Origin of the sequence: Pandoraea oxalativorans, assembly GCF_000972785.3 — a bacterium.
Classification (GTDB): domain Bacteria; phylum Pseudomonadota; class Gammaproteobacteria; order Burkholderiales; family Burkholderiaceae; genus Pandoraea; species Pandoraea oxalativorans.
In genome coordinates this window covers 1,605,915-1,836,600 of sequence record NZ_CP011253.3, presented here as the reverse complement: position 1 = coordinate 1,836,600, position 230,686 = coordinate 1,605,915, and the positions used below count along the sequence as shown (strand labels likewise).

Sequence of the window (230,686 nt, the reverse complement as noted above, 5' to 3'; positions counted from 1 at the left end):
TCTTGGTAAAGACATCGTCGTTACCGTACAGCACGGCAACCTTCTTGATGCCCGTGTGCTTGGCCGCGACCTTGATGGTCTCCGGCAGCACGTCGGCTTCGGTCACCGAATTGCGGAAGATGAAATCGCCGATGGAGGTAATGCCGTCAGCCGTGTTGGAGGTACCGAACGCAACCGTCTTGCCGGCTTGCGCGATCGGATCGGCTGCCTGCGCCGAGTTCGACAGCGTCGGGCCGAAGACCATGAGCACCTTGTCCTGGAAGATCAGCTTCTTGAAGACGTTGATCGCCTCTTCCTTTTTGCCCTGCTCGTCTTCGATCTGAAGCACGAGCTTGTTGCCGTTGATGCCACCTGCGGCATTGATTTCGTCAGCGGCAAGCTGGAAACCGTTCTTGATGGCCGCGCCGTATTGCGCAGCGCCACCCGACAGTGCTTCGGCCACACCGATCTTCAGATCGGCTGCGTGGGCCGCAGCCACCATCCCCGTCGCGACAAGTGCGCTCAGCAACTTGGTCATGGTGCTTTTCATGAGTCCTCTTCCTCCAATACCTAGTCTCTAGTTATGAGAAGGCGCGCCTTATGAGCGCGCCCATTACCCTAACTACCGTGTCCGTTCTTAAGCCACGGCTTAAGAAAACCCCTAAGGATATCGCAAACGGCTTGCGACGGACACGATAATTGAGCATTTACCCCGCAATGGCGCACAAATGCAACGCGTTTGTGGCGCCATAACGGATTTTGGCAGCATCAATGACCGGCGATGGTCATTTGTTCAATCAGGATTGACCCGACCTCCTTCGTGCCGCGCACCAGCGTGTCCGCGCCGATGGCTACGATCTGTCGGAACATGTCGTTCAGGTTGCCTGCGAGCGTAATTTCCTCGACCGGGTACTGAATCTCCCCGTTCTCGACCCAGAAACCGGAGGCGCCGCGCGAATAGTCGCCCGTCACGTAGTTCACGCCCTGCCCCATCAGTTCGGTCACCAGCAGGCCGGTGCCGAGCTTGCGCAGCATGGCGCGGAAGTCGTCCGTCGGCGCCGTGAGCTTGCTGTACATGCGCAGGTTATGCGACCCGCCTGCGTTACCCGTCGTCTGCATGCCGAGCTTTCGGGCCGAATAGGTCGACAGAAAGTAGCCTTGCACCACGCCGTCGCTGACTACGTCGCGAGCACGCGTTTTGACGCCCTCTTCGTCGTACGGCGCGCTGCCCATGGCGCGCGGGACGTGCGGGTCTTCATGGATACCGACGTGATCGGCAAACACCGGCTTACCCAACGTGTCGACGAGGAACGTCGCCTTGCGATACAGCGCACCGCCACTGACGCCTTGCACGAATGCGCCGAGCAGCCCGGCCGCCAGCGGCGCTTCGAACAGCACCGCGCACTTGCGCGTCGACAGCTTGCGAGCGTGCAGGCGCGCCAGTGCGCGCTCAGCCGCGTATTGGCCGACGGCCTCGGGCGACGCCAGGTCGCCGGCCGCGCGCTTCGACGAATACCAGTCGTCGCGCTGCATATGGCTGCCCGAACCCGCGATAGGCGAAACGGACAGGTAATGGCGCGAATACGGGTAGCCGGCGAGGAAACCGCGGGTCGTACCGAGCAGGAATTGGGAATGCTGGGCGGAAACACCCGCGCCCTCGGAATTCTTGATCAACGGGCTGACGTCGAGCGCCGCTTTCTCGGCGCGCCGGGCCAGCTCGACCGCTTCGTCGGCGGTGATATCCCACGGATGGAAGAGCGACAGTTCCTGCGGATGCATTTCAAGCAGTTCGGACTCCGCAAGCCCCGCGCAGTCGTCTTCCGCCGTGAAACGGGCGATGTTGTAGGCCGCATCGACCGTGTCGTGCAGCGCCTTGCGGGAGAAATCGGACGTGCTCGCGTTACCACGGCGCTGGCCGATGAAAACCGTCACGCCGACCAGCTTGTCGCGATTGCGTTCGATGGTTTCGACCTTGCCGCGCCGCACCGAGACCGACAGACCGTCGCCCTCGGAGATCTCCGCCGCAGCGTCCGTTGCGCCGAGCGAACGGGCGTACTGCAACACGTCGCTGACGATTTCCTTGAGTTGATCCTGGGTATGCGTGAAGTGCTGGGTCGCTTGGGACATCGGCGCGATTGGGTCAGTGGCTAAATAGGAATCGCCATCTTAGCGCGAGTTGCACGCCGTCGTGCAGAGGTCCGGCAACTATTTGGACGCCGCGCGTCGCGTTACAATAGCGCCTATGACGCACATTCATCGCTTTAACCGTATCGCCCACAGCGAGCTTTCCGACGAAGGCCCGAGCAAATCCCAGCGCAAGCGCGAGTCGCATGCCCTGCAGGATCTGGGTGAAGAACTGGTCAACCTGGCCAAGGACGCGCTCGCGCGCGTGCCGATGCCCGAAAACCTCGGACGCGCCGTCCGGGACTGCCGCACGATCACCGCCCACGAAGGCCGACGCCGTCAAATGCAGTACGTGGGCAAGCAAATGCGCACGCTCGATGAGCAGGAAATCGAGGCCATTCAACGCGCGCTCGACGTGATCAAGGGCGTCTCGAAGGCGGAAACGGCCAAACTGCACGCCCTGGAACGCTGGCGCGAACGCTTGCTGGCCAAGGACGAGGCACTGACCGAGCTGCTTACCCAGCACCCGGATGCCGATGGCCAGCAGCTTCGCACGCTCATTCGCAATGCGCGCCGTGAACAGGCAGCGCAAAAACCGCCTAAGGCCTTCCGCGAACTGTTCCAGGTCCTCAAGGATCTGCTCGGCACGGGATCGACTGCGGCCGAAACTTCGGACGATGCCGAAAACGATCTGCCGGAATTCCCAACCCGTGAGGATTATTGATGGTCGCCCGCTCACATCCGGACGAACTTCGCGTAGGTCTCGTCTCGATTAGCGATCGGGCGAGCCAGGGCACGTATGAGGATCAGGGCATTCCGGCCCTTCAGGCTTGGCTGGGCAGCGCGCTCACCTCGCCCTGGGTGACCGAGACACGCCTGATCCCCGACGATGCCGAGGGCATCACCGCCACGTTGATCGAGCTCGTCGACACGATGCAGTGCGATCTGGTGCTCACCACCGGAGGGACGGGTCCGGCGCGACGCGACGTCACGCCGGAAGCGACGTTGCGCGCGGGCACCAAAGAAATGCCGGGATTCGGCGAACAGATGCGTCAGATCAGCCTGCGCTTTGTGCCGACGGCGATTCTGTCCCGTCAGGTGGCCGTGATTCGTGAGACGGCGGATCGTGCCGCGCTCATCGTCAATCTCCCTGGTCAGCCGAAGTCGATCAAGGAAACGCTCGAAGGTCTGCGCGACGCCGATGGCAAGTCGATCGTCCCCGGCATCTTTGCAGCCGTGCCCTACTGCATCGATCTGATCGGCGGTCCGTACATCGAGACGAACGAATCCGTCTGCAAGGCTTTCCGCCCCAAGAACGCGATTCGAGCGCCGAAATCCGCTTGATCGGCGGAATCTGCCAGAGCGACCTCCCCCTTCTTTCTGCGAGTCAAAACAAAACGCCAGCGAATTCGCTGGCGTTTGTGTCTGGATACTGCACCAATCAGGCCGAAGCGCCGGGCACCGACGTCTTCAGGAAGTGCTCGCGGTAGTACACGAGTTCGTCGATCGACTCGTGAATGTCCGCCAGCGCCGTATGCGCGGCACGCTTGGTGAAGCCCTTGTACACCGAGGGCTCCCAGCGGCGGCACAGTTCCTTGAGCGTGCTGACGTCCAGATTCCGGTAGTGGAAAAACGCTTCGAGCTTGGGCATGTAGCGCGCCATGAAACGACGATCCTGGCAAATCGAATTGCCGCACATCGGCGACTTGTTCGGCGGCACATACTGATTCAGAAACTCGATCAGTTGCGTCTCGGCGGACGCCTCGTCCACAGGTGATGCCTTCACACGATCGATCAGTCCCGAGCGGCCATGGGTCGACTTGTTCCAGTCGTCCATGCCGTCGAGCACGGCGTCCGATTGGTGGATGGCGAAGACCGGGCCCTCGATACGACGCGTCAGCGCCGAGTCGGTGACAACGACCGCCACTTCGATAATGCGGTCGCTATCAGGCTGCAAACCGGTCATTTCCATGTCGAGCCAGACCAAATTGAATTCGGCGCGCGCGAGCGTCTTCTCCGCGTCGGCAGGCGTGGGATTTTGGGATGGAATGGAGGACATGATCGGAAGACTCTGGAAATCGCATCGGATGGCGACCGGCACGGCGCCCCGCCGGTCGAAAGAACTTATAATTCTCGCATACTTCAGATTCTTCTTAAGCGCATGTTCACTTATCTCTTCGTGATCTTCCTGCTGGCGATGGTCATGACCAAGCTCTGGCTGGCGGCCCGGCAAGTCCGCTACGTGGTCGCGCATCGGGCCGCCGTCCCCGAGCGCTTCGCCGATACGATCACGCTGACCGATCATCAGCGTGCGGCCGATTACACCGTCGCCCGCACGCGCCTCGGCATGGCGGAGATCTTCGCGCAGGCGGTGCTGCTGGTCGCCTTTACATTGCTCGGCGGACTGAATCTGCTGCACATCGGCATCTCCGAATGGCTTGGCGAAGGCTACGTCGGTCAAATCGCCCTGATCGCGGCCGTGCTGCTCATCTCGGGCATCGTCGACCTGCCCTTCACCTACATTCGTCAATTCGTCATCGAGCAACGTTTCGGCTTCAACCGTATGTCGCTCGGGCTGTTCATTGCGGATATGGTCAAGGGCACCGCTGTGGGTGTGGCGCTGGGATTGCCGCTACTGTTCGTGGTGCTGTGGCTGATGGACCGCGCCGGCCCCTTGTGGTGGCTGTACACGTGGGTTGTCTGGGTTGCGTTCAATTTGTTCGTCCAGTTCATCTTCCCTCACGTGATCGCGCCGATATTCAATAAATTCGAACCGCTGTCCGATGCCTCACTGGCTCAACGTATCGAAGGGCTGATGCAGCGCTGCGGTTTTGCTGCACGCGGTCTTTTTGTGATGGACGGCTCGAAGCGTTCCGCGCACGGCAACGCCTATTTCAGCGGCTTTGGCCGCGCCAAGCGCATCGTTTTCTTCGACACGCTGATCGAGCGTCTCTCGCCCGCCGAAATCGAAGCCGTCCTCGCGCACGAACTGGGGCACTTCAAGCGTCGTCACATCACCAAGCGCCTGGTCGTCGCTTTCGCGTTGTCGCTTGCCTTCCTGGCGCTACTCGGCTGGCTGATCGGACGCACATGGTTCTACACCGAACTGGGCGTCATGCCGTCGATGACCGGCAGCAACAATGCGCTCGCGCTTGTGCTGTTTTTCCTTGTGTTGCCTGTATTCGGATTCTTTGCCAGTCCGCTGAACAGCCTGACGTCGCGCAAGCATGAGTTCGAGGCGGACGCCTTCGCCGCGAGCCAAACGCAAGCAGGCGATCTGGTCAATGCCCTCGTGAAGCTGTATCAGGACAACGCATCGACGCTCACGCCAGACCCCGTCTACACAGCGTTTTACTACTCGCATCCTCCGGCGTCGCAACGCATCGACCGTTTGCTGGGGCATGCATGAAGCGCGGCGTGAAAGGTAAGGCTGCGCCCATCGAGACGACGACGCAGGAACGACGCCACGGCCGTGTTGCCGCAGCGCACGGCCGCCACTACGTTGTCGAAGCCGACGATGGGGAAACGGTGCTGTGTTTCCCGCGCGGCAAGAAGAGCGAGATCGCCGTCGGTGATGAGGTGGCGTGGGCGCGCACGGGCGATCAAGGTGTCATCGAGGAGATTCTGCCGCGTCGCAATCTGCTCTACCGCTCGGACCAGTTCAAAAGCAAGTTGTTTGCGGCCAACATCGACCAGTTGGTGATCATGCTGGCGACGGAGCCCTATTTCAGCGAAGACCTGCTCGGGCGCGCGCTCGTGGCGGCCGAGGCGAACGAATTGCGTCCGCTTATCGTGCTGAACAAGACCGACGTCACGGCGGCACTGCCCGCCGCGCGGGAACGTCTTGCGCCGTATCGCGCGCTTGGCTACGAAGTGCTCGAACTCTCCGTTCGCGCTGCCCCCGACGCCGCTACCGCGCTACTCTTGCCACGGCTGGCCCATCAGTCGTCGTTGCTGCTCGGCCAGTCCGGCATGGGGAAGTCGAGTCTGGTGAACCTCGTCGTCCCCAATGCAGACGCTGCGACGCGCGAAATCTCCACGGTGTTGAACTCGGGTAAGCACACGACGACGTTCACGCGGATCTTCCATCTACCCGAAGGCGGATTACTGATCGACTCGCCGGGGTTTCAGGAGTTTGGGTTGCATCACCTGAAGGAAGGGGCGCTTGAACGTGCATTTCCCGAGTTTCGTCCGCTGCTCACCGGGTGCCGGTTCTACAACTGCCATCACTTGAAAGAACCGGGCTGTGCGATTCTCGAAGCCGTGGAGCACGGGCGCATTTCTCGTCAGCGTCACGCGCTCTATGCGCAACTCGTTCACGAGTCGGAGCAGCAGATCCCCTATTAGGACGGCGTGCCGACGCACGTCGTCCTCGCAGCAACAAAAAACCCCGTCTTTGCGGGGTTTTCTTTTGCGCTATCGCGATTCGCGCCCAACCGTCAGCGCAATCGCCGCAATCAGCCCAGCCATACTGCGAGCGTCAGCAGAAGCAACAACAGCATCCACAGCAACACGGCTCGCCAGACCAGTCCAACGGCCGCCTGCAAGGTCCGCGGCGTGCATTCGCCGCCGACCGGCAGAACGGCGTCATCCCCCTGGTTGAGTGCATCGACACTGGAGACCTCCGCGAGCGGGCCAGTCAATCGTGCGCCGAGCGCACCGCTACCTGCCGCCAGCAAAATGCCTTCGTTCTCGTTCGGCCACTGCTTGGCATAGTGACGCCACGCGTAGATGGCATCCTCGAAGTTACCGACAATCGCGAAGCCGATGGCCGTCAGACGCGCCGGCACCCAGTCGATCACATAGAACGCCTTGCGCGCAAACGCACCGAAGGCCGGGCTACGGTCGGGTGCCGCTTCCGTCCAGCGGCGCGAGAGATATTCGGCGAGACGATACAGCACCGCTCCGGCCGGGCCCACAGGCATCAGGAACCAGAAAAACACACCGAACACGTGACGATGCGAGGCAATCACAGCATGCAGCAGCGTGTGACGCACAATCTCGTCCACCGGCATATCGACGGTGTCGATGCCAATCCATTGACGCAAAATTTCGCGCGCTTCGTTGACGTTGTCGTTATTCAACGCGACATGGATATCGGTGAAATAGTGGCTGAACTGCCGAAACCCCATCGTCAGGTAGACGATGAGCACGTTCCAGGCGAAGCCAAGGAAAATATTGACCCGCATGAGCAGGTAATAGACGACGCCGACAACCAGGACGAATGGCACTACGACGACCAGCCACGCGAGGACACCATGGCGTGGCTGCCCAGCGTCGAACGACTGCGAGGTATGGGTCGCATGAGAGCGGATCAGGTTGTAGATCGGGTTTTGCGTGGAGAGGGCACGCACCTGCTCAAAGATCAGCGCGAGGAGTACCGAGAAGAATGTCATGCGTGCGATCAGATCACCGGACGGAATGGTGTAACGATAGCACAGCTTCTCGCAAATGCCCGCCCCGCGTGCCTTCGCGACGCACTTGCCTGTCAATTCAAGCAGGCAATCTGCAGAATCGAATCGACTTTCGCACGACGCCCGCAGTCAGGTCCGCAGGTGGGTCCGCGGGTGGGTCCGTAGTTAGGCCCGCAGAAGTCGATAGAAATTTCTGAGCATACCCGCCGTCGCGCCCCAGATGAAATACTCGCCGCCTGCTGCCTTCGGATAGGGCATCGCATAAAAACGACGCTCGCCGACCTGGTAGTTGAAGACGCGAATCTGATGGTGGGCAGGATTCATCAGGAAATCGAGCGGCACTTCGAAGATTTCGTCCACCTCGCCCGTATCTGCGACCAGATCGAATGGCGGCTTGACCAGGCCGACGACCGGCGCGACGCGAAATCCCGTACCCGTCACATAATCCGGCAAGCTGCCGATGACCTCGACGGCACCGGCGTCCAGCCCGATTTCCTCGCGCGATTCGCGCAACGCGGTCGCAATCGGCGTCGGATCGTCCGGTTCGCGGCTCCCGCCCGGAAAACTGACTTGGCCGGCGTGCGTACTCAAATGCTGCGTGCGCTTCGTGAGCAACACGGTGGTGCCGTGCGGGTGCATTACCAATGGCACCAGCACTGCCGCGGCTCTTGGCGTGAACATCGTGGGGGGCACCAGATCGCCGACACCCGACTCGGGCGTCCAGATTGGCGGTCGGGCAAGACGGTCGCGTAACGCCGAGGGGGTCAACCGCTCTGCCGGCACCGGCTCCCCTTCCCCCGTCGAGACGATGGGTAAGGCTTCAGGATGCAGGATGAGAGGTGGCGCCACGTAGACCTTTGGAGATGAAGAATTTCGCTATTTTAGCGAGGATGCGCAAAATGCGTGCGCACGAAGAAAATGCCATTCCCCCGGCAATTCGCGGCATACCGGCGTTATGACGCAGCGCCGCATTTGAATCGACGCGCCGCGCTGAAACGAAAAAAGCACCCCGAGGGGTGCTTTTTCCATGCGGCTTTGCTGCGCCCGGCCACGAGGTCGCCAGGCGAAGCGGCGTCCGACTTACTCGGCAGCAGCGACGGTCTTGCTCTTGAACGTGAGCTTTTCCTTGATACGTGCCGACTTACCCGAACGCTCACGCAGGTAGTACAGCTTAGCGCGACGAACGTCACCACGACGCTTGACTTCGATGCTGGCGATCAGCGGCGAGTACGTCTGGAACGTACGCTCAACGCCTTCACCCGACGAAATCTTACGAACGATGAAGCCCGAGTTCAGACCACGGTTACGCTTGGCGATCACAACGCCTTCGTAAGCCTGAACACGCTTGCGGGTACCTTCAACCACGTTCACGTTAACGATCACGGTGTCGCCCGGGGCGAATTCGGGGATCGTTTTGTTCGCGGTCAAACGCGCGATTTCTTCCTGCTCGATCTTAGCGATCAGATTCATTTACCACTCCTTGTGCCATCGTGTCGGCGTTATATACCGGCGAGCCGGCCCCGACAGAGGATGGGTTCAAACCGAATGCCGTCCCCATGACGACATCCGCTGCCTACTTGGCCGACGTATCGGCCCGCAGGCTTGTCAGCCACGCCTCGTCGGCACGGCTGAGCAATCCGTTGGCACGCGCACTCTCGATCAGATCGGGACGCTTGTGCCATGTATTGGCCAACGCCTCACGGCGTCGCCACTTTTCAATCTCTGCGTGATGCCCGCCCAACAGCACATCGGGCACGCGCACGCCCTCGTATTCTTCAGGCCGCGTGTAGTGCGGGCAATCCAGCAAGCCATTCACAAAGCTGTCTTGCTCTGCCGACTGGTCGTCGTTCAGCGCACCCGGCAGCAACCGGATCAGCGAATCCATCAGTGCCATGGCAGGCAACTCCCCACCCGACAGCACAAAATCGCCGACGCTGACTTCCTCGTCGACAACGCGATCGATCAAGCGCTGATCGATCGCCTCATAACGGCCGCAGAGCAGAATCAAGCCTTGTTCCTGCTCACGCAACTCGACCACTCGACGATGCGTCAACGGCTTACCTTGCGGCGACATCAGCAATACGCGACCGCGCGGCACGCCAGCCTGCGCCTGAGCGGCCTTTGCGGCGGCAATCGCATCATCCAGCGGCTTGGCCAGCATCACCATGCCCGGACCACCGCCGTAAGGGCGATCGTCGATCGTGCGGTAATTGTTATGCGTGAAGTCACGCGGATTCCAAAACCGCAGACCGTAGCGCGACTGCTTCAGCGCCCGGCTGGTGACGCCCCAGTCGGTCAGTGCCCGAAACATCTCGGGAAAGAGCGTGACGACGTCAAACTGCATCAGACCGGTTCCGTCCAGAGGTGCCCGGACGCAATAACGACCAGGCGGTCAATCGGTATCTCAATAATCGAGACCCCAGTCAGCCACAATGCGTCCCGCCTCGGTGTCGACGGTCTGTACGTACTGGCCAACAAACGGGATCAACCGCTCAGCGGTCTTCGCCGGATTGCCATCGGTAGCGGGCACGTCGTACATCACGCGCAAAACGGTGTGTACGCCGTTGTCCAGCAAACCGACAACCTTGCCGAGCGACTCATCCTGCAAATTCGTCACCTGGGCGCCGATCAAGTCGACCCAGTAAAACTCGTCTTCGCCGGCCGATGGGAATGCACTGCGCGGTACCCAGACCTGAAGGCCTTTGAGCGCCTCAGCGGATGTCCGGCTCTCGCTGCCGCACAATTGCGCGACAACCGTTCCCGAATGCCCCCGGCTGTGCAGCACGCTGGCCTTGGTGTAGGCCGACTCGCCGGGACGACGGAAATACCAGCAATCTGCGGATAACAGACCTTCGCCGTCACCCGTGTGCGGCTGCACCTTGATCCAGCCGCGAATCCCGTAGGCATCGCCGATATAACCCAGCTCGACGAGATCGTCGGGCACCTCGGTTACCGGGGCGAGCACCTGCTCGGCGCGCATACCGGAGGCGCGACGCGCTTCTGCACCGATTTTCAGCGGTACACGCTCACGTGCGGAACGAACCATGCAATCCAACCTTGTGACGAACACACGGCGATGCGTGCCCCAGATTGCTCTAGAGCATGCACCGCCGTTCAATTCTCATGCCATCGGCAAACTGACAGCAATGCGTACCACTCGACTATCTGAAAGCTTAGGCAGCAGCCTTGGCGCCTTGCTTGATCAGACGAGCCACGGTCGGCGACAGTTGTGCGCCAACGCCTTGCCAGTACGTCAGACGGTCTTGAGCGATGCGCAGACCTTCCGTGCCTTCGGCAGCGACCGGGTTGTAGAAGCCAATACGCTCGATGAAGCGGCCATCGCGACGGTTACGCGAGTCGGTTGCAACGATGTTGTAGAACGGGCGCTTCTTCGCGCCGCCGCGAGCCAGGCGGATAACGACCATATTAAATCCTTGTGAATCCAGAAGTGTTCGGACAGAAAACGCGTGATTATAGCGCAAAACCCTCGTCAAAACAAACACTTCGCCAAAGGGAAAGTACACCCCATATAGGCACGCCTATATTAGGGGGCTTGTGCGCCGGCGCCAGCGCCCGATAACCGCTGGTCTACAATGCACGCATCCTTGGTGTGAAGCGAGCCCTGCATGCGACGATTTCCCGATGGATACTCATTCCCATTCCGCCTGCCACGGCACGCGCAGATTGCCGCGCGGGAGGTTCGCCGGGTTGTTCGCCTGATCGGTCCAACCCCTCAAACCCATGAAACGCCTCAATTCGTTGCGACCTCCCATGTCGGCGTAGCTCGGGGCACCCGGATGACTGCGACGAAGTTCGCCACGTGTTTTGCCGTGACACGCGTAGCCGTCCTGGTAAGCACCGCGCTGACGTGCGCCCCGCAACTGGCGACGGCGCGCGACGCCCTTCCCATCGAGCGCCTCTCGCTACCTCAAGGCTTCTACGTCGAAGTCCTTTCCGACCAGGTGCCCGGGGCTCGAGGCATGGCGTTAGGTTCGAGAGGCACGTTGTTTGTCGGAAGCCGGGCGCAGGGCAACGTTTACGCCATTACGCTCGATCCATCGCGCGCCTACGCGGCCAAGGTCCGCACAGTGGCGTCAGGCCTGAACATGCCCGTCGGCGTCGCGATGCGCAATGGCGCTCTCTATATATCGGCCGTGTCGCACATCGTCAGACTCGATGACATCGAAAACCATCTCGACAACCCAGGCAAACCCACCGTCGTCTACGACAAACTTCCCACCGAAAGCCACCAGGGCTGGCGATATATCGCCTTCGGCCCGGACCAGCGTCTCTACGTTAGCGTCGGCGCACCCTGCAATGTCTGCAAGCGCGACGAGAATCGTTACGCGATGATCGGCAGCATGAAGCCCGACGGTACGGACTGGCGGGTCGTCGCCCGCGGCGTGCGCAACACAGTGGGGTTCGACTGGCAGCCCGGCACCAATGCGTTATGGTTCACCGACAACGGTCGCGATATGCTCGGCGACGACGTTCCCGACGACGAACTCAACCGGTTAACGCGCACAGGGGAGCATCTTGGGTTTCCGTACTGCCACGCCGGTGATGTCCCCGCCCCCGACTTCGGCCGCGAAAAGGCGTGCCGCACTTTTTCGCCTCCCATGGCCAAACTGGGTGCCCACGTAGCCGCCCTCGGCATGCGCTTCTACACAGGCAAGCAGTTCCCGGACGATTATCGCGGCAGTATCTTTATTGCTGAGCACGGTTCGTGGAATCGGAGCAGCAAAGTGGGATACCGGGTCGTTCGCGTGGTTCTGGATGCGAAAGGCAACGTCAGCAAGCAGGAAGTTTTTGCGCAGGGATGGTTGGGTGACGGTGACGCCGTGTGGGGTCGCCCCGTCGATCTGCTGACCCTGCCGGACGGATCGCTCCTGATCAGCGACGACCATGCCGGCGCAATATATCGAATCACGTACCGAAAGCCATGAGGTCCCGCGATGACACATTTCACACCAATGGGAAATATCGTCAGACCTACGCAAGGAACTGACCCCAAGCCTGCCCGGTCAACGATGAATGGTACTCACGGCACCGCCATAACACATTGCCCCACGTTCAGCGCGACGTTTTCGCCGTCCCTGCCCTCTTCGCAACTACGCCCAAACAACATCATGACTCAACGCCTACTCTCGTTTCTGCCCCCCTCGTTGACTTCGTATCTGGTCACGCTCCTCGTGCCTGCCGCCATGCTGGCCGGTTGTGCGGCGCCGTCCGGAGGAGGTGCCAATCCCGCATCGGGTACGCCGGATAACGCCGCAGCAGCGACCGCCCCTGCCGACATTCTCGGCACCTGGCAGTTGATGAAATGGGAAGGCACGAGCGACGCGCCGAACCTGCCGGAAGGCCGCGCCATCAATCTGACGTTCAACGACAAGGGGGCTTACTCCGGCACCGGCGGCTGTAATCGCATCTTTGGGCAATACACGATCGGCCCCGGCAAGGGACAACTCAGCATCCAAACCCCGGCAGCAACACGCATGGCCTGCCCGGATTCGATGGCTTTCGAAGACCGCTACCTCAAGACGCTCGCCAGCATGACGCGCTTCGAGCGCCGCGACACGCAATTGATTCTGAGCGCACCGAACGGACCGACACTCACCTATGCATCCCAAACGTTGCTCAACCGCACGGTGGCTGGTGCGAGCGGCACGGCGGCGACGGAAGATCGCATTCTCGATGTCGATTCGCAGATGGCGGACTGTGTCGGCGTGGCACCGCGCAAGTGCTTGCGTGTGCGCGCCCCCGACGACTCCGGCAAATCGCAATGGGAACTCTGGTATGCCCACATCGATGGCTTCGAGTGGAAGCCCGGCGTAGAATACCGCGTGAAAATTCACGGCGAACCTGTCACCAATCCGCCCGCTGACGCGTCGAGCATGCGCTGGACGCTCGTCGAAGTCATTCGGGAAACGCCTGCTCGATAACCATTCCAAATGAACGCAGTCGCTTACAAGTCCAAAACCCTGACCGCCGGTCTCGCCATGCTGTTCGGCACGCTCGGCCTGCATCGCTTCTATCTGTATGGCGTGCGAGACCGCTTCGGCTGGGCCCACATTGTGGGTTCGGCATGCGGCGTAGCCGGCTGGGGACTTCTGGTCACGAGCGAACTGCATTCCGTTTCCGGATGGATACTCACGATTCTGGGCGCCATTTCGCTTTTTTCGGCGTTTCTCGCCGCGATTGTCTACGGCTTGCGTCCAGACGAGCGCTGGAACGCGCAGTTCAACACCCACGTCTCGAACAAGTCGCGGTCGGGCTGGATCGCGGTCATCATCGTCAGCGTGTCGCTGTTTGTGGGCGCCATGCTGATGATGGTCGGTTTGGCCGTTGCATTTCAAACCTACTTTGAGATCCACGACACGCCGAACCGCTTGTCGCAGTAAAAACCGATCGTGACGCCCACTCCCACCGCCCCTTCCCATCGGCCGACGCTGGGCTTCATCGGTGCCGGGCGTGTGGCTCGTGCGCTCGCGCAAGCCGCAACCCGAGCCGGATACGAAGTGACGATCGTTGCTAGCCGGCATATCGACAGTTCGAGCCGCATTGCGACGGCCTTGCCTGATTGTGAGGCCCGCGCCTTCGAACGGTCGGAGACCATGAGCGACGTCTTTTCGCGCGCCGATCTGGTCTTCCTGACGGTGCCTGACGACGCCATAGCGACTTGCGCTGCGCACCTCACGCCGCGAGCGGGCCAGGCACTGGTGCATTGCAGCGGCGCATCCGATGTCGGGCTGCTTACGCCCGCGACGCGCCACGGCGCACAAATTGGCGGCTTTCATCCGCTTTTTCTTTTCGCCGGACTCGACGACGATGCGACCCGCTTGCAGGGATGTGCGATCACCATCGAGGCCGAAGCGCCGCTGAACGACATTCTTCAGCGTCTCGCGGGCGATATGGGCTGCCGCCCGTTGTCGATCCCCGCGGGCGAGCGCATGCGATACCACGCGGGCGCCAACTATGCCGCCAGCTTTCTGCTCTGCCTGCTCGACGAGGCGACTCACCTCTGGAAGTCCATCGGCATGCCCGAGGGCGATGCGCAAGATGCTATGTGGCCGCTGGTCATGGGCACGCTCAACGCTGCGCGCGAACGCGGGCTCCCGGGCGCGCTTGCCGGACCGGTGTCGCGCGGCGACGCCAATATCGTTGCCCGCCACGTCGAAGCGCTCGCAGCCATGGGCGGCAATCATGCAACGCTTTACTCGCTGTTGACCCTGCGCGCCATTCATCTGGCGCGTCAGCGTCCGACCCCGGACAACGCCGCCCTCGACGACATCGCACGGGCGATCGCGCCCTTTATCCCTCCGGTCACGCCCGGCAGTCACACATAGGTTCAGCCAAGCCTCCCAAACAGCCCACCCTATCGCTGCGGCCTGGATCGTCAGCGCCGCAGGTCCGACCAGTGCCAGCGGGATGCCGCTCACCCGATTCACCCCAGTCTTCATGTTTCTCCTTTGCCTCAATACTGTATAAAAACACAGTATAATGACAAGCATTCCCTGCTGCCGTCCGACGGCCGCGACAGGGACAGCTAATTCAGGAGATGAGTCATGGCATCCTCATTCGCGCCGCCCCCGTCGCGCAAGGGCCGAGGCGCCACCGCCAATCTCGAATCGCGCTTTTCGGCGTTCCGGCGCGAGAGCGATGAAACCCGTCATGAATCAGACGCTGCCCAAGAATGCGAAGTCAAATTCGTGACCCAGGTCGCACTGGAAAATGCGCGAACGATCATCTCCCGTAACACCTCGGCGGACATTCCGTTCGATCGCTCGATCAATCCCTACCGTGGATGTGAGCACGGCTGCACCTATTGCTTTGCGCGCCCCACGCACGCCTACCTGGGACTCTCTCCGGGCCTTGACTTCGAGACCCGTTTGTACGCGAAACACAATGCGGCAGAGCGTCTTGACGCCGAGTTGCGCAAGCGCGGTTACCAACCCGCATTGCTTGCGCTTGGCGCAAACACGGATCCCTATCAGCCAATCGAGCGGGAATACGGGATCACGCGCAGCGTCCTGGAAGTGCTGGAGCGTTTTGGGCACCCTGTCGGCATCACCACCAAATCGGCGCTCGTCACGCGCGACATCGACATTCTTTCGCGCATGGCCGCGCGCGGTCTGGCACGGGTCTTCATTTCGGTGGGAACGCTAGATGCGGATATCGCCCGCAAGATGGAACCGCGCGCGAACACGCCGTCGCGACGCATCGACGCCATCCGCAAGCTGACGGATGCCGGTATTCCGACAGGCGTCATCGTCGCGCCGATCGTGCCTGCGCTGACCGATTTCGATATCGAGCGAGTGCTGACGACTGCAGCCGATGCCGGCGCAACCTACGCGGCATACGTGATGTTGCGACTTCCCAGAGAAGTGCACGACGTCTTCGTTGAATGGCTGGAAGCCAATTACCCGTTGCGGGCTCGCCACGTTATGAGCCTGATCGAGCAAGTGCGTGACGGAAAGCACAACAGCTCGGAGTTCGGTACACGGATGAAAGGCACCGGATTACACGCCGAACTGATTCGGCAGCGCTTTCACCTGACCGCACGCAAGTTGGGACTCAATCAGGCCAGACCGCCATTGAGAAACGATCAGTTCTGCGTCCCGGAACTGCCCCCACAGGCCAGTGACGGGAATGGGCCGAATTACAGTCGTCGCGCGCGTCCTGACCGGCAAGCCGTCACCAGCGGACCGGCGAATACGGCAGATCCGCAGATGCCACTTTTTTAGCCGCCCCCCTCACTCGTCGACATGAACGGTGAGCGTTTCCTTGATTTCCTCCATGACAACGTAACTTTTCGACTGCACGGCCCCGGGCAGTTGAAGAAGAATGTCGCCCAGCAACTTCCGATACTCGGACATCTCGCGGATACGCGCCTTGATCAGATAGTCGAAATCCCCCGAAATCAGGTGGCACTCCATGACCTCCGGAATGCGCAGCACTTCCCTGCGGAACTGGTCGAACATGTTGCCGGATTTATGGTCGAGCGTGATTTCGACGAACACCAGCAGTGCCGCGCCCAGCGCCGCCGGATTGACGCGGGCGAAGTAGCCCATGATCACGCCGTCCCGCTCCATGCGTTTCACGCGCTCGATACATGGCGTGATGGACAGACCAACCTGCTCCGACAGGTCCTTCATCGACATTCGGCCGTCCTGTTGGAGCAACGTCAGGATGCGTCGGTCGAGCCGGTCCAGTGTTCGGACGGATTGCTGCTGAACTCTCATGATTTTTTCCTGAATTCAGGCCATATACATTAACTAAACCTACGATTGCGAGAATAGCATGCGAATTATTACTGCATAACTATGGTTTTACAGGAGTCAACGCAATGAAGGTCATCGTTCTCGGCAGCGGCGTCATCGGCGTAACGAGCGCCTACTACCTGGCAAAGGCCGGGCATGACGTCACGGTGCTCGACCGTCAGGCAGGACCGGCGCTCGAAACCAGCTTCGGCAACGCTGGTCAGATTTCGCCCGGATACGCGTCCCCGTGGGCCGCACCGGGGATTCCGGCAAAAGCCGTCAAGTGGCTATTCCAGAAACACGCCCCGCTCGCCATTCGTCCGGACGGCACGCTCACGCAATTGAAGTGGCTCTATCAGATGCTGCGCAATTGCACGCCCGAGCGCTATTCCGTCAACAAGGAACGCATGGTGCGGATCGCCGAGTACAGCCGCGACTGTTTCCGTGAACTGCGCGCAGAGACCGGCATCGCTTACGAGGGCCGTCAGGCAGGCACGCTCCAATTGTTCCGGACCGAAGATCAACTCGAGAACGCGGCGCGCGATATCGCTGTACTCGAAGAGGCCGGCGTGCCGTTCGAACTCCTGGACAGCAAGGCGCTCGCGAGCGCAGAACCGGCACTGGCAGCGGTGTCGCACAAGCTGACCGGCGGCCTGCGCCTGCCGAACGACGAAACCGGCGACTGCCAGATGTTCACGACGCGTCTGGCGGCCATGGCTGAAGCGCTAGGCGTGAAATTCCGCTACAACATGCCGGTCGACGGCCTGAACGTCGTCGGCGACAAGATCGATGGCGTGGTGTGCGCCGGTTCGCTGCAACGTGCGGACGCCTATGTCGTTGCGCTCGGTTCGTACTCCACGCCGTTCCTGCGCGGGATCGTCGATATTCCGGTGTATCCGCTCAAGGGCTACTCGATTACCGTACCGATCGTCGACGCATCGCGCGCCCCGGTTTCCACCATCCTGGATGAAACCTACAAGATCGCGGTGACGCGCTTCGACGACCGTATCCGCGTCGGCGGCATGGCAGAAGTCGTGGGTTACAACAAGCGCCTTAACCCGGCGCGGCGCGCCACGCTGGAGATGGTCGTGAACGATCTGTACCCGGGTGCCGGCAACACGGCGGAAGCGTCTTTCTGGACAGGCCTGCGCCCGATGACACCGGACGGCACGCCGATCGTCGGCGCGACAGCGCTGCGTAACCTGTTCCTGAACACGGGACACGGCACGCTCGGCTGGACGATGTCGTGCGGTTCGGGCCAACTGCTGGCCGACCTGATGTCGGGACGCCGCCCGGCCATTCTGGCCGACGATCTATCGGTGGCGCGCTACAGTGGCGCGTCCCACGCGCAGGCCGAACCGGCCTTCGCCTGACCTTCCAGACGGCACCTTCGGGTGCCGTTTTTGTTTGGGCATCACGTGTTGTCGAATTCGCTGTTCGTAGTCACATCACAACAAAGGAGACGCATCATGAAGATCGGTGTACCCAAGGAGATCAAGAACCACGAGTATCGCGTAGGCATGACGCCCGCAGCCGTACGCGAAGTGGTGGCACGCGGGCACGAGGTGTGGATCGAGACGCAGGCCGGCGAAGGCATCGGGATGGACGACACGGCCTACGCCACCGCAGGGGCCCGCATCGCTGCCAACGCTGTCGACGTCTTCGATCGCGCCGAACTCATCGTCAAGGTCAAGGAGCCGCAGGCTGTCGAGCGCGCCAGATTGCGGCCTCATCACACGCTCTTCACGTATCTCCACCTCGCCCCCGATCCCGAGCAAACCAACGATTTGATCAAGAGCGGCGCGACGTGCATCGCGTACGAAACCGTGACGTCCGCAAATGGCGGCCTGCCGCTGCTTGCGCCCATGTCCGAAGTCGCGGGCCGCATGTCCATCCAGGCTGGCGCAACTGCGCTCGAAAAGACGCATGGCGGGCTTGGCTTGCTGCTCTCGGGTGTGCCCGGCGTCGAGGCGGGCAAGGTCGTCATTCTCGGCGGCGGTGTCGTGGGTACGAATGCTGCGACCGTGGCCGTCGGCATCGGGGCGCAGGTCACGGTCATCGACAAATCGGTCGACGCGTTGCGGCGGCTGAGTGCCCAGTTCGGGGGACGTGTGCAAACGGTCTATTCGACGCAGCACGCAATCGAAACGCATTTGCGCGATGCCGACCTGGTCATCGGTGGCGTCCTGATCCCAGGCGCCGCCGCCCCCAAGCTCATCACCCGGGCGATGCTGGGTCTGATGCGCAAGGGTGCCGTGATCGTGGACGTCGCCATCGATCAGGGCGGTTGCTGTGAGACGTCGCACGCGACCACGCATGCGGACCCGGTCTACGTGGTCGAAGGCGTGGTGCACTACTGCGTCGCCAACATGCCGGGGGGCGTGCCGCGCACGTCGACTTTTGCCCTGAACAACGTGACACTTCCATTCATTCTGCAACTGGCCGATCACGGGGCCGTGGCCGCCATGCGCGCCGATCCGCATTTGCTGGCCGGACTGAACGTCGCGCGCGGTATGGTGACGAACCGCGGGGTGACCGACGCGCTGGGACTCGTCTACCACGATCCGCACGCGGTATTGGCGAACCTGCCGGCCGCAGCCTGAGCTCAAATCGGATCGTCAGGGCCATCGGGCGTCACCCCGGCCCGGCGCAAATCTCCGCCGCACCGCTGACCGCCCGGCCCCGCCACGCCTTGCGCTTTGGACATGGGCGCACTCACTTCGTTATACTTCCTCCATCTCGACGGCGCCCGCCGACCAACCGGCATGGAGGGCACGCTCAGCCACTCGGCATTCCGCCTGCCCGAGCCGTCAACGTCTATGAGCAAGTGATGAACGCCGACCCGCAAGAACTCAATAAATTCAGTGAATTGGCCCACCGCTGGTGGGATCCGCACAGCGAATTCAAGCCGCTGCACGAGATCAACCCGTTGCGCCTCGACTGGATCGAACAGCACGTCCAGTTGCAGGGCAAGCGCGTGCTCGACATCGGCTGTGGTGGCGGCATTCTGTCGGAATCGATGGCGCGTCAGGGTGCGCGCGTCAAAGGCATCGATTTGTCGAAAAAGGCGCTCGGGGTTGCCGATTTGCATAGCCTCGAAGCAGGCCTGTCCATCGAGTACGAAGAAATCGCCGCCGAAGCGCTCGCTGCGCGTGACGCGGGTACGTATGACGTGGTGACCTGCATGGAAATGCTCGAACACGTGCCGTCACCGGCATCGATCGTCGCTGCGTGCGCAACGCTTGTGAAACCGGGCGGTCATGTGTTCTTTTCCACGCTCAATCGCAACCCGAAGGCATGGCTGCTCGCCGTGGTCGGTGCAGAGTACGTACTGCGGATGCTGCCGCGCGGCACGCACGATTACGCCAAGTTCATCCGCCCGTCGGAGCTGGCGTCGTTTACCCGTGCGAGCGGCCTGACAATCCGCGACATGCGTGGCATGACCTACAATCCGATCAGCAAACGCTACGCGATCAATCGCGATACCGACGTCAACTACCTGGTCGCCTGCATACGCGACGCCTGATATGTTCGAGCCCCCCGCCCGCGCCCCCTCCTCTCTCGACGCCGCGTCAACGCGGCTGCACGGCGAGATTCGCGCTGTCCTGTTCGATCTGGACGGCACACTCGCCGACACGGCCCCCGATCTCGTCGCTGCGGTCAACAAGGTGCGTACCGATCGGGGTCTGCCGCCAGGCCCTTACGAGACGCTTCGACTGCAAGCGTCCCATGGTGCGCGCGGATTAATTGGCAGTGCATTCGGCGTAACCCCCGACGATGCCGCCTTCCCGGGCCTGAGAGACGCATTCCTTGCCAACTACGAAGCCGGGTTGTGCGTGCAAAGCCGCTTGTTCGAAGGCATTCCGGGCTTGCTCGCTACCCTGAGCGAACGTGGCATGCCGTGGGGCATTGTGACGAACAAGGCCGCGCGCCTGACGAATCCGCTAGTCAAGCTGATCGGACTCGCGGACGGCGCAGCCTGCGTTGTCTCGGGTGACACGACACCGCATAGCAAGCCGCACCCTGCGCCCCTGCTCTACGCAGCCGAGTGTATTGGCATTGCGCCTGCCCATATCGTGTACGTTGGCGACGACCTCCGCGATGTGCAGGCTGGCAAGGCCGCCGGAATGGCGACGATTGCGGCGGCCTACGGTTATTGCGGCGACTCGCTCGCGCCTGCTCAGTGGCAGGCGGATGCCGTCGTCGAACGCGCGGGTGCGATCGCCCCGCTGGTGATGTCGCTGGCGTAAGCCACCCAACCATCGCCCGCCAGGACGCCGTCGCGACACGCACGGCGCGTCCTGGGAATGTCCCGCCGCGCCCCGATGGCGTTGCGTATGCTTCACAGGCTACTTACGGGAGACCGCATGGCCGAGCAAGCGAACGATCGCGAATCCTCAAAAAATTCCCCCGCAGGCGGCACCCGCCTGCAGCAAGGCCTCGCACGCGCACAAGCGCTTGGACGCGACCCGGACGTGCGCCGCCGCGCGCGCAAGACCGGACTGTGGGCCGCGGGGGATCATTGCCGTGTTTGGCGTCGTCGGCTACTTCACTGTGCCGGCCGTGCTCAAGCATTACGCCGTCGACAAACTCTCCGCCTATCTCGAACGGCCGGTGAGCGTCGGCGACGTCAGTTTCAATCCATACACGTTGCGCCTCGATCTGCATCAGGTGCATATCGGCGACAAGACACCCGGCCAGCCGTTCGTCGATATCGGTGAATTGCGTGTGAACGCCTCATGGAGCTCGCTGTTCCGCTTTGCGCCGGTGATCGGCGAGTTGTACGTCGACACGCCCGTCGTGAACATCGTGCGCACCGCGCCGCAGCGGTTCAATTTCTCGGACATCGTCGATCGCGCGACATCGGGACCGCCCTCGCCCGAACCCTCGAAGCCTGCGCGCTTTGCACTGAACAATGTGCAGATCAAGAACGGCACGATTCGCATCGACGATGCGTATCAGAACGAAAAGCACGTTGTCGACAATCTGCAGGTCGGCGTGCCATTCATTGCCAACCTGCCGGCCGACACCGATATCTTCGTACAGCCGCTGTTGCAGGCATCCATCGACGGCTCACCGCTGCATATCTCCGGGCAGACCAAACCGTTTGCCGACTCGCTGGAGTCGACCGTCGACATCAAGCTCGACCGGCTCGACGTGCCGAAGTACCTCGGTTACTCGCCCATGACCGTTCCCGCGCAGATCAAGAGCGGCGCGGTCAGTACCGATCTGAAACTGCGCTTTACCCGAGACAAGGACGGCAACCACATAGTCCTGACGGGAACTGCGGGGTTGGCTGACGCGGTGATCAACGAGGCTGACGGCTCACCGCTCGTTGCGATCAAACAAATCGACGTCAAGCTGGGCAAGGTCGAGCCGTTGAGCAACATCTATCACGTCGACAGCGTGCGGATCGATGGACTTGACCAGCGTGTCACGCTGGAGAGGGACGGGTCGATCAACGTCGCAAAAGCCCTGCTGCCGCAACGGCCAGTGCTGAAGGCTGTCGGCAAAGCGGTCGACGAAGCGGCGGCATCGCCCAAGGCGAGCGAAGCCGCCAGGTCCGCACCGAAGGTCGCTGCCGAACAAACGGCACGCCCCGCCACGCCCGCGTCGGCCGCTGAAGCCGCGCAGGCGAAGGCGGCTGCCGCAGCGCAACCCTTGCCGCTCGACTTACTCGTCGGCGAGGTTTCGCTGGTCAACAGCAAGCTACGTTTCACCGATGAGCGCGGCGCAAAGCCCGCGAGCATTGCGCTGGAGAACGTACAGCTCGGGGTGAAACAGTTTTCTACGCTGGGTAAGGACCCCGCAACTTACGATGCGTCGCTAGGTATCCAAAGCGGTGGCTCGCTCAAGGCCCACGGTCAGTTCAGCCTGCCTGCGTATAACGCCAGCGGCGAATTGGACGCACAGTCGATCGCGCTTGCACCGCTGCTGCCGTTTGCGCAAGGCGCGCTCGCAGGCGACCTGAAGAGCGGCACAGTCGGTGCGCAAGCAACGTTCAATGCCGCGTTTGCCCCCGACAAGCAGCCCAATGTGCAGATCGCGCCTGCTACGGCAACACTGGAAAAAATCGAGTGGCTGACGGGTCAAAAGGGCGACGCCCCGGTGAAGCTGGCCAAGGCACAGGCGAAGCTCTCGCACTTCGACCTTGGTGCCCGTCAGGCGGTCGTGGACGAAGTGACGCTCAGTGGCCTGGACGTAGCGGCACGCCGCGACAAGGACGGCAAGATCAACCTGCTGGCGCTGACCGGCGACGGCCAGCCGAAGGCGTCCGCAAGCAGCGGCAGCAGGATCAATGCCCGTGTCGGCGCCGAACGCGGTCGACGTACGTCTGCCAAAGCCGCTGCATCGAACACGCAAGCTGCGGGCGGATGGCAGTGGAAGGTCGGCAACGTCTCGGTCGATAACGCGAGCATCGGGTTTGAGGATCGCGCGGTCAAAGGCCGTCCGATCAATGCGAAGTTCGCCCCGCTCAACATCAAGGTCCACGGCGTGTCGCAAGACATGACCAAGCCGTTGCAGCTTGAGGTGAACGGCACGCTGAACAAAAAGGGCTCGCTCAACGCGACGGGTAACGTCACGCCGCAGCCGTTGTCCGGCGATCTTCAGGTCAAAACCCAGCAGCTCGATCTGGCGGCGTTCGATTCGTACATGAGCGACGAACTGAACGCGAGCATCGCGAGCGCCCTGCTCTCCAGCAATGGACGCGCCACTTTCGTGATGAAGGGCGAGTCACCGCAAGTGACGTATCGCGGCGATGCCACACTCGGCAACGTACGCCTGCTCGACAAGGTGACGACAGACGACTTCGTGCGCTGGAATGCGCTGGCGGTGCAGCAGATCAATCTGGCGGTGGGCAGCGGCAAACCGAACGTCCAGTTGGGCAGCATTGCGCTGTCGCGCTTTTACGCGCGTCTGATCATCAATGCGAACGGCCGCCTGAATTTGGCCGACGTGGTGGGCAACAACCAGGCGCCCCGCTCGCTCACGCGCGCGAACGAAGGCATACCGCTGGATGCGGCGTCCGCAGCGAAGCCCCCGCTCGATGCGGCGGCCTCGGCGGTAGAAGCCGGGCAGCCGACGGAGGTCGAGAAGAAGGAGCAATCGCCTGGCAAGACGACGGCCGAACGCGGCCCCGGCTACGGAACGGGCAAGGCGCTACCTGCGGACGTCCACATCGGACGTATCACGCTGCAAGGCGGCAACATCAACTTCACGGACAACTTCGTCAAGCCGAACTACACGGCCAACCTGACGGATATCGGCGGACGGATCGGCGCTTTTGGCACCGCCACCACTGAGCCGGCCGAAGTCGCGTTGCAGGGCAAGGTGAACCGCAACGCGCCGATCAATATCAACGGCAAGATCAACCCGCTGGCGCCGATGGCGTTCGTGGATCTCGGGGCGAAAGCGGACGGCATCGAACTGACCAACCTCACGCCGTACTCCACGAAATACGCGGGTTACCCCATCGAAAAGGGCAAGCTCACGGTCGACGTGCACTATCTGCTCGATCAGGCGAAGCTCACCGCGAACAACCACATCTTCATCGACCAGTTGACGTTCGGCGACCATGTGGACAGCCCGACGGCGACCAATCTGCCGGTGCGCCTGGCGGTGTCGTTGCTCAAGAACTCGCGTGGTGAAATCGACGTCGATATTCCGATTTCCGGCTCGCTGGACGATCCGCAGTTCAGCCTCGGCGGGGTGATTTTCCGAGCGTTCGTGAATCTGATCGTCAAGGCGGTCACGGCACCGTTCAGCTTATTGGCGTCCGCCTTCGGCGGTGGCGATCAGGAGCTGGGGTACGTTGAATTCGCCCCGGGCAGTGCGCGTCTGTCGCCTGCCGACGAAAAGCGTCTCGAAACGCTGGTCAAGGCGCTGAACGATCGCGAAGCGCTGAAGCTGGACATCGTAGGTCGCGTAGATCCTGCCAAGGATACCGACGGCCTGCGTAGCGTCGCGGTCGAGCGCGCCATCAAGGCGCAGAAGGTCAAGGCGATGGTCGGCAAGGGCGAGAGCATCGACGTCGACAGCGTGACGGTAACGCCGGAGGAACGCAGCAAGTACCTCACGGCGGCCTACAAGGCGGCCGACTTCGCGAAACCGCGCAACATGATCGGACTGACCAAGTCGCTGCCGGATGACGAGATGGAAAAGCTCATGGAGACGAACGTCAAGGTAGGCGACGACGAACTGCGGGCGCTGGCCGAGCGGCGCGCACAGCGGGTGCGGTCGTGGCTGGATGGCAAGATCGCTTCTGACCGGCTGTTTGTGGTGGCGCCGAAGCTGAATGCGGACGGCATCAAGGACAAGGGAGCCACCACCCGGGTGGACTTCGCACTCAAGTGAGGCATTTGTGTCATAATTGACCTTTCCACTGGGGCCGACATGGTTTCGACGTGGGTATAAAGCGATGCAGGGCATACCGAGGACCCGTCACCTCGTTAATCAATGGGAAAAACGTAACTGCAAACGACGAATCGTTCGCACTGGCAGCCTAAGGGCCGCCGTCCTCTGCCTAGTTCACTGACGGACTAGTGTCGCAAGACCGGTAGCAATACCGCCAGAGGTCATATACGTCAGTTAAGCCTTGGTGGCGTCACGACGCCAAGGTCGAAAATTTAGTGAATCGCTGTTGCGTAGCGTGTTCGTCCGCGACAAAACAGTTAAATCAAATGACAGAACTAAGTATGTAGAACTGGTCGTAGAGTGCTTGCGGACGCGGGTTCGATCCCCGCCGGCTCCACCAATATTCTGATCGTCGACGACAACGAAAGACGGTCAACCCCAAGTAAAAACGGGCCTTCGGGCCCGTTTTTCATTTCTGCGTCGTTGTCGCTAGTTGTCTTGAAAACGGCACGTAAACGGTACGCAAGATCACGCGGCGAAGTAACGGTAGGTCATCCAGGCGGCTACACCGAATAACCCTAGCCACAAGGTACCGATCACCACCGCCGCGATGCGACTTACCGGCCTTTCACTCGCTGCCGCCGCTGTGGCCCGGTGCTCCGCAACGACGTCCGACGGGATGAGCTTTATCACGATCAAAATACCCAGCGGGACGATGATGGCGTCGTCCAATAGCCCAATCACAGGGATGAAGTCCGGGATCAGATCGATGGGCGAGAGTGCGTAACCGGCCACGAACAGCGCCAACACCTTCGCGTACCAGGGAACACGAGGGTCCCGTGCAGCCAGATACAGCACGTGAGCGTCGCGCTTGATTGCGCGCGCCCACTTCCTCAACGTCGTGAAAAGATTCCGCTTTTCCATTTCGGTTCGCGTCGGCCAACGAAGACCTCAAATGAGGTTCCCTCCCTAGCGGGAATTCCGGCGCCAGAGCGTCGGGGGGAAGCGCGAGCTCGGCGCTGCTACTTTACTCCCTTCTCGCTGCGCCAACGCGTGCGCATGAAAGTGGATTTCACCCCGTCTTCGCCGTCTTCAGCCCAAGGAACGCGAACGGCGGCGCGGCTTTGAAACTCGCGGAAACTTCGCCGCTGAATGTGTTGCGCTGGTCTTTCCCGAGATCGAGGCGCAAGACCGGCGCACCCGCCGAAAAGTCGACCTTATTGAGATCCACCCAGAACGTATTCGGCGTGAGCGCAGACTCGAAGAAATAGAGCATGCGCTTGTGATCGACGACCGTTCGCCACCGCGTCGACGAGATATTCGGCTGCCCCGGCGTCGTAATGCCGAACGGAACCGACGCATTGCGAATCACGCCGAACACACTCGCCAGCGCCTGCACCGGGTCTTCGCTCTTCGGTATGGCGTTGATGTAAAACGACGCCCGCGCGAATCGGTCCGATGCGCGGTTGGTCCCCGGCAGGAACGTCGTGCCGCCGATCTGCGTCCAGTACGCATTGAGCGCAAGCTGCTCGTCGAACGTCGGCGAGTTCGTCATCACCTGATACTGCTTGCCGTGATGAATCACCTGCTTGCCATTGATGTATTCGACGATAGCGCTGTCGCCTGTCTTGTCCGACATCGACAGATGCAACGTCGTGAGCCGGTCCTCGCCCGGCACGTTATCCGTCACGACCGTGAACGGCTCCTTCTCCAACGCCGAGACAGCCTCGGCGACCGTCGCGAAATTGTCCAGGACGTATTGCGCCCATGCGGCAATCGTCAAACCCGGTTTGGAATCCTTGCCGAACTTCGGATATTGCGACTCCACGAGCCACAACAGTTGCGCGGACAAGCCCTTCTCGTTGACGCCATCGGTCGTCGACACGTCGTAACCGGTCGCCACGACACTGCCGTACTTCGCCGTCCAGCGGATAGAATTCGGGCCGGCTTCGCCCGTGCGTGCGATGCCCCGGGGCAACACATACAGATTGGTCGCGACGTCCTGCTTCCAATCCATCGAGCGGGCAGTAATGACGTCGTCGTTCGCACCGAGATACACCACACGGGTGCAGGCCAGCGACGAGAGTGGAGACAAGGCGAGCGTTGCCGCAGCAACGAGACAAGGCAACGTCCTGACAATACGGGGCATGGCGATACCTCACATTTGGGGGAAGGGTACGCAAGAACAGTCAGTATAACGACGGAATTCCGTCAATCCCCTGCTTCCTTGCCATGCCACAGACGCCGCCCATACCCGCCGTGCCGGGCGTCACTCGACCAAAATCGGATACAACGAAGCGACGAGCAGCGCCGCCGCCACACCGTTGAAGATACGCACCGAACGCGCGTCGGTCAGCACGCGGCGCATCGCCACGCCGAAGCCCGCCCACAGCCCGATGCACGGCGCGCCGAGCATGCCGTAGATCACGGCCAGCAAAGCGACGTCGGGCAAATGCGACGCGTTGGGCAGATACGTGCTGATCGCGCCCACGGCCATCACCCACGCCTTCGGGTTCACCCACTGGAACGCCGCGGCACCGATAAAGCCCATCGGGCGCTCGCGCCCCCGCCGTTCGTCGTCCATCGGCCCCGAGCGCGCCAAATGCCACGCCAGCCACAGCAGATACGCCGCGCCAACGTACTTCAGCACCGTATGGATGACGGGCAAACGCACGAAAACCGTATGCAGGCCCGCCCCGGTCAGGAACACCATCAACGCGAAACCGAAGGCGATACCCGCGAGATGCGGCAGCGTGCGCACGAAGCCGTAATTGAGCCCCGAGGCGAGCACCATCATGTTGTTGGGTCCGGGCGTCACCAGTGTGATGACAGCGAAGGCGCAGAAGGCCAGAAGTTGTTCGGTCGTCATAGTCGTCAATCTGAAACGCCGCGCCAGTGCCGCATCATGCGAACACACGAAAAAGACACGGTGTGACAGCATAGGCACGCGTGGCGCCGCACACCCGATACACTTCGCCGAATCCGCACGGGCCTGTACCGGTCGCAGACCATGACAGTTGAGCCACGCTACGCACTGCGGCCTATCGCTCGACGTCACGCGACAGCGTGATAAACCGGAAGATGCATGCCACGCACGCCACGCACCACCTGCGCCAATGGCGTGCGAAAATCGACGTCATCCGAACGAAATCTCGAAGCCGTCGAAGACCGGGGGCGAGACGCCGCCTGAATCGCCCGTTGCCGTAGGCCCCAGGCACCGCAAGCGTCACATGCGTCACAAGCGCGCGCCAAGCCCCTCCTCGAACGCTCGACACTCATTCCATGCCGCCACGTCTGCCACCGTTATCCGCGCTGCGCCTGTTCGAAGCGGCGGGACGCCATCAGAGTTTCAAACGTGCTGCCGCCGAACTGCATCTCACCCCGAGTGCGGTCAGCCACGGCATCGTCGGACTGGAGCAGTCACTGGGCGTGGCGCTCTTCACGCGCTCGCCGCAGGGGCTGACGCTCACGCCCGAAGGCGTGGACTATCTCGCGTACGTGACCGAGGCGTTCTCGCTGCTGCTCACCGGCACGCGACGTTTACCCACCCCGGACACCTCACGCGCCATCGCCATCACCTGCGCCCCCACCCTCGCCTCACGCTGGCTGCTGCCGCGTCTGGACATGTTCATGCGCCGCATGCCGGGCGTCGACATCACCGTCGACACCTCGCGCCGCCAGGTCGGCTTCCCCACCGATGGCTTCGACTTCGCGATCCGCCTCTCGCGCGCGCCCGTCGCCAGCGATACGTGGCACCGGCTGTTCGGCGAACGGTTCGTCCCCGTGTGCAGCCCGGCCTATTTCGCGATGCACACCCGTGAGGACGGCGCCATCGACCTGCGCAAGGCGACGCGCATTCATGTGAGCAGCGCCAGCGAAGACTGGCAGGTATGGGCCGAAGGCGCAGGCATCGACGACTTCGATACCCGGGGCGGACTGAGTTTCGACAGCATCCAACTGGCATTCGAAGCCGCCATGGCAGGCCTTGGCGTCGTGATAGGACGCCGCCCGCTGGTCGACGAATATCTCGCGAACGGCATCCTCGTGCCCGCACACGACGTCACCACGCAATCTCAAGGCGCGTACTGGCTGATCAGCGCCCCCGATATCGAGCCGCACCCCGAATGCGTGGCGTTCCGAGACTGGGTCATCGACCAGGCAAGCACCCATCAAGGTGAATAAAATTCACCCACACGCTTACACAACTCCTTTGCCAGACCGAGGCATCGTTGCGACACTTTGGTGAGGAGGATTCACCATCATGTCGCAAACCATCCCACCCGCATCGGCGTCGCTACAGGGACGCGTCACCCTCATCATTCTCGCCGGCGCGCTCGTACTCAGTGCCGCAATGGGTACGCGCCAGACGTTCGGTCTCTTCATCAATCCGTTTTCCTACGACCGCGGCGTGCCCGTCACGCTGGTCGCGTTCGCTATCGCCCTGCACAACCTCGTTTGGGGCTTCGCGCAGCCGTTTGCGGGGGCGATGGCGGACCGTCATGGCCCTGCACCGGTCGTCGCGTTCGGTGCGTTCGCCTTCGCCGCCGGACTGGCGATGGCCGCACTCGCTCCGTCGGGCGTCTGGCTGGTAATCGGACTGGGCGTGCTCGTAGGCCTCGGCATTAGTTGCACGACGTTCGGCGTGGTGCTGCCCGCCGTGAGCCGTGCCGTCACGCCCGAGCGGCGCACGATGGCCATGGGACTCGTCAGCGCGGGCGGCTCGCTCGGACAGGTCGCCCTCGTGCCCGTCGCACAGGGGCTGCGCGAAACGTACAGCGTCTCCACCTCGCTCTTCGTACTCGCCCTGGTGTTGTGCTGCGCTGCGCCGCTCGGCTTGTTCATGACGATGTCCCGTCGCAGCAAGCGCACACCCGGCAGCGCCGCCCCCGCCCCAACGGCCAAACCGGACGACGGCGAGCCGATGTCGCTTCGCGAGGTCCTTCGGCAGGCCCGCTCGCATCGCGGCTACCAACTGCTGACGCCCGGGTTCTTTACCTGCGGCTTCCAGCTCGCCTTCATCGCAACGCACTTGCCGGGCTATCTGCTGATGTGCCACATGCCGGTCGGGCTTGGCGCGACGGCGCTCGCGCTGATCGGTCTGTTCAACATGCTCGGAAGTTGGGCGTGCGGGTGGCTCGGTGGACGGTATCGTCAGCACCATGTGCTCGGCTGGCTCTATCTCGTGCGTGGCGCGGCCATCGCCCTCTTTTTCGTGCTGCCGAAAACCGACACGAGCGTGGTGATCTTTGCCGCCGTGATGGGGCTGACGTGGCTGGGCACCGTGCCGCTCACCAGCGGTCTGGTGGCGAAGGTGTTCGGCACGCGGCATCTGGGCACGCTCTTCGGCGTGTGCTTCATGAGCCATCAGGTCGGCTCGTTCCTCGGCGCGTGGCTGGGTGGATTCGTGCTCGATGTCACCGGGTCCTACAACCTGATCTGGGCCGCAACGGCGATCCTCGGTGCAGTAGCCGCCGCGCTTCACTTCCCGATCAACGACGAAAGTGTCGTGCCGCCGCTGCGCCCGCCGATGCCCGCGAACGCATAAGCGTCCGCGCGAAGCCTTACAACCGGTGCGCGTTCACGAGACGGAAAATCTTCGTCCAGCGTTGCGCGAGCGCGCGGTCCGGCATTGGTACACGCCAGCTCGACTGCGCGTTGTGCGCGAGTTCGAGCGCCAGCGACCAACGTCCGCCCTCGTTCACCGGATGGGCGGAGGTCACATCCGAAAACACGAAGCGTGTCTCATGACCGTCCACGCGTAGCGTCCCCATCTTGCGTTCAGCATCTAACGTGAGTTCGCCCCACTCACCCGACACGCTCACCAGACGCTTGCCGTCACGCCGCACGCCATGCAGCGCACGATAGCGTCGCACCGCGTCGACCACCAGCCACACCACGATGAGTACGCAGACAACGATCGTCGCCACCGCTGCGAGCGTACCGAAGTACAGCGCGACGGCCGCATACAGACGCACTGCGCCATACACAATGCCCGCCATGACGACGAGCGCCAGAAGAATAAACGGCACGTATGCCCCCGCATCGAAAACTGCGTTTAAAACAAGAAGCCCCGCCGTCAGACTCGCCCGGCGGGGCTTCATTTCATCACGGGCGCGGCATCTGTGCCGACGTGAATCGGCACATCGCCGCAACCCTCGCCATCAACGCTGCGGTTGCGGCGCGGCGGCGACGTCCTTACGCACCTTGGCCACTTGCGCGGCCGTCACGGCCGGGGCCTTGTTGCCCCAGCTCGACCGCACGAACGTGAGCACGTCGGCCACATCCTGGTCGGTCAGACGGTCGTCGAAGCCCGGCATCGCATAGTGCGTCGGGGCCGACTTCGTCGAGGGCATCTCCGCCCCTCGCAACACGATGTGGATGAGCGAGGTCGGATCGACCGAGTTCACCGTCGAGCTGAGCGCGAGCGTCGGGAACGTCTGCGTGTAGCCCTTGCCCGTGCTGCGGTGGCATGCAGCGCAGTTGTCGAGGAACGTGAGCGCACCGTTGCTCTTGTCCGACCCTACACGCAACGCCTTGGCGGCGGTGTCGTCATATGCGAGCGCCTTGGCGTTCGGATCGACCGGCTTAAGCGTCTTCAGATACTTCGCAATCGCTGCGAGATCGTCGTCGCTCATGTGCTGGGTGCTGTGCTGCACCACGTCCGTCATGCCGCCGAAAACAGCGGAATGGTCGTTACGTCCCGACTTGAGGAACGCCGTGATGTCGCCTTCGCTCCAGTTGCCCAGGCCGTCCGTGACATCGCCGCGCAGGTTCTTCGCGAGGAAGTTGTCGACCACGCCGCCCGACAAGAACGCCGTGCTGTCGTCGGTCAGCGCCTTCTCCTGCAACGCGAAGCCGCGCGGCGTGTGGCAGGCGCTGCAATGCGCGAGGCCTTCGACGAGATAGCGTCCGCGCGAGATCGGATCGTTATCGGTCGATGCTGCATCGGCCACGACGGCGGGGGCAAACATCTTGCGCCAGAGCGACAACGGCCAGCGCATCGACATCGGCCACGGGATATCCGTCGCCTTGTTCGCCTGCGAGACCGGCTGCACGCCATTCATGAAGTACGCGTACAGTGCCTTCACGTCTGCCGGACGCACCTTCGCATACGACGTGTACGGCATGGCGGGATATAGGGTCGAGCCATTCTTCGCGATCCCGTGACGCACCGCTTTGTCGAAGTCTTCGAGGCTGTAATTGCCGATACCGGTGTCTTTATCCGGCGTGATGTTCGTCGAATAGATCGTGCCGATAGGCGAGGCGATCGGCAGACCCCCTGCGAACGGTTTGCCCTTGGGCGCCGTGTGGCACGCCGCGCAATCTGCGGCGCGCGCGAGATATTCGCCCTGCTTGAGCAATTGCGCCTGCGGATCGTTAGCGGCTGCTGTCTGCGGCGCGCTACCGCCTTCCACCGTCACAGCGGGCACGGCCGGCGTGGGCACCCGGGAGACGGCAGCGCCGGAGGGTGCGGCCGCATTCTGCGCCCAGACGGCCACGGCCGCGAGCGCCAGCGCACCGGCAGCGACCACGCCAGCGGAGCGTTTCATCATCGTTTTGCGGATCATGGTTGCGCTCCTCAGGCCTGGACCAGCGGGCCGGCGTTCTTGAGGTACTGCTCGCGAATTGCCTTCGCGGACCAGTACGCCAGCGCCGCCACCACGCCCGTGGGGTTGTAACCCATGTTCTGCGGGAACGCCGAAGCCCCCATCACGAACACGTTAGAGACGTCCCAACTTTGCAGATACTTGTTGACCACACTGTTCGACGGGTTCGTGCCCATGATGGCGCCGCCCGTCGTGTGCGTGCTCTGATAGATCCGCGTGTCGTAATGCGTGCCCTTCTTGCGAATGGCGCGGAACACCTTCTCGGGATTCATCGCGCGGCCGACTTCTTCCATCCGGTCGCCCATGTAGCCGAGCATGTTGTATTCGTTGTCGTGCCAGTCGAACGTCATGCGCAGCAGCGGCACGCCGTAGGCGTCCTTGTAGGTCGGATCGAGGTCGAGACACGCATCGCGATACGACATGACCGAACCGGAAATCCCGATCGTCATGTAACGCTGATACGCATCGGCGATCCCCGCCTTCCACTTGCTGCCCCAGGCCGGTGTGCCCGGCACGGTCGGCGTCATCTTGATCGGACGTCCACCGTAGCGAACGTGACGAATGCTCGCCCCGCCGACGAAGCCGAGCGGTCCGTGATCGAACTGGTCGCCGTTCAGGTCGTCCATCGACACGCCGCCTGCGCCCGTGCCGACGAACGGGTTGAGTTGCGTGCCCTTGGGCAGCAACACGTTCACCGCGCCGTTCATCTGGTACGCATAGTTCTTGCCGACCACGCCCTCGCCCGTCTTCGGGTCGTAAGGCTTGCCGATGCCCGAGAGCAGCAGCAAACGCACGTTGTGCATCTGATACGCCGCCATGATGACGAGATCCGCAGGCTGTTCGACTTCACGGCCCTGCGCGTCGATGTAGGTCACGCCGGTCGCCTTCTTGCCGTCGCTGTCGAGGTTGACCTTGATGACGTACGAATGCGTGCGCAACTCGAAATTCGGCTTCTTGAGCAGCACCGGCAGAATGGTCGTCTGCGGCGATGCCTTCGAATACATGTAGCAACCGTAGTTCTCGCAGAACCCGCAGAAGTTGCACGGCCCGAGGCGTACGCCGTAAGGATTCGTGTACGGCTCGGACGTATTCGCTGCCGGTGCGGGGTACGGATTGAAACCCACTTCGCGTGCAGCCTTCTCGAAGAGCTGCGCACCGTAGGTGTTTTGGAGCGGCGGCGTCGGGAACTCGCTCGAGCGCGCGCCTTTGCGCGGGTTGCCGCCCGGCACGATCTTGCCGTTCAGGTTACCGGCCTTGCCCGACGTGCCGAACACTTTTTCCGCGAAGTCGAAGTGCGGCTCCAGTTCCTCGTAGCTCACGCCGAAGTCCTGGATCGTCATCCCTTCGGGGATGAACTTCTTGCCGTAGCGCTCTTCGTAATGACTGCGCAGCTTCAGCTCTTCCGGCAGGATCCGATAGTGCATGCCGTTCCAGTGAAAGCCTGCGCCGCCCACACCGTTGCCCAGCAGAAACGAGCCGTTTTGACGATACGGCACAGCGAGATCGTCAGGGGTGTGGCGAATCGTGACGGTCTCACGCGCAAGCTCCTGAAAGAGCTTGCCGCGCACGGAGTATTCGAGTTCGTCGATGACTTTGGGGTACTGCGCGTCGGTGGGCGTGTCGCGCATCGCGCCACGCTCGAGTGCGACGACATTGAGTCCGGCGTCGGTCAGTTCCTGGCCGAGAATAGCCCCGGTCCAGCCGAAGCCCACGATGACGGCGTCGACTTTATCTTTCTTGATTGCCATGAGTTAGCCCCGCTTTCCGGAAATCGACACGGGCCCGTACGGGTATTTGACGTTGGGCTGGTCCACCCAGTCCATGAAGTCGGCGCGCGCGCCCGGGAAACCCACAAGCTTCCAGCCGACCATGTCCTTGTTGCCGCCATGGATCGGATCCGAGAGGAACCCTTCCTTCGTGTTGGCCAGCAAGTAGGAGAAGAACGTGCGTGCGGGGACTGCGTCGAATTCGATCTTCGCGTGCTCCAGATCGCCGAGTACGGCTTCCTGCGTCGCGTGGTCGAGGTCGGCAAACGCTTTGTTGTACTGCTTCTTGCAGTGCGCGTCGCAGGCGGCAATGCCGTGGCGATAGATGTCGCGCGGCGCGAGGCTCAGTTGGTAGCCCATCTCGGGCGGCTGATCGGTGTGGAACGGCCCCTGCATGTACCAGAGCTTGCCATGACCGAACGGCGTTTCCATCTGCCCGTCGATGAACTTCGGCACGTCGGCCTGCAATGCGCCCGGGCCGAGATCGTCGGCGGGAATCAGACGGTCGACGGCTGCATTGACGAAACGCCATTCGTCGGCAGTGAAGTATTTGGGTTCGTAAGCCTGGCCTGAGGCGGCGGGCGCAGCGGACTGGCTGCTGCAGGCGGACTGCGTAAGCGTCGCACCGGTGGCGAGGGTCGTGGCAGGCACGATCGCCAGCACCTGGCGCAGAAAGCGCCGGCGCGGTTCCTTGTCCTGTGACATGGAGTTCTCCGTTTTGTAGGGGACGAATCACGCATGACAGTCAAGCGGGGGCGAGCCATGCGTGAAGAAAACCTGACAGGCTATTCACCTCGCGTAGCGCTATTAACAACGCGGCCATTCTACTGACAAGTTCCCTACATGGCAAAGAAAGAGATTATTGCGTCAATCGCGCAACTTATTGATTGAAAAGGCTTGCAGATAATTAAAATATTTACTATTACGCGTGCGCGCAGGGTTTCGCCAAGCAAAATATACGGCGAAATCCGCATGCGAACCGAGAGGGTTTGCGCGGCCCGATATTCGGTGAATGCGATGCGAGTACGCAAAAAGACGCCATCGAAAACCGATGGCGGCAGGTTTTACTTTGACGACCGGGAGGTGACTTATTCCAGGTCGGGGGGGTGGTGTCATGGGCAGCGCAGGCGCCTGCGTATCCGACGGGTCCGCGACGAGTGGCAGTGCACGATAGGTCTTCGGACGCGCCCCCGTTCGCCATGCCATTTGCTCAGGCGTTTCGTTGATCCAGTCCACCGTGGGACCGGCGGGGCGACGGACCGACCGCGACATCGAACTGCCCACCTCCCCTGAAAGGCGGCGCACAGGAGGATGTGCGCGCTGGGCCCCGGGATCCCGGTCGTCCGGCTGTTCGGCCAGTCGCTCCACCGACCGGCTTCGTTCGAGGATGACGCTCAAACGCCCTGCACGTCCCTGATGGGTGCCGATGAACTGCTCGACGAACTGTTCGCGGCGCGAGGTCGGCTGAGCCTTCGGTTGCGTGGGTTTCGCGGGTTTCGTCACGGATACTGCCGGGGCACGCTGCGCGCGCAAGTTCTTTTGCGCACCGTTAGCGGCAGTTGCCTTCGAGCCAGTCGGCACAGGCGACACTTCGTCATTCGAGGTGCCGATCGGTGAGGCACGCGTATCGAGACGCTTTGGCGTCGTCACGGGCACCGGTCCTTCGATTGCCGCCAGCTCAGACACGTCTTGCCATGCGTCAACCTCATCGAACTGCGCGTCGTCGTGCGCCGACTCGGACGGTGCGCCGATCATCCGGCCGCCATCCGTGTGACGAAGGTCGTCCCGCAACTCGCGCGCGGCGTGCTTCCATTGATCGATCTCCCGCGCGCGCGCACCAAGCCACGACGCCGTCTGCCCTGGTGGCGAGGCTTTGGCATCCGCCAGCACCGCGGAATACTCGTACAAGCCAAGTCCTCTGGCGCGAATATCGTTCAACGTCACCGTCCGGTCGGCCGGATACCCGAGCAGTAGCGCGAGCCGCGCTGCATCGTTACGGGCACGAATGTGATTCTTTTGAAAGCGCGATTTGGACGTTGCGGGTTTGAGCACCACTTTACCGCCACGAATCTTCAGTCGAAGCGGGACATCGGCACCGCCTCGGGACATTTCGCGTTGCGCTTCACGCGCCATGTCGTTCAGCGCGATGAGCAGATTTCGCTCGGCCGTCAGTTCGTTGAATTTCCGGTCGTGGATGTTGACGGTGAGCGCGAGCATGGTGTCGCGCATCCTCGCCATGTCGGCGAGGTATTGCAGCCCCATCAACTTTGCGGGGCCCTTCGGCAGTCGGCCCGTTGCCTGGGTCATTCGGTCAAGTTCGTCGTTCACGTGCGCGATTTCGCCCAGCTGACGGACGACCGGTGTTGAATCGAAGGTACGCACGAACGCCCTGTTTTCCGGCGGAACGCCATAGCGCACCTGCTGCATGGCCTCGGTGCGCTTGTCTTCGAACGAGATGTCATGCTCGAGGCTGCGCTGAAACAGCGTGTGCCAATTTTCGATGCGCGTTTTCACGGTTTCGGCGACGAGCGGCTGGGCCATCAGATCGTCGGCCCTGACCCTCTCGATCTCGCGATACGCTTGCCAGCGACCGATCGATACACCGCTGCTGTCTTCAACCGTTCTCGTGCGCTGCGGATAGGTCTGCCATGCCTTGCCGAGCGAACCCGCCGCCGCCGGCGGCGCAGCGCCGAGCCGCGCAAAGTCCGAGCCGAAGCTGTGACCACATTCGCACGACAGCGGCCCGCCTGAGAGCAACACAGGCGCAGACGATACCGACGACCCTCGCTGCGAATAATCCCCGAAAGGTGTTCCCATTATTCATCTCCCGTTCGTAACGTGATTAGGGTGAGGAAGGCCGGATGACCTTCGGGCACGCAGACTAGACAGGATTACCGGGAACGGATTTCGATTCCGTGGGAAAACTTCGCTTTGTGGCACCTATTGAGAGTGCGCCGGTACGCGACTACCGTCGTCACCGACGCATCATGCGTGATCAACGCGTGATCAGCATGTGAAGCCAACCGTCAGAACCGCGCGAGCAACTGGCCGAGCAATGCGGCCCCTTCTTTGCCCTTGGCGGAATCGGCCCACAGCCGGTCGATCATGGCGCGATACATGCCCACGCCGTCGGGCGACGTGGTGATGGTGGCGATGCCGGTACGCAGGTTCGGCAACTCGCCGAGACGGAACGGCGACACCGCAACGTAAGCCTCGCCCTGCGCTTCGAAAATCTGGAAAGTCTCGTTGGGCATGTTGTCGCTGACGATGCCGATCTGCACGCCCGCCGTATCCGCTTCGAGGAATTCGACGATGCGTGCGACTTCGCGACGGGCCGCCATCTTGCGCTCCAGTTGCACGCCAGGCGGCAGCCCCAGTCGCCCGACCAGCCCATGATGCAGGAACTGCTCGATCTGGCGCAGACCGATCAGACTGGTCACCGCCAGACGTTGACGCGAGAAGCTCGATTTGCGCTCCTGCAAGATGCCCAGCACGCGATCGATCGTGTTTTCCCAGTGCCGGTCGACGAGCGTCGGCGGAATGCTTTCGTCGAGCATGTGACGCAACCAGACGTCGTAGTCGTCGGACGTCAGCAGGAACGAAATCGGATCGAAATGCGCGACGATGCGCTCGGAACGACTTTCCAGCTGACGCATGCGCTCGAAGTAGCTCACGGCCGAGTCGTGGTACTCGACTTCCACCCCGAGCAGGTTCGCGAGCGATACGCCCAGCAAGGCGGCGAGCCGCTCAAGCGTATCGATCTTGACGATCTCGCCGCGCTCCAGCTTGTAGATGGCGGCGCGCGAGATATCGAGTTGCTCGGCGACATCCTCACTACGTAGTTCCGCTGCCAGCCGATAGGCACGCAAGCGCTCGCCGATGGCGCGGAAATTGAAGCGCGCGCCTCGTGGCGCCCGGGATGTCGTTGCAGCTCGAGTCAAATCGCCCCCTGTTGGATACCTCGTGGAACCGCCTTCGTGCGAGACGTTGCGGCCCATCGCGAAGCGTTGAAATACCGCAGATCGCGTCGTGCCGCGTGGCAGTGCCGGGATTATACCGGTCGCCCCGCGCACCTGACGGGCTGTGCGGCGACCATCCGAACGAAATCCTCCCCCGAGCAAGCCGCCCTTGCCGTGCCGTCTACGCCACAGATCGACCGGCCGAATATTTTTCCGATTGTCTAATTTTTTAGATTTACGCACGATTCGGGACACGGCGCCCCCGTGCCGTGAGAATACCGTCACTCGCAGACGGCCTGACAGCTTTCGGGGGATGACCCAACGCGCCGGGGGTGATAGCCTGCGCGCCGTCCAGAAATTTATACAAACAAAGAGGGAATGATGAAGACCTGGCAAAAGGTGTTTGGGACGACTCGGGTAGCACGCAAGGCCAGCGCCGTCGCGTTGGGTGCTGTTGCGCTGGGTGCTGCGGCACTCGCAAGCACGGCACATGCGCAGTCGAGCGTGAGCTTCTATGGCCTGGCCGACGCCTACGTCGGCTCGGTGAAGAACCCCGGCGGCAACGCAGCCGCCGTGCAGCAAGGCGGCGGCATGACCACGTCGTACTGGGGCTTGTCGGGCACGGAAGACCTCGGCGGCGGCAATAGCGCGCTCTTCGTGCTGGAGAGCTATTTCCAGCCGAACAACGGCACCTACGGCCGTTTCGCGGGCGACAGCTTCTTCTCGCGCAACGCTTACGTCGGGTTGTCCAACACGCGACTGGGCACCTTCCGTATCGGCCGCATCACCACGCCGATGTACCTGGCGACGATCCAGTTCAACCCGTTCAACAACTCGTACACCTTCTCGCCGATGGTCTTCCACACCTACAAGGGTCTGGGAACACAGGGCGTGGTGGGTGACTCGGCCTGGAACAACGCAGTGGCCTACACCACGCCGTCCTACGCAGGACTGGCGGGCACGCTGCTCTACGCCACCGGCAACAGCGCCTCGGATCACAGCGCGAAGAAGTGGGCCGCTGCGCTCACGTACGCCAACGGCCCGTTCGCCGCCGCAGTAAACTACCAGTACGTGAACTTCAGCGCCACGCCGGGCGACTTCGGCGCGCAATTGCCGGGTGTGACCGGGCTGACGAATCAGAACACGGTGCAGGTCGGCCTCTCGTACGATCTGGCCGTGGTGAAGTTCTTCGCGCAGTACATGCTTGTCGCGAGTCAGGCCGCCAGCGGCAATTTCCATGCGAACACGGGACAACTCGGCGCGTCGGTGCCGCTCGGTCTGGGCAGCGTGCTGGCGTCGGTGGCCTACACCGGCTCCAACGGCTCGGGCGACAACCAGCGCCGCACCACTTGGGCGCTCGGCTACGACTATCCGCTGTCCAAGCGGACCGACGTCTACGTCGCGTACAAGTACGACCACATGAGCGATATGTCGACGGGCCAGACGTACGGCGCAGGCATGCGCGTGCGCTTCTAAGGCAACGCAATGAAACGGACGGCACTGTCGAGCCCCCGCTCGTCAGTGCCGTCTTCTCCTGCGCCAGACGCACAAACGTCTCGCCCGCTGTCGTCGCCCCCCCTTCGCCTCAGGGTTAGCCCCGATTATTTTCGTCTTGCCTGCCCTTTGATGTTCGATTAGTCTAAATATTTAGACAGATGGAGAGCACGATGGATCTGCAACTCGCATGCGCCTGGTTACAGCGCGACACGGTCGGTCTGTCCGACATCGAAGATTTCGCGGCACGGTGCCTGAATGCGTCGCGCACTGCCACGCGCGAATCCGCCGCGTTGCTGCTGCTCGCACAGGCTGCCCAGGCTTTCGTAGAAAGGCAGTCCGGCATTGCCACCAACGGCGAAACGTTCCACGCCTTTCTGACCCGCAGTAAAACGTACGCGACGATGTTGCGCGACGCTGCCGCCACTTCCGACGCCAGCTTTCTCGCTTCGCTCAACCAGTTCGCGGCCCAGTTGACGACCGAAGTCTACGCGTGACGTCACGCGTTTTTTTCACCTGATTGTCTAAAAATATAGACAATTTGACGAATGCGACGGCGCAATCGATCGCCACGGCATTCGCCTCCCACGGGAACCGATCATGGAAGCCAATCTGAATTCATCGCGTAGAGAACACGCGAGCGCCTCGCCCAACGTCGGTGACAACACCGTCACCCCTTACGCATGGAAGGCGCTGGCGGGCTCTGCCATCGGCTATGCGATGGACGGCTTCGACCTGCTGATTCTCGGCTTCATGCTGCCTGCGATCACGATCGGTCTGCACCTCACGGCGGGACAAGCCGGTGCGCTCGTCACGTGGACGCTGATCGGCGCGGTCGCGGGCGGCATTCTGTTCGGTGCGCTCTCGGATCGTTACGGTCGTGTGCGCATGCTGACGTGGACGATTCTGTTGTTTGCGGTCTTCACCGGTCTGTGTGCGCTGGCGCAGGGGTTCTGGGATCTGCTGGTCTATCGCACCATTGCAGGCATCGGTCTCGGCGGCGAGTTCGGCATCGGCATGGCGCTCGCGGCGGAGGCATGGCCAGCGTCCAAGCGGGCACGCGTGTCGTCTTACGTCGCACTCGGCTGGCAGACCGGCGTGCTCGCTGCCGCGTTGCTCACGCCGCTGTTGCTGATGTACATCGGCTGGCGCGGCATGTTCCTCGTGGGTGTACTGCCCGCGCTGGTCGCATGGGTGTTGCGCAACAAGCTGCACGAGCCGGAAGTGTTCGTGCGCCGCACGCACACGCCGCAAAAGCACGGCGGCTCGAATGCGTTTCGTCTGCTCGTGAAGGATGCGCGCACCACGCGCGTGAGCCTCGGCATCGTCATTCTGTGTTCGGTTCAGAACTTCGGCTACTACGGCATCATGATCTGGCTGCCGACGTTCCTCTCGCAGAAGCTCGGCTTCTCGCTGACGAAGTCCGGTCTTTGGACCGCTGCGACGGTCGTCGGCATGATGTTCGGCGTGTGGGCCTTCGGGCAACTGGCCGACCGCATCGGACGCCGTCCCACGTTCCTGCTGTATCAGGCGGGTGCGGTGGTCATGGTGATCGTCTATTCGCAGCTGACCGACCCGGGCGTGATGCTCTTCGCCGGTGCGTTCATGGGGATGTTCGTCAACGGGATGGTCGGCGGCTACGGCACGCTGATGTCCGAGGCCTACCCGACGGCAGCCCGCGCGACTGCGCAGAACGTGCTGTGGAACATCGGCCGCGCCATCGGCGGCCTCGGCCCGCTCGTGGTCGGTGCGCTCGCCGCACGTTACTCCTTCCAGATCGCCATTGCGCTGCTCGCGAGCCTCTACGTGCTCGACATGATCGCCACGCGCTTCCTGATTCCCGAACTCAAAGGCACCGAACTCGAATGACGCATGCGTCGTATTCGGCCAGCCCTCGCCCCCACGCTCCGGAGCCCCCCACCATGTCCGTCGTCTCCCTGACGCCTAACAACGCCACCCGCCCATTGGCGCGGGTGCCTTCGCCGACGTGCCATCCGCACGAAGCGCAGCCAGACACTACCGCCTGCGGGTCGGCCGCCGGGCACCTCGTCGCTACGCATCGCTGCCGCGTGCTCACCCATCACGCCGTCAACGCGCGCTATCGCTATCTGCGGTTGCAGGCCGATGCCCCCGTCGCGCTCACCACGCGCCCCGGGCAGTTCTATCAACTGAAGTGTCCGGTGACGGAGAACGACGCGCCGTTCCTGCTACGTCCGATGAGCGTCTACGGCACCGGCCCCGAGCCGGACACTATGGAGTTTCTCTACAACGTGACGGGTGTCGGCACCCGCGCGCTCGCCACGCTGACCGAGGGCGCATCGCTCGACATCGTCGGCCCGCTCGGCAACACGTTCACACTGGACACGCAATGGCAGCGCGTCATGGTCGTCGCCCGTGGCGTCGGTCTGGCGACGATGGCCCCGCTGGTGCAACGCGCCGCGGCGGCCGGTCTGCGGCTGACGGTCGTCATGTCGGCGCGCAGCGAAGCCGATCTGATGCGCGACGAATTTCTGCGCTCGCCCGAAGCCCGCGCATTGGCTGACGTGCATTGCGTGTTCGACAGCGATGGCTCGTCGGCAGTCGCGGCGCTTGAGCCGCGCATTCGCGCCCTGCTCGCCGCAGCCCCGCACGACGCGGTGTACACCTGCGGCTCGCATCGTCTGCTGATGCTGCTCCAGCGTGTGCTGGCCGCACATCCGGAGATCACCGGCGAAGTCGCGATGGAGCAGCGCATGGCTTGCGGCATGGGCGTGTGCCTGTCGTGCGTGCGCCTGTTCGATTGCGACGGCGACAAGCAATTCCTGCGCGTGTGCCGTGAAGGCCCTGTGTTTGCCATTCGCGATGTCGTCGGGGAGGTGGATTTTGGCTGATCTTTCCGTTCGCGTCGGGGCGCTCACGCTGCGCAATCCCGTGATGCCCGCGTCGGGCTGCTTCGCTGTCGAGTATGCCGAGGCGCTCGACCTGAATCGTCTCGGCGCGCTCGTCGTCAAGAGCGTGTCGCCCGATGCGCGGGCAGGCAATCCGACGCCGCGCGTGGCCGAGACCGCCAGCGGCATGCTCAACTCCATCGGCATTCCGAGCAAGGGACTCGACGCGTACCGTCGCGACGTGTTGCCCGCCTACACGCGCTTCGATACACCGGTCGTGGTCTCGGTGTCGGCCGACACCGCTGAGTCGTTCGGTGAAGCCTGCGAGACGTTGTCGCTGCCGGAAGTCGCGGCCATCGAGGCCAACATTTCCTGCCCGAATCTCGAAGCGGACGGCATGGCCTTCGCGATGCAGGCCGAGAGCACGTACAAAGCCGTGAGCGCGATCCGACGCCGCACCTCGCACCCGCTGTGGGTGAAGCTCACACCGAACGCCGGTCAGATTGCGCTGATTGCACGTGCGGCCGAGGATGCCGGGGCCGACGCCATCGTCATGGGCAATACGGTCCTCGGCATGGCCATCGACGTGCGCACGCGCAAGCCGAAGCTCGGCAATGTGATGGGCGGACTCTCCGGCCCGGCAATCAAGCCACTCGCCGTGCGGCTCGTGCATCAATGCCACCGCGCCGTGCGCATCCCGATCATCGGCTGCGGTGGCATCGAGACGGCAGACGACGCCGTGGAATTCATGCTCGCCGGTGCGACGGCCGTGCAGGTCGGCACGGCGTCGTTCCGCGATCCGGCGGTCATGGGGCACATCGTCGACGGGCTCGATGCATACTGCGGCGCGAACGACGTCGAGCGGATCGCAACGCTCACCGGTGCCGTCGCGCTCGACGCGCAACTGTCCGACCGCTGGCTGCGCTTTGCACAGCAGTCCGGCTGATTTATCCCGCAACGCCTACCCCCTGCATTGCATCAAGCGAAAAGAAGCACACTCATGGAACTGAACGCGCTGGCCCCGCTGGCCGAGCAACTTTTCACCGACCTGCGCCGACTCGGCAACGACGGCGTCGGTATTACCCGCGACAGCTATGGCGACGGCGAGAACGCCGCCGCAGCATATCTGACGCAATGGGCTGGCCACCAAGGCCTGAGCGTCGCACGCGACCGCGCAGCCAATCTCGTCTTCACGTTGCCGGAGGACGACGGCAACACCCCGGCCACATGGATCGGCTCCCACCTCGACTCCGTCCCGCAAGGGGGCAACTACGACGGTCTTGCCGGTATCGTCGCCGGACTGCTGTGCCTCGTCGAACAAATGCGCAGCCAGCGACACACCGCGACACCGGTGCGCGTACTCGCGCTGCGTGGCGAAGAGAGCGCGTGGTTCGGTCGCGCCTACATGGGATCGAGCGCGCTGTTCGGCAAGCTGACCGACGCCGATCTCGCCATGCCGCATCGCAGCCACGGCCGCTCGCTGGGCGAGTGCATGGCGCAGGCCGGTGCAGACGTCGATGCCATTCGCGAAGGCGCGACGCTCTTCGACGCGTCACGGGCGAAAGCATGGCTTGAGCTTCACATCGAGCAGGGTCCCGTCATGATTGCGCGCAATATGCCGGTGGCCATCGTGCCGGGCATTCGCGGCAATGTGCGTCACAACCGGGTGACGTGTGTCGGCGAGGCCGGACACTCGGGCGCGGTGCCGCGCTGGCTACGCCACGACGCGATGTTCGCCGTCGCCGACCTCATCACGCGGCTCGACGAACACTGGCGTGCGTTGCTCGAGCGCGGTATCGACATGGTGGTGACGACCGGCATCGTCGGCACCGATCCCGCCGAGCACGCGATCTCGCGCATCCCGGGCAAGGTCGACTTCAGTCTGGAAGTGCGCAGCCAGAGCCTCGATACGCTCGACGTCTTCTATGAGCTGATGCGCACCGAATGCCGCGCCATCGAACGCGACCGGGGTGTGAAGTTCGTCTTCGACCGACGGTTGGCGTCGGCACCGGCCGTCATGGACAAGCATGTGTCCTCGCTACTCGAAGATGCCTGCCGGGCGTTCGACCTGCCTCAGGAACGGGTGCCGAGCGGTGCAGGACACGACGCCGCCATCTTCGCCAACGCAGGCATTCCAAGCGGCATGGTGTTCGTGCGCAATGCCAATGGCTCGCACAACCCCGCCGAACACATGGAACTCGACGACTTCATGCGAGGCGTGCAGGTGATGGAAGCGGCAACGCACCGGATCTGACGACGCGCCACGTCCATGAAAAACGGGTCGCTACAAAGCGACCCGTTTTGCGTTGCGAGCGAGACCGGCAGACGTCTTATGGTGCCAGCGCAATCACCTCCGCCACCGCCGCCGTCAGCTTCTTCGCGTACGGCACGTGCAGGAACTCGTTCGGTCCGTGCGCGTTGGACTTCGGCCCGAGCACGCCACACACCATGAACTGCGCCGTCGGAAAACCGGCTTGCAGCGTGTTCATCAGCGGGATCGTACCGCCCTGCCCGATATACGCGACGTCCGCACCGTAGTGGCGTTGCGACGCCGTGTTCAGTGCCGACGTAAGCCACGGTGCCACATCGGGTGCGTTCCAGCCGGAAGCCGCGCCTGCGTCGGACTTGAACGTCACCTTCGCGTTGTACGGCGGGCCGACTTCGAGCAATGCCTTGAGTTCTTGCACCGCCTGCGCCGCATCGATGAGCGGCGGGAGACGCAGCGAAAGCTTGAAAGCGGTGCGCGGACGCAGCACGTTACCCGCGTCGGCCAGCGCGGGCAGACCCGCCGCCCCCGTCACCGACAGCGACGGACGCCACGTCGAGTTGAGCAGCGCCTCCTTCGGATCGGTCGTAGTCGGCAGCACGGACAAGCCGTCCTGACCGCAGGCCCACGGCATCTTCTTCCAGACGTCGTCGCCGAGAATGTGCGCAGTGGCTTCGGCTTCTTTCAGACGTTGCAGCGGAATCGGGCTATGGAAACCCTTCGGCAACACGTTGCCACTGCCCGCATCTTCGAGCCGCTCGAACAACTGACGCATGATGCGGAAGCTCGACGGTGCAATCCCGCCGTAACCGCCCGAGTGGATGCCCTCGTCGAGCACTTGCACTTCGAGACTGCCCGAGATCAGGCCGCGCAGCGACGTCGTGAGCCACAGTTGGTCGTAATTGCCCGCGCCGGAATCCAGACACACGACGAGACTCACGCGGCCGAGGCGGTCGCGCAGTGCGTCGACATACGGCAGCAAATCGTAGCTGCCCGATTCTTCGCAGGTCTCGATGAGACCGACGCATCGCGGACGCTCCACGCCCTGCGCGTCGAGCGCAGCGAGTGCCGTGACGCTGGAATAGATGGCGTAGCCGTCGTCCGCACCGCCTCGGCCGTAAAGCTTGCCGTCTTCGAACTTCGGCGTCCACGGCCCGAGGTCCTTGCGCCAGCCGTCGAACTCGGGCTGCTTGTCGAGGTGGCCGTACAGCACGATGGTCTCGGTGCTGCCCGAACGCGTGGTGGGCACTTCGAAGAAGATCACCGGCGTGCGGCCTTCCAGACGAATCACTTCGAGCTTGAGCCCCTTGACCGGCTGACGCTCCGCCCACTGCGCGGCGTCGCGCACCACGCGGTCGATGTAGCCGTTGCGCGCCCAGTCGGCGTCGAAACCGGGGCTTTTGGCCGGTACCGCAATGTAGTCGGTGAGCGCATGCAGGATTTCGTCGTTCCACTTGCGTTCGACGAATTCACGCAGTGCGGCCGTGTCGAGCGACGGCTGAGTCGGGGTGACGATGTCGTTCATGGGGGAGTCCTTGGGGATGTCGGGGTCAGTGACGTGCCGCGCCGCACCGCGCCAATCGGTCCAATCGATCAAATTGGGCGGCCCGTCAAGGCAGCCAGATCCTGCGCCGTGGATTCGAGACGGTCGAAAATCAGTCGGGCGCGCGCTGGCCGTATGGCGTCATGATAGCCATTCCGTGCCGCTTCGGTGGCCGAAGTTGACGCCGTTCAGTTGCCAGCGCCCGGCGGCCCGAACCGGAACACGATCTCGCCTGCCGCACCGCTCGCCTTCACGCACGTGACCGTTTGCTGGCCTTTGCCCGGCACGTCGACCGAATGCTCGGTGTCGGTTGCGTTGCAGCGCCAGTAGTAAGTCACCTGGCGCTCGCAGCGATTCGTGACTTCGTAACGGTAGTCGGTGACGTTGGCGGGCAGCGCGCGAATGGCGCCGCACGGTTGAGCGCTGCTGTCCAGCGGCTCCGTGGGCATTGCGGGTGTTTGCGCGTGCAACGTGCCGCTCGCCCCGAGGGCGAGAACCACCAGCAAGCCTGAAATCCCCGAGTGCCGCTTTCCGTGGATCGGCATCAGATCCAACGCCATGCAATGGCGATGGCGCCAATGGCGACACCAATGGAGATGACCACGCCGAACCATGCCAACTGCGCACGCCGCGCACGGCGACGGCTGGATTCCGACGTGTCGTAGAAACGACCCAATCCGCCCGAATACAGCTTTTCCCAGCGAATTTCCATGGCGCACCTCACAAATCGATCAAACCAGCCCGCACTTCTTTTCTTCTTTATCGAGAGTTTTGAGGCGCAAGACAATTCGGATAAATCCGGGCACATTCCATAGCATGAAATACCCCGGAATCTTCCTAAAATTCCGACACCGCGCCGTCGCTTCAAGATCGCACTATTCTTCAGGAATTGCAATAGCGTGAACTCGCAGAATACGACGCCAAAGCCACGAGAGACCACGTCATCGACGATGGTTATCAACGTTCAAAGCGATCTTCAGTGCGCTTTATTGTGGCGCGCCGAATCGATTTAACGATGAATTGCGAAGACTTCGAAGAATTGTGCCGGAACGGCTTTTACGCAGATACTGCGCGCTTGTAACAAGACGTTTCAATGCGGGACAAGCACGCGTTCGAATCGAGCGATTGAACGGGCGCGTCAAAGCGTGTCGACGAACCTTAACGTGTCGCGACAATGGCGGAGAAAACCGAAGACCCTTCGGTCTGGAGGGCTGAAGGCAACGTAGCGCGGCGACCCGCCGGAGGCGGCGCCGCGCACGAAAAGGAAGGGGAATGTGACTTTAGCGTCCCAGGAAGGCCGCCCCTACTGACAACAGCACGAATCCGCCGACACTACAGGCGATCGCGATTGCCAACAGGCGTTGAAAGAGATGCTCGCGCTCACTCGCGCTGCGATGGGAACGGGGTGCATCGTGATGAATCGTTCCCCACCCACTCGAATACACTTTTTTCCAACGGATGTGCATAAGTTACCTCGCGTTGTTTAGTGCTCGTAGCCTTGCCGGTCATCGATTCTCGCTATCGGAATCGACGAGACGCAGGGCTAGTATGCGCTTTGTCTGCGAACGGTAAACCCCTTATCCGTGCTGCGTCGCCGCAAGCCAAACGGTTGATTCGTATGGTTTTCGAGACAGTAAAGTGCGACCCCGAATACCGTCACGATGACGTGATTCCCAATTTTTGGCGGAACGTGTCAATGCGACAGAATGTCGCAGGTGCGACAAGTTGTCGCGCAACCCGCATGAACCGTGGCATCCATCGTTTCCGTGAGTGCGACACACGCGGGCATGCCGCAGCTCGCACTCGGGCAATCAGGACCGCAGAGGTACGTGGTCGGCCAGGGAACAGGCATCGCGCATCGCGTTTCGTGCGGCGCAACATCGATTTTTTAAATAAACGACAAATCTGGGGTAAATCCGGGGGAAGCGATCCGCCCGGGGCGCGACGCTGTCCATACCCGTCAGGATTCAAACGGGTTTTTGACTTCTTTCGCGGTCGTCCCGGCGGGCATTTCGGCATGCGCAGGCAAGTCGGCGTCGGCAAGCTCGTTCACCACGGCATCCAGCACCGCTTTGAGCGCCCGCGCGTGGCGCAACCCTTCGGCGTCGCGGCGCAACTCCAGATTGCCGAAGATCACAACGTGATCCGTATGGTTTTCGACGTTCAGCTCGCCGAGCGAGAGGGCATCGGCATCGTTGGCGAACGGCGCGAAGCGGTCATTGGCGGAAGACGATGACGTCATGAGGACTCCTGAATCGGGGGGAAATCGGTCGTAAGACCGGTTGGGCGGCGGCGCCCGGCAACATTCGGGGACATCCCGGATGCTGCCAGAGCAGCTTAACGGATGATCGTACGCAAGATGTCGAGCACCGTCTGCACTTCGCGGTACGTCGGCACGTCTTGCTCGCGTTTTCGCTTGCTGCCGCCGCCCGCCGCCTTGGGCTTAGGCAGGGACATCGCCGTGCTCTTGACGCTCGCGGGCATGCCGGGGAAGAAGTCGATGCCAGCGAGCTTTTCGAGTTCGGCCACGCTCACGACCGAATAGTCGCCCGTCGCCTCGTTCGCCACCAGATACGCGCCCGCCTGCTTGCGCTTCGGGTCGTAGACGACCTTGAAGAGCTGCGTGGGCACCATCACCCGGTCGCCCACCTGAGTGATCGTCTTGCCCTTGAAAAGCGGCCCGGTGATCACGAACAACTCGCCTCGGTCCTGCGCGAGCTTGCGCACACTCGACTCGATGCCCGCCCACAGGTAGCGATTGTTCTCGCTGTTCTGCGGCACCATGTTCGACAGCGAAAAACTTTCGGACTGTGCCTGCGGGTCCGGCATGTCGGCGGAAGGCGCCATGTGCCCACGGTCGTAGCCCGAGCGCACGTAATCGCGCAACTCGGCGCGTTCGCTTGCAGGGAGTTGCGACTCGGCGTGGAAGTTGTTCACGCGCGAGATCCGACGGGCGTCGCTCAGTCCGGCGCGCGTGAGATGTTCGGCGGACCAGAGCGGCGTGCGCGTCACGCCCGAGTGCATCACGCCGAACGCACTGAAGCACACCTCACGGGCGGCACGCGTCATGGCGCTGTTGGCGATGTCGGGGGCCGTGCCCGACCAGTAGTGATCGCCGCAGGCCGATGCCGCAGCTTTGGCTGCGTTCGGGAACGCCACAACCGCAGCGACTGCCCCGACGGCGAGTATGGAAGAAAGGGAAAGAGAGATTGCCAACTGCCCGGCCATCGCGCGCAAGCGGCTTGCGCGCACTGCGGTAACCGTCCATCGAGACTGCTTCATCGCACTGCTTTGGGGAAGACGTAAGGGGGTGCGATTGTAGCGGATGAGCGGCTATTCGGGGACGACGCTCCCCGCGCCGTAAGCGGCGCATTGCAATGTCTGCGCGGGGCCGAGATTGTCACACTCGTCCGCCTGCGCGCTCGGCATCCAGGCCTGCTCGAGAAAGAGCAGGCAGAGCATCAACGCGAGCATGAGAAGCAGCGTCTTCATTGCGGCATCCGGGTTGGGTTGCCGCATTGTATGCGGGGATGTCTGCACAAAGCCCATCCGTGCCGCGCAGAATTGTTTCGTTTCGTTACCAACGTCAGCGACGCGAGCGCGCCGCCGTGCGCCCCGCTCAGGCGTCGGGCACGTCGCCACGCTGCGCGACGAGCGCCGCCAATGCCTCGCTGTCCGCCCCCAACGCACGCAGCCCGTTCACCACGCCGACGCGGTCGGGCATCGCGCGGTTCTGCGACATCTTGAATTTGCCTTCGATGCGACGAATCGGAATCTCCACACCCACAATGGCACGCAGCATGCCGTCGATGAAGTCCGCCAGCGCATCTTCGACCGCCCACGGCGCGGGCAGGCGCAACTCCTGCGAGTTCGTCAGGTCGGCCACCAGACGCCGCAGCCAGGCCGCGTCGTCGATCACGCGCGGCTTGCCCCACACCTGCACGGCCGCGTAGTTCCACGTCGGCACGACCTTGCCGTGCTCAGCCTTGGCGGCGTACCACGACGGCGTGATGTATCCCTGCGGCCCCGTGAACGCGACCAGGCAATCGTCCACATCGCGCAACGCCGGTCCATGCGGATTGGCGCGTGCCAGATGCCCGCGCAGGGTCCCGAACTCACCTTCGTCGGCGTACATCAGAAACGGAATCGAATCGGCGATCAGCCCCTGCGCTCCGGCGCTCACGAGCAGTCCGAGCGGATGCGTACGAATGAGATCGTGCAGGACTTCGGGGCGATCTTCGGTGAAGGCGGCAGGCTGATACATCGATGACTCCGGACATGGCGGTGGGGTTGGTATGACGCTAAGCGTACGTCCACGCGTGGCTCTGGGCCAAGACCCAATATCGATGATTTTTTTGATGCCACGCCTGAGTGTCGAAAAGCAACCTGACGGAAGGCACTCGCCGCCCGTCAGGCATCAGGACCGCGCAGTCGGAGGAACGGTCAAAGGAACGACTTGGCCTGATCGAGCACCTTGTCGCAGACCTTGCGGGTGAGCTGTTCCTTGAGGCCGCCGCCGTTCAGATCGACGGTCTTGCCGTCCGGTGACGACAGCAGTCCCTTCGCGCCGTCGAGATAGCCGGGGCTGGCGGCCGGTGAGCCGGACTGCGTGCCGATCTTGCCGAGCAGCTTGTCCTTCACGTCCGTCGCAGAATTCAGATTCGCACCGCCGAGATAGCTGTTCTTGATGCAGAACTGGAGGATACCGGTCGCATTGCCGATGCTGCTCGACGTGAGCGATCCGCTCCCGCCCGACGCCAGGCCGCCGAGGCTGCTCGCCAGACCACCGCTATCGCCGCCGCCCGAATTACCGCCGCCGACGGCGTTCTTCAGCAAATCGAGTTGCGCATGCGCCGCGGTCGGCATACCCGCGGCCATCGCCAGTGCGACGCTCGCTGCGCCGACACCGGCCCATCGTTTCAGGCCCGCTGTGGTTGCGGGGCTTGCCTTGCATTCCATACGTCGGGACATATGATCCTCCGGGATGTGAATGACGTGGGGTCAGGTCGAGCCACCGAGCCACTATAGCAGGCCGTCTCCCACGGTCCTCACATCCCGCGCGCGTCAGAACGGCGCCGCAGTCGCATCCACGGTTTCCGGCACGACGACACTGGCGTCGACTCCGGCATTTTCCTTGAGCAGGAAGACGAGATGATGTCCGGAGAGCAGTTCGATGCGTCGGTCGCGCGCGAACTCCTCCACGCCGTCGTCGAACTCGCCGGTCGTGATCAGCATGCCGCGTGCGGCACCGATCTGTTGCATCTCGGAGAGCATCGCACGCGCCGCCGTCAGTTCCAGCCGTGCGCTGCGATCCATCTCGCGGAAGATGTGGACGACGACATCGCCACCGAAAATCGGATGCGGGTCCCAGGCGCGGCACATCAGCATGCCTCCCTTTTCGCCAGGCACCAGCGGAGGGCCTTCGAAACCATGTGAACGCAGCAGATGGAACATCACCTGCGTGAAGTCCTTGTCGCTGAGCGTCATCAGATTGAAACGGCGGTCGACGGCCACATCGGCATCGGTGACGACCTGTGTCATATCCACACCTGCCACCGGCGTTACCGCTTGCAGCGCGTCGGGTCGCGCCCACACGCGTGCGCCGAGCGCCGCCAGATGCGTGGCGGCGTCGCCTTCGGTCAGCACGAGCGCCGCGAAATCGGCGCGCGCTGCGTGCACGCTCGCGAGGCAGATGCGCGCGTCGCCGTCACTGGCGTACAGATTGAGGACAACCGCATTCACGTGTCTGAGCGGATCGGCGGCGAACAACTCGTGCAGCGAACGCAATACGATCTGTTGCAGCGCACCGGCATAGGCCTGCGCGCGGACGGCGTCACCGACGGTCGCCCCTTGTATGGCGTCTTCCGCCGCGTTGTAGTGATAGTCGAGCGCCGTCGGCACGGCAGCGTCGAGCGTCGGCACGTCGTACCCGATGGCCAGCAGCTTGAGGTTCTCGACGTAATGCGCAGCGAGCGTTTGCTGGAACGCTTCCGGATACGGACTGCGGCTGAGCACGATGCGCGCGTACCCCGTCACGGCAGCGGCCTCGCCGCGCAGGAGTGCGCCTTCGAAATCGGCCACGGCCGCGTTTTGACGGGCGCTCTCGGCGCGCGCGGCTTCCGTCGCCTTTTGCTGCGCGATCTGAAGGATCATCGACCCCTGGGTCCGGCGAATCTTCGACGCTTCGTATTCGCGCTCCGCGTGGACGAACTCGCTGCGCGCCTTGGCGACGGCCTGCTCGTAGCGTCCGGACGCACCGGGCATCGCCAGCGCCAGTCGCCCCGGCTTTTCCGGTGCGAACGTCTCCCACTCGGGCTTCGCCAGAATCTTCGGCAAATGTCGCGTATCGAGCACGGGGGGCGTGTTGCGCGCGCGCAGATCGGCCGGAGGAATGCGCAGGTCGCGGGTGAGCCCGTCGGAGAGCAGACGCGCCAGTCGCGCCATTTCGAACTTCGCGCGTGCGCCCTGGGCGGCGGCTTCCGCCTGTCGCCATGCCAGCCGCAGGCGCTCGCTCGCCACCGGGTCGGCGGCCGGTGCCTCTTCCCAGGCGCGTTGCGCCTGATCCAGCGCGCGGACTTCCGCCAGCGAGCGCGACTGCGATTGTGCGTGCTGCTGCTCGCGCGTGTGTGCTGCGCGCCAGAACTCGCGCGCCAGCCGATCGATGATGCTCTCGAATCCCCGATTCACTACTGCCCCCGCATGCAATTTTGATTTTGTTTTGACGAGCGAATTGACTGCCATACCTCAGACCGTACTCAGACAGTGGCCGAGATGCGCCAGAACGGCCTGTCTTTCTCGCGGCATTGTCATGCGGGCGAGCCATTGGCCGCCGACGATATCCGACAATTGCGTAGGGGACGATTGTAGGACGTTGCCCCGGTTCGCCGCAAAAAAATCTTTGATTCGCAAGAGATCGGAGCATGTCACGGTTGCAACGCCAGCATACTGATCGTCATCAATCCGCCATCGCTTCCGGGCAAGCTCCGGGGGCGGGGCCTCGCCATCGCGCCCTCCCGGCAGACGGGCGACGCATGGGTCGGCAACGCCAACGGCCTTCGATGACGTACGTCGGCGGGTTCGCGTACCGAACGCGGCTCAACGCCGCGTGAATACCCCGCTTTTGGGACGAGCTCGTCTGCGGGACAGCAAAGGCGACTACCATGACGCGATCTAGCTGAACGTCGCCAGGTGCCGCTTGCTCCCGACTTCCGGCGGTTGCCTCCTCTTCTCCGAATTCGCGTCATGACTGAACTCTCGCCGAACGCCGCCCCCGCCAACCCGCCCGCCGCCGCCACTTCGACTCCCTGTCTGCGCACTGCATGGTTCTGCGCGCTGGCCTGCCTGCTGCTCGCCCTCGTCGCGATTCCCTGGATCGACCGGCCTGTCGTCGACTTCGCACATGCACACACGCAAGGCACTCGCTGGATTCAGCACATCGCAGAGTTGCCCGCGCCGTTGTTCGTGGCGGCATGGCCAACGTTCCTGATCGTCGGCGCGGTGTTGTTCTTCCGCCGCAAGCTGCCGTCGTGGGCGGTGACGTTGTGGCTCGCAGCAGGCGCTGTCGGCGTTGGCAGCCTGGCCAAGCAAGCGCTGAAATTCGTCTTCGGACGCACCTGGCCCGCCACGTGGATCCACGAGAATCCGTCGTATTTGCGCGACGGCGTTTTCGAGTTCCGGTTCTTCGGCGGCGGCAGCGCGGCCTTCGCGTCGTTCCCCTCTGGCCACCTTACCGTGATGCTTGCGTTCACCACCGTGCTCGCGCTGCGTCATCAAGTGCTTCGCGTGCCGTGCGCCATCGCCATCGCACTGACGGCCTTCGGGCAACTCGCCGCCGCCTATCACTGGACGAGCGACGCGCTCGCCGGGGCTGCCCTCGGTATCGCCGTCGGCTCGCTCTTCGTCATGGGCTGGCAGCACCGGCAGGCCAGCCGTCACGCCTGAACGACGCGTACGACGCGTACGACGGTCCGAACGGCGCATAGCGCAGCGCCTCACGCACGCCACGATCCCGTGCATCTGCGCATGGGATCGCAGCATAATGTCGGCGGAAAACAAAAAACATGACCGCCGATCCACTGCTTCCCCTCCTCCCGCTCATCGTCGGCGCCTGTATCGGCGGCTTTGTCCAAGGCTTGTCCGGCTTTGCGTTCAGTCTGGTCGCCCTGTCGTTCTGGGCGTGGTCACTGCCGCCCACGCTCGCAGGTCCGCTTGCCGCCTTCTGTTCGCTCGTCGGCCAGATCCTCGCGTTGCGGACGGTGCGTCGGGCCGTGCCGCTGGCGCGTCTCGCGCCGTTCGTGTTGTGCGGACTGGTGGGCGTGCCGGTCGGCGTGTGGATTCTGCGTTACCTCGATCCGGTGTGGTTTCGGGCGAGTATCGGGGCTATCCTCGTCGTCTATTGTTCGATCCTGTTGCTCGCGGCGCACCTGCCACGCATTGCACACGGCGGCCGCGCGGCCGACGGCGTTGTCGGTTTCATCGGCGGGGTGATGGGCGGCATTGGCGGGCTCGTCGGCGTGGTGCCGACGCTCTGGTGCACGTTGCGCGGATGGGACAAGGACATGCAGCGCGCCGTCATGCAGATCTTCTTCATCGTCATGCACACGCTCACCATCACGCTGTACGCCGTGCATGGCGTGATCACGGCGCAGACACTGCATGTGTTCGCGATTGCCGTGCCGTCGATGATCCTGCCGACACTCGCGGGCGCGTGGGCTTACAAGTTCCTCTCCGATCACATGTTCCGGCGCATGGTGCTGGCGCTGCTGGCCTGCTCCGGCGTGACGTTGCTCGTCGGCACGGTCCCCGAACTGCTCGCACGTTAAGACGTCGGCACAAGGACAAGCGAATACAAGCACGTCTGAAACGCGTCCGATGCAAACGAGCATCAGCCCACGGCGTTACGATGGGAAGATTCTCGTCGCTATCGGGCTCGCCCCGCGCCCCTGCCATGTCTGCCGTAGCCTCGTTTCTCGATCGTGCCGCCGCAGGCAATGCGCTGGCCGAAGTGCTCGCCACGAACGCGTTGCTGTCGCGCTGTGCACCTCCCCTCGTGCTCGCTATCCCGCGAGGCGGTGTGCCGGTCGCCATGCCGATCGCGCGCCAGTTGAACGGCACGCTCGACGTGTTGCTCGCGCACAAGCTGCGAGCGCCCCATCAGGCCGAACTCGCTGTCGGCGCAGTCGACGAATTCGGCGGCATCTTTCTTGCCGACCATGCGCTTTCGCTCGGCGCAACCGGCACGTATCTCTCGCATGAGAGCGCCCGTCAGCGGGCGCTGATTCAGCAGCGGCGTCAGGCCTATACGCCCGGACGCGGCGCACCGCACGTCACGGGACACCCCGTGGTCATCGTCGACGACGGCATTGCAACGGGCGCCACGATGACGGCCGCGTTGCGCGCGATGCGACGGCTTGGCGCGACGCCGCTCGTGGCGTGTGCGCCGGTCGGCGCGCGCGACGCCATCGCGCGCCTGAGCGCACTGGCCGACGCGGTCGTCTGTCTGGAAACGCCGCAGCCGTTCTATGCGGTCAGCGTGGCGTACAGCGACTTTGCGCAGACGGACGACGCCACCGTCGTGGCCCTGCTGGCGATGGCCGCGGATCGTCCCTGATGCCTTGATTCGTCGTCGTCATCCATCAGGGACGCCCGCCAGCGCCCTTCAGCCACCGTCGCATGAGCCTCCGCGACGATGGCCGGGTATCCGGCATTGCCCGCCGTAGCGGCGCACCCCGCGATTGCACTACACTTGAGCCTGCTGCGCACAACGTATCGGTCGGCTCACCTTGAGTGACCCGTTCATCCCGAATCATGCGTGCGCGGCATGCGCCGCCTCTTGCCCCTCAGTGTCGATGGAGCCTGTGATGACGACGTCCCTGATTCTCAACGTGATCGGTCCGGATCGCCCGGGTCTGGTCAATGCGATCGCCGATCGCGCCACCGCCGCCGGTGCCAACTGGCTGGAAAGTCGCCTCGCCAATCTTGCCGGCCAGTTCGCCGGCATCGTCCATCTTCAGGTTCCCGACGAGCACACCGAAGCGCTTACCCAAGCGCTGCACGCACTCCAGACGCACGGCCTGCAAATCTCCGTCACCCCCGCACAAAGCGCCGCCGCCGATCCGGGCGCGCGGGCACTTCAGCTCGATCTGGTCGGACAGGACCATCCCGGTATCGTCAAGGAAATCTCGCACGTGCTGTTCACGCGCGGCATTTCCATCGACGAACTCGCCACCGAGTGTGTCGAGGGCTCGATGTCGGGCGGCACGCTGTTTCGTGCGACGGCGCGCCTGCATGTGCCCGCGAGCGTGAGTACCGACGCATTGCGCGAGGTGCTGGAAAGCCTTGCCGACGACCTGATGGTCGATGTCGAACTCGATTCGCCTCCCGGTGCGTGAGCGCGTGCCGATGAAGCGAGTCTTCCTGTTTCTGCTCGGGGCAGTGGCCATCGTCGCCCTGCTGTCCTTGTTGCCCCTGCCGTTCGAGCGCCAGACACATGTCGTGACTGTGGTCACGCTGCGTGCCCCGCCGCAAGCCGTCTACGACTACGTGACGACGCCGGCGAACTGGCCGAAATGGCATCCGGCATCGCTCGCCGTGCAAGGCGTGACCGATCATCCGCTGACGGTCGGGGAAGAGGTGGCGGAAGAATTCCGGCTCGCGGGACGTCACGGCATCCTTCACTGGAAGGTCGTGGAGGCGAAGCCGCCGTTCGAATGGCGCATCGAAGGCGAGGTCAACCGGCGGCCGTCGGGTGCAGTGCGCTACACGCTCACGCCGGACGGCACGGGCACGCGCTTCAGGCGCGACTTCATGTATCGCACCCCGAATCTGCTGTTTCTGATCCTCGATCCGGTCTTTATCGGCCCGCGCATGCGCGCCGAGTCGGCGCAGGGGGCCTCGCAGCTTGAGCAGGTATTCGAGGCGCTCGCGCCGGGCGTGCCGTCACCGGCATCGGTGCCGAACACCGCCAGCAGCGCGGGGCAGTAAGCGACGGCCTGCGCCGTTCCTGTCCACCCCGTCCACACTGTCCGTGGACGCTTACTCGTTGAAGGTCGCCGCCATCGTCTCGGCGGCATGCCGCAGCTCGGGCAGGAACGTCATGAGCGTTTCGAGCGTGCAATGCTGCGCACTCGCCTGCACGGCGATGGCCGCACACGCGCGGTTGCGGTCGAGCATCACCGGCACCGCGACGGCGATCATGCCCGGCACGTGCTCTTCGTTGTTCGTGCCGACACGGCGCTTGCGCGTCTCGACGAGTTCGTGGCGCAAATCTTCCAGATCGGTGATCGTGTTCTCCGCACGGGGGCGCAGCGGCAGGTGCGCGATCAGCTTCTCGCGTCGCGCTCTGGGCAGGAACGCCAGCAACAGCTTGCCGCTGGCCGTGCAGTGCAGCGGCACGCGCGAGCCGGGCGAGAGCTTGAGGTGACGCGACCAGTCGGTCTCCACGCGATCGAGATAGACGAGGTCGTCGCCCGACAGCATCGACAGATTGCAGGTCTCGCCCAACTTGTCGACCAGTTGCTGAAGCACGGCATGGCGCGCCGCCGCCGGCCCTAAGTGCATCAGGGCATTGACGGCCATGGCGCGCACGCGCGACGACGGTTCGTAGTGTCGGCTGCCCGCTTCACGGGTCACGAGCCATGCGGCTTCGAGTTGTTTGAGGATGCGATGCACCGTCTGCTTGGGCAGACCGATCGCGGCGACGATCTCCGCGAGTGTCATCGGGGCGCCTGAGGCGCTGAGGATTTCGAGAATACGAAATGCGCGGACGGCCGCGGCGTTCGACTGATTGCTCATGCCGGTTGGGTCTCGGGTTCGAGTTGTGTTCTAGATCGTTATCGCTCGCGGCGGCTCCCTCCAGTCCCACATCGACACGCCACCGCGCCAGCCCGCTCCCAAGCTTCCACGCCGCCGTGCCGTCGCGCCGCGACGTCCCGTTTTCCGCATTCTAGTGCCAATCGTCTATTCAGACGATTGCAGATAAACCCGAAGAGATGCCGGATATTTCATACCCACGCACAGCGCGCGGAAGACAGCGCGTCCCGGACGGCCTGCGACCCGCGTCACAAACCGTCCGCGCTGTAGCGCACCCGTGCCGGACGCCCGAACACGGACGCCCTGACGCCCTGACAGTTAAGCCTTGCCCGACAACACGCGCAGACGGTGGATCAGGCTGGACGTGTCCCAGCGCGAACCGCCCAGTGCCTGAACGTCGCCATAGAACTGATCGACGAGCGCCGTGACCGGCAGCGAAACGCCGTTACGCTGCGCTTCGGCCAGACATAGCCCAAGGTCCTTGCGCATCCAGTCCACCGCGAAGCCGAAATCGAACTTGCCGTCGATCATCGTCTGGCCGCGATTGTCCATCTGCCAACTGGCCGCTGCGCCCTTATTGATGACGTCGAGCACGAGCGGCATGTCGAGCCCGGCGCGCTGACCGAAGTTGATGGCCTCCGACAACCCTTGCACCAGTCCAGCGATACAAATCTGGTTGACCATTTTGGCCAACTGACCGGCTCCGGCTTCGCCGATTCGCGTGACGGCTCGGCCATAAGCACCGAGCGTGGCCGACACGCGGTCGAACGCCGGGGCGTCGCCGCCGCACATGATGGTGAGCACACCGTTCTTGGCGCCCGCTTCGCCGCCGGAGACCGGGGCGTCGACGAAATGCAGGCCCTTCTCCCGCGCGACGGCGTACAGCTCGCGCGCCACATCGGCCGAGGCGGTGGTGTGGTCGACGAAGACGGCATCGGCCTTCATTCCTGCGAACGCGCCATGCTCGCCCAGCACGATGCTGCGCAGATCGTCGTCGTTGCCCACGCATGCGGCAACGATGTCGGCGTCGCGCACGGCCTCGGCAGGCGTGGCCGCAGCATTGCCGCCGTACTCTTTGGCCCATTGCTGCGCCTTGGCCGCCGTACGGTTATAGACCGTCACCGAGTGGCCGGCGCGTTGCAGATGGCCAGCCATCGGGTATCCCATCACGCCCAGACCGAGAAAGGCGACGCGAAGGGACGCGGGAGATTGCGTTGTGGGGGAAGTCAATTCAAGGGCCTCGCAGGTTGGTTCACTATGAGTGACCGCAGGGCGCACGGTGCAGGCGTGCGTGGACGTCGGTCTTATCTGAAATACAGGGGGCTTGCGAGCCGTCATTATAGAGACGGCAGCCGCCCGCGCGCCAGCGCTATCCCCCGTCGCACGGGGCGTCACGGCGATTTCGCCCCAGTTTGGTGCTCATCCGGACCGTCCGGACGGCATTCAATAATCGCTCGTAACAATCGGGGGTTCGGGCCTGTTTGAAAAATTGTGTTTCCGTGACTGGCGTTACCGCTGCGTTCCGATACAATGCGCGGCATGGCTGATTTTGATACCCGTTGGTCAATTCGCGTTTACTACGAGGACACAGACGCCGGCGGCGTCGTCTTCTACGCCAACTATCTGAAATTCTTCGAACGGGCCCGAACCGAGTGGCTCCGTTCGCTCGGCATCGAGCAGCTTGAACTGGCCCGCAATACCGGAATGATCTTTATTGTGCGCGCCACGGCACTCGATTACCTGAGCCCTGCCCGGCTCGACGACCTCGTCGTCATCAAAAGCCGCATCGAACGAATTGGCGGCGCCTCCGTCGACTTCCTTCAGGAAGCCTGGCGCGACGCCCCCGACGGCAGCAGCGAACTGTTGGCGCGCGGGAGCATCAAAATCGGCTGCGTGGCCTCGGACACATTGCGCCCCGGCAAGATTCCCGCGCACGTGCGTCTCGCCATGCAATCGGCAGCCAGGACGGCTCAAGCCTTAGCGGATGCAGCTGCCCGATCGGCAGCCGCCTGAAGCCAGGACAATAATTCCGGTCAGTCAATAACCACACCATGCCCGATCAAGACCTTTCCATCATTTCGCTGGTCATGCATGCCAGCGTTCTCGCCCAGGCAGTCATGGGCCTGCTGCTGCTGCTCTCGCTGCTCTCGTGGACCCACATCTTCCGCAAGATCTTCGCGATCCGCCGCGCACGCGCCCAGACCGAGCGCTTCGAGCGCGACTTCTGGTCCGGCGGCGATCTTCAGGCGCTGTATCAAAGCGCACTGAACAACCGTCACCAGACCGGTGCACTGGAACGCATCTTCGAATCGGGCATGCGCGAATACATCAAGGCGAGCGAGAAAGGCCTGAACGATCCGCACGCCATTCTGGACGGCGCGCGCCGTGCCATGCGAGCTTGCTACCAACGTGAAATGGACTCGCTCGAAGCGAATCTGCCGTTCCTCGCATCGGTCGGTTCGGTCAGCCCGTACATTGGTCTGTTCGGTACGGTGTGGGGTATCATGAACGCTTTCCGCGGCCTCTCGAACGTGCAACAGGCAACGCTCGCCAACGTGGCGCCGGGCATCGCGGAAGCGCTGGTGGCGACTGCCATCGGTCTGTTCGCCGCTATCCCTGCCGTGGTTGCCTACAACCGCTTCGCCACCGACATCGACCGGCTGTCGATCCGCTTCGAGAGTTTCGTCGAAGAATTCTCCAACATCCTGCAACGGCAGATTCACTAAGCATTCCGGGAGCGCCGAGACATGGCAGGTTCTATGCGCAACGCTCGCCGCGGCCGTCGCGCCATGGCGGACATCAACGTCGTACCGTACATCGACGTGATGCTGGTGCTGCTCGTCATCTTCATGGTGGCTGCCCCGCTGGTCGCGCCGTCGATCGTCAATCTGCCGAGCGTCGCCAACGCGAGCCCGCAGCAGCAGACGCCGCCGGTGGTCGTCAATATCGAAGCGGACAATCGCATGCTGGTGCGTTACAAGGATGGTGAAAACACCATCGAGCAACGCATGAGCGCGGGCGATCTGACCGGTTTCCTGCAAGGCCGTCAGGCGGCGAATCCGGATCAGCCGGTCGTCATCGCCGCCGACAAGTCGGTGCGGTATGAAATCGTCATGAACGTGATGTCCGATCTCAAGGCTCAGGGCGTGAAACGCGTGGGCCTGCTCGTCAAGCAGAAATGAGTCGCACCGTAGCTCGCTCCGACCTTCCCATCGGCCCGCGCAAGGATGAGCGCGGCACGGGACGGGCATTCCTTCTCGCGCTGCTCATGCATGCGCTGCTGTTCGCCCTGCTCTTCTACGGCATGCGCTGGCAAAACAGCTCGCCCGCCGGTTCCGAAGCGGAACTGTGGACGCCGACCGAAGTGGCCGAACCCACGCCGCCCGTCGTGACGCCGCCGCCCACCCCGGCCCCGCCGGCCGTGGCGGCTCCCACGCCACCGGCCGAAGACGCCGACATCGCCCTCCAGCAGAAAAAGCGCAAGCAGGAACAGCAAGCGGCCGAACAGGCGCGTCTGCTCGAAGCGCAGCAGGAGAAGGCGCGCCAGGAAGCGCTCAAGCAGAAGCAACTTGCCGAGCAGCAGGCGGCTGCCGAGCTCGCACGCAAGAAGGCGGCAGAGGACGCGGCGCGCCAGCAGAAGCTGGCCGATCAGAAGAAGGCTGACGAACAGAAGCGTCAGAAGGAAGAAGACGCCAAGAAGGCCGAACAATTGAAGCAGCAACAATTGGCAGACGCGCAGAAGAAAGCGGACGCCGAGAAGAAGGCTGCGGACGACAAGGCTGCCAAGGCCAAGGCCGCGAAGGAAGCCGCCGCACAAAAGGCGGCGGAGGCGGCGCGAGCCGATCGTCTGGCCTCGCTGCGCGGCATGGCGGGAGGCACTCCGGGCGCGACCGGCAACGGTCTGGGCTCGCAGGCGGGCGGTACCGGCTCGGGCGCCGGCGGCACGGCATCGGCGGGTTACGCCGACCGGGTGCGCGCCAAGGTCAAGCCGAACATCGCCTATGGTGGCGACACCGAGGGCAATCCCACGGCAGTCGTTGCAGTACGTCTGGCGCCGGATGGCAGCGTACTGTCGATGCAGTTGGTCAAGTCGAGCGGCAATCCCGCGTGGGACGCCGCCGTACAGGCCGCCATCACCAAATCCGATCCGTTGCCGCGCGACACGAACGGCAAAGCCCCCCCCAGCGTCAACCTGCGCTTCAGTCCAAAAAGCTGAGTGTGTTGTCAAACGGGAACGAAAACCGAGCGATGCGAGTCCATTTTCATTCGAATGTGGTAAAAATGGCCCTTGCAACGCGTAACTGACCAATCGAACGCATGCGAATCTCCAGTCAATATGCATGGCGTGCGCTGGTGGCCACCTGGCTCACCGCGGCTTGCACGATCGCCCATGCGCAGACACCGCTGACCGTCGACATTACGGGCGTCGGCTCCAACCGATACCCGATTGCCGTGTCGACTTTCAAAGGCACGGCGCCGACGGATATCGTCGCCGTCGTCAAGGCCGACCTGAGTAATAGCGGTCGCTTCAATCAGATCGATACGGGTGGTGCCACCGTGGGCGTGGACGATTCGGTCGATCTCGGCACGTGGCGCGCCAAAGGTGCGAACGCTTTCGTCTCCGGCACCATCACCCCGGCGGGCAACGGCAACTTCCAGGTCAGCTTCCGTCTTTACGATGCCGTGAACGGCCAGCCGCTCGGCGGTCTGGCGCTGACGTCGTCGCAAGCCAACCTGCGTCTGACTGCGCACAAGATCGCCGACTACATCTACCAGAAGTTGCTGGGCGATCGCGGCGTGTTCGCCACGCGTCTGTCGTACGTGCTGCACAACGGCCCGAACTACCAGCTTCAGATTTCGGACTCCGACGGTCAGGACGCACGCGTCGCCCTGAACAGCCGCGAGCCGATCATCTCGCCGGCCTGGTCGCCGGACGGCACCAAGGTCGCATACGTCTCCTTCGAGAAGCGCAAGCCGGTCGTGTACATCCACGACCTGCCGAGCGGCCGCCGTGCCGTGCTGGCCAACGAGCGCGGCAACAACTCGGCGCCGTCGTGGTCGCCGGACGGCAGCAAGCTCGCCGTGGCCCTCTCGCGCGACGGCAACACGCAGATCTATCAGGTCAACGCCAATGCCGGTGGCCTCAAGCGTCTGTCGCGCAGCGGCGCGATCGACACCGAACCGCAGTATTCCCCGGACGGCAAATGGATTTACTTCACGAGCGATCGTGGAGGTGGTCCGCAAATCTACAAGATGCCGGCCGGTGGCGAGAGTGAAGGCGGCGCACAGCGCGTGACCTTCAAGGGGAGTTACAACGTCAGCCCGCGAATCAGTCCCGACGGCAAGTTGCTCGCGTTCATCGCGCGTCAGGGTGGCGGATTCAAGCTGAGCGTGCAGGATATGAGCACTGGCGATGTTACGGCTCTGACCGACACCAGCCACGACGAGTCACCGAGTTTTGCCGCGAACGGCAAGTACATTCTTTATGCAACGCAGTCCGGGGGCCGCAAGGTTCTCGCGGCAGTCTCGGTGGACGGGCAAACCCGGCAGATTCTTCAGGTTCGAGGAGGGGAAGTTCGCGAACCCTCCTGGGGCCCTTTCATGCAATAACATCAACAGCAACATCAAACGGAGGCTCATATGAGTTCCCTGCTTCGTAATATCCTCGCCATCTCTTCGCTGGCCGCTCTGGCCGCTTGCTCGTCGGGCGTGAAGCTTGACGACCAGGCTAACGCCAACAAGGGTCAGACCACGACCGACGCACGCGCCGTCGCCCCCGTCGACGCATCGGCTGACGAACTGAACAACCCGAACGGCCCGCTCGCCAAGCGCAGCGTGTACTTCGGTTTCGATTCGTACAGCGTCGATTCGCAATACACCCCGCTGCTCCAGGCTCACTCGGCCTTCCTCTCGAAGTACTCGCAACGTCGCGTGCTGCTGCAAGGCAACACCGACCCGCGCGGCACGAGCGAGTACAACCTGGCGCTGGGTCAGAAGCGTGCTGAGGCCGTCCTGAAGACCATGACGGCACTGGGCGCCAACGCCAGCCAGATGGAAGCCGTGTCGCTGGGCAAGGAAAAGGCTACGGGTACCGACGAAGCCACCTGGGCCCAGGACCGTCGCGTCGACCTGGCTTATTGATTGAATCGTCATGACGTCTCGTTTGCTTAAAAACATGATCTGCGCGGTGACGCTCGGCACTTCGGTGCTGAGCCCGCTCGCGCATGCCGGATTGTTCGACGACGACGAGGCGCGCAAAGCGATCCTCGATATCCGCAGCCGTCTGGATTCGGACAAGCAGCGGATCGAGGGGCTCACGCGCAACGTGCTGGATTTGAACAACCAGATCCAGCAGTTGCAACGTGATCTGGCCGATCAACGCGGCCAGAACGAAGATCTGAAGAACCAGCTTGCGAACCTGCAACAGAGTCAAAAGGATTTCTACAACGACCTCGACGGCCGTCTGAAGAAATTCGAACCGCAGCAGATGACCGTCGGCGGCGTGACCGGCACCGTCCAGCCGGGCGAGAAGGAAGTTTTCGACGCCGCGCTGACGAAATTCCGCAACGGTGACTACAAGGGTGCGCAAACGGATTTCCGGACCTTCACGGCGAAGTATCCCGCCAGCCCGTATCAACCCGAAGCGCAGTTCTGGCTTGGCAATGCGCAGTACGCCAACAAGGATCTGAAGGGTTCGACTGCGACGCTGCAAGGGATCGTGACGAAGTACCCGACGAGCCCGAAGGCTGCCGAGGCCATGCTGGCAATTGCCAGCAACCAGGCGGAATCCGGGCAGACTGCGGCAGCGAAGAAAACGTTGCAGGATCTGGTGGCCAGGTTCCCTGACACCGAATCGGCAGCGGAGGCCAAGAAGCGCGCGGCCAAGCTGAAGTAAGACGCCCCCTGGGAGGTTGAGCGAACCAATCTTCCGTGTGAGGTCACTCGTCAAACGAACGACGCCGCCCCCTGGGCGGCGTTGTCGTTTCCGGCGTACGCATCGCATTGGCTGGCGATGCATCTCTCCCACCGTCAGTCTCTATGGGTCGGCGCTGGGTAACGGGTTGCCGGGCTTTGCGGGGCTTTGCGAGCGATGGGCATGACCTCAAGTAGAATACGGACTTTCCAAACGTTCGAGGCGCGGCGTCTCAGGGGATGCGTGTGGACCATCAGTGTCCTGCACGTCATGGCGACCGTACCCGCGATGTGATCGTGCACAGGTTGCGCATCACGCCTGATAACAACACAGCCGGCCGCGCCCCGTGGCTCGCGTCAACGTATCGAACGGCCAGCCCGGCCGCAATCGTCTTCTCGCCTCATGACCGACGTCGATCTGAACGCCCTCTCCCACACTGTCGTGTGGCTCACCTTTGGCCTGGCCTTCGTGTTTGGCGCCGTGCTCCAACGCACACACTTCTGCACGATGGGCGCGCTCTCCGACATCGTGAACATCGGTGACTGGAATCGCATGCGGATGTGGTGGCTTGCCATCGGCGTCGCGACCATAGGCACGGGGGTACTCGCCTCGCAGGGCATCGTCGATCCGGCCAAGGCGATTTACACGACACCGCGTTTCACCTGGCTCTCGTATCTCGTCGGCGGCGGGTGCTTCGGCTTCGGCATGGTGCTCGCGTCCGGATGTGGCAGCAAGACGCTCGTGCGCATCGGCGGTGGCAATCTGAAATCGCTGCTCGTCTTCGTGATGATCGGCGTGTCGGCGTATATGACGCTCAAGGGCCTGTTCGCCGTCTTGCGCGTGGCCGCGCTCGATAGCGTGCAGACGACGTTTGCGACGTCGCAGGATCTGCCCACGCTCCTTGGCGGACTGTTCGGGGGCGACGTGCACCGTGCGCAACTCGTGCTCGGTCTGATCGTCGGCGGTGCATTCGTGATCGCCGCCGTTGCCCGACGCGAATTCTGGACATTCGACAATCTGCTCGGCGGCCTCGTGGTGGGCGCGATCATCGTGGCGCTCTGGTACGTTTCGGGCAAGATCGGTTACGTCGCCGAAAATCCGAACACGCTCGAAGAGAGTTTTGTCGCGACGAACTCCGGCAAGATGGAAGCGCTGTCGTTTGTCTCGCCGCTGGCTTACTCGCTGTATTGGCTGATGATGTGGAGCGACGCGAGCAACGTCATCACGCTGGGGATTTCGAGCGTGCTGGGCGTGATCGCCGGTTCGTTCGTGTACGCCCTCGTATCGCGCAACTTCCGCTGGGAAGGCTTCCACGGGACGGAAGATACGGCGAATCACATGGTCGGCGGTACGTTGATGGGATTCGGTGGCGTGACGGCGCTGGGTTGCACGGTCGGACAGGGGCTGTCGGGGGTGTCGACGCTGGCGGTCGGATCGTTCGTCGCCATCGCGGCGATTCTCGTGGGCGGGGTCTGCGCGTTCAAGTATCAGATGTGGCGCATTGAGCGCAGCGTTTGAGCGTAATTCGCGCGCAACTGCGAGAAATAGCCTCGAAATGGATACATCCGCGTCACAGAAGTCTTGACACTTCAGCGACCTCACCGCTATAATCTTTTTCTTCGTTGGGTCGTTAGCTCAGCTGGTAGAGCAGCGGACTTTTAATCCGTTGGTCGCAGGTTCGAATCCCGCACGGCCTACCAAACGAATTCAGAAGGGCTGCACATCGTGCAGCCCTTTTTCGTTTGTCTCGCGCGGACATCGTGAACGACATTCTGTCGATGCCCGCCGCCGCGCACTGCGGCTCTGCCTCAATCCGTCAGCGAGACGAACCAGACCTTCTTCACGAATTCGTCGACCTCCCAATGCCCCTTGTATCCCTCGGGCATCACGAACGGATCGCCGACCTTGAGCGCATGCACCGTGCCGTCCGGGTCAACGATGCGGCACTCGCCTTCGAGGATGTAGCCGAACTCGATATACCCGGTCGTATCCGAGCGGAACTTGCCTGCCGTACTTTCCCAGATCCCCGACGACGCGCGCCCGCCGTTACCCTCGAACGCCTTCATCCCGCGAAACACCGTGTCGCCTTCCATCGGACGGCGCGGCTTGCTGATCTCCGGGTTCTGCAAAGGGCCCGCGCTAAAGCGCACCAGACGCGAATTTATTTCAGCCACAATCTATTCCTCAATCAATTTCGATCACTTAACGATGCAACAAAAGCCACGCATCGATACGTGGCAACGAGTGTGACGAATCAGGGCCTTTCATACTTGGACAGACGGAACGCGTGCGGGTCGACGAGCGGCGTATTTCCCTGCACGAGATCGGCCATCAACGCCCCCGCGGCCGGGCCGATACCAAACCCGTGGCCCGAGAAGCCCGACGCGAGATAGAAGCCGGGAACGCTTTCGACACCGGAGATGACGGGAATCGCATCCGGCGTCACATCGATAAACCCGGCCCACGCGTGCGCGACCTGCGCCGATTGAAATTCCGGGAAGGCCTGTTTGAGCTTGTCGAGCGCCACGCCGATAGACTTCATTCCAGGCGCGGGGTCGAGCGTGCGATACGCCTCGAACGGCGTTGGCCCTTGCGCGCCGAAGCGCGTCGGCATCATCAGTTCATCCAGGAAGCGCCTACCAACGCGCAGTTTGAGATACTTCTTCTCGGACAGCCACGCCGGGAAAAACTGACGGCAAAGTCGAATGCTATCTGGCGTCAGATCAGCCACCGAGGCGCCAAGTTGCGACACCGAATAGCCGCCGTCCGCACGCTTGCGGCACGTGAAGTCCTTGCCATTGATGGCCAGATCCAGCCCTGCGTCGACAGGCGTCGTGCGCAACACCGACGCATGCACCTTCAACTGCGGAAAGCTCACGCCCGTGTTGCCGCAGAATAGCCGCGACCATGCGCCCCCGGCCAATACGACAGCATCGGCCGCGACACGTCCACGCTCGGTCACGATGCCGCTCGTGCGCCCGCCCGACTGATCGAGACAACGCACGGCGGTCTGCTCGAACACCTGCGCCCCCGCCGCGATGGCGAGCTTGGCAATCGCGTGTGTTGCGCGCTCGGGCTCGGCCACACCATCTACCGGGCAATGCAGTGCGCCGATCCAGTTGCGCTCGGACCGCGACTTGAACAGGTCGGGTAACTGGTCGCGTGCCAGCAATTGCGCAGGCACGCCCAGTGGCTCGGCCTTGTCGAGCCACTTGCGATAGCCGTCCATATCGGACTGCGATTCGGCAAGATAAGCCACGCCCGTCTGGCGGTAGCCGACATCGTGCTGCGATTGAATGTCTTTCCACAGATCGATGGCGCGCATCGCCAAGGGCAATTCCTTGTGATCACGGCCCACCGTGCGAATCCAGCCCCAATTGCGCGAGGACTGCTCTCCGGCAATCACGCCCTTCTCGAATACGGCCACGCGCACGCCCGCTTTCGCCAGCGCCCACGCCGTACTCATACCGATGATGCCTGCCCCGATGATCGCAACATCGACCTGCCTGGGGAGAACGCTTGCCATAAATCACCAATCGACAATAGGGGAAAAAGAAACGGCAACGCCTGAGCGCGACGGGCTCAGACGTAGAAGTGGTTGCTGTTCACGACCATGAAGACGGTGGGTTTTTCCCACGCGTTTTCCCAGCGATAAGGCCGGTTGCCCGTGAAGCCATAGGTGTCGCCGGGACCGAGTACCAGCGTGGTGCCGTCGATGAAAACGCGCAATTTTCCGGATAGCACGTAGCCGACCTTGTCGCCACTCGCCACCAACAGATTCGAGTCGGAAGCTGCGCCAGGTTCAAGTTCCATCATGAATGCCTCGAGCGAAGCGCAGTTCGACGGCGTAATGCGCGATTTCGTCACCCCCGAGCCCGCCAGCCGCAACGGTTTGCGCTCACTCGCCCACACGACGAACTCGCTCGATTCGGCGGCGCCCTGGACGTCTGCCGACGCTGCAGGTGCCGAGGTGAACAGCGCCGCCCCGTCCACGCCCAGCGCATGGCACAACTGCCGTAACGAGCGCATCGACGGCGAACTCACTCCACGCTCGATCTGACTCAGCATGCCGATCGACATGTTGGTGCGCGCGGCAAGGTCCTTGAGTGTGAATTTGCGCTCGGTACGCATGGCTCGCAGCCGCATGCCCAGTTCCATGTCGCTGGCCTGTACGGCGGCGTCCTCCGGCAGGTCGCCCGCCAGACGGGAAAACGCGTCGGGCTCATGCTCGGAGAAAGCAGTGGGGATCGGAGCGGCAGCAGCTTTCGGCTTCGGTGGCATGGCAAAAAAAGATCCGGGATCGCGATAGAGACGACAACGGACGCGAGTGAAACAAACGTCCGACAAATTTCAATCACACTAAAAAATCTTAGATTCGTTTCGCCACAGCGTCAACGCGGCAACGGCTTGAGGCCGAGATTCGCGCGCAACGTTGTGCCTTCGTATTCCGTGCGAAACAATCCCCGGCGGCGCAGTTCCGGCACCACCAGCTCAGCCATGTCGTCGATGCCGTGCGGCAACGTGGCCGGACAGATGTTGAAACCATCGGCCGCTTCATTGCGGAACCATTCCTCCATCTGATCCGCAATGTCTGCGGGCGTGCCGATGACCATGCGCACGGTGTAGGTCGCCGCCACGCGCTGACACAACTGCCGGATCGTCAGGTTTTCGTCGCGCGCCATCGCGAGCAGGTTTTCAGCGATGCTGCGAATGTTGCGATTGGGTTCGACCTGCGGCACCGGCCCGTCGACGGGATAGCCAGAGAGGTCGCCCAGCGCATCGTACAGACTGGCGAGCCCGCTGGCCGGATCGATCAACGCCTGCAACTGATCGAACTTGTCCTGTGCTTCCTGACGCGTACGCCCGACAAACGGCATAAGCCCCGGCATGATCAGCAGATCGCCCGGCTCACGGCCATGCGCGGCAAGACGCCCCTTCAGATCCCGGTAGTACGCCTGCGCATGCGCGAGGTTGTGCGAATTGCTGTAAACGAGATCGGCCGCACGCGCCGCCAGCGCGCGTCCCGCCTCGGAAGCGCCCGCCTGCACGATGAGCGGCCTTCCCTGCGGCGTACGGGCCGAATTGAGTGGCCCGCGCACCTGAAAGTGTTTGCCCGCGTGGTTCGGCACATGCAGCTTGCTCTCGTCGTAGAACACGCCGCTCGTCTTGTCGCGCACGAACGCGTCATCTTCCCAACTGCGCCAGAGCGAACTCACGACCTCGACGAACTCGTCCGCCCGTTCGTAGCGCTCTTCGTAACCCAGATGCTCGTCGCGGCCAAAGTTGCGGGCCTCTTCGTTGGACCACGACGTCACCACATTCCAGCCCGCGCGCCCGCCGCTGATGTGGTCGATGGACGCATATTTCCGTGCGACATGAAACGGCTCGTTGTAGGTGGTCGATGCGGTCGCCACCAGCCCGATATGCGACGTGTGCGTCGCGATGGCGGCGAGCAGCGTAAGCGGTTCCAGTTCGGCGTTGCGCATGTCCCGTGCCAGCGCGCCACGGGGATTGTCCTGCGCGCGAATCCCCAGCCCGTCGGCAAAGAAGATCATGTCGAATTTCGCTGCCTCGGCTTTTTGCGCATTCGCGAGGAAGTAGCGATAGTCCAGCGCACCGTCGGCAGGCACGTCGGGGTGACGCCACGCGGCGACGTGGTAGCCAAGGTAGCGCATCGACAGGCCAAGCTTCATCTTGCGATCAGTCGTCATGGGATATCTCGTCTGACAGTCACTTCACATGCTTGCGGCTCGCGTAGAGCCCGATCAGCGCGAATACGGCGATGATCACGATGTAATACGCCGGCGCCATCACGCTGCCCGTGGTCTTGACCATGAAACCGACCACCAGCGGCGTGATGCCGCCGAAGAACGTCTGCGCGATCACGTAAGCGATCGACACGCCCGTGGTGCGGCACGAGGTCGGGAACAGCTGCGAGAGCAGCGAGCCAATCGGCGAGTAATAGAAGCTGTAGAACACGACCGACAGCGTGCACTGGAAGATCGCGAGCGTGAGCAACGAAGGTGAACGCGTAAGCATCTGGAACAGCGGAAAGACCAGAATCACGCCCAGAATCAGTGCGGTGCGCATGACCTTGACGGTACCGAGCCTGTCGGCCGTGATACCGCCAAGCATCGGCACGAACGTGCAGACCACGCCGCTGCAGATCGAGGCGATGAAGGCATCATCTTTGGTCAGGCCCAGGTTGTTGATCGCGAACGTGGGCATGTATAGATTCAGGAAGCTGGCCACCACCCCGGCGGCGGCCACCACAGCGCCGATCAGCACGAAGCGCTTGTGCGACTTGAACGTCTCCGCGCGCGGATTCTGTACTGTCGCCCCGGTACTCTTGACCTTCTCGAAGTCGGCCGTTTCCTCGATCTTCGACCGGATGTACAGGCCGACCGGTCCGATCAGACAACCGAACAGGAACGGCAGACGCCAGCCCCACGCGAAGATCTGGTCTTGCGTCAGAAAGTGGTTGGAGAAGTAGGCGAAGAGCGATGCGGCAAGCACGGCCAGCCCCGACGCCGAGAACTGCAGGCTCGCAAAGAATGCTTTGCGCGATGCGCTCTGCTCCGTCAGGTAAGAGTTGGCGGTGCCGAACTCGCCCCCAACCGAAAAGCCCTGAAGCAGACGCCCGGTAACGAGGATGACCGGGGCCCAGACGCCGATCGAGCTATAGGTCGGCGACACGGCGATCAGCACCGTGCCCGCCAGCATCAGCATCGCGGCAAAGCTCAGGGTGGTACGGCGCCCGACCTTGTCGGCCATAATTCCCAGCACCACGGCCCCGACAGGACGAATCAGGAACGAGCTCGCAAACGTCATCAGACTGAACAGCAGCGCGGACTGCGGGTCGCCCTGCGGGAAGAACAGCCTGGAGATGGTGATCGCAAACATCGCGTACACCAGCAGGTCGAACCACTCGAAAAACGTGCCGAAGTTCGCCGCGATGACATCGCGGGTCCGGCTTCCTCTACGGGGTTCCCGGGTGGTGTAACAGCCGATCTTGGTGGTTTCCATATGCGACCTTCCAGAGCGAAACATTGCAGTGATCTGAGCCTGCATTCTGGGCAGCCGAATTCCGTGTCGATATTAGCGATTTCACCTACATGAAATTGTTAGACAAATTTCATTGAAATTATCGCAATAGTGAAATTTCAATGAAATGAAGACCTGCGCCGCTCGCTGCCGCTCACTGCGTCACCCGGCTGTACCCCTTTAGCTTCGGCACCATCTCCGCATAGACGGCCGGGTTACCTGCGAGGATTTCGCCGATGTTCAAAAACGCGTCGCCACCAGCGTAGTCACCCACGCGTCCTCCCGCTTCCATGACCAGCAGGCTCCCTGCGGCCATGTCCCAGGCGTTGACACCCTGCTCAAAAAAGCCGTCGAGACGCCCGGCCGCCACGTTCGCAAGGTCGAGCGCGCAAGCGCCCGGACGACGCAGCCCTGCACAGGCTCCGCTCATCTCGACGAACAGGCGTGTGAAGGTCTCGACGTCATCCGTCTCACGAAACGGAAAACCTGTACCGATCAGTCCGTCGGCCAGACGATCTCGCGCCCCCACCCGGATCGGGCGCTCATTCAGAAACGCGCCACCGCCACGCGACGCTGTGAACAGCTCGTTGCTGTTCGGGTCGTAGACCACGGCCTGCACCACCTCACCCTTATACGCCAGCGCAATCGACACGCAAAAGTATGGGAAGCCGTGGATGAAATTCGTCGTGCCGTCCAGCGGATCGATGATCCATTGGAAGTCGGAGCCGCCATCCTTGCCACCCGACCGCCCAGACTCTTCCGCCAGAATCGCGTGATCCGGGTAGGCTCCCTTCAGCGTATCGATGATCACGGCTTCCGATGCCCTGTCGACTTCCGTCACGAAATCGTTGTGATGCTTCTTGCTGACCGTCAGCCGGTGGAGGTCGGCCGATGCGCGATGAAGGACTTGTGCGGCGCCGATGGCGGCATTGACCGCGACATTAAGCATGGGATGCATGGAACGAAATCCTGTCAAAAAAAACGGTCACGACGACCATCCAACAAACCAAACCACCGACGGCAAAAAGACAATGCGGCATCACAGGTTGCGCGCCACCAGCGCGCGAACCAGCGCCCAATCCGCGTATTCGCAGAAGTCGATCATCATCGTGCCGCACGCCCCGGGACGTGCCGCGAGCCGCTCAGCCAGCCTCACGTTGATACCACGCTGATTGGCCCGCTCACCGCCGCAAGCCACCCGAAAGGGATTCGCCCCCATACCGGTGCCGCTACAGAAATTGATCACCCAACGCACATCGCCGATCCGCTCAGTGCGTTCAAGCAAGGCGTCGATTCGCTGAAATTTGTAATCGATGGATGCCTCGACCGGAACGCGATACTCGTCCTGGATCGCAAACCACGCGCCCGCCGTGTCGATTTCGAATGTCGCGTTATCCGGCCACGCCGTGAGGTCGATCCCCACCGGCGATACGCTGGCGAAACGCCGTAACAGAACGATCGCGCCACGCACGTCGCCCAATCGCGGAATCGACTCGCCGAGATACCAGCGAACATGCGCCGAGTACCGCGCGACATACGACGCGAACGTCTGCGCAAAGCTGCGCGTGCAGTCCCGGTCGCCACATTCGTCCTTCACCGACATCACGATGCACTCGCCCGGATGCCGCACGAAAAACGCCGCACACGTCGCGATGACCTCGTCGAACCTCAGCCCTAACGCAATGCGCTGATGATTGATGTGAAACACATCGTCCTCGTGACGACAGCGAATATCGAGCACCCGCACGCCGCGCGCCAGTTGGACCGCCAGACTCGCACGCTGCGTCCGGGCAAGCGCGTCGTCCACGGTGTAAGCGCACGTGTCGTGACTGCCGGGTAACGTGAGGCAGTTGAGCGGGACGTCGTCACGCAGATCCGTCATCCAGGCGGTCGGCGCGACGCGTGCTACCGTTGCATCTTGTTCGTTCGTCATCTTCTTGCCCTTTTCGTCGTGCACGCTGCGCGAAGCAAGCTTTGCGTCCCCTTACTCGCCACGCCATGCCGAAGAAACAACCGTCCTGGGTCACCGCAGCCGACGTCGCCCGCCACGCGGGTGTGTCGCGCTCCACCGTCTCGCGCGCGTTCTCGCCGACCGCCAGCATCGCCCCGGAGACCCGGGCGCGCGTCATGGAAGCCGCACGCTCGCTCGGCTATCAGGTCAATCTGATCGCCCGCGAAATGATCATGCAGCGCAGCAGCATGATCGGCGTCGTCACCGCTGGCTTCGAGCCCCCCTTCCGCGCCAAACTCCTCGCACAAATCATTGCCGCTCTCGGCCGTCACAAACTCACCCCCATCGTGGTGAACGCGGAAGATCCCGTGCAAATCCAGCAGTCGCTCGACACGCTGCTAAGCTACCGGATCGGCGGCATCGTCATGACGTCGGCCTCTGCGCCGCTCGGCCTTGCCCGCCAGTACCTCGAAGGCGAGATTCCGGTCGTGATGATCAACCGCGCGTCGAACCTGCCCGGCGCAGACGTTGCAGTGAGCGACAACGCCGAAGGCGCCGCGCTCGCGGCCCGGCTCCTGATCGACGCCGGCGCGACACGCCTCGCCTTCGTCGGTCCGACCAAACCCAGTTACAACGGTCGCGCCCGCTGCGCTGGCTTCCTTCGCGCGACGCAACACATCGCCAAGGAAGACCCGACGCTCGCTCACCCGGTCCAAACCCGCAGCACGCCCGGCGATACCTACGAATGCGGCGTCGCCGCAGCGCATGTCCTGCTCGCGCCGCGCGAGCGTCAAGCGCCGCGCCCCGACGGCGTGTTCTGCTCGTCCGATCTGCTTGCGCTCGGCTTCATCGACACGGCGCGCCGACATTTCGGCATGCGCGTGCCGGAGGACGTCCGCGTCGTCGGCTTCGACGACATTCCCGCCGCGAACTACGACAACTACCAGCTCACGACCATCGTTCAGGACACGCATGCGCTGGCGGACACCGCCATCGAATTGCTCGTCGAGCGCATGAACGCATTCTCGGGCGTCTCGCGAACGCGCATCGTCCCGGTCACGAGCGTCGTGCGGAAAACCTGCGCCTGACGATCCGGACCCCGCCCTCCCTCATCACTTGAGTCGGCCGGAAAATCCGTGCAGCAAGTAGCGCTGCACGTATCCCGCGACGGCCAACGTCGGCAGCGACGCGATCATGCCCACGCTCATCAGATCGCCCCAATCGATACCGTTCTCCGTGACGTAGCCCGCCACGGCGAGCGGCAAGGTGAACTTGCTCGGCGACGAGACGAACAGCAGCGCAAGCAGAAACTCGTTCCATGCGGCGATCAGCACGAAAATGGCCGTCGCGACCAACCCCGGCGCACACAGCGGCAACATGATGTCCACCAGCCGACGAAGGAGCCCCGCCCCGTCGGTACACGCCGCTTCGTCGTAATCGACGGGAATCTCACGCACGAACGCCAGCAGCATCCGGATCGACAGCGGCAGCGTGTACACCTGATAAGCGAGCATCAGCCCGACTTCCGAGTCGAGCAGATGCAACGTCTTCGCCAGCGAAAACAGGGGCACGGCGACAGTAATGGGCGGCATCAGCTTGACCGCCAGCACAAGCATCAGAAACACCACGTCGAGCCGCCCCGGGAAGCGCAGGCGCACCAGCGCGTAGGCCGCCGGAAACGCCAGCGTCAGCGACAGCAGTGTCGTGCCGCAGCTCACCAGCAGGGAGTTGAGCACCTGACGGCCGATGCCGCTCTCCCATACGGTCTGGAAGTGCTGCAAGGTCGGTGTCTGCGGCCACAGCGCCAGCGGATGATCGAGACGCTCCAGCGTCGGCGTGAACGCCGCACCGAGCATCCAGACACACGGCAACAGCAGCATCGCCAGCGCAGCGATGCGCAACGTCCAGAGCAGCGTTTGCTGCCCCGACCGGCGGAACGTGAGAGACACGGGAGACGGCGTACCTGCACTCATCGCGCCCCCCGCTTACGAATCGACATCCAGACATTGACCGAGACGAGCATGGACGCGAGGAGCAACATCAGCACGGACGCCGCACTCGCCGGTCCCACACTGAAAAAACGAAATCCGGTGTCGTAGACGTACGTCGACAGTGTCTGCGTCGCATTACCCGGGCCGCCGCCGGTGAGCGCGTAGACCTTGTCGAACAGCTTGAACGTGTCGATCGAGCGCAGCAGCATGGCCAGCACGAACTGCGGCACCAGCAGCGGCAGCGTGATGTCGCGCAGACATTGCCACTCGCTCGCGCCGTCGGTGCGCGCCGCTTCGAACAGCTCCGGATCGATGGACTGGATCCCCGCGAGCACGATCAGGAACGCCATGGGCGTCCATTGCCAGACGTCCACAAGAATCAACGACCAGATCGCAAGCCCCGGATCGGACAACCATTGCACACCCGGAAGACCGAACTTCGCGAGCAGCGCGTTCAGGAACTCGCTGAAATTCAGCCAGTTACGCCAGATGGCGGAGCACACCAGCGTGGAGAGCATCATCGGCAGAATCAGCAGCGGCATGACGAAGCGTCGCCCGCGAAACGCTCGGGAGAGCAGCAATGCCAACGCTGCGCCGAGCACCACTTCGCACACCGACGCCACGATCGTGAAGTGCAGCGTGTTGAAGAAACTCGCGGCGAAGTTGTCGTCGGCCAGCACCGTCCGATAGTTCTTCAGCCCGGTGAACGCCCGGTGTCGCGACGCGTAGTCGACCTGGAAGAACGAATCGAACAGCACTTGCAGTACCGGATACAGCGCCAGCACGGCGATGACGAGGAATGCAGGCCCCACCAGCCAGATCAGGGGCCACCAGCGACGTGCAGCACGCATGGAATCGTCGGGACGTTAGTTGGCCGCAGTCGTGAGCACCGGCGCGATCTTTTGCGACGCCTGACGTAGCGCAGCTTCCGGCGTGAGTTGCCCGGTCATCACGAGTTGCAGGGCGTCGCCCAGCAAGCTCTCGATCTGCTCCCAGTGCTTCACACGCGGACGCGCACGCCCGGCTTCAAGCGCCTTCAACTGATCCGGATACCAGCGGAATTGCTTCACGAGCGCAGGATCTTCGAACACGCTCTTGCGCGTGGGCGGAATGCCCATGACGGCCAGACGCGTCTGCGTTTCGCGCGACGTCAGATACCACCGGCAGCGCGTACAGATTGCCGTTCGGCGCACGGCCGAGCGCCACGGTCGATGCGACCATGTCGGCGTCGACCAGCGTCGCAGGCAGCGGCTTGAGCCAGCCGTTGGCCATGAATTCGGGCGACCACGTGTCGTCCATCATCACGAGATCGTAGGCGCCCGTGCCCTCGCGCATCGACAGCTTCAGCTTCTGATAAAGGTTCGCGTTCGGCAGCTTGAGCAGCTCGATGTCGGCGGACGGATGCGACTTCTTGAAGCCAGCAACGGCTTCGGCGAGGCCCTTGCCGTAGATATCGTCGCGCCCGGCGATCACGAGATCGGCCGCGCTCGCGCTCGTCGCCACGACGAACAAGCCCACGGCGGCGGCAACAGCGGCTGACAAAGCGCGCAGACGAATAGACAGTTTCATGCGATCTCTCACTGGGTTGACGATGGCATCGAGCTTTGTTTGCACACGTGTGCAAACACATCACTGAAAAATGCCGCTTGCATGGCATGACCGTCATTCTGGCGAGGGATCGTTAAAGAATTGTGGCAGGCGAGATGCCCGGCCTCGCTAAAGTTTTTGGCTTACGTGCCGAAGAAAGATCTCATGCCCCGAAAAGTTGAGCATTGATGTCGCACCATTAGCGCTCTGCGACGAAATGCACGACCCGGGGTACACGCGGGGAAAGGCAGCGGTACGCCTTGGAAGTCAGATGTCGAGGAGAAAAATTATATGTTGGCGAAAGTAGTACTGGGCACGCTCGCCGGTGTGGTGATGATGCACGCGGCGCATGCCGACGAAGCGGGAGACTGGATGACGGTGGCGGAAACGTCGAAGTCAGTCTGGCAGGGAAAGCGCGGTAGCGGTGCGATGACCAATGTCGACGGCAAGAAGAACAACGGTTACAAGTACCTCTATCAGAAGAGGAACAAGGCCAACAACACCTACGACTACGGGCAGGCCGTTGTGCTGCTCGAAGCGTGCCGAAAGGGTTACGGGTTCGTGTACTACAACGGCATGGAAGGCCAGTACGTGAGCAAGGACCAGTTCGTGCGATTCGGCCCGACGGTGGCCGACAATATCGGCACCATGGCCTGCCTGAGCTGGGACAACGAGACGGGGCAAACCTCGCTTGCCGAGAAAAAAGACGCTTGGGAGTTCGTCGCGTCGGTCAAGGATTCGGGCAACAAGGTCTATCTGAAGAACGATACAGCGCGCAAGCGTACGTACAAGGGCAAGCCGTCTGTGTCGATTCTGTCGCGCTTCGACAATCTGCGCGAAAACACATTCGATTACAACGAAATCGTCATTGCGTCGGCGGATTGCGAACGCGGTTACGGCACGCTGTACGAACTGAACTTCGACGGCGGCGTTTCCGACAAGTGGGACATGGCGCTGAACGGCAAATCGGTCGCATCGGCGGTCGGCGATGCCGTCTGTAGCAAAAGATGATTCACTGAATCGTTGGCAGCCAAAAAATGGGCGCATCACTGCGCCCATCTTCTTGAGTCACGACGAATTACGCATCCGGACGCGTGCCTTTCACCACCGCCGCCGCGTGTCCGGCAGCGTCACCATGACGACGCCCTGCCATCTCGCTGCTGCCCGGGTCGCCCACTGGCAGACGGTGATTTTCGATGTCCTGCACGACCTGAATTGCCGTAGCGTCGATGCCGTCGGTCAGCGGCTTCGGATCGAGACCGATGCCCAGCACCATCACGGCCATTGCGCCGAGCAGCGCGAACTCACGGCGGCTCACGTCCTTGAGCGACGCCACACGGGCATTGCCCACACGACCGAAGATCACGCGCTTGTACATCCACAGCGTGTAAGCCGCGCTCAGCACCAGCGTGAGCGACGCGAGCGCGCCGATCCAGAAGTTCGCCTTGATCGCGCCCATCAGCACGAGAAACTCGCCCACGAAGCCCGACGTGCCCGGCATACCGACGTTCGCCATCGAGAACAGCATTGCGAAAGTCGCGAAGCGCGGCATCGTGGCGGCCACACCGCCATAGGCATCGATGGACGAGCTACCGGTGCGGTCATACAACATCCCCGTGCACAACAGCATGGCGCCCGACACGATGCCGTACGAAATCATCTGCATCACGGCGCCATCCGTCCCCATCTCGGAGAAGAGAAACAGCCCCAGCGTCACCAAGCCCATGTGCGCCACCGCCGAGTACGCCAGCAGCTTGCGCAAATCGGTCTGCACCAGCGCCACGAGACTCGCGTAAATCACCGCGACCAGCGAGAGCACCACCATCAGCGGCGCGAGGAAATGGCTGGCGTCCGGCAACAGCGGCAGGTTAAATCGCAGCAGGCCATACCCACCCAGCTTCAACATGCCGAGCATGACCGCCGCGCCGGTCGGTCCGTCGAGGTGCACCTCCGGCAGCCACGTGTGGACCGGCCACATCGGCACCTTGACCGAGAACGCGCCAAGAAAACCGATGAACAGCATCACCTGTACCGCGAGCGGCAGATGCAGCGTCTGCCAGCGAGCGATGTCGAAGCTCTGCGTCTGCATGTACAGATACAGCATCGAGACCAGCATCATCAGCGAACCGGTCAGCGAAAAGAAAAAGAACTTCACCGCTGCGCGCGTGCTGTTAGCCCGCCCGTAGACGCCGATCAGCAGGTACAACGGCAGCAACGTGGCTTCGAAGAAGACGAAGAACAACATGCCGTCGTGCGCCGTGAAGACGCCCTGCATCAGACCGGAGAGCACGAGGAAGCTGCCGAAGTACGCGCTCATGCGCGTGGTCACGGCGCGCCACGAAGCGAGCACGACGATGATCGTCGTCGCACCGGTCAACGCCACGAGCCATAGCGAGATGCCGTCGATGCCCACATGCCACGACGCGTCGAACGCGTCGATCCAGCGGAAGCGCTCGACGAACTGCAAACTGGAAACAGGGGTCCGGAAGCCACGCACAAGCGGCACGAGCGGCGCAGCCGAAATGACAGCGGCGACGAGCGACGCCCAGCGAACGGTATTGGGGAATCGATCCTGGCCGAGCAGCATGACGAGCGCGCCAGCCACGATGGGAAGCCAGATCAGAAGGGACAGGATGGGAAACATTGGGGGGGTCCTGGTGTGCCGCAACAAAAAACGAGCGCAATTGCGCTACGTCGACGGCGCCAGGGATGAACCTCCCCCGCGCGCATCGCGAGAGCGAAACGCGCAAATCAAGGCTTTTCAATGCCTCCAGGAGGGGACGCCGGGCGCTGGGGCGTCAACGAAGGTGGCAAGCATACGCGTCCGAAATACATTTTGCACCGCAGCAAATTTTACAAATGATTGCGAGCGCTTCGTCCGACCGGCCGGTTGGCGATTGTCGCGCGTGAGCAGATGTCACGCGTGCGCCAGAAACCTTGCGCGTCGTTCAGGCCTTCGGACGACGCAGGTCGAACATCGGACCGATCTCGGCATAGTCGCCGAGATAGCCCGCGCGCATGACCGGATGCGCTTTGGCCGTATCGAAGAGACCGTCTTCGCTCAGGAACTCGCGACGAATGTGTACGCCAACCACCTGCCCCAGCGCAAGCCAGTTGTTCATCGGCTTGCCGTCCAGATCGTGCATCCGCACGATTTGCAGCAGCTTGCATTCGAGCGACGCGGGCGACTCTGCCACGTGCGGCACGTCCACATTGACGCCGGGGGCTTTGGTCAAGCCAGCCAGTTCGAATTCGTCGACCTCGTGCGGCACGGGGGCAGACGTCCGGTTCATCTGCTCGACGAGCGACTTGCTCGTCAGATTCCAGACGAACTCGCGCGTGGCCTCGATGTTCGCCAGAGAGTCTTTGTAGCCCTCGCTGCAAAAACCGATGATGGCCGGGAACGAAGCGAAGGCGCCGAAGAAGCTGTAGGGCGCAAGGTTGACGCCGCCTTGCGCGTCGCGGCTCGAAATCCAGCCGATCACGCGCGGCGCGACAATCGCCTTGAATGGATCGTGAGACAGGCCGTGGCCTTTGGCCGGGTCGTAGAAGTGAACGTCGTCGGGATGGGACATAAGGGTCAGTCATCAACTATGTTGCGGGATTGCGTCGATGCTATCGCACTCTGCAAGGTTGCGTCGGCCGACCGCTTCATCGCCATTCGCCCGTGCTCACGCAGACGCCCCACGCCCGAGCCGCGCAATCAGTTCGCCATGTGCGGGCCACTGCGCGGCGAGGGCCGCCGGGTCGGCCATCTCGAAGTCTTCGAAAGCGAAGCCCGGCGCGACGGTGCATCCGACCAGCGAAAGACTTGTCGACGGTGCGGGCTGCGCCGCGAACCAGTGCCCTGCGGGCACCACATGCTGCAACTGTTCGCCGTTCTCGACATCGTGTCCGAGACACGTTGTCGTGAGCTGGCCGGACGGATCGATCTCGTGAATCCAGAGCGTGCCGCCGAGATGAAAGTGCCAGACTTCGTCGCTGCGAATGCGATGAAACGCGGAAAAGTCGTTCGCTTCGAGCAAGTAGAGAATCGCAGTGGAGACGCTGCGCGGACCGGAGAAACCACCCGGCAGCGCATCGGCGGCGACCGTGCCGGCGGCGCGATACGTCTCGCGATAATGCCCGCCCTCGGGGTGTGGCAAGAGCTTCAGCGAGGCGACGAGATCGGCAGCGGACGGCATATCGGACTCCTTGTAGGTCAGTCTGGGGGGAAACAATGCTGGCGCGCACGATGCCGATTCATCAGTCGAAACGATCATTCCGACCCTCAAAACCCCCATCTGCGTCGCGCGATCCCGTCACCTTAGCCCAAAATGCGCACGGGCAAAGGGTTCCGGACATGACCGCGTGGGAGTCGGCGAGTTTTGTCGATTTGTGCGACGATTGCCATGTTGCGTCGCGCAAGGCGACGCGTTTTTCATTGCACGCGCCGCTTTGGCGCCGTCAGATCATGCCTGCCACTCTCAAGATTGACTTTGTCTCCGATGTCGCGTGCCCGTGGTGCGCCATCGGTCTTGCCTCATTGAAGACGGCGCTCGCCCGTCTGGGCAACGAGGTCGAAGCCGACCTGCACTTCAGCCCCTTCGAACTGAATCCCGACATGCCCGCCGATGGTGTGCCGCTTGCCGACTATATGTCGCGCAAGTACGGCCTCTCCCCCGAACAGCTGGCGCAGAATCAGGCGAACATCGGAGCCCGCGCCGCCGCCGAGGGATTCCCGATGCGCATGGATCTGCGCACGCACGCTTACAACACGTTCGACGCGCATCGTTTGCTGCACTGGGCGCAGACGGTGGGCAACGACAAGCAGCTTGCCCTCAAGGAAGCGCTGTTCCGCGCGTACTTTGTCGACGGCAAGCGCACGAGCGATCCCGAAGTACTCGTCGACGCCGTGCAACAGGCCGGTCTCGATACGGCTCGCGCGCGCGAGATTCTGTCGACGCAGGAGTATGCCGACCAGGTGCGTGCGCTGGAGCGTCACTATCAGAATCTCGGGATCAGTTCGGTACCGGCGATCATCTTTAACAATCGCCATCTCGTGAGCGGTGGTCAGCCGCCGGAAGTCTTCGAGCAAGCCATTCGTCAGATTGTGGCCGAGGGCTGATCCGTCATGTCGTCGTTGCCTCCGACCGCCGACACATCGGCGGTAAGCGCGCCGCCCGCTCCTGCCGCGGCGCAATTGCACGAGCCTCCCGCCACCGGACGCGGGCTCGCCATGACGGCGATTCTGCTCGCCGTCTCGCTCGCCAGTCTCGATACCGCCATCGCCAACACGGCCTTGCCGCAGATGGCGCTCGATCTGAATACGACGCCGTCCGCGTCGGTGTGGATCGTCAACGCCTACCAACTCGCGATGGTCGCGACGCTGCTGCCCTTCGCATCGCTGGGCGAACGCGTAGGCCATAAGCGCGTGTTCATGTGGGGCGTGGCGGTGTTTCTGGCCGCGTCGCTGCTGTGCGCGCTCTCGCCATCGCTCGGCTTCCTTGCGGGTGCGCGTGTGATGCAAGGCGTGGGCGCTGCGGCGGTCATGAGCGTGAACATTGCGCTGATCCGCTTCCTGTATCCGGCAGCGCAGTTGGGACGCGGTGTCGGGCTGAACGCGCTGATCGTCGGCATCTCGTTCGCCATCGGGCCGACGGTCGCGTCGCTCGTGCTGGCGTTCGCAAGTTGGCCGTGGCTGTTCCTGATCAACGTGCCGACGGGACTGCTGGCGCTCGCATTCTCGCGTCGCAACCTGCCCGACACGCCGCGCAGCGAACACAAGCCGGACATGATGGCGGCGTTGCTCAATGTACTGACGTTCTCGCTGCTGATCTTTGCACTCAGCCAAAGTGCACAACAGGCCGACTGGCATCTGACGCTGGCCTGCTTCATCGGCGCGCTCGTGTTCGGCTGGGCGTTGATCCGACGCGAACGCGGCCATCGCGCGCCGATGCTGCCGGTCGATCTGATGCGTCTACCGGCGTTTGCCTTGTCGACGCTAACAGCCATCTGCGCATTCGCGACGCAAGGGCTGGGGCTGGTCTCGCTGCCCTTCTATTTCGAGAACGTGCTGCATCGCAGCCCTATCGAGACGGGTTTCCTGATGACGCCGTGGCCGTTCTTCGTGGCGGCGATAGCGCCGGTGGCCGGACGCATGTCGGATAAGTATCCGCCCGGTGCACTGGGTGCGATCGGACTGGCGATGCTGAGTGCGGGCATGGCGTTGCTGGCGATCATGCCCGAGCATGCGCAGTTGTGGGACATCGGCTGGCGCATGGCGTTGTGCGGGCTGGGCTTCGGCTTATTCCAGTCGCCGAACCTCAAGGCGTTCATGCACAGTGCACCGCCGGAGCGCAGCGGCGGCGCGAGCGGGATGGTCGGGACGTCGCGTCTGCTGGGGCAGGCGACGGGGGCGGCACTCGTCGCACTGGCGCTGGGCCTGTTCGGCACGCACGGTTCGACGTGGGCATTGGCATGGGGGGCAGCGTTTTCGGCAGCCGGGTGTCTCGCCAGCGGTTTGCGACTCGTTGGAAAGCGCGCGCACTGACTTAGGTTCGATGCCGTCGTAAAACAAAGGTTCATCGCGCAATAGCGTGGAGGGATTTGACAAGTTTTCGTACTCTTGATGGCAGGAATTTGCCATCAGGAGTGCGTGGAGATGCTGGATCGCAAGCTGCTGGAGTCGCTGGGAGGCTGGCAGGGCTATGCCGTCGAACGCGTGGAGTGGCCCGAGGGCACAGGGCGCACGCTGTCGATCTATTTGAAGCCAACCGCCAAGGTGATGCTGTGCGAGCAGTGCGGCGCACGATGTCGCCAGGTCCATGAGACCACGGTGCGCCGGGTGCGAGATCTGCCGTTATTTGAGTACCGGGTTGTTCTTCATGTTCCACGCCGGCGCTTGTTGTGTGAGCAATGCGGTGGCCCGCGCCTGGAGCGGCTTACTTGGCTGGGTCGCTACCAGCGGGTGACGGATCGGCTTGCGGCGGCCTGCAGCCAATTGCTGCAATCGAGCAACGTGCAGGCGGTGGCGAGGTTCTTCGAGCTGGGTTGGCATACCGTCAAGACGCTGGACAAGGCCCGGCTCCGAGCGTCAGTGCGCGAACCGGATTGGTCCAGGATCGAGTATTTAGCGATGGACGAGTTCGCCCTGCATAAAGGGCATCGGTACGCGACGGTAGTCGTCGATCCGATCAGCAGGCAGGTGCTGTGGATCGGCCCAGGACGCTCACGCGAGACGGCTCGGGCGTTCTTCGAGCAATTGCCGCGTGGGGTCGCCCAACGCATCAAGGCCGTAGCCATCGACATGACTACGGCCTACGAGTTAGAAATCCAGGCCCACTGCCCACGGGCGGAGATCGTCTATGACTTGTTCCATGTCGTGGCCAAGTACGGACGAGAGGTCATTGATCGGGTGCGCGTGGATCAGGCCAACCAACTGCGCCAGGACCGTCCCGCGCGCCGGGTCATCAAATCGAGCCGCTGGCTGTTATTGCGCAACCGCGACAAGCTAGACCGGCAGCAGGCCGTCCGGCTCGACGAATTGCTGCAAGCCAACCAGCCGCTGCTGACGGTCTATGTCCTGAGGGACGAACTCAAGCGGCTCTGGTTCTACCGAAGACCTGCCTGGGCAAAACAAGCCTGGCACCACTGGTGCGAGCAGGCCGAGCAAAGCGGAATAGCCCCCTTGAACACCTTCGCTCAGCGTCTGAAAGGCTATCTGCATGGCATCCTGGCCAGATGCCGACATCGTCTAAACACCAGCATCGTTGAGGGCATTAACAACACTATCAAGGTCATTAAGCGGCGCGCCTACGGCTACCGAGACCAGGAATACTTCTTCCTCAAAATCCGCGCCGCCTTCCCCGGTAATGCTCAATGAACCAAAACAAAGCCCCGCCGAGCGCGGGGCTTTGTCGTTTTGGCGTCATGCGGGAGTTGCCCCCACCGCCGACTCACTCCACCGTCACCGATTTCGCCAGATTCCTCGGCTTATCCACATCCGTCCCACGCGCGACGGCTGCGTGATACGCCAGCAACTGCATGGGGATGGTGTGAAGAATCGGGGAGAGCAACCCGTAATGTTCGGTCAAACGAATCACCTCGATATCCGGACCCGGCGATAACCCGCAATCGCTGTCGGCGAAAACGTACAGCTTGCCGTTACGCGCGCTCACTTCGTGCATGTTCGATTTCAGCTTCTCCAGCAGACGGTCGTTCGGTGCGACCGCCACCACCGGCATCTCGTCGCTGACCAATGCGAGCGGCCCGTGCTTGAGCTCCCCCGCCGGATACGCTTCCGCGTGGATGTACGAAATCTCCTTCATTTTTAGCGCCCCTTCCATCGCTACCGGGAAGTGCAAGCCGCGTCCGAGGAACAGGATGTCCTGACGTCGCGTCAGTTGCTCTGCCCACGCGATGATTTGCGGCTCAAGCGCCAGCACCTTGGCAATTGCATCCGGCAAGTGACGCAATGCCTTCAGATGCTGCTGCTCGTCCTCATCGGACAATCGTTGACGGCTCTGCGCCAGCGTCAGCGCCAGAATGAACAGCGACACCAGTTGCGTCGTGAATGCCTTGGTCGACGCCACACCAATCTCCACCCCCGCCCGTGTGAAGAACGTCAGCGCACACTCGCGCGCCAGTGCGCTCGTCGCCACGTTGCAGATCGCCAGCGTGTGCAACATCCCGCGTTGCTTGGCGACGTGGACCGCACCGAGCACGTCCGCCGTCTCCCCGCTCTGCGAGACCGCGACGACCAGCGTCTTCGGATTCGCCACGCTGTCGCGGTAGCGATACTCGCTCGCGATCTCCACGTTCACCGGCACCTGCGCGAGACTCTCGATCCAGTACTTCGCTGTGAGCGCCGCATGGTAGCTGCCGCCGCAAGCCAGCAGTAACACCGAGTCCACCGCATTGAACACGCGCCACGCGTTATCGCCGAACAACTCCGGCATGATCGACGTGACGTCCAGCAGCGTATCGGCCACTGCGCGCGGCTGCTCGAAGATTTCCTTCTGCATGTAATAGCGATACGGTCCGAGATCCGCCGCGCCACTATGCGCCGCCACCCGGTTCACCGCGCGCTCCAGGCGTTGTCCCTGAGCATCCACGATCCAGTAGCGATGCAGTTGCACGTCCGCGACGTCGCCGTTCTCCAGATAGACGATTCGGTCGGTGACGTTGGCGAGCGCAATCGCGTCGGACGCGATGAAGTTCTCGCCGTCACCGACGCCGAGAATCAAGGGCATGCCATCGCGCGCCCCGACCAGACGATGCGGCTCGTCGCGACAAATCACCGCAATCGCGTAGCTGCCGCGCAGTCGGGCCGCTGCCGACTTCACCGCTTCGAACAAGTCGCCGTCATACAGATGATCGATCAGATGCGCGATGACCTCGCTATCCGTCTGGCTCGCGAAGACATAGCCCTGCTTCTCGCGCGACGCACGCAGTTCCTCGTGGTTCTCGATGATGCCGTTGTGCGACAGCGCAATGCGCGGGGTCTCGGCATTCGGCGAGAAGTGCGGATGCGCATTGTCGGTAACGGGCTTACCGTGTGTCGCCCAACGCGTGTGGGCAATGCCGGTGTATCCGGTCAAGCCGAGACGAGCGACTTCTTCCTGAAGATTCGCCACGCGCTCGACGCTACGGGCACGCACCAGGTCACGCTCGCGATACAGCGCGACACCACACGAGTCGTACCCGCGATACTCCAAACGCTTCAGACCGTCGACCAGAGTGGGAATGATGTCCCGCTGCGCGACCGCGCCGATGATTCCACACATAACGCTTCTCCGAAATGATTCGTTGCCAGCCAGTGAAGCGATGGTAGAGTTGGCGCAATGAAATTAAGCATCAATTTTTTTGATGATATGAAATTTAAATTCATATATCTACCAGTGTGAAATAAAATTTCACTCAATCAGCATCTGCCCGGAAACCTCATGCCAAGCCTCACCCTCGACGATCTGGACCTACGCATCCTCGGCGCACTGCAACAGGACGCATCGATCTCGAACCTGGAACTGTCGCGGCGGGTGCACGCGTCCGCCCCCACCTGCTTGCGACGCGTGCGCGCGCTCCGGGAGGCGGGTGTCATCGCCCGCCAGATCGCCATCGTCGACGCAGCGAAGCTCGGGCCGACACTGACGGCCGTCGTCGAGGTGAGCCTCGACCGGCAGACCGCCGAGGACTATGACGCTTTCGAGACCTACATCTGCGACGAACCCGCCGTCACGCAGTGCTATCGCGTCTCGCCGGGGCCTGACTTCGTCGTCATCGCCGAGGTCCGCGACATGACCGCCTATGACGAACTCGCCCGACGGCTCTTCAAAAGCTCGGCCAACATTCGCAACGTGCGCACCTTCTTTTCCACGCGTCGCGCGAAGTTCGAAGCGAATGCGCCTGTGACGCCGGTTCATCCGAATCCTTCTCGCTGAATGAAAATGTTCATTCGAACATTCGATATCGTCATTTGAATGTCACTCTCGGCTGTCAAAGTGGCGCCCATTCCAGAACGAATGCGCCACATCACGACCGCCCGATGGACCTTTCAGACCGTCAGACCCGCATCGTCGCCCTCTTTCGCCAGCACGGCGAAATGAGTGTCGACGCCCTCGCCGAGCACTTCAGCGTTGCCACGCAGACGATTCGTCGCGACGTGAATGCGCTATGCGACGCGAATGTGCTGCGCCGTTATCACGGCGGTGCGCGTCTGATGACGCCGGGAGCCAACCAGCCCTATGAAGTGCGGCGGGTGCGCAACCTCGAAGCCAAGCTGCGCATCGGTCACGCCGCAGCCGAACGCATTCCGGACGGTGCGACCGTTCTGCTCGGCATCGGCACCACGCCGGAACAGGTGGCCGTGGCGCTCGTGCATCGCAAACGTCTGTGCGTCATCACGAACAATCTGCGTGCCGCACTGGTGCTGGCGAGTAACCCGGAACATCGCGTGATCGTCCCCGGCGGCGAACTGCGCTCACCCAACCCCGAGATTCTGGGCGACGAAGCCGACCGGCTGTTTCGTGCCTATCGCGCCGACGTGGGCGTGTACAGCGTAGGCGGCATCGACGACGACGGCACGCTACTCGATTACGACCGCGTTGAAGCGGCCTCGCGCGAAGCACTGCGAGACGCCAGCCGCTATCGCATTCTCGTTACCGACGCGTACAAGTTCACTCGCAAGCCCAGCGTGCGCGGCGGGCAGCTCGACGAGCAGGATCTCGTCATTACCGACGCCCCGCTGCCTGCCCCGGTGAACGCTCGCGTTTGCGGCGACTCGCCCGAAATTCTCGTCGTTTGATTAGACCGCTTCGACCACTTCGTCGCTCATCGCTGACACCTTCGCTAGAGACCGCACATCATGCCATCCGCTTCGTTTCGCGCTTCCACCGTCCGCCTCGCGGCCATTAGCGCGGCCACCCTCGCCTGCGTTTTCGGCACGCTTGCGTCGTCTGCCGCCAGCGCCGCCCCGTTGATCGTTGCGCATCGCGGCGGCACGGGCGACACCCCCGAAAACACCGTACAAGCCTTTACCAACGCGCTGCAAAACGGCGCGCAGGCACTTTGGATGACGGTGCAGGTCACGCGCGACGGCGTCCCCGTGATGTACCGTCCGGCCGATGTCTCGGCGCTCACGGACGGTCGCGGCAAGCTCGCCGATCTCGACTACGCCGACGTGAAGAAGCTGAACGCCGGTTACGCCTTCGCCCGCAAGGACGCCAACGGCCAGACCGTCTATCCCTTTCGCGACCACCCGCTGCCGATCCCCACGCTGCGCGAAGCGCTGGCCGCCGTGCCCGCCAACGTGCCCGTACTGCTCGACATGAAGCAGACGCCTGTCGCGCCGCTGGTCGAAGCCGTCATCCAGGTGCTCGACGACACGAACGCCTGGTCGCGCGTACGTCTCTACTCGACGGAAGCGGAGGCGACGGACCGCATGCGCGCCCGTCGTCCGCAGGCGCAGCGCTTCGAGTCGCGCGACGCCACCCGCAACCGTCTGGTGGCCGCCGCCCTCGCGGGCCAGTGCGCCGCGCCGCCCGCACCGGGCACTTGGGCAGGCATCGAATTCCATCGACAGGTGGAAGTGGTGGAGCGCTTCACGCTCGGTGAAGGCGTGTCGAAGATCGTCGCGAACTGGTGGACGCCCGCCGCCGTGCAATGCTTCAAGTCGCGGGGCGACGTGCACCTCGTCGCGTTCGGTGTCGAAACGCCGCAGGACTTTGAGGCCGCGTCGCAGTTGGGCTTCGACGCCGTGATGACAGACTCCCCGGCGCGTTTGCGCGCCGCACTGTCGAATCAGGGGAAAGACGCCGCGAAGTAATACGCGCACTCACGGCAGAACAACATAAGAACGTAGCGCCCGGGACGCGCATCGATATCCGACGCGCCCCGACTTCCCGCCGATCCTCTGCCTTACGCATGCGGGAAGTTCAGCTTCATATTTTTAGGATTCCTAATTTCTCATGTGACGCGAAACTCCGGGAAACGACATCGGAACGCGCTTCACCCTTTAGCCTCACCTCGCTCAGGAAACACGCCATGAAGGTTTTTGTCCACTCGCCCCTCGCCCGTGCCGTCGCACTGGTCATCGGCTGCAGCGCCGCTGCGCTCGCGCACGCCCAGTCCAACATCACGCTCTACGGCATTGTCGACGGCGGCGTCGGCTACGCCAGCAATGTCGCCAGCGTGACCCGCGCAGGTGCAGCAGGCCGCCCGGCCACCATGACCGGGGCGTCGAACTACGCGTTCCAGAGCGGAACGTGGCAAGGCAGCCGCTGGGGATGCAGGGCACGGAAGATCTCGGCGGAGGCCTGAAGGCACTGTTCCGTCTCGAGAACGGTTTCAACCTCGGCAACGGCACCGCCAGTCAGGGCGGCGCAGAGTTCGGCCGTCACGCGTATGTCGGCTTGCAGGACAAAGCGTATGGCACCGTGACGCTCGGCCGTCAGTACGATCCGCTGATCGATCTCGTCGGCTCCGTCGGCGGCACCGCACTGCTCTCGGGCGTTGCCGCGCACCCGGGCGACGTCGACAACCTCGACCACAGCTCGCGCGTGAACAACAGCGTCAAGTACCGCTCGCCGACATGGGGCGGCTTCACGTTCGGGGCGATGTACGGCTTCGGCGGGCAGCCCGGCACGATGGGACGTCAGAACACCTGGGGCTTCGCCGGACAGTATGCCAACGGCCCGCTGACGTGGGGTGTCGGTTTCTCGCACGCCAACAACGACAAGGCGAGCGCCACGGACACGACCATCGGTAGCTGGGCAGGCTCGTCGGAGTCGGCCTTTGCGTCGTCGATCAATGCGGGCTACGCCAGCGCCAAGGCGCGCGACGTGATCGCCACGTCGATGACCTACCAGATCGGCAACACCACGCTGGGCGCGAATTACAGCCACACCGAATACTCGGCGGGCACGTACTCGCGCTTCACGCGCACGGCGAAGTTCGACACGGTCGGCGTGCTGGGGATGTATCGCTTCACGAACGCCTTCCGTCTGGGCGGCGGCTATAGCTTCACGAACGTGAACGCTCCGGCGGCGAACGCTTCGGGCGCGAAGTATCACCAGTTCAACCTGGCCGCGTTCTACAACTTGTCCAAGCGCACGGAGTTGTATGCGCTGGCGGGCTATCAGAAAGCATCGGGCAGCACGCTCGACGCCTTCGGCAACGTGATCGACGCGACCGCCTCCGTCGGCGACGCGGCGAACGGCATGTCGTCCGCCACCAACTCGCAGACGGTCGTGCGGCTGGGCGTCAGCCACGTGTTCTGAAGCAGGAAAGCTGAAAGCAGCGATTGAGCGCAACGGCCGACGACGACATCGGCCGTTGTCATCCAGACATGCGGGCGCTCACGCACAAATCGCCGCAGCGGCGCTTCGAGATGGGCGCTTAGCGCCGATACCGCGTCCATGCGCAGCGCGTGCGCAAACACGTGTAACGGATGGGAGCCGCCAACGTCCGGACTACGCCGCCTGCGCGGGCAGCGCAGGCACAATCTCGACGCGCGGACGCGGCAGCGTCGTGACCGCGTGCATCTGCGCACGCAGCCAGTCGCGCGGACTGCTGCCGGTCTTGCGACGGAAGGCGCGCGCGAGCGCCGACGCGCTGTCGTACCCGACCTCCTCCGCCACGCGAGCAATCGGCTGACCGTCACGCAGACGCTTTTGCGCCAGACCGATGCGCCAGTCGAGCAGATAGTCCGCAGGCGACTGGCCGACCACCTCACGAAACTGCGCCGCGAAGTTCGCGCGCGACATGTTGGCCGTGCTCGCCAGCGACTCGACCGTCCACGCTTCGCCGGGTTGATTGTGAATGACGTTCAATGCGCGCGCGAGACGTGGATCGCCCAGTCCGGCCAGCATGCCGAAGCTCACCAGGCGATGCTCAAGCACATGGCGCAACAACTGAATCACGAGCAGTTCGAACAGGCGGTCCATGACGGCCAGACGTCCGCAGCTCTGCCCGAACGCTTCCGCGAACAGCCAGTTCAGTGTGAGTTCGAGCGTGGAGAGCGATTTCGTCGGCAGCACGAGAAACTCGGGCAATGCGGCGACGAGCGGATTGTTGTGGCCGCCGTCGAACGATAACGATCCGCAGACCAGTTCTGTGCGGTCCGCCTCGCCCGAGAGCAATTGATGATGGTTGCGGCGCGGGAAGAAAATCAGCGACGGCTCGACGATCTGCTGTCGCGAGCCATCCTCCATCACGAGCGCCACTTCGCCCGAACGAAGCAGATGCAGATGGCCGCCGTCGTGGGCGTCGACACCGTAACTGGCGAGGCCACAAAGGCCACCGCTATGGAAGACACCGGCGCGAACGCCGAAATTCGAAATCAGGGTGGAGAGCCGGTCCATGGCGCACTCGTCGAAATAACCCGGTGCGCCGATTATGGAGGATTTACGCAACCCTTGCTTGGACCGCCCCTCGCCCTGCGCCTTGCCCTTGTTATGCCTTGGCAGAAGCTCAACAGACGTATTCACCTGACACGCGATCAGGCGCGATCAGGCGCGATTGTCGGCGGCAGCAGCGACCGGCGCAGTCGTCCCGATTTCCGAACGCACTTCAGCGCGCGAGCGGCCAATCGACGCACCTTGTTGCAGCAGCGACGGATACGTTTGTAGCGATTGATCCAACTGGCCCGATGCGCGTGCCACACGCAATTCTTCAAGCACTTGAGCACGGCTCACGCCCTGCGAAGCAACGGGTTGACCCGCGTCGGCCGTTTGCGTCTCGGCAAACGCCGAAGCGGAAGCGAGCGATGCGGTGGCGATCAGGGCGGCGGCGAAAATACGAGCGTTCATGATGAAACTCCTTTCGGTCGGCAGCGTGTGCCGTAAGTCGTTTTCCCTTGTGCGTCCGTCCGAATCACCGGAGGAGCGCTAGCGGGCATAACTAGAGATTACGAAAGGGCAGCGCGACTTGCACGGCAGGACGTCTGCAAGATGCGACCATTCGTCCAGTTCTGACGAACGTGATTGGCGAGCGCTATGACGTCGATAGCGAACGCTGATCGGATGGCCGAAAAAGGGGGGATGACGGCCGTCGCACAGCGTCTTAGACGCTGGTGGCCCGCCGCCTGACTTTGATGTCCGAGACCGGCACCACCGCCGCCGCTGTGTCGCCGAGAAGACGACGCAACACATTGGGCTGGTCGACGAGGTCGGCCAGCGTGTAGCGGTCGAGCACCGCGAAATACGAACGCAGCGCCTCGCCCAGCACGCCACGCAGATGGCACGCCGACGTGATGACGCAAGCGTTGTCGCCCTGATGGAAGCACTCCACCAGTGCGAAATCGGGTTCCATCGCGCGGACCACTTCCCCGAGTCCGATGCGCTCCGGCGCACGGCCCAGACGAATCCCGCCCGAGCGTCCGCGCACGGTGTGCAGAAAGCCCAGTTGGCCGAGCTTTTGCACGATCTTCACGAGGTGATTCTTGGGAATGTCGAAGGCGTCCGCCACGGACTGCACGTGCACAAGCTCGTCGGGATGAACCGCGACGTAGATCAGGGTGCGCAGACTGTAATCGGTATGGTCGGTAAGTCGCATCGACAGCGGACGTAGGCGAAAAGCGAAACGAAAGCGGGAACGAACCAGGCGGCGCACAGGGCGCCACCTCTGATGACGATGCGAGCCAGTTTAACATGGCCCCGGTATGCATCTTATGTCCCGAAGCCGCCATACGCCACCCGACTTTTGCATCATGTTCGGACGTGTATGGCGAGCAAATTCCCCTGTCGCCAGAAGGACTTACCGTCAAGCGCTTACCAGCGCATCGTCAGCCCGCCCATCCACGAATAGTCGTAGGTTTGCGGGTTCAGGCCGCGTCGATAGCCGACGTCGAGATCCATCCATGACGTCGGGCTATAGATGGCGCCGAGAATCATGAAAGCCGGGTTCGTCTTCTGCGCAAAGTCGGGGTTTTGCGACGTGCCGACGTCCAGAATCAGTTGCGTCGACGGCAGTACGCGATACAACACCGCAGCGGACGCCTTCCACACCCCCTGTCGCTGCCCTTGTCGGTTCGCCTGATAGGCACCGCCGGCGTTAGCGAGGAAGGTCCAGTCGTCGATCTGATACTGGGCGAGCAGCGTCGCGCCAGCGTTCACCCGCCCCGTGCCCAGTCCGCGCTGATCGTTGCCCGTCGGGAAGCTCAGATACGGCTTGAGGCCGATGCTGAATGCGCCGTCGTCGTACATACGCCACTTGGCCCCCGTCTCCACGTCGCCAACGCCACTGCCCGCACTCTCGGAGCGGTTCTGGATATTTGTGTAGGGGACGTTGACGTACAGATCGAGCGCCTCGCCGACACCGCGCGTGAGCGTATTGTTCCAGAGCGTCTGACGGCCGATGTCCTCCTGCTTCGACGTGACTTCGCCGTTCGTCTCGAACTGCCAGTTGCCGTCGCCCTGCGTGCCCGTGTCGTCGGAGGTCAGCGGGTGTGCCGCGAACGCACTGAGCGGGCAAAACAGCGCGAGATACATCAGTTGCTTCTTCATGAGTCGTTCTCTTTTCTCATATGCCGCCCCGGGCGGCACGTCAACGCATGCGCCAGGACGAAAGTGTGTGGAGGCAGCGCCCCCGCCCCATCGGGGCGGGTGGCATTGCAACTGCAATGTGCGAGGCAAGCTTTCAGGCTTCGCTCATGAATCAGAACCAGCGGCCGAAGCGGCGGATGTAGACCGTCTTCACCATCTGCGCCAGCGCGATGTATCCAAGCATGGTGGCCACGAGCCAGTAGAAGTACGAGAACGGCAGGCTGACGAAGCCGAGCGTCGCTGCGAACGGCGAGTACGGCAGCCAGCAGGCGATCGCAATGGCGACGGAGGTCGAGAGCATGATCGGCAGCGCCGGCGTGCTTTGCAGGAACGGAATCTTCTGCGTGCGCAGCAAGTGCACGACCAGCGTCTGCGAGACGAGCCCTTCGATGAACCAGCCCGAATTCATGATGACCTGACCGGCATCGCCACCATGCGCGTGATACAGCGCCCCCGCGCCGAAGACTGTCCACATCAGCGCGTAGGTCGTGATGTCGAACACCGAGGAGGTCGGCCCGTTCCACAGCATGAAGCGGCGGATGTTGCTGGCATCCCACTTGCGGGGCTTCTTCAGGAACTCCGGATCCATGCGGTCCCACGGCAGGAACATCTGCGAGATGTCGTAGATCAGGTTCTGGATGAGCAACTGCATCGCCAACATCGGCTCCCACGGCAGGAACGCGCTCGCCACCAGCACCGAGAACACGTTGCCGAAGTTCGAACTGGCCGTCATGTTCAGATACTTGAGGATGTTGCCGAACGTCTCGCGGCCCTTGATCACGCCCGCTTCGAGAACCATCAGGCTCTTTTCCAGCAGGATGATGTCGGCAGTCTCCTTGGCGATGTCCGCACCGGTGTCCACCGAGATGCCCACGTCGGCATCGCGCAGCGCCGGGGCGTCGTTGATGCCGTCGCCGAGGAAGCCCACGGTGTGACCGTTGGCCTGCAACGCCTTGACCACGCGCGCCTTGTGCAGCGGGGCGAGCTTGGCGAACACGGTCGTGCGTCCCACGACTTCGCGCAGCCTCGCGTCGTCCATCGGCTCGATGTCCGCACCGAGCAGCGGCGTGCCTGGCTCCAGCCCGACCTGGCGGCACACCTTGATCGTGACGATGGGGTTGTCGCCCGTGAGCACCTTGACCGTCACGCCATGCTCGCGCAGCGCAGCAATCGCCGGGGCAGCGGAATCCTTGGGCGGATCGAGGAAGGTCAGGAAACCGCACACCGTCAGTTCGCGTTCGTCGGACGTCTTGTATTGCGCCTTCGTCTCGCCCGCCGGAATGTCGCGGGTGGCCACGACCAGCACGCGGAAGCCGTCTTCGTTGTATGCCTCGGCCCGCGCAATCAGCATGGCGCGTGCCATATCGTCGAGCGCACGCACACCCTGCGGGGTCTTCACGTGCGTGGCGACGGACAGCATTTCTTCGACGGCCCCCTTGGTGATCATCTGATGCTCGCCACGATCGTTCGCGACCACGACCGACAGGCGGCGACGCACGAAGTCGAACGGCAGTTCGTCGATCTTGGCGAACGCACGCGGCTGCACCGATTCGCCGATCTCGTTAGCGCGACGGATGATCGCCACGTCGATCAGGTTGCGCTGACCGCTCTGGTGATAGCTGTTGAGCCAGCCCAGACGCAACACGTCTTCCTGCTCGTCGCCGGCCACATCCAGATGCTGTTCGAGAATGATGCGGTCCTGCGTGAGCGTGCCGGTCTTGTCGGTGCAAAGCACGTCCATCGCACCGAAGTTCTGAACCGAGTTCAGGCGCTTGACCACCACCTTGCGGCGCGACATCGCCAAAGCGCCGCGTGCGAGGTTGGCGCTCACGATCATGGGCAGCATTTCGGGCGTCAGACCTACGGCCACCGCCAGCGCAAACGTCAGGGCGCTGACCCAGTCGCCTTTGGTCAGGCCGTTGATCATGAAGACGATCGGCACCATCACCAGCATGAAGCGGATCAGCAGCCAGCTCACGCTGTTCACGCCACGGTCGAAGCTCGTCTCCACACGCTTGTGGCTCACGACGTTCTTCGCCAGCGCGCCGAAATACGTGTCGCCACCGGTGGCGACGACCACGCCCACGGCCGTGCCGCTCACGACGTTCGTCCCCATGAAGCAGACGTTGGACAGGTCGAGCAGGCTGGCATTGCCCTCGCCCGCTACGATGGACGCCGACTTCTGTGCGACGGCACCCAGTGTGTCGTACTTCTCGACGGGCAGCGCCTCGCCGGTCAGCACGGCCTGACTGATGAACAGGTCGCGCGATTCGATCAGACGCAGATCGGCCGGGATCATGTCCCCTGCCTGAAGCGTCACGATGTCGCCCACGACCAACTCGCGCATGGCGACCTCGTGACGCTCAGACTTGCCCGACGCCGACAGACGGCGGCGCACGCTGGCCGTGGTGCGTACCATCGCCTTGAGCTTCTCGGCTGCCTGCAACGAACGGAACTCCGAGAAGAAGCGCAGCAGGCCGCTGATCGTCACCATCGTCGACAGGATGATGATGCCCTTGTAATCCTGATCGCCCGGATCGGCGAAATAGACGTCGGTAAAGAAGCTGATCGTGACGAGCGCGAGCAGCACGAAGACAAACGGATTATTGAAGGCGCTCGCGAGCTGGCGCGTCCAGTGCGGCGGCTTGTCGTGCGCGATCTCATTGGGGCCGTAGCGCGTCTGGCGCTGACCGACGTCGGCGAGCGGCAGGCCGCTGACATCGGTGCCGAGCGTGTGCAGGACCTGGTGCAGGGGTTCGGTCGCAAGACGTGCGACGACTTCGGGGCCCGAGAGCGGCAGGTCGGACGCTGTTGCGTTGTCGACGAAGCCGCGCTGCTTATGGCGGGAGCGGTGGTTATTTGTCATGACGAGTTCCTGGCGCGACCGACGCTTGCCCTGATGGGTGGAGCGGCCGGCCGGTCTCGTCAGTCGCTACCGAAGGTCATCTCTCCGGAAAAAAGCGCGAACGCACCCAGCCGCGCCGCGCAGCGCGCGGTCGGTGAAAGCAAAAATACGGGTATGGGGTTTTGGCATCGAATCGCCCGCCGGGAAGCCATACGTCAAAGGTATGGTCCCGACGGGCCACATTCGGCTACTTCCGTCTTCCATTTCGGACTCCTTATGTTCGTTGATGCGGTACGCCGGAAAGCGAGTGTTGCGTTATCCGGCAGTGATGGGGCGGCCCGGTCAGCCGCGCGGCACTAGGCGTGCGCGGGCATGCCCGTCGTGGCCGCGCGACGCGCGGCGTCGTCGGACCAGAACACGCGGCGCACGCTGCACTCGCCCGACAGCCGCATGACGAGCGACGTGAGCGATGCGCGCGAACCCTGCGGGCAGTCGAGCGTGACGGTGGCGGACGCCTCGTCGCGATCGCTCCATCGGGTGATGCTGACGTGCGTGGCGCGCAGGCCGAGCGCGGTGAGATCGATGAACATCTGCTTGCGCAAGGCCCCGAGGGCCTCGGCCAGACAAACGATGGTCAGATGCGACACCGGTGTGGTGCGCGTCGGTTGGCTCTGAAAAGCCTGGAAGGTTTGAAAAGCTCGCATGATTTCCTCGCATGGCTGCGAAGTGTCCGTGCCGCATGTGAGCGCGCGGCACGGACGGTCGGCTCGCGAGAACGCATCGTTGCAACGCACGGCACGAAACGCATGCGCAAGACGACAGCGCCCATCACAGGCACGACAGTGGAACCTTTTGCGGGAATGTCGCCGGAAACATACGCTCAGGGCGAGCGTTCAAGTGGCGTTAGACACCGCATCCTGCATGAGGACGCGGCACAGGGAAGGCTGTGGATCCTCAGGCAATCAATCGATCAAAGATCGAGGACTACTGGCATCGGAATTCACGGACTAACCCCTTAGATTGAAGACAGGGCGGATGGTAACTGAGGCCAAATTGGAGCGTCAAGCAATAAATGCTGCATCGCAAACATCTTCGGAATTCTCCTTAATACAACACCGGCGTCGACCGCTCACCCCCATGCCACGGCCCTGAGCGACGCTCCCCGAATTCGGCACTCCGATGTTTTGTCTATGCCGAAAGCACTTCCCATTGACAGGGATATTTCCCATACGGTATTAATAATGATTATCATTAACAAATTATTGGCATTCGTCTCACCTGCTGCATGACCGTCACCGGCGTTCGCGTCGGGCCTGAGCGTCGTGAGTAGACCGAGCATCAGGCTGGATCATGCAAACCCCGGGCACCCTCCCCTCCACCGTCGAGATGTTGTACAGCCATCACCATTCGTGGTTGAAGGGCTGGTTGCATCGACGTCTGGGCAGTGCAGAACAAGCCGCCGACATAGCGCACGACACCTTCGTGCGATTGCTCGGCAGCGAGCGGGTCCCCGCCTCGTTCGACGAACCGCGCGCGTACCTCACGACGGTCGCACAGAATCTCGTCTCCAATCACTGGCGACGTCAGAAGCTCGAACGCGCGTATCTCGAAGCGCTCGCGCAGGTGCCGCGCGACGTCGAGTGGTCGCCCGAGACGCGCGCCATCATGCTTGAGACGCTGCTGGAACTGGATCGCCTCCTCGACGGCCTGCCGGTCATCGTGCGGCAGGCGTTTCTGTATTCGCAGCTGGACGGACAAACGCACGCCCAGATCGCGGCCACGCTCGGCATCTCGATTCCGACGGTCAAGCGCTATCTTGCGAAAGCCTTGCAGCGCTGCTATTTCGCCGACCTGTCGTTTCTCGAGTGATGCCGACACGTCAACCACGGCCGTCCCCGCCCCCCGAGAACGCCATGCCTGCGATTCGCTCAAGCTGGTACGACGCCACCACCGATGCCGGCAATCTACCGGCAGAGGTGGCCGAGCGCGCGGTCGAGTGGCTCATCGAGTTGCAGGGCGAAGACGTCTCACCGCAGACCGTTGCCGACTGGCACGCATGGCGCAACGCGCACCCCGACCACGAACGTGCGTGGCAACGCATCGAGTCCGTCAAAGGCAAGCTCGCACCGCTCGCCGCCCCTGTGGAATCGGTCGTCGCACAGGCCGCGCTGGCATCGCCCGCGTCGCCTCAGCGCCGCCGCGCAGTGAAGTCGCTGGCAGTGCTGCTCTTCGCCGGTGGCGGCACATGGGGCGTTCTGCATTCGTCACCGTGGCGGCACTGGTCGGCCGACGTGCAAACCGCCGTGGGCGAGCGTCGCAAGCTGCAACTGGATGACGGCACGCAACTCGTGCTCAACACCGATAGCGCCATCGACATCGTCTATCGCGACGACGAACGTCGCGTCAGGCTGATCGGCGGCGAAGTGCTGATCACGACCGCGCCGGACAACCATGTGCCGCCCCGCCCGTTCCTCGTCGAAACCTCGCAGGGCACGGCGCGCGCGCTCGGTACGCGTTACACCGTGCGTCAGTTCGACGACGGCACGCATGTCAGCGTATTCAAGGGCGCAGTGGAGATTCGCCCGCGCGCGGCGCCCGAAAAGGCGCTGATCGTGCAGGCCGGACACCACGCGCGCTACACGACGGACAGCCTCTCCGAAGCCACGGAAACGCCCACGGACGACGCGACGTGGGCCGAAGGCTTCATCGTCGCGCGCAGCATGCGGCTCGTTGATTTCGTGGCCGATCTGGCGCGTTACAGCAACGCCTCGCTCTCGTGCGACGCCAGCGTGGCCAATTTGCGCGTGTCGGGCACGTTTCCGCTCGACGATGTCGGCAAGGTGCTCGACACCCTCGGCACCACGCTCGCGGTGCGCACCGAAGCGGTCACGCGCTTCTGGGGCACCCGGGAGATCCGGCTCGTTCCGGCCTGAAGCAAGGATCGGACGACCGGATCCAGCCGCACCAAGCCGCACTCGAGCCTCACCCGAGCCTCACCCGAGCCTCATTAAGGCGGCTCAACAATTTTTTTGAAAAAAGGTGATCCGTTTCTGTTTTTCGCGGGTCATGGAAGTCGAGCACCACCGCTCTACTTCCACACGAAAGGTCAGATCATGGGTCACGTCCGTGGGCAGCAACAGCGCCCCAGCCAACCAAATTGGGTCCATCGCCGCACGCGGCTGGCCAGCGCTTTGGGCCGCATCGCCCTTGGCGCAGCCGTTGCCGCACCCACGGGCGCGGTCCTCGCAGTCGTCCTCACGCCGCTCGCAGCACAGGCGCAGAACGTGGCCGCACCGGGCGCGCGCGCGTTCGACATTCCCGCAGGCTCGCTCGAAGACGCACTGAGCCGCTTCGGTCGCGACGCGGGCATCATGCTGTCCTTCAAACCCGAAGTCACGGCCGGACGTCACAGCAACGGCCTCAAAGGCACCTACACGCCGCGTAACGGCCTAGACGCGCTCGTCGCAGGCACGGGCGTGGAAGTCGTGCCGCAATCGAACGGCAGCTTTCTGATTGCCCCGGCAAGTGGCGCAGCAAGCATGGACGGCGCAGTCGCCCTGCCGACGACCCACGTCACCGCCACGTACGACAACGGTCTGCAACCGGCCTACGCGGGCGGCCAGATCGCGCGCGGCGGCAGCCTCGGCATGCTCGGCTCGGCCGACGCCATGGACGTGCCGTTCAGCACGATGAACTACACCGAGCAGATGGTGCGCGACCAGCAGGCGCGCACGCTCGCCGACGTCGTCATCAACGAATCGTCGGTGCGCATGCTGACTTCCAGCGGCGGCTTCGGCGAGGACTTCCAGATTCGCGGCTACACCGTCTCCAGCAGCGACGTCGGTCTGAACGGCCTGTACGGCATGGCATCGGCAAGCCGGGTACCTGCGGCCATCGTCGAGCGCATCGAAGTCCTCAAGGGACCGGGCACGCTGATGAACGGCATCGGCCCGAGCGGCAGTATCGGTGGCGCAATCAACGTGGTGACCAAGCGTGCGACGAGCGAGCCGATCACGCGTCTGACGACGACCTTCCAGAGCAAATCGCAACTCGGGGTCGAAGCCGACGTGGGCCGTCGCTTCGGCGAAAACCAGGAATGGGGCGTGCGTCTGAACGGCGTGTTCCGCGACGGCAACACCACGCTCGACAACGGCAAGCAGAACATCGGCTTCGGCTCGGTCGGCCTCGACTACACCACACAACGACTGCGCTGGACGCTCGACGCCTACACGCAGCACGAAGGCGACGACAACTTCCGTCCGCAGATCGGCTTCCAATCGTCCGTCAAGAAGATCCCGGACGCCCCCTCGGGCTATCGCAACTTCTACCCCGGCAGCGAACTGCATCTGCACGATTCGGCCGTGACCACACGCCTCGAATACGACGTGCTGCGCAATGTGACGGTGTGGGGCGCCGTGGGCTATCACTACGCCACGGCCTACCAGACGTTCCCGAGCGGCCCCGCAGACGCGCTCGGCAACTTCACCGTCATGAATTCGTATTACGACTCGTACACACGCTCGCGCACGGGCGAAGTGGGCGCACGCGTGAACTTCAGGACGTTCGACGTCGGCCACACCCTGACGGTGCAGGCCTCGCGTCTGGAGCAGGACTCGGGCAACGCCTATGTGCCGGGCTCGACGTCGGTCGCGTCGAACATCTACAACCCTTCGCCACTGCCTGGCATCGGCGCGGCGCGCACCGAGGCAAAGAAGGCATCCGAATCGGCGCTGACCAGCATCGCCGTGACCGACACCCTGTCGTTCCTGAACGATCGCGTGCTGCTCACCGGCGGTCTGCGTCACCAGCGCGTCGCGCTCGACAATTTCAGCACCGTCACCGGCGCACTCACCGGAACGTACGACCAGAGCGCCGTCTCGCCGCTCGCGGGCATCGTCGTCAAGCCGCTCCAGAACGTGTCGGTGTATGCGAACTTCACGTCGGGGCTGTCGCGTGGCGGCACCGCGCCGGTGGGCACCGTCAACGCCGGACAGGTGTTCCCGCCGTACAAGTCGAAGCAGTACGAAGCCGGTGTGAAGACCGATTGGGGTCCGGTGACGACGACGGTGTCGGTATTCCAGGTCGAGCGCCCGAATGCGATTACCGATCCGTCGACCAATCTCTACAGCTTCGACGGCGAACAGCGTAATCGCGGCATCGAATTGTCCGCCTACGGCGAAGTCGTCAAGGGTCTGCGCCTGATGGCCAGCGCCACGTTCTACGACGCCAAGCTCACCAAGACCGCCGGTGGCACCAACGACGGCAACGATGCGAACGGCGTGCCCAAGCGCGCGTTCAACCTCGGTGTCGACTGGGATACGCCGTGGGTGCCGGGCCTCTCGCTCAATGGCCGCATCATCAACACCTCGCGCATGTACTTCACCGCCGCCAACACGCTCGAATTGCCTGCGTGGACGCGTTACGACATCGGCGCGCGCTATCGCACGCGCGTCGCGGGCAAGTCGGTCGTACTGCGCGCCAACATCGAGAACCTGTTCAACTCGAACTACTGGCTCATGAGCGGTACCTACGCCACCGTGGCGGCACCGCGCACGTTCCTGCTCTCCGCGCAGATCGACTTTTGAAGACGAACGAGATGCCGCTGAGCCTCCCCTCATTCCTTCCGTTCTGCCACCTCTCCAAGGAGACCGCAATGAAGACGACTGCCATCCACCGTTTAAACCGACTGCCCCAATTGGCCAGGCTCACCGCCGGTGCCCTCATCGCTTTCGCCGGGGCCGCGCAGGCACACCAGATCTGGATCGAACAGCCCGCCGGTCAGAACGCCGTGATCCGCTTCGGCGAATTCGGCGAGAACCTGCGTGAAGCGTCGCCGGGTCTGCTCGACAAGTTCGTCGCGCCCACCGGCACGCTGAGCTCGGCGCAGGGCGAGAAGACGGCCGCCGCCACCAAGACGGCCAACGGCTTCGCACTCCCGTTCAAGGCGAGCGCCGGTGAATCGCTGATCGCCGAAGAAGCGAAATACCCGCTCTTCACGTCCAGGCGCGACGGCCAGGAAGTCACGAACTGGTACCGCCCGGCGGCGCGTCTGGCGACCGACTTCTCGAAGCAGAAACCGCAACTGACGCTCGACCTCGTGCCCGCAGGCAAGCAGGGCGAGTTCCAGTTGTTCTTCCAGGGCAAGCCGCTGCCCAAGGCGAAGGTTTCGCTCGTCACGCAATCGGGCTGGGCCAAGGAGGCGCATACCAACGAACAGGGGCTTGTCACCTTCGACATGCCGTGGAAGGGGGTGTACGTTGCCGAAGTCAGTCACAAGGACATGACGCCGGGTGAGCGCCCGGGCGCCAAGGGCGGCGAGCGCTATCAGGGTGTGAGCTACGTGACGACGACGACCGTCATGCAAGCCGAGGGCATCGAACCGCTCCCGGCGGGCCCCGCCGCCACACCCAACAAGTAAGCGACACGCATCATGGCTCAGCCTCGTCGCGCCCTGTCCGGCAAGCTCGGCAACGCTGGGCTTTGCGAACGCATCGTCAACATCGGGGCACTGCTCTCGCGCATCGTGGCGGCCGTCGGCGGCGGTTACGCCGTGGCCGCGCTCGCGAGCGTTGCCGTACTCGCGCTGCCGATGAGCAAGACGCAGGCGGTCATCACCGGTGAGTTGGCGAGCTTCGCCATCTATGCCGGTGCAGTCGTCTGGGTGTTCGCCGTGCGCAGTGCGTGGCGCGCCTGGGCCGGTCTGCTGATCGTTGCCGCCCCGCTTGCCCTGGTGACGTGGGCGGTGGCGTCTGGCCACATGGCGAGCCTTGCCACGGGAGGTACGGCATGACGTCCACGCCCGCGCCAAAAACGAAACCTCAGGCACGAAGCATCCGCCAGACGATGTCGGACCTGCATACGTGGTCCGGCCTGCTCGTCGGCTGGCTGCTGTACGCCATGTTTCTCACGGGCACCGTGAGTTACTTCAAGGACGAACTGTCGCAATGGATGCGCCCCGAGGTGCCGCACCGGCAGTCGTTGCCCGATCCCGCCGTAGTCGCTCAGCACGTCGGCGACCAACTCGTGACGCTCGCTGCGGGCAGCCCTCAGTGGAGCATCTATCTGCCGACCGAGCGCAATCCGGTCGCGGGCGTCTTCTGGCGCAATCCGCCTGCGCCCAAAGGCGCACTCAAAGCCGATGCAAGCACCCCACGTCGCACCTTCGAAGAAGCGACGTTCGACTCGTCGACCGGCCGCACGCTGCAAGCGCGCGAGACGCTCGGCGGCGATTTCTTCTACCGGTTTCACTTTCAGTTTCACCCGCTGCCCGTCCTGTGGGGACGCTGGCTCGCGGGTTTCTGCGCGATGTTCATGCTCGTGGCAATCGTCAGCGGCGTGATCACGCACAAGAAAATCTTCATCGACTTCTTCACCTTCCGATGGGGCAAGGGGCAGCGCTCGTGGCTCGATGCGCATAACGCGCTGTCGGTCTTCGGCCTGCCCTTCCATCTGATGATCACCTACACGGGCCTCGTCACGCTCATGGCGATGTACATGCCGTGGGGCGCGCAAACGGCGCTCAAGACGCCAATGGACCGCGCGCAACTCAGCGCGCAGCTAAGCGCCTTCCCGCCGCCGGGTAAAGCGACCGGCGAAAAAGTACCGCTGGCGCCGATTGCCCCGATGGTGCGCGAGGCGCAGGCGCGCTGGGGCGCGAGCGACGTCGGCCGCGTGAGCGTCACCCATGCGGGCGACGCCGCCGCGCGCGTGGCCGTCACACGCGGCGAAAGCACGCGTGTCTCGATGAGCCCGCAGTACCTGCTGTTCGACGGCACGACCGGCAAGTTGATCGACGTTCACGACGGCGTCGGCCCGGCGGCCGAAACGCGTGGCGTGATGTACGCCCTGCACCTCGGGCGCTTCAGCGATCTGCATCTGCGCTGGCTGTACTTCCTCGTGAGTCTCGGCGGCACGGCGATGGTCGGCTCGGGGTTGGTGATGTGGACCGTCAAGCGTCGCACCAAGCTGCCCGATCCGACGCGTCCCCATTTCGGCTTTCACGTGGTCGAGCGTCTGAACATCGCAGCGATTGGAGGGCTCTCTATTGCCATGACGGCCTTCCTCTGGGGCAACCGCCTGATTCCGGCGGATGCGCTCAGGCGCAGCGTCACCGAAGTCGACGTGTTCTATTGGGCATGGGCGGCGACGCTGTTGTACGCGCTGGTGCGCCCTGCCAAACGTGCGTGGGTGGAATTGCTGTGGTTCGGCGCTGCTGTACTCGCGCTGCTACCGGTGCTTAACGCTGTCACGACGTCGCGCGGTCTCTGGCATAGCCTGACGACCGGCGACTGGGTGTACGCAGGCGTGGATCTGATGCTCTGGGCCTTCGCAGCGCTGCATGCGTGGCTCGCGATTCGCACCGCGCGTCACAAGCCGAAGGCGAAGCCCGCACGCGTCATGGCACCGGTCCGCACGACGGCCAGCGCGCCGATCAATGCGCCGATCAATGCGTCGTTGAACGAGGACCGCGCATGAGTCATTTCGTCACTTTCGCGCTCTGCCTTGCGGGCTTTGCGGCACTGGCGATGTCGACGCAGCGTCAGCAGGAAGCGCGCTTCAAGACCGTTTCACCGGTGCGCACGCGCAATGGCCGGATCGTCGGATGGACGGCGCTGGCCGTGGCGCTGGGCGCAACGGTCATGCATCGGGGATGGGGATTCGGACTGGTGAACTACAGTGGACAGACCAGCATGGCCGCCGGTCTGGTGTATCTGACGCTCATTCTGGCGGAGCGCCGCCGCCAGTCTCGCTGAGAGACTGGCCGACGGATATCGGAGAATCGTCAAGGAACCGTCAGACGACGATTACTCGTTCTCTTCGAAGTAGTGTCCGAACTTGACCTGCTTGGTGCGGATATAGCGTTCGTTCTCTTCGCGCACCGGAATGTCGAGCGCCACACGCTCGCTCACCGGGATGCCGTGCTTGATGAGCGTGTCGAACTTCTTCGGATTGTTGCTCATGAGCCGCACCGAACCCACACCGAGAATACGCAGGATGGCAGCGGCGGAATCGTATTCGCGAGCGTCGTCGGGCAGGCCGAGATCGAGGTTGGCTTCGACCGTGTCGCGCCCCTGCTCTTGCAGCAGGTACGCACGAATCTTGTTGCTCAGCCCAATGCCGCGCCCTTCATGGCCGCGCAGATACAGCATTACGCCGCGCCCTTCTTCGGCAATCTTGCGCATACCGGCGTCCAGTTGCTCGCCGCAATCGCAGCGATAGGAGCCGAAAACGTCCCCCGTCAGACATTCCGAGTGCAGACGCACCAGCGGCGGCAGCGCGCCCCCCTCGCCCGACACGTCGCCCATCACCAGCGCGAGATGCTCGTTGGCGCTGTCTTTGACGCGAAACGCGTGGGAAGTGAAGGTGCCGTAGCGAGTGGGCAGCGTTGCCGTAGCGACAAGCTCGACGCATTCGCCAGCGTCGCAATTGAGCGTGGCAGGGGCAGTACCAGGGGACTTCATGTTGACGTTCGAACGGGCTGAAATTGGAGTTGCGTGCCACCGGACAATGATGGCGTGTGCTCGGAGTGTACCGCCATTTCCGAATTTCAGCCGACAGCCCCGTGCAACACACTGTTGCACGGGGCTGCTCAATCGACGGGCACGGCGATCAGTAATCGGCCCGTAGCGTGAGCGTGACGTTACGACGCTCGCCGTAAATGCCATAGAAAGTCGACGGCACGCGCGCATAGTAGTCACGATTGAACACGTTGTTCACGTTCAACTGCGCTTCCAGATGGCGGTTCACGCGGTAAGCGAGCATCGCGTCCCAGACCGCGTAGCCGCCCTGCGCTGCGCCCACGGTACGGTAGGTCGAACTCTGGATACGCACGCCGCCGCCAACGCGCAAGCCATTGAGCACACCACCGAGTGGACCGTCAGAGAAGCGATAGGTCGTGTACAACTTGAACAGATGCTGCGGCTCCTCGCCGTCGAGCGCCTGACCGACCTGGCTCGGGTCACTGTTGTAGCGCGTGTTGAGCAGCGTGTAGCCTGCGTAGACGTTCCAGTCACGCGTGACCTGGCCCGTGACTTCCGCCTCCCAGCCCTGACTCTGTGCGGAGGCTGCCGCCACGGAGCCGATGGCATGGAGCGGGTCCGCCACGCCACGGTTGGTATCCGTCATGCGAAATGCCGCCACCGTCGCGTTCAGGCGCCCATCGAGGAAGGATCCCTTCACGCCGACTTCATATTGCTGTCCCTCGCGCGGGGGCAACCCCTGACCATCGAACGTCGTCGCGGTCTGCGGGGCGAAGATCTTCGAGTAGTTGAAGTACGCGTTGATCTGCGGCGTAAGCGCGAGCACGATGCCGCCATACGGAATGAACTTGTGGTTCGCGCGTGCCGTCGTCTCCCACGGTCCTTCGGTCGGCAACAGATTCTGGCTTTGCTGCTGGAACCAGGCTTCGCGCCCGCCCAGCACCACAGTCAGCGGATCCAGCACGCGCACGCGCGCCTGTCCGTACACGCCAAACTGCTGCGCCTGAAGCTTGTTGCCCGAATCGAACGGGATCGTCGGTTCGACCGAAGGCGGCGAGAAGATGCTGAAGTTGCCGAGGTTTTCGCCGCCAGACAAGCTACGCTGCTGCGTCATCTGGTAGTTCATCCCGACCAGCCACTCGTGCTTGCGACCAAACGCCTGCACCGGTCCGGACAGGTGAGAATCGATGCCCAGCAGATTGTTTTCACCACGCTGCGACTGGCCGAAATAGCGCGCCGTCAACGTCGAAGCGTTGATCCCCGGGCCGAGATATGCGTACTTGCTGTTGGGGAGCACGTGACGATAGTTGATCGTCGTCGTCGAGACGATGTCGTTATCGAAGCGGTGCTCCAGCCTGCCGTTGACCTCCTGCATCGATGTCCAGGCATAGTTCCAGTCCGGCGAGAAATTCGAGTTGTTCGGCGCGTTCAGGAACGAGCGATTCGTCAGCAGCGACTGACCGTAATCGAACCCGTGCAGCGGGTTGACCTGATAAGACCCGGATAGCGACAGCAACGTACGCGGCGTGAGATCGAATTCCAACGCGCCATAGGCGAGGAAATTGCTCTCGCTGGTACGGGTGACCGACTTGTTACCGGTATCGCCCGTCAGCACAGCACGTCCGCGAATGGTGCCGGACTCGTTAAGCGGCCCGGTGACATCGATCATCTGACGGTAGTTTGCCCACGATCCGATGGTGGTCTCGCTGCGTACGGCGAAGGTGTCGCCCGGGCGCTTGCGCACCAGATTGACGGTGCCGCCCGGTTCGCCCGTGCCGTCCAGCAGCCCTGCCGGACCGCGGAAAACCTCCACCCGGTCGTACATCGACAGGTCGAATTGCGGCTGGTACTGGATGCCGCTCAGAATCGACACGCCGTCGAACTCCACGCCGACGCTGTAGCCGCGTGAATTGAAGTAGTAGGTTCCGTCACCATAGTTCACGGCCGTAATGCCCGTGGTGAACTGCAAAGCGTCCGCGACCGATGTCATCGCCTGATCGTCCATGCGTGCACGCGTCACGACCGACACGGAATTCGGCACGTCCTTGATGGCTTGCGGCGTCTTGCCGAGGGTCGTGATCGACGCACCATAGGACGTCGAGCCTTCCGTCTGCGCATCGCGTTGCGCCGTCACGTTGGCGGCGGGCAATGCGACACCGGCGCCTGCCGCCGGTGTCGCGCTTTGCGCATGCGCGGTGGCCACGCCCACCATGAGCATCGCAAATGCGAGGGGCGTGAGCCTATGGCGCGACTGCCCTGCCCTCATGCCGTACAGAGTGCGGCCCCGTGCCGCGCGGCGAGGTTTCTGGTTCTGAATCGTTTGCATCGTTGACAACACTTCCCCTTGTTGCCGGGCTTCACCGGCGATCAAAAATTGGCGTACGGGTGTTTCGTGCGGAAGATCGTGTCGCGCCCGCCTTCGTCCAATTCCCGCTACACTGGCGGAAATATCGCAAATGAGACTCATTACTAAATTTGCGTATGATCCGGCACAACACATTGATAGCTATGGAGAATATCGGGTTCGAAAAAGGTAAGGACGACAATAAATGTCGATTTTTTGACAATCTCCATCCAATTAGCGACATCGTGACGCGAGACCCGCATTCCCCCATGAGTGACTTCCTTCGCAAACGGTTTCCCCATGCCGTGCGTCCCTTGCCGCGCGATGTCTTTGCGCAGGTCACGCCCTTTCGTCATGGCGAACGGCTGATCTGGCATCGTCATCGACACGGTCAGTTGGTATTCCCGGTGCGCGGCATCGTGCGCGTGCTCACGCCGTCCGCCATCTGGACGTTGCCGCCCTCGCGTGCGCTCTGGCTGCCGTCGGACATCGAGCACGAACTGCATGCCGTGGGCGACGGACAGATGGGCAACCTCTACATGGAGCCGCGCGCGTTCCCGTGGGACTGGACCAGCCCGACGGTCATCCTCGTCACGCCGCTCATTCGCGAACTGGCGGTGACCGTGAGCCGCGACGGCGACACCTACGGCCCCACGAGCCGCGCGGCGCTCTCGGTGCCACCCCTGATGGGTCTGCTGCACGACGCTGCCCCCGTGCCCGAACGGGGCGTGCCAGTGCCGGGGGACGCGCGCTTACAGGCGATCTGCGAGCATCTGATGAACGAGCCTGCCAGCAAGCTGACGCTCGACTTCTGGGGGGAACAGTTCGGGGTCAGCGCACGCACGCTCGCGCGTCAGTTCCGGACGGAGACGGGCATGACGTTCGTGACGTGGCGCCAGCATCTGCGCGTGTCCGAAGCGATCTCGACGCTGGCGCAGGGCGCGTCGGTGGCGACGACGGCGGACGCCTTCGGCTATGCCAGCCCAAGCGCCTTCATCGCCATGTTCAAACAGGTCACGGGACGCTCCCCGCAACGCTATCTCGCCGACGCCTGAGTCGAACGCGGGCGTCTGCCTTGATCGCACTCAGTGCGCGACGTCAGCGCGCATAACTCACCGGCATCCCGCCATCTGGATTCGGCAGGACGCCCATCGGCACGCCATAGATCGTCTGCAACGTATCGGGCGACATCAGTTCCGCCGGCGTGCCACGCGCAATCGGCTTGCCTTGCTTGAGCGCGAGCAGTGTGTCGCAAAAGCGCGCGGCCATGTTGACGTCGTGCAGCACGATCACGACGCCAAGGCCATGCGCGTCGGCCAGTTCGCGCACGAGTTTGAGGACGTCCAGTTGATGCGCCACGTCGAGCGCCGAGGTCGGTTCATCCAGCAGCAGACACTGCGCCTGTTGCGCCACGAGCATGGCCAGCCACACGCGCTGACGCTCCCCGCCCGAGAGCGATTCCACGAGACGGTCGGCAAAGCCGAGCACGTCGGTCTGCACCATCGCGTTTTGCACGGCCGCGTGGTCATGGACGTCGAAGCGTCCGAGCGCGCCGTGCCACGGGTAACGACCGAGCGCGACCAGTTCGGACACCGTCATCCCGGCAGCGGCGGGCGGCTGCTGCGGCAGATACGCCACACGCCGCGCAAACTCGCGTGCGCCCCACGACGCCAGCCCCCGTCCCTCAAACGCGATGTTGCCGCTCATCGGCTGAAGCTGGCGCGCGAGCAACTTGATCAGGCTCGACTTGCCCGAGCCGTTGTGGCCGATCAGTCCGTGCACCTGTCCGGCCGCGAGTTCCAGCGTCAGTGGCGCAAGCAGCGTGCGCCCTTCTACCGCGAACGAAACGTCTTGCAAAGCGAACATCGGGATATCAGTCATGAGCATTCGGTGAATCTGGTTCGGCAGGTTCGTTGGGCGCCTCGACGTCGGCTTGCGGCTCACGTGATTGGCGCAGTTGACCGTAGTCGAGACGAATCAGACGGTCCGCCAGATCGAAATAGCGGTCGTCGTGGGTAATGACCAGCACGCTCTTGCCGCGCGCTTTGAGCGCGGGCAGCATCTGGCGGTAGAAAACGTCCTTGAACAGAGGGTCCTGATCCGCCGCCCATTCATCGAAGACATAGAACGGCCGGTCTTCCAGATACGCCACCAGCAACGCGAGACGCTTGCGCTGTCCCTGCGAGAGATCGAGCGTGGAGAAGCGTCCGTCCGCAATCGTCACCTTGTGATCGAGTTGCAGCGACTTGAGCAGCGTTTTCGCCTGCGCGTCTAGCCCTTCCGGCGGCAGCCCGAGCAGATGTTCGAACAGGAAAAAGTCGCTGAACACCACGGAGAACAGTTGACGGTAGTGGTCACGCTCGGCGTCGCCCACGGGCACGCCGTCGACCACGATACGCCCCTGCTCCGGCGCATACAGGCCGACGATCAGCTTGGCCAGCGTGGTTTTGCCGCTCCCGTTGCCGCCGACCAGATAGATGAGTTCGCCGGGACGGAACGTGAGCGTCACCGGCCCCAGCGTGAACACTTCGTTTTCCTGCTCGCGGAAGTAGCGATGCGTGACGCCTTCGAGCACGATTTCGTGGAACGCAGGTAACGCCTGCCTGCCCGGCGCGGGTAGCAGTTCGCGCGGCAGTTCGTTCTCGACTTGCGCGATGCGCTCCAGCGCGACGCGTGCGCTGCCCAGCGACGGCATCGCCGACAGCACGCCCTCGATCGGCATGATCATGTACAGGAACACGAGCGCGTAACCGGACACCACTTGCGGCGGCAGGTCGACGTGACGCAGCACCACGAACAGCGTGAGGCCAATGAAGGCGAACAGAATGAAGCTGCCCCAACTGGCCGCCGCCGCATACAGCACGTAACCGCGCGTGCGCTGCACACGCACCGCCTCGACATTGCTCGCGAGACGGTCTTCGATGAAGGCATCGCGACGCGCACGGTGCAGCTTGAGCTCCTTCGCACCGTCGAACAACGCGCGGAAGTCCTTCACCAGCGATTCCTCACGTTTGCGCGAGCTGCGCAGATGCAGCAGCGCGCGCTGGTTGGCGAAGCGAAATCCCGCCGCACCGATGAAGATCGTCACCACGGCGAACAGCAGAATCTGCCACGACAGATAGCCGAGATACACGAGACATCCGGCGATCACGGCGCCCTGCATCGCCAGCACCGGCAGGTTCACGAACAGCACGACGATGGTGTCGAGGTCCTGTGTGAGGACGGCAATCGCGCGGGCAATGCCGTGCTTCTCGAGACTCGCATAGGGGGCGGCACCGATGCGGCGCACGACCTGCATGCGCAACGTCGCCTTCGCGCGCTGACCTAGCGACATGAAGAGCGTTTGCGACAGCGCGCGCGTGACCAGCACGATCACGCCAAGGCCGAGAAATTGCAGGCCGAGCCCGCCCAGATGTTCGCGCTGGGCCGTCAACGCGCGATTGATCAGCGCGACGAGACCCGCGTTGCCGAAACCGCTGATCAGACTACCGGCGAATGCAATGGCCAACGGCCATCGGGACGCACGAACCAATTGCCAGAACAAGGACATAAGAGATCTCTGTTTTTATGGGGATGTCGGGAATGTCACGCCACCTGCCGACGCAGGTGCCACAGCAGATACGGCGCAGCGATCAGCATCGCGAGCACACCCGCCGGGAGTTGTTGCGGGAAGAGCAGATTGCGTCCGAGCCAGTCGGCGGCGATCATCAGCAACGCCCCGGACACCGCCGACGCGATGGCCTGCGAGCGTCCCTTGCCGAACCCGGCCATGCGTGCCAGATGCGGCGCGAGCAGACCGACGAACGACAGCGGACCGACGACGAGCGTCGCCACGGCGCTGAGCGTCGCGGCCAGGCACCACATCCATAGGCGCGCACGCCGCACGTTCACGCCGACGGCGCTCGCCGTAGCGTCGCCCATCGGCAGCAGATCGAGCCAGCGCGATGCCAGGCACGTCAGCAACAGCCCCACCAACGAAGCGACGACCGTGCCCACGGCAATGCCGGGACCGACGATGTAAGTAAGGCCCAGCATCAGGGAGCGCAGCAGGAAGGCATTCGCCGTGCCACTCGCGCTCCCGATGGCCACCAGCGACTGCGCCATGCCGGAGATCGCCACCCCTGCGAGCAGCATGCGCGTAGGCGAGAAACCGCCCTTGCGCGAGAGCGTGAGCATGACCGCGAGACTGAGCGCAGCGCCTGCGAAGGCGGCAATGAACAGTGCCGACGCCGACGGACCGACCACCGCGAACGTCACGATCAGCACCCCCAGCATGGCGCCGCCGCTCACGCCCAGCAGTTCCGGGCTGGCCATCGGGTTGCCGCTGATCCGTTGCAACAGCGTGCCCGCCAGCGCTAGTGCGACTCCGGCTGCGGCCGACGCCAGCATGCGCGGCAGCCGCCACGGCGAAAGCGATACCCATGACGCGTGCGTCGCCCATTCCCAGCCGTCGAACGAACGCCCGAGATGCTGCGTTGCCCAAACGAGCGCGCCCCCCAACACGAGTGCCAACACGAGCCATCGGAACGGTCGACGCACGCGTGCGGGCGGCGCAGCATCCGCGCTCGCCACTTCCCCGGCTCGCGTGCGGCGCAGCAGCCATAGCAACAGCGGTCCGCCAAACAACGCAGCAGCGGCGCCTGTGGGCAACGACGCGCCGTCGAACAGTGGCAACCACTGCACAAGTTGGTCGGTCAGCATCAGCATGAGCGCGCCGACGAACGGTGCCCAGATCACCTGATCGCGCAGACGTCGCGCGCCGGCAAGCCGCACCAGTTGCGGTCCGGCCAGACCGACGAAACCGATGATGCCGACGACGCTGATGATGCATGCCGAGAGCGCCACGGCCACCCCCAGTCCAGCGGCGCGAATCCATGCAACGCGCGCGCCGAGCTGGGTCATGCTGCGGTCGTCGAGCGTGAACAGCGTGAGCGGTCTGAGCAGCAGCGCCGCCGCAACGACGGCCACGATCACGCGGGGCAACAGCCATGCGAAGTCGTGCCAGCCGTTTTGCACCAGCGACCCGGCGCCCCATGCGAAGACACCGACGAGCGCGCGTTCGTGCGTCATCGACACCATGATCGACAGCCCGCTGCAATACAGGTTGACGATCATGCCCGCGAGAATCACAGGGATAGGGGCGAAGCGGCTGCGCCACGTCAGTGCCATCACCACGGCGATGGCCGCCGCCGAGCCGAACAACGCGACGCCCGAGCGCCACGCGAAGGCCACGGCAGGCAACCAGATCGTCGCCGCCGACAGCGCAAGCGACGCGCCCGATGCCACACCAAGCGTCAACGGCTCGGCGAGCGGATTGCGCAGGACCTGCTGAAACATCACGCCCGCGAGCGCAAGCCCGGCACCGGCCAGCACCGACATCGCCAGTCGCGGCAGCCACGCGTAGCTCACGAGCAGGCCCGACATCGCGGCAGCCGAAGCCGACGCATTTGGGTCCAGCGTCGGATATATGACGGCGTGCCAAACGGCGGCGAGGAACGTGCCGCTGTCGACGCCCGCCGGGCGCAGCGACAGCAACGTGACGAGCGCGAGCCCCATCGCGGGCACGCCGACGATCGTCGCCAGAAGCCAGAGATGACGCATCTCAGGGCTTGTCGCGGCCCCATGCGGCTTATCGGCCGTCATCGGTTGAAGCGGATGCCCCGTGCTCATGCCGCTGCTCCCAACAGGGCGACGCTCAACGCGTCGGCCAGCTTCACCGCCGTGGGCGTGCCGCCCGTCGGCAACATGATCGGCAACTGACCGACGCGCGCCCCGCGCACGAACGGCAGCGCCTGCCACAGCGGGCTCTGCCCGAGCATGCCCAACAATCCGGGACGCGCACCGATCAGCATCGCGCGCGCCGAGGCATCCGCGCCGAGCTGCGTGTAGTCGATCTGCGCCATCCCCTCCGTATCGCTCGGGCGTCGCCACGCGTTGGTCAGCCCCACGGCGGCCAGCGTCCCGCCGAACACACTTTCACGGCCGAAGACGTTCGTCAGACGCGTGTCGATGGGGCTCATCAGATACAGCGGGCGTTGTGTGACGCCGTGCTTCGTCAAGCGCTCGCGAACCTCTCCCAGATGCGCGTCGGTTGCAGCCAGCAACTGCGACGTTTGCGTCGGACGCCCCAGCGCATCGCCCAATGCCCGCGCGCGACGCTGTGCGAGTTGGTACCCGTCCTCATGCGGATGGGGCCGCGGAGCGACGAATAGCGGCGCAATGCGCGCAAGCGAATCGGCGAGCGCCGCGTGCGCGGGGGTGATAACGATCAGGTCGGGACGCAGCGCCTGCACTACTTCGAAATTCGGTTGAAAGAGGAGACCGACGTCGACGACATCGTTGGGCATGGCGGGCGTGCCCGACAGGAGCCGATACCAGAACGGACGCGCCACGCCCACGGGCGTCACTCCCAGCGCCAGCACCTGCGCTGCCAGCCCCCAGTCGAGCACTACCACGCGCGGCGTGCGGCCCGAGGCGATGGAAGAAGCCGCAGATGAAGCCTCGGCGGGCGACGCGAGTACGGCCCCCGCCCCCATGAACGGCGCCAGCGCACCAACGCCAAACGCCGCCAGAAGGCGGCGTCGTGCAGCAAACGATTGTCGTTGCATCACCATTGATATCGGGCCGTCCCCAGAACGGTTCGCGTCGAGCCCCAGTAGCACACCGATGACGTTGTGCAGTACGAGAGGTATTCGCGGTCGAAGAGATTGCTGACGTTCACGGCAAAGCGCCATTGCTGCCAGTCGTAGTGCACGGCGGCGTCGACCAGTGTGCGGCTCGGCACTTCGAACGTGTTGGCGGCGTCGCTGGCCGACGAACTGATGTAACGCACGCCCGCGCCGAACCCCAGATTGCGCAACGCCCCCTCGTGCAGCGTGTAATCGGCCCAGAGCGCGACGCTGTTACGCGGCGTGATCTGCGGGCGCTTGTCCTGCGCCGTTGTGCTTTGCAGGTTGACCTGATTGATGTACGTGTACGACGCGATCACCTTCAGATCGCGGGTGACGTTGGCGCGCGCTTCGGCTTCGAATCCGCGCGAGCGGATTTCGCCCGTCTGCGTCGGGAAGGTCGGGTGCGCAGGATCGACCACGCTCACGTTTTCCTGACGCAGGTCGAAGGCCGAGAGGCGCAGCGATGCGTCGTAGTTTTTCGGCTGGTAGCGCACGCCGACTTCGTACTGCTTGCCTTGGGTCGGCGAAAGCGCGTCGCCTGCGAAGTTCGTCCCCAGCACCGGCGCAAAGGACTTCGCATAGCTCACGTACGGCGCGACGCCGTTGTCGAAGACGTAGGACAGTCCCGTACGCCAGGTGAACGCACTGTTGTCTGCTGAGCGCTGCACGCCGTTCGTGGTCGAGCGCGTCGTCGCCCAGTCTTCTCGCACGCCGAGCGTAAGGACCCAGCGGTGGTACCGCAGTTCGTCCTGCGCATACAGCCCGGCCTGACTCAACGAATAGTCGAGCCGCGTGTTCGGACTCACGCCCGCCAGCGCGCCGTAGTTCGGATTGAACAGATCCAGTTGACCGACGACCGCACCGCCGTAGTTATCGCCCTCGAGCACGCGGCGATAGTCGAAGCCGAAGAGCATCGTGTGTTCGACCGGACCCGTCGCGAACTTCGCTTGTGCGTTCGTATCGATCTGCCACTGGCTCACATGTTCGAAGTCGGCGTTGCCCCACATGGCCACCGTGCGCTGGTCGGCCGCAAACGGGCTGGTGACGGACGTCTGATAGTAGTTCTGGTCAATGTGCAGATAACGCGCGTTCTGCGAAATGCGCCACGTATCGTTCAGTTGCTTCGCGAACTGGTAGCCGAACCAGTATTGCGTGCGCTGCATGCCATCGCGATTCGGGTCGCCGAAGTACTGATCCGGGCCGAGACGGCCGTTCGGATTGACGAACAGCGTGCCGCTGGCGGGCACCGGATTGAACAGCCCGCCCGCCGGGTCGCGCTGATAACCCGCGAGCAAGGTGAGCGACGTGTCGCGATCCGGCTTGAACGTGATCGAAGGCGCAATCGCCAGTCGCTGGTCCTCGATGGCGCTGACCTGCGTCTTGGCATCGCGCGCCAGACCCACGACGCGATAGAGGATCGTGCCGTCCGGCGTCAGGGCGCCACCGAGATCGAAGCCGGTTTGATAGGTGTCGTGATTGCCGATCTGGAGCATCACTTCGCGCACAGGCTGATCCGTCGGCAACTTGCTGCTGTAGTTGACGATGCCACCGGGGTTGCCTTGCCCGTACAGCACGGAGGACGGTCCGAACATCACGTCGATGCGCTCCAGCAGATACGGGTCGACGCGGGCGGTCGCGAAGCGCGGCGACGGGAAGATGCCGAGGCCATCAAGATAGGCGTCGATATCGAAGCCACGGGCGCGAAGCTGGTCGAAGCGCACGTCGGTCCCGTCCTGCGTATAGACGCCGGTCGTGTAGCGCAATGCCTGATCGATCGTGATCGCGCCCTGATCGTCCATTTGTGCACGCGTGACGGTCGAAGTCGCTTGCGGCGCGCTCAGCGTCGATGCGTCGGTCTTGGTGACGGTCGTCATCCGTTTGGCGACATAATCCCGCCCCGGCCCGTTCGGCTGCTCGGCAAGCGCGCTGTCACGCACTTGCGTTGCGGGCAATGTCACTGCGCCCGCCGCATTCGCTGCACCGGCCACACCCCCTGCCCCCGATGCATTCGTTGCACCGGTCGACGACATCTCGCTCGCGTCCACCGCCATCGCAGCGTGCGGCCCGAAAACCGCGGCCGCGAGCACTGCCGCCATGACCGTCATTCGTCGCCCACCGTTCGAATGGGTCGCTTTCCCCGTGTGATTTCGTTTCACTTTACGTCCGCTTTTCGCGTCAGAGCCATCCTGATGGGACGAATTAAAATAAATGAGACGCATTACTATTATCACTTGTATCTTCCACCTGAACCCCGATGGCAGTTGGTAGAATACCGGCGATGCTTTTGCTGTGAATCGCAAAAAATGTTGAGAAAAGGACAATTTTTGTCCTTTTCGCTATGCTTTGGCGTGTCGGGTCTGCCTCACGCGGGGTGACGGGACAAACGACACGTCCTCTGACCGAATGGATCGGTCCGGTTGGGAAGTCGTCATGAAGGAATTGCTGCTGCGTCGCTATCCGGAAACGCGCCGTCATTTACCGCGCGACGTCACGCTTAGCGGCATGGAATGTGAGGATGGTGAGCGCCAGCCGTGGCATCAGCATCAGCACGGTCACGTGGTGATGGCGCTGCGCGGCGTGGTGCGCGTGCTCACGCCTGCGCACACGTGGACACTGCCCGCATCGCGCGCGCTCTGGCTGCCGCCTAATACGCCGCACGAACTGCACGCCGTGGGGCGCATGCAGTTCTGCACGATCAGCGTCGAGCCGGGCACGGTGTCGTGGCTGTGGCCGAACGCGCTCGTGCTGACCGTCGGCCCGCTCCTGCGCGAGCTGGCCGTGGACATGTTGTCCGACGGTCTGCACTACGCCCCCGACAGCCGCACCGCCCTCTGCGTCCCTTTGCTCCTGCGTTTGCTTCGCGAGGCGGCTGCCCCGGGCGAGCATGGCCTGCCGCTGCCCAGTTCCGCGAAGCTGCTGGCCATTTGCGAGCACATGATGATGGCCCCGGCGACCGATTACTCGCTGGAGCGCTGGGGAGAAGAACTGGGGGCGAGCGGCAAGACGCTCGCGCGCCGCTTCAAGGACGAGACGGGGATGACCTTCGGGCGCTGGTGCCAGCATATGCGGGCATCCGAGGCGATCACGCGACTGGCGCTCGGGGCGTCGGTCGGCGACGTGGCGCTCGCGCTCGGCTATCAGAGCCCGAGCGCTTTCATCGTGATGTTCAGGCGGCTGTTCGGCCGAGCGCCGCAACAATATCTGGCCGTGGCCGAACGCTGAGCGGCGTCGGCATCGGCATCGGCATCGGCATCGGTGTCGACATATCGCCCGATCAAGCCACCCCGAGCGGCGTAGCGCGCGAGGCAAACGTATCGCGAATCGACGCGATGGCCGCGATGGTTTCGTCGATATCCTCATCACCGATATGGCGATGCGTCACGAGTCGCAGCATCGACGTGCCGCTCGCGCGCGCCAGAATGCCGTACGCCGCGAGCGCCGCCTCCCATGCCTTCGGGTTCGTCTCGCGTTGCTCGCCGACACGCAGACGCACGATGTTGCTCGTGGACGGCACCGCATCGACCAGTTGCGGATCGATCTGCGCGAGCCCGTCCCACAGACGTTGCGCACGCGCGTTGTCGTCGGCCAGTCGCACAACCATCGTCTCCATCGCCACTTTCCCTGCCGCCGCCATGATGCCCGCCTGACGCAACCCGCCGCCCGTCATGCGACGGAAGGTGCGAGCCTGTTCGATCATGGCGTGTGAGCCGACGAGCATCGCGCCCATCGGTGCCGACAGCCCCTTCGAGAGGCAGAACGTCAGGCTGTCGCAATGCGCGGTGATCTGACCGACGTCCACACCCAGCGCCGCCGCCGCGTTGAACACGCGCGCACCGTCCATATGGACCGGCACGCCCGCACGCGACGCGAGCGCGTGAACATCCGCCAGATATGACAGCGACGGCACGTAGCCGCCGGAGTGGTTATGCGTGGACTCGACCGCGACCATTGCTGTCGGCTGCCCATAACGCGAAAAGCCGGGACGCAACGCCCCGGCCAGCTGATCGAGATCCATCTCGCCGCGCACCGATGCAATGAGCACCGGGTACAGATGTGCGAGCCGCGACATGCCGCCCGCCTCCGACTTCGCCATGTGGGCCTGCGCGTCGAGCACCGCTTCGCCACCGCGTGTGGCGTGGCACAGCGAAGCGATCAGATTGCCCATCGTGCCGGAGACCACGAACATCGCCTCCTCTTTGCCGGTGACGACCGCCGCCACATGTTCCAGCGCGCGCACGGTTGGATCGCCTTCGAGGGTGTCGTCGCCCAGCGACGCGGTTTGCATCGCCTCCCACATCAGTGCGGTGGGCCGGGTGACGGTATCGCTTCGCAGATCGACGAAACGTTCGGTATTGCCTGAGGTCATGCGAACTCCTGACCGTGGGCATGGCTGCCCGCGCGCGCGGTTTCCGACCCGGCGGCGAGCGCCGCCTGCACCGCTTCGGGCGATTCGTACGGAATACCGGCGAGCTTCATGACGAGCTTGATGGCCACGGTGTTGCTGAAAACGTTGATGGCGGTGCGGCCCATGTCGAGGAAGGCATCGACACCGGCAATGATGGCGAGCGCTTCGATGGGCACGCCGATGGTCGTGAGTACCATCGCAATCGCCACCAGACCGCCCGAAGGCACGTTCGCGCTGCCCTTGCTGGCGAGCGTGGTAACGAGCACGATCGAGAGCAGCGTCGGCATGTCGAGCGGCACGTGGTAAGCATCGGCAAGGAAGCCGACGGCCAGCGCGAAGTACATGATCGAGCCGTCGCGATTGAACGCATAACCCAGCGGCAGCACGACCGAGGCGATGGCCTTCGGCACGCCCATCGCGATGAGCTTTTCCATGTGCAGCGGCAGCGTGGCTTCGGACGAGCGCGTGGCGAACGCGAGAATCACCGGCTCTCCGATGGCGCGCGTCGTCGCCCACGGCTTTTCGCCAATCGCCTTGAGCAGGATCCAGAACAGCACCAGCAGCACGCCAAGGCCGAGGTACATCGTGCCGACGAGCTTCACCAGCGCGAGAATCGTGCCGATGCCCTGCGTGGCGAACAGCCACGAGATGATCGCGAAGATCGCCAGCGGCGAGAGCGAGATGATCCAGTCGGTGAGCTTGAACACTGCGCCCATGAGCGCGTCGAGCACGCCGACGAGCGGCTTCGCGCGCTCGCCGATGGACGACAGCGCCAGGCCGAGCAACACGGCAAAGACCAGCACCGGCAGCAGATTGCTGCCACTCATCGCCGCGAAGATATTCGACGGAATCATCTCCAGGAAAAACTTGGTCCAGTCCACCGAGGCGGCAATCGGCTTGGCCGACGCGTGTGCCGCCGCGAGATTCGCACCGAGCCCGGGATGGAAGATCGCGTTCAGGCCGAGTCCGATCACGATCGAGACGAGCGTCGCAATGAAGAAATAGATCAGGCTGATGGCGGAGACGCGGCCGAGCGCGCGCGCGTTGTGCCCCATCTGATAGATGCCGAGCGTGATCGCCGTGAAGACAAGGGGCACGACGATCATCTTTACGGCCTGCACGAAGGCCGTGCCCACAGGCATGAGCTTCGTGGCGAGCGCCGGGGCGACCATGCCGCAGCCGATGCCCAGCGCCAGACCGATCAGCATCTGAATGGGTAACGGAAGGAGGCGCTTCTTCTTGCTGGCAGTGCTTGACGACATGACGACTATCTCCGGAAATTACGTGGCGCTGCGGCTCACCTGGACTGGCACGGAATCACGTGCTGAGCGGCGTTAGCGCTTGCGGCTTTTGCCTGCGGGTGCCGCGGCGGGTGCCCCCGCCGACTGCGCGGCAGGCACCGCGGACGGCGCCGCAGGAGGAACGAGCGCCTGCAAGCGAGCCTGCATGGCGTGCGTGAGGTGGTCCCAGACGTGACGCTGGGCCGCCTCGGGACGCCCGGCGGCGATGGCATCGAAGATCGCGAGGTGTTCGCGAACGGCGGTGCGGGTGCGCTCGGCGTCGTAATGCGGAATGCGTTGCAGCGCCAGACCGTTCTGGGTGCGCAACGCGTGATAGGTCTCGGTGAGCCGGACGTTGTCGGCTGCGGCGAACATCGCTTCGTGGAACTGCCAGCCCACACGTTGGGTGATATCGACGTCGAGTTCGATGCCGTCGGTCCCCTGTGCGTCGAGCGCGCGCAGGCGCACAGCGACTTCTTCGAGTGCGGGCGTCACGCCCTTTTGCGCCGCCAGCCATGCCGCCATGCCTTCGAGGGCCAGACGCACTTCGTGAATTTCGCTCAGATCCCGCACCGACAACTGACGCACGAAGGTGCCGCGCATGGGCACGATCTCCAGCAGGCCGTCGTTGGCGAGCGCGCGAATCGCTTCGCGTACGGGCGTGCGGCTGATGCCGAAACGCTCCGAGAGCGCGCGCTCGGACAGCGCCTCGCCCGCGCGGATTTCGCCGGAAACGATCAGATGGCGAATGGCGCTATACGCCGATTCGCTCAGGGCCGGGGTTCGTTGGGTCTGGTTCATGACTGGTATACCAGCAAAAAACAATTTGCCCGTCAACGACAAAGCTGTGGAATGGGTGGGTTTGCGGGTAAACGATGAGCCGGAGCCGGGCGCTCCGCCTCCCGCCAGGCCGTGGCCTCAGTGATCGAGGAAATGCGTGATCGCGAAGTTGAACATCGTCGGATCCTGAATGAAGGCGAAGTGGCTCACGCCCGGCAGGATCATCAGTTGCGCGCCCGGGATCGTGTGCGCCATGTAGATGTTGTGTTCGAGCTTGATGCCTTCGTCGTGCTCGCCGTCAAGGATCAGTACTTTCGATTTGATCGTGTTCACACCGAACGCCACGATCTTGCCCACACGGTCCGGATAGCGGATGGCGAGGTCGATGCCCTGAATTGCGCCGTCGCTCCAACCGACGACGTGCCCGGTGTTAGGATGCCCCTCTATCCGTCTCGCGTATTCCGTCATGATCGACCTCCACGTACTGCCCTTCTTTCTCGCCACAGTGCTCATCATGGTGGCGATTCCCGGTCCGACAACCATTTACATTTCGACGACGAGTGCTAGTCAGGGCTTTCGCTTCGGCCTCGCGTCCTGCTTCGGCGTGATGCTCGCCACGCTCGTGCACGTGAGCTTCGCTGCGGCCGGTCTCACGGCGCTGCTGCTGGCGTCGCCGTGGCTGTTCAGTGCCATCAAGTTGCTGGGTGCGGGCTACCTGGTGTATCTGGGCGTCAAGGTCATTCGCAGCAAGCCACCGGCGTCGGGGACGACTGCCGCACCGCAATCGCAATCCCGTGCGCTCGGCGAGACGATCAAAAAAGGCTTCCTCGTCAATCTGCTCAATCCGAAGACAGGCCTCTTCATCGCGGCGTTTCTGCCGCAATTCGTCACGCCGTCGCTCGGTCATGTGCCGCTGCAGATCGTCACGCTGGGTCTTTTGCTGGTCCTCGTGGGGGGTGTGAGCGACACGACCTATGCTGCCCTCGCGCGCACCGTCGGCCGCGCGCTCGCCAACCGCAGCAAGAAGCCCGGGATCGGCAAGTACATCGCGGGCCTGCTCTACATGGGGCTGGGCGTCGCGGCGCTGGCGACATCGAACGGCACGTCGAAGTAGACGCATCGAAAGCGAGGTTACAAGGAATGCCGTGCGAGACTACAGCGCGCGGCCATCTGGCCGTCGCGCACAACGAATTTCCGAATTTGTCGCTATCTACGGCATTCCCGCAGACTTTTTCCTAACGGTGTCGCGCTACGCTTTGAGTGCGATGCGCGTCAACGCCTCGAAGACATCTCGCCCCGCACCGTAGGCCGGGTCGAATTGCAGCGCATCGCGCGCGCATTTCGCCGTGATCTCGGGCGCAATGGCCAGCGACGGTCCCATCAAGCTCGTCGCCAGTTGAATCTCGCAGGCGCGGTTCAGCGTCCAGAGATAGGTGAAGGCTTCCGGAATGCTGCCGCCCCACGAGAGCAGACCGTGGTTTCTCAGAATCACCGCTTTCCTGTCACCGATGCTGTTAAGCAAGCGCGGACCTTCGTCGGCATGCACCGTCACGCCTTCGAAATCGTGATACGCCACGCGCTCCTGCAATTGCGCGCTGTAGAAGTTGTCGCTGCGCAGCCCCGCAGCGGAACATGCGACGGCAACGCCCGCCGTGGTGTGCGTGTGCATCACGCAGTGCGCCCCCGGCAATCCCTGATGCAATGCCGCGTGCACGGTGAATCCCGCCGGATTGATCGGGTAATCGCTGCCGCCGAGAATATTGCCCAGGCCATCCACTTTGACGAGATTGAGCGGCGTCACTTCCGAGTAGTGCAGACCGAACGGGTTGATTAGAAACGCCGGAGGTCTGGCGTCCGCCACACGAAGCGTAATGTGGTTGTAGATCAGCTCGGTCCAGCCAAGATAGTCGAAAGCGCGGTAACAGGCGGCCAGTTCGCATCGCGCCGCCCATTCGGCGTCGCTCATGCCGTTCGGTCGCGTCAGCGATGCAAAGGCGGACTGTGAGGAAGGTTCGTTTTTCATGGTTCTGCGTGTCTCCTGATAGCCCTGAGGAGTCTACGCGGCCCCACGGCGCGCTTCGCGATTTCTGCTTAAGCGTTCGTTAATGGCGCTTACGAATGCGCAAATCCGGCGCGTCGCCGCACATCTCGCATCACCGTGTCAGCGCCCGATACCAGTCGTCGACCCAGCGAATGAGGAAGGTGTGGAACCCGGCCGCTGCGGGCGATAGCTCGCGCTCTTTGGCGTGATAGAGACAGATCTGCCGGATCGTTTCCGGTTTGCCTGTGCGCCGCATGACCAGTTCCTGGCTGCGGGCAAAGCCCTGCACATAGTCCGGTGCGAGCGTCACTGCCAGTCCGGCACGCGCCATGCCGAATGCCGTGGTGACGTTCTCGACGATCTCGACGGGAAAAACGCGGCTGCCCTCAGGCTGATCGCTGAGCATGCGCGTGACGCTGTACTCGTGATCGCGTCCGGTGGCGACGATGGCGGTTTCGCGCAACACCTCCCACGGCACGACGTCATATCGCGCGAGTGCGTGTTTGGGCGAACACCAGACTACCCACGGACTGTCGAACAATGGTGTCGCACTCACACGATCGCCCAGCGGCTGATTGGGCCCGAGCGCGATATCGATCTCCCCGTCGGCAACCGAAGACACGAGGTTTTCGACTTCGACATCCGTCGGTCGAATCGCCACCTTCGGATGAAGTTCGCGATACGCCGCAATGGCGTCGGGCAACACGGCTGCACAAAGTACGAGTGGCGCACCAACTCGGATGACGCCCGACGCACGGTCCCGTATGTTTTTTGCAGACCGCTCCGCCGCGTGGAGCTGCGCCATGGCAGCGGTGGCGGCGGGTAGAAAGTCGGCGCCCGCGACAGTCAGCGTGACGCGTCGCGTCGTCCGGTCGAAGAGTCGAAAGCCGACCTCCCGCTCCAAGTCACCGAGCAACTGACTCACGGCTGACGGTGTCAGACACACCCGATCCGCTGCACGCGCAATGCTCCCGCAATCCACGATCGCGAGAAACGTTTCCAGTTGACGTGCATTCAGTCGGCTTAGTGGCATAAGAGAAACAGGTACTCGAAAATTTGGTTCATCGCGCAATAGCGTGGAGGGATTTGACAAGTTTTCGTACTCTTGATGGCAGGAATTTGCCATCAGGAGTGCGTGGAGATGCTGGATCGCAAGCTGCTGGAGTCGCTGGGAGGCTGGCAGGGCTATGCCGTCGAACGCGTGGAGTGGCCCGAGGGCACAGGGCGCACGCTGTCGATCTATTTGAAGCCAACCGCCAAGGTGATGCTGTGCGAGCAGTGCGGCGCACGATGTCGCCAGGTCCATGAGACCACGGTGCGCCGGGTGCGAGATCTGCCGTTATTTGAGTACCGGGTTGTTCTTCATGTTCCACGCCGGCGCTTGTTGTGTGAGCAATGCGGTGGCCCGCGCCTGGAGCGGCTTACTTGGCTGGGTCGCTACCAGCGGGTGACGGATCGGCTTGCGGCGGCCTGCAGCCAATTGCTGCAATCGAGCAACGTGCAGGCGGTGGCGAGGTTCTTCGAGCTGGGTTGGCATACCGTCAAGACGCTGGACAAGGCCCGGCTCCGAGCGTCAGTGCGCGAACCGGATTGGTCCAGGATCGAGTATTTAGCGATGGACGAGTTCGCCCTGCATAAAGGGCATCGGTACGCGACGGTAGTCGTCGATCCGATCAGCAGGCAGGTGCTGTGGATCGGCCCAGGACGCTCACGCGAGACGGCTCGGGCGTTCTTCGAGCAATTGCCGCGTGGGGTCGCCCAACGCATCAAGGCCGTAGCCATCGACATGACTACGGCCTACGAGTTAGAAATCCAGGCCCACTGCCCACGGGCGGAGATCGTCTATGACTTGTTCCATGTCGTGGCCAAGTACGGACGAGAGGTCATTGATCGGGTGCGCGTGGATCAGGCCAACCAACTGCGCCAGGACCGTCCCGCGCGCCGGGTCATCAAATCGAGCCGCTGGCTGTTATTGCGCAACCGCGACAAGCTAGACCGGCAGCAGGCCGTCCGGCTCGACGAATTGCTGCAAGCCAACCAGCCGCTGCTGACGGTCTATGTCCTGAGGGACGAACTCAAGCGGCTCTGGTTCTACCGAAGACCTGCCTGGGCAAAACAAGCCTGGCACCACTGGTGCGAGCAGGCCGAGCAAAGCGGAATAGCCCCCTTGAACACCTTCGCTCAGCGTCTGAAAGGCTATCTGCATGGCATCCTGGCCAGATGCCGACATCGTCTAAACACCAGCATCGTTGAGGGCATTAACAACACTATCAAGGTCATTAAGCGGCGCGCCTACGGCTACCGAGACCAGGAATACTTCTTCCTCAAAATCCGCGCCGCCTTCCCCGGTAATGCTCAATGAACCGAAAATTTACGTCTTCGTAGCGCTCCACTGGCGTACACCGGCACTTGCCGTCTGCGTATATGTTCCCGAAATTCTGCCAGGCCCCACTACGCGCCCTTCCATCTGGACTTGGTTTCCGAGCCAGTTGCTTGCCTGAATCGTGACGGTATCCCCTTCGATGCGGCCGGAATCGATTGTGGCATTGGCGAGTCTGCCGCTGATGGATGCGTCACCGGGATTTGTCTGCGTGATCGTGATCGTGCTCGTACCCGTACCAAAGCTACATGTCTGAACTGAGTTCCAGGTACCGCTTAAATCGATTTTCTGCGACGGTTGGTCAGGCGAGGCGGTTCGCCCCGGATTATCAGCGGGGGTGCCTGCCTGCTTGCATATCTGACACGAGATCGAGGATAGATTGGCTCGCGTAATCGGCTTCTGCCCGAACACCCTGTCTTCGCCGCGATTTCCCTGACTCAGAATTGTGAAATACGGCGTCCCGTCGACGTAGTAATCGACCTTCGAGCAGATGGGGGCGCTGGAGGTCAATTTCAGGTCAGCGCCGTAGCTGCCTTTCGTGGACTCGGTGGGAATAACGCTCACCGACACCGCACATGTGCCGACAATCTGCTGACAGTCACAATTGTTGCCCTGTCCAAAAGCAATGGTCGACACCATCAGAAGACACGCCCCAATCAATCCCCGCATTTGATTTCCCCGATTGTGTTTTCGCCGATTCTACGTCGCAGTAACCGGCTTGCGCATCATCAAGTTGAGGGATCCCAATGCGGTATTTTTATGCACCCGCGCCACAAGGAAGGACGATCGGCCCGCGCGGCCAACTACCCAGCCAGCGCCGCCATCTCTGTTGGAGACGCTGGCGGGCATGAAGCTTACGCCGTCAGCAATTCCCCTTCTTCGCTTGTCCTGGCGGGCAGAACCCATTGCCGGGGCCGCCGCGTCCGCCATGCGGACCGTCGTCGGGAACGTACACGGCACAGCTTGCGAGCAAGACCGTGCTGGCGAGAAGCAGGAAAGTGAGTTTGCGCATTTGTGAGGTTCTCCACGTGATGAATGAACTAAACGGCGTCTTCGCGCCATCTGAAGTCCATTCTACCGTTCGAGGCTAAGCGCGCCAAAACGCGAGCGGCACACAGCGCGGACCAAGGGGCGGTGGTGTCGACGGGCGAAAACCAGACAGCCGAATATCCCTGAAAGTCTTGTGGCGGAAAGCAGCCGGAGTCGAACCGACCTGGGAGCGTCTGACGCCCCCAACCGGGTTTGAAGCCCGGCCGCATCACCGGATACGGATGCCTTCCTTCAGACGAAGCAATTTCACTTGCTCGATGATGAGGCGTGCGTCCACGCACCGCGCGAAACCGCCGCCTTTGATGCCGCGACCGGCCAATATCGCTACGCCGCGCCCCACTCCACCCCGGGACGCCGCACATGCCGGTCACCAACGCGGCGAGTATATCCCGCACGGTCGAAGAACTCCAGAATCTGAATCGCACGCTTGCGCCCCAGACCCGTCGCATCCCGAAACGCTCCGGCCTCGACCCGACCGTCGCCCTGCGCAACGATGCCCGCGAGCGTCTGCACGCACGCATCGTCGTAGAACAGGTCCTTCACGATCTGGTGCACCCGCCCCTGACGCGCAAGCTTGCGCAACACGGCACGCACACGGTCCTCAGGCACATTCAGTTCGCGCCCCATATCGCGCACCCACGGCGGATCGAAACGACCCTGCGCGACCTTCGGCAACAACGCCTCGGCCAACGCTGTCTCCTCGGCCGTCATTTCGACACGATGGGTCGGCAGATGCCACCACGCCCCCGTGCGGGCCACCGTCCCCTCGCTCAGCAGCGCCTGCACGACGACGCGCCAGCGACCCGCGTCCAGCGACGGCCACGTCATGCGCCCAAGGCGCGCCGCATCGAGCCCCGGCTCGTCGGGCACGCGTGCGTGATAGTCGCCAAGCGATGCGACCACCCGGGCGCGCATTACCTCCCACGCTTGCGGCGAGAAAGCCAGCGCTTCGCCCTCGCCGCCCGACAGCACAACGGCGTCCGACGGCCACGACCATTGCGAAGCAGGCAAACCGGTGATTGCCATGACCTGCTGACTCGTCAGCCCGAACGGCGCCTGCGTCAGCAATGCATCCAGGCCGTTGCCGTCGAGGTACTGCGCTACGGCATCCAGCCACGCCAGACGCCCCGCCGAGCGTCGCTTGCGCTCGGGGGCCGCCGGATCCAGCACGCGTCCACCGCCGACGGTGGCCGTCGCCTGAGGATTGCGCACGATGAAGCGATCGCCCGGCATCGTGCACACCGGTGTATCGAAGACCAGTTGCACGCGCATCGACGCGCCGGGAGCGAGCGTATCGCCCCCCAGCAGTACGGTGCGTGCCTGCACGTGCGTCGTTCCCAAATGCACATGCAGGGGAAACCATTGCGTGAGCGGCGCGCTGCCGTCCAGCCAGTGCATGTCGACGTCCACATGCCTGGCGGGCGACGACAATCCCGACGCGACGATCCAGTCGCCACGGCTGAGCTGATCGCGCTCGATACCCGCCAGATTCAGCGCACATCGCTCGCCCGCCCTGCCCGCCTCTACCGGCCGGTTCTGCGCATGGATGCTGCGCACGCGCACCGGCAAACCCTGCGGCATGACCGTGAGGTTATCGCCCACGCGCACCGTGCTGGCGAACGCAGTGCCCGTCACGACCGTGCCATGCCCCGCCAGCGTAAAGACGCGGTCGACGGCCAGACGGAACAATGCATCGTCGCGACGCGTCGCATTGCCCGACTCACCCAACGCCTGGGCCGCCTGCGTCAGATGCTCACGCAACGTCGCCACACCGGCGTCGCCGGGCGTAGTCGCCGACACCGGCACCACGTCGGCCTGCGCGAGCGGCGTATTCGCGAGCCACTGCGAGATTTCTTGCCTCACGGCGTCCAGACGCGCGTCGTCCACACGATCGGCCTTCGACAAGGCCACCACGCCGCGCTTCACACCGAGCATCGTCAGAATCGCCAGATGCTCGCGCGTTTGCGGCATGATGCCGTCGTCGGCGGCAATGACCAGCAATGCGAAGTCGATGCCGACCGCTCCCGCCGCCATCGTATGAATCAGTTTCTCGTGCCCGGGCACGTCGATGAAGCCCAGCACCTCACCATCCGGCAACGGCGTGTAGGCATAGCCCAGTTCGATGGAAATACCGCGCGCCTTCTCTTCCTTGAGACGGTCGGTATCGACGCCGGTCAGCGCGCGAACGAGGCTCGTCTTGCCGTGATCGATGTGACCCGCGGTGCCGACGATCATGCGCGCAATTCCTCAAACTGAAGCGAAAGACGCATCTCGTCCTGCGCTTCGAGACAACGCAGGTCGAGCCAGAGTGTCTGATCGGCAATACGCCCGATCACCGGATACGGCAGACCTCGCAGCGCCGCTTCGAGCGTCGCGAGCGCACGGCCGCTGCCGCGCTTGCCGCCGCCCGCCGGGGCAATCGCCAGCCCATAGCTCGGCAACTGCTCGACCGGCAACGCACCGCTGCCGATCTGGCTGACCATCGGCGCGGCGGTTACGGTGTAGGCGTCGCCCAGCGACTTCGCCAGCACCGGCACCAGCCGCGCCGCCTGCGCGGCCATCTCGGCGCGCGTGCGCGTGAGCAGGCGCAACGTCGTCAAGCGTTCCGGCAGATGGTCGGGATCGCGATACAAACGCAACACCGGCTCCAGCGCCGCAAGCGTGAGCTTGCCAACACGAAGCGCGCGTTTTAGCGGATGCTTCTTGATCCTCGCGATGAGCTCCTTGCGACCGACGATCATGCCCGCCTGCGGCCCGCCGAGCAGCTTGTCGCCGGAGAACGTGACGAGATCGGCACCGGCCGCAATCGTCTCCTGCACGGTCGTCTCGTGCGGCAATCCCCAGCGCTCCAGCGGCGTGAGCGTGCCGCTGCCGAGATCGACGGCCACCGGCACGCCATGCGGCTTCGCGATCTCCACGACTTCCGACACATCGACGCTCTTGGTAAAACCCGTCACCTCGTAATTACTGCAATGCACCTTCATCAGCAGCGCGGTCTTCTCGCCGATGGCGTTGCGATAGTCGGCTGCATGCGTGCGGTTCGTGGTGCCGATCTCGACGAGCTTCGCCCCCGCATGCGTCATGATGTCGGGGATGCGAAACGCCCCGCCGATTTCCACCAGTTCGCCGCGCGAGACCACCACTTCGCGACGCTTTGCCAGCGTCGCCAGCATCAGCAGCACGGCCGCCGCGTTGTTATTGACGACCGTGGCCGCTTCGCCGCCGGTCAGTTCGCAGAGCAACGGAGAGATGAGGTCGTCGCGATCGCCGCGCCCGCCCGTCGCCAGATCGAATTCGAGATTGGCCGGTGTCGTGAGCGCCTGCACGACCGACTCGATGGCCGCCTCGGGCAGCAACGCGCGCCCGAGGTTCGTATGCAGCACCGTGCCGGTGAGATTGAAGACGGGGCGCAGTGTCGCGCGATTGCGTTCGGTCAATCCCGTTTTGATGCGCTCACCGAATGCCGCCGGACGCAACGCGTCGGACGGGAGCGTGCCCGCAAGCGCCGCCGTGCGGCACTCGTCCAGATCGCGACGCAACGCCGCCGTCACCTGAGTGCGTCCGAAGTCGGCAACCGCCGCGTGCAACTCGGGCGTCCCCAACAGCCGGTCGAGCGACGGCAGATCCGCCGCGCCCGCGCGCGGACCGGCCTGATCGGCCACGGGCATTGCCCCGCTTGCGTGTTTCATCAGGCTTCCTCGGCGTTTTGCCAGAGCAACGGATTGCCGTTCGCGCGCGCGTATCCCGCCTCGCCCATCAGCACGTCGAGCGCAAGACTCGCGAGATCGTCGGCGACCGGCTCCACGAACGGGTCCTTGTCCTGATAGAAGATCTTGCGGTAGCTATGGCAGTCGTCGCACGACTCGGCCCGGATGGGTGACGATGCAACGCGCTTGGCAGCTTCGTCGAGCTTGGGCCGTCCGTCCTTGCCCTTGAGGATGCCGCCGTCGGCTGCCGCTACGTCTTCGCCCGAGGCAGCGGCATCGCCCGCCTTGTCGACGACGTGATACGCGACATGTTCGCTCGCTTCGCAGTGCGTGCACTTCACGCGCACCATGTGCCACTCGGTCGAGCACAACCCGCAGGCCAGATAGCGGTAGCCCTCGTGCGCGCCGCCAATGCGAACGACGCTTGCCACCGGCAACGTGCCGCACACCGGGCACACATTGGGCACGTCGAGCATCGGCACTTCGCCTGCGTCGAACGTGCTGGCCACGCCCGTCCAGAGCACTTGCAGCGCCGCCATCAGAAACGGCGCGCTCGCCGCATCCACACCCTTGCCGTGCCCGGCGAGCAGCGCCTGCGCGCCCGCTTCGAGCGACGCCGGGTCGGCCGCGCGCACGCGATCGATCACCGCCTTCACCGCCGGGGACACGCCGGGCTGCGACGCCACCGCATCGAGCAACGGCGTGAGCAACGGCTGCCAGCGACCGGCATCGTAGCCACCGGTTGCGGGCACGAGCGGCATGCAGTGCTGCTGTGCCTGTTCAATCGATTCGGGGGACGGACGCTCCGTCTGAAAGTTGTCGAGCACGCGTTGCTGCGCGTCGACCAGTGCGGCCATTAGTCGCAGGTAATCGCCCAGCGGATGGCCGTCGGCCAACTGACGCAGGCGTGCCGCACGCGCCGAAAACACTTCGGCGCGTTGCGGCATGCGCAGGCGGGGAATGGAGGTGCGATCGAGGGACTCGATCTGTCCGGGTTCGAGAATGCGTTGCAAGGTGGCCGGCCTCGTAAGAGCGTCCGGCCACCAGCAGGGCCGGACTTATTTGTTGAGCTGCTTGTACCAGGCGCGATGGTGTTTCCACGCCCAGCCGCGGGTGACGGTACCGCGCGTCATGGCTTGCACGGAACCCTTGATCCAGATCGCCGCGTAGATGTGCGTAATGATGCCGCAAATCAACACGAATGCACACACCGCGTGCACGTCGGAGGCGAGACGAATCACCCAGATCGGGAAGTAGAACGCGAAGTACGCGCGCCAGATTACGATGCCCGAGAGCAACAGCCCGAGCATGCACAACACCATCACGTAGAACAGCAGCTTCTGCCCGGCGTTGTAACGCCCGACTTCCGGCAGATGCTCTTCGCGATTGTTGAGCACGTCGCCGATGTTCTTCATCCACTCGGTGTCGCGCTGCTCGAACTTGTTGTAGCGTGCAAGCCGCATGGCGAGCCACACAAACGCCACGAACATCACCAGGCCGACGAACGGATGCAAGATCCGCGTCCACGGCCCGCCGCCGAACAGATTCGTCAGCCAGAACATCGACGGGTGGAACAACGCCAGCCCGGACAGCGCGAGCAGAATGAACGTGCCCGCGACGATCCAGTGGTTGATGCGCTCCGCCGCGTTGTAGCGCTCGATCAGTTCGTCCTTGCCGTGCTTGTGATCACTCGAATCAATCGACATGGTCAGACCTCCTCGTGCGTGACAACGCCCTTCTGGCCGTCGGGACCGTCTCCCTTGCGGGAGGCATCGTACCGGCGGGCTTCCTCTTCATCTTCCTCGGTCGTTTCGTTCGGACCGGTCTTGATGTAGTGGAAGAAACCGGCAATCGCCGTAAGCGCCATCGCAGCCACGCCCAGCGGTTTGGCAATGCCCTTCCAGAACGTCACCATCGGACTGATGCGCGGGTTGTCCGGCAGACCGTGATACAGCGACGGCTTGTCGGCGTGATGCAGCACATACATCACATGCGTGCCACCTACGCCCGCCGGATCGTATAGCCCGGCATTGTCGAAGCCCCGCGACTTCAGGTCTTCGATGCGCTCGGCCGCCTGATCCTTCATGGCGTCCTTGGTGCCGAACATGATCGCGCCCGTCGGGCACGTCTTCACGCAGGCCGGCTCCAGCCCCACGGACACGCGGTCGGAGCAAAGCGTGCATTTGTACGCCTTGTGATCCTTCTGCGAAATGCGCGGGATGTTGAACGGGCACCCGGTAATGCAGTAGCCGCAGCCGATGCAGGCCTCTTCGTGGAAGTCGACGATGCCGTTCGCGTATTGCACGATCGCGCCCGGCGACGGGCACGCCTTCAGGCAGCCCGGATCCTCGCAATGCATGCAGCCATCCTTGCGGATGAGCCATTCGAGGTCGCCCTTCGGGTTCTCGTACTCGGTGAAGCGCATGAGCGTCCACGAGTCCGCCGTCAGGTCGGCCGGGTTGTCGTACACGCCGACGTTGGTCCCGACCTCGTCGCGCAGGTCGTTCCACTCCATGCACGCCGTCTGGCAGGCCTTGCAGCCGATGCACTTCGAGACGTCGATGAGTTTGGCGACGTCGCCCGTGTGCGCTTCACGCACCGAGGGCGACGGCAAGGTCGTTGCCGAGCGCCGTTTGATATCCAGTGATTGCAATGCCATGGCGCCTCCTTAGGCCTTCTCGACCTTCACGAGGAACGACTTCACCTCGGGTGTCTGCGAATTCGCATCGCCCACAATCGGCGTCAGCGTATTCGCGAGGAACCCGGGCTTGGTCAACCCCTTGAAGCCCCAGTGAATCGGAATCCCCACATGGTGAACCGTCTTGCCGTCGATCTTCAGCGCACGCAGACGCTTCGTGACGACCGCCTTGGCCTTGATGTAGCCCCGGTTGGACGACACCTTGACCATGTCGCCCGCGACGACCCCGACTTCCTTCGCAAGCGCTTCGCCGATTTCGACGAACTGCTCAGGCTGGATGATCGAGTTCAGCAACGCGTGCTTGGTCCAGTAGTGGAAATGCTCGGTCAGGCGATAAGTCGTTGCCACATGCGGGAAGTGCTCGGCCGTCCCCATCGTCGCCAGATCGTCCGGGAACACACGGGCCCCCGGGTTACGCGTGGCCTTCGGTTGCTTCGGATGGAACGGGTTGTAGCCCAGCGGCGTCTCGAATGGCTCGTAATGCTCGGGGAACGGGCCCTCTGCCATGGCCCCCTTGGCGAAGAAGCGCGCCACGCCCTCGGGGTTCATAATGAACGGACTCATACCACCGGCCGGATCCTCGTCGACCTTGAAGTCGGGCACATCGGCACCGGTCCACGCCTTGCCGTTCCAGTAGACCAGCTTGCGCTTCGGGTTGAACGGCTTGCCCGCGAGGTCGGCCGACGCACGGTTGTACAAGATGCGACGGTTTGCCGGCCACGCCCACGCCCAGTTCAGCGTCTGACCGATGCCGGTCGGGTCGCTGTTGTCGCGTCGCGCCATCTGGTTGCCTGCCTGTGTCCAGGCACCGGCGAAGATCCAGCAGCCAGACGAAGTGCTGCCATCGTCCTTGAGTTCGGCAAACCCGGACAACTGCTCGCCTGCCTTGCGCGTGACCTTGGTCGGATCCTTCGGGTCGACGATGTCCTTGAGCGCCCGGCCGTTGTACTCCTTGGCGAGTTCTTCGGGCGACGGACTCTCCGGCTGGGCGTACGGCCACGACAGGTTGACGATCGGGTCGGGATACTTGCCGCCCTCCGTCTTGTACATCTCGCGAAGACGCAGGAACAGCGCCGACATGATTTCGATGTCGGTTCGGGCCTCGCCCGGCGGCTCGCCCCCCTTCCAGTGCCATTGCAGCCAGCGACCGGAGTTGACCAGTGCACCGTCTTCTTCGGCGAAGCAGGTAGTCGGCAAGCGGAACACTTCCGTCTGAATCTTGCTGGAGTCGACGTTGTTGTGCTCGCCGAAATTGCGCCAGAATTCCGACGTCTCCGTCGCCAGCGGGTCCATGACGACAAGGAACTTGAGCTGGGCGAGCGCCTTATCCCACTTGACCTTGGCGGGGGTCGCCGCGATGGGGTTGAAACCCTGCGCGATGTAGCCCGTCATCTTGCCCTTGCTCATCAGCTCCTGCACTTGCAGCATGTCGTACGGCTTGTCGAGCTTGGGCAGATAGTCGTAGCCCCAGTTGTTCTCAGCCGTGGCGGCATCGCCCCACCACGCTTTCATCAGGCTCACGTAGAACTTCGGATAGTTCTGCCAGTAGCTGAGCTGGTTCGGACGCAGCGGCTTTTGCGTGCGCGCCGTCAGATATTGCTCGACGGTCTGCTCCGCCTGCTTGGGCAACGACATATAGCCCGGCAGCAGGTCGGTCATCAGCCCCAGATCGGTCAACCCCTGAATATTCGAGTGACCGCGCAGCGCGTTCATGCCGCCGCCCACCGCACCGATATTGCCCAGCAGCAACTGCACCATGGCACCGGTACGAATGATCTGCGAGCCGATCGAGTGCTGCGTCCAGCCGAGCGCATACAGGATCGTCATGGTGCGCGTCGGGGTGGAGCACTCGGCGATCTGCTTGTAGATGTACTCGACCTTGTCCGCCGGTGTGCCGCACACGCGCTCCACCATATCGATGGTGTAACGCGAGTAGTGCTGCTTCATCAACTGGAACACCGTGCGCGGGTGTTGCAGCGTCGGGTCGGTGAGGACGTAACCGTCCGCGCCCTTCTGGTAATCCCAGGAGGACTTGTCGTAGGTATGTTTCTCGTCGTTGTAGCCCGAATAGATGCCGTCTTCGAACGAGAACTCGTCTTTCACCAGGAAGGTGAAGTCGGTGTAGTTCTTGACGTACTCGTGCTGGATCTTGTCGTTCGTGAGCAGGTAGTTGATCAACCCGCCGAGGAACGCAATGTCCGTGCCGGTACGGATCGGGGCGTAATAGTCCGCGACCGATGCCGAACGGTTAAAGCGCGGGTCGACGACGATCAGGCGCGCCTTGTTGTGCGCCTTCGCCTCGGTCACCCATTTGAAACCGCACGGGTGTGCCTCGGCTGCGTTGCCGCCCATGATGAGTACCAGATCCGCGTTCTTGATGTCGACCCAATGGTTCGTCATCGCGCCACGGCCAAACGTCGGGGCAAGACCTGCCACCGTCGGGCCGTGTCAGACACGTGCCTGGTTATCGAATCCCAGCATCCCGGTACTGCGGATGACTTTGTGCGTGATGTACCCGACTTCGTTGCTCGACGCCGACGCGGCCAGCATGCCGGTGGTGAGCCAACGGTTGACCGTGAGACCGTCGTCCGTCTTTTCGACGAAGTTGGCGTCGCGGTCGGCCTTCATCAGCTTGGCGATGCGATCGAGCGCGTCGTCCCACGAAATACGTTCCCACTTGTCGGACCCCGGCTTGCGGTACTCCGGATGCGTGAGACGGTTCGGGCTGTGGATGAAGTCGATGAGGCTGGCGCCCTTCGGGCACAACGTGCCCCGATTGACCGGGTGGTCGGGGTCGCCTTCGATGTGAAAGATGCTCTTCTTCGCATTCTTCGCACCGTCGCCGTAGCTGTACATGAGCAGCCCGCAGGCCACGGAACAGTACGGACAGGTATTACGGGTCTCGGTCGCTCGCGCGAGCTTGAACTGACGGACTTCCGCCAGCGCCGCGTCGGGCGCGAACCCGAGCATTGCCAGGCTGGACCCTGCCAGCGTTGCGCCACTCACTTTGAGGAACTGGCGCCTGGACATGTTAAGCATGGGGGAATTCTCCTCAAATTTTGGGTAACTTTGCGGGAGTGTGTTGAGTATAGAGCAAACGAGTAATGATTTCCGTGACTTAGCACAAACCATGCCGCATATTGCGTTGAGCGCAACTGCAACTGATTTCATGGGAACTTCCTTGACATTTTGGTATTCTGAGCGTCACTCTGGTGACCGTCCCCGGTAATGGACACATTGCCCCCTGAAGATGACGTGACGAACCTGATCGCATGTCCGAATTGCGACACGCTTCACCGTCGCATGGACCTGCCGCCGCGCGAGACCGCTCGCTGCGTGCGTTGTCACTCGGTTCTTTACCGCTCCCCCGACCTGCGCCTGTCGCGCGTGCTCGCGCTCACCCTGACGTGTCTGATCGTGTTCGCCATCGCCAACGCGTTCCCCATCGTCGAGATCGAGGTGCAGGGCATCTATACCGAGACGACCCTCGTGGGTGCCGCCTGGGCGCTGTATCGCGAGGGCATGTGGCTCGTCGCGCTGCTCGTGTTCGCCACGACCGTACTGTTTCCCCTGTCGCAACTGCTCGCGCTGATCCATCTGGTGACGCCGCTCTCGCTTGGCCGACGGCCCTATGGGGTCTTTCAGGTGATGCGCGCCATCGAGTTCTGCCGCCCGTGGGGCATGATCGAGGTGTTCATGCTCGGGGTACTGGTCTCGCTGGTCAAACTCTCGGCCATGGCCAGCGTGCTGCCCGGCATTGCGCTGTGGGCGTTCGGCGCGCTGACGATGTTGCTCGCGCTGGTGCTGTCGTACGATCTGCGCAATCTGTGGATCGTGATCGACCGCACGCCCGATCCGGCAGTCGAAGCGCTGAAGGCGCAGAAGGCCAACGAATCCCGAACGGTGACGCGATGAAATATCTCTCGGCCAAAGCGGCGGGACTGGTCGCCTGCCACGTCTGCGGGCGTCTGTCGCGCGAAGTGCAAACCGTCGAAAAGGAGCGTTGCCCGCGATGCGGCGCGGTGCTTCATCAACGCAAAGTCGACAGCCTCACGCGCACCTGGGCCTTGCTGATTGCGGCGGCGATCCTGTACATTCCCGCCAATGTCCTGCCCATGATGCAGACGCGCTCGCTGTTAGGTAATTCCAGCGACACGATCATGAGCGGCGTGATCTATTTCTGGACGAGCGGCGAGTACGATCTGGCCATCGTCGTTTTCACGGCGAGCATTCTCGTCCCGATGCTCAAGCTCATCGCTTTATCGCTGTTGTGCTTTACCGCGCAGCGCGGCACGCGCTGGAAACCGCACCAACGCACCAAGCTGTATCACATGGTCGAGTTCATTGGACGCTGGTCCATGCTCGACGTCTTCGTCGTCGCGCTGATGGTGGCGCTCGTGAACATTCAGTCGCTGGCCGTCATTCAGGCCGGTCCGGGCATCGTGGCTTTCGGCTCCGTGGTCGTGCTCACGATGGTGGCCTCCATGCAGTTCGACCCTCGCCTGATCTGGGATCAGATCCGCGACGACGATACCGAACAGGACGATCATGACTGACCCGAGAGACCCGCAAGACTCGAAAGCCGTGCCACCGCCCGGCGCAGACAATCTGCCGACGCCGGCCATCGAACCGCGCAAGCGCTGGGCGCCCTCGCTCGTCTGGCTGATACCGCTGGTCGCCGCCGTGATCGGGCTGTCGCTGGTGGCGAAGGTGCTTATCGAGCGCGGGCCGAGCGTGACCATCGACTTCAAGACGGCCGAGGGGCTCGAAGCGGGCAAGACCAAGGTCAAGTACAAGGAGGTCGATATCGGCACAGTCAAGAGCATCGAACTGTCGGAAGATCTCTCGCATGTGCGTGTCACCGTCGATCTCACCAAGAACGCGAAGAACTTCGCCGTGAAGGATTCGCGCTGGTGGGTTGTGCGCCCGCGCGTGGCCGGTGGCAGCGTCTCCGGCTTGTCGACGCTGCTCTCCGGGGCCTACATCGGCGCCGACGCCGGCAAGGCAAAGGACTCCGCGAATCACTTTGTCGGACTGGAAGTGCCACCGGTCGTCTCCAGCGGCCAACCGGGCAAGCAGTTCGTGCTGCACGCGAGCGATGTCGGCTCGCTCGATATTGGCTCGCCGATTTACTACCGCCGTATTCAGGTGGGTCAGGTCGAAGCGTACTCGCTCGATTCGGACGGCAAGGGCGTGACGCTGCGCGTGTTCGTGCAAGCACCGTATGACCAGTACGTCGGCTCCAATACGCGTTTCTGGCACGCCAGCGGCATCGACCTGCGACTCGATTCGAGCGGCTTCCAGGTCAATACGCAGTCGCTCGCGTCGGTGGTCATCGGCGGTATCGCCTTCCAGGCCCCGAGCGACTCGGGTGCCGGCGTCATGGCCAAGGCCGGACAGGAATTCCGTCTGGCCGCCGACGAAGCCACGGCCATGAAGGCCCCCGACACGCACCCGGTGCGGGTCGTGTTCCGCTTCCAGCAGTCGCTGCGCGGGCTGGTCGTGGGTGCGCCGGTCGACTTCCGCGGCATCACGCTGGGCGAAGTGACGTCGATTGGCGTGGAGTTCGATCAGGCCACCAAGCAGCTCAACATGCCGGTGACGGTCGATGTCTATCCGGATCGTCTGCGCCGTCGCGACCCGAAGAACAGCGTGCCGCCGACGGAACGGAACAGCCACCGGATTCTCGATGCCCTCGTGCAGCGCGGCCTGCGCGGCCAGTTGCGTACCGGCAACCTACTCACCGGCCAGTTGTACGTGGCGCTCGACTTCTTCCCGAACGCGAAGCCTGCCAAGGCCGAGATGGTTGACGACGTACTGACCATGCCGACGGTGCCCAATACGCTCGACCAGTTGCAGCTTCAGATTGCCGACATTGCCAGCAAGCTCGACAAGATTCCGTTCGACAGCATCGGACAGAATCTGGACTCGACGCTGCGCAAGCTCGACAAGACGATGGATAGCGCACAAGGGTTGTTCCGTCAGCTCGACGGCGAGATCGCACCGGAAGCCAGGGCCACGCTGGGCGAAGCGAAGAAGAGCTTCGGTGCGGCCGAGCGCACGCTTTCCGAAGACGCGCCCGTGCAGCAGGACGTCCGTCAGGCCATGCAGGAACTGACGAAGACGCTGCGCTCCCTCAACACCCTTGCCGACTACTTGCAGCAGCATCCCGAAGCGCTGCTGCGCGGCAAACCGAAGGACCCGCAACCATGACGAGGCCGACCGACATGACCCGTAGCCCGCGCCTGCGTGCAACGCCGATGGACGGCGACACCTCTGCCCTGCCCGCCATCGTCGGGAAAGCAGGACTTGCCGCTGCGGCGGCCCTCATGCTGGCGCTTGCTGGCTGTGCTTCGCCGTCGTCGACCTTCTATACCCTGACGGACGCGACCAACGCGACAGGCAGCGCCGCCGCCAATGCCACCAACGCCACCACTGGCACAGCAGCGCCGGCAACGCCGTACGCTTTGGAAGTGTCGCCGGTGGCCGTGCCCGAACAGGTCGACCGGCCGCAGATCGTCGTCACCCGTGGTGGCGGACGCGTCGACATTCTCGAGGAATCCCGCTGGGCTGCGCCGCTCAAGACCGAGTTGACGTCGACGATCTCGCGCAACCTGACGCAACGTCTCGGCGCGATGGACGTCTACGGCTTGCCGCGCGCCGACGGGCTTGCGGTCTATCGCGTGTCGACGTCCGTCCAGCGATTCGAATCGACGCCGGGCGAACAAGCCGCGCTCACGGCTGTCTGGAGTGTTCGCAAGGTGCCGGGCGACATCGTGCTGACGTGTCGCTTCTCGGGGACGGAGCCCGCCGCGTCGGGCATTGCAGACGTTGTCGCGGCGCAGCGCAAGCTCGTCGACCGTCTGGCCGACGGCATCGGCAACGCCATCGCCACCAGCGCACAGGGCGCAACGCCCCGCTGCCAGAATTGATCGCGAGGCGAGACGGCGGATCCCTTATATACGCCGTCTCACCGCTTCGCGAAAGGTCTGGAAAATCCTGACGCGATTTACGCATGGATTCTCATCATTACGGATTGCGCAATCGATTACGTGATGTTTAAGATGTTCGAGACTCGCCGCACACGTCCTCCGGCAGAGATGGGCGGTGGCGGGTCGTCATAACTCGAACATTGGAGACAAGCCATGTCCAGCTTTACCGGCCTCCGCGGCCTCAGCCGCCTCAGCGGCCTCAGCGGCATCAGTGGGCTCAGCGGTCGTTTGCGCCGCACGATCGCCGTCGCCGCGTCGTTTGCCGTTGCATCCCTTGGCCCCCTCATTGCCCTTCCCTCCCCGGCGCAGGCCGCCGCGGTCTCCGACGGTGTCGTGAAGGTTGGTGTGCTCACCGACCTCTCGGGCGTGTCGAGCGACAACGCGGGCAAGGGCAGCGTACTCGCCGCCACCATGGCCATCGACGATTTCTCGCGCGATCGTAAAGTGCTCGGCGCGCCCATCGAACTGGTGTCCGCCGACTCGCAGGGCAAGACCGACACCGGTGCGACCATCGCGCGCGAGTGGTACGACCGGGGCAAGGTCGACATGATCACCGACCTCACGTTCTCGAACGTCGCGCTGGCCGTCGACCGGATTGCCGACGAAAAGAAGAAGATCGCGCTCGTGACCGGCGCGGGGTCGTCCGCCATCAGCAACGAGCAATGCACGGCACACAGCGTGCAGTGGATGTACGACACGTACGCGCTGGCGAACTCGACCTCGCAAGCCTTGCTGCGTCGCGGTCTGAAGTCGTGGTACTTCATCACCGCCGACTACGCGTTCGGGCAGGCGCTGGAGAAAGATGCGAGCGAGATCCTGACGCGTCAGGGCGGCAAGGTCGTCGGCTCGGTGAAGCACCCGGTGAACTCGCCGGACCTGTCGTCCTATCTGCTGCGCGCTCAGACGTCCGGCGCACAGGTGATCGCGCTGGCCAACTCCGGCACCGACACGCTCAACACCGTCAAGCAGGCCTCGCAGTTCAACATCATTCAGGGCGGCAAGCAGGTATTTACGCCGCTGCTCTCGCTCATCACCGAAATCCACGGCATGGGCCTGAAGAACGCGCAGGGCATGATCCTCACGAACGGCTTCTATTGGGACCAGGACGATCGCTCGCGCGCCTTCGCGCAACGCTTCTACGCGCAGCACAAGAAGATGCCGACGATGATGCAGGCCGCCGTGTATTCGGCCGTGCTCAACTATCTGAAGGCAGTTCAGGCGGCGGGCACCGACGAAGCGGACGCCGTGATGGCCAGGCTCAAGTCGATGAAGATCGACGACCCGGTGATTCGCAACGGCCAGATCCGGGCGGACGGCAAGCTCGTGCACGACATGCTGCTGGTGCAGGTGAAGACGCCCGCCGAATCGAAGTCGGAATGGGATCTGTACAAGATTCTGGAGACGATTCCGGCCGACAAGGCATTCGCCCCGCTGGCCGATTCGAAGTGTGCGCTGGTGAAGAAGTAAGGGGCGACCGAGCGTCAGCCAACGGGATGTGGCGGCTCGACGCTCAGCGCTTGAGATCGGTGGCAGACGCGGTCTGCGTCTGACCACCGTCGTGCGACGGTCCCGCCGCCGGGTCTTCCACGCGACGGAACACAAGCGCCGAGGCCAGCGTAATCAGCCCGACGCACACGAACGTCATGCGAAAGCCTGCGACGGTGCCGCCTACGCCAAGCTCGCCTGCCTTTCCCGCCAGATGACCGAACAGCGCCAGCAACTGGCCCCCGATGGTCACACCCAGCCCGAGGGCGAGCATCTGGGCCATCGAAAACAGCCCGTTGCCCGCACTCGCGCGACGCGTGCCGAGATCCTTCAGCGTCACACTGTTCATGGCCGCGAACTGCATCGAGTTGGCCCCGCCGAACACCGCCAGCTGCACGAGCCCCAGCCAGATCGGCCAGCCCGGCCCGAACAGTGCGAAACTCGCAATCGAGCCGCCGACGACCGCCGTATTCACCATCAGAAATCGCGTATAGCCGAAGCGCACCACGAGCGGCGTGACCATGCGCTTGACGACGATGCCCGCGAGGGCCACCGGCAACATCATCAACCCTGATGCGAGCGGGCTATACCCCATCGCCACCTGAAGCAGCAGCGGCAACAGAAACGGCACGGCACTGCTGCCGATGCGCGCGACGAGATTGCCCAGCAAACCGAGAGTGAAGCTGCGCGTCTCGAACAATTCCAGCGGGAACAACGGCGCGGCGCGACGGCGGGCGTATGGCCAGTAGCCGAGTGTCGTCGCCACACAAAGCAGCGCGAGGACGGCAGACGGCGCCCATCCGGCCTCCGGGAACGGATGATCCAACGCGAGCGTGAACGACACCATCGCCAACGACAGCAAGGCGAACCCACCCCAGTCGAAACCGGTATCGATGACTTCGTCCTTCGCGGGACGCGGCAGGTAATGACGCACGGCGAGACTGCCGATCAGGCCGATGGGCACATTGATGAGGAAGATCCAGTGCCACGACGCCACCTGCACCAGCCAGCCGCCCAGCACCGGGCCGATCATCGGGCCGACTTGCCCCGCAATCGAGACGAAGGCGAGCGCCGCCAGATACTCACCGGCCGGGAAGGTCCGCAGCACGGCAAGACGTCCGATGGGCAACAACATCGAACCGCCCGCGCCTTGCAGCACGCGTGCGGCGACGAGTTGCGGCAGGGTATGCGCCATCGCACAGACAATCGAGCCGAGCACGAACAGCAGGATCGCCACGAAGTACACGCGTCGCGTGCCGAAGCGGTCGGCCAGCCATCCGGACGCGGGCGTGAGCATGGCCATCGTGAGCGAGTAGGAGACGACCACCGGCTGCATGCGTAGCGGGTTCTCGCCAAGACTCGCGGCCATGGCGGGCAGCGCCGTATTGACGATGGTCGTATCGAGCGCCTGCATGAAAAAACCCGCCGCGACGATCCATAGCAGGGCGGTGAGCGTCTTGTCTTGCTTCATGCGGCACGGGGACGAGACACGGCCGTCAGCCGGGGCTCGGAGAAGAATTAAGCGAAAGCGGAGTTTTAGCGCGCTTCACAGGTGCGCATCGTTGCATGTTTTGCAGCAATCGATCCGTCCGGCGCATCACTGCGATGTGAAAGATGCGCAGAGATACGCCGGCCGAAAACGGCGGTCGTCAGGCGGTCGTGTCGACGTTGTTGCCGGTGGCCTTCGTCGGGGCCATGAGCGCGAGAATCTGCGCCTGAATCGACATGGCCTGAGCGGAGAGCGCGTTTGTCTGCTGGAGCTTGTCCTCGGGCGGCAGACGGTCGTTGGCGCGCACCGCGTCCAACTGCTTCATCACCTTCGCCAGCATTTCCTTGAGCTTGCGGATGGTCTGCGACTTGATGTCGTCGCCTGCGCCGGCGTCCGTCGCGGCCTGCGCCTGCCCCTGCTGCTTGGCGGTTTCGTTCATCGAGCGCAGATCCACCAGCGTTTTGTCGCCCAGCCGGCTCACGCCGTTGTTCTCGGCAGCATCGGTGGTCGTGGCGTCCGTGTTGGCGGCCGCCGGTTTGGCCGTGTCGTCGGCACCGGTCGACTTCGTCGGAGCCGCCTGATTGACGGTGCCCGTAGCGGCTGCCGTCCTGGTCGCCGCCTGCGCCTTATCCGCCTGCTGTTGCTGGATATGCGACTGCCAGATCTCGAGCATGCTGGAAGTCGCGTTGCCCTTGGTCGGAATAATGATCGTCATGGAGCGAGGGGGTCTCCGAGGAATGGGGGAATGAATGAGAGAAAGTAAGGATCCGAAAGTATTACGGCATATTTCGCGAAATCCTTTAACGCCCCACGTTCCCCTGCCCCGCACCGCCGCAATGAGATTCAGACGAGATAGCCGGAGATGCCGTCCCACAACAGCTCGATCGCCGTGACGACCAGCAGTCCGTAGCAAGCCCGGTAAATCTGGCGTTGATCGAGACGCGCGTGCAGTCGCCAGCCCGAGAGCACGCCCGCAGGGATGGCGAAAAGGCAGATCCCCATGAGCACCCAGACCGACCCCGTCGGGCGAACCAGCAAGAGCCACGGCACCGCTTTCGCCGCATTACCGACGGTGAAAAACAGGCTGGTAGTGCCCGCGTACACCTCCTTGCTCAGGCCCAGCGGCAGCAGATACATCGCCAGCGGCGGGCCGCCGGAGTGCGCGACCATCGTCGTCACCCCAGACGCCACACCCGCCGTAATGGCCTTCGGTGTCGAGCGTTCGCGCACGCCTTGCTTCGCGCCCGAGATCAGCCACAAGCCCACGAACGCCAATGTGATCAGCGCCATCACGATGGAGATGGCGCGGTGGTCGAGCACGCGAAATAGCAAGTACCCCATCGCGATCCCTGCGAGTAATCCGGGCACCAACCGCGCAAGGTCGGGACGCGACCACGTAGACGGTTTCCAATAGCGCAGCGCGAACAGATCCATCGCGATGAACAACGGCGCGAGCAGGCCACCCGCGCTCACCGGGTCCATGACGAACGACAGCAGTGGAATGCCGACGATGGAGAAGCCGCCCCCGAAGGCGCCCTTCATGAACGAAATCAGGAACACGGCGGCGAACGCCACGACGATGGACGCGAGCGTCAATTCAGAGACGTACGAAGGCAGCGCCATCATGCCCTCCCCGGGGACATCGACAACGATACGCTGAGTACGGAAAACCACGACAGTGCCAACACGGAGCCTTGTATCTTCGTCTTCGTGATGGTTAGCTACCGTCACATGAGGTGAAGTGAGCATGTTTGGAGCCTGAAGGCTTGGACCTTGCTGTGGAGATAATGCCCTTCGCCTCGCCCTCACCAGCACAGACACTGAACGGTAGCCAAGGGCGTGGACCCTGTATGTACAAGGCAAGTGGGTGAGTTGGTATTGATTCCTCGATTAAGGATCAAATTGATGTTCTACCTCGGTATTGATGTTGCCAAAGCCAAGCTGGATTGCTGCCTGCTGGACATGACAAACGGCAAGCGTAGTACGAAGGTTGTTGCCAATAGCCGCGCCGGCCTAACCGATCTGTTGGGCTGGTTGGGCAAGAGACACACCGAGCCGAGCCACGTACATGTCGCGCTCGAAGGTACCGGCGTCTATCACGAGATGGCCGCGTGTGGCCTGCACGATGCCGGGCTCTCCGTGTCTGTCGTTAATCCTGCGCAGGTGCGTGCTTTTGCGACGGGAATGGGCGTGCGCACGAAGAACGACATGGTAGACAGCCACGTGTTAGCGCGCTTTGCGATGCACGCACAGCCAATGCGCTGGAGTCCTCCAGCGCCCGAGGCTCGCATACTTCAAGCACTGATGGCGCGCCGTGAAGCGCTTGCACAAGATCTTCAGCGTGAGCGCAACCGGCATGAGAAAGCGGAAATCACGGCTCCAACGGCGCTAGTCCTGCATTCGATTCTCGAGACGATCGAGTTTTTGGAGCGCCATTTAGCCAGCCTGCAACGCGAGATCGATGATCACATTGCTGCCCATCCGGGCCTTAAAGCAAACTTGATGCTGCTGCAAAGTATCCCGGCAGTTGGCCCTCAGGTAGGCCGCACGCTGCTTGCCATCATGCACGCGCGCCACTTCGATTCTGCAGAACAACTTGCGGCGTATCTCGGCCTGGTGCCGGTGCAGAGGCAGTCGGGATCGTCGATCCAGGGCCCTTCACGTTTATCGAAGGCCGGGCCGCCCAAGGTACGGGCAACTCTCTACATGGCGGCCGTCGTCGCTAAACGCTATAACCCCCACATCAAGGCATTGTGTGAACGCTTGGCAGCGCGTGGCAAATCCACCATGTCTATACTCGGCGCTGCAATGCGTAAGCTTGTGCATCTGTGTTTCGGCGTTCTGAAGACACGACAGCCTTATCGGGCGAACTACGTCGCAATCGCTTGACGGGCAAGACGGTATCTCCAGAGCAATGAAACCTGCGGCGTGAAAGTCATCGCCAAGATCAGGTGCAATCAGAATGCTCCGATGTTAAATTCGGTGCAATTGAAACATTGCTCTCGGTGCAATATATGACGAAGGCCGACTATCTGACGCTTGCCGACCGGATTGCAGCAGACATTGCGCAGGGCGCGCTCGGGCCCGGCGACCGGCTCCCGCCTCAGCGCGACTTTGCCGATCGGCACGGCATTGCAGCCTCGACGGCAAGCCGCGTCTACGCCGAATTACTCCGGCGCGGGCTGGTCGTCGGTGAGGTCGGCCGGGGAACGTTTGTGTCGGGAGAAGCGAAGCGCGGCGTCGCGGCACCGGGCGAACCGCGGGGTGTTCGCATCGATCTCGAATTCAATTTTCCGATCCTCCCGGAACAATCAGCGCTGATCGCGAAGAGTCTTGCGGGGCTGGAACGGCCGATGGATCTCGAACTGGCGCTGCGTCCGGCGGCCAGTGGCGGCACGGTCGCCGTACGCAACACGGCGGCGGCATTTCTCGCCGCAGGACCGTGGACGCCGTCTCCGGATCAACTCGTCTTCACTGGTGCAGGACGGCAAAGCATCGCCGCAGCACTGGCCGCCGTCGTGCCGCCGGGCGGGCGCTGCGGCGTCGAGATGCTGACCTACCCGTTTATCAAAGGGATTGCGGCGCGACTCGGTATCGCATTGGTGCCGCTGGCGATGGATGAGTCCGGCGTGCGACCCGAGGCGATTGAGCGCGCTCATCGGGACGGCAATCTCTCGACCGTTTACCTTCAGCCATCGATTCAAAGTCCGCTCGGGATGACAATGCCCCCGGTACGGCGTGCCGAGCTACTGCGCATCGTCGAGAAGCTGAACATCACGGTGATCGAAGACAACGTCTACGGTTTTCTCGACGACGCAACGCCGCTCGCGGCCGATGCGCCCGACCATTGCCTGGTGGTCGACAGTCTGTCCAAGAAGGTCGCGCCGGGACTGAATCTGGGATTTCTCGTGACGCCGCCGAGGCTGCGGGACAGCGTGATGGCCGCCGTGCGCTCAGGGGGATGGACAGCATCGGGCTATGCCTTCGCCGCCGCGCAACGCATGATGAGCGACGGCACCGTCGATACGCTCGTGCAGCTCAAACGCAGCGACGCACGCGCGCGTCAGCAAGTCGCTGCGACTTGCCTCGCGGGATTCGACGTGCGCACCAGCAGCAAGAGCTACCACCTCTGGCTGACGCTGCCCGCGCATTGGCGCTCGCAGGCGCTGGTGGCCGCGGCCGCCCGACATGACATCGGGCTGACGCCGTCGACCACGTTTGCCATTTCAAACGGTCATGCGCCGAACGCCGTGCGCCTGGCGCTGGCCGGACCGTCCATCGAGTTGCTCGATACAGGATTGCGCACGCTCGCCGACATTCTGAACGCGAAGGAAGACGATTTCGATCTGACCGAATAAGACGTCAGACTCTGACTGCCTTATCCGCGCGATAGCCCACATGCTCGTAGCGCGCTTCGTCGTCCGTCTGACGCGCACCGGCGTCGTCGTCGGCCCGGTCCTCGTCGGCGAGGGCGTCCAGACGAATCGCCGCATGCACCAGTGCAATGTGCGAGAACGCCTGCGGGAAGTTGCCGACCTGACGCCCATGCGCGGTGTCGTATTCCTCGGCGAGCAACCCGACGTCGTTGCGCAACGACAGCAACCGCTCGAACAACGCCCGGGCATCGCGCTGACGGCCGATCATTACAAGGCAATCGACCATCCAGAAGCTGCATGCGAGGAACGCGCCCTCGCCCGCCGGCAACCCGTCGTCGACGCGGCTCGTGCGGTAACGCTCCACCAGCCCGTCGCGCATGAGTTCGCGCTCGACCGCCTCGACGGTACCGACCACGCGCGGATCGTCCGGGGGCAAGAACCCCACGAGCGGGATCATCAACGCGCTCGCATCCATCTCCGACGAACCGTACGCCTGCATAAACGCGTTGCGCTCCTTGTCGAAACCGTTGGCGCAGACGTCGGCGTGAATCTCCTTGCACAGCCGACGCCAGTGATCCACCGGCCCCGGCAAACCGAAACGCTCGGCCGACTTGATCGCGCGATCGAATGCGACCCACGCCATTACCTTCGAATACGTGAAGTGCTGTCGCCCACCACGCACTTCCCAAATACCCTCGTCCGGCTCGCGCCACACGGTTTCGAGATGCGCGACGAGCTTCGTCTGCACCTCCCAGGTGGCGTCGACCGGCGGCAATCCGCCGAGACGGGACTGATGCAGCGCGTCCATCACCTCACCGTAGACATCCAACTGCAACTGGCCCACCGCACCGTTGCCGACCCGCACCGGCTTCGCGCCTTCGTAGCCCGGTAACCAGCCGACTTCCCATTCGGGCAGACGCCGCTCGCCGGACAGGCCATACATGATCTGCACCTGCGACGGCGCGCCCGCCACCGCACGCACGAGCCAGTGACTCCAGTCGTTCGCTTCGGTGTAATAGCCGCCGAGCATGAGCGCCTGCAACGTCAGCGTGGCGTCTCGCAACCAGCAATAGCGATAGTCCCAGTTACGCTCGCCGCCCAATTGTTCCGGCAGCGATGTCGTGGGTGCCGCGACCACGCCGCCCGTCGGCACGAACGTGAGCGCTTTGAGCACGATGAGGGAGCGACGAATCGCCGACGACCATCGTCCGTCAAGCTGACAGCGATTGGCCCAGGTGCGCCAGTAGCGCTCGGTATCGGCCAATGCGGCGAGCGGATCGATCTCGCGGGGATCGGCGTGATGCGACGGCACACGCGAGAGCACGAACGGCACCGTCTCGCCCGCCGTCACCTCGAAGCGCGCGCGCAGGCTGCCCGGCACATCCTGAATCTCGACGGGCGTGCGCATCACGACCTTGTCCGGCCCGGCGATGAGGCGCATACCAGGTCCGGTCGGGTCGTCGGCATCGAGCGGACGCGACCACGGCACCGATGCGCCGTAATCGAAGCGCAGGACCAGTTCCATCGACATCGTCACGGTGCCATGCACGCCTTTCACCAGCCGCACGAGATCCGCCGCACCATCGCGCAACGGCATGAAGTCGATCACGGCGACGCAGCCTTCCACCGTCTCGAAACGCGTCTCGAGAATCAGCGTGTCGTCGTGGTAGCGGCGTGTGGAAGTAGCGCGCGGATCTTCGGGGGCAATTCGCCAGCGGCCATGCTCAGGGCCGCCGAGTAACGCGGCGAAGCACGCCGGGGAATCGAAGTACGGCCAGCAGAGCCAGTCGATGGAGCCGTCGCGCGCGACCAGCGCGGCGCTTCGGCAGTCGCCAATCATTGCGTAATCTTCAATACGTGCCGGCATGCTCACCTCGCGAACAGGAGAGGACCAACGCCCCCGAAGCCATCACCCTGTGCGACATCGTCGCCAATGACCGGGGGAGCGCAAGCGTACGAGGTCCAATGGTACGCGCCTCGCGGACGTAGAGCCACCGTGTGGGTGATGCAATGGGTGAATTGCCGGGGATTGTGCCAGGGGTCATGCCTTCCCTCCTCACGACGTTGCGTCGGGTCGCATTGATCGGGGCGGGCGAGCGCCCCCACTTCGCGCACGTCGTCGAGAAATGAAGATGTCGCCGCCAGTTCAAAAACCGACCGGCGACCGGAAGGGAAGTTCGCTGAAATTACCGCTCGGTGAAGTTTCGCGAGTCAACTCGCGGAGAATCCGCACTTCGGCAGCAAGACATACATCATGTCGTCATTGCAGCCCCCTCTTCCAGTGCATGCACCGCGCCTTGCGCGATCAGGTCGCGCACGTGCGCGGCATCGAAGCCATATTCGGCCAACACCTCGGAAGTGTGCTCGCCCAGCCGCGGAGCGGGCCCGCCGGTGCACTTCGGCGTCTCGGAGAAACGAATCGGCAGACCGATGCTGCGCGTGGGGCCATCGAGCGGATGCTGCGTTTCGACCACCATCTCGCGCGCCACGATCTGCGGATGCGACACGGCCTCGGAAATGGGCAGCACCGGCCCGACCGGCAGACCGACCGCGTCGAGCCGTTCCACCCAGCGTTGCGTCGTATCGCGCACCAGATAGGCGGTGAGGCGCTCGACGAGTTCGTCGCGATGGGCGGTGCGTCCCGCATTGGTGGCAAAGCGCGGATCGTCGGCGATTTCCGGTGCGTCGAGCACTTGCAGCAGACGTTCGTAATTGGCCTGATTCGCGGCACCGATGTTGATCCAGCCGTCTTGCGTGCGAAACGCCTGATACGGCGTGCTCGTCGGATTGGCGGAGCCGAACTTCGGCGGATTCTCGCCACTGGCGAAGAAGTTTGCAGCCGCCCAGTACATCTGCTGAAAACCTGCTTCGAGCAGCGATGTGTCCACGATCTGCCCCTGCCCGGTGCGCAACCGGTGCGCGTAAGCGGCCGAGATGCCGAGCGCCGCCAGAATGCCCGCGTTGATGTCGGCAATCGGCGACCCGGCCTTGATGGGCGCTTGCCCCGGCTCGCCCGTCACGCTCATCAATCCCGACAAGCCCTGTGCGATCAGATCGAATCCGCCTTTGTCTGCATAGGGCCCCGTGCGCCCATAGCCCGAGATGGAACAGTAGATCAGCCCCGGGTTGGCTTCGCGCAACGTGTCGTAGCCAAGGCCCAGCTTTTCCATCGTGCCCTTGCGATAGTTCTCGGTGACGACATCGGCACTCGCGAGCATCTTGCGCAACACGGCCTTGCCCCCCTCTGTCTTGAGATTGAGCGCGATGCCGCGCTTGTTGCGGTTGAGCATCATGAACGACGCCGACTCGCCGTGCGAGAGGATCGGCGCGAAACGGCGCGCGTCGTCGCCGTCCATCTTCTCGACCTTGATGACATCCGCGCCCATGTCCGCGAGCATCATCCCGCACACCGGGCCAGACATGATGTGCGACAGTTCGATCACCTTCACGCCCTGTAACGGCCCGCCTTTTTTTGCCGTGTCTGCTTTCGCATCGGTCATTTCAGCGGCCCTCGAACACCGGTGTCGTCTTCGCAAGGAGCGCGCGGTAACCCGCCTGAAAATCGGCGGTGCCGAAGCACGCGAACCCTTCGTCGATCTGCGCGGGGGTGAGGGGCTTGCCACTCACCAGTTCACGCACGAAGCGCTTGTGCCAGCGCGCGACGAGCGGTGCACCGGCGGCGATGCGATCCGCCGTTGCAAGCGCTTCGCGGGTGACGTCGCTATCCGCCACCACACGCGTGACAGCTCCGATGCGCAACGCTTCCTGCGCGTCGAAGATACGGCCTTCAAGCAGAATCTCCAGCGCCTTGGTCGGGCCGAGCAAGCGTACGAGGCCGGACAGCTCCGCATGCGCCATCACCAGTCCGAGCTTGTTGATCGGTGCGCCGAAGCGGCTCGACTCCCCGCAAATGCGGATGTCGCAGGACGCCGCAATTTCCATGCCGCCTCCCACGCAGATGCCATGAATCATGGCGACGAGCGGCACCGGACAGTTCGTGAGCGCATCGAGCGTGCGATGCATGAGCGCGCCGTACGTTCGCGCCTGCGCCACGTTGGCGCGATCGGTCTCGAACTCGGCGATGTCGTTGCCCGGCGCAAAGGCCTTTTCACCTGCCCCTCGCAACACGATGCAGCGCACATCGGGCGACCCGGACAACGTCAGAATCGTGTCGCCCAACGCCTGCCACATCGGCTTGGTCAACGCATTGAGCTTTTCGGGACGATTGAGCGTGACCAGCGCAATCGCGCCGTGTCGCTCGGTCAGAACGGTCGATGTCACATTGCCTCCTGGCGTCGCCGACATGCATGCCACGTCGGCAGATAACGATTTTCGGTATACCAATTTTTGGTTAACGATAGAAGCAGACGTGTTCGATTGACAAGCATCAATCGAAAAAATCAGGGTTAACGTTGAATATCGGACGATTGCCGATTGACGCTTTCGGACACTGACATCAGAATTGGCATTCCAATTTCGACGTCCCCACCCATGGTCACCACCGCTTCGCTGAACGCCGCCGCTTATGACGCCCTCAAGGCACGCATCGTGCGCGGCGATCTGCGCCCCGGCGCACCGCTGTCCGAGCGCGCGCTGTGCGACGAACTCGCGGTGTCGCGCACGCCGCTGCGCGAAGCGCTCAAGCGGCTGGCCAACGAAGGACTGGTGGAAATCTCGGAGACACGGCGAGCACGGGTGGCGCGAGTGAGTGTCGATGAAGTCGTGAACCTGCTCGCGGTGATGGCCGTACTGGAAGGACTCTCGGGGGAGCAGGCCTGCGAAAAGGCCTCGGAGGCTGATCTCGTTGAACTCGCCCGGCTACAGAACGAGATGGAATCGGCGTACGCACGCGCCGATCACGCGGCCTACTTTGCCCTCAATCAGCAAATCCATCTCAGCATTCTGCGCATGGCGGACAACGGACCGCTGACCGAGTACTTCCACAATCTCAACGCACGCTTGCGCCACGTGCGGGAACGCCTGACACCGACGCCCGACCGGTGGCGTCAGGCTGTAGACGAACATGCGGAGATGCTGGCCTTGCTGCGCCGACGCGATGCAAAGCGGTTGCGCACGTTGATGGAAGCGCACTTGCGCAGCAAGACCGACGCCTATGTGGCGGCCATGCTCAACGAAGGGCTCGTCAGCATGAGTCGCGCCGCCTGATGCAAGTGATGGGGACGCAATGGCAGTGTGATGGCACGCGGGCAAGGGGCACTGCCTATGCCGAATCGTTCGTCAGGCCGCCACGCGCTTGTTGGCAAGCACTGCTGCGCACTTCGCCATCAGATGCGCGCGCAGCAGTCGGCCGAGCGTGGCGCCGTCGCGCTGACGCAAGGCACGCAGTATCTCGACGTGCTCTTCGATAGCGCGATCCCACTTCCCCACATGCAGATTGGAGCGAAAGCGCAGTGCCTGTAGCCGGTGATTGACCGACTGGTACATCTGCGTGAGCGCCGGATTGCGCGCCGCGGCGTTGATGCGGTCGTGAATGCGCTGATTGCAGTCGAAGTAGCCCGACAGATCGCCATTGGCATGACAGGCGTCCATCGCACTGTGGAGTTCCTGAATCTCGTCGATCTCCGCTTGTGTGATGCGCTGGCAAGCCAGCTCACCGGCGAGCGCCTCCAGACCGCTCAGGAGTTCGAAGGCATCGGAAACATCGCTCGCGGACAGTGTGACGACGCGCGCCCCACGATTCGGCAGCAGATCGATGAGACGCTCGACGGCGAGCATCTTCAGCGCCTCGCGCAGCGGTGTGCGAGACACGCCCAATTGCTCGCACAGCGCACGTTCGTTCAGATGTGCGCCGGGCGGCAACGAACCTTCGGTGATCATCCTGCGCAGTCGATCCATGACCGCCAGATGCAGCGCCTGGCGGCTGATCGGCTGACTCCCACCAGCGTTGGGTGGGTGGATGGTGTGGTCGCGTACGGCATTCAGTGTCACGGAGTGCATAAGCTCGCCCTGGCCATTCGTTTTAGGAAGAAAGACAGCGACTGCATGCAAAGCACCTTCACGGGCAACGGCAACCGGACCGAAGCCACGCCACACGAAACATTTCGGCTTGCGACGAAATATTACGAAATATTACGAAGACAGATTCTCGCAGATCGATGCTGTTTTGACTACGTTATGTGGTGTTTTCACTGAATACGCGACATGTTTGCGCCGCACCGCAACATCGGGCGGATTTTGTATACGATGTGGGCGACTGCCGTCGGCAAGTGATCGGCGCAGCGCCCTTCCCTCTGGAGATTTGCAAGATGTTCGAGACCCAACCCGCCGTCGAATCGCTGGCTCGCTTGCTCGCCGACACGCGCCGTGGCGACACGCCCATCGACTCGCCAGCCCCGGCGCTGCTGCCGGTCGACGCCAACGCCGCATACGCAGTACAACTGCGCACGCTCGATCTGCTCGGCGAAACGATTGCGGCATGGAAAGTGGGTGCGAAAACCCCGACGGACCTGCCCAATTGCGCACCGATTCCGGCGTCGGTGGTCAGCAGCACTGGCGGTGCACTGGTGCTGAACGACTTCTTCCGTCCAGGACTCGAACTGGAAATCGCCTTCCGTCTTTCGCGCGACATCAAGCCGGGTCGCTATGACGAACGCGAAGCCATGATGTTCGTGGACGACATGCTCGCGACCATCGAAATCACCGACAGCCGTTTCGCGGAAAAAGGACTCGACAGCCGATTTGCGCTGGCCGACCTTCAGAACAACGGCGCGCTCGTGATCGGTAGCGGTCGCGGATACGAGGCACATTTCGATTACACGCGCCCGAAGGCCGTGTTCTCGCTCGACGGCCGCGACATCACGCCCGCCAAGGTCTTCAACACGGGCGGCGACCCGCGCACGCTCCTCACGTGGCTCGTCAATCACAACGGCAAGCGCGGCATCACGATGCGCGCGGGCCAGATCGTTACCTGCGGTTCGTACGTCGGCATGATTCCCGCCACCGGCCCGGGCGAGCTACGCGGCGTGATCGACGGCGTGGGTGAAGTCGCCGTGACGTTGAAGTAATTGGCACGGCGGCGCGTCGCGAAGCGTCGATGCTTCGCGACGCGCTCCCACCGAAGAAGCGATGCGGGTGCTTGACTCAGTGTTGCGCGGTGCGTCCGTCAACACCGGCCAGCATCTTCGGCGCGAGCACCGCGATAGGCACAATGCACAGCAGCCCCGCGCCGAGGGCGAACGGCAGGCTGATGCCGTGTGCGATTGCACCGATGAGCACCGGGCCAATCAGCAGCCCGAGATAAGCAAGCTTCGCCATGACGGCAATCGCTTCTGCGCTGGCGATCCCGGCACCGCGCGCCACTTCGCCCGACGCCGCAAACATCACCGGCATCACGTTCGACAAGCCGAGGCCCGCGAGCGCGAAGCCCGCCACTACGACCACCGGTTCACGCCAGAACAACGCAAGCAACACCCCGCCGACACACAGCAAACTGCTCACGCGCAGCAAACGCGCGCCGCCCATGCGGGCTCGTACGGGATCGCCGCCGAAGCGACCGGCGGCCATGCCGACGGAGAACGCCGCATAGCCCGCACCGATCCACGCGCCCTGCGCAAGGACTACTTCGCGCATGTATACCGCTGTCCAGTCGTACATTGCGCCCTCCACCACCAGACCGAGGAACGCGAGGACACCAAAGCCCGTCAGTTTGCGATGCAGCTTGCGACGCGACACGTCGTCCAGCGCGGGCGGCGGCGCGTGCTTGTATGCCGCGTCACCCGCTTCGCCCGTGTCCGCATGCGTCACCGGCGCTTCGTCCGGCATCATGTCTCGCTGCATGAAGCGCGCACCGACAACGATCACCACGGCGCAGCCGAGCGCCGCGAGTCCGATATGCCACTGCGGCGAGCCGTGATGCGCGAGCCACGCGCCGCCCACAAGCGCACCGGCCATGCCCCCCAGACTGAAGCAGCCGTGCAGCGACGCCATGATCGGCTTGCGATAACGCGCTTCGAGCGTTGCCGCCTGCGCATTGACGGCAACGTCGTACGTCGCGTTCGCCGCGCCGTAGAGCGCCAGCCAGCCCACGAGGCCCCAGTAACTGGGCATCGACAGAATGAACGCGCTCGTGAGCGCCAGCGCAATGCCGGAGTGCAAGCTCGCGCGCTGGCTACCGGCGCGCCCGACCCAGCGGGCCATGCGCGACATGGTGACGATTGCGCCGCCCGCCACGGCGAACATCGCCACCGACAGGCTCGCGTCATTCAGGTCGAACATCGCCTTGACGGTGGGCACATGCACGCCCCACGTCGCATACAGGAATCCGCTGCAAAACAGCAATGCCATCGTTGCCGCGCGCGCAGGCCAAAAGCCCGTGCGCAGCTTCGCGATATCAGAAGTCATGGGATTTGGAGAAGTGCGGGAATGACCTGGCAGAGAACACGGCCTGGTCCTAATGAACGTTTCGGTGCAGTCGACGAGCGTCCGGCGTTGCGGAACTCGCAATCGATGTTGAGAATTCTAACGCACTCTGTGTGACAGCACAGCGCACGTTCTGCAACGTCGGCGGGAATCCCGCTCAACGGGTGCGTCTGCACCCCGTCAATGCGACGCCCCGCGCGACCGCGAGCGACTTATCCACCGTTTGTGTTCACAAAGCTGTGGACAACGAACGGAGACAACGTGCCAAGCACTTGATCGGTATGGTGTTTTCGACGCAGGGGATCAGAAGGCGGTACCCGCAGGCAAAAGACAGGCGGGCACGGCCGATTTATCCACAGATTTTGTGTTCAAGTCTGTGGACAAGTCCTTGATGAGAGGACGCAAGTGATTGATTCAACTCAGAGATTCATTCGGCAGCAAGCGTCGAAGCAGCGCTGATCTGTTCCGGCGTCAGTGCGAATCCCTTGTTGCGCTCGCGTACCACGCGATGAATCAACTCCCACACCGTATGCGCGACGGGCGAGAGCGAGCGGTTCTTGCGACGCACGAGCACGATGTTGCGCTCGAAGGCCGGGAGCAGCGGACGCACGGCGAGCGTGGAATTCTCCGGCAGCGGCAACGCCAGCGGCGGCAGCACGCTCACCCCCAGCCCTTCCTGCACCATGCGGAAGATCGTGCTCACATGCCCGAGCTCCTGCGTGATGGTCCCCTGCACCTTCTGCGTGGTGAGCGCGCGGTCGATCAGCGCACGGCTGCCCGAACTCTGGTTGAGTAGCACGAGGTTCTCGCCCGACAACTCCGACCAGTGCACAGCGCCTTGCGATGCGAGCGGGTGATCGTTGCGACACACCAGACAGAACGGCTCGCTCATCAAATGCTCGGTCGTCAGATCGTCGGCACCTTGCGGCGCCACCACGATGCCAAAGTCCACATCCCCCGCGCGCACGCTGTCGAGCACGGCGCGTTGCATCTGGTCGACGAGTGCGAGCGCGATGTCCGGATAGGTGGCCTGCGACGCGAGCAACACGCGCGGCATGAGCGTCGCGGAGATCGTCGGTGCTGCGCCAATGCGCACACGGCCAGTGGTGCGCGCCTCCGCCCCGTGGGTCTGCAGTAGCGCGATTTCGAGTTCGTCCAGCACGCGATCGAGGTTGCCCGCGAGCGTGACACCCGCGTCGGTGAGCGCGACCTCTCGCGTCGTGCGGTCGACAAGGCGCAGGCCGAGTTGCCCTTCGAGTTCGTTGATGCAGCGGCTGATGGCCGGTTGTGTCAGGCCGATCTCGGCGCCCGCGCGGCTGAAGTTCTTGCTGCGCGCTACGACCATGAAGACCTTGAGTTGTCTCAGCGATACGTTCATAAAGCCTGCCCGTAAGTATTCGAACCCGCCACAAATGACTCAGGCGCGCCGCCCACGGCGGCGCGCCCCCGTACGTACTTCGGTCAGGCCGCTGCCTTGACCATTTCCTCGATCACCTTCTTCGCATCGCCGAAGACCATCATGGTCTTGTCGAGATAGAAGAGATCGTTATCCAGCCCGGCGTAGCCCGCCGCCATCGAGCGCTTGTTGACGATGATCGTCTTGGCCTTGTAAGCCTCGATGATCGGCATCCCGGCAATCGGCGATTGCGGATCGTTCTTCGCCGCCGGATTCACCACGTCGTTGGCGCCCAGCACCAGCACCACGTCCGTCTGGCCGAATTCGCCGTTGATTTCGTCCATCTCCAGCACCTGGTCGTACGGCACTTCGGCTTCTGCGAGCAGCACGTTCATGTGACCCGGCATGCGGCCCGCGACCGGGTGAATCGCGTAGCGCACGCTCACGCCCTTCTCGATCAGCTTGTCCGTCAATTCCTTGAGGGCATGCTGGGCACGCGCCACCGCCAAGCCGTAGCCCGGCACGATCACCAGCGATTCGGCGTTGCTCATGAGGAACGCGGCGTCGTCGGGCGAGCCGGACTTCACCGGACGCTGCTGCTGTTCGCCGCCCGCCGCACTCGTGCCCGGCGTTGCGCCGAAGCCGCCGAGAATCACGTTGAAGAACGAGCGGTTCATGGCCTTACACATGATGTACGACAGAATCGCACCCGACGAGCCGACCAGCGAACCGGCGATGATCAGCATCGGATTGTTCAGCGAAAAGCCGATGCCCGCCGCCGCCCAACCCGAGTACGAGTTCAGCATCGAGACCACGACCGGCATGTCTGCACCGCCAATCGGGATGATGATGAGCACGCCGAGCACGAACGCGATGGCGGTCATGATGACGAACGGCGTCCAGCTCAGCGTCGTGAAGAACGCAATGCCGAAGCCGAGCATCGCAATCGCGAGCGCCAGGTTCACGAAGTGCTGCCCCTTGAACACGACCGGCGCGCCCTGGAACAGGCGGAACTTGTACTTGCCCGAAAGCTTGCCGAACGCGATGACCGACCCCGAGAACGTAATCGCGCCGACGAACGTGCCGATGAACAGTTCGATACGGTTGCCCGGCGGCAGTGCCTCGCCTGCGGCGACGATGCCGAACGCGGCCGGTTCAGCCACTGCGGCAACCGCGATACACACGGCGGCCAGACCGATCAGCGAGTGCATGGCGGCCACGAGTTCCGGCATCTTCGTCATCTCGACCTTACGGGCGACGTAGGCGCCGATACCGCCACCGACGACGAGCCCCGCGAGGATCAGACCCAGACCGGAGAAGTTGCCGCCCGAGAGCTTGCGCAACTCGAAGATCAGCGCCACGGTCGTCACGGCCGCGATCGTCATGCCGATCATGCCGAAGGCGTTGCCGCGCCGCGCCATGCGCGGGTTCGACAAGCCCTTGAGCGCCTGAATGAAACAGATCGACGCGACCAGATACAACAGCGTCACAAGATTCATGCTCATGTCAGTGCGCTCCCTTTGCTGCCGATTCGTCGTTGGCCGCCTTTGCAGGGGCCTTATCCTTTTTCTTGAACATCTCCAGCATGCGCTGCGTGACGAGGAAGCCCCCGAACACGTTCACCGCTGCGAGCGCCACCGCCACGACCCCCATCGTCTTGCCGAGGTTGCCCTCGGTGAGACCGGCGGCGAGCATTGCGCCCACGATCACGATGGCCGAGATCGCGTTGGTCACCGCCATGAGCGGCGTATGCAGTGCCGGTGTGACGTTCCACACCACGTGATAGCCGACGTACACCGCCAGCACGAAGATGATCAGGTTGATCACCGTGTGATTAATCAATTCCATGGCAGAGCCTCCCCTTAAGCCGCACGCAGCACTTGACCGTCGCGGCACATCAGGCACGCGCTGACGATGTCGTCGTTGGTATCGATGACGAACTTGCCTTCCTTGTCGATGACGAGCTTGAGGAAGTCCAGCACGTTACGTGCGTAAAGCGCAGAGGCATCTGCGGCCACCATACCGGCGAGGTTGGTGTACCCCGCGATGGTGACGCCGTGGACTTTGACGACTTCGTCGGCCACCGACAGCGGGCAGTTGCCGCCGCCGTTGGCGCCGCGTCCGGCCGCCAGATCGATGATCACCGAACCGGGCTTCATCGCCTTGACGGTGTCTTCGCTGATGAGCGTCGGCGCAGCGCGGCCCGGAATCAGGGCGGTGGAGATGACGATGTCGGCCTGCGTCAGACGCGTGTGTACCAGTTGTGCCTGACGAGCGAGCCAGGCAGCGGGCATCGGACGCGCATAGCCACCCACGCCCTTGGCGATCTCGCGCTCTTCGTCCGTCTCGAACGGCACGTCGATGAACTTCGCGCCGAGCGATTCGATCTGCTCACGTACCGCCGGACGCACGTCCGACGCTTCGATCACTGCACCCAGACGTTTGGCCGTCGCAATGGCCTGCAGGCCCGCGACACCGGCACCGAGCACGACCAGACGCGCGGCCTTCACCGTACCGGCGGCCGTCATCAGCATCGGCATGAAGCGTTGATAGAGGTTCGCAGCAAGCATCACCGCCTTGTAACCGGCGATGTTGGCCTGCGAGGACAGCACGTCCATGCTTTGCGCGCGCGTGGTGCGCGGCGCAGCTTCGAGCGCGAAGCCGATGATGCCAGCGGCGGCCATACGCGCATTGTTCTCGGCATCGAACGGATTGAGCATGCCGACGACCACCGCACCGCGACGCATCTGCGCGATCTCGGCGACCGACGGTGCACGGACCTTCAGCACCATCTCGGCACCGAACGCCTCGGCAGCGCTGCCGGTCGACGCGCCCGCTGCGACATACGCCGCATCCGGTACGCTCGCCGCCTCGCCAGCGCTCTGCTCCACGGTGACGCGATGTCCTGCGCTCACCAGCTTTTTCACCGTTTCCGGTGTGGCCGCGACGCGGGATTCGCCGTCGGCCGTCTCCTTTGGAATGCCAATATGCATAGTTATTGTCTCGGGGTCTGAGCCCCTGTCGTGTTGTGAAACTCAGGCCGCAGCCATACCTCTCGCGGACGGCGCTTGCATCGAACGACCTCCGTTGGCCGCTTCGAAGCAACGCACCTTGGTGCAGTGAATCAGATCGCACAGGAATTCCGGCTCGTAAGCGCGCAGCAGGTGCGGCTGGTGTCCGTCGAGGTAGGCCCCGATCATCACCAGCTCAGCCATGCGCAACGCTTGCGCCGAGACGCCTTCGAGATACGCCAGCGGCAAATCCTGATTGCCCGTGGTGTGCAGCAAACGGGTGTAGGTGTGGTTATCCCAATACCAGTCCAGACCCAGTTCGACGAATGCGTTGTTGAACGCATGCAGATGAGCGTTGGCAACCGGTGCCAGAGCGGCGGGTTTGATATGCGATTCGATGACCGACATGATGGCGTCTCCCAAAATAGTGATCGTCCAAACCCGCGTACTTATCTGGCGTGACGCGTCCTCCAACACTTTGCTGTCACACCGCCTTCATGCGGGCTGCCATTGCAGATTACGCAGCCCGACATATAAAAGACAGTTAAAGTTAATTATGCAAACCATCAACGATTACTTATACTTCACGAAGCTCATCATGCCCGTCATGCACATCGATCAAACATGAAACACGCCACACTACGTCAGTTGAAAGTCTTCGAAGCCGTCGCGCGCCATCTGAGCTTTTCGCGCGCCGCCGAAGAACTTCACCTCACCCAACCGGCCGTCTCGACACAGGTCAAGCAACTTGAGACGCACGCCGGACTGCCGCTCTTCGAGCAACTGGGCAAGAAGATTTTCCTGACACCGGCGGGTGCCGAGATGCTGCATTACAGCCGCGCGATCATCGCCCTCTTTCGCGAAACCGAAGAGGCGATGGATCACCTCAAAGGCATTACCGGCGGCAAGCTCAATGTGGCCGTCATCAGCGCGGGCGACTACTTCTTCCCACGCCTGCTGGCAGCCTTCACTGCGCGCTATCCCGGCGTTACGCTCAACCTCACGGTGCATAACCGGGAGGAACTGCTGCACCAGCTCACCGAGAACCTGACCGATCTTGCGGTGATGGTGCGCCCGCCTCACGAGATCGACACGATCAACGAAGCCTTCGCGCCACACCCTTACATCATCGTGGCCCCGCCTGGCCATGCGCTGGCCGATGAGAAGCAGATTCCGTTCTCACGACTGACGCAAGAACCGTTCATCAGTCGCGAACGTGGCTCCGACACCTGGAACTCCTTGCAGGACGCTTTCGGTCATCGCACCCAGCAACTGAAAATTGCGATGGAAATTTCCAGCACGGAAACCATCAAGCAAGCAGTGATTGCGGGCATGGGGATCAGCTTCCTGTCCGCACACACCGTCGGCATGGAGTTGCAGACGGGGCAATTGACGGTGCTCGACGTGCAGGGCTTTCCGGCGTGGCAAAGCTGGTACGTGGTGCATCGCCGCAGCAAGCGGCTGCCGCCGGTCGCGCTCGCCTTCCGTCAGTTCCTGCTCTCCGAAGGTGCGGCGCTGATCGACGGGATGATGGCCTACAAAAGCACTGTGCCGCCGCCCTCAGGCAGCGGCACGAAATAGAACACCCAGACCACCCAGACCACCCACGCCTTCACTGCTCCCATGCCCGGGCAGATCGCGAAGATCTGCCGAATGAAAAAGGGCGATCGGCTCAGGCCATTGCCACCCCGGCCGACCACCGTGAAATCGCTTGCGAGGCGCCGGTCAGCCGCCCATGCGGTTGGCCAGCGTGCCCAGTCCATCGATGCTCACTTCGACCAGCGCGCCCTCTTTCATCGAGCCGACGCCGATCGACGTGCCCACCGCGATCACATCGCCGGGCAGCAACGTCATGTCCTGCGACAAACGGGCAACGAGCTGCCACGGATTGAAGATCATGTCGGCGAGCGGGTAACGCTGACGCTGCGTGCCGTCGAGCGTCGTAATCAGTTCGGCCTCGCGCCAGTCGAAGTCCTCGGCAATGAACGGACCGAGGCAGCCGAAGGTGTCGAAGCCCTTGGCGCGCGTCCATTGTGCGAAGTTGCCGTCCTGCTCGATAATTTCAGCGGCCGTCACGTCGTTGACCAGCGTGTAGCCGAGGATGTAGTCGCGTGCGGCTTCTTCGCTGACGTTGCTCGCCACCTTGCCGATGACGATGCCCAGCTCGCCCTCGAAGACGATCTTCCCGGCATACGACGCCGGACGACGAATCACCGCGTCGGGACCGTTGAGCGTGGTCGCAGGCTTGATCAGGAAGAGCGGATGCGAAGGCGCGGCCTTGCCGAGCTTCGCGCCGAGTGCGTGATAGTTGTTCCAGAGCGCCACGATCTTCGAGGGCTCGCACGGGCACAGCAGATCTACCGCGTCGCGCGCAATCGTCGCGCCCGTGGCGACCGGCTGATCGTAGAGATCGCCGCGATGTTCCAGAATCTGATCGCCCTGCAGCAGGCCGAAGCCGATGCGGCCATGTGAGGTCTTGAAACGGGTCCAGAGCTTCATGCGTTTGCCATTCCTGTAGCGGCCCGGCAGCACGGCAACGTTCGCCGTGTGCGCGCCGGGCTCGATGTCTTGAAGTCATTCACATCTGCCTCTTGCAGACACTGGGCGCACCTTCTACACACATGCGCCCATTCGGATGCGTCAGACTGCGCCGACCTCGCGCAGCGCGGCGATCTGTTGCGGGCTGTAGCCGAATTCGCCGAGCACGTCGTCCGTGTGTTCACCCAGCAGCGGTGAACGCTCCACGTGCGTGGGGCTGTCGGAGAGCTTGATCGGGTTGCCGACGGTGAGGTACTTGCCGCGCTTCGGGTGGTCGACTTCGACGATGGTGCCGGTTTCGCGCAGCGACATGTCTTCGGCAATTTCTTTCATCGACAGGATCGGTCCGCACGGAATGTCGTACTCGTTGAGAATGCGCATGACCTCGAACTTGGTCTTCGTCATGGTCCATTGCTCGACGGTGTCGAAGATCTCGCGCAGACGCGGCAGACGCGCTCGCGGCGTCGCGTACTCGGGATGCTCGACCCACTCAGGCTTGCCGATCACCTTGCAGATCGAACCCCACACAGGGGCCTGCGTGATGAAGTAGATGTACGCGTTCGGATCCGTCTCCCAGCCCTGGCATTTGAGAATCCAGCCCGGCTGACCGCCGCCCGACGCATTACCGGCACGCGGCACCGCATCGCCGAACTGGCCGTTCGGGAACTGCGGATACTCTTCCATCACGCGCGCACGCTCAAGGCGCTGCTGGTCGCGCAGCTTCACGCGGCAGAGGTTCAGCACGCCGTCTTGCATGGCGGCCAGCACGCGCTGGCCCTGGCCGGTCATGGTGCGCTGATACAGCGCCGTCACAATGCCCAGCGCCAGATGCAGGCCCGTGCCCGAGTCGCCGATCTGCGCGCCCGTCACCATCGGCGGGCCGTCGTCGAAACCGGTGGTGGAGGCCGCGCCGCCCACGCACTGCGCCACGTTCTCGTAGACCTTGCAGTCCTGATAGGGACCGGGGCCGAAGCCCTTCACCGAGGCCACGATCATGCGCGGGTTCAGCGAATGAATATGCTCCCAGGTGAAACCCATGCGATCGAGCGCGCCGGGTGCGAAGTTCTCCACGAGCACGTCGCAGTCGCGAATCATGCGCTCGAGCACCGCCTTGCCTTCCGGGTGCTTCGTATCGAGCGTGATCGAACGCTTGTTGCTGTTGAGCATCGTGAAGTAGAGGCTGTCCGCGTCAGGAATGTCGCGCAGTTGATCGCGCGTCACGTCACCGTGCCCCGCGCGTTCGATCTTGATGACGTCTGCGCCGAACCAGGCCAGCAATTGCGTACACGTTGGCCCGGACTGCACATGCGTGAAGTCGAGAATGCCCACACCTTCGAGTGCCTTTCCCATGGTTTGTCTCCTCCTGATGCGACGGCGTTTATGTAATGGGTGCGCGAGAGTCCCCCGATAGCCGTTCTGAAAGCAGCCTCACACGTGGGTCTCACCGGATCTGACAACGGTTGTCGCCTCTTCGGGCGCCATCCCGTTCGTCGATCAAAATCTTGTGATATACGGTATTTCATACACGATATTTTATCAACGGCTTTTTGTTGCCGATGCGATTTGTTGTGTCGCGGCATTTCGGCGGCCAAATCTCTCAAATCCCTATCCATAAAGGGAATCCGCATCGCAACATTGCCTGACGTCTTCTGGCGGAATACGGGTTTACAGGCATATGTCACAGCGATGAATCGGGGCGAAGGACGCACTGGGTTTGTACTGTGGCCCTTTAAATATATTGAATACAAAATACTTATCGGGCGATACCCTCACCTTTCACTGCCGCTGAAAACAAAAAAGCACCGATGCGCATCGCGCATCGGTGCTTCGTTTGTCGCTTTGGAAGGGCAGGCATCGCCGTGATGCCGACGGACTTCCCCCGACCGCTGTCAGTCCATCAACTTGCCGTGGCGGCGAGTTTGGCTTCGAGTTCGGTCACGCGCTTGCGCAACTGGCGGTCTTCCTGAAAGCGTGCGGTCTCGTCGCGAATCACGGCAACGATGCCGGTCACTTCGCCGCCCTCGCCATGCAGCAGCGCGACGGTAAAGGCGATCGACATGGCGCGACCGTCCTTGTGTGCGGCGGGCACCTTGAGCAGGTCGCTGCCGTATTTGGTCTGGCCGGTCTCCATCGTCTTGGCATAGCCTTCGTTGTGACGTGCCCTTAGCCGATCCGGAATGATGATGTCCAGCGGCTGACCGACCGCCTCTTCGGCCGAGAAACCGAACATCTTCTGCGCACCGGAATTCCAGAGCGTGATGATGTTTTGCGGGTCGGCTACGACGATGGCGTCGCCCACCACTTCTACCAACTGCCCGACGTCGACGGATGCGCTCATGATGTCTCCAATAATCTTGTGGGGAATGCGATTGGCAGGACGACCAAACATGCCAATAAAGTACATCAATTAGAGGACAACACGGTCCCGAAAATAAAAATGGGTGCCGACTCCGCAGGGAGCCGCACCCATGAACACCTGGCCTGCTTGCGAGATGCCCGCCCCGCCGCCGCCCGCAGGCGGCGACGGCACGTGCGACATCGCAATGTTGCGTGACGGTCTTAGACCGAGCGCGACGTGTGCAGGTTAGCGATCTGATCCTTGCTGTAGCCCAGCTCGGCCAGGATCTCGTCGGTGTGCTCACCCAGCAGCGGCGAACCCGTGATTTCCGGCTTCAGACCCGAGAACTTGATCGGGCTGCCAACCGTCAGGTACGAACCACGTTCCTTGTGCGGCACTTCCACGATCGTGCCCGATGCGCGCAGCGACGGATCGTTGGCGATTTCCTTCATCGAGAGCACCGGTGCGCACGGGATGTCGAACTTGCGCAGGATGTCGACCGCTTCGTACTTCGTCTTGTCGGCCAGCCAGGCTTCGATGGTCGCGAAGATGTCGAAGATGTGCGGTTGACGGGCCTGTGCGGTGGCGTAGTTCGGATCGCTGATCCACTCCGGCTTGCCCAGCGCGCGGCAGATCGGCTCCCAGGCGTGGCCCTGAATCGTGAAGTAGATGTAAGCGTTCGGGTCCGTTTCCCAGCCCTTGCACTTGAGCACCCAGCCCGGCTGACCGCCACCGCCGGCGTTACCGCCACGCGGCACGACGTCGGTGAACTCGCCATGCGGGTACTGCGGATACTCTTCGAGGTAGCCGACACGGTCCAGACGCTGCTGGTCGCGCAGCTTCACGCGGCACAGGTTGATGACCGAATCCTGCATCGAGACAGCGACCTTCTGGCCACGGCCCGTCTGACCACGGCCGATGATGGCCGTCAGAATACCGATCGCGAGGTGCATGCCGGTGTTGCTGTCGCCCAGTGCTGCGGCCGACACCGTGGGGGGGCCGTCCCAGAAACCGGTCGTCGACGCTGCACCGCCTGCGCACTGCGCCACGTTCTCATACACCTTCAGGTCGTCGTAGTGGTGACCGTCCGAGAAGCCCTTCACCGAGGCCATGATCAGCTTCGGGTTGAGTTCGTTCAGACGTTCCCACGAGAAGCCCATGCGGTCGAGGGCGCCCGGACCGAAGTTCTCCACCAGCACGTCGGATTCGCGCACCAGCTTTTCGAGCACTTCCTTGCCTTCCTGCGTCTTCGTGTCCAGCGTCAACGAGCGCTTGTTGCTGTTGAGCATCGTGAAGTACAAGGCATCGGCGTCGGGGATGTCGCGCAGTTGGCTGCGCGTCACGTCGCCCGAACCCGGGCGTTCCACCTTGATCACGTCAGCGCCGAACCAGGCCAGCAGCTGAGTACAAGCCGGGCCGGCCTGCACGTGCGTGAAGTCGATGATCTTGATTCCTTCGAGGGGTTTGCTCATGTCATGTCTCCTTGATTGACTCGGCTCTTACTTTTTCATCGCCGCGCTTTGCGGATTCAGGTTCGTCAGACGACCGCTTTCGGTGCCTGCGGATTCGTCGATCACGGCGTTGATCAGGACCGGCTTGCGCGAAGCGATAGCTTCTTCGAGGGCCTTCGTCAGCTCGGCCGGCGTGGTCACGTTGTAACCAATGCCACCGAACGCCTCGATCATCTTGTCGTAGCGCGCGCCCTTGACGAACACCGTCGGGGCCACGTCCTTGCCGCCAGTCGGGTTGACGTCGGTGCCGCGATACACACCGTTGTTGTTGAAGATGATGGTGGTGATCGGCAGGTCGTAACGGCAGATGGTTTCGAGTTCCATGCCGCTGAAGCCGAAGGCGCTGTCGCCTTCGATCGCCACGACCGGCAGGCCGCTCGTGACCGCCGCGCCGATGGCGAAACCCATGCCGATACCCATCACGCCCCACGTGCCCGAGTCGAAGCGCTTGCGCGGCTGGTACTGGTCGATGATGCTGCGCGCGTAGTCCAGCGTGTTCGCGCCTTCGTTGACGAGGTTGATGTCCGGATGCTTCTTGAGCACGTCGCGGATCGCGCCGAGTGCACTGTGGAAGTTCATCGGCGACGGGTTTTGCGCAAGCGTGGCCGCCATCTTCGTCAGGTTCTTGTTCTTGCGCTCGGCGATCGCGCCGGTCCACTCGGCGGACGGCTTGCCGAAGTTGGCATCCACACCGGCGAGCAGGGCCTTCACGCACGAACCGATGTCACCGATCACCGGGGCGGCAATCGCGACATTGCTGTCGATTTCCGTCGGCGAGATGTCGATCTGCACGAACTTCTTCGGCGCAGCGCCCCAGGTCTTGCCCTTGCCGTGCGCGAGCAGCCAGTTCAGGCGCGCACCGATCAGCACGACAACGTCGGCTTCCTGCAGCACGAACGAACGTGCAGCGGCCGCCGATTGCTCGTGCGTGTCGGGCAGCAGGCCCTTGGCCATCGACATCGGCAGGTACGGAATGCCGGTCTTCTCGACCAGCGCGCGGATGTCTTCGTCGGCCTGAGCGTACGAAGCGCCCTTGCCCAGCAGAATCAGCGGACGCTTGGCGCCCTTGATCACATCGAGTGCGCGCTGGACAGCGTCCTGCGCCGGGATCTGACGCGGTGCGGCGTCGATCACGCGGATCAGCGAATCCTTGGCCTTTTGTGCGTCGATGGTCTGCGAGAGCAGCTTGGCCGGCAGATCCAGATAGACGCCGCCGGGGCGACCCGACACGGCCGCGCGAATCGCGCGGGCGAGGCCCACGCCGATGTCTTCGGCGTGCAGCACGCGGTAAGCCGCTTTGCAATACGGCTTGGCCGCATTGAGCTGATCCATTTCTTCGTAGTCGCCTTGTTGCAGGTCGACGATTTCACGCTCGCTCGAACCGCTGATGAGAATCATCGGGAAGCAGTTCGTGGTGGCGTTGGCGAGTGCCGTCAGGCCGTTCAGGAAGCCAGGTGCGGACACCGTCAGGCAGATGCCCGGCTTTTGCGTCATGTAGCCAGCGATCGCGGCGGCGTGGCCGGCGTGCTGTTCGTGGCGGAAGCCGATGAAGCGCAGGCCTTCGGCTTGCGCCAGGCGGGCCAGATCGGTGATGGGAATCCCCACCAGACCGAAGATGGTGTCGATGTCGTTCGCTTTCAGGGCATCGATGACCAGATGGAAGCCATCGGTCGTTGCTGCCTCGGACACGATGTTCGCGTGTCGGCTGTTCTCTTCGAGCGTCTCGTTTTCCGCCTTGCCGACTGGCACGGTCATCGCAATGGACATAATTCTCTCCTCCAATTTTTCCGGTTTCAGTGTTGCGTCGTCTTGTCTGACGATTAGTGGGTATTCCTGTACTGCTTCTCTACTTGCTCACCCGGCCGTGCACCCGAACCCGCGAGGGCCCGGGTTGCACGCCGGTCAAACATGTTGCTAATCAAGCCAGCCAATCTGCCTCTAATTAGTACTGCTCAACGTCCAGGTGACGTATCGAACTTGCTTTACGTGGTGCTGCGGCTCAGGTCCGCGGCTTTCACGACCGGCTCGCTCGACTCCGCCTTGTAGTCGCTGGCGTAACGCTGTGCCAGACGGGCACGCATCGGCTTCAAGACAAACAAGGCGAGGAAGGCGGCGAAGGCGTTCATGGCGCAAGCGACCATGAATACAGCCTGCCAGCTACCGGTCATCGAGGTGATGACGCTGGAGAACGGCACCAGCAAGGCGGCGGTCCCCTTCGCGGTGTACAACATCCCCGCATTGGTCGCGGCATACTTCGAGCCATACGTATCGGCGCAGGTTGCCGGGAACAAGCTGTAGATCTCACCCCAGGCGAAGAACACCAGGCCGGTCAGCAGCACGAAGGCCACCGGATGCTGGCCGTACTTTGCCAGTGCGTAGATCCCCACGGCTTCCATCGCGAAGGCAATGAACATCGTGTTCTCGCGACCGATCTTGTCCGATATCCAGCCGAACACCGGGCGCGTCACCCCGTTGAGCACACGGTCGATGGCCAGTGCGAAGGTGAGTGCGGGCAGCGTGAGACCGAGGAGCGAGACAGGTGCCTGATCCAGACCGTAGTCCTTGGCGATCGGGCCGAGCTGTGCCGTTGCCATCAGACCGCCAGCGGCCATTAGCACGAACATCAGGTACATCAGCCAGAACACCGGGGAGCGCATGACTTCCGTCGGCTTGGCGTTGTAGCGCATTGCGCCCGGTGCCAGCTTCTTGAGCGCTTCGATCGACGCGGGCGGACTGGCGAGCGCCAGACCCAGCACCAGCACGATGATCCCCTGCCCCAGCCCGAAGGTCAGGAAAGTGTTCTCATAGCCGCTGGTCTTGATCATGTTGGCGATCGGTACCACGGTCAGTGCCGAACCGGCGCCGAAACCGGCGGCGGTAATACCTGCGGCAAGACCACGGCGGTCCGGGAACCACTTCAGTGCGTTACCCACGCAGGTGCCATACACCGCTCCCGCGCCGACACCGCCCACCGCCGCTGCGAAATACAGCATCGGCAGCGAAGACGCATAGGCATTGAGCACCCATGCGATACCGCACAACAGCCCACCACCGACCACCACCGGGCGCGGACCGAACTTGTCGACCAGATATCCTTCGATCGGCACCAGCCAGGTTTCCGTCACGACGAAAATCGTGAATGCCACCTGAATGGCCGTACGGCCCCAGTGATACTTTTCATCGATCGGGTTGACGAACAGCGTCCACCCGTATTGCAAGTTGGCGATCATCGCCATGCAAATCACGCCGAACACGAGCTGAACCCACGGGCTCGCGAACACGGATTGCTTGCCGTGTTGATTTGTCGTCTCCACTTGTACCTCCTCCATCGGTTTTCAGTTGTTTGGCAGCTTCACAACAACAACACCTTCCGGATGGGGTCTGTGCCCCCTGGGTATGCTTTACGAGGTCTATGCCTCGTCGACTTGTCTCTGATGCTCACGGGAGTCCATTGCACTTCCCGTAAATATACCGAACGAAATATACGATATATCAGATATAAGTCAACACTAATTTATTGCTGTCCTCGTTTTCCACCTCGCGTGCCGAAGTCGTTTTCGTCCATTGCATCGAAAACAACTACGGCACGCGAGGCACTGTCCTAAGTGGCGGCTAGATACAGTAACGCAACTGTAGGACGGAGCGGCGCAACAACGCAATGCGAAAACACTAAGGAGTTAACCTGATCCGAGAACCTTGCCCAACAAGGCGCTCAGCCCTTTTATATCGGGCTCCTTGGGATTTTTTAAAACGAGCATAAGGCGATATTTTTGCTAATTCCTCTCACAACACAACGCTCTCCTCCACGCCCCCGAATCTCTGTAACACACCGTAATAATTCACTCACAGGCGGTCCCCGAACATTTCACAAGTGCAGTTCATGACCGCAAAGCTCACACATGCGAAAGCCCGCGAAACCCCTTTTCTCAGACCTGTTCGGGGAAACCATGAGGGCAAAAGGGCTACGAAGGCTTGGCGCTATTCTTCTTGTGATATACGATATACAACATTTGGTATTAGAAGAATCATAAGAATAAAACGGCCAGTACCAGGCCCGGGTTTCGATTGACCTTTGGAGGGAGAGACTTCATGAAGATTTGCATCTATGGCGCCGGTGCCATCGGTGGCTATCTCGGCGTGCAACTCGCGCGCGCCGGAGCCGATGTCAGTCTGGTGGCACGTGGACCGCACCTCGCGGCCATGCGCGAGCACGGACTCAAGCTGCTCATCGATGGCGAAGAGCGCGTCGCCCACTTGCGTTGCACCGACGATGCGCGCGAACTCGGGCATCAGGACTACGTGATCATCGCCCTGAAAGCGCACTCGGTACCGTCGGTACTCGACGCGATGCAGCCGCTGATCGGCCCGAACACGGCCGTCGTCACGGCCGTGAATGGCATTCCCTACTGGTACTTCTATAAGCACGGCGGCGCGCTCGAAGGCACGACGCTGGAGAGCATCGATCCCGGTGGCCGTCAGTGGCGCGAACTCGGCCCGGAGCGCGCAATCGGCTGCGTGGTGTATCCGGCCACGGAAGTGGTCGCGCCGGGTGTGATTCAACACGTCTACGGCAACAAGTTCCCGCTGGGCGAAGCCAGCGGCGAGCGCAGCGAGCGTGTGGAGAAGCTCTCGCAGATCATGATCGCCGGTGGGCTCGACGCCCCGATCCGCGAGAACATTCGCGACGAAATCTGGCTCAAGCTCTGGGGCAACCTCTGCTTCAACCCGATTTCGGCGCTCACCCACGGCACGCTCGACATCATCGCCAGCGATCCGGGGACACGTGCCATTGCGCGCGCCATGATGCTCGAAGCGAAAGCCATCGGCGACAAGTTCGGCGTGCACTTCCGCGTGGACGTCGAACGTCGCATCAACGGTGCCGGTGCGGTGGGCGCGCACAAGACCTCGATGCTTCAGGATCTGGAGCGCGACCGCGCGATGGAGATCGACCCGCTCGTCTCCGTCGTTCAGGAAATGGGACGCCTGGCCAACGTGCCGACGCCCACGCTCGACGTCGTACTCGCACTAATCAAACAACGTGAGTTCATGACGAAGCCGGATGCCGTGGCGGCCGCGCAGGAACGTCTGGCCAAAGCGGCATGACGTCATCGTTGTTTGTTTGAAACACCCGATCGCAGGGCACCGTGGCCTGCCCTGCCCGAATCGGCACTGACTATATATATAGAGGGCGATGCGACGGGTCTGAACAACGCGTCGCCAACCCCACCCCGCAAACGCTCATCCGTGCCGCCACCGGACCTCCGGTCGCGGCCGATTTTTTGCCGAAAACCCCGGCGCTCTATCGCCGATGCAGGGTCATCACCGCTGTGGTTTCGCGGCAACGCAATAACGTCAGTTTGGTCCACCCCGGAAGTAGCACCCGAATCACTGAAAACTGCGTGCGCCACTGGCGTCCCGAAATTCGCACCATTGCAAGCCAGACGGACATCCGAGGAGGTTCATCGCCATTATCGATCACACAAAGACCATCGGAAAAAGAGACAAATCCGAGACGTGTAAGCGCAGTGAGACCTGAAGAACGTCCCGAAAAACGATAAATTTTGATATTCGGTATGTGGTATATCTTGAGACTTGTTGCGGCGCGACATACAATGCAAAGCAAGTTCTCCCCCACATTACGATCCGTCAACCTTTATCTGGAGTCTCACCATGTTAGTCGCTGCCCTTACGCTTCTCGCCCTGGCTTCTGCCCTCGCCGCCGGTGTTGCAATGGTTCATCTGTTCGTCGCCCTGCCCGCCAAAATGCTCGAAAAGGCTGAAACCAACGGCCATTTCGCCTATCTGGCAGAAACCACGCAGGCAAACGAATCGGGTAAACTCGTCACGAAGCTGGCGACCCTCGTGGGGCAGCAAGCATTGCGCCTCTGAAGGGGCCGTAATACCTAGGAGACTATTGCATGTCCCTGATCACCCCAACTCCGGTGCGCGTGACGCCACTCGCACTGGAGCCGATCGACACCACTACGAGTTTTCGTAATCAGGCGTATGCGCTGCTGAAAAAAGCCATCGCCGATGCCGATATTTATAATCAGAAGGATGAAATTCGCCTGGACGAGCGTCAGCTCATCCAGGTGCTTGGCGTTTCGCGCACACCGATTCGTGAAGCCATGACCTTGCTGGAACAGGAAGGCTTTCTGCGCACGGTGCCGCGCCGTGGCATCTTCATCATCCGCAAGACCAAGCGTGAAATCGTGGAAATGATTCAGATGTGGGCCGCCCTGGAAGGGATGTCTGCGCGTCTGGCCACGCTGAACGCGAGCGACGAAGAGATTGCCAAGCTGCGTCATTTGTTCGACGAGTTCGTGAATGCACCGCCGACCGACCATATTGAAGAGTATTCGGACGCGAACATCGACTTCCACCAGGCCCTGATCAATCTTGGCGGCTCGCAAGCCATCGCCAACACGATCAAGAACCTGTTCATTCACGTACGCGCCATCCGTAAGGTGACGATTGCTCAGAACGACCGGGCAGCGCGCTCGATTGTCGATCACCTGAAGATCATCACCGCGCTCGAAAAGCGCGATACGGAACTCGCCGAGAAGCTCGCGCGCGACCACACCCTCGGTCTGGCCGCGTTCGTCGAAGAGCACTGCGATTTCCTCGAGTGAGCGCTTGATCCGGGTTTGACCCGCGTTTGACGTCTTCACGACGCGCCCACCGCGCGTCTGCGAAAAAGCCAGTGACAGGGAAGTGTCGCTGGCTTTTTTCTACCCTCCTCCCGCCTGTCACGCCCACCGGCATTGCCTTTCCGGATTCGGGTAAACGATCCCGCGAAACCGCTTGTCTCGGTATTGCACGTATACCGTATATGATATATCGTGTTTCACATACTGACCGAAGGTTGACGGAAGTCAGCAACGGGCGAGAGGCCGAGCCCGTGCGGCATATGGTGGGGGCTATGTGTCGCACGCTCATCCGGCGTCGCGCTGATCGACTAGACCCGAGAAGCAGCGTCGGATGTGACCAATGGGTCTCTCGCCCCGGGGCAGGACAAGAACATATAACCACCCTCAGGCGCACCGTTCCCCACCGTGCGCCAAACAGGAGACATCAGCCATGCGCGAGGCTTATTCCATCGCGACGGTGCAAGCGATTCTGGACCATCATGCTGCTCAGGAAGGCCCCCTTCTGCCGATCCTCCATGATGTTCAGGAAGCTTTCGGCTACGTTCCCCCGGATGCCGTGTCCGTCATTGCCAACGCCCTCAACCTGTCACGCGCCGAAGTGCATGGCGTGATCACGTTCTATCACCATTTCCGCACCACCCCGCCGCCGCGACACGTCATTCAGATCTGTCGCGCGGAAGCCTGTCAGAGCATGGGTGCCGACGCGCTCGTGGCACACGCCGAACGCGCGCTGGGTTGCGCGATGCACAGCCACAGCGGCGACGTCGCGCTCGAACCGGTGTTCTGTCTGGGTCAGTGCGCGACGTCCCCCGCGATCACGATCGACGACAAGTTGCACGCGCGCGTCACGCCCGAGAAATTCGACCGTCTGGTCGCCCGCGCCAAGGAAGCCGTATGAGCCAGTCCACTACTTCCGCCAAGACGGCTGTGCGCCTCTACCTGCCGCGTGACTCCGCCGCACTCGCGCTCGGTGCCGACGAAGTCGCCGACGCGATCGCCACTGAGGCTGCCAAACGCGGCATCGAGATCGAGCTGATCCGCAACGGCACGCGCGGCATGCTCTGGCTCGAACCGTTGCTCGAAGTCGTGACCCCGGCGGGTCGCGTCGCCTATGGGCCCGTCGACGTCGACGACGTCGCCTCCCTGTTCGATGCGAACGTCACCGCAGGCGGCGATCATCCGCTCGCGCTCGGTCTGACCGAAGAGATTCCGTATTTCAAGAAGCAGGAACGTCTGACGTTCGCACGCGTGGGCATCACCGATCCCGTTTCGGTCGACGACTACGTCGCGCACGACGGCTATCGCGGCCTGCGCAACGCCCTCGCACTGGACGCCGCGACCATCGTCGCGCAAGTGACCGAATCGGGCTTGCGTGGCCGAGGCGGCGCAGCCTTCCCGACCGGCATCAAGTGGAAGACGGTGCTGAACACGCCCGCCGCGCAGAAATACATCGTCTGCAACGCCGACGAAGGCGACTCGGGCACGTTCGCCGACCGCATGCTGATGGAGGGCGACCCGCTCGTGCTCGTCGAAGGTATGACGATCGCTGGCATCGCCGTGGGTGCCACGCGCGGCTATATCTACGTGCGCAGCGAATACCCCCACTCAATCGACGTGCTCAACGAAGCCATCGTCAACGCGAACAAGGCGGGCTACCTCGGCGAGAACATTCTCGGCTCGGGCCACGCATTCCACCTCGAAGTGCGTAAGGCCGCCGGGGCTTACGTCTGCGGCGAAGAAACGGCGCTGCTCGAAAGCCTCGAAGGCAAGCGTGGCGTGGTGCGGGCGAAACCGCCGCTGCCTGCAATCGAAGGTCTCTTCGGCCTGCCGACGGTCATCAACAACGTGATTTCGCTCGCTTCCGTGCCGATCATCATGGACCGAGGCGCGGAGTTCTATAAGAACTTCGGCATGGGACGCTCGCGCGGCACCCTGCCGATCCAGCTCGCGGGCAACATCAAATACGGCGGCCTCATCGAGAAGGCCTTCGGCGTGACGCTGCGCGAGATCCTTTACGACTACGGCGGCGGCGCAATGACCGGTCGCCCGCTGCGTGCGGTACAGGTCGGCGGCCCGCTCGGCTCGTACCTGCCGGAATCGCAGTGGGACACCCCGCTCGACTACGAAGCGTTCGCCGCGCACTGGGCCGTGCTGGGTCACGGCGGCATCGTGGCGCACGACGACACCGTCGATCTCGCCAGGCTCGCCCGTTACGCGATGGAGTTCTGCACCATCGAATCGTGCGGCAAGTGCACGCCGTGCCGCATCGGTTCGACGCGCGGCGTCGAAGTGATGGACAAGATCATCGACGGGCGCGACCGTCCCAAGCAGATCAAACTGCTGCGCGACCTGTGCGACACGATGCTCAACGGCTCGCTGTGCGCCATGGGCGGCATGACGCCCTACCCCGTGCTGTCTGCGCTGAATCATTTCCCAGAAGACTTCGGCGCGGCCGAATCGTCGAACTTGCCGACCAAGGCCGCCTAGGAGACCCCCGATCATGATGGATCCGATGTTTGAGAAGGATTACGGCACCCCGCGCCGCGAATCGACGAAGGAAGTCACGCTGGAGATCGACGGCGAACAGGTCACCGTGCCGGCGGGCACGTCGATCATGCGCGCGGCGTCCGAGGGTGGCGTGAACGTGCCCAAGCTGTGCGCAACCGACTCGCTGGAGCCGTTCGGCTCGTGCCGTCTGTGTCTGGTGGAAATCGAAGGCCGTCGCGGCTTCCCCGCGTCGTGCACCACGCCGGTCGAACCCGGCATGAAGGTCCGCACGCAATCGCCGAAGCTCCAGGAGCTACGCAAGGGCGTGATGGAGCTGTACATCTCCGATCACCCGCTGGACTGCCTGACGTGCGCCGCCAACGGCGACTGCGAGTTGCAGGACATGGCCGGGGTGACGGGCCTGCGCGAAGTGCGTTACGGCTTCGACGGTGCGAACCACTTCGACAGCGAAAAGGACGAGTCGAACCCCTACTTCACGTACGACGCCTCGAAGTGCATCGTCTGCAACCGCTGCGTGCGCGCCTGTGAAGAAACGCAAGGCACGTTTGCACTGACGATCTCGGGACGCGGCTTCGAAGCGCGCGTTTCGGCGGGCCAGGACCAGGCGTTCATGGATTCGGAGTGCGTGTCGTGCGGCGCCTGCGTGGCCGCCTGCCCGACCGCAACGCTGCAGGAGAAGTCCGTCATCCATCTCGGTCAGGCCGAGCATGCCAAGATCACGACCTGCGCCTATTGCGGCGTGGGCTGCTCGTTCAAGGCGGAGATGAAGGGCAACGAAGTCGTGCGCATGGTGCCGCACAAGGACGGTCAGGCCAACGAAGGCCACGCCTGCGTGAAGGGTCGCTTCGCCTGGGGCTACGCCACGCACAAGGACCGTATCCTCACGCCGAAGATCCGCAAGAAAATCACCGATCCGTGGCAGGAAGTGTCGTGGGACGAGGCGCTCGACTACGCGGCGTCGGAGTTCAAGCGCATCCAGGCCAAGTACGGCCGTGACTCCATCGGCGGTCTGGTGTCGTCGCGCTGCACGAACGAAGAAGACTACCTCGTGCAGAAGCTCGTGCGCGCCGCGTTCGGCAACAACAACGTCGACACCTGCGCCCGCGTGTGCCACTCGCCGACCGGCTATGGCCTGAAGGCGACGCTCGGCGAATCGGCCGGCACGCAAACGTTCAAGTCGGTCGAGCATTCGGACGTGATTCTCGTGATGGGTGCGAACCCGACCGACGGTCACCCGGTGTTCGGCTCGCGCATGAAGAAGCGTCTGCGCCAGGGGGCCAAGCTTATCGTGATCGACCCGCGTCGTATCGATCTGGTCAACAGCCCGCACATCAAGGCCGACTATCACTTGCAACTGCGTCCGGGCACGAACGTGGCCATGGTCAACGCGCTGGCGCACGTGATCGTCACCGAAGGTCTGATGGCCGACGCGTTCATCGCCGAGCGTTGCGAAGATCGCGCTTTCCAGCAATGGCGCGACTTCATCTCCCGTGCCGAGAATTCGCCGGAAGCGACCGAAGCCCACACGGGCGTGCCTGCCCACCTCGTGCGCGGCGCCGCCCGTCTGTACGCAACCGGTGGCAACGCGGCGATCTACTACGGTCTGGGCGTGACGGAACACGCACAAGGCTCGACGACGGTCATCGGCATCGCCAACCTCTCGATGCTCACCGGCAACATCGGCCGCGAAGGTGTGGGCGTGAACCCGCTGCGCGGTCAGAACAACGTGCAGGGCTCGTGCGACATGGGCGCGTTCCCGCACGAACTGCCGGGCTATCGTCACGTGTCGGACGCAAGCGCCCGCGCACTGTTCGAGGCCGAATGGGGCGTCGAGCTGCAAGCGGAGCCGGGCCTGCGTATTCCGAACATGTTCGACGCAGCACTGGCGGGCACCTTCATGGGCCTGTACTGCCAGGGCGAGGACATCGTCCAGTCGGACCCGAACACGCAACACGTCACGCATGCACTGGAGCAGATGGAGTGCATCGTCGTGCAGGACATCTTCCTGAACGAAACTGCGAAGTACGCACACGTGCTGCTGCCGGGTTCGTCGTTCCTGGAGAAGGACGGCACGTTCACCAACGCCGAGCGTCGTATCTCGCGCGTGCGTCAGGTCATGCCGCCGCGCGCCGGTTACGCCGACTGGGAAGTGACGATCCAGCTGGCGAAGCGTCTGGGCTACGAGATGAACTACTCGCACCCGTCGGAAATCATGGACGAAATCGCGCGTCTCACGCCGACGTTCTCGGGCGTGAGTTACGAGAAGCTCGACCGCGTGGGCAGCGTGCAGTGGCCGTGTAACGACGACGCGCCGGACGGCACGCCCGTCATGCACATCGACGAATTCGTGCGTGGCAAGGGCAAGTTCCTCATCACGCAATACGTGCCGACGGACGAAAAGGTCACGCCCCGTTTCCCGCTCATCCTCACGACCGGGCGGATTCTGTCGCAGTACAACGTCGGAGCGCAGACGCGTCGCACGGACAACAACCACTGGCACAGCGAAGATCGTCTGGAACTTCATCCGCATGACGCCGAAGAACGTGGCATCAAGGACGGCGACTGGGTCGGCATTCAGAGCCGGGCGGGCGAGACGGTGTTGCGTGCAATCGTCAGCGACCGCATGCAGCCGGGCGTGGTGTACACGACGTTCCACTTCCCGGAGTCGGGCGCGAACGTGATCACCACCGACAACTCGGACTGGGCGACGAACTGCCCCGAGTACAAGGTGACGGCGGTGCAGGTCACGCCGGTCGCACAACCGTCGGAATGGCAGCGTCAGTACTCGGACTTCAACCGTCAGCAGGAAGCGTTCCTCGGACACGACCGGACGACGGCGGCCAGCGCGAGCTGAGCCGGCAATCAGGCACGCGACGGCGCCGGTCGAACGACCGCACCGCCGTGTGCCGCCACGGACAATCCGCGTCCATCGTCGCATGCGCATAGTGCCGACGAGCTTCGCCGTCTATTGCCTGCAGACGGCGCGGCGGACGCGAGATTGGCCAAGCGAACCGGTGCAACGCATCGACAGAGAACGATCACAGGGGACAAGACAGATCATGGACACGGACAATCTGGTCAAGATGGCCAATCAGATCGGGGATTTCTTCGAGACGATGCCCGATCGCGGCGAAGCGCTCGAGAACATCGCCGGGCATCTGCGTCGCTTCTGGGCGCCGCGCATGCGCATGACGATTCTGGAGCATCTGGAGACGACGGACGGGCATGGCATGCGCGAGATCGTCGTGGCCGCCATCACCACGCATCGCGCCGAACTCTGGCCGCGCGGCTGACATTCGTCGAGGCCGATCGGCGGGACGCGAAGTCCGGCCGTAACATCAGGCGCAGTCGTGGAAACGATTGCGCCTGATGTCGCTGGCAGACGTCAATGCCGCTTCAGGCCCCCATTCAAGCCTTCAGGCACCCAGCTTGATGAGTACCGCACCGCCGACGACCAGACTGCATGCGACGAGACGCCGCGCGTTGAGCTTCTCTTGCATGAACAACCAGCCCAGCAGCACCGCAAAGATGGCGCTCGATTCGCGCAACGCCGACACCGCCCCCATCGGCAGAAACTGCAGCGCGAAGACCACCATGCCGTAGGCGCATTGTGCGACCACGCCAGCCCCCAGCGCTTGCGTCACCCGGCGGCGCGGCGCGAGGAACATGCCGCGCCATCCGCCCCGCCACGTCCACACCGCCCCGACCAGCGGCACGCTCGCCAGCAAGTACGCCCAGGCGATGTAGGCGAAGCCGTTCCCGCCGCTGCTGTTCGTTAAGCGAATGCCGAAGCCATCCACAATCGTGTAAGCCGCAATGAACACGCCGGTGAGCAAGGCCGCAGGCACGCTGTCGCCGGACAGACGCCGTCCACGCAACGCGAGCGTCAGAATGCCGGTGCAGATGCACGCGATGCCGACCACCGCGATCCAGCGCGGCAGTTCGCCCGCGAGCAGCAGCGCCGCCCCTGAGATCAGCAGCGGCGAGATGCCACGCGCAATCGGATAGATCTGTCCGAACTCGCCCACGCGATAGGCGCGGATGAGCGCCGCCGTGTACGCCACCTGCGCACATGCGGACAGCACAATGAGCGGCCAGACTTCGACCGGCGGTATCGGCAGCACCGCAATGCCGACGATGGCAGTGAGCAATTGCGGCACGGCCATCATGCCGACTTGCCAGAGACGATCGGGACTCGCGTGAAGGAAAGCGTTCCAGGTGGCGTGCATCAGTGCCGAGAGCAGCACGAGGAGCACGATGGGCGTGGTGGTCATGTCGATCGGATGCAGCGGCGGTGTGTCGGAAGTGGGCTGACAAGGGCACAAAAAACGGCGCAAAAACCGGCGCTGAAAACGGCGCGTCGGCGGCAAGGGCATCAGCCACCGAAAGTTGTCCACACCCTTTGTGGATAACCCACTGGATAACCTGACATCGACTTCTGAGTCGCCCCGTGAACAGGGGCTGTCAAGAGCCTTGCTCAAAAAACGGTCAGCGAAGGAACAAATATTCGACTTGACGGCCTGTCCCCTCCCTGCTCAACGGCCCGCCTCCTCATTTGCCGACACATGGGACGACATCTCGGCATCCTTCTCAGTTTGAGGCGACGGGCACGCTGCGCTTTCAGGCGTCGGGGGCGGGCGACTGCGGCGTAGCACGCAACGCGGCCATCACCTGGCTCTGTCCCATGCCCGCTTCCGGCGACTTCTGCAGTGCCAGCAGATAGCGTTCGCCAAACTCGTCGACTTCGCCGCCGGTACGACGGAACAGTCTGGCGGCTTCGTCGGCCAGCGCAATGCCCGCCTCAGCCAGTGGTGGTTCCTGCTCCTGCCATTCGTCGAGTGCGACGATCAGGCGCGAGACCGGATCGAGCCAGCGGAACCAGGGGTCTTCGGTGAACAACTGGACGAAGCGGCCGGTCGGCACCGCGCCGAAAACCGCTTCGTATTGCTGACGGTCATAGTCGATCAGCACCTTGTGCTGGGCAAGCAGCGCGGCACGCAACGCCTTCAGGGCAGCGATCTGGGCAGCACTGGCGGGTGTGGTTTCGGTCGGTTCGGTCATCTCTGGCACCGGGTTACGTCAGAAAGGATAGGAAACAGAATTGGAAAGCGTCTGACATGCACTTTAGGACTTAGCCCATAGCCAACAGACGTCTGGATCACGATACTACACGGGTCTCGCAAACACCTCGCGAGACCAGGCTTTCACTTCCCCGTGGGAGGCCTGCTTCCTCACCCGCCACCCGGCGGGTTTTTTTTGCCCGGACACTTCGTCTACGTACATCGTCTGCACACTTCGTTTATCATCGGCAGCGCCCTGACCTCCCCACTCTGCGTGGCTCACGTTCCGATATGACCTTTCCCCTGCGTCCCAAGACCATTGGCGTTATGGGGTCCGGCAAACAGCCGTGGCCCGAACTTGCCGTGCCGCTCGGCCGTGCGCTGGCGCTCGCTGGCTTTCACTTGCTTACCGGCGGTGGACAAGGCGTAATGACGAGCGTGAGCGAAGCGTTCTGCTCCGTGCCGCAACGCATCGGCCGAAGCATCGGCATCGTGCCGACGGAGACCGTCGCAGGCACGGATGAGGCAGACGATGGGCACATGGACGCGCCGAGCACTTTGCGCGCCGTGCCCGGCTATCCGAATCCGTTCGTCGAAGTGCCGATCCTCAGTCCGCTGCCTCGCCATCTGCCCGACGCGCCGCCGGGGACCCTTTCGCGCAATCACATCAACGTTTTGTCCAGCGACGCCATCGTCGCCCTGCCAGGCAATCACGGCACGCGCAACGAAGTCGGGCTCGCCGTACACTACGGCAAGCCCGTGATTCTTTTCGGGGAGAGCGAGCACTTCGCGGACATGCCCGCGTCGCTCGTGAGAACGGTATCGCTCGATACCGTGATGGACTTCGTCAGAACGGTACGGTGAGCTTCGCGTCGATGGACTGGAAGCGATAGGACCAACCCGGCGGGCCGCTCGCTGCGGGCATCCACGGCGCATTCAACCGCTGCATCACCGACAAGTCGAGCTTTGACGTCCCCAGATAATGCGTGTGACTCAGCCCGACCTCGGCGTAACTGTCGTAGGTGTGGATCGCGTTCGGATCTTCGGTGCGACTGCGGTTGTAGCGCAGCTCGACGCCGGTCGTCCCGTTGGACGTCACATCGAACGCGCGGCGCACACGCCACTGGAGCGTCTGCGTCTGCGTGGTGCCCGTCGCAATCTGATCCGTGGCGGCATTGGTGGAGCCGGTGATCCCGACCGTCCAGTCGGCGTCGATGGGCAACGAATAGTTGGCCGTCAGATCGCGATTGGTCGCGTCACGTCGCGCATTCTGCAAATCCTGACTGAGCTTCGTATCGAGCTTGCCGTACATCCCCAGCGGGTTGTTCATCAGCAGATTGGCGGTGCCCTGCATCTTGCCGGTGGTCGTCATACCGCTGTTGTTCATGCCGACATTGAACTGATACGGACGGTCGTTGAGTACCTGTAGCCCGATAGCCCCCTCGCCCGGGGTACGGCTACGGGTCGCAACGAAAGGCAACTGGTCGTCGCGCACCACCAGTCCGCGACGCATCAGCATGCGGATGTTACGGTTCGCCAGACTCTCATGACGTGGCATGCCGCGCAGGCACGATGCGCGTGCGAGGAACGCGTTGGGCGGTGCAACGTCGGGCAATGGTTGCGGGTCGGTGGCAGCGGCGGTAGCGCCCGAGGCCACGGCGTCGATATCGACGGCATGGATCGCGGTGCCGTCCGCGCTCAATTCCGGCGCAACGGCAAATTCGGCTGCGGGCAGTGGCGGTGACGGCGGAGTCGGGGAGACGACCGACGTCGCGTCCGCCGTCTCGGCAGAGGCGCCACTCGCGCCGTCTGCTGCGACGGCTTGCGACGGATCGGACGACGTGGACGCGCCACCAGTCGCCGCAGTTGTACTCGAAGCCACAGCTGCGGCCGCATCGGCGGCACGCGTGGCCGCCTCGCGATCGACGGCCGCAGCGACCGCATTCGGGTCGTCGCTTGCGAACAGTGCAATCGGATCGGTCGCCGCACCCGGGTCCTGCACGACCGGCGGTGACGGCGGTGGTGGGGGCGGCACGAAATACTGAGGTGCCAGTCCACGGTCCCACAATCCGTAGGACACAGCATTCTGCTCAGTGAAACACGGCGGATTAGGATCCGAGAAGAGAGATTGTGCGTGCGTGCCCACCGGCATTCCGGCACTCAGACACGCGGCCAGCAGGAGGCAACTCCGCACGACCGGTTTTACCGACATTCGACACCTGAAAATCCCACCCCGCACCGTTGCCGTCAGCCAAGCGTCGTGCGCCGCGTTCGACATGAGGGGGGGTGATGTAGCGACAAGGGCCTATTTTACGTCGATCGGGTGACGCTCTGCCAGTCACGAAACGCCCAAAACCCCTGGGAACTCTTTCATGGGATTGCCACTCATATCGCGTGACTTCCCCTGTAGTGATTTTTGCCCGCCTCGTGCGGGCGTTTTATTTTGCGATTCCACATCGCAAAAAAAGCCCGGGGAGTGGGTTCCCGGGCAATGGTCGATCGCCATGGAGGGGCGACCGAGGGGGGCCAGCCGATGCCGCGTCCCGGTCAGGACGCAGCACCCTCGTCGTCGCGTCGATTACTTCTTCTTCCCACCTTTTCCGCCAGCGAGGAAGCGTTCGTTGTACTCATCCATGAGCTTGCGCACCGTCGCACCGATCTGGATGTAGTCCGGTTCGTTGAGGTTCGCGAGCGACACGCGGCCCGACGGGTGCAACGTGCCGAAACCGCGCCCCGGCAGCAGCACGACGCCGCTTTCCTTGGCCAGACGGAACAGCACCTCCGACGGATCGATGTTCTTCATGAACCAGTCCACGAACGCCTTGCCGTAGATCTTCGAACCCAACACCTCGAGATCGAGGATGTTGTAGTAGTCGACGGCCGTCGGCCCGGTTTCTTCCGAGATCCCCGCCGCGCGATACATCACGGCCTTGCGGCGGCGGATGATGCGCTTCACAGCGTGCTTATACGCATCCGGCTCGTCCATCAGGCAGAACAGCGAGAACAGCGCCATCTGCACCTGCTGCGGCGTGGACAGACCTGCCGTGTGGTTGAGCGCCACAGCGCGGCTGTCGGCCACGAGACGGTCGATGAACTTGAGCTTTTCCGGCTCCGTCGTGATCGACGAATAGCGTGCATTGGGCCCTTCGCGCTGCGCCTTGGGCAGTTTGGCAATCTTGTCGTCGAAGACATTCTTCTCATGCGTGGCAATCGCGCCGAGACGCCAGCCCGTCGCCCCGAAATACTTCGAGTACGAATACACGAGGATGGTGTTGTACGGCGCAATCGCGAACAGCGAGCGGAAGTCGTCGGCAAACGTGCCGTAGACGTCGTCGGTCAGGATGATCAGGTCCGGGCGCTTCTTGACGATGCCGGCGAGATGTTCGAGCGAGGCGTCGTCGAGCTTCACCGACGGCGGATTGCTCGGGTTCACGAGGAAGAACGCCTTGATCTTCGGATCGAGCAGCTTGTCGAGTTCCTTCTTCGAGTACTGCCAGCCCAGGTCCGGATCGGCGTTCAGATTCACTTCGTGAAGCTGATAGTCGGCCAGTTCCGGGATCTCGATATACGGCGTGAAGATCGGCATGCCCAGCGCAATCGAATCGCCTGCTTGCAGCAGGTGGTTCGTCTTGAGCGTGTTGAACAGGTACGTCATGGCTGCGGTGCCGCCCTCGACCGCGAACAGGTCGAAGTTGCCCACGAACGGATGACGTCCGACCATCTCGCGACGCAGATACTTCGCCGAGATCTTTTCGGTATTGCGCAGCATACGGTCCGGCACCGGATAGTTACAACCGAGAATGCCGTGCACCATCTCCGTGAGGAAATCCTCGACGACGAGCCCCATCTGATCGCGCACGTACGAGATCGATTTTTCGAGGAACTTCACGCCCGGCGCGTGCTGGTTCTCCCGGGCGAAGTCTTGCCAGCGGGCTTCCACGCCCTTGCCCGGCGGAATGCCGCCCACGCCTTCGGGCATATACGTGAACTGGCGTTCGGCTTCGGACAGCGCGAACAGGCCCAGTTGGAAGAACCCATGGCGCGGTTCGAGCGCCAGGAAGTTCGGGTTGCCGCGACCGGCGTTGAGCATCGAGCGCTGTGCGCCATTTTCCTGCGCGAGTTCGATCAGGGTGTCCTTGAATTCGAACGGGCTGAGTTTGGCGAGTGCGTCGAGTTCCTTCGATTTCATAGCAATTTCTCCATGAACAACCACTTACAACCCATAGCGATGCCGTCCTGCGGGGGCAGCGACGGACGATCGGGACGAATGCATCGATTAAATAAAAGCAACAGGGGACGGCCGTCGCCTCAGGTCAGCGACACCACCAGCGGTCCGAGCAGCGTAAGCAGCACGTTGGCGATGGCGTAGGTGATGGCGAACGGCACGGTCGGCACGTTGCTCTCGGCCTTGTCCAGGATTTCGCCGAAGGCCGGGTTCGCACTGCGCGAGCCGGACAGCGCGCCGGCCAGAATGGCCACGTTGTCGTAGCGCAGCACATAGCGTCCGAACAGATAGGTGAGCAACAGCGGCACGATGGTGACGATCACCCCGGCGACGAAGATCGAGACGCCGCTTTGCTGCAACGTCTGCCAGGCCTGCGCGCCGGCGGAGAGCCCCACGCAGGTCACGAACGTCGCCAGCCCCAACTCCTTGAGCAGCGAGCTTGCCGCGAGCGGCATGGCGCCGAACGTCGGATGCTTGCCACGCAGCCAGCCGAAGACCAGCCCCGCGAGCAGCGCACCGCCGCCGCTGCCCAGCGTCAGCGGAATGCCGCCGACCTTGACCACGATGTAGCCGATCAGCAAGCCCACGACGATGCCGATGCCCATGTACACGTAGTCCGTCTTCACCGAGTACGCGACCGGATAACCCGCTTCCTTGGCGGCACGTTGCACGTCGCTGTCGGCACCGTACAGCGTGACCACGTCGCCGTGATAAACGACGGTGTCGTCGAGAATCGGCAAAGGCTGGCCCATCCGCGTGATCTTCGCGATGTACACGCCATGCTTGACGTCGCGTTCCACACCGGCCTTGAGTTCGCCGAGCGTCTTGCCGTTGCCGCCCTTGCGCGCGAACACGACTTCCTGCATGCGCAGTGCGATATCGAGATCGGCCGACGGGCGTTGTTCGTCACCGAGCAGACGCCAGGCCTCGGTGGCCGCTTCACGCCGACCGATGAGCATGACGTCGTCGCCCGCTTCGAGCACGAGATCGTCGGTCGCGATAATGATCTTGCCGTTGCGGCGCAGCCGTTCGATGGTCACGCCATCGGTCAGTTGCTTCTCGATATCGACGACGCGCTTGCCCGCACCGGTCGTCACGCGATAGACGCGGCCCACGAGCGCCGGCAGCGAGTCGACCTGATCGGCGGAGAGGACCGCGCGGCCACCGGCCATTTCGAGTTCGGCCTTCTTGGCGTCGTCCTTGAGCGTGCGGCCCATGAGCTTCGGCACGAGCGACGCGCACACGATGATCGCGCCCAGACTGCCGAAGATGTACGTCACCGCGTAACCGATGGCGACTTCGGATTGCAGGCGCTTCACTTCGTCTGCGGGCAAGCCGAGGCGCGAAATGGCGTCGCCCGCCGTGCCGATGATGGCGGACTGGGTGAGACCGCCGCCCGCCACACCGGCCGCGAGGCCCTTGTCGAAGCCGAAGATTTTCGCGCAGATCAGCACCGTGACCAGACCGGACGCCGCAAGAAACAAGGCCATGCCGATCTCACGCAGCGTTTTGCGCGAGAGCGAGCTGAAGAACTGCGGTCCGCTTTCATAACCCACGGCGTAGATGAACAGCGCGAACATGATGCTCTTCACGCCGGCGTCGACCGAAATACCGATTTGGGAGACGACCACGGCCACCAGCAGCGAGCCACCTACGCCCCCTAGCTGGAACGAACCGAACTTGATCGACCCGATGGCGTACCCGATGGCGAGCGACAGGAAAATCGCGACCTCCGGGACATGATTCAGAATCGTATGCACCAGTTCCACGGCAGAACCTCCGTCAAAAAGATGAATGCGGTCGCTGGCGGGGGAGCCGGCGCCGCCTCGCTAACGCGAAAACTGATGGGCGACGAAAACCACCGCCGGCCCCATGAGCGGCAGCAACACGTTCGACAGGGCGTACGTCACCGTGTACCCGACGACCGGCAATGCGCTGTTCGCGGTTTGCACCACTGCACTAATGGCAGGCGTGCTGGCTTGCTGACCCGCAATGGCGCCGATGAGAATCGGGCCGTCGATACGCAGCAACTTGTGGCCCACCCACAGCGACACGAGCGCCGGAATGAGCGAAACGCAGATCCCCACCACCGGCAACGCCATGCCGTGCTCGCGCAGCAGCACCGCCGCCTGCGGCCCGGCCGACAGGCCGACGCACACCACGAACACCGCCAGCCCGAGGTCTTTGAGCAATTCGTATGCGGCTGGCGGGAACGTGCCCCACGTCGGTCGACGCGACAGCAGCCAACCGCTCGCCAGCCCCGAGACCAGCGCGCCGCCGCCCGAGCCGAGCGTCATCGGCGCGCCGCCGATGTGCACCGACAAGTGCCCGATGCAAAGGCCGACGATCAGCGCAAGGCCCACGAAGACAAGGCTCGTCTTGTTGCCGTGCGGTACGGATTTGCCCATGACGGCACCCGCGCGTTCGACGTCTTCCTGCAAGCCTTGCAGCGTCACCACGTCACCCCGTTGCAGCGGGATTTTGTTGAGCGAAGGCAACTGCATGCCCATGCGTTTGACGGATTTGACGAACACGCCGTGGCGTAGCTCGACCGGCGCTTCGCGTCGCAGATCGGCCACGGTGCGCCCTTCGGCTTCCTTGTTCGTCATGATGAAATCGCGCTCCACGAGCACGATGTCGCTCGTCTCGGTGCCCGGGACTTCCGGGCCGATAAGCGCATGCGCTTCGAGCATGGCGTCGCGACGTCCGTCGAGCAGCAGTTCGTCGTTGAGGTCCAGCGTGAGGTTCTGCGCGACGGCCACTTGCGTCGCGGCGCGGCGCACCCGTTCGATAGCGACCCGCCCGTCCAGCGCGGCTTCGAGCGCGGCGACGGAGAGTCCGGGGTGTGCGACGCGATAACTGCGGCCCACCAGATCGGGCGCGGCCGGTGCGCCAAGCTCGTCACCGTTCTCGTCTTCCATTTCCTTGGCAAGACGTGCGCTATCGGCCTTCAGATCGATGCCGAGCAAACGCGGGGCGAGCAGATTAGTGAACAGCACGATGGTGATGAGGCCGAACACATACGTCAGCGTATAAGCCGTGACGACGTTGGCCTGCCAGGCCTTGAAGGCTTCCGGATCGAGCCCGAGACGTCCCAGCGCTTCAATGGCCGTACCGACCATCGCCGATTCCGTTGCAGCACCGGCCGCCAGACCGCCCGCCGTGCCCGGATCGAGACTGAGGAATTTCACGGCCAGCATCACGATGCCGAACACGAACACCACTTCGATGATGGACAGCACGCCGAAGCGCAGGCCGCGCAGGTTCAGGTTCTCAACGAACTGCGGACCGGCAGAAAAGCCCATCGCGAAGATGAACAGCGCAAAAGCGAAATCCTTGAGCGAGCCTTCGACCATACAGCCGGTCTGTCCTACGAGTAACGCGACAAGCAGCGCACCGCACACGCCACCGAGCTGAATCGGGCCGAACCTGATGCGCCCCAGGAGTTGGCCCAGGACGACGCAAACGAACACGGTAATCAACGGCACGGCATTGAACAGCGGAACTGAACACTGCATACAGGCTCCTGCCACATGTCGCACTTCGGCGACGGGCTACCGCACTTGGCGGCATACGTCCGGCATACGAGACATCAGAGAACGACAGAGAACGACAGATTGTCGTGGCATCGGCCACGTCAATCGGGAGACAGCAGACCGTGCATCGGTCGTACGTTTTGCACCTTGCGGGAACCGCCTGGCGTTTATGTAGGGAGGGCGCACACGGCGCACTTATTACCGGCGCCAACTACGCGATCGTCGCGCAATTAGCTAGCACAAGTAATTAAAATTACGCTATCTGCGACTGTTCCGCATTTCGAGGCGACGCGATGTCGGCATAGTGTTGTTCAACGTTCCGGACGTGTCAACAGGTTTCGCGTAAGGTCCGCGCCTTGTGCGCGTCAAGTCCTCAATTTCACCCACTATGTCGGAATCCTGATTAATAGTCGATGAACGTCGGCCACGCGGGCGGCGTGTCGACAGCGCCCGCGAAATCGCGCGATAGCAACGTCGGCCCTGAGGAAAATCGCACAGAGGATGGATGAAAATTTTTCAGGTTCCGCGACAGGATGCCGCAGGGGCACGGCGGCCGGAACGGGCGGAAGCCGTCGCCATCGCGTGACGGATGGCGCAGGACGTCAGACGAGGGAGTTACTTCGGTGCGCGGATTTCGTGGAGGGTGCCCGGCCCCCAACCGGTGGCGTCCCACTTGCCGTCGCGCAGCGTCCATTCATGGACACCGGTCTCTTCCCAGTGCGGCGGGGTATAGCGCATGCCGGGGCGCTTGGCTTCCATGTGTCCGTCCACCCAGTCGTAGCGACCGTCTTTCCACTGCCAGTAGCCCGGCACCCAGAACTCCCCCTTGGGTGCGGCGTGCGGATCTTCGAAGCGCGGCGGCGGCGGACCGCGTTGCAGCGTCACGTCGGCCAGCGCGGGCAGGCTTGCCAGACACAGTGCGGCCACCAGCGCAAAGCGACGATGAGGGCGATGTGCAACGAGGACGCTCACGACGGACGTGATGGACGTGATGGACCTGATGGACGTTGCGGGCGTGACCATTGAAAGCGACGAAGTCGACATTGCGCAGACTTTCGGTGAAGACAGAGAAGTGACACATTGTACCGTCCGCTTGCCCGCATCATCGGCCCACATCGCGTGCGATGCGCGTCACGACGTCACGAAACCTTATAATCGGCGCACTCACAACCTGCCGCCCCGTGCGGATTCCGACGGCGCCTCCATGAACGGCTGCCGCACTGCTCACCCATGAACCCTGCCCCTGCGGCCGCCGGTCACCGGCAATTGCTTCGTCTGGCGGTGCCGATCGTGCTCGCCAATCTCACCCAGCCCCTGCTCTCGGCCGTGGACACCGCCGTGGCCGGCCATCTTCCAGGCCCGGCCTATCTCGGCGGTGTCGCGCTCGGCGGGCTGCTGCTCAACCTGATCTTCTGGGGATTCTCGTTCCTGCGCATGGGCACGACCGGCCTGGCGGCGCAGGCCTTCGGCGCGCGAGACGCACAGCGGCTTCGCGACACGCTCGCGCGTGCGCTGGCGCTGGCCTTCGCCATCGGTGCGGTGTTGCTCGTGTTGCGCGTGCCGCTGGTGTCGCTGGGCGTCTCGTGGCTCGGCGGCAGCGACCAGGTGCAAGCGCTTGCACGGGAGTACGCCAGCATCCGTATCCTCGCCGCGCCCTTTGCCCTCGGCAATTACGTGGTGCTCGGCTATTTGCTCGCGTGTCAGCGTGTGCGTCAGGGGCTGGCGGTGCAAGTGTTCATCAATGTGGCGAACATCGTCGCGGTGCTCGCTTTCGTTCGCGGCTTCGGTTGGGGTGTGGCTGGCATTGCGTGGGCGACAGCGCTGGCCGATCTGCTTGGTTTCGTGCTAGGGGCGTGGCTGCTCTGGCTTGCGCGCACGCCCGATCTGCCGCCGTTGCGCGTGGCCACGCTCGTCGAGCGCGCCGCGCTCTGGCGTTTGCTGCGCCTGAATCTGGACATCTTCCTGCGCACGCTGTTCCTGCAACTGGCGTTCGCGTGGTTCGCACGCGTCGGGGCGCGTCTGGGCGACACCACACTCGCCGCCAACGCCCTGCTGCTCAACTTCCAGACGTTCATGGCTTACGGCCTCGACGGATTCGCCCATGCCGCCGAAGCCCTTGTCGGCGCGTACATCGGCGCGCAGCAACGGCAGGCGCTCTTGCACGCAATCCGGCTCTCGCTGGGATGGGCGCTCGGGTGCGCCGTGGCGTTCGCGCTCGTCTATGCGATGGCCGGTGGCGTCATTATCGATGCGCTCACCGATCAGGCGACGCTGCGCGAAACCGCGCGCGAATTCCTGCCGTGGGCGGTGCTCTCGCCCATCGTCGCCGTCTGGTGTTTTCAACTGGATGGTGTCTTTATCGGCGCAACGCGTACGCGCGAATTGCTCACGTCGTCGCTGATCGGCTTGCTGGTGTTTGGCACGGTGATGCCCATGACGTTGGCGGCATGGGGCAATCACGGCTTGTGGGTCGCGCTGATGGCGTTCCTCGCCACGCGCGGTGTTGTGCTCGGCGTGCTGCTGCCGCGCATCTGGCGCGGCATGCCCCGTCAGGCGGCTTGATTCAGACGATCTGAAGGGGACAGGCCTCGGAGGCCCCTCCCCTTCACCGCGTGGCTTGCTGCGACCTCAGTCGCGAATGCACGCCAGCGCCGCGCCGTGCAGCTCGGCGTTTGCGGCGGCCAGCACCTGTCCCTGCGACGTGAGCGTCAGCGGCTTGCCTTCCCAATCGGTAATGACACCCCCCGCCGCCTCGACCACCGGCGCGACAGCCAGATAGTCGTACGTCTGCAAGCCCGCTTCCATCACCAGTTCGATGTGCGCGCTCGCGAGCAGCCCGTAGGCGTAGCAATCGCCACCGAAACGACGGCGGCTGACCGCCTTCGTCAAGCGTTCGAATCGAGCATACTCCGCCGCATCGAAAATGTCGGGCGACGTGGCATAGACGGCTGCGTCAGCCAGCGTCGTGACCGGGCTCGTCGCACACAGTTCGCCACCGAAGCGCGCTTCGCGCACACCCGCAGCGGCGTCGTTCACCCCGACCCAGCGCTCGCCAGTGGCAGGCATATCGATCACCCCGACGACCGGGTTGCCGTTTTGCAGGAGCGCGAGCAACGTGCCCCACAGCGGATGCCCCGTGATGAAGCTGCGCGTGCCGTCGATCGGATCGACCGACCAGACGAACTCGGCGTCCACACCGGTCCTACCGAATTCTTCGCCCCAGATGCCGTGCGACGGATAGCGCGCGGCGATCCGCTCGCGCAACGCCGTTTCGACTTCGCGGTCAGCAATCGTGACGGGGCTTTCGTCGGCCTTGTCGTCGACCGCAAGACGGCGGCGGAACCAGCCCATCGACAGCGGGCGGACGGCGTCGGCTAGCGAGGCGGCGAACGCCGCATACTCGGCCACAGCGGGGACGGACGACATGCACGAATCTCCTGCAAAGGTGCCGCACGGTGCGGTAAATGGTGAAGACACTCTATGAATCGCGATGATACGCGTTCACCCGTGACGCAGCGACGACATTGCGCGCACCAATATACCTCGCGGGCCGAGCGCCGGGAGCGCCCAATACTGGTGCAAATTTGCTATGCTCGCGGCCTGATTTGCCCCCTTCCACAGGACTCCCATGCTTTCCGGTCGCGGCGTGATGCTTTCCGTATCGGCGTCGGTCATGTTTTCCGTCATGCCCGCGCTCGTGGCGCAATTGTCGCCCCTCTCGGGACTGGACGTCTTTGCATGGCGCATCCTGCTCACCCTGCCCGGCACGCTGGTCATCGTCACGGCGTTGCGCCGCTGGGAGGTCGTGCGCAGCACGTTCTCGCACGTCTTTCACCGCCCCGCGCTGCTCGGCGCAGTCCTGTTGTGCGCCGCAATGCTGGGCGTTCAGCTCTGGCTGTTCGTCTGGGCGCCGCTGCAACAGCGCATGCTCGACGCCTCGCTCGGTTACTTTCTCCTGCCGCTCACGATGGTGCTGGCGGGTCGCACCGTCTACAAGGAGCGCCTGAGCCCGTTGCAGACGGCGGCCGTCGTCTTCGCCGCGCTCGGGGTCGCGCATGAACTGTGGGCAACGCGAGCGCTGTCCTGGGTAACGGCCGTCATCATGTTCGGCTACCCGCCCTACTTCCTGCTGCGCCGTCGCCTGCATCTGGACGCCCTGAGCGGCTTCATTCTGGAGATGCTCGCCATGGCGCCGGTCGCGGTCTTCCTGGTCTGGCACGCGTGGGCGCAGAACGCGCCGGTGCTGGCCGAGCCGCGCTTCTGGTTCTGGCTGCCCGCGCTGGGTCTGCTCAGCGCGAGCGCGCTCGCCAGCACATTCGCTGCCGCACGCGTGTTGCCTATCGGGCTTTACGGCATTCTTGGTTACGTGGAACCGGTGCTGCTGTTCGCTGTTTCGATCACGCTACTGGGCGAGCCGTTTACCGAGCGCGGGCTTTGGACCTACGTGCCGATCTGGATCGGCGTGGCGCTCATCGTGTTCGACAGCGTGCGCACGCTGCGCCGCCAGCGATTGCGGCGGGCGGCACCGCTGTAAGGCGCGCGGTCGGGCTGGCGGTGGGTTGCCGGGCACGACCTCGTGCATGGCAACATCGGCGCGCTATACTCGCGAAAGCTTGTACGACAACGACTATGAAAAATCTCGCCAGAACCGCCATTCTGCTTTCCTCGGGGCTTCTCACGGTGACGCTGTCCGCCTGCGGCACGTCTGCACCGCTGTTCACTTCCGACGGACGCGCCACGCAGCAAATCCAGTGCTCCGCCACCAATTCGGGCGACTGCGACCAGCGCGCCCGCACGCAGTGCGCGCAAAAGGGATACGACATCCTCACGCGCGACGTGAACGGTGGCGTCGCCAATCTCGTGATCGCCTGTCACCCGAGCTAAACGCACCTCTGAGCGCTCGCGTCTCACCGACGTTTTGACTGCCGGCACCGCGCGACACTCATGCGCGCGCCGGCCGTTGGCATTCCGATGGGTTATTGCGCGCGGTCAAAGCCGCTCCCCGAGTCTGGGATGACTTTCAGGGCACGCGGTGGGAGAATGGGATGCGTTTTCCCGATTGCCGCAGGAATTTCAGCCCCAAGAGGACACCATCATGTACGAACGCATTCTGGTTTCGATCGACGGCAGCACGCCCTCGAACCGCGCTATCGACGAGGCGGTCAAGCTCGTCGCACTCAGCCAGGGCAAGATTCGCCTGGTCTCGGTCGTGCCGTCCCTCGCCAACGCCTACGCCGCCGGTGCCTACAGCGGCTTCGTCCCCCTGGAGAGCCAGGAGTCGTTCGAGAAGGAAACGGACGAGATTCTGGCAAACGCCAAGGCCGACCTGCAAAAGCGCGGCGTCGATGCCGAGACGAAGATGATCACGCTCGAAGCGGGCACGGACGAGATCGCCGACGCCGTGCTGCGTGAAGCGCAAGAATGGAACGCCGATGTGATCGTGCTCGGTACGCACGGACGTCGAGGCATCAACCGTCTGCTGCTGGGCAGCGTGGCCGAAACGCTGCTGCGTATCACCACGGTGCCAGTGCTGCTCGTGAAGGCCGCCGACCAATAACTTCGGCAACACCCCGAGCGCAGACCTGACGTTCGCACAACCGGCTCGCTGCCCCCGAAGGCATCGGCAGTCCGCAAAGGCCGCTACGTCAGGCGACGATAGGTCAGACGACGATAGGTCAGACGACGATAGGTCAGACGACGATAGGTCAGACGACAAAACGGCACGCGCCCCCGCGTGCCGTTTTGCTTTCAGCGAATCCCCGCGCGCATGAACGACTGCACGAACTGACGCTGGAACAGCAGGAACGCGATGAACAACGGTGCCGCAGTCATGAGCGTAGCCGCCGTGATCAACGACCAGTCGATGCCCTGATCGGTCGCCGCGAAGACTTGCAAGCCGACCGTCAGCGGACGCGTCTCCACCGAGTTCGTCACGATCAGCGGCCACAGGAAGTTGTTCCAGTGGTGACTGATCGACACGAGCGCATACGCCACGTACACCGGCCGCGCGAGCGGCACGTACACGCGCCACAGCACCTGCCACGCGTTGGCGCCCTCCACGCGCGCCGCATCGTCGAGCTCACGCGGCACCGTCTTGAACGCCTGGCGCAACAAGAAGATGCCGAATGCAGACGCGAAGTACGGTAGTGCAATGCCCAGAATCGTGTCGCGCAGCCCCAGCCATGCGATGGTGCGGTAGTTCTCCACGATCAGCACGTCCGGCATCACCATCAGTTGCACCAGCACGATCATGAACGCCACTTCGCGGCCCCGGAACGTGAAGCGCGCGAACGCGTAGGCGGCCAGCGTGGCGAGCACGATTTGCGCCACGAGAATGACCGTCACCAGCACGAACGTATTGATGAGATAGCGCCCGAACGGCGCCGCCTGCCACGCGTGAACGAAGTTCTCGAGCGTGAGCGGTGCGTCGAGCACGAAGCGCGTGGCGTAGGCGGACGGGTGGATCGCACTCCAGACACCGTAGAGCAGCGGCAGCAGCCACAGCAGGCCGAGCAGCCATGCGCCGGTGACGTCCAGCAGGTTCGCGCGTCCCGTCGGGGAGAAGGCTGGAAGCGACGCAGACGCTTTGCCCGCACGGGCGGCGGCGTCCGACGTCCCCGTCGCGGAAGAGGGATTGGCAGAAGTCGTCATTGGTAATGCGTACGTGAGTCGAGCAGACGGAATTTCACGAAAGCGACGATGGCCAGCAGCGTGAGCAGCACCACCGTGAGCGCCGCCGCGTACGACGTATCCCAGAAACTGAAAGCCACCTGATAGATGTAGTACAGCAGCAATTGCGTGGCGTTATCGGGGCCGCCGCGCGTCATCACCACCACGTGATCGACCAGACGGAACGCGTTGATGACCGCATTGATCACCACGAACACGGTCGTCGGCATCAGCAGCGGCCATTGCACGCGACGAAAGAACTGCCAGCGCGACGCCCCTTCGAGCGCCGCCGCTTCGGCGAGCGTCGGCGAAATCTGCTGCAACGCGGCCAGATAGAAGATCATGAAGAAGCCAGCCTCTTTCCAGATCGTCACAACCATGAGCGCGGGCAGCGCGGTGCCAGGCTGTCCGAGCCAGTTGTGGTCGCCCCAGCCGAACGCCTGCGAGATCTGCGCGATGAGACCGTACTGCGGCGTATAGAAGAAGAGCCAGATGTTAGCCACGGCGATCATCGGCAAGATCGCTGGCGTGAAGTACGCCAGACGCAGCAGCGCGCGCCCAGGCACCTGACGATGCACCCACAGCGCCATGACGATCGACAGCACGATCGCCACGGGCACCGTGACCAGCGCGAACAGGAGGTTGTTGCGCAACGCTTGCCAGAAGACGGGATCGTCCGCGAGCGCCTGATAGTTCTCGGGTCCGACATACACGGACGATGCACCGGCGCGTGCCGTCGAAAACACGCTATGCCACAGCGTCGCGGCTGCGGGATAGTGGGTGAAGGCGACCAGCAGCACCAGCGCCGGTAACAACAGCAGCCAGGGCACCCATGAGGCGGAAGAACGGTTCATCGTCGGTCCATCGGTTCAGCACCCGGGACCGGACCGTGCGTCCCTGTCATGCTTGACAGGGACAAGCACGGCCCGGGTTTCTACAGACTATTTCACTACGGCAACATCAACCCAACATCAACCCAACATCAGCGAGCGTACGGACGCAGAATACGATCCGCTTCGCGTTGCGCATCGTCGAGCGCCTGCTTTGGCGACTTGGTGCCAGTGAGCGCAGCTTGCAGGCCGTCGCTCAGCGCCTTCGTCACGCGCTGGTTGTCGTGCGTCGAGAACTCGGCGACGCTCACGCCGAGCTGATCGCGCGCCACAGCCGCAGCGGGCACCTTCTGCACGTACGCCTTCATCGCCGGGGTTTCCCACGCGGCCGGCGTCACGGCCACGTAGCCCGTGTCGATACCGAACTGCGCAGCACGCTCAGGCGTGGTGGCCCACTTGATGAACGTCATGGCCGCCTGCTTTTCTTCCGGCGTCGACTTCTTGAAGATGTAGAAGTTGCCGCCGCCCGTGGGGCTGCCGCCGCGCACCTTCGTCGGCATCTTGCCCACGCCGAACGGGAAAGAGGCGTTGGTGCGGATGTTGGTCAGGTTGCCCGTCGTCGTGTAGATGATCGCGGTCTTCTTCTCGAGGAAATCCTTCGGCGTGGTACCCCACTCGATTGCGCCCGTGGGCATCACCTTGTACTTGGTCGTGAGGTCGACCCAGTATTGCAGCGACTGCACGGCTTGCGGCGCGTTGAGGAACGTCTTCGTACCGGCCGGGTTCATCAGCTCGATACCCGCCGGCGTGGTAAATGCCTGGAACAGCCAGTAGGCGAATCCGACAGACGGGACCTTGATGCCCCACTGCGTCACGTTGCCCGAGGCGTCGCGCCTGGTCAGCTTCTGCGCGTAGCTCACGAGTTCGTCCCAGTTGGCCGGCGCGCGGTCCGGATCGAGACCGGCTTCGCGGAAGGCGTCCTTGTTCCAGTACATGACGATGGTCGAGCGCTGGAACGGCACGCCCCAGGTGTGACCGTTGATGCGCGAGTTCAGCATCAGCGCCGGGTAGAAGCTGTCGAGCCACTGCTTGTCGGCGGCCGTGTCGGCAATGCTGTCGATGGGTACGACGGCGTCTTCGTCGATCAGCGTGAAGACGTCGGCCGCAGCGAGCACGGCCAGTTGCGGCGGCGTACCCGCCTTCGCAGCGGTGAGCGCCTTGACGACCGAGTCCTGATACGAACCGGCATACACAGGCTTGATCTTGATAGTCGGATGGTCTTTCTCGAAGTCCGCCACCAGGTCGTTGATGATCTTCGTGACCGGGCCGCCCACGGCGACCGGGTAATAGAACTGGAGCTCAACCGGCTTCTGTTGCGCAATGGCGTGGCTCGTCAAACCGCCGAATGCCAGCGTGGCCAGACTGGCCGCAAACGTTTTCAGAATCGTGCGTCGCATGTTCCTGGATTCCCCATGAAAGCGTAATGGTGAGGTGATGAATAGTGAGTGTCGACCGCTCGGCCATCTTGCCGACCGATGCTGGCCTCCGCCCTGATTCAGGCGTGGTGTTCCGGCGTCAGCGTCGTGGCCTGCAGGGTTTGCCGCGCTTGTGGCGACGTAGCGCTCGGCGTCTGCGCCGCGACGGGCGATGCAGATGCTGGCGTCGACGGCGCGACCCGTGTGCTCACGTTCGGCGCCGCATCGGCCACACGCTCGCCCGAGGTCGCGTCGAACAAATGCTGATCGACGGCATCCCACTGCAAGCCGATGGCGTCGCCCGGCAGGAGCGGCCGATGGCCCGGCACGCGCGTGGCGATCTCGCCCGCGTCGCCGAGGGCGCACGCGACAAGCGTGTCCGCGCCCAGGTACTCGACGGCGCTCACCGTCGCGAGTACCGCGCCCACAGCGCTCGGCGCGACAGCGCGAACGTGTTCCGGACGCAGCCCGAGCAGCGCGGCGTCGCGCGAACCGGCGCTTGCAAGCGCGGGGCCGGTTTGCCCGGCGGGCACGAGACCGTCGCCATGACGCACCAGCTTGAGCAGATGCATCGGCGGCGTGCCGATGAAGCTCGCAGCGAACCGCGTCGATGGCGTGGCGTATAGCGTGTGCGGTGCGCCTTGCTGTTCGATCCGGCCGTGGCGCAACAGCACGACCTGATCGGCCATGCTCATCGCCTCTGTCTGATCGTGGGTGACGTAAATGAGCGTCATGCCGAGCTGCTGTTGCAGCGCACGGATTTCACGACGCATTTCCTGACGCAGTTGCGCATCGAGATTCGAGAGCGGTTCGTCCATCAGACACACGGACGTCTGCGCAATGACCGCACGCCCCAGCGCCACGCGCTGCTGCTGGCCCCCCGACAGTTGCGACGGCTTACGGTCCAGATACGGCGCGAGGCCGAGCAACGACGCCACGCGGGCAAGGCGTTGCAGGTAATCGCGCGTCGGCTCGCGACGCACGCGCAGGCCGAACAGCAGGTTCTCGCGCACGGAAAGATGCGGGAACAGTGCGTACGACTGGAACACCATCGAGAGCTTGCGACGCGCGGGCGGGAGCGCCGTGACGTCGTCGCCACCGAGCAGGATGCGCCCGCTCGTCGGCGTATCGAGACCGGCGATCATGCGCAGCAGTGTCGACTTGCCGCAGCCCGACGGGCCGAGCAGAACGACCAGCGAGCCCGCGTCGGCCGCGAAACTCACATCCTGGAGCGCGTATGTGTCGCCCCACTGCTTGTTGACGGATTCGATGACGAGCGATGACATGAGCGGATAGGCGCTGGCCGTACGAAGTCGGCCGAATCGGAAAAACCCGACCTTAACCGGCTATCGATGGCAGTTTGATGACATCGTGTGCACCAACACCGCCGCGGCTCCCGCGGGACAGGAATGTCAGGCGTCCGATCAGGTGAGCGCAGACGAGCGCAGGGCCGATGCCGCTCTCGCCACGTGAGAATTCAGGTATCTGAACGAAAGCCGCACACGCGGGTGTAAGCGTGTGCGGCTTAAGAACTTCGGAGACGTCGGGCGTCAGGAGACGACGCCCGAGCGATGGCCATCAGGCCGCTGCCTGACGGCGCTTGGCGCGCAGCAGCGCCTTGGAGATGATGCGGGTCTCGGAAGTGGCCGCGCCGGTACGGCGCGCCACGGCGTCGCGGAAGAAACGGCGCGTCTCGTCGGCGACGGTCTCGCGCTCGTTGTCCATCGTGAGGATGTGATAGCTCTCGCCGAGCAGGCATTTCTGCTTCACGTCCGACGACACGCCGTTGTACACGATGCGCGCGTTATGCGGGCTGGCCGTATCGTCGTCGACCGCATGGACGATGAGGCAATCCGCCGTCACACGATCGAGACGGTTGCGCACGTGAGAGGCCAGCCGGCGCGCGTTATACAGATGCTCGATGGGCAGCGACGCCGAGCCGATTTCCGAGGCGTCGTGCTGCGACATGGATTTCTCGACACGCGCACGCAGCCGTTCGTTCTTCAGACCGAACGGCGCCTTCTCGTAATAGCGATAGCGATTGCCGAACGGCAGGTGATACAGCAAATCGAGCAGCGGATACGCGAGCGGAATGGTCCAGCCGTCGTACACGAGCGTGACGGCCAGCACCGAGATCGCCGTGACGTCCGGCTCCTCTTCGGCCACGGCCAGACTGAGCGTCGCGCCCATGCTCAGACCGCAAAGCGAGACGGTTTCATGCGTGTCGCGCAACTCGCGATACTTCGCGCGCGCGGCAACAATCCACTCGCGCCAGTGCGTGCACGGCGAGCCGAGGCCGTAGCCTTCGATGTGAGGCACCGACACGGTGTACCCGTCGCGATGCAACGCCTTGGCGACCGGACGCATTTCGAGCGGTGTGCTCGAGAGTCCCGGCAGCAACAGCACGGCGTGTTCGCCGCCCTTGTAGAAAATATCTTGCTGAAACATGGTCAAACCCCGCCGGAGACGACGGGCGTCTCCGAAACTTCGCTAACGTCGCGCCGCTCAGGCGTGCCGGTCTTCGATTCACTCGTATGGCTGGTCGTGCTATCGGAACGGTTCGCCGCAGATGCCTGCGAGAGCGTATGCAACGACGTCACCGGGCGCACCGTCGGCCCCGAGTGCAGTCGCAGAATCATATAGGTCCCCACGTGCGCGCGGAAATGCTGAAGCTCGCAGTGGATCAGGTCGTAGCCCCCGTCGCGCGTACGCACGCGCAGGTTGTAAGCCCCGTGCGGCGGCGGTTCGTCCTCAAGCGTGAAGAGTCCCGCCATGCGCTTCGCGTCGTCCGGATGCAGCAGTGCGCGCAGGCCATCGCGCTTGGCGAGCTCCGGCGTCACGCCCGTCTCGCGACGGAAATGCTCATCGATGAAGACGTAATGCGTGGCCGGGTTCGCCAGGTAGAAGATCGAGTCCAGGTGCTTCGTCAGATACGTCATCAGGGCGTTGCCCAGTTGCACCGAATCGGTGAGCACCATGCGCTCGTTCTCGGCGCGCAACAGCATTTCGTAACGTGTCTGCGCCACCTCCGCGATCAGCTCGGCGCGATATTGCGCGCGACGCAGTCGCTCGATCAGCGCCACGGCGAGCGGCGTGATCATGAGAAAGCCGGTGACGATGAGCACGTCGCGACGATCCAGTTCGGCGACGTCGCGAAACGGCGGCACGAAGAAGAAATCGAAAATCGGGATGCTGATGACCATCGCCATGATCGCGGGTCCCAGCCCCCAGACGAATTCGACGATGATGGCCGCGCAAACGAAAAAGAGACCCGGCATCGAGTGATCGAGCACCGGATGGAGGAGGCTGCGAATGAGAAACGCAGCAAGTACCACCATTAACGCCCCGACATACCGCTTGGCGCCGGGCTCCGCCCAACGTCGGGCGTTTCTGATTTCCATGATTCACCGCCGACGTTTGCCGACGCTCAATAATCCGAGGTTATGCACTAAAGGGCGGCATACCTGTTACAAAATATTACGGATTATCGCACGCCCGCTCTCGACGTTCGGGGGCGTCAAACCCTAATTCGGTCGCGTCGTAACAACATGGAAACGTCGGATTCAGCACTGGCGCGGCTGCGCGGCCAGTACCGGCTCGGTTGACAGGGAAAAACCGGTGACAAAACTCGACAAAACCCTGCAAAACAAAAGGATACGGGGTCGTTTGGGGGACGTTTTTTGCCGATTTCGATGGCTTCAACGCAGCATGAAAGACATCGCGGAGAGGCAATTGAGCATGCGAACGGCCGCCTCCACGGTGGGCGCTTCGAACTGCAACGTCACGCCGTCGACGCGCTCGAGCGTCGGCCATTGACAGAAGAGATCGGCCAGCGCGGTGGTCTGTGTTTGCAGACGCACTTCGACAGGCGTGTCCACCTTGAACGTGTGCCACTTGCGAGTGTCGGCCAGCGACATCTTGGCCGCTTCGCGAATCAGTTCGCACGAATGCGCCGGGCTGAGCGTCATGCCGCTACCCTGCCCCCACGCCGACTTCGTCTGCACGAAATGGGCGGACGGGAAAATCGGTTGTGTCTCCTCGACGAACACGTCGTCGCCGCTGGCCATGACCACCGGCACGCCGCGCTCGCCTGCAAGTGCGCCGTAGATCATCGCTTCGCCCGCTTCCACGCCGCCAAGCCACACGCGCGCGAAGGCGAAGCTGTTGATGGTGTGCGCCAGAATGCCGGCGCTCTGCGCCTTGCCGTGAAAACCGATCATGAACATGGCGTCGCACCCGGCTTCCACGCCAGCGGCCATGCTCAGGTAACGCGGTTTGCCCAGCACCAGACGGGCGCGCGGGTCGAGTTCGTCAGGCAGCAAATTGCGGAAGCTTCCGTGCGAGTCGTTGACCATCACTTCGGTCGCGCCACCCGCGAAGGCGCCTTCGACGGCGGCATTGGCCTCGCGCGTCATCCAGCGGCGGGCGAGTTCGTATTCGCCATTACCGGCGCGCGTCTGTTCGGCGTGAAAGACGCCGGCGACGCCTTCGATGTCGGTGGAAATCAGGATTCGCATAGTGTCAGCAATGTCTCGGCAGTGTCATCGATGGGGTTTTCCGCGCTCGCCGGACTGGACCGGACGGAAGCAGACGGAAGCGGACGGAAGCGGGCTGTATTCAAAGCGTCGCCCAGTCGGGCAAAACGTCTGCGAGCGCGCGTCGCACGTGGCCATCGCGGCCAAGGACCGACTCGGCGGCAAACAACGCATGCAGGATGGCCTGCTCGGTGGCGTCGGCCGTCGCCTGAAAAATCGGGTCGAGTAACGCGTCGGGCACCAGCGCGGCTGGCGCGACACGCCCCAGCGCGTCGTGCGACACCGTATAAGCGGTGGTGAAAGCGAGTGCCACGTCGCCGCTGCCGTGACCGTAGACGGAGCCGGTGCGGGCCAACCCCGCCCCGGTGCGGGTCGCGACGCGGCGCAACTGGCGTGCGTCGAGCGGCGCGTCGGTGGCGACGAGCATGATGATCGAGCCGCGCTCGGGCGCTGCGCTCTGCTCAGGCTGGGCAAGGCGTTCGTCTAGCACCGGGCCGACATGGCGTCCGTGAATCGTCAGTTGTGAGGGGCGTCCGAAATTCGACAGCACCAGCACGCCGACCGTGAACGTCGCTCCGGCCGTCTCCACGACGCGCGACGCCGAACCGATCCCGCCCTTGAGGCCAAAGCTGGACATGCCTCGCCCCGCCCCCACCGCGCCCTGTGCGAACACCGGCGACGCATTCGCCAGCGCCTGCGCATAATGCGCATCCGAGACGGCGAACGCCTGCATATCGTTGAGGTAGCCGTCGTTACATTCGAACACGGTCGGATTCAGCGATGGACCGCCGCGTCCGATGTCGGGGTTCGCGGCAATGGCGGCGCGCAGTTGCCCCAGCACGACCTGACTGACGGAGAAGGTATTGGTGAGCGCCAGCGGCGCTTCGATCACGCCCAGCTCTTCGATCTGCATGAGACCGACGCTCTTGCCGAAGCCGTTGATCACGGCAGCGGCAGCAGGAATCTTGGTGCGGAACGGATCCCACTGGGCGTGGGGGGCGGAGGCGTCCGGCGCACCGCCAGCGTGCGCCGTGGAGGCCGGTGTCGGACACACGACGGTGACACCGGTCTGCACCGGACCATCTTCAAGCGTAACCTGCCCGACGAACACGCCGGGCACATCGGTGATCGCGTCGCGCGCCCCGGCGGGCAGTTGCCCCACGTGAGGCGCGCCGAACAAGGCTTCGCGAAATTCTGACGGGGGCATGGCTTCGCGCTCCTGCGGGAATATCAGTGCCGGTCGAGCTTCGGATCGAGCGCGTCGCGCAGACCGTCGCCCAGCAAGTTGAAGGCGAGCACGGTCAGAAAGATGGCCAGACTCGGGAAGATGGCGATGTGCGGGGCGTTGACCATGTCGGCGCGCGCTTCGTTGAGCATTGCGCCCCACTCCGGCGTCGGCGGCTGTGCGCCCAGACCGAGGAACGACAGGCTCGCGGCCGTGATGATCGAGGTGCCGATACGCATCGAGAAATACACGACGATGGACGACACCGTCCCCGGCAGAATGTGCCGCATGATGATCGTCCAGTCGGACGCCCCGATGGAGCGCGCCGCTTCGATGTACGTCAGATGCTTGAGCACCAGCGTGTTGCCGCGCACGAGGCGGGCGAATGCCGGAATCGAGAAGATAGCCACCGCCACGATCACGTTGATCATGCCGTTACCCAGCACCGCCACCACACCGATGGCCAGCAGAATGCCGGGGAAGGCAAACAGCACGTCGGAGATACGCATGACGATGCGGTCCCACCAGCCTTCGTAATACCCGGCCAGCAGACCGAGCACCGTACCGATGACCGCCCCGAGCGCGACCGAGCCGAAGCCGGCGGCGAGCGAGATGCGCGAACCGGCGAGCGCGCGGCTGAAGATGTCGCGACCGAGCGAGTCGACGCCGAACCAGTGCTTCGCGGACGGTCCGGCATTGAGCGCGTCGTAGTCGAAGAAGTTCTCCGGGTCGAACGGCACCAGGTGCGGCGCGAGAATCGCAACGACGACCAGTGCCAGCACGAACGCCCCGGCGACCATCGCGATGTGTTGCTTCTTGAACTTGCGCCAGACTTCGCGCCACGGCGTGCGTACGCGGCTGTTGCTGGCGGCAGCCGCGTTCGCGGCCGTTGTCGGTTGGCTTGCGCTCATTGTGCTTGCCTCACTTGTAGCGAATGGTCGGGTTGATGACGGCGTACAGCACGTCGACCACGAGGTTGATCAGAATGAACTCAAGCGAGAACAGCAGCACCAGCGCCTGAATCGCCGGGTAGTCGCGCATCTCGACCGAGTCGATCAGCAGGCGTCCGAGCCCGGGCCAGTTGAACACCACCTCGACGACAATCGAGCCACCAAGCAGAAAACCGAACTGCAACCCCATCATCGTGACGACAGGGATCATGGCGTTACGCAACGCGTGCTTGAACACCACGCGCATTTCGTTGAGACCCTTCGCACGCGCGGTGCGCACGAAGTCTTCATGCAGCACCTCGACGAAGGCCGAGCGTGTGAAGCGCGCCATCACGGCGGCCACGGCCGCGCCCAACGTAATCGAGGGCAGGATGTAGCTCTTCCACGAGTCGGCGCCGATGGTCGGCAACCAGCCGAGCTGCACCGAGAAAATCTGCATCAGGAGCATGCCCAGCGCGAACGCCGGGAACGAGATACCGGAGACAGCGAAGGTCATGCCAAGCCGGTCGGGCCAGCGATTGCGCCACACCGCCGAGGCTACGCCGAGCCCCATGCCGATCACCACCGACCACACCATGCTCACGAGTGTGAGCCACAACGTGGGCAGGAAGCGGCTGGAGATCTCTTGCGAGACCGGCTGCTTGCTGCGCATCGACGGCCCGAAATCGCCGCGCACGGCGTTCGAGATGAAGGACGTGAACTGCGTGAGCAGCGGCTTGTCGAGGCCGAGATCCTGGCGCACCAGCGCCACGGTCGCCTCGTCCGCCTGCGGACCGGCCGCCAGACGCGCCGGATCGCCCGGCAACATGTGCACGAAGGCGAACACCAGCACTGCCACGATCAGCAGCGTGGGGATCAGGCCAAGCAGGCGTTTGAGAAAGTAATTGAGCATCGCAGTCTTGCCGAACGTCTTGCCGAAACCATGTCTTGCGGTAGACCGCGCCGCCAGCGTCGAAGCTTATTCGCTGGACCGGGCGGCGCGGGGAACATCACGCGCACATCGAACGCACATCGAATGCATGTCGCACGCGCGCCGCCCCGGCATTCCGGGGCGCACACGCGCCACGCGCTTACTTCATCGAGATGTCGGTGAAGTTGAACGAACCGTCGGGCATCGTGTACACGCCGCTCAGGTTCTTATTACGTGCGTACAGCAGCTTTTCCGTCACGAGGAACGCCCAGGGCGCGTCGTTCCAGATCTTCTGTTGTGCGTCCGTGTACAGCTTCGTCTTCTCGGCACGGTCGGTCGTGAGCAGCGCCTTGTTGAAGTCCGCGTCGACCGCTTCGTTCTTGTAGTACGCCGTGTTGAACAGCTTCGGCGGGAACGATTCCGAGCTCAGCAGCGGGCGCAGCGCCCAGTCGGCTTCACCCGTCGACGACGACCAGCCCACGTAGTACATGCGCACCGGGGCCTTGTCGGGGTCCGGTGCGGACTCGACCAGCTCGACACGCTGACCGGCTTCGAGCGCGCGCACTTGCGCTTTGATGCCGACCTGCGCCAGTTGCTGCTGCACGAACTGGATGACCTTCTGCGCCGTGGTGTACGTGTAGGCGGACCACAGCACGGTCTCGAAGCCGTTCGGATAACCGGCTTCCTTGAGCAGTTCCTTGGCCTTGGCCGGGTTGTACGGCCACGGGCCGGTCTTGACCGCGTAGTCGACGCCCTTCGGCACCACACCGTCGGCCGGCGTGGCGTAGCCTGCGAAGGCCACCTTCACCAGCGCTTCCTTGTTGATGGCGTAGTTGATGGCCTGACGCACGCGCACGTCGTCGAACGGCTTCTGCTTCGTGTTGAAGCTCACATAGCGCTGGATGATCGACGGACCGGCGATCACGTCCACCTTGCCGCCCGACTTCAGGCCTTCGGCCTGCTCATACGGCACCGGAAAGGCAAAACCGGCTTCGCCCGTCTGCATGACGGCGGCGCGCGTGTTGTTGTCCACCACCGGCTTGAAGGTGATCGTGTCGACCTTCGGATAGCCCTTCTTCCAGTAGCCGTCGAACTTCTTCACCTTCACGTAATCGGTGCGGTTCCATTCGACGAACTCGAACGGGCCCGTGCCGACCGGGTGCGAAGCGATGTCCTTGCCGTACTTCTTGAGCGCTTCGGGCGAGATGATCACGGCCGACGGGTGCGCCAGCGTGTTGATGAACGGAGAGAACGGCTCCTTGAGCGTGAACTTCACCGTGTGCGCGTCGACGGCTTCCGTCTTGGCGATTTCCTTGTACAGGTTGTAGCGCTTGAGCTTGTTGTCCGGGTTCGTCACGCGATCGAACGTTGCCTTCACGGCGGCGGCGTCGAAGTTCGTGCCGTCCTGGAACTTCACACCCGACTTGAGCTTGATCGTGTACACGAGGCCATCGGGCGAGACCGTATAGCTATCGGCCAGCACGTTGATGAGCTTCATGTCCTTGTCGAAACCGAACATGCCCTCGTAGAACGACTTGGCGACGGCTTGCGACAGCGTATCGTTCGCATCGTACGGATCCATCGTCGTGAAGGTCGATTGCACGGCCATCACGACATCCTTGGCGGCAAACGCCGGGCCTGCACCGAACACGGCGGACGCCACAGCGACGGACGCGAGCGCGGTTTTCCAGCGAGCGCCCAACAAAACGTTTTTCGACATCTGTCTTTCTCCTTCTGGTCTGACGGGGTCGCCCCGGGCCAGTCGTCCGACTGCGCCACTTGGCGGGCATTATGGTGAGAACATGAACAGCAAGGGTTACCGCCTGGAACTGCCTGAAACTACCGGTTGCGAAGCCATCGCTCCCGGGAAAAACGGGTTCGGCTCACGACGTTCGGGACGTACGCATCAATAAGCACCGGCCACGCGATGGCGCGCGACAAAGTGCCCTGCGCCGACTTCGACCAACGGCTGCACCTGCGGCTCGTCGCCGAGCGCGCGGATCGGGCTCGGAATCTCTTCCGTCAGCAGCTCGCGTTTGGCGTGACGACGCGCCGGATCGGCGATCGGCACCGCCGACATCAGTTTCTTCGTGTACGGATGCTGGGGGTTTTCGAAAATCGCGCGGCGCGGGCCGATCTCGACGATCTGACCGAGGAACATCACCGCCACACGATGGCTGATGCGCTCCACGACCGCCATGTCGTGCGAGATGAACAGGAACGCGATACCGAACTCCTTTTGCAGGTCGAGCATCAGGTTGATGATCTGCGCCTGCACGGAGACGTCGAGCGCCGAGACGGATTCGTCGGCGATCACGACCTTGGGCTTGAGCGCCAGTGCCCGCGCGATCGCGATACGCTGACGCTGACCGCCCGAGAATTCATGCGGATAACGCTGAGCGTATTCGGCGGGCAGGCCCACGCGCTCCAGCAATTCCGCCACGCGCTTTTCGGCTTCAGCGCCGCTCGCCACGCCATGCACCAGCAGCGGTTCCATGATCGAGAAGCCCACCGTCAGACGCGGATCGAGCGACGCGAACGGGTCCTGGAAGATGAACTGGATATCGCGGCGCAGCGTCTGCAAGGCGCGGCCTGCGAGATCGTGAATCGGCTTGCCGCCGAACTCGATGGAGCCGCCCTGACTGGCGACCAGACGCAGCAGCGCACGGCCGGTCGTCGACTTGCCGCATCCCGATTCGCCCACGAGCCCCAGCGTCTCGCCGGGGTACAGGTCGAAACTCACCCGCTCGACCGCATGCACGCGCTGTTTCACGCGACCGAATAAACCCGACGGCACATCGAAGCGCGCGACGAGATCCTTCACGCGCAGGATCGGACCGGCCTCGGTCTTGACCGTTGGCTGCGGCGTTTCGGCAGCGGGCTTGGCGTCGGGCGGTGCGTCGTAGCGCAGCAGCGGGAAGCGTGCCGGCAGATCGGTGCCTTGCATCGAACCGAGACGCGGCACGGCCGAGAGCAGCGCCTGCGTGTAGCGCTCACGCGGTGCGGCGAAGATTTCCGCCGACTTGCCTTCTTCGACCTTGTCGCCGCGATGCATGACCAGCACGCGGTCGGCGACCTCGGCGACCACGCCCATGTCGTGGGTAATGAACACTACGCCCATGTGCATCTCGTCCTGCAACGCGCGAATCAGTTGCAGGATCTGCGCCTGAATGGTCACGTCGAGGGCGGTGGTCGGCTCGTCTGCAATCAGCAAGCCCGGCTTGCACGAGAGCGCCATCGCGATCATTACGCGCTGACGCATGCCGCCGGAGAGCTGGTGCGGGAACCGGCCGAGCACGCGGCGCGCTTCGGGAATGCGCACGAGTTCGAGCGTGCGCAGGGCTTCGGCGCGCGCGGCGGCGGCGTCCTTGCCCTGGTGCAGACGAATCGACTCGGCGATCTGCTCACCGACCGGAAACACCGGGTTGAGCGACGTCATCGGCTCCTGGAAGATCATCGCCATGTCGGCGCCCCGGATGCTGCGCATGGTGTGGCCGCTCGCACGCGTGAGATCGACCAGGCGGCCATTGCGACGGCGCATGATCATCGTGCCCTGCGTGATGCGTCCGCCGCCGTTTTCCACGAGACGCATGGCGGCCAGCGACGTCACCGACTTGCCCGAGCCGGATTCGCCGACGATGGCGAGCGTCTCGCCCCGGTCGACGTGAAAGGACAGGTCACGCACGGCCGTGACCACGCGCTCGGAGGTCGCGAACTGCACGGAGATGCCGCTCACGTCGAGCACACGCTCGTCGGGCAACGAAATGGTGGGGGTTGTCTTACGCTCAGCCACGCCTGTCCTCGCTAATCTTCGCTTGCCGAATCTGTTGCCAAGGGCGGTGCCGTCGCCGGTGCCGCCCTGTCCTGCCTGCCGTCGTCGGACGTCAGGCGATATTCATGCTCGTTATTCGTGAATGGCCGTCACCGGCGTCTCGCCGACACGGGCCACGCCGCGATACATCCCTTCCGTGTTGAACGGCAGCGCCACGTTGCCCTGTGCGTCCACCGCGATCAGACCGCCGCGGCCATCCACGCGCGGTAGACGCTCGCGAATAACGCGCTCGGCTGCATCGGCCAGCGACAGGCCCGCGTAGGCCATCAGCGCGCCCACTTCGTAGCACGCGACGGCGCGAATGAACGCCTCGCCGGTGCCCGTCGCCGACACGGCGGCCGTGGCGTCGTTCGCATAACAGCCCGCGCCGATCAGCGGCGAATCGCCCACGCGGCCGATGGCCTTGTTCGTCATCCCGCCGGTAGAGGTCGCGGCTGCCACATGGCCGTGCATGTCGCAGGCGACTGCGCCGACCGTGCCGAACTTCGTGTCCGGATCGATGGGCTCTTTCTTGAGCGGCATGTCGTGATCGAGCGACACGGCCGCACTCGCCAGCGCGCGCTGCAACTGGGCGTAACGGGCTTCGGTAAAGAAGTACTCGGGATCGACGAGTTCGGCACCGTTCGCCGCAGCGAAGGCTTCTGCGCCCTCGCCCACGAGCAGGACGTGCGGGCTGTGCTCCAGCACCGAGCGAGCCGCCAGAATCGGGTTGCGTACTCGATGAACGCAAGCAATGGCACCGGCGTCGAGCGTCGTGCCGTTCATGATCGCGGCGTCGAGTTCGTGCGTGCCTTCGTGGGTGAAGACCGCACCCCGTCCGGCATTGAAGCGCGGGCAATCTTCGAGATGCTGCACGGCTACGGTGACCGCGTCGAGCGCGGATCCGCCCGCCGCCAACACGGCCTGACCGGCGCGCAGCACGTCGGCCAGGGCCTCGTGATACGCCTTGAGTTCTTCGGGCGACGTGTCTCGGCTGATCGTTCCGGCACCGCCGTGAATGGCGATGACTGCGCGTTGGGCGTGGCTCATGATGCGTTGTCCTTTCTGTCCAGACCAACAGGCGTCGCGCCGGACGCCGTGCTGGCATGACTCGAATGTCGGGATGCGGTCTGATGGACCGGATTCGGTGCGCCCTGCGGGCTGGCCGTCGCCGCCGTTACGGGGTTCGACAGCGACTTCACGGCGGCGGCGGTGGCAGTAGTCGCGGTGGTCGCGGTGGCGGCAGCGGTCGCGACGCGTCCGACGACGGGCGACGGCGCTCGGGCCACCGCTCTGGCCACATTGGCCGGTGCGTTCGACGGACTCTGCGACGCCGAGTCGATCCACGGGAGCAGGAAATCGGTCAGTTCGGTGGCGCGGTCCACGGCGTGTTTCGCACGTTGTGCGACGGCGTCGCAAATGGCGTCGATTATCGCCAGCACGCTCGCTTCGGAGTTGCTCGACAGACGCGGCTTGCTACGCACGAAGAGGACGATATCGCCCAGCGGCGCCAGCGGCGACGTCGGACTGTCGGTCAGCACCATCACCGACACACCACGCCCGCGCAGGCGACGGCACAGCGTCACGGTGTCGGAGACGTAGCGCGGGAAACCGAGCGCGATCACCAGATCGCCCTCGCGCAATTTGAAGAGCTGACGTGCAGCATGCGTCGATCCGCCTGCGCCGACGACCGACTGCACGTTTTCACAATAGGGATCGAGACCATGATGGAGCAGACCGGCGAGATAACCGCTCGCCCCCAGTCCCAGCACGTAAATGCGGTGCGCTTGCAGAATCGACTCGATGGCGCGCTCGCACGTCCCCGCGTCGAGTGCGCGACGGGTCCAGTCCAGATTCTCGATGGCCTGCGCAAGGGACGCGGCCATCACGTCCGCGCTGTCGCTCGCCTGCGCCTTGCTCGTGCGCAGGCTTTCGATAGGGGCCAGCGTCGCCTCGTAGCCGCGAACCATGGCCGCACGGCATTGGGGGTAGCCGTCGAAGCCGAGCGCGCGGGCGAAACGGTTGACGGTTGCGAGCGACACGCCAACGGCGTCGGCAAATTCGTCGATGCGCATGGTCGCGGCGCGAAACGTGTTGTCGAGCACGAACGCCGCCATGCGCTGCTGCGCGGGCGTCAGTTCGGGCATGGCTCGCACGATGCGCTCAGTGAGCGGCAGGTCGGCGGGCAACGAATCGGCATCGATCATGAAATTGAAACGCATCCTTCCTTCGGAGTGAAGGAAAGTATATTTTCATCGGCACCCCGTCAAAAGAAAAAAATAGTTCAAATGCTGCCAGCCGAGCGTCGAACACGCGTGGATTTCCCCCTCACAGCCCGCAAACCCTGTCAAAACAAGGGGGCACGACCTCCGTCATACGTAAAAAGCGGGCATACTAGGGCAAACCCGAATGCACGAACTTGCCGGCGGCTTTGCGATCCGACGCTGAAGTACGGTTTCACTGCGCGCCGGTTCACAAGCGTCGCGCAGCGTCACTCGGATATCGCTTCGATATCACTCAGTCGTCAGGTAGCAGATTCACAGGACAGTCACTGGACCGCCTGGGGAGGCTTGGTCGGAGGCGAGTCGTAACGTGCGGTAAACATGGCGTAGTCACGGGCTTACATTCGCCCGTTACTGTGAACGAACGAATCGCGCCGACGCGAAAGCTATAGCCTCAAGGAGCATGACCATGCTGAGCCCGCATGAAATCGCAACGCTGTTGCTGGCGGCCGCATCCCTGGGCCCCATCGATGCAGATGCGCTCGAATCGCCCGACCTCGCCGCGCTTGAACAAGCGCGTCTGGTGCGTGTGGCCGTGGACGAGGGACAAACGAAAGTGAGCGTGACCGAAGACGGCCACAGAGTGTTGCGGCGTCTTGGATTGGAACGGGTGCCGCAGGCAGCTACATCGCTGCCTGCGAACACGAACGCGGATGCGTCAGAGCATCGCGAAGAACAGGCTTAAGCGCGCGAGCACGATCAGCAGAATCTGCATCAGCAGGAACAGCGCGAGCGGCGAGAGATCGAAGCCGCCGACCATCGGAATGACGCGGCGAAGCGGGCGCAGCAGCGGATCGAGCAAGTGCTGGAGAATCGGCATCGCCGTGGCCCGCGGATTGACCCACGACAGCACGGCCATCAGCAGCGTGAGCCACATCACCAGATTGGCGCCCCACTTGGCGACGAGCACCAGCGCCACTAGCAAGCCACGCGGGAACACCGTGACCGGCGACACCCCCACCACGGCCGTGATCAGCACCAGATAGAGAATCGCCGCGATCCATGCGCCGATCACGCAGGCCCAGTCGATCCCGCCAACGCCCGGCACGACACGCCGCAGCGGCAACACGATCCAGTTGGTGAACTGGAACACCCCTTGAGAGAGCGGATTGCGCGGAGGCAGCCGTGTTGCCTGCATCCACACACGCAAAAGCAATAAAGCGCCGAATAGCGAAAAAACAAGGTCTAGCAACAGACGGGCGATTTCGACGAGCATCTGGACTCCAACGGATTGTGCGGTCCCCCGCAAAACCGGCATTGTCGCACGCGTTTGCCCGAGTTCAATCCCTGCCTAACGCATTCAGTGGATGCTGCCCTTCTGGCCACGGCGAAACAAAGAAGGCGTCCACCTCGGTCGTCGGTACGTCGTCCAAGGTGGCGAAGCGCCAACGGGGTTGCTTGTCCTTGTCGATCAATAGCGCACGGACGCCCTCGACGAAATCGCCGGACGCGAAAGCGTGATAGCCCAGCACCAGTTCCATCCTGAAAGCGTCCGCCAGATCGAGGCGTCGCCCCTTCTGTAATTGCCGGTCGGTCACACACAGACTGAGCGGGGAGCGTTGGCGAAGCAGCGCCAGTGTTTCGACCGCCCAGGGATTGTCGGCGTCGGCCGTCAGCGACGCCACGATGCCCGGCACGTCAAGGGCGCTGAAATGTCGGTCGAGCGGCGCTCTCACGCCAGCAAGCGGCGCGGCGTCCGACGACGTTCGCCCCAGCGGCAGAATGGCGGCGCGCAGGCGCGCGAGCAACGCGTCGTTACCGTGATCCGTAGCGCTCGGGGCGTCCTTAGCCCATTCGAACTTCAGCAGCACCTCGCGCAGTTGCGCCAGTGCATCGCCTTCGACCCAGACATCGGCGAGTCCACAGTAGAGCGTGTCGGCCGCCGTAATGGTTGCCCCGGTCAGGCCGAGATAGCGCGCCAGCGTCGGTGCGAGGTGGCCGAGGAACCAGCTTGCGCCGACGTCCGGGAACAAGCCGATGGCCGTCTCCGGCATCGCGAGCTTCGTTCTGTCGGTCACAATGCGCAGCGCCGCGCCTTGCGCGACACCCATGCCCCCTCCCATGACGATGCCGTCGAGCAACGCGATATAGGGCTTCGGATATCGGTGAATCAGATAATCGAGCCGGTACTCGTCGACGAAGAACGCCTGATGCGCGTCGGCATTGTTCACCCGGCTGTCGTATAGCGCGCGGACATCGCCGCCAGCGCAGAACGCCTTTTCTCCCGCCCCTTCGATCAGCACCGCACGCACGGTGGGGTCGTCTTTCCACGCCGTGAGTTGTCGCCACATGGCGCGCACCATACCGTGCGTGATGGCATTGAGCGCCTTCGGCCGGTTGAGCGTGATCACACCGAACCCGTTGGTCACGTCGAATAACACTTCGTCTTGCGCCTCGACAGCGCCATCGTGCAGATTCACTTGCCCTCCCCCTCAATCCAGTGCGCGGGCAATCACTTGCCGCTGGACTTCGCTGGTGCCTTCGTAGATTTGCGTGATGCGGGCATCGCGATAAAAGCGCTCGACCGGATAGTCCTCCAGATACCCGTAGCCGCCGTGAATCTGGATGGCATGCGTGCACACCCACTCCGCCAGTTCCGACGCGAAGAGCTTTGCCTGCGACGCCTCCGTCAGGCAGGGCAAGCCCTGTGTGCGCAGCGCTGCCGCGTGCAGGATCAGGAACCGCGCCGCGTTGATGCGTGTCGTCATGTCGGCCAGCATGTTGGCGATACTCTGATGCTCGCGAATCGGCTTGCCGAACTGCTGACGCTCGTTCGCATACTGCAGCGCCGCCTCGAACGCGGCGCGCGCCACCCCAAGTGCGAGCGCAGCGATCCCGATGCGCCCGCCCTCAAGGTTGGACAACGCGATCTTCAGCCCCTGCCCCGGCTCGCCCAACATGGCGTCCTCGCCGACCTCGCAGTCGACCAGTGTGATCGGACAGGTGTCCGACGCGCGAATGCCCAGCTTGTGCTCGGGACGCCCGACCTCGAATCCCTTCGTATCGGTCGGCACGATGAAGGCCGAGATGCCGCGCTTGCCAGCCGCCGGATCGGTCACCGCAAACACGATGGCCACTGCCGCGCGCTTGCCGTTCGTCACGAACTGCTTGTTGCCGTTGAGCACCCACTTGTCGCCGCGGCGCTCGGCGCGTGTCTTCAGATTGCTGGCGTCCGACCCGGCTTGAGGCTCGGTCAGACAGAACGCCCCGATCTTGCGACCTGCGGCCAGATCCGGCAGCCAGCGTTCGCGCTGGGCGTCGTTGCCGAACTTCAGGATCGGCGTGCAGCCAACCGAGTTGTGCACGGACATCATCGTGGCCGTGGAAGCGCAACCCGCCGCGATCTCTTCCATCGCCAGCGCATACGCCGTGTAATCGGTGTACGAGCCGCCGTACTGCTCCGGCACCATCATGCCGAGCAAGCCGAGCTCGCCCATCTGCGCGACCATCGCGTCGGGCAGTGCGCACTCACGGTCCCATTGCGCGGCATTCGGCGCAAGCTGCTCGGTGGAAAACGCACGCGCCATATCGCGAATCATGCGTTGGTCTTCGGTGTAGAAATCCATGCTCTGTCTCCTGCGCCGTGACGTTATGGGAACGTAATCGGTGAGAATCGCGGTAAGAATCGCGGTAAGAATCGCAGTAAAAATCGCGGTAAAAATCGTCGAGGTCTTCGCCTGTCGATAGATCCAGTGTAGGGATCGCGCTCAGTTGGCACCATAGCCAAAAACGGCAAATTGGATGAGCGGAATTGCCATCGGAATCGTCTGTATCGGACTCGGGACAAACCCTCATGGCCGCAGGGAATCGCCGCAGGCCTTGCCGGACAACGCTCAGGGCACGCCTGACGCGCGCCGGGATCCCCTGTTTGCGGAGTGGATAAATCCCTCACGAACTCTGACCCGATTGGACATTGCCTGCCGCCGATGCCACCCATTACGATGAATTTCCCCCTTGCCCGCGAGCATCGCCCCCGAGAACAGACGGTGCCGCGGGCGGTCGGCGAAGCGCTCGGAGGTCACTGTATCGCAGGCGCGCTTGCCGATCGGCATCTGTCTACAGGAGACAACCTATGACTGCGGATTACGCCCAAGCTTATGAGGCGTTCGACCTCGACGCGACCGTGCGCGCCACACTGGACGGCAACCTCGACGCGATGAACGCCTGTGTCGAATGTTGCGACCGTCACGCCCTTCCCGGGCGCATCGCCCTGTTTTGGGAAGGCAAGGACGGCACGAGCCAGACCTGGACGTTCAAATTGCTTCAAACCCTGTCGGCGCGCTTCGCCAACTTCCTGCGCGAACAGGGGGTGCAGCCCGGCGACCGTGTCAGCGGCCTGCTGCCTCGCACGCCGGAATTGCTCGTCACGATTCTCGGTACCTGGCGCGCGGGCGCTGTCTATCAGCCGCTATTCACGGCGTTCGGGCCGAAGGCGATCGAACACCGTCTGCACAGCGCGCAGAGCAAGCTCGTCATTACCGACGCGGCCAATCGGGCGAAGCTGGACGAAGTCGCCAACTGCCCGCCGGTCGCGACCGTCGGCGGCCCTCGCGGTCAGGGTGTGCGACGCGGCGATTTCAGTTTCTGGCACGAAGTCGAGCACCACGACGAGGTGTTCGAACCGGTCATGCGCCGGGGCGACGATCCCTTCATGATGATGTTCACTTCGGGCACGACGGGCGCCGCCAAACCGGTGATGGTGCCGCTGCGCGCGATCATGGCGTTCATGGGCTATATGCGCGACGCCGTCGATCTGCGTCCGACCGACACCTTCTGGAACATTGCAGACCCGGGTTGGGCGTACGGGCTCTATTACGCCGTCACGGGGCCGCTCGCGATGGGGATTCCCACGACGTTCTACGACGGGCCGTTCACCGTCGAGAGCACGTACCGGATCATCAACAAACTGGGGGTCACCAATCTCGCCGGGTCGCCCACGGCGTTCCGTCTGCTCATCGCTGGCGGCGACAAAGCGGCAGCGTCCGTCAAGGGGGGGCTCCGAGCCGTGTCGAGCGCCGGAGAGCCGCTGAATCCGGAGGTCATTCGCTGGTTCGCGGAGCATCTCAGTGTGACCATTCACGACCATTACGGCCAGACGGAATTGGGCATGGTGGTCTGCAACCATCACGCACTTTCGCACCCGGTGCAATCGGGGGCGGCGGGCTTTGCCTCGCCGGGGCATCGTGTCGTGGTGCTCGACGACGAGGGTCGTGAGTGCCCTGTCGGCCAGCCGGGCGTGCTCGCGCTGGACCGCAAGCAATCGCCGCTGATGTGGTTCGGCGGTTACTGGGAGCGGGAGACGCCCGCGTTCATGGGCGACTACTACCTTTCCGGCGACACCGTCGAGCGCAATGCCGACGGCAGCATCAGCTTCGTCGGACGTAACGACGACGTCATCACGTCGGCTGGCTATCGCATCGGTCCGTTCGACGTGGAAAGCGCGCTGATCGAGCATCCGGCGGTGATCGAAACGGCCGTCGTCGGCAAGCCGGACCCCGAGCGCACGGAGCTGGTCAAGGCATTCGTCGTGCTGCACGCCCAGTTCCTGCCGTCGGACGCTCTCGCCCGCGAATTGCAGGAACACGTTCGCCATCGACTGTCGACGCACGCGTATCCGCGTGAGGTCGAATTCGTGACCGAACTGCCCAAGACACCGAGCGGCAAGCTCCAGCGCTTCATTCTGCGCAATCAGGAAATCGCAAAAGCCGCGCAAGCGTCGGCCAGCGCGGCCTGAGCGCCCCCTCTTACTTATTCGGGATTCGCAATGCAAATCAAGGATCGTGTCTTTCTCGTCACCGGCGCATCGTCGGGACTCGGTGCCGCCACCGCCCGCATGTTCGTTGACGCAGGCGCCAAAGTCGTGCTCGGCGACATCAATGCCGAAGCCGGGGCCAAACAGGCCGACGCGCTGGGCGAGGCCGCGCGCTTCGTCACGACCGACATCACGCGCGAAGACGATGTGCAGCGCCTAGTCAACACGGCGAAAAATGCCTTCGGCACGCTGAACGGCGTGGTCAACTGTGCGGGCATGGTCATCGGCGAGCGCATTCTCGGCAAGCAGGGACCGCACCGGCTCGAGAGTTTCGCACGCGTCATCAACGTGAACCTGATCGGCACGTTTAACGTGCTGCGCATTGCGGCGGCGGCGATGGCCGAGGGCGAAGCGGATGCCGAAGGCGAACGCGGCGTTGTCGTGAACACGGCATCGGTCGCAGCGTTCGACGGGCAGATCGGTCAGGCGGCGTACGCGGCGTCCAAGGGCGGCGTCGCCGCACTGACCCTGCCCGCCGCGCGTGAGCTGGCGCGACTCGGTGTGCGCGTCGTGACCGTCGCACCGGGGATTTTCGAAACACCGATGATGGCTGGCATGACGCCTGAGGTACAGGCTGCGCTCGGCGCGTCGGTACCGTTTCCGCCGCGCCTGGGACGCCCGTCGGAGTATGCCGCGCTGGTGCGCCACATCGTCGAGAACACGATGATCAACGGCGAAGTCATTCGCCTTGACGGCGCATTGCGCATGGCACCGAAGTAAGCCGAAGGCAGTCTCGACGTCTTGCGCTGCAATCGAAACGCCTGGTCCACGCATCGCGCTAAATCTGCGATTTCGGAATACTCCGATCAGCGTTTCGGACGGTGACGGAAGCGCCGACAGGGGCCGCACTGCTAGAATTCCTGCGTCCCCCTGCTACGGCATTCCGCCGGCTCCGATTCGCGACGCATGGAAAAAGGCAGCATTTCGATTCATTTTGTGATCAACGCATTGGCGCACGTCGAGCGACTCGGCGGCGATCCGACGGCATTGCTGCGCGCCGCAGACATCGCCCCGTCGTTGCTCGCGCATCCACAGGGGCGTGTCTCGGCGGATCGATACGCGCATCTATGGCGGCTAATCAGTCTCGCACTGGACGACGAGTTTTTCGGACAGGATTCGCGGCGCATGAAGGTCGGCAGTTTTGCGATGCTGTGTCACAGCGTCGTCGCCTGCCACACGCTGGAACAGGCGTTGCAGCGCGCTTGCCGCTTCATGGGGCTGTTGCTCGACGACCTGGAGATGCATCTGGTGCGCGACGGCGCGCTGGCCCGACTTGAAGTCCATGAGCGTCCGGATGCGAAAGCGCCGCGCATCTTTGGACATGAGACGCTGCTGATTCTCTTCTACGCACTCACCTGCTGGCTGATCGCGCGGCGCGTGACGCTGGGAACGGCGTACTTCGCCTTTGAAGAACCGGTGTATAGCGATGAGTACCGCACCATGTATTCCGCGCAGTTGGTCTTCGGTGCTCCGCATACCGCTATTGAGTTCGACGCTGCGTGCCTGGACTTACCGGTCGTGCAAAACGAAGTCACGGTGAAAGACTTCCTGCGGGCTGCGCCGGGCAACATCATCCTCAAGTACAAGAACGCCAGGGGGATGGTGGCGCGGGTCCGGCGGCGCCTGAAGACCATGCCGACGGATAGCTGGCCTGCGTTCGAAGCGTTGGCGGGTGAGTTTCACACGACGCCGTCGACGTTGCGCCGACGGTTGGAAGACGAGGGGCAGTCGTATCAGTCGATCAAGGATCAGTTGCGACGCGATCTGGCGATTCACGCGCTTTGCCACACATCCAAGCCGATGCTGGAAATTGCGCTGTCGTTGGGCTTCGCCGATCCCAGCGCGTTCTTCCGGGCGTTCCGGAAATGGACCGGCGCGCGGCCGGGCGACTACCGGCGTCAGGCGGTGGAAGCCTGACGTGCCCTGAACCGTTCGTTCCGGTCCGATGACGCGTCAGGCGGTGCGGTCCGTCATCCGCCAGGCGGACGACGGTAGCGATCTCAGGCCGTGCGGGTCTTCCCGGTCACGGCAGCACTTTGGCCTTTCTTGCCGTCATTGTCATCGTCGTCCAGTTCGATGCGTTTGACTTCGCCGAGCAGCAGCAGGTAGCACAGCACGCCGGCGATGGCGAAGATGCTGATGAGACCGAGCGCCCAGCCAAACGAGCCCGTCGCTTTGACGATGAAGCCAATCGCGATGGGTGTGATGATGCCCGAGAGGTTACCGGCAAAGTTCACCGCACCGCCCGTGATGCCGACCATGCCCTTGGGGGCGATGTCTGCCACGAGCGACCACGACGCCGACGCCACGCCTTGCGCGAAGAACGCGAACGACATGATCGCGATGACGAGCCAGTTAGCGTCCGTGAGCACCGTCAGCGACATCGTCGGCACCAGCAGCAGGCCCGTGACGATGGGTGTCTTGCGTGCCGTACCGACGGCCACACCGCGACGCAGCAGCCAGTCCGAGAGCAGGCCACCGCACACCACACCGATAGACGCCGCCACGAACGGCACCGACGTCATGCCACCGGCCTTGAGCACCGTCATATGACGTTCGGTGATCAGGTACGTCGGGAACCACGTCAGGAAGAAGTACAGCGAGGAGAGCGACGCGAACTTACCCACGCAGATCGCGATGATCTGGCGATTGCGAAACAGCTCCAACAGCTTGCGCCACGGGAATTTCTGCGTCGCTGCTGGTTCCGCCGACTTCACTTCGACGAGCGCCCCGCCGCTGCGAATATGTTCGAGTTCTGCGGCGTTGACCCATGAGCACTTGTCCGGATCGCGATAGCCGACGAACCAGACACCGGCCCACACGATGCCCAGCAGACCTGTCGCATAGAAAATCTCGCGCCAGCCCCACGTGTGGGCAATCCAGAACAGCACTGGCGTGAGGGCTGCCATGCCGATGTACTGGCCGACGAGGTAGATGCTCGTGGCCACCCCTCGTTCACGTTGCGCAAACCAGATCGAGACCACGCGATTGTTCACCGGGAACGTCGGGGCTTCGGCAATGCCCACGCCCAGGCGCATACCGAAGAGCGTGACGAAGCGCGACGTGAAGCCTTGCATGAACGTCAGCACCGACCAACTGAGGATGGCCACGCCGTAGATCGCACGCGTGCCGAAGCGGTCGATCACCCAGCCGCCGGGAATGTTCGCGATCACATACGTCCATGCGTACGCCGAGAAAATGAAGCCCAGTTCGACCGGTCCGAGGCCGAACTCTTGTTTGAGCATCGGGGCGGCGACCGAGAGATTGGCGCGGTCGACGTAGTTGATGACCGTGCCGACGAAGACCAGAAACAGCATCCAGTAGCGCACACGCGACGGGCGCTGGGAGGATGCGGGGGGCAGAGAAGCTGACATGTTAAATCTCGTGAATCTAGTAATAGGCGGCGTCATGCCGAAGCTGCCGCAAATCCTGCAATCACCCATGTCGCCGACATCGTCGGCACCGAACGAATTCGACGCCGACGGTGCCGAGACCTAGACGCTCCTCAGAAGCTGTGATACATCCCGACGCGCAGCAGCATCTGATCGTGATTGCTCGATGCGCCGATCGGATACGACGCGGCATGGTTATTCCCCGTCGCCCCGATGTAGGTCACTTGCGCCTGCAATTGCGTACGCTTCGAGAACGAATACAGGTCGCCCGCTTCGATCTGGTTGTAGTGCGTGTGGTTGAACGACGAGTACGAATAGCCCAGCGTCAATGCGTTCGCTTCCGTGACGCGGTATTCCGTGCCCACGTCGTAGTTGAACATGTTGCCCGAGCCGCCCGGTGCGCGGACTTCGCTGCGTGTATAGAGGGCGTGCACGTTCCAGCGCGACGAAATGCGGTAGGAAGCGCCGATGCCGGTGTTGTTGACGGCGTCCGACTTGAACAGGTTCGTTGCGGAGAGGGCCGACTGACCGAAGATCGACGAAATACCGAGGCGCGACGAAAAATCGAACGTTCGCTTGTTGATGCTGACGTAAGTTGCAGCCATCGACAGCGCGCCATTGTCGTACTTCAGGTAGGCACCGGCCGTGCGCCCTTGCGCGTTGCCGCCTGCGAAGCCGTACATCAGGCCGCCCGTCAGTCCGTGGAAGCTCGTGCTATTCCACTTCACGGCGTTATCGATCTGCGACGAATTCGCCAGATTGTCGAGGTTACCGGGGTGATAGGCGTACAGATTGTGCTGCCAGAAGCCGTTCGAGAAGCGAATCGAGACGTCTTGCATGAAATCTGTCTGGTGCCCGATCGATACCGTGCCGAGGCGATCGCTGGCGAGTCCGACCCAGGCCTGACGATTCCACTCGACGCCGCTATTGATCAGCGCACCGGAGCTCGTATTGAAGCCCTGTTCGAGTTGGAAGACGGCGGCGAGACCGCCCCCGAGGTCTTCACGTCCCTTTATGCCGAAGCGGTCGGGCTGACCGATACCGGCGTCCATTTTGAACAGACGTCCGCCGCCCTGATTGCTCACATAAGTGAGGCCGTCGTCGACCGTTCCGTAAATCTGCAACGAATTGCCAGCGGCGTGTGCCGCGCCAACGCATGCCAATAGGCAGGCTGCGCCGATACTGCGTCTCTTCACCATCCACTCCTGTTTGCCTCCGATGACCGGGGCTGTTGACGCCCTTTGCCGACACGCTCGACGTCATTCCCAACGTCCCGGCTACCGCATCGCTATTGTCTTACCTATGAAACATTGATTAATAGGTGAGACAATTATGTCGAAGTGACTAGTGTGAGACAAGCAGAAAATAAGTAAGCCTTTATTGATGTTGCGCAGATGCTAATGACAAAGGCGACGCGCGTCTGTGGGAAAAAATAGTGGAATGACACCAGCCAGGGGCGCTGGCAGGGACCTCGGCAGTAAACGGATGGAGTGCATCACGCCGAAAAAGCAGTGGAGGTAGAAAAAATGGGGCGTTGGAATGGCGGCAATCGCCAGCCCCCTGACGTAGTGACTTAAAGGTAGTGGAACGGAGTCAGGGGGCTGGCGATTGTCGCTGCCCGGGGGGTAAATAGGGTGGCGAGGATTTGGGACCGCAGGGGTTGGGCCCCGTCGGGGGTTAAATCACTGACGCCCGCCCAAAGGCACAACCCCGGCGCGCTCAGAGCGGTAATTCAACTTGTGGGAAAGCTCATCGGCAGCAGATACCACCTTCTCGACGATACCGTTCTCGAGCAAGTCGGCTTCGACGCGTGCCTGCGGGATCGTCACGCTGATAACGGCGGCAATTTGCCCGCGATGATTGCGCACCGGCGCGGCGATCGTCGAAATGTTCTGTTCGAAGAAGGCTTGGCTCATGCTGTAGCCGCGAGCGATGTCTTCCTGCACCACGCGGTGGAGCGCGTCGACCGTGGTCGGTGTGTGCGCCGTGTATGCTTCGAGCTTGCGTTCCGGATAAAGCTGCTTGAGCGACGGCAACGAATAATCGCCGAGCAGAATGTGCCCCACGGCGGTCGCATGCGCGGGCAGACGCGTACCGACACGTACCGTACCGAACACCAGTTCGCGGCTGGCCGCCTTCGCGACGAACACCGCGTCACGCTGATCGAGAATCAGGATGTGACTGGAGAAGCCCGTCGCGTCGCGCAGCTTCTCGATAACCGGTGTCCCGAGATCTGTCAGCTCCAGCGAGTTCAGATACTCGAAGCCGAGGCGCAGCACCGCCACACCGAGCCGGTAATGACGGTCGTCGCCCGCCTTCTCGATAAAGCCTTCGGCTTCCAGCGTCTGCAACAGACGGAACACCGTCGAGCGAGGAATGCCCAGCCGCCGGGCAAGGTCCGCCCCTGCCAGCACCGGCTCACGCGCCGAAAAAGTCATGAGGATGCGCAGACCGCGCTCCAGGCCCGGGACCGAATATTTGTTATCGCTGTCGTTGCTCATGCCGTTTGCGCACAATGGCGCCGACCGGTGTGCGGCGGTTCCGCGCAACCGATAGACGATATTCATCGAAGGCGCACATTATAGGCTACGGCCCCGCCACCCGACCATGACGGAAGACCATGAGTCGACCGGGCCACTTTCTCACCCTGCGAGACCGAGTTGCGCCGACGGCATCGTCACGGTTGCGCCTGGTTGCGCCCGTTCTCGAAACACCATGCCCTATGCAAGCGCAGGCTGGCACCCATCCAGGGCAAGCGGGGCGGCCTTTCGGGCGCATTTGTGCCCGACGCCCGCGTCCGGCGCCATGCACCGCAATGGGGGTAATTCCGAAGCGCGTCGACTCGCGGTTTTTGTCATGATTGCGGCTGCAAGCTTGACAAGCTGGCGCATGTGGAGCGAGACACCGTGGCCCGAGCCGAGAACAATAAACGATCCGGACTGGCCAAGAGGCACGTATTCCTTTTCTCCTGACGCTTTTGCGATTGCCTATCCCAATAGCCACTCAGGAGCTGCGCCCACCTGCCAAGTGGGCGTTTTTTTGCTGGTCAAACGCTCCCTTCGCAGTGTGGTTCGACCCGCCCGCGGCGTTCTTCAAAAGAGAACCCGATGTCCTGGCATGCTTGTTGCTTGTATTTCCAGCATCGGGGATCGACGCCGCCTTGGCCGAGTTTTGACGATACGTACGCACCAGATTGCAACGGACCGTACGCCATCGCAAAACCCGGACTCGCCCCCTGCGGCGCCTCCGTTTGTTTTGGGTCGAGGTGTTATGTTTAATGAACTGAGCGACGTTGAATGGCACGCCCTGCGTGATCTGATTTGCGACCGACCGGTCCGTACGGAACGACGCGGTCGCCCTCAAGTCGAGCAGCGCACGCTGACCAATGCTGTCTTGTGGGTGCTGTTCACTGGCGAGAGCTGGTCCAAGCTGCCTATGCAGTACCCCTCCGTGCCGACCTGCCGTCGCAAACTGAACGAATGGCGCGAATCGGGCATGCTCGATACGATCCTGAAACGCCTGCAGCAATCGGGCCGCGATATCAGCGCCTGTGCAGGTCAGATTAGCAAACCGGCACGCAGCACGCCGTGCGGCGACACCGATCGCCTGCGTGGGGTGTTCTGGACGAACCCCGCTTCGTGGAAGCCGCCGGTCGCCGTGCGGTAACGGATGTCGGGGGCGCCGATGCGTCACCGGTGTGCTGACCCGCACGCCGGATCGCATTCGTCGATGTCACAGTTTGCCCTGGCAGGACTGCCGCGCAACGTTCGCGGCACCGTCAGGTGGAAGTCACGGGGTTAGTGAGAGCGCTGTCGACGGCGAATACGTCGACGAATATCGGCGAGATGTGGCCGGGCGGCCCATCTCGCGATTTGTTGCCTGACGTCTCCCGTCAGGAAAGCTCGGTGTGCACTGCCTCCGCAATCGCCAGCGACGCCGTCAGCCCCGGCGACTCGATGCCGAACAGATTGACGAGCCCCGCCACGCCATGCAGCGCTGGTCCGTCGATCCTGAAGTCCGCCGCCGGTTCGCCCGGCCCGCTGATCTTCGGTCGAATTCCCGCATAGCCCGGTTGTAATGCGCCATCCGCCAGCGTCGGCCAATAGCGTCGCACTGCGGCGTAGAAACCATCGCCATCGGACGGATTCACCGTGTAATCGATCTCGTCCACCCACGCCACGTTCGGACCGAAACGCGCCTGACCGCCAAGATCGAGCGTCAGATGAACGCCCAGCCCGCCCGGCTCCGGCACCGGGTAAATCAGATGGGTGAACGGCGCGCGCTGCGCGCAGGTGAAGTAACTGCCCTTCGCGAAATACCGCCGGGGAATGTGTTCCGATGCCAGACCGTCGAACCGGCGAGCAATATCGACAGCGTACAGACCCGCGCTATTGACGACCGTGTTGGCGAGCAGCGTCGACGTAACGCCTTCGGTCTCGACATCGATCTCAATACCCTCGGCACGCCCCACGCGTGCGCCTGTCACGCGCGCCTCGAAAGCCAGCATCGCCCCCGCGCTCTCCGCGTCACCCTGCAACGCGAGCATCAGCCCATGACTGTCGACGATGCCCGTCGACGGGGACAGTAATGCACCAAATGTGTGCAAAGCAGGCTCTCGTTGTGCCACTTCCGCCGCCGTCAGCCACTCAAGATCGTCGACGCCGCTCGCGCGCGCGTTGGCGGCGATCGCTTCGAGTTCGGCAACCTGATGGTCCGTCGTCGCAACGATCAGCTTGCCGCAACGACGATGCTCCACCCCGTGCGAGGCGCAAAACTCGTACAGACGGTGTTTGCCTTCGACACACAGCGTCGCCTTGCGCGACCCGGGCGGATAGTAGATGCCACCGTGAATGACTTCGCTGTTGCGCGAACTCGTGCCGGTGCCGATGGCGCGCTCGGACTCCAGCACGACGACTTCGCGCCCGGTCATGGCCATCGTTCGCGCGACGGCCAGTCCCACCACGCCCGCGCCGATCACGACGCAATCGACTTTGTCCATCGCTGTTCCCTGTTTGCCGTTCGAGATGTCCGATTCGGATGAAGACGCACTTGCACGCGTCTTCATCCGAATCGGCTGCGGGATCGAGTCCCGCAGCCGAACGTCTTACAACGCGCCCGTCAGTTCCGGCACGACGGTGAACAGATCGCCCACCAGACCGTAGTCCGCCACCGAGAAAATCGGCGCTTCCGGATCCTTGTTGATCGCCACGATCACCTTCGAATCCTTCATGCCCGCCAGGTGCTGAATCGCCCCCGAGATGCCGACGGCCACGTACAGTTGCGGCGCCACGATCTTGCCCGTCTGACCGACCTGATAGTCGTTCGGCACGTAACCGGCATCGACTGCTGCGCGCGATGCGCCCAGCGCTGCACCCAGCTTGTCCGCCAGCGGCTCCAGCACCTTCGTGTAGTTTTCGCCGCTGCCCAGACCGCGACCACCCGAGACGATGATCTTCGCCGAGGTCAGTTCCGGACGGTCCAGCTTCGTCACTTCACGACCCACGAACTGCGACACACCGGCGTCCGGCGTCGCCGCGACACTTTCCACCGCAGCACTGCCGCCCGTGGCCGCTGCCGGGTCGAAGCCCGTCGCGCGCACCGTGATGACCTTCACCTTGTCGGCGCTTTGCACCGTCGCAATCGCATTGCCTGCGTAGATCGGACGCTCGAACGTGTCGGCGCTGTCGACCTTCGTGATATCCGAAATCTGCGCGACGTCGAGCAACGCCGCAACCCGCGGGGCGATATTCTTGCCGTACGCCGTGGCCGGGGCCAGGATGTGCGAGTAGTTGCCCGCAATCGACACCACTTCATCGGCGATGTTCTCGGCCAGACCGTCGCCGAAGTAGGCGGCGTCTGCGAGCAGCACCTTCTTCACACCGGCGATCTGCGCGGCGGCGTCAGCCGCAGCCTTCGCGTTGCTGCCTGCGACCAGCACGTGCACGTCGTCGCCGCATTGCAGCGCTGCCGTGATCGTATTCAGGGTCGCCGACTTGATTGCGTTGTTGTCGTGTTCTGCAATGACCAGGATGCTCATCTCGTCTTCTCCCTTAAATGACCTTGGCTTCGGTCTTGAGCTTGTCGACGAGCGCTGCAACGTCCGCCACCTTCACCCCTGCGCTGCGCTTGGGCGGCTCGGCCACCTTCAGCGTCTTCAGTCGCGGGCTCACATCCACCCCCAGATCCGCAGGCTTCACGGTCTCCAGCGGCTTCTTCTTCGCCTTCATGATGTTGGGCAGCGTCACGTAACGCGGCTCGTTCAGGCGCAGGTCCGTCGTGATCACGGCGGGCAGCGACAGCGACACGGTTTCCAGACCGCCGTCCACTTCGCGCGTGACTTGTGCGCGGTTGTCCGCCACCGACACCTTCGAGGCGAACGTCGCCTGCGGCAGCTTGGCCAGCGCCGCGAGCATCTGACCGGTTTGATTGGAATCGTCGTCGATCGCCTGCTTGCCCAGGATCACCAGTTGCGGCTGCTCCTTGTCCACCAGCGCCTTCAGCAACTTGGCCACGGCCAGCGGCTGCAACTCTTCGTCAGACTCGATGAGAATCGCGCGGTCCGCACCGATGGCCAGCGCCGTACGCAGCGTCTCTTGCGACTGCGTCACGCCCGCCGACACCGCAATCACTTCCGTCGCCACGCCCGCTTCCTTCAGACGCACCGCCTCTTCCACCGCGATTTCGTCGAACGGATTCATCGACATCTTCACGTTCGCAATGTCGACGCCACTGCCGTCGCTCTTCACGCGAACTTTTACGTTGTAATCCACTACCCGTTTGACCGGTACCAGGATCTTCATGCGCAACTCCCTTGAATCAAAAAAAACCGGACGGCCTGCCGACACTTAAGGCAACGGCCGTCCTCGAACATACGAAAACTGTCTTGCGAATTCTGCGAATCGAGTTGCGAACCGACTCACCCGCTCACTCTCTCACTCAATCTCGCGCCCTTTCGTCTCAGGCAGCATGAACGCGGTGATCAGCACGACGAGGTACGCGCCACCGGCAAACATCCCGATGGCCGAACCCAGACCGCTCGTCTTGGCGAGATAGCCGACCAGACTCGGGAACAATGCACCGATACCGCGCCCGAAGTTATACGCGAAGCCCTGCGCATTCGCACGCACCGCCGACGGAAACAGTTCCGTCAAATACGCGCCCATGCCGCTGAAAATGCCCGACGCCGCGAATCCCAGCGGGAATCCGAGAATCAGCATCTGGTCATTGCTCAGTTGAAGCTGCGTGTACACGTAAATACTCACGCCCGAGAGCACGGCAAAAATCAGCAGGTTCGCGCGACGCCCCAGACGGTCGGTCAGATACGCCCCCGTCAGGTAGCCGATGAACGAACCAAGAATGATCACCAGCAGATAGCCGCCCGTGCCGATCACCGACAGATGGCGCTCCGTCTTCAGGAACGTAGGCAGCCACGTCGTCACGGCATAGTACCCGCCCTGCACACCCGTGCACAGCAGTGCAGAGAGTGCCGTCGTCTTGATCAGCGCCGGCGAGAAGATCGCCCACGCCGACGTGCGCTTTTCTGCGGCATCTTCGCGCTTGCGCGTGCGCTGGAACAGTTCGGGCTCAGGCACGTTCTTTCGAATGAAAAGTACGAACAATGCCGGAATCACACCGATCCAGAACAACACGCGCCACGCATACGCCTCCGGCAGAAACGAGAACGACGCCGTATAACAAAGCGCCGCCACTGCCCAGCCGATGGACCAGCCGCTTTGCACCGTCCCCACGGCGCGGCCCCGATACTCGGTACGCACGATCTCGCCCATGAGCACCGAACCCACCGCCCACTCGCCGCCAAAGCCCAGCCCCTGCAACGCACGCAATACGAAAATCTGCTCGAAGTTCTGCGCGAAGCCGATCAGCACCGTGCAGACCGAGAACCACAGAATCGTCACTTGCAGAATGCGCACCCGTCCGTAACGGTCGGCCAGTACCCCGGCAAGCCAGCCCCCGATGGCCGAGAACAGCAGCGTCACGGTCGCCAGCATGCCGGCCTGTCCCTTGTCGATGCTGAACACGGTGATCAGTGTCGAGATCACGAAGGTGAACACCATGAAGTCGAGCGCATCGAGCGCCCACCCGCCGAACGCGGCAATAAACGTATGCCGCTCGGTCTTGTTCATCTGGCGATACCATTCCATCGTGTCTCCTCCTGAACCTCTTGAACTACATGAGCGCTAAGCGCGCCGGGAATAGGTAAAAAATCAGATCGGAAATCAGATCGTTTTCGGAAAGCCGTACAGACGTGCCGGGTTGTCGACCAGAATGCGCCGACGTGTCTGCGCGTCGGGCGCCCACTGCGGCAGCAGATTACGCAACACACCGGTGTTCGGCATACGCGTGAGCGACACATGCGGCCAGTCGCTGCCCCACACCATACGATCCGGGGCATCGTCGATGAGCGCCTGTGCGAACGGCGTGACGTCGTCGAACGTCGGGAAACGCTCGCTGATCCGGTAAGCGCCCGAGAGCTTCACCCAGTATCCGTGGTCGCGCACCAGCGAACGCAACGCCGAAAAGCCCGGCGAATTCAGTCCTTGCGCCACCGGTGTATGGCCCATGTGATCCACGATGCCCGGCACCGGCAGCGACGTCATGCGCGGCATGAGTTCAGGCAGTGCATTCACGTCCATCAGGAATTGCATATG

The 230,686-nt window shown here is 63.1% G+C and carries 202 protein-coding genes, 2 tRNA genes, 1 other RNA gene and 3 pseudogenes (2 of these 208 only partly in view); 85 read left to right on the top strand and 123 right to left on the bottom strand.

Annotated elements, in window-relative coordinates:
- Positions 1-529: the start of an ABC transporter substrate-binding protein gene (locus MB84_RS08295; protein WP_046291437.1), read on the bottom strand. It extends 623 nt beyond the left edge of the window; 529 of the gene's 1,152 nt are visible here — the first part of the coding sequence; it begins with the start codon at positions 527-529; its stop codon lies off the left edge, out of view.
- Between the two features lie 218 nt (positions 530-747).
- A complete protein-coding gene (gene pmbA, locus MB84_RS08290) occupies positions 748-2,106 on the bottom strand; it encodes a metalloprotease PmbA (RefSeq protein WP_157122664.1) in 1,359 nt (452 codons plus the stop codon).
- A gap of 115 nt (positions 2,107-2,221) precedes the next feature.
- On the opposite strand from pmbA, the gene yjgA reads away from it, so the two are divergent.
- The gene (gene yjgA, locus MB84_RS08285; protein ID WP_046291435.1) at positions 2,222-2,827 is read left to right on the top strand and encodes a ribosome biogenesis factor YjgA; all 606 of its coding nucleotides are present in this window, start codon (positions 2,222-2,224) and stop codon (positions 2,825-2,827) included.
- Entirely contained in the window at positions 2,827-3,447 is a 621-nt protein-coding gene (gene mog / locus MB84_RS08280) for a molybdopterin adenylyltransferase (RefSeq protein ID WP_046291434.1), read from the top strand. The genes yjgA and mog overlap by 1 nt, the downstream gene beginning before the upstream one ends.
- Before the next feature lie 97 nt (positions 3,448-3,544).
- Here the strand turns inward: mog and orn are convergent, their stop codons facing one another.
- On the bottom strand, positions 3,545-4,162 hold the full coding sequence (gene orn, locus MB84_RS08275; RefSeq protein WP_046293565.1) for an oligoribonuclease: 618 nt from the start codon (positions 4,160-4,162) through the stop codon (positions 3,545-3,547).
- Between the two features lie 102 nt (positions 4,163-4,264).
- On the opposite strand from orn, the gene MB84_RS08270 reads away from it, so the two are divergent.
- Together MB84_RS08270 and rsgA are read left to right on the top strand one after the other, a co-directional pair.
- Positions 4,265-5,512, top strand: a complete 1,248-nt coding sequence (locus MB84_RS08270) for a M48 family metallopeptidase (RefSeq protein ID WP_046291433.1) — start codon at positions 4,265-4,267, stop codon at positions 5,510-5,512.
- The gene (rsgA, locus tag MB84_RS08265; RefSeq protein ID WP_046291432.1) at positions 5,509-6,450 is read left to right on the top strand and encodes a ribosome small subunit-dependent GTPase A; all 942 of its coding nucleotides are present in this window, start codon (positions 5,509-5,511) and stop codon (positions 6,448-6,450) included. The genes MB84_RS08270 and rsgA overlap by 4 nt, the downstream gene beginning before the upstream one ends.
- A 110-nt stretch (positions 6,451-6,560) precedes the next feature.
- On the opposite strand, the gene MB84_RS08260 is transcribed toward rsgA, so the two are convergent.
- The 6 genes from MB84_RS08260 to rpsP all read right to left on the bottom strand — a co-directional run bounded on the left by MB84_RS08260 (position 6,561) and on the right by rpsP (position 10,942).
- A complete protein-coding gene (locus MB84_RS08260) occupies positions 6,561-7,499 on the bottom strand; it encodes a CobD/CbiB family protein (protein WP_046293564.1) in 939 nt (312 codons plus the stop codon).
- Between the two features lie 183 nt (positions 7,500-7,682).
- Complete coding sequence (locus tag MB84_RS08255) at positions 7,683-8,366, bottom strand: CoA pyrophosphatase (protein ID WP_245725516.1); 684 nt, start codon at positions 8,364-8,366, stop codon at positions 7,683-7,685.
- 231 nt (positions 8,367-8,597) lie between these two features.
- The gene (rplS, locus tag MB84_RS08250) at positions 8,598-8,987 is read right to left on the bottom strand and encodes a 50S ribosomal protein L19 (RefSeq protein WP_039399440.1); all 390 of its coding nucleotides are present in this window, start codon (positions 8,985-8,987) and stop codon (positions 8,598-8,600) included.
- 103 nt (positions 8,988-9,090) lie between these two features.
- Positions 9,091-9,861 (bottom strand): tRNA (guanosine(37)-N1)-methyltransferase TrmD, encoded by a 771-nt coding sequence (gene trmD, locus MB84_RS08245; protein WP_046291431.1) that lies wholly within the window; start codon positions 9,859-9,861, stop codon positions 9,091-9,093.
- Between the two features lie 60 nt (positions 9,862-9,921).
- Positions 9,922-10,563 carry a ribosome maturation factor RimM gene (gene rimM, locus MB84_RS08240; RefSeq protein ID WP_046291430.1) on the bottom strand — a complete coding sequence of 214 codons (642 nt, stop codon included), beginning with the start codon at positions 10,561-10,563 and terminating at the stop codon, positions 9,922-9,924.
- A 127-nt stretch (positions 10,564-10,690) separates the two neighbouring features.
- Entirely contained in the window at positions 10,691-10,942 is a 252-nt protein-coding gene (gene rpsP, locus MB84_RS08235; RefSeq protein WP_017234865.1) for a 30S ribosomal protein S16, read from the bottom strand.
- A gap of 372 nt (positions 10,943-11,314) precedes the next feature.
- Here rpsP and MB84_RS08230 point away from each other — a divergent pair, with 372 nt between their 5' ends.
- From MB84_RS08230 to MB84_RS08210, 5 genes are all read left to right on the top strand, one after another.
- Positions 11,315-12,463 (top strand): PQQ-dependent sugar dehydrogenase, encoded by a 1,149-nt coding sequence (locus MB84_RS08230; protein ID WP_052653058.1) that lies wholly within the window; start codon positions 11,315-11,317, stop codon positions 12,461-12,463.
- 183 nt (positions 12,464-12,646) lie between these two features.
- Positions 12,647-13,459: an META and DUF4377 domain-containing protein gene (locus tag MB84_RS08225; RefSeq protein WP_052653056.1), complete on the top strand. Its 813-nt coding sequence runs from the start codon at positions 12,647-12,649 to the stop codon at positions 13,457-13,459.
- A gap of 9 nt (positions 13,460-13,468) precedes the next feature.
- The gene (locus MB84_RS08220) at positions 13,469-13,918 is read left to right on the top strand and encodes a TM2 domain-containing protein (RefSeq protein WP_046291429.1); all 450 of its coding nucleotides are present in this window, start codon (positions 13,469-13,471) and stop codon (positions 13,916-13,918) included.
- Between the two features lie 9 nt (positions 13,919-13,927).
- Positions 13,928-14,863: a Rossmann-like and DUF2520 domain-containing protein gene (locus MB84_RS08215; RefSeq protein WP_046291428.1), complete on the top strand. Its 936-nt coding sequence runs from the start codon at positions 13,928-13,930 to the stop codon at positions 14,861-14,863.
- A 219-nt stretch (positions 14,864-15,082) separates the two neighbouring features.
- Positions 15,083-16,261, top strand: a complete 1,179-nt coding sequence (locus MB84_RS08210) for a PA0069 family radical SAM protein (protein WP_245725515.1) — start codon at positions 15,083-15,085, stop codon at positions 16,259-16,261.
- A gap of 9 nt (positions 16,262-16,270) precedes the next feature.
- On the opposite strand, the gene MB84_RS08205 is transcribed toward MB84_RS08210, so the two are convergent.
- Positions 16,271-16,759, bottom strand: a complete 489-nt coding sequence (locus tag MB84_RS08205) for an Lrp/AsnC ligand binding domain-containing protein (protein ID WP_039399452.1) — start codon at positions 16,757-16,759, stop codon at positions 16,271-16,273.
- 104 nt (positions 16,760-16,863) lie between these two features.
- Between MB84_RS08205 and MB84_RS08200 the strand changes: the two genes are divergently transcribed.
- The 6 genes from MB84_RS08200 (at position 16,864) to ssrA (ending at position 25,532) form a co-directional block, all read left to right on the top strand.
- Complete coding sequence (locus tag MB84_RS08200) at positions 16,864-18,150, top strand: D-amino acid dehydrogenase (RefSeq protein ID WP_046291427.1); 1,287 nt, start codon at positions 16,864-16,866, stop codon at positions 18,148-18,150.
- A gap of 96 nt (positions 18,151-18,246) precedes the next feature.
- A complete protein-coding gene (gene ald / locus MB84_RS08195) occupies positions 18,247-19,380 on the top strand; it encodes an alanine dehydrogenase (protein WP_046291426.1) in 1,134 nt (377 codons plus the stop codon).
- Between the two features lie 227 nt (positions 19,381-19,607).
- Entirely contained in the window at positions 19,608-20,303 is a 696-nt protein-coding gene (ubiG, locus tag MB84_RS08190; RefSeq protein ID WP_084010019.1) for a bifunctional 2-polyprenyl-6-hydroxyphenol methylase/3-demethylubiquinol 3-O-methyltransferase UbiG, read from the top strand.
- Position 20,304: 1 nt separating this feature from the next.
- Positions 20,305-21,027: an HAD-IA family hydrolase gene (locus MB84_RS08185; RefSeq protein ID WP_084009666.1), complete on the top strand. Its 723-nt coding sequence runs from the start codon at positions 20,305-20,307 to the stop codon at positions 21,025-21,027.
- A 277-nt stretch (positions 21,028-21,304) separates the two neighbouring features.
- The gene (locus MB84_RS08180) at positions 21,305-25,132 is read left to right on the top strand and encodes a DUF748 domain-containing protein (protein WP_052653052.1); all 3,828 of its coding nucleotides are present in this window, start codon (positions 21,305-21,307) and stop codon (positions 25,130-25,132) included.
- Positions 25,133-25,162: 30 nt separating this feature from the next.
- Positions 25,163-25,532, top strand: a transfer-messenger RNA (tmRNA) gene (ssrA, locus tag MB84_RS08175).
- A gap of 128 nt (positions 25,533-25,660) precedes the next feature.
- Here ssrA and MB84_RS08170 read toward each other — a convergent pair.
- The 3 genes and pseudogenes from MB84_RS08170 to MB84_RS08160 form a co-directional block, all read right to left on the bottom strand.
- Positions 25,661-26,026 (bottom strand): annotated as a pseudogene (locus MB84_RS08170) (YkvA family protein); the annotation flags it as partial.
- Positions 26,027-26,204: 178 nt separating this feature from the next.
- Complete coding sequence (locus tag MB84_RS08165) at positions 26,205-27,281, bottom strand: linear amide C-N hydrolase (RefSeq protein WP_046291422.1); 1,077 nt, start codon at positions 27,279-27,281, stop codon at positions 26,205-26,207.
- A 120-nt stretch (positions 27,282-27,401) separates the two neighbouring features.
- On the bottom strand, positions 27,402-28,001 hold the full coding sequence (locus MB84_RS08160) for a LysE family translocator (protein WP_046291421.1): 600 nt from the start codon (positions 27,999-28,001) through the stop codon (positions 27,402-27,404).
- 413 nt (positions 28,002-28,414) lie between these two features.
- Here MB84_RS08160 and MB84_RS08155 point away from each other — a divergent pair, with 413 nt between their 5' ends.
- Both MB84_RS08155 and MB84_RS08150 read left to right on the top strand, forming a co-directional pair.
- Complete coding sequence (locus MB84_RS08155) at positions 28,415-29,314, top strand: LysR substrate-binding domain-containing protein (RefSeq protein ID WP_046291420.1); 900 nt, start codon at positions 28,415-28,417, stop codon at positions 29,312-29,314.
- Between the two features lie 79 nt (positions 29,315-29,393).
- Complete coding sequence (locus tag MB84_RS08150) at positions 29,394-30,677, top strand: MFS transporter (protein WP_046291419.1); 1,284 nt, start codon at positions 29,394-29,396, stop codon at positions 30,675-30,677.
- 16 nt (positions 30,678-30,693) lie between these two features.
- Here MB84_RS08150 and MB84_RS08145 read toward each other — a convergent pair whose 3' ends face one another.
- The 6 genes from MB84_RS08145 to MB84_RS08120 form a co-directional block, all read right to left on the bottom strand.
- Entirely contained in the window at positions 30,694-31,161 is a 468-nt protein-coding gene (locus tag MB84_RS08145; RefSeq protein WP_046293558.1) for a hypothetical protein, read from the bottom strand.
- A gap of 132 nt (positions 31,162-31,293) precedes the next feature.
- Positions 31,294-32,700: a c-type cytochrome gene (locus MB84_RS08140; RefSeq protein WP_245725514.1), complete on the bottom strand. Its 1,407-nt coding sequence runs from the start codon at positions 32,698-32,700 to the stop codon at positions 31,294-31,296.
- A gap of 11 nt (positions 32,701-32,711) precedes the next feature.
- Positions 32,712-34,487, bottom strand: coding sequence for a GMC family oxidoreductase (locus MB84_RS08135; RefSeq protein WP_046291418.1), 1,776 nt, complete (start codon positions 34,485-34,487; stop codon positions 32,712-32,714).
- Positions 34,488-34,490: 3 nt separating this feature from the next.
- Positions 34,491-35,210, bottom strand: coding sequence for a gluconate 2-dehydrogenase subunit 3 family protein (locus tag MB84_RS08130; RefSeq protein WP_046291417.1), 720 nt, complete (start codon positions 35,208-35,210; stop codon positions 34,491-34,493).
- Positions 35,211-35,372: 162 nt separating this feature from the next.
- Entirely contained in the window at positions 35,373-37,322 is a 1,950-nt protein-coding gene (locus MB84_RS08125) for a hypothetical protein (RefSeq protein ID WP_157122663.1), read from the bottom strand.
- Between the two features lie 209 nt (positions 37,323-37,531).
- Positions 37,532-38,446, bottom strand: a complete 915-nt coding sequence (locus tag MB84_RS08120; protein WP_046293556.1) for a helix-turn-helix domain-containing protein — start codon at positions 38,444-38,446, stop codon at positions 37,532-37,534.
- Positions 38,447-38,842: 396 nt separating this feature from the next.
- Here MB84_RS08120 and MB84_RS08115 point away from each other — a divergent pair, with 396 nt between their 5' ends.
- From MB84_RS08115 to MB84_RS08090, 6 genes are all read left to right on the top strand, one after another.
- On the top strand, positions 38,843-39,940 hold the full coding sequence (locus MB84_RS08115) for a porin (RefSeq protein ID WP_084009664.1): 1,098 nt from the start codon (positions 38,843-38,845) through the stop codon (positions 39,938-39,940).
- A 191-nt stretch (positions 39,941-40,131) separates the two neighbouring features.
- Entirely contained in the window at positions 40,132-40,455 is a 324-nt protein-coding gene (locus tag MB84_RS08110) for a hypothetical protein (protein WP_046293554.1), read from the top strand.
- A 103-nt stretch (positions 40,456-40,558) separates the two neighbouring features.
- A complete protein-coding gene (locus tag MB84_RS08105) occupies positions 40,559-41,827 on the top strand; it encodes an MFS transporter (RefSeq protein ID WP_046291415.1) in 1,269 nt (422 codons plus the stop codon).
- A 53-nt stretch (positions 41,828-41,880) separates the two neighbouring features.
- Positions 41,881-42,828, top strand: coding sequence for a dihydroorotate dehydrogenase electron transfer subunit (locus MB84_RS08100; RefSeq protein WP_084009663.1), 948 nt, complete (start codon positions 41,881-41,883; stop codon positions 42,826-42,828).
- Positions 42,821-43,771: a dihydroorotate dehydrogenase gene (locus MB84_RS08095; RefSeq protein WP_046291413.1), complete on the top strand. Its 951-nt coding sequence runs from the start codon at positions 42,821-42,823 to the stop codon at positions 43,769-43,771. The genes MB84_RS08100 and MB84_RS08095 overlap by 8 nt, the downstream gene beginning before the upstream one ends.
- A gap of 54 nt (positions 43,772-43,825) precedes the next feature.
- Positions 43,826-45,079 (top strand): allantoate amidohydrolase, encoded by a 1,254-nt coding sequence (locus MB84_RS08090; protein WP_052653050.1) that lies wholly within the window; start codon positions 43,826-43,828, stop codon positions 45,077-45,079.
- A gap of 76 nt (positions 45,080-45,155) precedes the next feature.
- On the opposite strand, the gene MB84_RS08085 is transcribed toward MB84_RS08090, so the two are convergent.
- The 9 genes from MB84_RS08085 to MB84_RS08055 all read right to left on the bottom strand — a co-directional run bounded on the left by MB84_RS08085 (position 45,156) and on the right by MB84_RS08055 (position 53,375).
- A complete protein-coding gene (locus tag MB84_RS08085; protein ID WP_046291411.1) occupies positions 45,156-46,616 on the bottom strand; it encodes a M20 family metallopeptidase in 1,461 nt (486 codons plus the stop codon).
- A gap of 206 nt (positions 46,617-46,822) precedes the next feature.
- Positions 46,823-47,194 carry a hypothetical protein gene (locus MB84_RS08080; RefSeq protein ID WP_052653048.1) on the bottom strand — a complete coding sequence of 124 codons (372 nt, stop codon included), beginning with the start codon at positions 47,192-47,194 and terminating at the stop codon, positions 46,823-46,825.
- A complete protein-coding gene (locus MB84_RS29825) occupies positions 47,179-47,346 on the bottom strand; it encodes a hypothetical protein (RefSeq protein WP_157112269.1) in 168 nt (55 codons plus the stop codon). The genes MB84_RS08080 and MB84_RS29825 overlap by 16 nt, the downstream gene beginning before the upstream one ends.
- Before the next feature lie 1,248 nt (positions 47,347-48,594).
- Positions 48,595-48,876: a hypothetical protein gene (locus tag MB84_RS08075; RefSeq protein WP_046291409.1), complete on the bottom strand. Its 282-nt coding sequence runs from the start codon at positions 48,874-48,876 to the stop codon at positions 48,595-48,597.
- A 95-nt stretch (positions 48,877-48,971) separates the two neighbouring features.
- Complete coding sequence (locus MB84_RS08070) at positions 48,972-49,916, bottom strand: DNA/RNA non-specific endonuclease (RefSeq protein ID WP_245725513.1); 945 nt, start codon at positions 49,914-49,916, stop codon at positions 48,972-48,974.
- Positions 49,917-49,967: 51 nt separating this feature from the next.
- A complete protein-coding gene (locus MB84_RS29820; RefSeq protein ID WP_157122662.1) occupies positions 49,968-50,126 on the bottom strand; it encodes a hypothetical protein in 159 nt (52 codons plus the stop codon).
- 127 nt (positions 50,127-50,253) lie between these two features.
- Positions 50,254-50,898 (bottom strand): FMN-binding negative transcriptional regulator, encoded by a 645-nt coding sequence (locus MB84_RS08065; RefSeq protein ID WP_046291406.1) that lies wholly within the window; start codon positions 50,896-50,898, stop codon positions 50,254-50,256.
- Between the two features lie 179 nt (positions 50,899-51,077).
- Positions 51,078-51,605 carry a DUF2501 domain-containing protein gene (locus MB84_RS08060; protein ID WP_425415890.1) on the bottom strand — a complete coding sequence of 176 codons (528 nt, stop codon included), beginning with the start codon at positions 51,603-51,605 and terminating at the stop codon, positions 51,078-51,080.
- A gap of 93 nt (positions 51,606-51,698) precedes the next feature.
- Positions 51,699-53,375, bottom strand: coding sequence for a restriction endonuclease (locus MB84_RS08055; protein ID WP_084009661.1), 1,677 nt, complete (start codon positions 53,373-53,375; stop codon positions 51,699-51,701).
- A gap of 501 nt (positions 53,376-53,876) precedes the next feature.
- Here MB84_RS08055 and MB84_RS08050 point away from each other — a divergent pair.
- The 5 genes from MB84_RS08050 (at position 53,877) to MB84_RS08030 (ending at position 57,617) form a co-directional block, all read left to right on the top strand.
- The gene (locus MB84_RS08050; RefSeq protein WP_052653042.1) at positions 53,877-54,575 is read left to right on the top strand and encodes a phosphatase PAP2 family protein; all 699 of its coding nucleotides are present in this window, start codon (positions 53,877-53,879) and stop codon (positions 54,573-54,575) included.
- Between the two features lie 119 nt (positions 54,576-54,694).
- A complete protein-coding gene (locus MB84_RS08045) occupies positions 54,695-55,456 on the top strand; it encodes a sulfite exporter TauE/SafE family protein (protein WP_046291404.1) in 762 nt (253 codons plus the stop codon).
- 125 nt (positions 55,457-55,581) lie between these two features.
- Positions 55,582-56,244, top strand: a complete 663-nt coding sequence (locus MB84_RS08040; RefSeq protein ID WP_052653040.1) for a phosphoribosyltransferase — start codon at positions 55,582-55,584, stop codon at positions 56,242-56,244.
- Between the two features lie 250 nt (positions 56,245-56,494).
- The gene (locus MB84_RS08035) at positions 56,495-57,025 is read left to right on the top strand and encodes a glycine cleavage system transcriptional repressor (protein WP_046293550.1); all 531 of its coding nucleotides are present in this window, start codon (positions 56,495-56,497) and stop codon (positions 57,023-57,025) included.
- Positions 56,994-57,617: an SRPBCC family protein gene (locus MB84_RS08030; protein WP_084009659.1), complete on the top strand. Its 624-nt coding sequence runs from the start codon at positions 56,994-56,996 to the stop codon at positions 57,615-57,617. Before MB84_RS08035 ends, MB84_RS08030 begins: the two co-directional genes overlap by 32 nt.
- Positions 57,618-57,668: 51 nt before the next feature.
- Here the strand turns inward: MB84_RS08030 and MB84_RS08025 are convergent, their stop codons facing one another.
- Positions 57,669-58,427: an IclR family transcriptional regulator gene (locus tag MB84_RS08025; RefSeq protein WP_046291403.1), complete on the bottom strand. Its 759-nt coding sequence runs from the start codon at positions 58,425-58,427 to the stop codon at positions 57,669-57,671.
- A 336-nt stretch (positions 58,428-58,763) separates the two neighbouring features.
- The gene (locus MB84_RS08020) at positions 58,764-59,612 is read right to left on the bottom strand and encodes an NAD(P)-dependent oxidoreductase (RefSeq protein WP_245725562.1); all 849 of its coding nucleotides are present in this window, start codon (positions 59,610-59,612) and stop codon (positions 58,764-58,766) included.
- Between the two features lie 363 nt (positions 59,613-59,975).
- On the opposite strand from MB84_RS08020, the gene ybgC reads away from it, so the two are divergent.
- The 9 genes from ybgC to MB84_RS07975 all read left to right on the top strand — a co-directional run bounded on the left by ybgC (position 59,976) and on the right by MB84_RS07975 (position 67,058).
- On the top strand, positions 59,976-60,458 hold the full coding sequence (ybgC, locus tag MB84_RS08015) for a tol-pal system-associated acyl-CoA thioesterase (protein ID WP_046291401.1): 483 nt from the start codon (positions 59,976-59,978) through the stop codon (positions 60,456-60,458).
- 38 nt (positions 60,459-60,496) lie between these two features.
- Positions 60,497-61,171 (top strand): protein TolQ, encoded by a 675-nt coding sequence (gene tolQ / locus MB84_RS08010; RefSeq protein WP_039399508.1) that lies wholly within the window; start codon positions 60,497-60,499, stop codon positions 61,169-61,171.
- A gap of 21 nt (positions 61,172-61,192) precedes the next feature.
- On the top strand, positions 61,193-61,627 hold the full coding sequence (gene tolR / locus MB84_RS08005) for a protein TolR (protein ID WP_046291400.1): 435 nt from the start codon (positions 61,193-61,195) through the stop codon (positions 61,625-61,627).
- Complete coding sequence (gene tolA / locus MB84_RS08000; protein WP_046291399.1) at positions 61,624-62,661, top strand: cell envelope integrity protein TolA; 1,038 nt, start codon at positions 61,624-61,626, stop codon at positions 62,659-62,661. Before tolR ends, tolA begins: the two co-directional genes overlap by 4 nt.
- A 101-nt stretch (positions 62,662-62,762) precedes the next feature.
- Positions 62,763-64,055 (top strand): Tol-Pal system beta propeller repeat protein TolB, encoded by a 1,293-nt coding sequence (gene tolB / locus MB84_RS07995; protein WP_046291398.1) that lies wholly within the window; start codon positions 62,763-62,765, stop codon positions 64,053-64,055.
- A gap of 30 nt (positions 64,056-64,085) precedes the next feature.
- Positions 64,086-64,586: an OmpA family protein gene (locus MB84_RS07990; protein WP_211279357.1), complete on the top strand. Its 501-nt coding sequence runs from the start codon at positions 64,086-64,088 to the stop codon at positions 64,584-64,586.
- Between the two features lie 10 nt (positions 64,587-64,596).
- Entirely contained in the window at positions 64,597-65,340 is a 744-nt protein-coding gene (gene ybgF, locus MB84_RS07985) for a tol-pal system protein YbgF (RefSeq protein ID WP_046291397.1), read from the top strand.
- 420 nt (positions 65,341-65,760) lie between these two features.
- Complete coding sequence (locus MB84_RS07980) at positions 65,761-66,876, top strand: YeeE/YedE family protein (RefSeq protein WP_046291396.1); 1,116 nt, start codon at positions 65,761-65,763, stop codon at positions 66,874-66,876.
- A 106-nt stretch (positions 66,877-66,982) separates the two neighbouring features.
- Positions 66,983-67,058 (top strand) — tRNA-Lys (locus MB84_RS07975).
- Positions 67,059-67,166: 108 nt separating this feature from the next.
- Here the strand turns inward: MB84_RS07975 and MB84_RS07970 are convergent.
- The 7 genes from MB84_RS07970 to MB84_RS07940 all read right to left on the bottom strand — a co-directional run bounded on the left by MB84_RS07970 (position 67,167) and on the right by MB84_RS07940 (position 74,335).
- On the bottom strand, positions 67,167-67,532 hold the full coding sequence (locus MB84_RS07970) for a cupin domain-containing protein (RefSeq protein WP_046291395.1): 366 nt from the start codon (positions 67,530-67,532) through the stop codon (positions 67,167-67,169).
- Between the two features lie 80 nt (positions 67,533-67,612).
- A complete protein-coding gene (locus tag MB84_RS07965; RefSeq protein ID WP_046291394.1) occupies positions 67,613-68,884 on the bottom strand; it encodes an NAD(P)/FAD-dependent oxidoreductase in 1,272 nt (423 codons plus the stop codon).
- 56 nt (positions 68,885-68,940) lie between these two features.
- Complete coding sequence (locus tag MB84_RS07960) at positions 68,941-69,639, bottom strand: helix-turn-helix domain-containing protein (protein WP_052653036.1); 699 nt, start codon at positions 69,637-69,639, stop codon at positions 68,941-68,943.
- A 110-nt stretch (positions 69,640-69,749) separates the two neighbouring features.
- Positions 69,750-71,069, bottom strand: a complete 1,320-nt coding sequence (locus MB84_RS07955) for an LLM class flavin-dependent oxidoreductase (protein ID WP_046291393.1) — start codon at positions 71,067-71,069, stop codon at positions 69,750-69,752.
- A gap of 19 nt (positions 71,070-71,088) precedes the next feature.
- Positions 71,089-72,384, bottom strand: a complete 1,296-nt coding sequence (locus MB84_RS07950) for an MFS transporter (protein WP_046291392.1) — start codon at positions 72,382-72,384, stop codon at positions 71,089-71,091.
- 172 nt (positions 72,385-72,556) lie between these two features.
- Entirely contained in the window at positions 72,557-73,360 is an 804-nt protein-coding gene (locus MB84_RS07945) for an inositol monophosphatase family protein (protein ID WP_046291391.1), read from the bottom strand.
- 81 nt (positions 73,361-73,441) lie between these two features.
- A complete protein-coding gene (locus MB84_RS07940; RefSeq protein ID WP_157122661.1) occupies positions 73,442-74,335 on the bottom strand; it encodes a phosphatidylinositol-specific phospholipase C in 894 nt (297 codons plus the stop codon).
- Positions 74,336-74,400: 65 nt separating this feature from the next.
- Here MB84_RS07940 and MB84_RS07935 point away from each other — a divergent pair, with 65 nt between their 5' ends.
- Complete coding sequence (locus MB84_RS07935) at positions 74,401-75,441, top strand: LacI family DNA-binding transcriptional regulator (RefSeq protein WP_046291390.1); 1,041 nt, start codon at positions 74,401-74,403, stop codon at positions 75,439-75,441.
- A 24-nt stretch (positions 75,442-75,465) separates the two neighbouring features.
- Here the strand turns inward: MB84_RS07935 and MB84_RS07930 are convergent, their stop codons facing one another.
- The 3 genes and pseudogenes from MB84_RS07930 to MB84_RS07920 all read right to left on the bottom strand — a co-directional run bounded on the left by MB84_RS07930 (position 75,466) and on the right by MB84_RS07920 (position 77,913).
- On the bottom strand, positions 75,466-76,326 hold the full coding sequence (locus MB84_RS07930; protein ID WP_046291389.1) for a carbohydrate ABC transporter permease: 861 nt from the start codon (positions 76,324-76,326) through the stop codon (positions 75,466-75,468).
- Positions 76,323-77,195, bottom strand: coding sequence for a carbohydrate ABC transporter permease (locus MB84_RS07925; RefSeq protein WP_046291388.1), 873 nt, complete (start codon positions 77,193-77,195; stop codon positions 76,323-76,325). Before MB84_RS07925 ends, MB84_RS07930 begins: the two co-directional genes overlap by 4 nt.
- A gap of 15 nt (positions 77,196-77,210) precedes the next feature.
- Positions 77,211-77,913, bottom strand: a pseudogene (locus MB84_RS07920) (extracellular solute-binding protein).
- A 309-nt stretch (positions 77,914-78,222) separates the two neighbouring features.
- Between MB84_RS07920 and MB84_RS07915 the strand changes: the two are divergent.
- Positions 78,223-78,942 (top strand): hypothetical protein, encoded by a 720-nt coding sequence (locus MB84_RS07915; protein ID WP_046291387.1) that lies wholly within the window; start codon positions 78,223-78,225, stop codon positions 78,940-78,942.
- A 67-nt stretch (positions 78,943-79,009) separates the two neighbouring features.
- Here the strand turns inward: MB84_RS07915 and MB84_RS07910 are convergent, their stop codons facing one another.
- From MB84_RS07910 to MB84_RS07900, 3 genes are all read right to left on the bottom strand, one after another.
- Positions 79,010-80,575, bottom strand: a complete 1,566-nt coding sequence (locus MB84_RS07910; RefSeq protein WP_046291386.1) for a complex I subunit 4 family protein — start codon at positions 80,573-80,575, stop codon at positions 79,010-79,012.
- Positions 80,576-80,879: 304 nt separating this feature from the next.
- Positions 80,880-81,506: a flavin reductase family protein gene (locus tag MB84_RS07905; protein WP_046291385.1), complete on the bottom strand. Its 627-nt coding sequence runs from the start codon at positions 81,504-81,506 to the stop codon at positions 80,880-80,882.
- 96 nt (positions 81,507-81,602) lie between these two features.
- Positions 81,603-82,115, bottom strand: a complete 513-nt coding sequence (locus MB84_RS07900) for a cupin domain-containing protein (RefSeq protein ID WP_046291384.1) — start codon at positions 82,113-82,115, stop codon at positions 81,603-81,605.
- A 269-nt stretch (positions 82,116-82,384) separates the two neighbouring features.
- Between MB84_RS07900 and MB84_RS07895 the strand changes: the two genes are divergently transcribed.
- From MB84_RS07895 to MB84_RS07885, 3 genes are all read left to right on the top strand, one after another.
- Entirely contained in the window at positions 82,385-83,038 is a 654-nt protein-coding gene (locus MB84_RS07895) for a DsbA family oxidoreductase (RefSeq protein WP_046293545.1), read from the top strand.
- Between the two features lie 6 nt (positions 83,039-83,044).
- Complete coding sequence (locus tag MB84_RS07890) at positions 83,045-84,463, top strand: MFS transporter (RefSeq protein ID WP_046291383.1); 1,419 nt, start codon at positions 83,045-83,047, stop codon at positions 84,461-84,463.
- A gap of 111 nt (positions 84,464-84,574) precedes the next feature.
- Positions 84,575-85,795 (top strand): ISL3 family transposase, encoded by a 1,221-nt coding sequence (locus tag MB84_RS07885; RefSeq protein WP_046289972.1) that lies wholly within the window; start codon positions 84,575-84,577, stop codon positions 85,793-85,795.
- Between the two features lie 73 nt (positions 85,796-85,868).
- Here the strand turns inward: MB84_RS07885 and glmS are convergent, their stop codons facing one another.
- Positions 85,869-87,698, bottom strand: coding sequence for a glutamine--fructose-6-phosphate transaminase (isomerizing) (gene glmS / locus MB84_RS07880; RefSeq protein ID WP_046291382.1), 1,830 nt, complete (start codon positions 87,696-87,698; stop codon positions 85,869-85,871).
- A gap of 159 nt (positions 87,699-87,857) precedes the next feature.
- Here glmS and MB84_RS07875 point away from each other — a divergent pair, with 159 nt between their 5' ends.
- The 4 genes and pseudogenes from MB84_RS07875 (at position 87,858) to MB84_RS07860 (ending at position 91,688) form a co-directional block, all read left to right on the top strand.
- Positions 87,858-88,352 carry an Lrp/AsnC family transcriptional regulator gene (locus MB84_RS07875; protein ID WP_046291381.1) on the top strand — a complete coding sequence of 165 codons (495 nt, stop codon included), beginning with the start codon at positions 87,858-87,860 and terminating at the stop codon, positions 88,350-88,352.
- Positions 88,353-88,456: 104 nt separating this feature from the next.
- Positions 88,457-89,215, top strand: a complete 759-nt coding sequence (locus MB84_RS07870; RefSeq protein ID WP_046291380.1) for a DeoR/GlpR family DNA-binding transcription regulator — start codon at positions 88,457-88,459, stop codon at positions 89,213-89,215.
- 60 nt (positions 89,216-89,275) lie between these two features.
- Entirely contained in the window at positions 89,276-90,235 is a 960-nt protein-coding gene (locus tag MB84_RS07865; RefSeq protein WP_052653034.1) for a glycerophosphodiester phosphodiesterase family protein, read from the top strand.
- 218 nt (positions 90,236-90,453) lie between these two features.
- Positions 90,454-91,688 (top strand): annotated as a pseudogene (locus MB84_RS07860) (porin).
- Between the two features lie 192 nt (positions 91,689-91,880).
- On the opposite strand, the gene MB84_RS07855 reads toward MB84_RS07860, so the two are convergent.
- From MB84_RS07855 to MB84_RS07830, 6 genes are all read right to left on the bottom strand, one after another.
- Positions 91,881-92,771: an AraC family transcriptional regulator gene (locus MB84_RS07855; RefSeq protein WP_065225763.1), complete on the bottom strand. Its 891-nt coding sequence runs from the start codon at positions 92,769-92,771 to the stop codon at positions 91,881-91,883.
- A gap of 147 nt (positions 92,772-92,918) precedes the next feature.
- Entirely contained in the window at positions 92,919-93,218 is a 300-nt protein-coding gene (locus MB84_RS07850; protein ID WP_046291379.1) for a DUF4148 domain-containing protein, read from the bottom strand.
- Between the two features lie 253 nt (positions 93,219-93,471).
- Positions 93,472-93,963, bottom strand: coding sequence for an Rrf2 family transcriptional regulator (locus MB84_RS07845; RefSeq protein ID WP_046291378.1), 492 nt, complete (start codon positions 93,961-93,963; stop codon positions 93,472-93,474).
- A 215-nt stretch (positions 93,964-94,178) separates the two neighbouring features.
- Positions 94,179-94,913, bottom strand: a complete 735-nt coding sequence (locus MB84_RS07840) for a transporter family protein (protein WP_046291377.1) — start codon at positions 94,911-94,913, stop codon at positions 94,179-94,181.
- A 151-nt stretch (positions 94,914-95,064) separates the two neighbouring features.
- Positions 95,065-97,818 (bottom strand): magnesium-translocating P-type ATPase, encoded by a 2,754-nt coding sequence (mgtA, locus tag MB84_RS07835; RefSeq protein ID WP_046291376.1) that lies wholly within the window; start codon positions 97,816-97,818, stop codon positions 95,065-95,067.
- Between the two features lie 335 nt (positions 97,819-98,153).
- Positions 98,154-98,501, bottom strand: coding sequence for a hypothetical protein (locus MB84_RS07830; RefSeq protein WP_046291375.1), 348 nt, complete (start codon positions 98,499-98,501; stop codon positions 98,154-98,156).
- Between the two features lie 646 nt (positions 98,502-99,147).
- Here MB84_RS07830 and MB84_RS07825 point away from each other — a divergent pair.
- The 7 genes from MB84_RS07825 (at position 99,148) to MB84_RS07795 (ending at position 106,550) form a co-directional block, all read left to right on the top strand.
- Positions 99,148-99,666 (top strand): sigma-70 family RNA polymerase sigma factor, encoded by a 519-nt coding sequence (locus MB84_RS07825; protein WP_046291374.1) that lies wholly within the window; start codon positions 99,148-99,150, stop codon positions 99,664-99,666.
- Positions 99,667-99,710: 44 nt separating this feature from the next.
- The gene (locus tag MB84_RS07820) at positions 99,711-100,730 is read left to right on the top strand and encodes a FecR domain-containing protein (RefSeq protein ID WP_046291373.1); all 1,020 of its coding nucleotides are present in this window, start codon (positions 99,711-99,713) and stop codon (positions 100,728-100,730) included.
- Positions 100,731-100,910: 180 nt separating this feature from the next.
- A complete protein-coding gene (locus MB84_RS07815) occupies positions 100,911-103,382 on the top strand; it encodes a TonB-dependent receptor (protein WP_084010016.1) in 2,472 nt (823 codons plus the stop codon).
- 68 nt (positions 103,383-103,450) lie between these two features.
- Positions 103,451-104,215: a DUF4198 domain-containing protein gene (locus MB84_RS07810; protein WP_084009657.1), complete on the top strand. Its 765-nt coding sequence runs from the start codon at positions 103,451-103,453 to the stop codon at positions 104,213-104,215.
- 12 nt (positions 104,216-104,227) lie between these two features.
- Entirely contained in the window at positions 104,228-104,587 is a 360-nt protein-coding gene (locus tag MB84_RS07805) for a DUF3649 domain-containing protein (RefSeq protein WP_084009656.1), read from the top strand.
- Complete coding sequence (locus tag MB84_RS07800; protein WP_046291372.1) at positions 104,584-106,272, top strand: PepSY-associated TM helix domain-containing protein; 1,689 nt, start codon at positions 104,584-104,586, stop codon at positions 106,270-106,272. Before MB84_RS07805 ends, MB84_RS07800 begins: the two co-directional genes overlap by 4 nt.
- The gene (locus MB84_RS07795; RefSeq protein WP_046291371.1) at positions 106,269-106,550 is read left to right on the top strand and encodes a DUF3325 domain-containing protein; all 282 of its coding nucleotides are present in this window, start codon (positions 106,269-106,271) and stop codon (positions 106,548-106,550) included. Before MB84_RS07800 ends, MB84_RS07795 begins: the two co-directional genes overlap by 4 nt.
- Before the next feature lie 51 nt (positions 106,551-106,601).
- Here the strand turns inward: MB84_RS07795 and ribA are convergent, their stop codons facing one another.
- Complete coding sequence (ribA, locus tag MB84_RS07790; protein ID WP_046291370.1) at positions 106,602-107,258, bottom strand: GTP cyclohydrolase II; 657 nt, start codon at positions 107,256-107,258, stop codon at positions 106,602-106,604.
- Positions 107,259-107,406: 148 nt separating this feature from the next.
- Positions 107,407-109,494: a TonB-dependent siderophore receptor gene (locus MB84_RS07785; RefSeq protein ID WP_052653032.1), complete on the bottom strand. Its 2,088-nt coding sequence runs from the start codon at positions 109,492-109,494 to the stop codon at positions 107,407-107,409.
- A gap of 395 nt (positions 109,495-109,889) precedes the next feature.
- On the opposite strand from MB84_RS07785, the gene MB84_RS07780 reads away from it, so the two are divergent.
- Positions 109,890-110,675, top strand: a complete 786-nt coding sequence (locus MB84_RS07780) for an AraC family transcriptional regulator (RefSeq protein ID WP_046291368.1) — start codon at positions 109,890-109,892, stop codon at positions 110,673-110,675.
- A gap of 43 nt (positions 110,676-110,718) precedes the next feature.
- Here the strand turns inward: MB84_RS07780 and MB84_RS07775 are convergent, their stop codons facing one another.
- The 5 genes from MB84_RS07775 to MB84_RS07755 all read right to left on the bottom strand — a co-directional run bounded on the left by MB84_RS07775 (position 110,719) and on the right by MB84_RS07755 (position 118,387).
- Positions 110,719-111,501, bottom strand: coding sequence for an ATP-binding cassette domain-containing protein (locus MB84_RS07775; RefSeq protein WP_065225837.1), 783 nt, complete (start codon positions 111,499-111,501; stop codon positions 110,719-110,721).
- On the bottom strand, positions 111,494-113,170 hold the full coding sequence (locus MB84_RS07770) for a cyclic peptide export ABC transporter (RefSeq protein ID WP_084009655.1): 1,677 nt from the start codon (positions 113,168-113,170) through the stop codon (positions 111,494-111,496). The genes MB84_RS07775 and MB84_RS07770 overlap by 8 nt, the downstream gene beginning before the upstream one ends.
- 35 nt (positions 113,171-113,205) lie before the next feature.
- Positions 113,206-115,221, bottom strand: coding sequence for a Fe(3+)-hydroxamate ABC transporter permease FhuB (gene fhuB, locus MB84_RS07765; RefSeq protein WP_084010015.1), 2,016 nt, complete (start codon positions 115,219-115,221; stop codon positions 113,206-113,208).
- Positions 115,222-115,286: 65 nt separating this feature from the next.
- A complete protein-coding gene (locus MB84_RS07760) occupies positions 115,287-116,228 on the bottom strand; it encodes an ABC transporter substrate-binding protein (protein WP_169834992.1) in 942 nt (313 codons plus the stop codon).
- Positions 116,228-118,387: a TonB-dependent siderophore receptor gene (locus MB84_RS07755; RefSeq protein ID WP_245725510.1), complete on the bottom strand. Its 2,160-nt coding sequence runs from the start codon at positions 118,385-118,387 to the stop codon at positions 116,228-116,230. The genes MB84_RS07760 and MB84_RS07755 overlap by 1 nt, the downstream gene beginning before the upstream one ends.
- Positions 118,388-118,721: 334 nt before the next feature.
- Between MB84_RS07755 and MB84_RS07750 the strand changes: the two genes are divergently transcribed.
- Positions 118,722-119,513, top strand: coding sequence for an AraC family transcriptional regulator (locus MB84_RS07750; protein WP_046291365.1), 792 nt, complete (start codon positions 118,722-118,724; stop codon positions 119,511-119,513).
- Positions 119,514-119,565: 52 nt separating this feature from the next.
- On the opposite strand, the gene MB84_RS07745 is transcribed toward MB84_RS07750, so the two are convergent.
- The 4 genes from MB84_RS07745 to MB84_RS07730 all read right to left on the bottom strand — a co-directional run bounded on the left by MB84_RS07745 (position 119,566) and on the right by MB84_RS07730 (position 123,224).
- Positions 119,566-120,657, bottom strand: coding sequence for a threonine aldolase family protein (locus tag MB84_RS07745; protein ID WP_046291364.1), 1,092 nt, complete (start codon positions 120,655-120,657; stop codon positions 119,566-119,568).
- Positions 120,654-121,958, bottom strand: coding sequence for a dicarboxylate/amino acid:cation symporter (locus tag MB84_RS07740; RefSeq protein ID WP_046291363.1), 1,305 nt, complete (start codon positions 121,956-121,958; stop codon positions 120,654-120,656). Before MB84_RS07740 ends, MB84_RS07745 begins: the two co-directional genes overlap by 4 nt.
- Positions 121,959-122,030: 72 nt before the next feature.
- Positions 122,031-122,777 (bottom strand): GntR family transcriptional regulator, encoded by a 747-nt coding sequence (locus tag MB84_RS07735; protein ID WP_065225762.1) that lies wholly within the window; start codon positions 122,775-122,777, stop codon positions 122,031-122,033.
- Between the two features lie 117 nt (positions 122,778-122,894).
- A complete protein-coding gene (locus MB84_RS07730) occupies positions 122,895-123,224 on the bottom strand; it encodes an alpha/beta fold hydrolase (protein ID WP_046291362.1) in 330 nt (109 codons plus the stop codon).
- On the opposite strand from MB84_RS07730, the gene MB84_RS07725 reads away from it, so the two are divergent.
- A complete protein-coding gene (locus tag MB84_RS07725) occupies positions 123,223-123,870 on the top strand; it encodes a LysE family translocator (protein ID WP_046291361.1) in 648 nt (215 codons plus the stop codon). The two genes, MB84_RS07730 and MB84_RS07725, sit on opposite strands and share 2 nt — an antisense overlap.
- A gap of 135 nt (positions 123,871-124,005) precedes the next feature.
- Here the strand turns inward: MB84_RS07725 and MB84_RS07720 are convergent, their stop codons facing one another.
- Complete coding sequence (locus MB84_RS07720) at positions 124,006-124,779, bottom strand: class II aldolase/adducin family protein (protein WP_046291360.1); 774 nt, start codon at positions 124,777-124,779, stop codon at positions 124,006-124,008.
- A 130-nt stretch (positions 124,780-124,909) separates the two neighbouring features.
- Positions 124,910-125,830, bottom strand: a complete 921-nt coding sequence (locus MB84_RS07715) for a LysR family transcriptional regulator (RefSeq protein WP_046291359.1) — start codon at positions 125,828-125,830, stop codon at positions 124,910-124,912.
- Positions 125,831-125,938: 108 nt separating this feature from the next.
- On the opposite strand from MB84_RS07715, the gene MB84_RS07710 reads away from it, so the two are divergent.
- A complete protein-coding gene (locus MB84_RS07710) occupies positions 125,939-127,159 on the top strand; it encodes an ISL3 family transposase (protein WP_046289972.1) in 1,221 nt (406 codons plus the stop codon).
- 9 nt (positions 127,160-127,168) lie between these two features.
- On the opposite strand, the gene MB84_RS07705 is transcribed toward MB84_RS07710, so the two are convergent.
- The 8 genes from MB84_RS07705 to fdnG all read right to left on the bottom strand — a co-directional run bounded on the left by MB84_RS07705 (position 127,169) and on the right by fdnG (position 137,671).
- Positions 127,169-127,816 (bottom strand): hypothetical protein, encoded by a 648-nt coding sequence (locus MB84_RS07705; protein ID WP_157122657.1) that lies wholly within the window; start codon positions 127,814-127,816, stop codon positions 127,169-127,171.
- 545 nt (positions 127,817-128,361) lie between these two features.
- Positions 128,362-128,457: transfer RNA gene (locus MB84_RS07700), tRNA-Sec, on the bottom strand.
- 94 nt (positions 128,458-128,551) lie between these two features.
- Entirely contained in the window at positions 128,552-130,462 is a 1,911-nt protein-coding gene (gene selB, locus MB84_RS07695; RefSeq protein ID WP_046291358.1) for a selenocysteine-specific translation elongation factor, read from the bottom strand.
- Entirely contained in the window at positions 130,459-131,916 is a 1,458-nt protein-coding gene (selA, locus tag MB84_RS07690) for an L-seryl-tRNA(Sec) selenium transferase (protein WP_245725509.1), read from the bottom strand. The genes selB and selA overlap by 4 nt, the downstream gene beginning before the upstream one ends.
- Positions 131,916-132,947: a formate dehydrogenase accessory protein FdhE gene (gene fdhE / locus MB84_RS07685; RefSeq protein ID WP_046291357.1), complete on the bottom strand. Its 1,032-nt coding sequence runs from the start codon at positions 132,945-132,947 to the stop codon at positions 131,916-131,918. Before fdhE ends, selA begins: the two co-directional genes overlap by 1 nt.
- A gap of 45 nt (positions 132,948-132,992) precedes the next feature.
- Positions 132,993-133,640 (bottom strand): formate dehydrogenase subunit gamma, encoded by a 648-nt coding sequence (locus MB84_RS07680; protein ID WP_046291356.1) that lies wholly within the window; start codon positions 133,638-133,640, stop codon positions 132,993-132,995.
- Positions 133,641-133,642: 2 nt separating this feature from the next.
- Positions 133,643-134,593 (bottom strand): formate dehydrogenase subunit beta, encoded by a 951-nt coding sequence (gene fdxH / locus MB84_RS07675; protein ID WP_046291355.1) that lies wholly within the window; start codon positions 134,591-134,593, stop codon positions 133,643-133,645.
- Between the two features lie 9 nt (positions 134,594-134,602).
- Positions 134,603-137,671: a formate dehydrogenase-N subunit alpha gene (gene fdnG / locus MB84_RS07670; RefSeq protein ID WP_150777472.1), complete on the bottom strand. Its 3,069-nt coding sequence runs from the start codon at positions 137,669-137,671 to the stop codon at positions 134,603-134,605.
- Between the two features lie 216 nt (positions 137,672-137,887).
- On the opposite strand from fdnG, the gene MB84_RS07660 reads away from it, so the two are divergent.
- The 5 genes from MB84_RS07660 (at position 137,888) to MB84_RS07640 (ending at position 143,091) form a co-directional block, all read left to right on the top strand.
- Positions 137,888-138,547 (top strand): paraquat-inducible protein A, encoded by a 660-nt coding sequence (locus MB84_RS07660; RefSeq protein WP_245725508.1) that lies wholly within the window; start codon positions 137,888-137,890, stop codon positions 138,545-138,547.
- Positions 138,544-139,188: a paraquat-inducible protein A gene (locus MB84_RS07655; protein ID WP_046291353.1), complete on the top strand. Its 645-nt coding sequence runs from the start codon at positions 138,544-138,546 to the stop codon at positions 139,186-139,188. Before MB84_RS07660 ends, MB84_RS07655 begins: the two co-directional genes overlap by 4 nt.
- Positions 139,181-140,845, top strand: a complete 1,665-nt coding sequence (locus tag MB84_RS07650) for a PqiB family protein (protein ID WP_046291352.1) — start codon at positions 139,181-139,183, stop codon at positions 140,843-140,845. The genes MB84_RS07655 and MB84_RS07650 overlap by 8 nt, the downstream gene beginning before the upstream one ends.
- A complete protein-coding gene (locus tag MB84_RS07645; protein WP_052653030.1) occupies positions 140,842-141,564 on the top strand; it encodes a PqiC family protein in 723 nt (240 codons plus the stop codon). The genes MB84_RS07650 and MB84_RS07645 overlap by 4 nt, the downstream gene beginning before the upstream one ends.
- A 213-nt stretch (positions 141,565-141,777) precedes the next feature.
- Positions 141,778-143,091, top strand: a complete 1,314-nt coding sequence (locus tag MB84_RS07640) for an ABC transporter substrate-binding protein (RefSeq protein ID WP_245725507.1) — start codon at positions 141,778-141,780, stop codon at positions 143,089-143,091.
- A gap of 43 nt (positions 143,092-143,134) precedes the next feature.
- On the opposite strand, the gene mdtD is transcribed toward MB84_RS07640, so the two are convergent.
- From mdtD to MB84_RS07625, 3 genes are all read right to left on the bottom strand, one after another.
- Positions 143,135-144,580, bottom strand: coding sequence for a multidrug transporter subunit MdtD (gene mdtD / locus MB84_RS07635; RefSeq protein ID WP_046291351.1), 1,446 nt, complete (start codon positions 144,578-144,580; stop codon positions 143,135-143,137).
- 178 nt (positions 144,581-144,758) lie between these two features.
- The gene (locus tag MB84_RS07630) at positions 144,759-145,313 is read right to left on the bottom strand and encodes a FlxA-like family protein (RefSeq protein WP_046291350.1); all 555 of its coding nucleotides are present in this window, start codon (positions 145,311-145,313) and stop codon (positions 144,759-144,761) included.
- A gap of 128 nt (positions 145,314-145,441) precedes the next feature.
- Positions 145,442-146,272, bottom strand: a complete 831-nt coding sequence (locus tag MB84_RS07625) for a sulfite exporter TauE/SafE family protein (protein ID WP_245725506.1) — start codon at positions 146,270-146,272, stop codon at positions 145,442-145,444.
- A gap of 231 nt (positions 146,273-146,503) precedes the next feature.
- Here MB84_RS07625 and MB84_RS07620 point away from each other — a divergent pair, with 231 nt between their 5' ends.
- Both MB84_RS07620 and MB84_RS07615 read left to right on the top strand, forming a co-directional pair.
- On the top strand, positions 146,504-147,487 hold the full coding sequence (locus tag MB84_RS07620; protein ID WP_046290016.1) for an IS110 family transposase: 984 nt from the start codon (positions 146,504-146,506) through the stop codon (positions 147,485-147,487).
- Between the two features lie 125 nt (positions 147,488-147,612).
- Positions 147,613-148,956 carry an aminotransferase-like domain-containing protein gene (locus MB84_RS07615; RefSeq protein WP_046291348.1) on the top strand — a complete coding sequence of 448 codons (1,344 nt, stop codon included), beginning with the start codon at positions 147,613-147,615 and terminating at the stop codon, positions 148,954-148,956.
- 4 nt (positions 148,957-148,960) lie between these two features.
- Here the strand turns inward: MB84_RS07615 and MB84_RS07610 are convergent, their stop codons facing one another.
- From MB84_RS07610 to MB84_RS07600, 3 genes are all read right to left on the bottom strand, one after another.
- Complete coding sequence (locus MB84_RS07610; protein WP_046291347.1) at positions 148,961-150,841, bottom strand: glycoside hydrolase family 15 protein; 1,881 nt, start codon at positions 150,839-150,841, stop codon at positions 148,961-148,963.
- A gap of 385 nt (positions 150,842-151,226) precedes the next feature.
- Positions 151,227-152,474, bottom strand: a complete 1,248-nt coding sequence (locus tag MB84_RS07605; protein ID WP_046291346.1) for a CaiB/BaiF CoA transferase family protein — start codon at positions 152,472-152,474, stop codon at positions 151,227-151,229.
- A 1-nt stretch (position 152,475) separates the two neighbouring features.
- Complete coding sequence (locus MB84_RS07600) at positions 152,476-153,279, bottom strand: enoyl-CoA hydratase-related protein (protein ID WP_046291345.1); 804 nt, start codon at positions 153,277-153,279, stop codon at positions 152,476-152,478.
- A gap of 186 nt (positions 153,280-153,465) precedes the next feature.
- Here MB84_RS07600 and MB84_RS07595 point away from each other — a divergent pair, with 186 nt between their 5' ends.
- Positions 153,466-154,140, top strand: a complete 675-nt coding sequence (locus tag MB84_RS07595) for a GntR family transcriptional regulator (protein WP_046291344.1) — start codon at positions 153,466-153,468, stop codon at positions 154,138-154,140.
- 72 nt (positions 154,141-154,212) lie between these two features.
- On the opposite strand, the gene MB84_RS07590 is transcribed toward MB84_RS07595, so the two are convergent.
- Complete coding sequence (locus MB84_RS07590) at positions 154,213-154,932, bottom strand: GntR family transcriptional regulator (protein ID WP_084009653.1); 720 nt, start codon at positions 154,930-154,932, stop codon at positions 154,213-154,215.
- A gap of 308 nt (positions 154,933-155,240) precedes the next feature.
- On the opposite strand from MB84_RS07590, the gene MB84_RS07585 reads away from it, so the two are divergent.
- Complete coding sequence (locus MB84_RS07585; protein ID WP_046291343.1) at positions 155,241-155,999, top strand: 2-keto-4-pentenoate hydratase; 759 nt, start codon at positions 155,241-155,243, stop codon at positions 155,997-155,999.
- 76 nt (positions 156,000-156,075) lie between these two features.
- Here MB84_RS07585 and MB84_RS07580 read toward each other — a convergent pair whose 3' ends face one another.
- The 6 genes from MB84_RS07580 to MB84_RS07555 form a co-directional block, all read right to left on the bottom strand.
- Positions 156,076-157,335, bottom strand: a complete 1,260-nt coding sequence (locus tag MB84_RS07580) for an MFS transporter (RefSeq protein WP_046291342.1) — start codon at positions 157,333-157,335, stop codon at positions 156,076-156,078.
- Positions 157,336-157,780: 445 nt separating this feature from the next.
- Positions 157,781-158,731 carry a LysR family transcriptional regulator gene (locus MB84_RS07575; protein ID WP_046291341.1) on the bottom strand — a complete coding sequence of 317 codons (951 nt, stop codon included), beginning with the start codon at positions 158,729-158,731 and terminating at the stop codon, positions 157,781-157,783.
- An 83-nt stretch (positions 158,732-158,814) separates the two neighbouring features.
- Positions 158,815-160,254 (bottom strand): NAD(P)(+) transhydrogenase (Re/Si-specific) subunit beta, encoded by a 1,440-nt coding sequence (locus MB84_RS07570; RefSeq protein WP_046291340.1) that lies wholly within the window; start codon positions 160,252-160,254, stop codon positions 158,815-158,817.
- Between the two features lies 1 nt (position 160,255).
- The gene (locus tag MB84_RS07565; RefSeq protein WP_039399633.1) at positions 160,256-160,597 is read right to left on the bottom strand and encodes an NAD(P) transhydrogenase subunit alpha part 2; all 342 of its coding nucleotides are present in this window, start codon (positions 160,595-160,597) and stop codon (positions 160,256-160,258) included.
- 14 nt (positions 160,598-160,611) lie between these two features.
- A complete protein-coding gene (locus MB84_RS07560; RefSeq protein ID WP_046291339.1) occupies positions 160,612-161,742 on the bottom strand; it encodes a Re/Si-specific NAD(P)(+) transhydrogenase subunit alpha in 1,131 nt (376 codons plus the stop codon).
- Between the two features lie 42 nt (positions 161,743-161,784).
- Entirely contained in the window at positions 161,785-162,168 is a 384-nt protein-coding gene (locus MB84_RS07555; protein WP_046291338.1) for an HAD family hydrolase, read from the bottom strand.
- Positions 162,169-162,384: 216 nt separating this feature from the next.
- Here MB84_RS07555 and MB84_RS07545 point away from each other — a divergent pair, with 216 nt between their 5' ends.
- On the top strand, positions 162,385-163,341 hold the full coding sequence (locus tag MB84_RS07545; RefSeq protein ID WP_046291336.1) for a LysR family transcriptional regulator: 957 nt from the start codon (positions 162,385-162,387) through the stop codon (positions 163,339-163,341).
- A 144-nt stretch (positions 163,342-163,485) separates the two neighbouring features.
- On the opposite strand, the gene MB84_RS07540 is transcribed toward MB84_RS07545, so the two are convergent.
- The 6 genes from MB84_RS07540 to oxlT all read right to left on the bottom strand — a co-directional run bounded on the left by MB84_RS07540 (position 163,486) and on the right by oxlT (position 171,476).
- Entirely contained in the window at positions 163,486-164,259 is a 774-nt protein-coding gene (locus MB84_RS07540) for a fumarylacetoacetate hydrolase family protein (RefSeq protein ID WP_046291335.1), read from the bottom strand.
- Between the two features lie 141 nt (positions 164,260-164,400).
- Positions 164,401-165,648, bottom strand: coding sequence for a formyl-CoA transferase (frc, locus tag MB84_RS07535; protein ID WP_046291334.1), 1,248 nt, complete (start codon positions 165,646-165,648; stop codon positions 164,401-164,403).
- 547 nt (positions 165,649-166,195) lie between these two features.
- Positions 166,196-166,636 (bottom strand): PAS domain-containing protein, encoded by a 441-nt coding sequence (locus MB84_RS07530; protein WP_046291333.1) that lies wholly within the window; start codon positions 166,634-166,636, stop codon positions 166,196-166,198.
- Positions 166,637-166,857: 221 nt separating this feature from the next.
- Positions 166,858-168,108 (bottom strand): formyl-CoA transferase, encoded by a 1,251-nt coding sequence (gene frc / locus MB84_RS07525; RefSeq protein ID WP_046291332.1) that lies wholly within the window; start codon positions 168,106-168,108, stop codon positions 166,858-166,860.
- Between the two features lie 27 nt (positions 168,109-168,135).
- Entirely contained in the window at positions 168,136-169,914 is a 1,779-nt protein-coding gene (gene oxc / locus MB84_RS07520; protein ID WP_245725505.1) for an oxalyl-CoA decarboxylase, read from the bottom strand.
- A 215-nt stretch (positions 169,915-170,129) separates the two neighbouring features.
- A complete protein-coding gene (oxlT, locus tag MB84_RS07515; protein ID WP_046291331.1) occupies positions 170,130-171,476 on the bottom strand; it encodes an oxalate/formate MFS antiporter in 1,347 nt (448 codons plus the stop codon).
- A 760-nt stretch (positions 171,477-172,236) separates the two neighbouring features.
- Here oxlT and MB84_RS07510 point away from each other — a divergent pair.
- The 7 genes from MB84_RS07510 (at position 172,237) to MB84_RS07485 (ending at position 180,598) form a co-directional block, all read left to right on the top strand.
- Entirely contained in the window at positions 172,237-173,250 is a 1,014-nt protein-coding gene (locus MB84_RS07510; protein WP_046291330.1) for a 2-dehydropantoate 2-reductase, read from the top strand.
- A 567-nt stretch (positions 173,251-173,817) separates the two neighbouring features.
- A complete protein-coding gene (locus MB84_RS29815; protein WP_157122656.1) occupies positions 173,818-174,036 on the top strand; it encodes a hypothetical protein in 219 nt (72 codons plus the stop codon).
- Positions 174,037-174,065: 29 nt separating this feature from the next.
- Positions 174,066-174,779 (top strand): GntR family transcriptional regulator, encoded by a 714-nt coding sequence (locus MB84_RS07505; protein WP_039399646.1) that lies wholly within the window; start codon positions 174,066-174,068, stop codon positions 174,777-174,779.
- 448 nt (positions 174,780-175,227) lie between these two features.
- Positions 175,228-175,695, top strand: coding sequence for a formate dehydrogenase subunit gamma (locus MB84_RS07500; RefSeq protein ID WP_039399648.1), 468 nt, complete (start codon positions 175,228-175,230; stop codon positions 175,693-175,695).
- Complete coding sequence (locus MB84_RS07495) at positions 175,692-177,284, top strand: formate dehydrogenase beta subunit (RefSeq protein ID WP_046291329.1); 1,593 nt, start codon at positions 175,692-175,694, stop codon at positions 177,282-177,284. Before MB84_RS07500 ends, MB84_RS07495 begins: the two co-directional genes overlap by 4 nt.
- 13 nt (positions 177,285-177,297) lie before the next feature.
- Positions 177,298-180,159 (top strand): formate dehydrogenase subunit alpha, encoded by a 2,862-nt coding sequence (gene fdhF, locus MB84_RS07490; protein WP_046291328.1) that lies wholly within the window; start codon positions 177,298-177,300, stop codon positions 180,157-180,159.
- 205 nt (positions 180,160-180,364) lie between these two features.
- Positions 180,365-180,598 carry a formate dehydrogenase subunit delta gene (locus MB84_RS07485; protein ID WP_039399652.1) on the top strand — a complete coding sequence of 78 codons (234 nt, stop codon included), beginning with the start codon at positions 180,365-180,367 and terminating at the stop codon, positions 180,596-180,598.
- 123 nt (positions 180,599-180,721) lie between these two features.
- Here the strand turns inward: MB84_RS07485 and MB84_RS07480 are convergent, their stop codons facing one another.
- The gene (locus tag MB84_RS07480; protein ID WP_046293529.1) at positions 180,722-181,579 is read right to left on the bottom strand and encodes an EamA family transporter; all 858 of its coding nucleotides are present in this window, start codon (positions 181,577-181,579) and stop codon (positions 180,722-180,724) included.
- Between the two features lie 346 nt (positions 181,580-181,925).
- Positions 181,926-182,366, bottom strand: coding sequence for a hypothetical protein (locus tag MB84_RS07475; protein WP_046291327.1), 441 nt, complete (start codon positions 182,364-182,366; stop codon positions 181,926-181,928).
- A gap of 290 nt (positions 182,367-182,656) precedes the next feature.
- On the opposite strand from MB84_RS07475, the gene MB84_RS07470 reads away from it, so the two are divergent.
- Entirely contained in the window at positions 182,657-183,229 is a 573-nt protein-coding gene (locus MB84_RS07470) for an SLOG cluster 4 domain-containing protein (RefSeq protein WP_046291326.1), read from the top strand.
- Here the strand turns inward: MB84_RS07470 and MB84_RS07465 are convergent.
- The 5 genes from MB84_RS07465 to MB84_RS07445 form a co-directional block, all read right to left on the bottom strand.
- A complete protein-coding gene (locus MB84_RS07465; protein WP_157122655.1) occupies positions 183,213-184,445 on the bottom strand; it encodes a ShlB/FhaC/HecB family hemolysin secretion/activation protein in 1,233 nt (410 codons plus the stop codon). The genes MB84_RS07470 and MB84_RS07465 overlap by 17 nt on opposite strands.
- 498 nt (positions 184,446-184,943) lie before the next feature.
- Complete coding sequence (locus MB84_RS07460) at positions 184,944-186,554, bottom strand: bifunctional aspartate transaminase/aspartate 4-decarboxylase (protein ID WP_046291324.1); 1,611 nt, start codon at positions 186,552-186,554, stop codon at positions 184,944-184,946.
- A 119-nt stretch (positions 186,555-186,673) separates the two neighbouring features.
- A complete protein-coding gene (gene aspT, locus MB84_RS07455) occupies positions 186,674-188,359 on the bottom strand; it encodes an aspartate-alanine antiporter (RefSeq protein ID WP_046291323.1) in 1,686 nt (561 codons plus the stop codon).
- Between the two features lie 60 nt (positions 188,360-188,419).
- Positions 188,420-190,108, bottom strand: coding sequence for an aspartate-alanine antiporter (gene aspT, locus MB84_RS07450; protein ID WP_046291322.1), 1,689 nt, complete (start codon positions 190,106-190,108; stop codon positions 188,420-188,422).
- Positions 190,109-190,741: 633 nt separating this feature from the next.
- The gene (locus MB84_RS07445) at positions 190,742-191,098 is read right to left on the bottom strand and encodes a YXWGXW repeat-containing protein (protein WP_169834990.1); all 357 of its coding nucleotides are present in this window, start codon (positions 191,096-191,098) and stop codon (positions 190,742-190,744) included.
- A gap of 10 nt (positions 191,099-191,108) precedes the next feature.
- Here MB84_RS07445 and MB84_RS30500 point away from each other — a divergent pair, with 10 nt between their 5' ends.
- Together MB84_RS30500 and MB84_RS07440 are read left to right on the top strand one after the other, a co-directional pair.
- A complete protein-coding gene (locus MB84_RS30500; RefSeq protein ID WP_169834989.1) occupies positions 191,109-191,360 on the top strand; it encodes a hypothetical protein in 252 nt (83 codons plus the stop codon).
- Positions 191,357-192,688 (top strand): MATE family efflux transporter, encoded by a 1,332-nt coding sequence (locus MB84_RS07440; RefSeq protein WP_046291321.1) that lies wholly within the window; start codon positions 191,357-191,359, stop codon positions 192,686-192,688. The genes MB84_RS30500 and MB84_RS07440 overlap by 4 nt, the downstream gene beginning before the upstream one ends.
- A 66-nt stretch (positions 192,689-192,754) precedes the next feature.
- On the opposite strand, the gene hisN is transcribed toward MB84_RS07440, so the two are convergent.
- The gene (hisN, locus tag MB84_RS07435; RefSeq protein WP_046291320.1) at positions 192,755-193,552 is read right to left on the bottom strand and encodes a histidinol-phosphatase; all 798 of its coding nucleotides are present in this window, start codon (positions 193,550-193,552) and stop codon (positions 192,755-192,757) included.
- Between the two features lie 202 nt (positions 193,553-193,754).
- Here hisN and rarD point away from each other — a divergent pair, with 202 nt between their 5' ends.
- The 3 genes from rarD (at position 193,755) to MB84_RS07420 (ending at position 195,683) form a co-directional block, all read left to right on the top strand.
- Positions 193,755-194,660, top strand: a complete 906-nt coding sequence (rarD, locus tag MB84_RS07430; RefSeq protein ID WP_046291319.1) for an EamA family transporter RarD — start codon at positions 193,755-193,757, stop codon at positions 194,658-194,660.
- 95 nt (positions 194,661-194,755) lie between these two features.
- The gene (locus MB84_RS07425; RefSeq protein WP_052253000.1) at positions 194,756-195,010 is read left to right on the top strand and encodes a hypothetical protein; all 255 of its coding nucleotides are present in this window, start codon (positions 194,756-194,758) and stop codon (positions 195,008-195,010) included.
- A 211-nt stretch (positions 195,011-195,221) separates the two neighbouring features.
- Positions 195,222-195,683: a universal stress protein gene (locus MB84_RS07420; RefSeq protein WP_046291318.1), complete on the top strand. Its 462-nt coding sequence runs from the start codon at positions 195,222-195,224 to the stop codon at positions 195,681-195,683.
- Between the two features lie 191 nt (positions 195,684-195,874).
- On the opposite strand, the gene MB84_RS07415 is transcribed toward MB84_RS07420, so the two are convergent.
- The 14 genes from MB84_RS07415 to MB84_RS07350 all read right to left on the bottom strand — a co-directional run bounded on the left by MB84_RS07415 (position 195,875) and on the right by MB84_RS07350 (position 212,753).
- Positions 195,875-196,777 carry a carbohydrate ABC transporter permease gene (locus MB84_RS07415; protein WP_245725504.1) on the bottom strand — a complete coding sequence of 301 codons (903 nt, stop codon included), beginning with the start codon at positions 196,775-196,777 and terminating at the stop codon, positions 195,875-195,877.
- On the bottom strand, positions 196,774-197,649 hold the full coding sequence (locus tag MB84_RS07410) for a carbohydrate ABC transporter permease (RefSeq protein ID WP_046291317.1): 876 nt from the start codon (positions 197,647-197,649) through the stop codon (positions 196,774-196,776). Before MB84_RS07410 ends, MB84_RS07415 begins: the two co-directional genes overlap by 4 nt.
- Before the next feature lie 128 nt (positions 197,650-197,777).
- Positions 197,778-199,082, bottom strand: a complete 1,305-nt coding sequence (locus MB84_RS07405) for an ABC transporter substrate-binding protein (RefSeq protein WP_046291316.1) — start codon at positions 199,080-199,082, stop codon at positions 197,778-197,780.
- A gap of 98 nt (positions 199,083-199,180) precedes the next feature.
- Positions 199,181-200,386 (bottom strand): ABC transporter ATP-binding protein, encoded by a 1,206-nt coding sequence (locus tag MB84_RS07400; protein ID WP_084009652.1) that lies wholly within the window; start codon positions 200,384-200,386, stop codon positions 199,181-199,183.
- Positions 200,387-200,678: 292 nt separating this feature from the next.
- Positions 200,679-201,548 carry an alpha/beta hydrolase gene (locus tag MB84_RS07395; RefSeq protein ID WP_046291315.1) on the bottom strand — a complete coding sequence of 290 codons (870 nt, stop codon included), beginning with the start codon at positions 201,546-201,548 and terminating at the stop codon, positions 200,679-200,681.
- Between the two features lie 2 nt (positions 201,549-201,550).
- On the bottom strand, positions 201,551-202,501 hold the full coding sequence (locus MB84_RS07390; RefSeq protein WP_084009651.1) for a DUF4118 domain-containing protein: 951 nt from the start codon (positions 202,499-202,501) through the stop codon (positions 201,551-201,553).
- 297 nt (positions 202,502-202,798) lie between these two features.
- On the bottom strand, positions 202,799-203,617 hold the full coding sequence (locus tag MB84_RS07385) for a M55 family metallopeptidase (protein ID WP_046291314.1): 819 nt from the start codon (positions 203,615-203,617) through the stop codon (positions 202,799-202,801).
- 100 nt (positions 203,618-203,717) lie between these two features.
- Entirely contained in the window at positions 203,718-204,842 is a 1,125-nt protein-coding gene (locus tag MB84_RS07380; RefSeq protein WP_046291313.1) for a DmpA family aminopeptidase, read from the bottom strand.
- 23 nt (positions 204,843-204,865) lie between these two features.
- Positions 204,866-205,771 carry a glutathione ABC transporter permease GsiD gene (gsiD, locus tag MB84_RS07375; RefSeq protein WP_046291312.1) on the bottom strand — a complete coding sequence of 302 codons (906 nt, stop codon included), beginning with the start codon at positions 205,769-205,771 and terminating at the stop codon, positions 204,866-204,868.
- 10 nt (positions 205,772-205,781) lie between these two features.
- Positions 205,782-206,702 carry a glutathione ABC transporter permease GsiC gene (gene gsiC / locus MB84_RS07370; protein WP_046291311.1) on the bottom strand — a complete coding sequence of 307 codons (921 nt, stop codon included), beginning with the start codon at positions 206,700-206,702 and terminating at the stop codon, positions 205,782-205,784.
- Between the two features lie 178 nt (positions 206,703-206,880).
- The gene (gene gsiB, locus MB84_RS07365) at positions 206,881-208,440 is read right to left on the bottom strand and encodes a glutathione ABC transporter substrate-binding protein GsiB (protein WP_046291310.1); all 1,560 of its coding nucleotides are present in this window, start codon (positions 208,438-208,440) and stop codon (positions 206,881-206,883) included.
- Between the two features lie 186 nt (positions 208,441-208,626).
- Positions 208,627-210,513, bottom strand: coding sequence for a dipeptide ABC transporter ATP-binding protein (locus MB84_RS07360; RefSeq protein WP_046291309.1), 1,887 nt, complete (start codon positions 210,511-210,513; stop codon positions 208,627-208,629).
- A 111-nt stretch (positions 210,514-210,624) separates the two neighbouring features.
- Positions 210,625-211,581: an isoaspartyl peptidase/L-asparaginase family protein gene (locus MB84_RS07355; RefSeq protein ID WP_046291308.1), complete on the bottom strand. Its 957-nt coding sequence runs from the start codon at positions 211,579-211,581 to the stop codon at positions 210,625-210,627.
- The gene (locus MB84_RS07350) at positions 211,578-212,753 is read right to left on the bottom strand and encodes a MurR/RpiR family transcriptional regulator (RefSeq protein WP_245725503.1); all 1,176 of its coding nucleotides are present in this window, start codon (positions 212,751-212,753) and stop codon (positions 211,578-211,580) included. Before MB84_RS07350 ends, MB84_RS07355 begins: the two co-directional genes overlap by 4 nt.
- A 469-nt stretch (positions 212,754-213,222) precedes the next feature.
- On the opposite strand from MB84_RS07350, the gene MB84_RS07345 reads away from it, so the two are divergent.
- A complete protein-coding gene (locus MB84_RS07345; protein ID WP_211279356.1) occupies positions 213,223-213,498 on the top strand; it encodes a hypothetical protein in 276 nt (91 codons plus the stop codon).
- Here MB84_RS07345 and MB84_RS07340 read toward each other — a convergent pair.
- The 3 genes from MB84_RS07340 to MB84_RS07330 form a co-directional block, all read right to left on the bottom strand.
- Positions 213,472-214,029: a YggT family protein gene (locus MB84_RS07340; protein WP_039399685.1), complete on the bottom strand. Its 558-nt coding sequence runs from the start codon at positions 214,027-214,029 to the stop codon at positions 213,472-213,474. The genes MB84_RS07345 and MB84_RS07340 overlap by 27 nt on opposite strands.
- A 64-nt stretch (positions 214,030-214,093) precedes the next feature.
- The gene (locus tag MB84_RS07335) at positions 214,094-215,233 is read right to left on the bottom strand and encodes an enoyl-CoA hydratase/isomerase family protein (protein ID WP_046291306.1); all 1,140 of its coding nucleotides are present in this window, start codon (positions 215,231-215,233) and stop codon (positions 214,094-214,096) included.
- Positions 215,234-215,245: 12 nt separating this feature from the next.
- A complete protein-coding gene (locus tag MB84_RS07330; RefSeq protein ID WP_046291305.1) occupies positions 215,246-216,379 on the bottom strand; it encodes an acyl-CoA dehydrogenase in 1,134 nt (377 codons plus the stop codon).
- A gap of 506 nt (positions 216,380-216,885) precedes the next feature.
- Here MB84_RS07330 and MB84_RS07325 point away from each other — a divergent pair.
- The 3 genes from MB84_RS07325 (at position 216,886) to MB84_RS07315 (ending at position 220,542) form a co-directional block, all read left to right on the top strand.
- Complete coding sequence (locus tag MB84_RS07325) at positions 216,886-218,547, top strand: AMP-binding protein (protein WP_046291304.1); 1,662 nt, start codon at positions 216,886-216,888, stop codon at positions 218,545-218,547.
- 30 nt (positions 218,548-218,577) lie between these two features.
- Positions 218,578-219,345, top strand: a complete 768-nt coding sequence (locus MB84_RS07320) for an SDR family NAD(P)-dependent oxidoreductase (RefSeq protein ID WP_046291303.1) — start codon at positions 218,578-218,580, stop codon at positions 219,343-219,345.
- A gap of 186 nt (positions 219,346-219,531) precedes the next feature.
- The gene (locus tag MB84_RS07315) at positions 219,532-220,542 is read left to right on the top strand and encodes an AraC family transcriptional regulator (RefSeq protein ID WP_046291302.1); all 1,011 of its coding nucleotides are present in this window, start codon (positions 219,532-219,534) and stop codon (positions 220,540-220,542) included.
- An 83-nt stretch (positions 220,543-220,625) separates the two neighbouring features.
- On the opposite strand, the gene MB84_RS07310 is transcribed toward MB84_RS07315, so the two are convergent.
- From MB84_RS07310 to MB84_RS07300, 3 genes are all read right to left on the bottom strand, one after another.
- Positions 220,626-221,999 carry an MFS transporter gene (locus MB84_RS07310; RefSeq protein WP_046291301.1) on the bottom strand — a complete coding sequence of 458 codons (1,374 nt, stop codon included), beginning with the start codon at positions 221,997-221,999 and terminating at the stop codon, positions 220,626-220,628.
- 131 nt (positions 222,000-222,130) lie between these two features.
- Complete coding sequence (locus MB84_RS07305; protein ID WP_046291300.1) at positions 222,131-223,216, bottom strand: porin; 1,086 nt, start codon at positions 223,214-223,216, stop codon at positions 222,131-222,133.
- Between the two features lie 483 nt (positions 223,217-223,699).
- On the bottom strand, positions 223,700-224,518 hold the full coding sequence (locus MB84_RS07300) for an IclR family transcriptional regulator (protein WP_046291299.1): 819 nt from the start codon (positions 224,516-224,518) through the stop codon (positions 223,700-223,702).
- A 769-nt stretch (positions 224,519-225,287) separates the two neighbouring features.
- On the opposite strand from MB84_RS07300, the gene MB84_RS30495 reads away from it, so the two are divergent.
- Positions 225,288-225,683, top strand: a complete 396-nt coding sequence (locus MB84_RS30495; protein WP_039399697.1) for a transposase — start codon at positions 225,288-225,290, stop codon at positions 225,681-225,683.
- Between the two features lie 226 nt (positions 225,684-225,909).
- On the opposite strand, the gene MB84_RS07290 is transcribed toward MB84_RS30495, so the two are convergent.
- From MB84_RS07290 to MB84_RS07270, 5 genes are all read right to left on the bottom strand, one after another.
- On the bottom strand, positions 225,910-227,016 hold the full coding sequence (locus MB84_RS07290; RefSeq protein ID WP_046291298.1) for an NAD(P)/FAD-dependent oxidoreductase: 1,107 nt from the start codon (positions 227,014-227,016) through the stop codon (positions 225,910-225,912).
- A gap of 105 nt (positions 227,017-227,121) precedes the next feature.
- Entirely contained in the window at positions 227,122-228,054 is a 933-nt protein-coding gene (locus MB84_RS07285; RefSeq protein WP_046291297.1) for an electron transfer flavoprotein subunit alpha/FixB family protein, read from the bottom strand.
- Positions 228,055-228,067: 13 nt separating this feature from the next.
- Entirely contained in the window at positions 228,068-228,817 is a 750-nt protein-coding gene (locus MB84_RS07280; protein ID WP_046291296.1) for an electron transfer flavoprotein subunit beta/FixA family protein, read from the bottom strand.
- A 132-nt stretch (positions 228,818-228,949) separates the two neighbouring features.
- Positions 228,950-230,179 carry an MFS transporter gene (locus tag MB84_RS07275; protein ID WP_046291295.1) on the bottom strand — a complete coding sequence of 410 codons (1,230 nt, stop codon included), beginning with the start codon at positions 230,177-230,179 and terminating at the stop codon, positions 228,950-228,952.
- A gap of 75 nt (positions 230,180-230,254) precedes the next feature.
- On the bottom strand, positions 230,255-230,686 hold the end of the coding sequence (locus MB84_RS07270; protein ID WP_046291294.1) for an amidohydrolase family protein. Its footprint extends 459 nt past the window's final position; only the last 432 of its 891 coding nucleotides appear in the window; its start codon lies beyond the right edge, outside the window; the stop codon is at positions 230,255-230,257.

Coding starts and splice junctions, on each gene's coding strand:
- MB84_RS07830 (WP_046291375.1), bottom strand. CDS start 98,501: ATGCGAGCTTTTCAAACCTTCCAGGCTTTTCAGAGCCAACCGACGCGC.
- MB84_RS07925 (WP_046291388.1), bottom strand. CDS start 77,195: ATGCGTGCTGCACGTCGCTGGTGGCCCCTGATCTGGCTGGTGGGGCCT.
- mog (WP_046291434.1), top strand. CDS start 2,827: ATGGTCGCCCGCTCACATCCGGACGAACTTCGCGTAGGTCTCGTCTCG.
- MB84_RS07610 (WP_046291347.1), bottom strand. CDS start 150,841: ATGCCGGCACGTATTGAAGATTACGCAATGATTGGCGACTGCCGAAGC.
- MB84_RS08045 (WP_046291404.1), top strand. CDS start 54,695: ATGACCGCCGATCCACTGCTTCCCCTCCTCCCGCTCATCGTCGGCGCC.
- MB84_RS07555 (WP_046291338.1), bottom strand. CDS start 162,168: ATGTCGGTCATCGAATCGCATATCAAACCCGCCGCTCTGGCACCGGTT.
- rsgA (WP_046291432.1), top strand. CDS start 5,509: ATGAAGCGCGGCGTGAAAGGTAAGGCTGCGCCCATCGAGACGACGACG.
- MB84_RS07545 (WP_046291336.1), top strand. CDS start 162,385: ATGAAACACGCCACACTACGTCAGTTGAAAGTCTTCGAAGCCGTCGCG.
- MB84_RS07495 (WP_046291329.1), top strand. CDS start 175,692: ATGAGCCAGTCCACTACTTCCGCCAAGACGGCTGTGCGCCTCTACCTG.
- MB84_RS07680 (WP_046291356.1), bottom strand. CDS start 133,640: ATGTCGATTGATTCGAGTGATCACAAGCACGGCAAGGACGAACTGATC.
- MB84_RS07940 (WP_157122661.1), bottom strand. CDS start 74,335: ATGACGAACGAACAAGATGCAACGGTAGCACGCGTCGCGCCGACCGCC.
- MB84_RS07840 (WP_046291377.1), bottom strand. CDS start 94,913: ATGAAGAAGCAACTGATGTATCTCGCGCTGTTTTGCCCGCTCAGTGCG.
- MB84_RS07350 (WP_245725503.1), bottom strand. CDS start 212,753: ATGCGTTTCAATTTCATGATCGATGCCGATTCGTTGCCCGCCGACCTG.
- MB84_RS07585 (WP_046291343.1), top strand. CDS start 155,241: ATGTTCGAGACCCAACCCGCCGTCGAATCGCTGGCTCGCTTGCTCGCC.
- MB84_RS07400 (WP_084009652.1), bottom strand. CDS start 200,386: ATGTCATCGCTCGTCATCGAATCCGTCAACAAGCAGTGGGGCGACACA.
- MB84_RS08160 (WP_046291421.1), bottom strand. CDS start 28,001: ATGACGACCGAACAACTTCTGGCCTTCTGCGCCTTCGCTGTCATCACA.
- MB84_RS07740 (WP_046291363.1), bottom strand. CDS start 121,958: ATGTCGTCAAGCACTGCCAGCAAGAAGAAGCGCCTCCTTCCGTTACCC.
- MB84_RS07815 (WP_084010016.1), top strand. CDS start 100,911: ATGGGTCACGTCCGTGGGCAGCAACAGCGCCCCAGCCAACCAAATTGG.
- MB84_RS07425 (WP_052253000.1), top strand. CDS start 194,756: ATGAAAAATCTCGCCAGAACCGCCATTCTGCTTTCCTCGGGGCTTCTC.
- rarD (WP_046291319.1), top strand. CDS start 193,755: ATGCTTTCCGGTCGCGGCGTGATGCTTTCCGTATCGGCGTCGGTCATG.
- MB84_RS07590 (WP_084009653.1), bottom strand. CDS start 154,932: ATGCACTCCGTGACACTGAATGCCGTACGCGACCACACCATCCACCCA.
- ybgC (WP_046291401.1), top strand. CDS start 59,976: ATGCGCGGCATGGCTGATTTTGATACCCGTTGGTCAATTCGCGTTTAC.
- MB84_RS08150 (WP_046291419.1), top strand. CDS start 29,394: ATGTCGCAAACCATCCCACCCGCATCGGCGTCGCTACAGGGACGCGTC.
- MB84_RS07290 (WP_046291298.1), bottom strand. CDS start 227,016: ATGGACAAAGTCGATTGCGTCGTGATCGGCGCGGGCGTGGTGGGACTG.
- tolA (WP_046291399.1), top strand. CDS start 61,624: ATGAGTCGCACCGTAGCTCGCTCCGACCTTCCCATCGGCCCGCGCAAG.
- MB84_RS07895 (WP_046293545.1), top strand. CDS start 82,385: ATGCCTGCCACTCTCAAGATTGACTTTGTCTCCGATGTCGCGTGCCCG.
- MB84_RS07345 (WP_211279356.1), top strand. CDS start 213,223: ATGCTGAGCCCGCATGAAATCGCAACGCTGTTGCTGGCGGCCGCATCC.
- MB84_RS30495 (WP_039399697.1), top strand. CDS start 225,288: ATGTTTAATGAACTGAGCGACGTTGAATGGCACGCCCTGCGTGATCTG.
- MB84_RS07875 (WP_046291381.1), top strand. CDS start 87,858: ATGCCAAGCCTCACCCTCGACGATCTGGACCTACGCATCCTCGGCGCA.
- MB84_RS07910 (WP_046291386.1), bottom strand. CDS start 80,575: ATGTTTCCCATCCTGTCCCTTCTGATCTGGCTTCCCATCGTGGCTGGC.
- pmbA (WP_157122664.1), bottom strand. CDS start 2,106: ATGTCCCAAGCGACCCAGCACTTCACGCATACCCAGGATCAACTCAAG.
- MB84_RS08130 (WP_046291417.1), bottom strand. CDS start 35,210: ATGTCACAGGACAAGGAACCGCGCCGGCGCTTTCTGCGCCAGGTGCTG.
- MB84_RS08200 (WP_046291427.1), top strand. CDS start 16,864: ATGAAGGTCATCGTTCTCGGCAGCGGCGTCATCGGCGTAACGAGCGCC.
- MB84_RS07955 (WP_046291393.1), bottom strand. CDS start 71,069: ATGACGACTGATCGCAAGATGAAGCTTGGCCTGTCGATGCGCTACCTT.
- MB84_RS07475 (WP_046291327.1), bottom strand. CDS start 182,366: ATGACCGAACCGACCGAAACCACACCCGCCAGTGCTGCCCAGATCGCT.
- MB84_RS07485 (WP_039399652.1), top strand. CDS start 180,365: ATGGACACGGACAATCTGGTCAAGATGGCCAATCAGATCGGGGATTTC.
- selA (WP_245725509.1), bottom strand. CDS start 131,916: ATGAAACACGCAAGCGGGGCAATGCCCGTGGCCGATCAGGCCGGTCCG.
- MB84_RS07575 (WP_046291341.1), bottom strand. CDS start 158,731: ATGAACGTATCGCTGAGACAACTCAAGGTCTTCATGGTCGTAGCGCGC.
- MB84_RS07845 (WP_046291378.1), bottom strand. CDS start 93,963: ATGCGACTTACCGACCATACCGATTACAGTCTGCGCACCCTGATCTAC.
- MB84_RS07580 (WP_046291342.1), bottom strand. CDS start 157,335: ATGACTTCTGATATCGCGAAGCTGCGCACGGGCTTTTGGCCTGCGCGC.
- MB84_RS08225 (WP_052653056.1), top strand. CDS start 12,647: ATGACTCAACGCCTACTCTCGTTTCTGCCCCCCTCGTTGACTTCGTAT.
- MB84_RS07725 (WP_046291361.1), top strand. CDS start 123,223: ATGATCGACCTCCACGTACTGCCCTTCTTTCTCGCCACAGTGCTCATC.
- mdtD (WP_046291351.1), bottom strand. CDS start 144,580: ATGAAGCAAGACAAGACGCTCACCGCCCTGCTATGGATCGTCGCGGCG.
- MB84_RS08040 (WP_052653040.1), top strand. CDS start 55,582: ATGTCTGCCGTAGCCTCGTTTCTCGATCGTGCCGCCGCAGGCAATGCG.
- MB84_RS07540 (WP_046291335.1), bottom strand. CDS start 164,259: ATGAAGCTCTGGACCCGTTTCAAGACCTCACATGGCCGCATCGGCTTC.
- rimM (WP_046291430.1), bottom strand. CDS start 10,563: ATGGTTCGTTCCGCACGTGAGCGTGTACCGCTGAAAATCGGTGCAGAA.
- MB84_RS08185 (WP_084009666.1), top strand. CDS start 20,305: ATGTTCGAGCCCCCCGCCCGCGCCCCCTCCTCTCTCGACGCCGCGTCA.
- MB84_RS07305 (WP_046291300.1), bottom strand. CDS start 223,216: ATGGTGAAGAGACGCAGTATCGGCGCAGCCTGCCTATTGGCATGCGTT.
- MB84_RS07410 (WP_046291317.1), bottom strand. CDS start 197,649: ATGAACCGTTCTTCCGCCTCATGGGTGCCCTGGCTGCTGTTGTTACCG.
- MB84_RS07990 (WP_211279357.1), top strand. CDS start 64,086: ATGAGTTCCCTGCTTCGTAATATCCTCGCCATCTCTTCGCTGGCCGCT.
- MB84_RS08020 (WP_245725562.1), bottom strand. CDS start 59,612: ATGGGATACCCGATGGCTGGCCATCTGCAACGCGCCGGCCACTCGGTG.
- frc (WP_046291334.1), bottom strand. CDS start 165,648: ATGGGAAAGGCACTCGAAGGTGTGGGCATTCTCGACTTCACGCATGTG.
- MB84_RS07500 (WP_039399648.1), top strand. CDS start 175,228: ATGCGCGAGGCTTATTCCATCGCGACGGTGCAAGCGATTCTGGACCAT.
- MB84_RS07630 (WP_046291350.1), bottom strand. CDS start 145,313: ATGACGATCATTATTCCGACCAAGGGCAACGCGACTTCCAGCATGCTC.
- MB84_RS07340 (WP_039399685.1), bottom strand. CDS start 214,029: ATGCTCGTCGAAATCGCCCGTCTGTTGCTAGACCTTGTTTTTTCGCTA.
- MB84_RS08085 (WP_046291411.1), bottom strand. CDS start 46,616: ATGAACGACATCGTCACCCCGACTCAGCCGTCGCTCGACACGGCCGCA.
- MB84_RS07655 (WP_046291353.1), top strand. CDS start 138,544: ATGAAATATCTCTCGGCCAAAGCGGCGGGACTGGTCGCCTGCCACGTC.
- MB84_RS07755 (WP_245725510.1), bottom strand. CDS start 118,387: ATGGCGGCAGTGCTCGCGGCCGCGGTTTTCGGGCCGCACGCTGCGATG.
- MB84_RS07315 (WP_046291302.1), top strand. CDS start 219,532: ATGGAAAAAGGCAGCATTTCGATTCATTTTGTGATCAACGCATTGGCG.
- MB84_RS07980 (WP_046291396.1), top strand. CDS start 65,761: ATGACCGACGTCGATCTGAACGCCCTCTCCCACACTGTCGTGTGGCTC.
- MB84_RS08055 (WP_084009661.1), bottom strand. CDS start 53,375: ATGGCAGTCAATTCGCTCGTCAAAACAAAATCAAAATTGCATGCGGGG.
- MB84_RS07890 (WP_046291383.1), top strand. CDS start 83,045: ATGTCGTCGTTGCCTCCGACCGCCGACACATCGGCGGTAAGCGCGCCG.
- MB84_RS08080 (WP_052653048.1), bottom strand. CDS start 47,194: ATGGCGTTGGATCTGATGCCGATCCACGGAAAGCGGCACTCGGGGATT.
- glmS (WP_046291382.1), bottom strand. CDS start 87,698: ATGTGTGGAATCATCGGCGCGGTCGCGCAGCGGGACATCATTCCCACT.
- MB84_RS08155 (WP_046291420.1), top strand. CDS start 28,415: ATGCCGCCACGTCTGCCACCGTTATCCGCGCTGCGCCTGTTCGAAGCG.
- MB84_RS07885 (WP_046289972.1), top strand. CDS start 84,575: ATGCTGGATCGCAAGCTGCTGGAGTCGCTGGGAGGCTGGCAGGGCTAT.
- MB84_RS08260 (WP_046293564.1), bottom strand. CDS start 7,499: ATGACATTCTTCTCGGTACTCCTCGCGCTGATCTTTGAGCAGGTGCGT.
- MB84_RS07505 (WP_039399646.1), top strand. CDS start 174,066: ATGTCCCTGATCACCCCAACTCCGGTGCGCGTGACGCCACTCGCACTG.
- MB84_RS07300 (WP_046291299.1), bottom strand. CDS start 224,518: ATGAGCAACGACAGCGATAACAAATATTCGGTCCCGGGCCTGGAGCGC.
- MB84_RS07735 (WP_065225762.1), bottom strand. CDS start 122,777: ATGAACCAGACCCAACGAACCCCGGCCCTGAGCGAATCGGCGTATAGC.
- MB84_RS07855 (WP_065225763.1), bottom strand. CDS start 92,771: ATGGACCGGCTCTCCACCCTGATTTCGAATTTCGGCGTTCGCGCCGGT.
- gsiC (WP_046291311.1), bottom strand. CDS start 206,702: ATGCTCAATTACTTTCTCAAACGCCTGCTTGGCCTGATCCCCACGCTG.
- MB84_RS07605 (WP_046291346.1), bottom strand. CDS start 152,474: ATGACCGATGCGAAAGCAGACACGGCAAAAAAAGGCGGGCCGTTACAG.
- MB84_RS07825 (WP_046291374.1), top strand. CDS start 99,148: ATGCAAACCCCGGGCACCCTCCCCTCCACCGTCGAGATGTTGTACAGC.
- MB84_RS08270 (WP_046291433.1), top strand. CDS start 4,265: ATGTTCACTTATCTCTTCGTGATCTTCCTGCTGGCGATGGTCATGACC.
- MB84_RS07820 (WP_046291373.1), top strand. CDS start 99,711: ATGCCTGCGATTCGCTCAAGCTGGTACGACGCCACCACCGATGCCGGC.
- MB84_RS07395 (WP_046291315.1), bottom strand. CDS start 201,548: ATGTTTCAGCAAGATATTTTCTACAAGGGCGGCGAACACGCCGTGCTG.
- MB84_RS08050 (WP_052653042.1), top strand. CDS start 53,877: ATGACTGAACTCTCGCCGAACGCCGCCCCCGCCAACCCGCCCGCCGCC.
- tolR (WP_046291400.1), top strand. CDS start 61,193: ATGGCAGGTTCTATGCGCAACGCTCGCCGCGGCCGTCGCGCCATGGCG.
- MB84_RS07620 (WP_046290016.1), top strand. CDS start 146,504: ATGTTCTACCTCGGTATTGATGTTGCCAAAGCCAAGCTGGATTGCTGC.
- MB84_RS08035 (WP_046293550.1), top strand. CDS start 56,495: ATGACGACGTCCCTGATTCTCAACGTGATCGGTCCGGATCGCCCGGGT.
- mgtA (WP_046291376.1), bottom strand. CDS start 97,818: ATGACAAATAACCACCGCTCCCGCCATAAGCAGCGCGGCTTCGTCGAC.
- MB84_RS07355 (WP_046291308.1), bottom strand. CDS start 211,581: ATGAGCCACGCCCAACGCGCAGTCATCGCCATTCACGGCGGTGCCGGA.
- MB84_RS07905 (WP_046291385.1), bottom strand. CDS start 81,506: ATGTCCCATCCCGACGACGTTCACTTCTACGACCCGGCCAAAGGCCAC.
- MB84_RS07805 (WP_084009656.1), top strand. CDS start 104,228: ATGGCTCAGCCTCGTCGCGCCCTGTCCGGCAAGCTCGGCAACGCTGGG.
- ribA (WP_046291370.1), bottom strand. CDS start 107,258: ATGAAGTCCCCTGGTACTGCCCCTGCCACGCTCAATTGCGACGCTGGC.
- MB84_RS07405 (WP_046291316.1), bottom strand. CDS start 199,082: ATGCGACGCACGATTCTGAAAACGTTTGCGGCCAGTCTGGCCACGCTG.
- MB84_RS08115 (WP_084009664.1), top strand. CDS start 38,843: ATGATGAAGACCTGGCAAAAGGTGTTTGGGACGACTCGGGTAGCACGC.
- MB84_RS08205 (WP_039399452.1), bottom strand. CDS start 16,759: ATGAGAGTTCAGCAGCAATCCGTCCGAACACTGGACCGGCTCGACCGA.
- MB84_RS07330 (WP_046291305.1), bottom strand. CDS start 216,379: ATGGATTTCTACACCGAAGACCAACGCATGATTCGCGATATGGCGCGT.
- MB84_RS07420 (WP_046291318.1), top strand. CDS start 195,222: ATGTACGAACGCATTCTGGTTTCGATCGACGGCAGCACGCCCTCGAAC.
- MB84_RS07715 (WP_046291359.1), bottom strand. CDS start 125,830: ATGCCACTAAGCCGACTGAATGCACGTCAACTGGAAACGTTTCTCGCG.
- MB84_RS08125 (WP_157122663.1), bottom strand. CDS start 37,322: ATGGGAACACCTTTCGGGGATTATTCGCAGCGAGGGTCGTCGGTATCG.
- MB84_RS07390 (WP_084009651.1), bottom strand. CDS start 202,501: ATGGAAATCAGAAACGCCCGACGTTGGGCGGAGCCCGGCGCCAAGCGG.
- MB84_RS08100 (WP_084009663.1), top strand. CDS start 41,881: ATGTCCGTCGTCTCCCTGACGCCTAACAACGCCACCCGCCCATTGGCG.
- MB84_RS07750 (WP_046291365.1), top strand. CDS start 118,722: ATGAAGGAATTGCTGCTGCGTCGCTATCCGGAAACGCGCCGTCATTTA.
- MB84_RS07440 (WP_046291321.1), top strand. CDS start 191,357: ATGAACCCTGCCCCTGCGGCCGCCGGTCACCGGCAATTGCTTCGTCTG.
- MB84_RS08220 (WP_046291429.1), top strand. CDS start 13,469: ATGAACGCAGTCGCTTACAAGTCCAAAACCCTGACCGCCGGTCTCGCC.
- MB84_RS29820 (WP_157122662.1), bottom strand. CDS start 50,126: ATGAAGACGCTGCTTCTCATGCTCGCGTTGATGCTCTGCCTGCTCTTT.
- tolQ (WP_039399508.1), top strand. CDS start 60,497: ATGCCCGATCAAGACCTTTCCATCATTTCGCTGGTCATGCATGCCAGC.
- ubiG (WP_084010019.1), top strand. CDS start 19,608: ATGAACGCCGACCCGCAAGAACTCAATAAATTCAGTGAATTGGCCCAC.
- MB84_RS07705 (WP_157122657.1), bottom strand. CDS start 127,816: ATGGTGTCGACCATTGCTTTTGGACAGGGCAACAATTGTGACTGTCAG.
- MB84_RS07460 (WP_046291324.1), bottom strand. CDS start 186,554: ATGAAATCGAAGGAACTCGACGCACTCGCCAAACTCAGCCCGTTCGAA.
- ybgF (WP_046291397.1), top strand. CDS start 64,597: ATGACGTCTCGTTTGCTTAAAAACATGATCTGCGCGGTGACGCTCGGC.
- MB84_RS07915 (WP_046291387.1), top strand. CDS start 78,223: ATGTTGGCGAAAGTAGTACTGGGCACGCTCGCCGGTGTGGTGATGATG.
- MB84_RS07560 (WP_046291339.1), bottom strand. CDS start 161,742: ATGCATATTGGCATTCCAAAGGAGACGGCCGACGGCGAATCCCGCGTC.
- selB (WP_046291358.1), bottom strand. CDS start 130,462: ATGATCGTCGGCACCGCGGGTCACATCGATCACGGCAAGACGAGCCTC.
- fdxH (WP_046291355.1), bottom strand. CDS start 134,593: ATGGCATTGCAATCACTGGATATCAAACGGCGCTCGGCAACGACCTTG.
- MB84_RS07595 (WP_046291344.1), top strand. CDS start 153,466: ATGGTCACCACCGCTTCGCTGAACGCCGCCGCTTATGACGCCCTCAAG.
- orn (WP_046293565.1), bottom strand. CDS start 4,162: ATGTCCTCCATTCCATCCCAAAATCCCACGCCTGCCGACGCGGAGAAG.
- gsiD (WP_046291312.1), bottom strand. CDS start 205,771: ATGAGCGCAAGCCAACCGACAACGGCCGCGAACGCGGCTGCCGCCAGC.
- yjgA (WP_046291435.1), top strand. CDS start 2,222: ATGACGCACATTCATCGCTTTAACCGTATCGCCCACAGCGAGCTTTCC.
- MB84_RS07810 (WP_084009657.1), top strand. CDS start 103,451: ATGAAGACGACTGCCATCCACCGTTTAAACCGACTGCCCCAATTGGCC.
- MB84_RS07800 (WP_046291372.1), top strand. CDS start 104,584: ATGACGTCCACGCCCGCGCCAAAAACGAAACCTCAGGCACGAAGCATC.
- MB84_RS08060 (WP_425415890.1), bottom strand. CDS start 51,605: ATGTCCCGACGTATGGAATGCAAGGCAAGCCCCGCAACCACAGCGGGC.
- MB84_RS08105 (WP_046291415.1), top strand. CDS start 40,559: ATGGAAGCCAATCTGAATTCATCGCGTAGAGAACACGCGAGCGCCTCG.
- MB84_RS08110 (WP_046293554.1), top strand. CDS start 40,132: ATGGATCTGCAACTCGCATGCGCCTGGTTACAGCGCGACACGGTCGGT.
- MB84_RS07570 (WP_046291340.1), bottom strand. CDS start 160,254: ATGAGCATGAATCTTGTGACGCTGTTGTATCTGGTCGCGTCGATCTGT.
- MB84_RS08165 (WP_046291422.1), bottom strand. CDS start 27,281: ATGCCCCGTATTGTCAGGACGTTGCCTTGTCTCGTTGCTGCGGCAACG.
- rpsP (WP_017234865.1), bottom strand. CDS start 10,942: ATGGTCGTTATCCGCCTGGCTCGCGGCGGCGCGAAGAAGCGCCCGTTC.
- MB84_RS07320 (WP_046291303.1), top strand. CDS start 218,578: ATGCAAATCAAGGATCGTGTCTTTCTCGTCACCGGCGCATCGTCGGGA.
- MB84_RS07730 (WP_046291362.1), bottom strand. CDS start 123,224: ATGACGGAATACGCGAGACGGATAGAGGGGCATCCTAACACCGGGCAC.
- MB84_RS07415 (WP_245725504.1), bottom strand. CDS start 196,777: ATGACGACTTCTGCCAATCCCTCTTCCGCGACGGGGACGTCGGACGCC.
- MB84_RS07945 (WP_046291391.1), bottom strand. CDS start 73,360: ATGCATCCCATGCTTAATGTCGCGGTCAATGCCGCCATCGGCGCCGCA.
- MB84_RS07385 (WP_046291314.1), bottom strand. CDS start 203,617: ATGCGAATCCTGATTTCCACCGACATCGAAGGCGTCGCCGGCGTCTTT.
- MB84_RS08230 (WP_052653058.1), top strand. CDS start 11,315: ATGACTGCGACGAAGTTCGCCACGTGTTTTGCCGTGACACGCGTAGCC.
- MB84_RS07865 (WP_052653034.1), top strand. CDS start 89,276: ATGCCATCCGCTTCGTTTCGCGCTTCCACCGTCCGCCTCGCGGCCATT.
- MB84_RS29825 (WP_157112269.1), bottom strand. CDS start 47,346: ATGGAAATTCGCTGGGAAAAGCTGTATTCGGGCGGATTGGGTCGTTTC.
- MB84_RS08135 (WP_046291418.1), bottom strand. CDS start 34,487: ATGGCAATCAAGAAAGATAAAGTCGACGCCGTCATCGTGGGCTTCGGC.
- MB84_RS08075 (WP_046291409.1), bottom strand. CDS start 48,876: ATGACGTCATCGTCTTCCGCCAATGACCGCTTCGCGCCGTTCGCCAAC.
- MB84_RS08210 (WP_245725515.1), top strand. CDS start 15,083: ATGGCATCCTCATTCGCGCCGCCCCCGTCGCGCAAGGGCCGAGGCGCC.
- rplS (WP_039399440.1), bottom strand. CDS start 8,987: ATGAATCTGATCGCTAAGATCGAGCAGGAAGAAATCGCGCGTTTGACC.
- MB84_RS07470 (WP_046291326.1), top strand. CDS start 182,657: ATGACCTTTCCCCTGCGTCCCAAGACCATTGGCGTTATGGGGTCCGGC.
- MB84_RS07285 (WP_046291297.1), bottom strand. CDS start 228,054: ATGAGCATCCTGGTCATTGCAGAACACGACAACAACGCAATCAAGTCG.
- ald (WP_046291426.1), top strand. CDS start 18,247: ATGAAGATCGGTGTACCCAAGGAGATCAAGAACCACGAGTATCGCGTA.
- MB84_RS08030 (WP_084009659.1), top strand. CDS start 56,994: ATGTCGAACTCGATTCGCCTCCCGGTGCGTGAGCGCGTGCCGATGAAG.
- MB84_RS07960 (WP_052653036.1), bottom strand. CDS start 69,639: ATGCCACCGAAGCCGAAAGCTGCTGCCGCTCCGATCCCCACTGCTTTC.
- MB84_RS07710 (WP_046289972.1), top strand. CDS start 125,939: ATGCTGGATCGCAAGCTGCTGGAGTCGCTGGGAGGCTGGCAGGGCTAT.
- MB84_RS07615 (WP_046291348.1), top strand. CDS start 147,613: ATGACGAAGGCCGACTATCTGACGCTTGCCGACCGGATTGCAGCAGAC.
- MB84_RS07770 (WP_084009655.1), bottom strand. CDS start 113,170: ATGTCCTTGTTCTGGCAATTGGTTCGTGCGTCCCGATGGCCGTTGGCC.
- MB84_RS08140 (WP_245725514.1), bottom strand. CDS start 32,700: ATGATCCGCAAAACGATGATGAAACGCTCCGCTGGCGTGGTCGCTGCC.
- MB84_RS07310 (WP_046291301.1), bottom strand. CDS start 221,999: ATGTCAGCTTCTCTGCCCCCCGCATCCTCCCAGCGCCCGTCGCGTGTG.
- MB84_RS07850 (WP_046291379.1), bottom strand. CDS start 93,218: ATGAACGCTCGTATTTTCGCCGCCGCCCTGATCGCCACCGCATCGCTC.
- MB84_RS07275 (WP_046291295.1), bottom strand. CDS start 230,179: ATGGAATGGTATCGCCAGATGAACAAGACCGAGCGGCATACGTTTATT.
- MB84_RS07745 (WP_046291364.1), bottom strand. CDS start 120,657: ATGACCTCAGGCAATACCGAACGTTTCGTCGATCTGCGAAGCGATACC.
- hisN (WP_046291320.1), bottom strand. CDS start 193,552: ATGTCGTCCGTCCCCGCTGTGGCCGAGTATGCGGCGTTCGCCGCCTCG.
- oxlT (WP_046291331.1), bottom strand. CDS start 171,476: ATGGAGGAGGTACAAGTGGAGACGACAAATCAACACGGCAAGCAATCC.
- MB84_RS07930 (WP_046291389.1), bottom strand. CDS start 76,326: ATGAGTGCAGGTACGCCGTCTCCCGTGTCTCTCACGTTCCGCCGGTCG.
- tolB (WP_046291398.1), top strand. CDS start 62,763: ATGCGAATCTCCAGTCAATATGCATGGCGTGCGCTGGTGGCCACCTGG.
- MB84_RS07785 (WP_052653032.1), bottom strand. CDS start 109,494: ATGCTCATGGTGGGCGTGGCCACCGCGCATGCGCAAAGCGCGACACCG.
- MB84_RS07965 (WP_046291394.1), bottom strand. CDS start 68,884: ATGGCAAGCGTTCTCCCCAGGCAGGTCGATGTTGCGATCATCGGGGCA.
- MB84_RS07775 (WP_065225837.1), bottom strand. CDS start 111,501: ATGACTGATATCCCGATGTTCGCTTTGCAAGACGTTTCGTTCGCGGTA.
- MB84_RS07935 (WP_046291390.1), top strand. CDS start 74,401: ATGCCGAAGAAACAACCGTCCTGGGTCACCGCAGCCGACGTCGCCCGC.
- MB84_RS07950 (WP_046291392.1), bottom strand. CDS start 72,384: ATGGAAACCACCAAGATCGGCTGTTACACCACCCGGGAACCCCGTAGA.
- MB84_RS07380 (WP_046291313.1), bottom strand. CDS start 204,842: ATGCCCCCGTCAGAATTTCGCGAAGCCTTGTTCGGCGCGCCTCACGTG.
- MB84_RS07645 (WP_052653030.1), top strand. CDS start 140,842: ATGACGAGGCCGACCGACATGACCCGTAGCCCGCGCCTGCGTGCAACG.
- oxc (WP_245725505.1), bottom strand. CDS start 169,914: ATGTCCATTGCGATGACCGTGCCAGTCGGCAAGGCGGAAAACGAGACG.
- trmD (WP_046291431.1), bottom strand. CDS start 9,861: ATGCAGTTTGACGTCGTCACGCTCTTTCCCGAGATGTTTCGGGCACTG.
- MB84_RS08065 (WP_046291406.1), bottom strand. CDS start 50,898: ATGTATCAGCCTGCCGCCTTCACCGAAGATCGCCCCGAAGTCCTGCAC.
- MB84_RS08070 (WP_245725513.1), bottom strand. CDS start 49,916: ATGAAGCAGTCTCGATGGACGGTTACCGCAGTGCGCGCAAGCCGCTTG.
- MB84_RS08090 (WP_052653050.1), top strand. CDS start 43,826: ATGGAACTGAACGCGCTGGCCCCGCTGGCCGAGCAACTTTTCACCGAC.
- MB84_RS29815 (WP_157122656.1), top strand. CDS start 173,818: ATGTTAGTCGCTGCCCTTACGCTTCTCGCCCTGGCTTCTGCCCTCGCC.
- MB84_RS07760 (WP_169834992.1), bottom strand. CDS start 116,228: ATGCAACGACAATCGTTTGCTGCACGACGCCGCCTTCTGGCGGCGTTT.
- MB84_RS07325 (WP_046291304.1), top strand. CDS start 216,886: ATGACTGCGGATTACGCCCAAGCTTATGAGGCGTTCGACCTCGACGCG.
- gsiB (WP_046291310.1), bottom strand. CDS start 208,440: ATGTCGAAAAACGTTTTGTTGGGCGCTCGCTGGAAAACCGCGCTCGCG.
- MB84_RS07900 (WP_046291384.1), bottom strand. CDS start 82,115: ATGCCGTCCGCTGCCGATCTCGTCGCCTCGCTGAAGCTCTTGCCACAC.
- MB84_RS08025 (WP_046291403.1), bottom strand. CDS start 58,427: ATGAGCAATCAGTCGAACGCCGCGGCCGTCCGCGCATTTCGTATTCTC.
- MB84_RS07870 (WP_046291380.1), top strand. CDS start 88,457: ATGGACCTTTCAGACCGTCAGACCCGCATCGTCGCCCTCTTTCGCCAG.
- MB84_RS07650 (WP_046291352.1), top strand. CDS start 139,181: ATGACTGACCCGAGAGACCCGCAAGACTCGAAAGCCGTGCCACCGCCC.
- fhuB (WP_084010015.1), bottom strand. CDS start 115,221: ATGCGTCATCTCTGGCTTCTGGCGACGATCGTCGGCGTGCCCGCGATG.
- MB84_RS07795 (WP_046291371.1), top strand. CDS start 106,269: ATGAGTCATTTCGTCACTTTCGCGCTCTGCCTTGCGGGCTTTGCGGCA.
- MB84_RS07720 (WP_046291360.1), bottom strand. CDS start 124,779: ATGAAAAACGAACCTTCCTCACAGTCCGCCTTTGCATCGCTGACGCGA.
- MB84_RS07780 (WP_046291368.1), top strand. CDS start 109,890: ATGAGTGACTTCCTTCGCAAACGGTTTCCCCATGCCGTGCGTCCCTTG.
- MB84_RS07510 (WP_046291330.1), top strand. CDS start 172,237: ATGAAGATTTGCATCTATGGCGCCGGTGCCATCGGTGGCTATCTCGGC.
- MB84_RS30500 (WP_169834989.1), top strand. CDS start 191,109: ATGGACGTGATGGACCTGATGGACGTTGCGGGCGTGACCATTGAAAGC.
- fdhF (WP_046291328.1), top strand. CDS start 177,298: ATGATGGATCCGATGTTTGAGAAGGATTACGGCACCCCGCGCCGCGAA.
- MB84_RS07640 (WP_245725507.1), top strand. CDS start 141,778: ATGTCCAGCTTTACCGGCCTCCGCGGCCTCAGCCGCCTCAGCGGCCTC.
- MB84_RS07565 (WP_039399633.1), bottom strand. CDS start 160,597: ATGGAATTGATTAATCACACGGTGATCAACCTGATCATCTTCGTGCTG.
- aspT (WP_046291322.1), bottom strand. CDS start 190,108: ATGCAGTGTTCAGTTCCGCTGTTCAATGCCGTGCCGTTGATTACCGTG.
- frc (WP_046291332.1), bottom strand. CDS start 168,108: ATGAGCAAACCCCTCGAAGGAATCAAGATCATCGACTTCACGCACGTG.
- MB84_RS07280 (WP_046291296.1), bottom strand. CDS start 228,817: ATGAAGATCCTGGTACCGGTCAAACGGGTAGTGGATTACAACGTAAAA.
- MB84_RS07480 (WP_046293529.1), bottom strand. CDS start 181,579: ATGACCACCACGCCCATCGTGCTCCTCGTGCTGCTCTCGGCACTGATG.
- MB84_RS07600 (WP_046291345.1), bottom strand. CDS start 153,279: ATGTCGGCGACGCCAGGAGGCAATGTGACATCGACCGTTCTGACCGAG.
- MB84_RS07530 (WP_046291333.1), bottom strand. CDS start 166,636: ATGAGCGCATCCGTCGACGTCGGGCAGTTGGTAGAAGTGGTGGGCGAC.